The organism is Mycobacterium sp. Aquia_213 (genome assembly GCF_026625985.1).
Classification (GTDB): Bacteria; Actinomycetota; Actinomycetes; order Mycobacteriales; family Mycobacteriaceae; genus Mycobacterium.
In genome coordinates, this window is record NZ_CP113116.1 from 5,036,556 (window position 1) to 5,264,330 (window position 227,775).

Genomic DNA, 227,775 nt, shown 5'->3' on the forward strand with positions numbered 1-227,775 from the left:
CGTGTACGCCGCGGCGCGGGCCTCCTCGGTCGGCTGAACCTGGATGTTGCGGTACCGGTTGATTCCGGTACCTGCCGGGATCAGCTTTCCGATGATCACGTTCTCCTTCAGACCGTTGAGCCTGTCGCTGCGGCAGTTGATCGCCGCATCGGTCAGAACTCGCGTGGTCTCCTGGAACGACGCCGCGCTCAGCCACGAGTCGGTGGCCAGCGACGCCTTCGTGATACCCATCAGCACCGGACGACCGGCGGCGGGCTCGCCGCCCTCGGCCACCACCCGGCGGTTCTCCGACTCGAACCCGGCACGCTCGATCAGCGAACCCGGCAGGAACTCGGTCGCGCCGGAATCGATGATGGTGACGCGGCGCAGCATCTGGCGAACGATCACCTCGATGTGCTTGTCGTGGATCGACACACCCTGAGCGCGGTAGACCTCTTGGGTCTCCCGGACCAGGTGGATCTGCACCTGACGGGGACCTTGCACCCGCAGCACCTCGTGCGGGTCGGCCGAGCCTTCCATCAGCTGCTGGCCCACCTCGACGTGGTCGCCGTCGGACAGCACCTTCTCGGAACCGTCTTCGTGCTTGAACACCCGCAGCCGCTGCCGCTTGGAGAGCTTGTCGTAGACGACTTCCTCGCCACCATCGTCGGGAACGATGGTGATCTTGTAGAAGCGCTCACCGTCCTCGAGCTGAATCCGCCCGGTGACGTCGGCGATCGGCGCCTTGCCTCGCGGCACCCGGGCCTCGAACAGCTCCTGCACACGCGGCAGACCGCCGGTGATGTCCTCACCGACACCACCCTGGTGGAAGGTACGCATGGTCAGCTGTGTACCGGGCTCACCAATGGACTGCGCGGCGACGATACCGACGGCCTCGCCGATGTCGACCAGCTTGCCGGTGGCCATCGAACGCCCGTAGCAAGTCGCGCAGACGCCGGTGCCCGTGGTGCACGTCAGCACCGAACGCACCTTGATCTGCGTGATACCCGCGGCCAGCAGGGCCTCGATCGACGGGTCACCCAGGTCCTCACCACGCGCGACGACGACGTTGCCGGCCTCGTCGACCGCGTCGGCGCCCAAAGTCCGTGCGTACGCCGAGGTTTCGATGTACGGGTCGCGGATCAGGGTGCCGTCGGGCTGACGCTCGGCAAGCTCGACGGTGATGCCGCGCTCGGTCTCGCAGTCGTGCTCGCGGACGATGACGTCCTGCGACACGTCCACCAGACGACGGGTCAGGTAACCCGAGTCGGCGGTACGCAACGCGGTGTCGGCCAAGCCCTTTCGAGCGCCGTGCGTGTTGATGAAGTACTCCAGCACGGTCAGGCCCTCGCGGAACGAAGACTTGATCGGACGCGGGATGAACTCACCCTTCGGGTTGGTCACCAGGCCCTTCATGCCGGCCAGCGTCCGGGTCTGGGTGAAGTTACCCGTGGCACCGGACTCGACGATTGTGATGATCGGGTTGTCGGGCGGGTAGTGCTCCCGCAGCGCCTGACCGACCTCGTCGGTGGCTTCCTTCCAGATCTCCACCAGCGCCTCGTTGCGCTCGTCGTGGTTCAAAGCACCACGCTGGAACTGCTTTTCGACCTTCTCCGCCCGATCCTCGTAGTGGTCGAGGATCTCCTTCTTGCGCGGCGGAACCAACACGTCGGCCATCGAGACCGTGACACCGCTTCGGGTCGCCCAGTAGAAACCGGCGTCCTTGAGCTTGTCGACGGTCTGCGCGACCACGATCATCGGGTAGCGCTCGGCCAGGTCGTTGATGATCGCAGCCTGCACCTTCTTGTGCATCTGCTTATTCACGAACGCATAGCCCAGCGGCAGCAGCTCGTTGAACAGCACCCGGCCCAGGGTCGTGTCCGCTGTCCACGAATCACCGGGCCGCCAACCATTGAGGCCGAACAGCTCGGCCTCGATGTCGGCCGGCGGGCGCAGCTGGGTCAGCCGCACCTTGATCTTGGCCCGCACCGAGAGCAAACCGCGGTCGGACGCCATGATTGCCTCGGCCGGCGAGGAATACACGCCCACCTCGGGTTGATCCTTGGCGGCCGGCTGGTATTCGCCGTCGGAGCCGGGCACCTCGGTGGTGAGGTAGAACAGCCCGGTCACCATGTCGAGTCGCGGCATGGCCAACGGGCGGCCGGACGCGGGCGACAGGATGTTGTTCGACGACAGCATCAGGATGCGAGCCTCGGCCTGCGCCTCGGCACTCAGCGGCAGGTGCACCGCCATCTGGTCACCGTCGAAGTCGGCGTTGAACGCCTCACACACCAACGGGTGCAGCTGAATGGCCTTGCCCTCCACCAGCATTGGCTCGAAAGCCTGGATGCCGAGTCGGTGCAGGGTGGGTGCGCGGTTCAGCAGAACCGGGTGCTCGGCGATGACCTCTTCGAGCACGTCCCACACCTGGGGACGCTGGCGCTCGACCATGCGCTTGGCGCTCTTGATGTTCTGCGCGTGGTTGAGGTCGACCAGCCGCTTCATCACGAACGGCTTGAACAGCTCCAGCGCCATCAGCTTGGGCAGACCGCACTGGTGCAGCTTGAGCTGCGGGCCGACCACGATGACCGAACGGCCCGAGTAGTCGACACGCTTACCGAGCAGGTTCTGACGGAACCGGCCCTGCTTACCCTTGAGCAGATCCGACAGCGACTTCAGCGGACGGTTACCCGGCCCGGTGACCGGGCGGCCCCGACGGCCGTTGTCGAACAGCGCGTCGACGGACTCCTGCAGCATCCGCTTCTCGTTGTTGACGATGATCTCGGGCGCACCGAGGTCGATCAGCCTCTTGAGACGGTTGTTGCGGTTGATCACGCGGCGGTACAGGTCGTTCAGGTCGGACGTGGCGAACCGGCCACCGTCGAGCTGCACCATCGGGCGCAGCTCCGGCGGGATCACCGGCACCGCGTCGAGCACCATGCCCATCGGCGAGTTGCCCGACTGCTGGAATGCCGCGACGACCTTCAGACGCTTCAGCGCACGAAGCTTCTTCTGGCCCTTGCCGTTTCGGATGACGTCCCGCAGGATGTCGGCCTCGGCGTCGATGTCGAAGTTCTCGATCAGCTTCTGAATCGACTCCGCACCCATTGCCCCGGTGAAGTATTCGCCGTAGCGGTCGATGAGCTCGCGGTAGAGGTTCTCGTCGACGATCAGCTGCTTGGGAGCCAGCTTGGTGAACGTCGTCCAGATGTCCTCGAGCCGGTCCAGCTCACGCTGGGCCCGGTCACGGAGCTGGCGCATCTCACGCTCGCCACCATCCCGAACCTTGCGCCGCGCATCGGCTTTCGCGCCCTCGGCCTCCAGCTCGGCCAGGTCGGCCTCCAGCTTCTGCGCGCGGGCCTCCAGGTCGGCATCGCGCTGGTCCTCAACACCCTTGCGCTCCACCACCATTTCGGCCTCGAGCGTCGAGAGCTCGTTGTGCCGCATCTCGTCGTCGACCGCGGTGATCACGTAGGCGGCGAAGTAAATGATCTTCTCGAGATCCTTCGGCGCCAGGTCGAGCAGGTACCCGAGGCGCGAAGGCACGCCCTTGAAATACCAGATGTGCGTGACCGGTGCGGCCAGCTCGATGTGGCCCATCCGCTCACGACGCACCTTGGCGCGAGTTACCTCGACGCCACAGCGCTCACAGATGATGCCCTTGAAGCGCACGCGCTTGTACTTGCCGCAGTAGCACTCCCAGTCGCGAGTCGGTCCGAAGATCTTCTCGCAGAACAGGCCGTCCTTCTCGGGCTTGAGCGTGCGGTAGTTGATTGTCTCCGGCTTCTTGACCTCGCCGTAAGACCATTGCCTGATGTCTTCCGCGGTGGCCAGACCGATACGGAGTTCATCGAAGAAGTTGACGTCGAGCACGTAACTCCCTTTCCCCTTGCGGGTTTAGTAACTATTAAGCGAGATCCTCAACGGACGCAGATTCATTGCGGGACAGGTTGATTCCCAGGTTCGCAGCGGCGCGCTCCAGGTCTTCGTCCTCGCCCTCGCGCAGTTCGATCGCCGCACCATCCGACGACAAAACCTCAACGTTGAGGCACAGCGACTGCAGTTCCTTGAGCAACACCTTGAACGACTCGGGAATACCCGGCTCGGGGATGTTCTCGCCCTTGACGATCGCCTCGTACACCTTGACCCGGCCGACAGTGTCGTCGGACTTGATGGTCAACAGCTCCTGCAGCGTGTAAGCGGCACCGTAGGCCTGCATGGCCCAGCACTCCATCTCACCGAATCGCTGTCCACCGAACTGCGCCTTACCACCCAACGGCTGCTGGGTGATCATCGAGTACGGACCGGTGGAACGGGCGTGGATCTTGTCGTCCACCAGGTGGTGCAGCTTCATGATGTACATGTAGCCAACGGTCACCGGGTACGGGAACGGCTCGCCACTGCGGCCATCGAACAGCCTCGCCTTGCCGTCCGCGTTCACCATGACGTCGCCGTCGCGGTTGGGCAGCGTGCAGGACAACAGACCCTGCAGCTCCTCCTCCTTGGCACCGTCGAACACCGGAGTCGACACCGTCTGGTCCGGCGCAGCGTGCCGCAGACCCTCCGGCAGGTTCGCCGCCCACTCGGGCGCACCCTCGATGTTCCAGCCGGCCTTGGCCACCCACCCGAGGTGGGTTTCCAGGATCTGGCCGATGTTCATCCGTCGGGGCACACCGTGGGTGTTCAGGATGATGTCCACCGGGGTGCCGTCCGGCATGAACGGCATGTCTTCGACCGGCAGGATCTTGCCGATGACGCCCTTGTTGCCGTGGCGTCCGGCGAGCTTGTCACCGTCGGAGATCTTGCGCTTCTGGGCCACGTAGACGCGGACCAGCTCGTTGACACCGGCGGGCAGTTCGTCGTCGTCCTCGCGTGAGAACACCCGAATACCGATCACCTTGCCGGACTCGCCGTGCGGCACCTTCAGCGAGGTGTCGCGGACCTCACGGGCCTTCTCACCGAAGATCGCCCGCAGCAGCCGCTCTTCCGGCGTCAGCTCGGTCTCACCCTTCGGGGTGACCTTGCCGACCAGGATGTCGCCGTCACGAACCTCGGCACCGATCCGCACGATGCCGCGCTCATCCAAGTCGGCGAGCACCTCGTCGGAGACGTTCGGGATATCCCGGGTGATCTCCTCGGCGCCCAGCTTGGTGTCGCGGGCATCGATCTCGTGCTCCTCGATGTGGATCGAGGTGAGCACGTCCTCCTCAACCAGGCGGTTGGAGAGGATGATCGCGTCCTCGTAGTTGTGGCCTTCCCACGGCATGATCGCCACGAGCAGGTTCTTGCCGAGTGCCATCTCACCGTTTTCGGTGCAGGGACCGTCGGCGATCACCTGTCCGGCCTCGACCCGGTCTCCCGCGTCGACGATCGGCGACTGGTTGGCGCAGGTGCCGTGGTTCGACCGGGCGAACTTGCGCATCCGGTAGGTGTGCCGGGTGCCGTCGTCGGCCATCACGGTGATGTAGTCGGCGGACACCTCCTCGATCACGCCGGCCTTGTCGGCCACCACCACATCGCCGGCGTCGATCGCGGCGCGCAGCTCCATACCGGTACCGACCAGCGGCGCCTCGCTGCGCACCAGCGGAACCGCCTGGCGCTGCATGTTGGCACCCATCAGGGCACGGTTGGCGTCGTCGTGCTCGAGGAACGGAATCATGGCCGTGGCCACCGACACCATCTGGCGCGGCGACACGTCCATGTAGTCGACCTCGGACGACGGCACGTACTCGACCTCGCCCGCCTTCCGGCGAACCAGAACGCGCGACTCTTCGAACCGGCCGCTCTCGTCGATCGGCGAGTTGGCCTGCGCCACGACGTGGCGGTCCTCCTCGTCGGCGGTCAGGTACTGGATCTCGTCGCTGACCACACCGTCGACCACCTTGCGGTACGGCGTCTCGATGAACCCGAACGGGTTGACCCGCGCGTACACCGACAGCGAACCGATCAGACCGATGTTCGGACCCTCAGGGGTCTCGATCGGACACATCCGGCCGTAGTGCGACGGGTGCACGTCGCGGACCTCAAGGCCCGCACGCTCACGCGACAGACCGCCCGGCCCCAGCGCCGACAGGCGGCGCTTGTGGGTGAGCCCGGACAGCGGGTTGTTCTGGTCCATGAACTGCGACAGCTGGCTGGTGCCGAAGAACTCCTTGATCGCGGCAACGACCGGCCGGATGTTGATCAGGGTCTGCGGCGTGATGGCCTCGACGTCCTGCGTGGTCATCCGCTCGCGGACGACCCGCTCCATCCGGGACATGCCGACCCGGATCTGGTTCTGGATCAGCTCACCGACGGTGCGCAGACGGCGGTTGCCGAAGTGGTCGATGTCGTCGGTCTCCACCGGAACCTCGGCACCGCCGGGAACCGTCATGGTCGGCTGGCCCTCGTGCAGGCGCACCAGGTACTCGATGGTGGCGACGACGTCCTCTTCGGTCAGCGTCGACGACGTGATCGGCTTGCCGACGTTCAGCCCGAGCTTCTTGTTGACCTTGTAGCGGCCGACGCGGGCCAGGTCGTAGCGCTTCTCCTTGAAGAACAGGTTCTCCAGCAGGGTCTGCGCGGACTCCTTGGTCGGCGGCTCGCCCGGACGCAGCTTCCGGTAAATGTCCAGCAGCGCCTCGTCGGTGCCGGCGGTGTTGTCCTTCTCCAGCGTCGACATCATGATCTCGGAGAAGCCGAACCGCTCGTGAATCTGCTCGTTGGTCCAGCCCAGCGCCTTGAGCAGCACGGTGACCGGCTGACGACGCTTGCGGTCGATGCGCACACCGACGGTGTCGCGCTTGTCGACGTCGAACTCCAGCCACGCACCGCGGCTCGGAATCACCTTGACGCTGTGCAGCAGCTTCTCGGTCGACTTGTCGATCGACTCGTCGAAGTACACACCGGGCGACCGGACCAGCTGGCTGACCACGACGCGCTCGGTTCCGTTGATGATGAACGTGCCTTTTTCGGTCATCATCGGGAAGTCACCCATGAAGACCGTCTGGCTCTTGATCTCACCGGTGTTGTTGTTGATGAACTCGGCCGTGACGAACAGCGGTGCCGCGTACGTCATGTCCTTGTCTTTGCACTCGTCCACCGGCGCCTTGACTTCGTCGAAGCGGGGGTCGGAGAACGAAAGCGACATCGAGCCCGAGAAGTCCTCAATCGGCGACAACTCGTAGAGCACCTCTTCGAGGCCACCGACCGGGTTGACGTCCCCGCGACCGGAGGCAATCTCGCGCCAACGCGGCGAGCCGATCAACCACTCAAAGGAGTCGGTCTGCACGTCGAGAAGCCCCGGAACCTCGAGCGGTTCGCGAAGCTTGGCGAAAGATACTCGGTCAGGTGCTCCCGGCACGGAGTTGTTAAAGCTTGAGGAGTCCGTCTTGCTCTGGCGAGAATCTGCCAAGATGCATCCTTCCAGCACCTCGTGCGACTGACGAGTACCGGGGCCACCGGACCGTTCGCCGCGATTATTTCGGTTAAAGCCGGCGAACGAACTGCTCGAGCCTCACGCGCGCAACTAAATAGCTGAGCCGCAGAGGGGGCTCAGACTAAGACCACGGTGTCTGGTGGCGGGTGAGGTGGGCAGGAAGTAGCCAGCGCAACGTCCAACAATAGCGCAGGCGCGCGCATTCCTCAACTACCCATCCAGGGGGGTCGACGCTGGCTGGCATCTCGAATTTCCCGTGGGTACATTCTGCCCAACAGATTGACCCGTACACGCCTTTTCGTCAAGAGGAAGCCGCGGCAAGTTGTCGCCGAATTCCTCCGGGTGCAGGTTCGGGCGCGCACAACTGGACCCGAACACCACGGCACGCCGTGGCGATGGGGTCCAGGGATCAGAGATTGCGACTAGTCGCCGAACTCGTGCGCTTGGTACTTGTGCGTGCCCTCGAGGTCGTCGAGGATCGCGGTCTGCGCCTTCTTGGGCAGGGTGTGCAACATCTCGCGCACCCGGGCCTGGCGCCGGGCCACCGCTTTGCGCTCCGGCATCCCCGGTGTCGCCAAGATCTGAGGCGGCACGCCCTCGATCTCCTCGGTGCCGCCGGAGTGGTGACCGGCATCGACCATGGCTTGCTCTTCGGCCATGGTCGCCTCGTCCTTCTCCTCGGACATACCGATCGGCCCGATGCGGCGGCCGTTGAGGAACTGGCGCACCACCGGCTCATCGCTGGTCAGCAGCACCTCGCGCGGGCCGAACATGACCAGGTGTTTGCGGAACAGCATGCCGATGTTGTCCGGCACCGTGCGGGCAACGCTGATGTTGTGCGTCACGATCAGGATGGTCGCGTCGATCTGCGCGTTGATGTCCAGGATCAGCTGGCTGAGGTAGGCGGTACGGACCGGGTCCAGACCGGAGTCGGGCTCGTCGCAGAGAATGATCTGCGGGTCCAAGACCAGGGCGCGGGCCAGGCCGGCACGCTTGCGCATACCACCGGAGATCTCGCCGGGGAACTTCCTCTCGTCACCGCCGAGGCCCACCAATTCGAGCTTCTCCATGACGATGTCACGGATCTCGCCTTCCTTCTTCTTGGTGTGCTCACGCAGCGGGAAAGCGGTGTTGTCATAGAGATTCATCGAGCCGAACAGCGCGCCGTCCTGGAACAGCACCCCGAACAACGTGCGGATCTCGTACAGCTCCTTGGCCGAGCATTCGATGATGTCGGTGCCGTCGATGACAATCGAGCCACGTTCCGGACGAAGGAGGCCGATCAAGGACTTCAAGAACACGGACTTGCCGGTACCCGACGGGCCCAGCAAAACGCTGACCTCCCCAGAAGGGATATCGAGGGTCACGTCTTCCCAAATCCTCGAGGATCCGAAGGACTTGGTCAGACCGCTGACCTCAATAGCGACGCCCATAGGGAATCCTTCCGTCGACGCATGCTGCCACCTGCCCCTTTGTGTGGCATGAGTCACTGTAGCGCACGCCCGGGACCACACAGCATGGTTGCACAGCACCGCCGCGAAAAATTCGCCGACCTGAGACCCACCCCTGCAGGAAGGGTAATCGCCCTGGCAGCGGCGGTAAAGCGGTCAGACGGCCGGCGCCCAGTTACCGTGGAAGCCCATCGGTACGCGCTGCGGCAAGTGCACGGTCGCAACCGACTCGAGGGTCTGGGCGTCCAGCATCAGCAATTGCCCCTCGTCACGGCCGCGGTGATAGGCGTAGCCCATCAGGACGCCGTCGTCCTCGGCACGCTGCCCGGAGCCGTTCGTCGGGTTGGGCACAAAACACATCTCGCCGAGCAAAAGGTCGGGTTCCAGCCCCGCGACGGTGCTTGATCCCGTGGCGTAGTCGTGCTTGTACAGCGCCGAGGTCATCTCGGTTGCGCCGCCGGAGAGGTAGCCCCCGTCCATCCCGACGGCGTAGCCGAACCGGTGTCGATCGCCCAGTAGCGCCTCGTCGATCCGGGGAAACTCCTGCGGACGATCGTCGCGGCGTTCGGTGGCAACCGCACCCGTGCTCAGGTTGATCGTCCAGCGATCCAGCGTCGGCCGGCTGTCGCCGGGACCGCGCAGGTCGCGGTCGAACATCCGCGCGTAGCGCACCACGTCGAGCACCAGGACCTCGGCCCCGTCGCGCATCTCCGAGTAGGCGTTGAGCGGGTGGAAGACGTAGCAGGGCTCGATGTCGAACCAACGCACGTCAGCGTTGCCGCCTTCGCGGGGCATGACCCCGATGCGCGCCGGGTAGTTGTTCTTCCAGCTGTACGGCATCTGGTTCGAGGGCTGCCGATTACGGTTGATCGCCATCATCATCGGGCTGGGAATGCGGACCCGGCCGAGCACCGACTGCACCACCAGCCGGGCCGGCGAACTCAGCCAGCGCGGCACGTTGGCCGGCGCGACCTGCATCGGGTCGAACGTCACCGGCAGGTCGTAGATCACCACGTACTTATCGGTCAGGGAGAAGTCGTGCATCATCGGCGATCCGGTCACGTCGATGTCGACGGTGCGCCGCGCCCGCCCGGCGGTGTCGATCACCGAGTACTGCACGGAACGCCCGCGCCCGAAGCAGTAGGACACCGCGTGCAGTTCACCGGTGTGCGGATCGCGGTGCGGGTGGGCGGTGTAGCCACCGAACAGTGTCCCGTCGAAGTCACAGGGACCGACGGTGTCCAGGTCGTCGGTGAGTTCGTAGTTGGCACCACCACCCTCGACCAGCGCCAGCGTCCGCCCGGCGTGGGTCAGCACGTTGGTGTTGGGTTTGACCGACAGCATCCCGGCACGCGGATCAAGCACCGCGGGCTCGGGTTCGCCCAGTGCGGCGCAGGTCGGCGCGCTGCGGACCCAGCGGTTGCGATACCAGCTCGCCTTGCCGTCGCGCAGCGCCAGGCCATGCACCATCGCGTCGCCGGTGAACCAGTGATAGGTGGCCGCGTCGACCTCGGCGGCCGGGTTGGGCCCATTGCGCAGGTAGCGCCCGTCCAGGTGTTCGGGGATGTGGCCGGTGACGGCTAGGTCGGTCGCGGTCACTTCGGTGTGCACCGGCGCCAGGAAGCCCTCCAGGTACGGGTTTCCGATTGTGGGGGTCTGTGTGGAAGTCATGGGCTGAACTCCTATAACATCGTTATTTCAGCGTTATTGTGACGGTACGCCGGTGATGAGAAGATGGCAAGGCCTCGACGGAGATGGTTGGAGAGATGACTTCGGAAGTTCAGCGCAGTGTGCGCGAGGAAATGCTGCACGCCGCGGTCGACCTGCTTGATAGCGACGGCCCGGATGCCTTGCAGACCCGCAAAGTGGCCAGCGCCGCGGGGACCTCGACGATGTCGGTGTACACCCACTTCGGCGGGATGCAGGCGCTGATCGCCGCCGTCGCCGAGGAGGGGTTGCGACAGTTCGACGAGGCCCAAACGGTGCCGCAGACCGCCGACCCGGTCGCCGATCTGTTCGTCACCGGCGCCGCCTACCGCCGCTACGCCATCGAGCGCCCACACATGTATCGCCTGATGTTCGGCAGCACCAGTGCGCACGGCATCAACGCGCCGGCCGGCAACGTCCTGACGCTCACGGTCGCCGAGATCGAGCAGCACCACCCCAGCTTCGCGCACGTGGTGCGGGTGGTGCGCCGGTGCATGCTGGCCGGCCGGATCACCACGGGCGCCGCCGACGACGACGCGTGCGTCGTGGCCACCGCGGCCCAGTTCTGGGCGTTGATCCACGGGTTCGTGATGCTCGAGCTGGCCGGGTACTACGGGGACGACGGCTCGGCCGTCGCGCCGGTGCTCAACGCGATGACCTCGAATCTGCTTGTCGCCCTGGGAGATACAGCCGAACGGGTGGCACAGTCGGTGGGGTCGGCGTACTCCGGCTGAACACACGAAACCCCCGGGACCAGGGTCCCGGGGGTTTGCGCGAGTTGAACTACTTGACGGTGACGGTCGCGCCGGCGGCCTCGAGCTTGCCCTTGGCTTCCTCGGCGGCTTCCTTGGCGACCTTCTCCAGCAGCGGCTTGGGTGCGCCGTCGACCAAGTCCTTGGCCTCTTTCAGGCCCAGGCCGGAGACGATCTCACGGACGACCTTGATGACGCCGATCTTCTTGTCACCGGCGGCCTCGAGGATGACGTCGAACTCGGACTGCTCCTCGGCGGCCTCAGCGGGCGCACCACCGGCGGCGGCACCACCGGCAGCGGCAACGGCGACCGGGGCGGCCGCGGTGACCTCGAAGGTCTCCTCGAACTTCTTCACGAAGTCCGACAGCTCGAGCAGGGTCATTTCCTTGAAGACGTCGAGCAGGTCATCGGTAGAGATTTTTGCCATGGTGTGGGTCCTTCCTTGTTTTTGGTTTGTGGGTTATTCGGCGTCAGCCGGCGTCTCGGCGGGTGCTTCTGCCTCGGCGGGTGCCTCCGAAGCGGCTGCTTCGGGAGCGGGTTCTGCGGCCGGGGCCGCTGCGGCAGCCGGTTCGGCCGCCTTCTTCTCCTGCAGGGCGGCCGCGAGGCGGGCGAACTGCGAGACCGGCGCGTTGAACAGGCCGGCGGCCTTGGCGAGGTTGCCCTTCATGGCACCGGCCAGCTTGGCCAGCAGCACCTCGCGGGATTCCAGGTCGGCGATGCGCTCGACCTCGGCCACCGTCAACGCGTGGCCGTCCATGTAGCCACCCTTGATGACCAGCGCCTTGTTCTCCTTGGCGAAGGTCTTGATGGCCTTGGCGGCGTCGACGGGTTCGCCGCTGACGAACGCGATGGCCGTGGGGCCCGCGAACAACTCGTCGAGACCCTCGATCCCCGCTTCCGAAGCGGCGCGCTTGATCAGCGTGTTCTTGGCCACGGTGTAGGTAGCCGAACCCGCGAGCGAGCGGCGCAGCTCGGCCAGGTTGGCGACGGTCAGACCGCGGTATTCGGTGATTACGGTCGCCGTCGAGGCGCTGAACTGCTCGACAATGTCCGCAACGGCGGTGGCCTTGTCGGCTTTGGCCATGCATACCTCCTCAATGAAACTCAGTGAAAGACGTGCGTCGGTGATCACCCGAGGAACGACGAACGCCCCGGCGCAGGAAGCGGCACGGGGCGTTGGGATACACCGGCGCGAGCGCCGGCGGTAATGCCTCGTCCTCCTGCGTGGGCCGCCGGGATGTTCCCGGACCTTCGACCGATTGCTCGGTGACCGACGGTCTTCGGTGGATCGGCACCAAGGATAGCGTGATACCACGCGGTCAGCCAAAACGGCGGATCTCAGGTGACGGCCACGCTCGGCAGAGCCAAGAGCGATTGGGGCCGAAAGCATATGCAGCGCAGCGCGGTTGGCTACAATCCCGCAAGACGGGCCGCGCCGACCAGGCCGGCCTCGCCGCCCAGCTCTGCGGGCACCACACGCAGGCCAGACAGAAAATCAAGCCCGGCATAATCGGCCAGCACCGCGCGCAGCGGGTCGAAGAGCAGCCCACCGGATTTGGCGACTCCACCCCCGATGATCACCAGGTCCAGATCGCACACCGCCGCCACCGAGGCGATCATGGCCGCGAGCCCGGTGGCCCCCCGGTGGAACGCGCGCAGCGCGATCGCATCCCCGGCCGCCGCCGCGGCGGCCAGCTCCCGCGCGCCGGCACCCGGCGGTGCGGACCAGCCGTTGGCCCGCGCCCAGCGCACCAGCCACGGCCCGGCCGCAACCGTCTCGACGCAGCCGCGACCTCCACACGCACACCGCTCGCCGCCCTCTTCGACCACCACATGACCGACATGTCCGGCATTGCCACTGCGCCCGGTGTAGGGCACGCCATTGAGCACCAATCCGCCGCCCACGCCGGTGGACACCACCATGGCCAGCAGAAAGCCCGCACCCCGTCCCGCGCCGTGCCAATGCTCCCCCAGTGCCATGCATACGCCGTCGCCGCCCAGCCGCACTGGCACGCCCGGTACGGCGGCCACCACCCGATCCCGCAGCGGAAACCCTTGCCAGCCTTTGATATTGATCGGGCTGACGGTTCCGCTGAGCAGGTCGATGGGCCCGGCCGAAGCGATGCCCACCGCACGGACAGCACCGCCGGCCACGCCCAACGCTTCGGCGATCATCGCGGCGACCACGTCCCACACCTGTTCGGCCGTAGCGCCCGCCGGGGTGGGCCGGATCGCGGTGTGCACCAGCGTGCCCTCCGAATCGGCAAGGCCCGCAGCGATTTTCGTGCCACCGATGTCCAGGCAGAGGGTAAGCATGGCCGATCAGTGCCGATGGGTGTTGTCGGGTTGACGGGGGTCGCCGGGATGCTCGTAGCCCGCCGCGAGCTCGACCAATGCGGCCCGCCGAGCGTCAAGCCACAGCCGGAAGGCGCGACGTCGCGCGGCGGCGTGCAGGTGCTCGGTGACCGCGGGCCGCACCTGCGCCAGCGGCGGCCCGGCGCACGACGGCGCCCGCCAGCCGTGGCGGTCGGGGCGCAGCGGGGCGAACCGCAGCGGATTGCGGGCGTGATAATCGGCGACCTCGTGATCGCTGACCCGGACCGTCGCGGTCACGTCGACGAACAGCGCGCGCGCCCGCGGGTCCGCCAGTGCCGCCGCGGCCACGCTGCCGATCTCCAGCCGGGCCGTCACGTCGGGCAGCAGCTGCGCCTCGGTCGGGGCGTCGCGCACGGTCAATCCGCGAGCGGCCACCTCGGCGGCGACGACGCGTTCGGTCACCAGGAGTTGGGTGAGCCAGCGTCGCAGTTGGCGGCCCTCGCTGGTGCCGCGCGCAGGCAACGCGGCCGCGCGGGGGCCGCTGCGCAGTCGGGCCTCGGCGGCGTCTACCTCCTCGACCGCGACGGGTGTGCCCGCGACGCTGGCAACCGAGTGCATGCTCATGTCACGGTCACCTTCACCACCGGCGAGTAGACCAGCCGTCCCGCGCAGCCGACCCGAATCAGGGCCCACCACTGGCCGGGTTCCAGCCACGCGGGAGGGCTGACGTCGAAGCCGAGCTCGACGGTGCCGCGGGCCGGCAGCACCGCGCCGAGCGAGGCCGGCCCGATCCACTCCCAGGTGCCCCAGGGGCTGATCAGATGGGCCTCGGCCGACAGGTCCGCCGCGGCATTGCTGCCGATCGTCACGGCGACCCGGGCCGTCTCTCCGGCGCGCAGCGCGATCCCGTCGGGCCCGTCGACGAGGTAGATCAGTTCGGCATCCGGGTCCGCTCCGACGTCGACGATGCTCACGTCCTCGACCGTCTGCCGCCAGGCGGCCGGGACCTGATCGCCGGTGATGCGCAACTGCGCCCGAATCGGGTAATGGCCGGGCTCGGCATCGGCCGGGATCCCCAGCACCACGTCGGCCTCCCGGTGCTCGCCGGTGCCGAGCGTGAACGGCAGCTCGGCGGGGCTCGCCGACCAGCCGTCCGGACACGACAGCACGACGACGCCCTGCAGCTCGGCGTCGGTGCAGTCGCTGACCGCGGTGAGCCGCAGCGTCAGCTCGCCGCCCGGCTCGGTCACTCGCTGCGGGTGCAGGTGTGCGACGGCCGGCAGCCCGCCCAGTGGCGCGGGGCCGCGATTGTGCAGCCAGTACCGCGCGTACAGCGGCTGGGCGATCTCGGCTTCCGGGCCCAGCGCGGTGGGCTCGTCGAATGCCTTGGGGATCTTGAGCCGGGCCAGCACGGTAGCGATCTGGTAGCCGTGCAGCTCGATCGATCGCTTGCGCGCCTGCGGCGTTTCCAGCAGATCGGCGAGCTGCAGCGCGCCGAGCTTGCCGAGCGTCGAGCCGATCTTCACCCGAGCGCCGGCACCGGTCGATTCGACCAGCCGCAGCGCCACGGCGCCCGGGTCGACGGGCTCGGCGCGACCGGCCGCCAGCGGGTTGCCGGCCGCCTTGAACGCCCCGAGGTGCACGGTGTCGGCGGGCTCGACGTGCAGCAGCGACCCGGTGGGCGCCAGGTTGCCTCGCCGCCGATCCGGGAAGACGGCGTGCAGTGGATGGGAGAACTGCGCGCTGCGGGCCGGGATCTCGGCGTGCCGCCAGTCGCCGTCGCCGCAGGCGAGCGCGTAGTCGAAATGGTGTGTCCAGTGCTGGAGTTGGAAGTTCGAGCCGTCGGGCGCGGTGCGGCGTGGTTCGTCGATCCAGGTGCCGGACGGCCAGCCGGTGCAGGACCGCAACAGCGCGGTGTGCAGCGTGCCCTCGCTGTCGACGGCGAAGCTCGGCACGCCGCGGTTGAGCAACGCCACCGTGCGGGATTCGAAGTGTTCGGCGCCCGCCGCGGCCTGCTGGGAGACGGCGATCTCGGCATCGTCGAGATCGGCTGCCACCGAAGCGATTTCGGCGTCCAGGCGCTTCTCGTCGGTGCCGTCGATCACCAGCACGGGCAGCGCGCGCGCCGCGCGCAGGTCGGCGCCGGGCACCCAGGCCGCCGCCAACGGCGTGGCCGCGGGCACCCACACCCGGGCCCGGCCCCGCTTCGCCAGCTGGCGTTCCAGTTCTTTCGCGTACTCCGGATCGGCCTCGGCCAGCACCGCCTTGGTGAAGGCGTTGCGGTCGGGGCCGCCCAGCGCGATGCGGACATCGGGCAGGTTGGAGTCGACGTCGAGGTTGCCGTAGCGCGGTTTGTCGGCGCCGCTGCAGGTGGCCGTGACACCGGCGCGGACCAGCGCGACCATCAGTTCGCGCGCCAGCGGACCGGACAACGCTTCCGACGGCGACACCACCTCGGCCACGGTTATCGCGCGAATATCCTCGTCTCCCAATCGAATACGTGCCGCAGACGATAGTCCGAACCAGCTGTAGGCCGGGTTGTCCAGTGTCCACGGCAGGTGCTCGGTGTTCACGGAGCCGGCCCCGTCGTGCAACAACGCGAACCCGCGGCCGACGACGGCGTCGCCCACCTCGCTGACCGGCATGGCGCCCGGTACCGGACACGGCCAGCGCAGCCGCAACAGGCGGTCCTCTCCGGTGAAGTCGTCGATCGTGGTGCGGCAGTCCACCCGCCCCACGCCGTTCCACAGCGTCAGGGTCTGGGTGTAGCGCAGCAATTCGCCGATTCGCCCCTGCACGACGAGCCGCTGACCGAGCGGTCCGCGGTAGGCCCGCACCTGCGCCGCCGGCGATTCCGACGAGCCCACCACCGGTCCCTTGGGCAGCAGATGCCAAGGACCCTCCCCCTGCGTCGGGTGGGCCGGGTATTCGTCGTAGACGGCGAGCTCGTTGCCCACCCGTCCGGCCGCGATCAGCTGGCGGCCGTCATGGACCAGCGACGCCACCGCCCCGCCCCGGGCTGGGTCGACCGCCAGCCGGTAGTGCTCATTTTCGATCTCGAGTCCGGGCAGCGGGTCCCAGCCGGTCGCCTCGTCCGCGGGGACCAGCCGATAGGCCCGCCAGCCCAGCGATCCGACATCGCGGGCCAGCCAGCTGACCGAGCGCCCGTCGTGCTCGACCAGCGCGGGCAGCTCGGCACCGTCGGCATCCAGCACCCGCACCCCCGCGGGCAGCGGCGGATCGATCCGGGCCGTGACGATGTCGGTGCGCGGGTGGGTCAATGCGTTCCACACCACGACGGAGTCACCTGGGCTATCGATGGCGCCGGACAGCAGCGCCAGGGAGTTGTCGCGGGCGGCGCGACCCAGCTCCCACGCGTCACGCCAGCCGGTCAGCAGATCGAGGTAGACCTGGTCGGACTCGGAGCCGGTGATCGCGTCGTGGTGCGCGCCGTAGGCCAGCTGCACCCATGCCTTGGCCAACGCGGCGTGCGGGTAGTCGGCGCCGGTCATCAGCGCGGCGAACACCGCGTAGCGTTCGGCGTCCAGCACCGCGTTTTCGGCGGCGCGGTTGGCTTGTTTGGTGTCGATGTAGGAGACGTCCTTGCCGGTGTAGATCGGGTTCATGTCGCGCGTCTGCGGCGACGGCACCGACCCCCGCTCGTCCAGCTCGGCACGCACCGCGGCGAAGAACTCCCGCGGCAGCGCACAGACGAATCGCGGCCAGGTGTAGCGGGCGGCCCAGTCGCGGTGGATTTCGGTGACCCACTTGTTCGGCGGGGTGTAGTCGGTGCCCACCGGCAACAGCACGTTGCGAGTCAACGCGACCCGCTTGAGCTGGTCGAACACCGCATACGTGGCGTCCTGCGCCTCGCCCAGCGACGCCGACGAGTCCATCCCCCAGCCCGCCCCGTAGTGCGCCGGCATGTAGTGGGTGAGCAGGCCGCGCCCGGATGGCGAAATCCATTCGAACTCGCTGCAGAACTGCATGCCCTCGACGCCGCCGGAGTGGGTCGGCCCCCATTGGTGGTGCGGTCCGCGGGCCCACGAGCTCGACGTCAGCCCGGCATCGGCGGCCATCCCGGGAAACTGCGGGTCGTGGCCGAACACGTCGAGCTGCCATGCCGTCGCCGGATCGGCACCCAACACGTCGCGCTGAAAACCAATGCCGTGCACCAGGTTTCGGATCGTCGTCTCCGGGCTGGTGAGGTTGGTGTTGGGTTCGTTGTAGGTGCCGCCCATGATTTCGACCCGGCCGTCGGCGATGAAGCGGCGCAGGTCGGCGCGGTCCTCGGGGCGGGTGTCCCAGTACGGCTTGAGGTAATCCACCTCGGCCAGCACGAATTTGTACTCGGGCTCGCGGCGGGCCATTTCCAGATGCGCGTGCACCAATTCGAAACCGTTGGTCTGCCGGCCGCTCGACGGCGGGTCTTCGCGCCACTCGCTGGTGTAGGCGCCCTGGGTGTTCCACCACACCGGGTCGTAGTGGAAATGGCTGACCATGAACATCGTCCAGCCGGGCTCGGCCACGGTGAACTCGAACGAGGCGCTGGTGTCGCCGGCGTGTACCCGGGCGGCGCGGCGCTCACCGACGACCGGCTTGCGCACGGTCACCGGGATCTCGACGGTCTCCGCGCCGATCTCGGCGAGCGCCTCACCGCGCAGGCCGTCTCCGTCGACGCGTACCGGCGTCGGCTCGGTGACCCCGCCCACGGCGATCCGGGCCAGCTGTAGCGGCGTGTCCTGCGGCCCAACGAACAGTTCGGTCGACTGCGCCGAAATCAGCTGCATGCCCGCACCTTACGTTGCTCGACTACAGACTTGTCACCCGTTGCTGCAAAGCTGGATGGGGTGACGGACCTGACCACACAACTCGCCGAGCAGCTGGATTGGCATTGGCGCGAGCAGCTACGCCCGCCGACTACCAGAGTTGGGATTATGCGACCGACGCGGCCACCGCCCTGCGCCAACTCGACCTGACCTACAGCGGGTGGATCACCGGGGTGCGCTCGCTGTCGGCCGCCGATCTGACCCGGCGCTGCGGCCCGGCCGAGGGGCCGTACGCCGACTACCCACTCGGCGAGCTGGTCTTGCACATCAATCGCGAAGCGATCCACCATGGTGCCGAGATTGCTTGCCTCCGAGACCTTTACGCACATCGCCAATCCATCAACCAGGAGGAGTGACCATGCCAGCCCTCGCCCCGCCGGTGGCCGACGAGCGCAGCGCCCTGCGCGAGTATCTGGCCTTCCATCAGAGCGCCTACTTCGCGGTGTCCTACGGCCTCACCGATGAGCAGGCGCGGTCGTCGCCGTCGGCGAGTGCGCTGTCGGTCGGCGGGCTGGTCAAGCACGTGACACGGATGCAACGCAGCTGGATGACACGAGTCGCGGCAGCGCCGGACCCACCGGCGAAGGACGTTCGGCCGGTGGGCGAGGAATTCCAGGACCAGCACGTGATGCGGCCCGACGAGACCCTGGACGGGCTGCTTCAAGCATTCGCAGAGCAGAACACGATTTCGCTCCGGCTGGTCGAGTCCGCTGACCTCGACGCGGCGGTGCCCGTGCCGCGCGACGTTCCGTGGTTTCCCAAAGACGTGGAGGCCTGGTCGGTGCGATGGGTGATCCTGCACGTCATCAACGAGTTGGCCCGGCACGCCGGGCACGCCGACATCATCCGGGAAACCATCGACGGAGCCACGATGTACGACCTGATCGCCGGGCTGGAAGGCTGGGCGATCGAGGGCTGGGTGACACCCTGGAACACGGGGGCGGGCCGGTAAAAGGCCTGCTCATCGGAGGGTGAATTGGGCCTTGGCACCCCTGGTTTGGCAGACTGCTGAGATGAGTTCTACCAAACACCGAGACGTGGCCAAGCTTGACCGGGTGCCGTTGCCGGTCGAAGCGGCCCGGGTCGCGGTCACTGGTTGGCAGGTCACCCGCTCCGCCGCTCGCTTCGTCAGCACGCTGACGGGCAAGGGGCCATGGCAGCAGAAGGTGATCAAGCAGCTCCCCCAGACCTTCGCCGATCTGGGTCCGACGTACGTGAAGTTCGGCCAGATCATCGCGTCGAGCCCCGGCGCATTCGGCGAGTCGCTGTCCCGTGAATTCCGGGGCCTGCTCGACCGAGTGCCACCGGCCGACTCCGACGCGGTGCACAAGCTGTTCGTCGACGAACTCGGCGCCGACCCGGCCGACCTGTTCGCCAAGTGGGACGAGACGCCGTTCGCGTCGGCGTCCATCGCGCAGGTGCACTACGCCACGCTGCACAGCGGCGAGGAGGTCGTCGTCAAGATCCAGCGGCCGGGCATCCGCCGCCGGGTCGCCGCCGACCTGCAGATCCTGAAGCGCTTCGCTCAGGCCGTCGAACTGGCCAAGCTGGGCCGCCGGCTCTCGGCACAAGACGTGGTCGCCGACTTCTCCGCCAACCTGGCCGAGGAGCTGAATTTCCGCCTCGAGGCGCAATCGATGGAGGCGTGGGTCTCACACCTGCACGTGTCGCCGCTGGGCAAGAACATCCGGGTGCCGAACGTGTACTGGGACTTCACCAGCGACCGGGTGCTGACGATGGAGCGGGTGCAGGGCATCCGCATCGACGACGTCGCCGCCATCCGCAAGGCCGGGTTCGACGGCACCGAGCTGGTGAAGGCGCTGCTGTTCTCGCTTTTCGAAGGCGGGCTGCGGCACGGGCTGTTCCACGGCGACCTGCACGCGGGCAACCTGTACGTCGACGACCAGGGCCGCATCGTGTTCTTCGATTTCGGGATCATGGGCCGCATCGACCCGCGTACCCGTTGGTTGCTGCGCGAGTTGGTGTACGCGTTGCTGGTCACCAAGGATCACGCCGCGGCCGGCAAGATCGTCGTGCTGATGGGCGCCGTCGGCACGGTGAAGCCCGAAGCCGAGGCCGCCAAGGACCTGGAAAAATTCGCCACCCCACTGACCATGTCCACGCTGGGCGACATGTCCTACGCCGACATCGGCAAGCAGCTGTCGACGCTGGCCGACGCCTACGACGTCAAGCTGCCGCGCGAGTTGGTGTTGATCGGAAAGCAGTTCCTCTACGTCGAGCGGTACATGAAGCTGCTCGCGCCGAAGTGGCAGATGATGTCCGATCCGCAGCTGACGGGATACTTCGCCAACTTCATGGTCGAGGTCAGCCGCGAGCATCAGTCCGACGTCGAGGTCTAGGAGGCGTTCCAGTGGAGGTCCGCACCGGTTATGCGAGTGCCGGTCCCGCGTCGAGCGATCTGAAGCTCTACTACGAGGACATGGGCGATATCGACGACCCGCCCGTGCTACTGATCATGGGGCTGGGCGCCCAGCTGCTGCTGTGGCGGACCGAGTTCTGCGAGCGGCTGGTCAGCCAAGGCCTGCGCGTGATCCGCTACGACAACCGGGATGTCGGCCTGTCCAGCAAGACCGAGCGGCGCAGTGCGGGCCAGCCCATGGTCACCCGATTGCTCCGCTCCTTTGCGGGTCTGGAGAGCAAGGCCGCCTACACCCTCGAGGACATGGCCGACGACGCCGCAGCCGTGCTGGACCATCTGGGCATCAAGGCGGCCCACGTCGTCGGAGCATCGATGGGCGGAATGATCGCCCAGGTCTTCGCCGCGCAATTCGCCCATCGGACAACGACTCTCGGGGTCCTCTTCTCGAGCAACAACTCGGCGTTCCTGCCACCGCCGGCTCCCCGCGCATTGCTGGCGCTCGTCAAGGGCCCGCCGCCGGACTCGCCCCGCGACGTGATCCTCGACAACGCGGTCCGGGTCAGCCGGATCATCGGCAGCCCGCGTTACCGCATTCCCGATGAGCAGGTTCGCTCCGAGGCCGCCGAGGGATACGACCGCAATTACTACCCGCAGGGCGTTGCCGGGCAGTTCAGTGCCATCCTGGGCAGCGGGAGCCTGCTGCACCACGACCGGCGGATCAAGGCGCCGACCGTTGTCATCCACGGTCGGTCCGACAAACTCATGCGGCCTTTCGGCGGACGTGCAATCGCGCGCGCAATAAGCGGTGCCCGATTGGTGTTATTCGACGGAATGGGACATGATCTGCCACAGCAGCTATGGGATCCGGTGATCGGTGTTTTGACGGGCAATTTCGCCGAGGCAAGCTGAGCCAGAGTCGAGCAGGCGGCTTAGGCGATTCAAGTTTGTCGTGACTTTCGCACGGGGTCTCACAGCGTTGTAGCGTTGACACTTGGGAGGACGTGATGGTTGCGAATATGAAGCCGTATTACGAAGAGTCGCAGGCTACTTACGACATTTCGGACGACTTCTTCGCGTTGTTCTTGGACCCCAACATGGTCTACACCTGCGCATATTTCAAGAACGACGAGATGACGCTGGAAGAGGCGCAGCTCGCCAAGCTGGATCTGGGACTCGACAAGCTCAAACTCGAGCCGGGCATGACGCTGCTCGACGTCGGCTGCGGTTGGGGCGGAGCGCTGGTTCGCGCGGTTGAGAAGTACGACGTCAACGTCATCGGCATCACGCTCAGCCGAAACCACTACGAGCGCAGCAAATCTCGGGTTGCCGCGATCCCGACAAAGCGACATGTCGAGGCCCGTCTGCAGGGCTGGGAAGAGTTCGACGAGCACGCCGACCGGATCATCAGCTTCGAGGCGTTCGACGCGTTCAAAAAAGAACGATGGCCCGCGTTCTGGGATTGGGCCTACAAGGTTCTGCCCAGTGACAGCCGGATGCTGATGCACAGCATATTCACCTATCCGCAGACACACTGGAAAGAGCACGGCATCCCGATCACGATGAATGATCTGCGGTTCCTGCACTTCCTCGGGAAGGAGATCTTCCCCGGCGGCCAAATGTGCGGCGAAGCAGACATCGTCGACCTCTCCCGCGACAGCGGATTCTCGCTCGAGGAGACCCAGTATCTGCAGCCGCATTACGCGCGGACGCTGGACACGTGGGCGGCCAATCTGGAGGCCAATCGCGAACGCGCAATCGCCATCCAGTCCGAAGAGGTCTACGACCGCTTCATGCGCTACCTCACCGGCTGCGCGGGCCTCTTCCGCAAGGGCATCTCCAACGTCGGACAGTTCACCCTCACCAAGTAGGGCGCCGCTGGGCGCGACACGCCCGACCTGACATCCGCGTTGAACTGCGAGGTTTCGCGATTCGTCAAACCGGGCAGATGCTCAGTAATAAAATTTGCCTCACTCGGGGCTCGGGGGATGTTCAGTGCGTTTCGCGGGGAGGGCGCAGCACTCATGACTCAAAAACTGGAACCACACTTCGAAGACGTGCAGGCACACTACGACCTGTCCGACGACTTCTACCGGCTGTTCCTGGATCCCAGCCAGACCTACAGCTGCGCGTACTTCGAGCGCGACGACATGACGCTGGAAGAAGCGCAGCTGGCCAAGATCGATTTATCGCTGGGCAAATTGGGTCTGCGACCCGGCATGACGCTGCTCGACGTCGGCTGCGGGTGGGGTGCCACCATGCGACGCGCGATCGAGAAGTACGACGTGAACGTGATCGGGTTGACGCTGTCCAAGAATCAGGCCGCCCACGTGCAGAAGTCGTTCGACGAGATGGACAACCCACGCAGCAAGCGCGTGCTGCTGGCCGGCTGGGAAGAGTTCGACGAGCCCGTCGACCGCATCGTGTCGGTCGGCGCATTCGAGCATTTCGGCCACGATCGCTACGCGGACTTCTTCAAAATGGCCTACCACGTGTTGCCCGGCGACGGCGTCATGCTGCTGCACACGATCACCGATTTCACGAAGCAGGAAATCATCGACCTGGGCCTGCCCATCTCCATCGACTTGCTCCGCTTCGTCATCTTCATCCAGCGGGAGATCTTCCCGGGCGGTCGGCTGCCGAAAATCCCTATGGTGGAAGAACATTCGGACCAAGCCGGTTTCACGCTGACTCGCCGCCAGTCGCTGCAGCCGCACTACGCCAAGACCCTCGACCTGTGGGCCGACGCGTTGCAGGCGCGCCGGGACGAGGCCATCGAGATCCAGTCCGAAGAGGTCTACGAGCGCTACATGAAGTACCTGACCGGCTGCGCCGACAAATTCCGGCAAGGCTACGTCGACGTCAACCAGTTCACGCTGGCGAAATAGCCCGGCAGCCTCGACCTGTGGGATCGGATAACCGGTCCATCGGCGTGCGCGGGGTATCTTTAGTGCGTTTTCGTCAGGAAGGCAAACAGTCATGGCTCGGAAACTGACACCGCACTTCGCCGACGTGCAGGCGCACTACGACCTGTCCGACGACTTCTTCCGGTTGTTCCTGGATCCCACCCAGACCTACAGCTGCGCGTACTTCGAACGCGACGACATGACGCTGGAAGAAGCGCAGCTGGCCAAGATCGATTTGGCGCTGGGCAAGCTCGGCCTGCAGCCCGGCATGACGCTGCTCGACGTCGGCTGCGGCTGGGGTGCCACCATGCGGCGCGCGGTGGAGAAGTACGACGTGAACGTCGTCGGCCTGACGCTGTCCAAGAACCAAGCCGCCCACGTGCAGGAGTCGTTCGACGAAATGGACAGCCCCCGCAGCAAGCAAGTGCTGCTGGCCGGCTGGGAGCAGTTCGACGAGCCCGTCGACCGCATCGTGTCGATCGGCGCATTCGAGCATTTCGGCCACGATCGCTACGACGACTTCTTCACGATGGCCCACAGCGTGCTGCCGGATGACGGCGTCATGCTGCTGCACACGATCACCGGCCTGAAGCCGGAGCAGTGCACCGAACGCGGCATACCGCTGACGTTCGACATGGCCCGCTTCATCAAGTTCATCGTCACCGAGATCTTCCCGGGCGGGCGGCTGCCGTCCATCGAGAAGGTGGAGGATCACTCGTCGAAGCACGGTTTCCGGTTGAGTCGCCGCCAGTCGCTGCAGCTGCACTACGCCAGGACCCTCGATCTGTGGGCAGCGGCCCTGGAAGCGCACCAGGACGAGGCCATCGAGATCCAGTCCGAAGAGGTCTACGAGCGCTACATGAAGTACCTGACCGGCTGCGCCAACGCGTTCCGGGTCGGCTATATCGACGTGAACCAGTTCACGCTGGAGAAGTAGCGATTTACGCTGGAGAAATAGCTATCCAGACCCCACACTGATCTGTAACGGGATCTGCCATTGGGAACACAGTGGCGTCACGCCTCAAATACCAGAGATGCGTCCCACGGCGTGTAGGGTCCCCGGGATATGGCCTCCCGCAGGGGCGCCTGTCCGTTCCGGGGGATGCATGCCAAATCGTTCAACTGCCGCCACGCAGACGCGGTCCAACGCCGATGATGTTCGAGCGCACTACGACCTTTCCAACGAATTCTTCGCGCTGTTCCAGGATCCGACCCGCACCTACAGCTGCGCGTACTTTCCCCGTGAGGGCATGTCGCTGCAGGAGGCGCAGGTCGCCAAGCTGGATCTGACGCTGGACAAGCTGGGGCTGGAGCCGGGGATGACCCTGCTCGACATCGGTTGCGGCTGGGGTTCGGTGATGAAGCGCGCCGTCGAGAAGTACGACGTCAACGTCGTCGGGTTGACCCTGTCCAAAAATCAGCACTCCTACTGCCAGGGGGTTCTCGACACGATCGACTCGGACCGCTCGCACCGGGCGCTCCTGAGCGACTGGGCGGAGTTCACCGAACCGGTCGACCGCATCGTCATCATCGAAGCGCTGGAGCACTTCGGCTTCGAGCGATACGACGATTTCTTCAAGTTCGCGCACCAGGTCATGCCGTCGGACGGCGTGATGCTGCTGCACGCGATCACCGCGTTGCATCCCAAGCAGATGACCGAGCGCGGCATCCCGATGACCATCGACATGGCGAAGTTCATCCGGTTCATCCTGACCGACATCTTCCCGGGTGGCCGGCTGCCGTCCATCGAAAAGGTGGAAGAGCACTGCGCGAAGGTGGGTTTCAGCGTCACTCGCCGCCAATCGTTGCAGTCCGACTTCGCGACCACCCTCGACCTGTGGGCCCAGGCTCTGGAGGACCACAAAGCTCAGGCCGTCGAGATCCAATCCGAAGAGGTCTACGAGCGGTACATCAAGTTCCTGACCGGCTGCGCCAATGCGTTCCGGAAGGGCTATATCGACTGCAACCAGTTCACACTGGAAAAGTAGAATCATGCGTCGGGCATTGGGGGGCCCGGCGCGAAGCGCCGCCGGCGGTTAAGCAACCCGATTAAGCGTGGGTATCGTTGCTGGTCAATCGTGCAACGATGGGTATTGGGTTTGAAGCAGTGAATTCAGGAGAACTTAACGACAATGGCTGAGCAACCGACTAGTGCGACGAAGATCCGAACACGTTCGGAAGACATCCAGGCGCACTACGACGTATCCGACGACTTCTTCGCCCTGTTTCAGGATCCGACCCGGACCTACAGCTGCGCGTACTTCGAGCCGCCGGAGCTCACCCTGGAAGAAGCTCAGTACGCCAAGATCGACCTCAACCTGGACAAGCTTGACCTCAAGCCCGGCATGACCCTGCTCGACATCGGCTGCGGGTGGGGCACCACCATGCGGCGCGCCGTGGAGAAGTACGACGTGAACGTGATCGGTCTGACGCTGTCGAAGAATCAGCACGCCCGCGCCGAGCAGGTGCTGGGCGCGATCGACACCGACCGGTCTCGTGAGGTGCGGCTGCAGAACTGGGAGGACTTCGCCGAGCCGGTCGACCGAATCGTGTCGATCGAAGCGTTCGAGCACTTCGGACACGAGAACTACGACGACTTCTTCAAGCGGACTTTCAACATCATGCCCGACGACGGCCGGATGACCGTGCAGAGCAGCGTCAGCTACCACCCCTACAACATGAACGCCCGCGGCAAGAAACTGACCTTCGAGACGGTGCGCTTCATCAAGTTCATCATCACCGAGATATTCCCCGGCGGCCGCCTGCCGACCACCGAGATGATGGTCGAACACGGAGAGAAGGCGGGATTTGTTGTTCCCGAACCACTTTCACTACAGCCGCACTACGTCAAGACGCTACGAATCTGGGGCGACGCGCTGGAGTCCAACAAGGACAAGGCCATCGAGATCACTTCCCAAGAGGTGTACGACCGCTACATGAAGTACCTGCGCGGTTGTGAGCACTACTTCGATTACGAGATTCTCGACTGCAGCCTGGTGACCTACCTCAAACCGGGCGCCGCGGCCTAGTCGCGCCGGATTTTCCGCGGCTGTCGGATTAGGGCTGCGTCGTTCGTCGGATAGGTAGAGAGTGGAGCACGAGGCTTCGCTCGCTATCGGAGGTGTCGAACGTGCAATATTTCGCGCTGTTGATCAGCAAAGAGCAAGACCGCCCAGCCGATGATCCGGCCGCCTCGATGGCAGCCTGGCAGAACTTCCACGCCAAAGCCGGCCCGGCGATCAAATCCGGAGACGCGCTGGCCCCGGCTGCCGCTGCGGCGGTCATCACCGGCGGCCCGGACGCGCCAATGGTCACCGACGGCCCCTTCGCCGAGTCCGCCGAGGTGGCCTGCGGCTACTACGTGTTCGAAGCGGAGAACCTGGACGAGGCGCTGGCCCTGGCGCGCGATATCCCGCTCGCCACGTATGGGGCCGTGGAGGTGTGGCCCGCAGTCCACACACTGGAGCCGTCCCGCGCGCTCACCGGCAACGACTGGCTCGCGCTGCTGCTGGAACCGGCCGCTACCGCACACACCCCGGGCACGCCGGAATGGGATGCCGTGGCGGCAAAGCACGCAGATCTCCACGCGGCCGCGGGCGATCACCTACTCGGTGGCGCCGCACTGCACGATCGGTCCACCGCGACGACGGTGCGGGTGCGCGACGGCGAGGTCCTGACCACCGACGGGCCTTATGTGGAAGGCGCCGAAATCGCCACCGGGATCTACCTGCTCGGCGCGGCGGATCGCGACGAGGCCATCAAGATCGCGTCAATGATCCCCGCTTCGACAGTGCAGCTGCGGCAACTGGCTGGAATCTCGGCACTCTAATCGCCCCGCAATGACCAACCTGGACGGCGTCTTTCGTCGGGAATGGGGTCCCGCCGTCGCCGCGCTGGCGCGATGGTCCGGCGACCTCACCGTCGCCGAGGACGCCGTCCAGGAGGCCTGCGCCGAGGCGCTACGCAGCTGGCCCCGCGACGGGGTGCCAGACAGCCCCGGCGGATGGCTGGTCACCGTTGCCCGCAACCGTGCCCGGGATCGGCTGCGCCGCGAATCCGTCCGTCCCGGAAAGGAATTGGCGGCCTTCGTGGACGACATCAGGGCACGTACCGACCACACCGACCCATATCCGGTTCGCGACGACGAGCTGCGGATGATGTTTACCTGTGCGCATCCGGCGCTGGACCGGCAGTCGCAATTGGCACTGACGCTGCGGTTGGTGTCCGGTTTGACCGTCGCCGAGATCGCGCGGGCTCTGTTGCAGACGGACACCGCAGTCGGTCAGCGAATCACGCGCGCCAAGAACAAGATTCGCCACGCCAATATCCCGCTGCGGGTGCCGCCGGCGCAGCTGCTGCCCGAGCGCACACCACACGTGCTCGGTTGCATCTACTCGGTGTTCACCGAGGGGTATTGGTCGACCGCGGGTCCGTCGGCGATTCGTGACGAACTGTGCGACGAAGGCGTTCGGCTGGCCGGCGAGCTGTGCGCGCTGATGCCGGACGAACGGGAAGCCCACGCCCTGGCCGCTCTGACTCTGCTGCACGACTCGCGGCGAGCAACGCGGATCGACGGCGCCGGGATGCTGGTGCCACTCGAAGACCAGGACCGCCGCCAGTGGGACCGCGGCCGCATCGCGCGCGGGCTGGATCGGTTACGGCTGGCCGAAGGGTCGACGGGCCCCTATCTTCCTCAGGCGGTGATCGCCGCGCTGCACGCGACGGCGCCATCGTGGGAGCAGACCGACTGGATCACCATTTGCACGGCCTATGACCGTCTCCTGGAGTTGACGGCTTCGCCGGTGGCCGGCGCCAACCGCGCGCTGGCGGTGGGCTTGCGTGACGGCCCCGACGCCGGGCTTGTCGCGCTGGACGAAGTGGCCCGCGATCCCCGGCTGACCCGGTCGAACCTGGTCGCGACGGTCAGGGCCGATCTGCTGCGGCGCGCGGGACGGCCCACCGAAGCGGTGACCTGGTATCGAACGGCGTTGGAGGCAGGCGGTTCTGAGTCGGGACGCGACTTCTTGCGGCGACGCATCGCCGAATGTGGCGGGTAGGCGAGGCGGCCGAGGTCACGTCTGACCCAGACGTCGCCGAGCGGCAGGGAAATGCATTTTGCCCGCCTCCGAGCGACAATCGTTGTCGCTGTGAGGCGGGCAAAACGTCACGTGCTTCTCGCCCCTCGCGGGGCGGGCCGCCTACGCCTCGGTGAAGTTGCGGGTGACCGCCGGGTCGACCGGAATGCCCGGGCCGGTGGTCGTCGACACCGTGATCTTCTTCAGGTAGCGCCCCTTGGACGACGACGGCTTGAGCCGCAGCACCTCGTCGATCGCGGCTCCGTAGTTCTCCGCGAGGTTCTTCTCGTCGAACGATGCCTTGCCGATCACGAAGTGCAGGTTGGCCTGCTTGTCGATGCGGAAGTTGATCTTTCCGCCCTTGATGTCGTTGACGGCCTTGGCGATGTCGGGGGTCACGGTGCCGGTCTTGGGGTTCGGCATCAGGCCACGCGGGCCGAGGATGCGCGCGATGCGGCCGACCTTGGCCATCTGGTCCGGCGTGGCGATCGCGGCGTCGAAGTCGAGGAAACCGCCCTGGATCTTCTCGATCAGGTCGTCGCTGCCCACCACGTCGGCGCCCGCGGCGGTGGCCTCTTCGGCCTTGTCACCGACGGCGAACACCGCGACCCGGGCGGTCTTACCGGTCCCGTGCGGCAGATTGACCGTGCCGCGGACCATCTGGTCCGCCTTGCGCGGGTCGACGCCGAGCCGGATCGCCACCTCAACGGTGGAGTCCTGCTTGGTCGAGGCCGTCTCCTTGGCGAGCTTGGCCGCCTCCAGCGGGGAGTACAGGTTGTCCCGGTCGATCTTCTCGGAGGCGGCGCGGTATGCCTTGCTGTTCTTGCTCATTGATCTATCCAATCTGGTGTTGGGGTCGTGGTTAATTCGGGCCGAAGCCAGCCCTCCCACGGGGTGGAGCTTGGTGCTATTCGACGGTGATCCCCATCGACCGGGCGGTACCGGCGATGATCTTGGCGGCAGCGTCGATGTCGTTGGCGTTGAGATCGGTCTTCTTGGTCTCGGCGATCTCGCGGACCTGATCCCAGGTGACCTTGGCGACCTTGGTCTTGTGCGGCTCGGCCGAGCCCTTGCCCACACCGGCGGCCTTGAGCAGCAGCTTGGCGGCGGGCGGCGTCTTGAGCGCGAACGTGAAGCTGCGGTCCTCGTAGACCGTGATCTCCACCGGGATGACATTGCCGCGCTGGCTTTCCGTCGCCGCGTTGTAAGCCTTGCAGAACTCCATGATGTTCACACCGTGCTGGCCGAGCGCGGGTCCCACCGGCGGCGCAGGGTTTGCCTGTCCCGCGGTGATCTGGAGCTTGATCAGCCCGACGACCTTCTTCTTCGGGGCCATGAGATTTGTGCGTTCCTTCCTGGTTTATGCATCCAGCCGTTCCCGCGAACGGGATGGCTGACTAGATCTTGGAGACTTGGGTAAAGGTGAGTTCCACGGGTGTTTCGCGGCCGAAGATCGACACCAACACCTTGAGCTTCTGCTGTTCGGCGTTGATCTCGTTGATCGTGGCCGGCAGCGTCGCAAACGGCCCGTCCATGACCGTCACCGATTCGCCCACCTCGTACTCGACGTCAATAACCGGACGTTCCAGCCCACCCGTCTCGGCGGCGGCAGCGGTGGCGGCGGCACCCTTCGCGGCCTTCTTCGTCGCTGCGGGCGGCAGCAGGAACTTCACCACGTCGTCGAGCTTGAGCGCCGACGGACGAGACGTCGCGCCGACGAATCCGGTCACACCGGGGGTGTTGCGCACCGCGGCCCACGAGTCGTCGGTCAAGTCCATGCGCACCAGGATGTAGCCCGGTAGGACCTTGCGATTGACCTGCTTGCGCTGGCCGTTCTTGATCTCGGTGACCTCTTCGGTGGGTACCTCCACCTGGAAGATGTAGTCGCCGACGTCCAGGTTCTGCACACGGGTTTCGAGGTTGGCTTTCACCTTGTTCTCGTATCCCGCGTAAGAGTGGATGACGTACCAGTCGCCGGGCTTGCTGCGCAGGTCCGCCTTGAGTGCGGCGGCAGGGTCGGCCTCGTCGGCCGCCTCGGCCGACTCCGCGGGTGCGGGGGCTTCCGGGGCCTCTGCGGCCTCCGTGGTCTCAGCGGCCTCGACGACCTCGTCCACGTCGACCGCCTCACCGGCGGACGTGTCACCGTCGAAGGTAGTCACGGTTTTCAGACCTCTCTATCTCTCTCGAAATCTCTCTCGAAGCTCAGCCGAACACCAGCAGCACGAGCTTGGTCAGGCCCAAATCAGTAAGGCCGACCAGCGCCACCATGAAGGCGAGGAACACCAGCACCACGGACGTGTAAGTGAGCATCTGCTTGCGGCTCGGCCAGATCACCTTCCGCATCTCTGCAACGACCTGCTTGAGGTAGTTGTAGATGAAAACGAACGGGTTGGCCGTAGGGTCTCCGGGCTTCTTCGGCTTCTTGGCCTTCTTGTCGGCTCCGGCCTTCTTGGCGGCCGGGGTCTTCTTGGACTCCTTGGAGTCCGCGACCTCGTCCGAGGACTCGACGTCGTCGTCGGCATCCGCCACCCGCTGGCGGGACCGCTTACCGGTCGGACGTTGCGGACGCGTCGCAGGCTTGGTCACCACGGCCGTCCGGCCACCGCTCGTGCTGTCGTCGGTGTCACCGCCGTCGCGTGCGGCGTCGTTGGCAGCGTCGCCTTCGTCGCTCACCGCATGCTCCTTCGTTCGCTAGCTATTCTCACGATTCGTCCCACGCGGACTGGTTAGTGTCCAGCATGGCACGTCTTCGCCTTTTGCAGGGGCGACAGGACTTGAACCTGCAACCTGCGGTTTTGGAGACCGCTGCTCTGCCAGTTGAGCTACGCCCCTTCGCGGTTGGCAGGCCAACCTGCGCTTACCTACGGGGCCTACATGACACGCGCGCTCTCCGTTCGGTGATCGCCGAACCTACGGACAGCGCGCTGTAATGGGAAAACCCCGAGGTCCGAGTGTACATCGGCACGGGAGTCAGATACTAATTACGCGGTTCTGACGACCTGCCCGGATTCGGGGTCCCATCTGAGCTGGATGCCACCGTCGTCCGACTGCTCCCGATACTGCCCCATCAACGTGGTGTGGGCCTCCATTATGACCTCACCGTTGTCGTCGGTGCAGATGTTCTTGGTGAGGACGATGTCGGCGCCGAAACGCTCGTTGACCGACACGACGTCCATCCGTCCCCACAGCTTGTCGCCCGCCAGGATGGGTCTGTTGAAGACGAACCGCTGTTCGACCTGGACGATCACCAAGTCCTCCATGCCCAGGTCGACGTGGCGGAAGAAATCCAGCTGCACGTACTTGGCGAAGATCGTGACGATGGTCAGCGGCGCGACGATTGCGTCGTAGCCGAGTTCTGCCGCCGCGGCCTCCTCGTAGTAGGCCGGGTGCTCGTTCTTGATGGACCGGGCGAACTCGCGAAGCTGCTCGCGGCCCACCACGAAGCAATCCGGATACCGCCAGACCATGCCGCGGATATCGGTTTTGAGCGCCATGGGTTACGCCAACTTGGCCGACGCGACGGCCCGTCCGAAGATCTTTTTACCGCCGGTAGTGGCGCTGATTGCGATGACCACCGACTTGCTCTCCGGATCGACCGACTTGACCCGACCGGTGAAGACCAGCTCGGCACCCTTACCGTCGTTGGGCACCGGCACCACGGCCGTGAATCGCACGTTGTACTCGGTGACCGCGCCGGGATCCCCGACCCACGCGGTGACGTAACCGCCGCCGATTCCCATGGTCAGCATGCCGTGCGCGATCGCGGTGTCCAGTCCGACGACCTTGGCGATCTCGTCGTCCCAGTGGATCGGGTTCAAGTCACCCGAAACCCCGGCATAGCTCACCAGATCCTGGCGCGTGAGCGGGTAGGTCTTCTCCGGAAGCTGGTCGCCCACCTTCACCGAACTGAACTCACGCAGTGGCATCAGTAAATCCCTCTTCTCCATCCTCGCCCGCACGGCCTGCCAGGGTCGTGTAAGTCTCCTGGATAGTCTCCCCGTCTTCATTGGTGATGATGTTCTTGGTCACGATGATCTGGGTGCCGTGCGAAATGCGCATCGAGTCGACGTACACATCACAGTAGAGCCGGTCGCCTGCCACCAGCGGCTTGAAGTACTTGAGCACCTGGTCTACCTGCACGATCTGCGCGTCGGTGACCGCGACGTTGGCATGCTTGAAGAACGCCGTCTGAGCCTGGTAGCCGAACACACAGCAAAACGTCAGCGGGGCCACTAGGCCCTTATATCCGAGCTCGGCGGCGGCGTCCTCTTCGAAGAACCACGCGTCGCCGTTCTGCACAGCCGACGCGTACTCGCGGATCTTCTCCCGCTCCACCTGGTAGTAGTCGGGATAGCGGTAATGCATCCCGACGATATTTGCGGTCAATGGCACGGCTCTAAAACCTACCTGGTCAATCTCGTTAAACGGCCAGAGACAATTAGCGCGTCTCGCGATGCGCCTGGTGCTTGCCGCAGTTCGGGCAGAACTTCTTCAGTTCCAGCCGATCCGGGTCGTTGCGGCGGTTTTTCTTGGTGATGTAGTTGCGGTGCTTGCACACCTCGCAGGCCAAAGTGATCTTCGGCCGCACATCCGTACTGGAAGCCATTTCAGTTCTCTTTCACAAATCACATTGTTGTGTTGTAGCGATGGCCGGACTCGAACCGGCGACCTAACGATTATGAGTCGTTCGCTCTAACCGACTGAGCTACACCGCCTCTGGTACCCGCCGTCCGCCTGTTCGGCGTCCGCCGAGCCCCCTAACGGAATCGAACCGTTGACCTTTTCCTTACCATGGAAACGCTCTACCGACTGAGCTAAGGGGGCCGCAAACCCGTAGCGGTCAGTCTTGCCTCGGGCCTAAAAGAGGGTACAGCGCGACGCGCGACGGCACCAAACCGCAGGCAGACGCTCAGCCCCCGTCGCGGTCACGATGTGGTTGCCACGCGCTGAGGTCGCTGAACTCGTCGTAAATGTCTTCTTGCGCGCCGTGTGCGTCTGCGTCGAGCAGCGTTCGCAGCGCGAGGTGCACGGCCTCGCGCGCGTCGGCCAGGTGATAGCGACGTATTGCCTCTTGGACCAGATCGTCGTCAACCTCGATCTCGACCTTCTTCAACATGGACCAACAATACCCATGCCACACCGAGCGAACAGTTCGGCAAAAGCGCGGTTGACGGGCCGTGATGCGCCCGAAATGCCAGGTCGGTTGGCCGGGTCATAGTCTGATGCGGTGACAGATTCGTCAGCGGACCGACTGTATTTCCGGCAACTGCTCTCCGGTCGCGATTTCGCCGCCGGCGACATGATGGCGACCCAAATGCGCAATTTCTCGTACCTGATCGGCGACCGGCAGACCGGCGACTGCGTCGTGGTCGACCCGGCGTATGCATCCGGCGAGCTGGTAGATGCGGCCGAAGCCGACGGCATGCAGCTGTCCGGGGTGCTGGTCACCCACCATCACCCGGACCATGTGGGCGGCTCGATGATGGGCTTCGAGCTCAACGGCCTCGCCGAGCTACTGGAGCGGACCAGTGTGCCGGTGCATGTGAATACCCACGAGGCGCTTTGGGTTTCGCGGGTAACCGGGATTGGCATCGACGACCTGACCGCCCACGAGCATGGCGACAAGATCAGCATCGGAGACATCGAGATCGAGCTGCTGCACACCCCTGGCCACACGCCGGGCAGCCAGTGCTTCCTGCTCGATGGTCGGCTGGTCGCCGGTGACACGCTCTTCCTGGACGGCTGCGGGCGTACCGACTTTCCCGGCGGGGACTCCGACGAGATGTACCGCAGCCTGCAGCAGCTGGCCGCGCTGCCCGGCGACCCGACCGTCTTTCCCGGGCACTGGTATTCCACCGACCCGAGCGCGTCGCTGGCCGAGGTCAAGCGTTCCAACTATGTGTATCGAGCCACCAACCTTGATCAGTGGCGAATGTTGATGGGCGGCTGATGAATTGAGGGGGGCATTCTCTCGTTCGATATTTGCGCGAACGTGAGTAATCACCCCGATCATTGCGATTCCGCGGCCGGGCCAGCAGAATTTCGGGTGCACATCGCTGTGATATAAGCGGAGGGATGGATTCAATGGGGTGGATCCAGGGCAGCTGGCACGGGGTCACCGATGTTGAGTCCAGCACCTGGTTGGCATGGGCGGCGTGGGCGGCTATTGCGCTCGGCGTGATCGCGCTGGTCTTCACCAATCACCAGATCGGCCGCAACCGCCGGGCGGCCTCCGAGCAGACGCGGCCCCATGTGGGCATGCTGATGGAACCGCATGCCGCCGACTGGCACGTGATCGAGCTGGTTGTCCGTAATTTCGGCCGGACCGCCGCCTACGACATTCGGTTTTCCTTTCCGAGTCCACCGACAGTGGCCGAATACGAAAATTCCACCGACGGCTATGCCGAGGTGGTGGAACTCAAGCTCCCCGGCGAATTGCCGGTACTCGCGCCCGGCCAGGAGTGGCGGATGGTCTGGGACTCGGCGCTCGACCGCGGCGAAATCGGCGGTGGCATCGAATCTCGGTTCACCGGGAAGGTGGTCTACTACGACCGACCCGACAAGCCGCGCGGATGGCGGTTCTGGGAACGCGAGCGCCGGCCGCTGGAGACCAACGTGGTGCTGGACTGGGATGCCCTGCCACCCGTTCAGCGCATCGAGTTGATGACGACGCACGACCTGGCCAAGCGGGAAAAGCAGAAGCTGGAACTGCTACGCGGCCTGCTGACCTACTTCCACTACGCGAGCAAGGAAACGCGTGCCGACGTGTTCCGCTCCGAGATCGAACGAATCAACAACGCGGTGGCCGAAACTCAGGACCGCTGGCGCGCCCGGCAGCTCGACGCACCCACCGACGTCGGCCTGCGCTGGGGTAACTCCCAAAATGATCTCGGTAAACACCGCGACGAGGTCGTCTGAGGAGTCGCACTATGTCCGGCCCCGCGGGGTCGCGCGACGTCGATCTGATTCAATCGATTTGCCTGCAGCGAAGGAGTTCTCATGAGCGGTCCGGTTACTTACAGCCTCAAGGACACCATCGCGGTCATCCGGATGGACGACGGCAAGGTCAACGCGTTGGGCCCGACCATGCAGGCGGCGATCAACGAGGCGATCGACCAGGCCGACAGCGACAACGTCGGCGCGCTGGTGCTCACCGGCAACGAGCGGGTTTTCAGCGGCGGATTCGACCTGAAGATCCTGACCTCCGGCGAGGCGCAACCGGCGATCGACATGCTCAGGGGCGGCTTCGAGTTGTCGTATCGGCTCTTGTCCTACCCGAAGCCGGTGGTGATCGCCTGCACGGGACACGCCATCGCGATGGGATCGTTCCTGTTGGCCTCCGGTGACCACCGGATCGCAGCGCACGCCTACAACATCCAGGCCAACGAGGTCAAGATCGGCATGACGATCCCGTATGCGGCCCTGGAGATCATGAAGCTGCGGCTGACCCGTTCGGCGTATCAGCAAGCCACCGGGCTGGCGAAGACCTTCTTCGGTGAAACCGCCCTCGCCGCAGGCTTTGTCGACGAAATAGTGTTGCCCGAGATGGTCGTCAGCCGCGCCGAGGAAGCCGCACAGGAATTCGCCGGCCTGCACCAGCACGCGCACGCCGCAACGAAATTGCGCGCCCGTGCCGACACTCTCAAGGCGCTGCGCGCCGGAATCGACGGCATAGAAGCAGAATTCGGCCTGTAAGGAGGAGGCGACGCGGTTGCCCGGGCAACCGCCTCACCCCCCGTCGCCTCCTCCACTACGGAGTCTGGCACGACGACGAGCGGCCGTCACTTCACCTTTGGACGACGGCGTCAGACGGCCCAGCGGAAGCGTTTGAGGTACGCCGCCCAGTCCCAGGTCAACAAGAACTCCTGCGCCGCCCCATAGCCCTTCTGATACAGCGCCTCAAGGCGATCCGCGGCGACATCGAAGTCGAGGACGCCCACATCGGTCGATTCGACCGCGATGGCGCGGGCCGCTACCCATGGCTGGTTGAGGTGGGTTTGGTCGTGGCCCGCCAGCATCGTGGTGAGCAGGCTTTCCAGCAACGCCGTCTGTTCGAAAAAGCGCAACGGTTTCAGCGCCGGCATCACCGCGCTGAAACCCTCGTTCAGCCTCGGTAAGACCGTGACCCCAAATGTGGGCCAGCGCGGTACTTTTCCGTCGAACCGGTCGAAGGTGTCGATCGGAAAATTCGACAGCACACCGCCATCGACGAGGGTGGACATCGCCCCGCTCAGACTGCGCAGCTTGACCGGGCGGTAAAAGAACGGGATCGCCATCGACGCCCGCACGGCGTCGGCGACCGGCTGCTCATCAGGGTCCAGTCCGTAGAGCCGCCGGTAGTCCCAGGGCAGTCTCACCAACTGTGCCGCGCTCAAGTCGGCGACGGTGACCACCAGCTTGTCGCGCCGCCCCTCGGGCAGTGCGTCCTCGTCGAGGAGCAGATCTCCGAAGTAGGTGACGCCCAGGTTCTTCAGCTCGCCGCGAATCCAATCGTGGGCGGCGTCACCCCGGAACATGCTGGTGTCGCGGACCAGTCCCCATGCGGCACCGAGAATCGGGACGGGTCCCGAGTCGCGCCATTTGCTCAGCGGCGCCGACAGCGCGAGGTCCTTGACCTCTTGGCTCGTGAGTTGATCACCCTTGGACGCGGCCGCCAAGATCGCGCCGACCACCGATCCGGCCGAGACGCCCGACACCCGCGGGAACTTATAGCCCGCATCCATCAGGGCGACGATGGCGCCCACCAGGCCGATGAACTTGACGCCCCCACCGGAGAGAACGAGGTCCGCGGATTTCAGCTGCCGGCTTGCCATCACTCGCCCTGCGCCGAAACCCAGTCGTAGGCAAGGTATTTGCCGTCGAAAGTCACGACGATGCGGTCGCCCCCGGGATGCGGCTTCTTCTGCAGATCGACGCTGAAGTTAATCGCGCTCATGATGCCGTCGCCGAACTGCTCGTGGATGACCTCCTTGATGGCGCCGCCGTACACCTGTAGCGCTTCGTAGAAGCGGTAGATGGTGGGGTCGGTCGGCACCGCCGGCAGTGCGCCACGGATCGGCGGCGCCGCCAGTACCGGCACCGCCGACTGCTCGAGACCCAGCATCTTGGCCAGTACCTTGCCCAGCTCCGGCGGAATCGGATGCTGGCCGAGCAACGCCGACGTGGTCCACAGCACCGGCCGATCGATCGCGTCGGCCAGCTCCTGCCACGTCAGCCCGCGCGTCAGACGGGCAACGACGATCTGTTCGGTGATCTCGTTTCTGTTCATGACCCCAGCATGCACTAGCAGTCCTGCCGCCACGACTGCGACGAAGACCGCATAGCGCAGCGATAAGCCGTCGGCCCTCGCGAAAGAGTTTCGCAAACACCGTGATTGGCGCGACATCGAGATGTACGCTGCCAGGCGTCGGATCTTCAGCCCCGGGGATCGAGGTCGCCGTGCGAATCGTTGTCGACCTGAACCGCTGCCTGGGATATGCACACTGCGTGCCGCTGGCGCCCGAGGTGCTCAAGCTCACCGGCGAAGAGGCCCTCAGCTACGACCCCAACCCCGATGACTCTCAGCGTCTGCGGGTGCTGCGGGCGGCGGCTGCCTGCCCAGTGCAGGCCATCATCGTCGACAAGCTCGACGGCGAGTAGCGGGCCGGGCGTGAACGGCAACGGCTTCAAAGACAAGGGGCGCATCGTCATCGTCGGCGCCTCGCTGGCCGGACTGCGGGCCGCCGAAGCGCTGCGCGAAGAGGGTTTTCGGGGCGAGCTGACCATCATCGGCGACGAGCCGGACGAGCCGTATGACCGGCCGCCGCTGTCCAAGCAGGTCCTCAAAGGCTGGGTGGCAGCCGATCACACCAAACTGCCGCGGCTGCGCGCGGTGGATGCGCAGTGGCGGCTCGGGGTTCCCGCGACCGCCCTGGACCGGGCTAACCAGGTCGTGCGCCTTGCCGACGGGAGCGAGGTGGTCGGTGACAGCCTGCTGATCGCCACGGGCGTGCGGTCGCGGCGATGGCCCAACCCGGAGGAGGCCGCGCTGCGGGGCGTGTACACGTTGCGCACCAGCGCCGACGCCGCGCAGCTGCAGGCCGCGTTGGCGGCCCGTCCGCGCCGGGTGCTGATCATCGGTTCGGGGTTCATCGGGTCGGAGGCCGCCTCGGTCTGCCGCGAACTCGGGCTCGAGGTCACGGTCACCGAGCGGGGCCCGGGCCCGCTTTCGGGCGCACTGGGCGCGGTGATCGGCGCGATCGCCGCCGACATGCAGCGCGCGGCCGGGGTGGATCTGCGGTCCGGCGTGTCGGTGCTGGCGCTCGACGGTGACGCCGACGGTCACGTGCGTCGCGCGCGGCTCTCCGATGGCAGCACCCTCGACGTGGACGTCGTGGTGACCTCGTTGGGGTCGATCCGCAACGTCGAGTGGCTCGAGGGCGCCGGGCTGGCCGCCGGGTTCTGGGGGGTGGGGTGCGACGCCGGATGCCGAGCGTTCGACATCAACGGGGTGGTCACCACCCACATTTTCGTGGCCGGCGACGTCGCCCGGTCCCCGCATGTGCTCTACGACTACGAGTTCCTGGCGATGGAACACTGGGACAACGCCGTGCTGGGTGCCCGGATCGCGGCACACAACATGGTCTGCGACGAGATCGACCGCTGGGCACATCTGTTGATCCCGCAATTCTGGTCGGCCCAGTTCGGTGTCAACATCAAATCCGTTGGCGTGCCGTCGTTTGGCGACGAGATCGTGTTCACGCAGGGATCCGTGAAGCAGCGCAGGTTCGCCGCGGCTTACGGACGCCACGGCCGCATCGTCGGTGCGGTCACCTTCAACCACGCCAAGTGGATCGACTACTACCGCGAGCAGATCGCGCGGTCCGGGCCGTTCCCGCCGCATCCGCCGGGATTCGATTTCCCGGAAAACATGCGCGTGATGCCCGCCGACTTCCCGGCGCGCGGTGTGCCCACCGAGACCCCGGATGTGGTGTTGACGGGGCACGACCCCAGCGAGTGGCACGCCGAATTCCGTCCTCGACGCCGGCAGCCCGTGACGGTGTCGCGATGACGCCCGAGGAAGCATTTGACGCCGCGATGCGGTACCAAAACCGGGCGAATCCCTATCCGTTCTTCGACGAGCTGCGCAAGACACCGGTCGCGCGAGTGTCCGACGGCATCTATGCCGTCACCGGGTACGAAGAGCTGATGGCGCTGGCCCACGACCCCAGGGTGAGTTCCGACCTGCGCAAGGGGCGTCCGACGACTACCCGCGGCCGCCGGATCGCCGACGAGTCGGTGGTCGAAATGGCGCCCGAAATCGCCGGGGGTTACGGCCAGGAGCCGAGCTTCATCGCGCAGGACCCGCCCGACCACGACCGGGCCCGCCGGCAGTGCATGCGATTTTTCGGCCCACCGGACGCGCCGGATCTGATTCCCGGCCAGGAGCCGCTGTGCCAGCAGATCGTCAACGAGTTGCTCGACAAGGCGGTGGGCAAGACTCGCATCGACGTGGTCGACGAGTTCGCCTACCCGCTGCCGGTCAACGTGATCTGCCGAATCATGGGCATACCCATCGAAGACGAACCCCAATTTCACGCGTGGATCGCGGACGTGGTCAGCGGCATCTTCGATCTCGGACCCGACATCCAGACCGAGGAGGGCCGGGCCCGTCGCGCCAAGGGCGAAGCCGCTGACGTCGAGCTCAACGAGTACATCGTCGGGCTGGTCGAGAAAGCAGCGAAATCACCTGGGCCCGGGATGATTTCGCAGTTGGTTCACGACGACGGCCCCGACGGGCGGATGTCGACGAGTGCGATCGTCAACAACACCATCCTGCTGTTCGTCGCCGGTCACGACTCGACGGTCAACCTGATCTCGCACTGCGTGCTGACCGTGCTGCGCAACCCTTGGTCGATCGAATTGCTAAGCGATAGACCGGAATTGATCCCCGGCGCGATCGAGGAAGTGCTGCGTCTGCAGTCGTCGGTGCAATTCTTCCCGACCCGATCGGCGCTGGCCGACATCGACATCGCCGGCACCACCATTCCCAGGGGCGCGCCCATCTACCTCATGTACGGTGCGGCCAACCGGGACCCGCGGCGCTTTACCGACCCGGACACGTTCGACCCCCAGCGCGCCGACAACGAGCACGTGGGCTGGGGTCGCGGCATTCACGTCTGCTTCGGCGGCCCGCTGGCCCGCTTGGAAGTCAACACCGCGTTCGAGGCGTTCCTGCGCCGGGTGAAAAACCCTCGGCTGGTTGAAGATCCACCGCCGTACCGCATCAGCCAGGTGTTCCGCGGCCCACGGCATGTGCTGGTCGACTACGACGAGATCCGGCCCTGAGCCGTTGGGAAATCAGCCCGGTTTGGTCGCGGTGACCAGACGCGTCGCGAACCAGGGACCGCCGTACCACATGCGCCAGCCGAGGTTGCGCCGCCGCACGCGCTGCCAACCCAGTTGACGCAAATAGGCGGCGTGGAGGTTCGTTTCCCGGAGGTCGGCGATCGCGAGTCGGGCACCCGGTCGCAGCACTCGAACCGCTTCGTCCAGCGCCTTTCGCCGGCCCTCGCGGGTCGGGATGTTGTGGATGGCCAAACTGCTGACGATGGCGTCCACGCTCTCGTCGGCCAACGGCAACGCGGTCATGTCGGCGGTGTGCACCTCGATGAGCTCGGAGACGCTTTCCAGGTCCGCGTTGGACAGCATTGCCTGCTGCGAATTTTCGGTCTGGTCGGCGCGCCATAGATCGACGCCTATCGCGCGGCCCCGCGGCACCCGCTTTGCCGCGGCGAGCAACACCGCGCCGCGCCCGCATCCGAGATCGAGCACGGTTTCGTCGCCGTGTAGCCCCAGCTCGTCGAGGATCCGGTCCCACACCACGAACTTGCCCCGCCGGGTCGCATAGATATAGGAGGCGGCCGTCGCGAGGACCTGAACGGCCGAGGCCGCGCCGAGCGCCGCCGCCAACCGATTACCACGGGCCAAGGCGACACCGGCGGCCGCGAACAGGACGGCAGAGACACCGGCCACGCCCGCCACCTGCGCCCCGGGCGAAACCCTGTGGAAAGAACCGTCGTATCCGTATTCGCCTTGGTGCTCGCGCGTCCGTCCCGTGTCTGTCACCGTGCCCACCTACCAGCGTCCCCGGTGGACGACTTCGTCGAACGGGCGCCGGTCCGGCTTGCGGATCGGGGTAAGCGGTCGATCGGCCGGATACCCGACACCGAGCATGAAGGCCACCAGATAGTCGTCCGGGACGCCCAGGATCTCGCGCGCCTTCTCCTGATCCCCCACCGACGAATGGCCGGTGCCGATGCCCAGGTCGGTGGCCGCGATCATCATCGCCATCGTCGCCTGGCCGACGTCGTAGTTGTCGGTCACCAGCCGGCGCTCGTCCGGCGGAACCGGTACCACCAACACGATCGCGGCCGGGGCCGAGGCGATATGACCGGCACCGCGCCAGACCGTGGACAGCTCCTGCAGCTGAGCCGGGTCGGTGACGATGACAAAGTCCCACGGCTGGCGGTTTTTCGCCGACGGTGCCCGCCAGCCGGCCTCGACGATTCGGTCCAGGTCGTCATCCGGCACCGGTTGGGGCTGGTACTGCCGAACATTGCGCCGAGCGCGGATCGCGTCCCAGGTTTCCATCTCGTTCCTCTCGTCTGCGCGCGCTCACGCCGCGAATACTGGTGTGCTCTACCCTTTCTCAGGCTAGCCACACCGGATTCGTCAAGGCGACCATCGCGCCGAGCCGGCCCCGCCGCCCGTCGCGTACCTCGAGTCGGGCAAAGCGCGCGGACGCGGCGTCGAGCTCCCATTGCAGCCTGCTCCCTGCCGAGGCTACCGGCGCGCGTCCCGCGCAGCCCGCCGCGGTGATCAGAGCGGCGGTGGTGCCGGGAGCTCCGCTGATCATCGCGGTGACCGTCACCGTGTCAGCAGGCGGCACCCGCAGCTGCTGGCCGGGCCCGGCCACGTCGCCGCCGCTCGGGCAGGACGCGGTCAGCTCACAGGCGACATCGCGTGATCCGACGATGTACGAGCGGCCGCGGCGCAGCCCGTCGACGATCGCGGGTACCGACAGCTCGGTCGCGTGCACGGCCGTCTGCGGCGCGCCGACCAGCTGACGCCTGGCGTGCGAGTCGCTGCCGCCGACCGCGACAATGCGCCGGCCCTGCCGCAACAACCGCTGCCAAATACGAAGGGAAACTTCATCATCGACGTTCCACTTGCCATTCCATACCTCGAGCGAATCCACCTCGGCGAAACCGAATTCCCACGCCGAGCCCGGCAGTGGCGCCGCCGGATGGGCAGCGACCACCAAGCCCCCGGCGTGGCGGACCTCGGCGGCGAAGCGCGGAAAGACCCTGTCGCTCGGCCCGTAGCGCCAGTCGACCCAGCCGCCCGGGGGCAACCCGACCGCGAGCCAGTGTCCATGCCGGGTGGTGACCTCCACACCGGGAATCACCAACAGCGATCCAGTGCGGCAGCTGGGCCATACCCGGTTGGCGGAGTTGGTGTTGTGCTCGGTGGAGACGATGAAGTCGAGCCCGCCGGCGTGCGCGGCTGACACCAGTTCACTGGGATCGCGCTCGCCGTCGGAGTGCTCGGTATGCAGATGCAGATCGCCGCGGTACCAGCGCGCACCACCGACCGAGGCGGGTGTGAACGCCACCGATGAGTCCTGCGTCACCGGCGACCCGGCGGGCGGCTCGTAGTCCAGCGTGACCCGCACCTGCCAGGACATCCCCCACGGGCTGAGGACCACCGGACCCAGCGCCACCGCCCATACGCCCGGCTCGATGGGGCCGGCCAGATAGCCGGGCGTGGCATCGGTGGCGGAGATCATGAAGCCGTCGCGGGCCCCGCCGGACCAGCCCCGGAATCCGGCGGCATTGCCCAAATCGTGGCCGGCCGCGCCAAACATCCCTAGATCCAACACATTTCGCGCCAGGCCGCCCATACCGGAGTCATGGGAGGTGGCCACCCGAATTTGCTGCACACCCGGCGGTACCTCGAACGGCAGGTAGGCCCACCGGTAGATACCAAAACCAAACCGTCCGGAAAACGCTATTTCGATTGCCTTGCCGTCGCGTTGCCCGGTGACGGCACCGGGCGCGACCCTGGCAATGCTCATGGCTTCTCTCCTGTCGGCGTGTTGCCACTCCGACGACGGCGTCGGATACGCCCACAGCATTCGCCATGAAGGTCTAACCAGCCGTTACATCGACACGAACACCCGCTGTAGGGCTGATGAGATCGCTACGTCAACGAATCACGTCGCCGAGCGCTGTGCGGCCACGAACAGATTGCCGGGAACGTCGTTCTCGACCTCTTTCGCGGGCCTGCGGCCATAGCCGGCCATCAGTTCCAGCGACGGCGTCACCGTCACGTCCCAGCCGTGGCGCCCGAACCAGGCGCCCACGTCTTCGCGCTCTTCGAAGTACCACAATTCGTCGGTGCTGGGGACCTCACGCTGCGGGTCGGATTTGGCGAACGCCGCGCGGACGCGATCCATCCGTGCCCGCCGCCGCGTCCGGGCCTCGGGGTCCAGGAACTGCGGCCCCAACGCCTCCACGCCGATCCGGCTGCCGGGGACTGTGAGCCCCTGCACCCGCTCGAACAGCAACTCCTGCGCCGCGGCCGGCAGATAGGGCATCAGTCCCTCGGCCGACCAGACGCTCGGTGCTGAGGCGTCAAAACCGGCCTCCCGCAACGCCGTCGGCCAATCGTGGCGCAGGTCCACCGGGACGGCGACCCGATTGCAGGCGGGTTCGGCCCCGTGTTCGGCCAGCGTCGACGCCTTGAAATCCAGCACCCTGGGCTGGTCGAGTTCGTAGACCGTGGTGCCGTCCGGCCAAGGCAACCGCCAGGACCGCGAGTCCAGCCCCGACGCCAAGATCACCGCCTGCTGAATCCCCGCCGTCGTCGCGTCGATGAAGAACGCGTCGAAAAAGGCGGTCCGGGAGGCCATGTAGCCGACCATTCCCTTCATCTGCTGCGCGAGATCGGGTTCGGATTCCAGCAGCTCGTCGGGCAGCTGTCCCGCGGAATACCAGTTCCACACTCCGTCGCCGGCCGCGTCGAGGAAAACCCGCGCGAACGGGTCGCGGATCAGTGGATTGTCACTCTCGGTCTCCGCCGCACGGGATGCCGCGACGCCCAGCGCCGTCGCCCCCACGCTCTCGGTGATCTCCCAGCTGTCGTTATCGGTTCTGGCCACGCTCACGTCCTCCCGGTTGGCACCCGCTTTGGGCGACCCTACGTGAGCAAGCTGTCCGCAGGCTGTGGCTATCTTCGGCGCCCGCTAGCGTTTACCCGCAGGTGAACAAGCTGTCCGTCAGGTTCATGCACGCTTGCCCGGAGGTATCCGGTTAAGTTGTCGGCGGGCCGCTAACAGCGCGACCCCGGTCCGAAGGATCCTGACATGCGAGTTGACGGACGCGACATCAGCGTCTCTGGCAGCTTGCTGCAACCGGTGAACCGGCGGACCAACGACATTCTGCGCCTGATCCTGGCCACCGCTTTTCTCGCATCGGTGATCACCGGGTCGCTGGTCACCCGCAGCCGCTGGATTCGGCTGGAGAAATCCGTCTCGCGGATTGTCGGGGTGTTGTCGCCCACCCAAGCCGATGTGGTTTATCTGGTGTACGGATTCGCGATTCTGGCGCTGCCGTTCATGATCCTGATCGGCCTGATCGTCGCCCGGCAATGGAAACTGTTGGGCGCCTACGCCGCCGCCGCGATTCTCGCCGCACTGCCGCTTTCGATCAGCAGCAACCGCCTCGCCGCACCGCGCTGGCATTTCGACGTCTCGGACCGGCTGAGCACGCTGCCCGCGCAGTTTCTCGACGACCCGCGCTGGATCGCGATGCTGGCCGCGGTGCTGACGGTTTCGGGACCCTGGTTACCCGCGCGCTGGCGGCGCTGGTGGTGGACACTGCTGCTCGCGTTCGTGCCGATTCACCTGGTCATCAGCGCCATCGTGCCGGCCCGCTCCTTGCTGGGGTTGGCGGTGGGATGGTTCGTCGGCGCTCTGGTGGTGCTGGCCGTCGGTACGCCCGCGCTGGAGGTGCCGCTGGCGGCGGCCGTGCGTGCGATGGCCAAGCGCGGATTCGTCGTGTCGCGGCTGATGGTGGTCCGCCCCGCCGGACCTGGTCCGCTGGTGTTGTCGACCGATTCCGGGGACCCCGATTCGACGGCAGCGATCGAGTTGTACGGTCCGCACCAACGCAGCGGTGGTGCACTGCGCGAACTATGGCGCAAGCTGCGGCTGCGCGACGCGGAGACCGCACCCTTCCAGGCCTCGATGAGCCGTGCCGTCGAGCATCGCGCGTTGATGGCCATCGCCATCGGTGAGGCGGGCGTGGCGAACACGTCGACGATCGCCTTCGCTGCGCTGGACCGGGGTTGGACGCTGTACGCGCACAGGCCCGTTCGCGGCATCGCGCTCGACGAATGCACCAAGACCACTCCGGTGGCACGGGTGTGGGAGTCGCTGCGAAAGTTGCACGACTATCAGATCTCGCACGGCGACCTGCGCTGCAACGAGATCACCGTCGACGACGGCACGGTGCTCTTCGGCGGATTCGGCAACGCCGAATACGGCGCCACCGACACCCAACTTCAGTCAGACCTGGCCCAGCTCCTGGTGACGACGACGGCGCTGTACGATGCGAAGTCGGCGGTGCGCGCGGCGATCGACACCTTCGGCAAGGACAGCATCCTGACCGCGTCCCGTCGGCTCACCAAATCCGCTGTGCCCAAACGGGTCCGCAGGTCGGTGGGCGATGCGGCCGACGTCATCTCCGCCGCCCGGGCCGAAGTCAAGTCGCAAACGGGTGCGGATCAGATCGAGAAGGAAACCATCACCCGGTTCACCCGCAGCCAGGTCGTCCAGCTGGTCCTGCTCGGCGCGCTGGTCTATGTCGCGTACCCCTTCATCAGCACCGTGCCGACGTTCTTTTCCGAACTCAGAACGGCGAACTGGTGGTGGGCGGTGCTGGGCCTGTTCATCTCGGCCTCGACGTACGTGGGCGCGGCGGCCGCGTTGTGGGCGTGCACCGACGGAACGGTGAACTTCTGGAAGCTTTCAATAGCCCAGGTAGCCAACACCTTTGCCGCGACCACCACCCCGGCCGGGGTGGGCGGCCTGGCGATGAGCACCCGGATATTGCAGAAGGGTGGTTTGTCCGTCATGCGGGCCACCGCCGCGGTGGCCTTGCAGCAATCGGTGCAGGTGATCATGCACCTGGTCTTGCTGATTTTGTTCAGCACCGTGGCGGGCGCGTCGATGGACCTTTCGCATTTCGTCCCGGATGCCACCGTGCTCTATCTGCTCGCGGGTGTGGCGCTGGGCATCATCGGCACGTTTCTGTTCGTGCCCAAGCTCCGGGGCTGGCTGGCGACGGCGGTGCGCCCGCGGATACAAGAGGTGGCCAAGGACCTCCTCGAGCTTGTCCGCGAACCAAAGCGACTCTCGCTGATCGTACTCGGTTGTGCCGGAACAACTCTCGGTGCGGCGCTGGCGCTGTGGTCCAGCGTCCAAGCCTTCGGCGGCGGCGCTACATTCGTCACCTGCACCGTCGTGACGATGGTCGGCGGCACCCTGGCTTCGGCCGCGCCGACACCTGGCGGTGTGGGTGCCGTCGAGGCGGCGTTGATCGGTGGACTGGCCGCCTTCGGTGTGCCCGCCGCCGTCGGCGTGCCGTCGGTGCTGCTGTATCGGGTGCTCACCTGCTGGCTGCCGGTGTTCATCGGCTGGCCGGTGATGCGCTGGCTCGCCGACAACGACATGGTCTAGCGAGACGCTCAGGGGTCGTCGGTCTGGGCTTGCGCGTTGACCAGTACGGTTGCCGTCCGGACACTCTCGCCGACTACGGCGGTGAGATAAACGAGGTGATAGCCCTCGGAAACCGACCGCGCCACCGTGATCGGGACCGTAACGGTGGACGACCCGTCCGAGGCGAACTGACCCGACACCGGCGCAGCCGTAATCCCAGTGTCGGGTGACACGCCAGTGAGGCTGTAGTTACCGGCACCGTCGGCCATCCGTTGAGCGTCGACTTTGACGCTGCCCGTGCTTCCGGGCGCGATCGTGACGACGGGGGTGGACACATTAAGAGTCATCGCCGCACCGCCGGCTCCAAACGACGGTGGCGCCGAGGATTTACTCGCCCCCCAGCCCCTGTCCGGGTAGGCGGCGAGCGAGAACGTGAGCTCGCCGCCGGTATGGATGATCGACTCGGGGAGAAAGACGTGGTCGGTGGGCTTGCCGTCGACGGTCAGGCCGCTGATGTACGTCAAATGGCTCGGTCCCGATGCCCCCGGCGCGGAAATCCGGATGGAATTACCTGCCGGAAGCCTGATTACGGTGCGGTCGAACAGCGGCGTGTTGAGTGTGAGGATCGGCGTACCGGGAGTGGCGGGATACAGGCCGAGCGCAGCCCAGACATACCAGCTGGAGAGCGCGCCGAGGTCGTCGTTGCCCGGCGCGCCATCCGGCGTAGGGCCGAATAGGCCGCGGACCCGGTCGACCGTGCGCTGAGTCTTCCACGGCTGGCCGATGTAGTTGTAGAGCCACGGCACCCCGAAGCCCGGCTCATTACCGGCCCAGAGGTAAGGCTCGTTGGGGCCCTCGTTTAGTTTCTCGGTGAAGCGGTCGAGTCGGCTGGCCACTGCCTGGCGACCGCCGAGCGCCGTCACCAGGCCGGCTACATTGTGCGGTACCCACCAGACGTATTGCTCCGCGTTGCCCTCGTCGTATCCGACTTGGCCGAAAGTCGAAGGGGAGTAAACGAATCCGGGGCCGGTGTGGAAGAACCCCGTCAGGCTCCGGGGCGACACGTAGCGGGTCGTCGGATTGAACAGGTTCTGCCAGTACTGCGATCGATTCTGGAATTGGGCTGCGGTCGCAGTGTCACCGAGCGAGTCGGCAAGTCGGGAGATAGCGAAGTCGTCGACCGACCATTCGAGCGTGATCGACGCGTCGGCGATCCAACCATCGGTTCCGAACTCGTACGTAAACGGCGCGTAGCCGAACTCCAAGTACGTCGCGATGCCCGGCCGCTCCACATACCCGTTCAGCCCGACCCCGCCTCTCATCGCGGCATTCACCATGTACCGCAACGCTGTTCGAACGTCGAAGTCTTTCGCTCCGTACATGTAGAGGTTGACGATGAGCGGTACTACATTGTCGCCGCTCATCTCGCCGGTTGGTGCATTCGCAAAAGACCAGCGCGGAAGTGAACCGCTTTGCTCAGCGTCGTTGACGAGCGATTGCGCCATGTCGCCGGCTTGCTTGGGAAACAGCAGTCCCTGCAGAGGCGCCAGGCTGCGATAGGTGTCCCAGTCGGAGAAGTTGGCGTACTGCGTGTGCCCCTGGGCCACCTGATGGATGACGCCATCGAATCCGATGTAGCGTCCGTCCGCATCATTGAAGGTGTTGGGGTGCAGCAGAGATCGGTAGAGGGAGGTATAAAACGTGTCGATATTGGCAGCATTCCTACCCGCTACCGCGACACATGACAAGGTCGCGTTCCACTCGGAGACTGCGGCTGCCCGCACCTCGTTGAAGCTTGCTGCGCCCTCGGCAGCCAAGTTTGCTTGCGCCCCTTCGACACCGACGTAGGAGATCGCGGTGCGGACCTCGACAGCAGCCCCGGCCGGAAACTCGAGGTAACCCCCGCCATAGGGCGCAACTGCGCTGCGGGCACCGGGGTAAACCGAATAGCCGTCCCAGGTGCCGTAAGAGGTGAACGGCTGGCTGAACTTCATGGCGAAATACACTGTGTACGTGTTGTTCTTGCCGCAGAATCCGCCGCTGGTCGCCCATCCGGTGATCGTCGCGTTGTCTTCGCCGATATGGATGGCCGTGCGCGAGTTGCCGGCCAGCGAAGCACCGGAACGTACATAGAACTGAGCGGGCCGGGCGTTGTGCGGGTAGCTGAACCGGCCGACGCCGGTGCGGGTGGTGGCGGTGAGTTCTGCGGTCACTCCGGTATCTGGGAACCGCACTGTGTAGTAGCCCGGCTCACCCTGTTCCGTGTCATCGTGGGCGATCCGTTCCCAGGCATTCCACGGTTGCGCGTCGCCCGGATCGGTAGTCGGCAACATCGAGACATCGCCGAATGCAGCGCAGCCCACCGACGCGTGCGTCATGCTGAACCCGGTCGAGCGTGAATTGTGGTGGTTATAGCCGGCGTAGTTGCCGACGGTGTCCGGTGAGTACTGCACCATGCCGAATGGCACGGAGGCGCCGGGGAAGTCGTTGATCTCGCCCACCGTCTCGCCGCCCGTGCCCGTGCCGATGAGTGTGTCGACATGCTCGACCGGATTCGCGACGAAAGCCGGTTCGCCGTCGTAGGCGATGGGCGGGGCGGCAGCCACAAACGCCATGAAGACAGCCATCACCGCAACTAGTGCGATGAGGACCCTTAGAGACTTCATGGCTTGTCTTGTCTTACTGCATAACCATGCCTTGGCGTGCGCGTTTTGCAAATGGATTTCGAGTTTCAGGCCTGGCAGGGGTTGGCACCTACCCAGACGCGCGGCGCGCGGTCAGCGAGCCTCTAAGGTGAGGCGATGCCACGTTACTGGCTCGCCATCGCGTTGGCCGCGGCCCTGATCGCGTGCGGCTGCCAGGGCCCGAACCACGGTGCGAGCAGTCCCGCTGCCAGCACGACCCCGATTCCCAACCGCCTTTGCAACGACGTGCATGGGGTGTGGGACGGGAAAATCGGACAGTGCAAGGTGAGCAGGGACGTCAACGGTGCGCACCTCGAAGTGACCGCCGCCTACCCCGTCGACCTCGTCGACAATCCGCCGGCCGGGCCGGTCCTGACGCCATTCATCCGGAAATTCTTCACCGATTACGGCGAAACGGATAGCAACGGGAACGGTAACGCCAACCTGAGCTCGCAGGTTCTCACCCACGCTGGGATCACGAAAACGGTTGTTTTCCAGTCCGATTGGTACTTCAGCAGCATGCCTCACCCCAGTGCCGCGATCACCACGTTCACCTTCGACTCGAAACGCCAACTGCAACTGGCCGATCTGCTCTGCCCCGGTGTGGACCCACTGACGGCGATCCCGCCGATCGCGCATCCCTATGTGCGGCGGGCGCTGGACGGGTCGCCATTCCAGGTTGAGCAGTTCGAACCCGACCACCCCGAGGGCACCCTGGTCGACGGCTACCAGGCCTGGTCATTGGACGGGGAGGACCTCGTCCTGTACATGCCGGCCGAGCGCGGCCCGGGCGGGATTTCGCCCGGCGCCGTCGCGCCCCACGTCCCGCTGACAAAGCTCGCACCGATCCTGCGCGGAAAAGGCTGCTCAACCTAGCGATTGGCCTTACGGTGTGTGCATGGCAGAAGAGTCGTACGCGATCGACGCCGGACACCCGCCCTCGTTCCTGCTCAAACTCGTCAACCCGATGCTGGGTTTCCTGCTGCGCACCCCGCTGGCCGGCCCGGCCCGCAAGCAGCTGATGGTGCTGAGTTTCACCGGCCGAAAGACGGGACGCCCGTTCACACTTCCGGTGAGCGCCCATGTGATTGACAACGATCTATATGCGCTGACCGGTGCTGCGTGGAAGCAGAACTTCCGCGGTGGCGCACCGGCCCAGGTCGTCTACGACGGAAAGTCGACCGCGATGAGCGGCGAGCTGATCCGGGACCGCGCGATCGTTTCCGATCTCTACAAGCGATGCGCCGACGCGTATGGCCTGCGGCGTGCGCAAACGATGATCGGGCTGAAATTCCGAGACCAGCGCATCCCCACGCTCGAGGAGTTCGGCGAGGCGGTCGACCGGATGCACCTCGGTGCAGTCAAGCTGACGCCGGTTAGCTAGCCCCCGCGCCCGCGGCCGCCCGGGTTCGAGTGATTACCGGCAGCTCGAACCCGGCGTCGGACACCGCGCGTCGCACCGCCTGGCCGACCGCGGCTGCCTGGTCGGTTGGCACCAAGGCGATCACACAACCCCCGAAGCCGCCGCCGGTCATCCGGGCGCCGAGGGCACCCGCACGTACCGCGGTGTCGGCGATCAGATCGATGTGCTCGGTGGTGATTTCGAAATCGTCGCGCATGGACGCGTGCGAGGCGGTCATGATCCGGCCCGCCGCGGTGAAGTCCGAATCACGCAGCGCGGCCACGAGATCGAGAACGCGCCGGTTCTCGGTCAGCACATGGCGGGCCCGACGGACGTCGACCGGATCGGTGACCGGTACCAAAACCGATGGCCCACGGTCTTGAACCTCACGCAGTGACGACACCGCAAGCTCGGCGGCCGCTCGCTCGCACGAAGCGCGCCGGGCCGCGTACTCGCCGCCGACGTGCCGATGCCGCGCCCGGGAGTCGACCAGCAGCAGCGTGACGCCGCGCGCGTCGGGGTCGAAGGCCACCGGCTCGACGGTGACATCGCGAAAGTCGATCAGCAACGCGGTCGACGGCTCGCCGAACAGTGCGGACAGTTGGTCAAGCAAACCCGTTGGGGCGCCGACATATTCATTCTCGGCGCGCTGGGCCAGCCGCGCTTGTTCTTTTCTGTCGATGCCGACACCGGCGACCGACGTGATCGCGCCCAGCACCGCGCATTCCAACGCCGCCGACGACGACAGGCCCGACCCCATCGCCACGTCGCTGGTGACCGACATCGCCCCACCAGGCACCGGGTGGCCGGCCTGACGCAGCGCCCACATCACCCCGGCCACGTAACTCGCCCAGCCGTCCAGGTCGCCGGGAAGGGTGCCGAGCGGAATGCGTACCGTGCCGTCCGCGCGATCGCTGTTGACGGTGATGGCATCGCCGCCGTCGGGGGTAAAGGTTACGACGGTGCGCTCTGGGAGCGCGATCGGCAGCGCGAAGCCGAGGTTGTAGTCGGTGTGCTCCCCGATCAGGTTGATCCGGCCCGGTGCCGCGTAGCGGACCGTCATGCCAGTTCACGCAATCGCTGGGCCACGTGTTCGGGCATGACGTCGCCGATGAACGCGCCCATCGCCGATTCGGAAGCCGCCAAGTACTTGAGCTTGGTGGCGCTGCGCCGGATCGACATCAATTCGACGTGGAAGTAGCCGTCGGCCTGGGCGTCGGTGTCCGCGTACTGGTGCAGCGCCGAAATATAAGGCAGCGGAGCCGAATACATCCTGTCGAACCGCCCCAGCACGTCGAGGTAGACCCGGGCGAACGCGTCGAGTTCGTCGTCGGTCAATTCGACAAGGTTGCGCACGAACCTGTTCGGGTAGATGTGCACCTCGACCGGCCAGCGCGCCGCGAACGGCACGAACGCCGTGAACAGCTCGCTGCGCGCGACGACGCGGCTGCCGTCGGCGACCTCGTGCGCCAGCAGGCTGGCAAAGAGGTTGTCGCCGTGCTGCTTTCGATGTTCGCGAGCCTGTTCCAGCATTGCGGCGGTTCGCGGCGTCAGATACGGGTAGCCGTAGATCTGACCATGCGGATGGCTCAGCGTGACGCCGATTTCCTCCCCGCGATTTTCGAAGCAGAAGACCTGCTCGACACCCGGTGCGGCCAGCAGGTCGGCGGTGCGGTGCCGCCACGCGTCGACCACCAGCCGCGCATGCGCCGGCGGCAATTCCGAGAACGAACCGGTGTGGTCGCTGGAGAAACAGATCACCTCGGTGCGGCCATGCCCCGGCGCGGAGATGAAGCCGTCGCCGGCCGGCGCCGCCATCGGCCGGCCGGTGCCGGACAGGCTCGGGAACCGGTTTTCGAATACGACGACGTCGTAGTCCGGCGCGGGCACCTCGCTGGTCAATCCGGTGGGGCCCGGACACAGCGGGCACTGGTCGGCGGGCGGCTTGTAGGTGCGGTCTTGTCGCAGCGTGGCGATGATCACCCACTGCCCGGTCGACCGGTCGTACCGCAATTGCGACGGGTCCGGGTTGCGCTCCGGCAAGGGTCTGCGATCGGCGACCGGCTCCGCAGAGTGCCCGGGCAATGCGAAGAACAACAGGTCACGGCCGTCGGCCAGTTTCGCCCGCGTCGGCGCTGTCACGAGTTCGAAGACTAGCCTGGTCGGCAGCAGTCAGGCAGTGGCGCTGCCCAAAGGGTGAGCAGACGAGAGGCGGTAACGGGGTGTCGGGTGGGCGCGAGGTGCACGAGCGCGGCCTCGGCGATACCCCGAATCTCGACGCCGCCGGCGGTCTGCGCGAATCCACGACGGTGCTCTACGAGCGGGCGCGAAATTGGTGGATCGGCTCCGATCCCGGGTTGTTGCGACTGCGGATGGCCACTCGGACGACGGCCGCGCTGGCCTGTTCGCTGGCGATGCTTTTCGTGCTGACCCGGGCAACCGGACAGCCGCTGACCGTCGCGTTGCTGGGCGTCGTGATCACGATGATCGCGGCCCGATCCGTCAACGAGCCGGACCCGCGCCAACAGCGCATCACAATGGCGCTGCTGCCCGTGCCCGCCGCGCTGTCCATCACCGCCGCCGCGCTGCTCGCACCACACCCGGTGGCCGCCGACGCCGTGTTCGTGGTGGTGGTGTTCGCCGCGGTCTACGTCCGCCGCTTCGGACCCCGGGGCAGGGCACTCGGCATGGTCGCGTTCATGGCGTATTTCTTCACTTTGTATCTGCGAGCAGCCATTTCGGAATTGCCGTGGATGATCGGCGCTGTCGTGGTGGGCACCGTGTGCACGTACGTGATGAGCAGCTACGTCATGCCCGATCGGCCAGAACGCGTGCTGCGCGCCACGATTCGTGCGCTGCGCGCCCGGATGGCCATCCTGGTCGGCACCACGACCGAGGCGGTTCGTACCGGCCGGCTCGACGAACGGCGCCGACGCCACATGCGGGCCCGCACCATTCGGCTCAACGAGACCGCCCTGATGGTGCAGAGCCAGATCGAGGACAAGGCCGACCCCGCCGTCCTGTGGCCGGGAGTGACCAGCCAGCAACTGGCTCCGTGGTTGTTCGACGCCGAACTAGCCATCGAATGGGTCGCCAACGCCGGGCGGACCGTGGCAGCACTCGTCGCGGAAGATCCCACCGCCATTGCGGTCGGCACCCGCATCGAATTGGTCGGGGCGCTCGACGAACTCGCGCGAGCGATCCGGGTTCCGGCGCCCGGCGGTCTGCAGCTGGCGGCGGATCACGCGCAGCGGGTTCTCGACCAGCAGCCCGGGCCCACCGCCCACGACGACCCCGGTCAAGCCGCGGTACGCCGCCTTGCGCTGGCAATCATCAACGCCGCCAACGCAACTGCCGAAATCCGTGCGATCGTCGAGCACGCCACCACCGGCGCGGTGGCAGGCCCCGGCGCCACCGAGCCACCCGAGCCCGCAGACGACCCACCAGACGAAGCCGCCGCTGCCGAGAAGGCCGACACCGGCCTATCGCAGACCACCCGGCAGGCCATTCAGGTGACGATCGCCGCGTCGTTGGCCATCGTCACCGGCGAGCTGGTGTCGCCGGCCCGCTGGTTCTGGGCGGTGATCGCGACGTTCGTGATCTTCGCCGGCACCAACTCCTGGGGTGAAACCCTGACCAAGGGCTGGCAGCGGCTGTTCGGCACCATCCTCGGCGTGCCCTGCGGCATCCTGGCGGCCACGTTGGTCGCCGGCGACAAGACGACCTCGCTGGTCGCGATCTTCGTCTGCCTGTTCTGCGCCTTCTATTTCATGACGGTCACCTACAGCCTGATGACGTTCTGGATCACCACCATGCTGGCGCTGCTTTACGGCCTGATGGGCGAATTCTCGTTCGGCGTATTCCTGTTGCGGATCGAAGAGACCGCGATCGGTGCTGTGATCGGTGTGACCGTGGCGATCTTGGTGTTGCCGACGAACACCAGAACCGCGATCCGCGACGACACGCACGCCTTCTTGACGGCGTTGACCGCGCTGATCGAGATCTCCACGGCCACGATGTTCGGCAGGGACGAAGCCGCCAGCCCGACCGAGCAAGCGCGTCAACTCGACCGAGACCTGCAGCAGTTCCGGATTACCGCCAAGCCGCTGCTGGCGGGAGTGGCCGGCCTTGCCGGGCGCCGCAGCATCCGGCGTGGCCTGCGCATCTTCACCGCTTGCGACCGGTACGGACGAAGCCTGGCGCGCAGCAGCGAGCGCTACCAGGACCACTTCGGATCGCCACAGCTCGCGGATGCCTTCACCGCCGCCGCCGAACAGACCCGGAACAACATCGACGCACTGGCCGCCCTCGTCGACGGGGCAACCGGGGTGTGCGTCAACTCCAACACCGATGCACTCGACGCCGCCGAGGCGCTGGCCCGCCATCACGACGGCGAGCACGGGCCGCATCCCGGCACCCGGCGATTCCTCACCGCCGTGCATGCGCTTCGCCAGATCGAACGCGCCATCATCACCGCGGCGACCAACCTCGGCGCGCACGACACCCCGAAGGTGTCCAGCTCGACAAGCTGAGCAACGGGCTGCGCAGTGCCCGCCGAATTGGCAAGCTCTAGCTACACCAGAAAGGCGGGCGCGCATGAATATCTCCGGCAACACCATCTTCATTCCGGGCTCGACCAGCGGGATCGGTTTGGCACTGGCACTACGGCTGCAGGCCAAGGGCAACACCGTCATCGTCGGAGGCCGCCGGACCGAGTTGCTCGAGCAGATCGCCGCCGAACATGCCGGTCTCGACACGGTGCAGATCGATACCGCCGACGCAGCGAGCGTGCGCGCGGCCGCCCAAGAGGTGCTGGCGCGTCATCCGACCTCAACGTCATCATCACGATGGCCGGCATCATGAAGATCGAGGATTGGCATCACCCCGACACGTTCCTCGAGACGGCCGAAGCGACGATCACCACCAACGTGCTCGGGCCCATTCGCCTCATCGCGGCGTTCGTCGAGCATCTACAAAAGCAGCCGGCAGCAACCATCATCACGGTCTCGTCGGGCTTGGCCTTCGCGCCGCTGCGGGTCACTCCCAGCTACAACGCGTCCAAGGCCGCCATTCACCTGCTCAGCGAGTCACTGCGTCTGCAACTGGCCGACTCAAGCGTCGAAGTCAAAGAACTGGTACCGCCGTCCGTGCAAACCGAACTGATGCCCGGACAAAGCAAAAACGACGCCGCGATGCCACTCGACGAATTTCTCGACGAGGTCATGCGGCTGCTGGAAAACGAACCCGACGGCAAAGAGATTCAGGTCGAGCGCGTCAAATTCCTGCGCCACGGCGAGGCCCGCGGCGACCAGGACAAGGTGATCGCGGCGCTCAATGCCAGCGACCCGCACGGCAAATAGCCGACATTTGCCCCTAATGTGTATGCCCAACCGCGGCTAAGCGCTAGCATCTCCTCACAGCCGCAATCCCCGAGGAGCACATCCATCGCTACTCCGAACCTCCCGCCGGGGTTCGACTTCACCGATCCCGACATCTACGCCCACCGGTTACCGGTGCAGGAGTTGGCGGAACTGCGCCGGGCGGCGCCGATCTGGTGGAATGAGCAGCCGCTCGATCAGGGCGGGTTCGCCGATGGCGGCTACTGGATGGTGACCAAGCACCGCGATATCCGCGAGGTGTCGCTGCGCAGCGACGTCTTCTCGTCGGCGACGAAGTCCATCGTGCCGCGCTACCGAGAAGACCAGGCGCAGGGCCAAATCGAAGCCGGCCGGGCATCGATGATCATGATGGACGACCCCGAACACAGCCGACTGCGCAAGATCGTCGCCCGCGGCTTCACCCCGCGCGCCGTCGAGCAACTGCGCGCCGACCTCAATGAGCGCGCCCGGCAGATCGCGCAACAGGCCGCGAAAGAAGGCTCGGGCGACTTCGTCCTGCAGGTGGCCTGCGAGTTGCCGCTGCAGGCCATCGCCGGCCTGCTCGGGGTGCCGGCGGAGGACCGCGGCAAGCTGTTCGACTGGTCCAACAAGATGATCGGAAGCGACGACCCGGAGTTCGCCGACTACGACGCACTCACCTCGGCGGGCGAATTAATGTGGTACGCAATGCAATTGGCGGCCCGTAAAGCCGAGGATCCGGGTGACGACATCGTCACGACGCTGGTGGCGGCCGGCGCCGACGGTGACGGGCTTTCCGAGGCGGAGTTCGGGATGTTCGTGGTCACGCTGGGGATCGCCGGCAACGAGACGACCCGCAACTCGATCACGCAGGGGATGATGGCCTTCACCGATCACCCCGACCAGTGGGAGCTGTTCAAACAGCAGCGACCCAAGACCGCGGCCGACGAGATCATCCGATGGGCCACACCGATCACGGCGTTTCAGCGCGCGGCGCTGACCGACACCGAGCTCGGCGGCGTCACGATCAAGAAGGGTCAGCGGGTGGTGATGTTCTACCGTTCCGCCAATTTCGACGAAGAGGTCTTCGAAGACCCGTACGCGTTCAACGTCTTACGCAGTCCGAACCCACACCTGGGATTCGGTGGCACCGGCGCCCACTACTGCATCGGCGCCAACCTGGCGCGCATGACGATCGACATCATGTTCAACGCGATCGCCGACTACCTGCCCGACCTGGCTTCCGCGGGAGATCCCCAACGGCTGCGGTCACCTTTCATCAACGGCATCAAACACTGGCCGGTCGACTACCAGAGTCACGCCTCTAGGGAGTAGGCCTCGATCGGCCGGTCGTATCCGCGCAGGTTCAACCGCCGCCGCGGTGACGTTCCCATCATGTCGTCGGCGACTCCGGATGCCACGAGCAATTCTCCGCCGGCGGCGTGTTGTTGCATCCGGGCGGACAGGTTGACCGGATCGCCCAGCGCGGTGAAATCGACTACCGCTGCCCCGACATTGCCGACGTAGGCGACTCCCGCGTTGACCGCCACACCCAGCGGCAGCCACGGCCGCTCGTCGCCGCCATACCCGACGGCTCGGAGCAGCTCCATCCCCGCCAGAACCGCGCGACGCCGGTAGTCCGGCCCGCTGATGCCCGGCACAAAGAACGCCATGACCTCGTCGCCGATCAGCTTGTCAATCACCGCATCATGTCGCAGCAGCGTCTGTGTCGCGGCAGCGTAGAACCGGTTGAGCAGCGCGGCGAAGTCCGCGGCGATGCCGCGCTGGCCCAGCGCCGTGGAGCCGCGGATGTCGGCGAACAGCACCGCGACATCCACCTCGGCGCCGCCCGGGGGCAGCGCGTCACAACAGCGACTGCACAGATTCGGGTTCTTTCGCGACGGGCTGAAACCGGCCGCGGCGAAAACTCGTCCGCCCGGTCCCCCGAACGGGTTGTTGCACACCTTGCAACGCGGTGCCGACGGCAGGTAGCGGAACACCCGCCGTGCCCGCACCAGCGGCGCATGACCTTCCGTTAACAGCCTGTGCCACGGCTGGTTTGGCGCGACCGCAGCGGTCCTGGGCTCGAAATTGCTGACAACCATGCCGCAATGGTCGGCCCTGCACCGCATCGGCGCATGAGGCATCCGCCCCAAAAACTCCCGATTTCGCCGCCGGATTTCGCTGCTCCGCAACGCGCCCCGTTGACACTCGGACAACATGGCCATACATTATTCGAAAGTTGTCCGCGAGCTCCGCGCCCCGGCGCATCCGCGCTAAGGAGACCGTCATGACCGTAGGCACAGCTCCCGCAAGCATTTTCGATGCCGACCTTCCCGTGCTCGCGTACGACGCCGAGGAGACACCGGCCGAGGTCTATCCCCGTCTTCGAGCCGCCCAACAGCAGGCCCCGATCGCGTTGGGACCGTATGGGCCCGAAGTCCTCTCCTACCATCTGGTCCGATCGATATTGCGGGATAGCCGGTTTCAGATTCCGCCCGGCTTGAACTTGCTTGTGCAGGGCATCACGTCGGGACCGCTGTGGGACAAGGTGGTCAACAGCCTGCTGTGCCTCGAAGGGGACCCGCATCATCGGCTGCGCAGTCTGACGTCCAAGGCCTTCACGCCGCGCGCGACCCTGCGGCTGCACGACACGATGGCCAACGTGATGAACGAGCTGGTCGACCGGGTGGCCGACGCCGGCCGGTGTGATGTCGTCTCCGACATCGCGCGCCCCTACCCCGTCCCGATCATCTGCGCGCTGCTTGGCGCTCCCCGCGAAGACTGGAAGCAATTCTCCGTGTGGGCCGACGAGGTGTTCAAAGCGTTCAGCTTCACCGTCGACGTCAGCGAAATCGAGCCGGACGTGATGCGTGCCTGGGGTGAGCTCGACGACTATGTCGACCACATGGTGGCCCGGCGCCGGCATAGCCTCACCGAGGATCTACTCTCCGACCTGATCCGCGCCGAGGACGACGGCGATCGCCTCGACGCCGCCGAGCTGCGCATGCTCGCCGGAGGCCTGCTGCTGGCGGGGACGGACACCACCCGGAACCAGGTGGCCGCCGCGGTGCAGGTGCTCTGCGAACACCCGGATCAGTGGCAGTTGCTCAGCGAGCGGCCGGAGCTGGCCATGCCCGCCGTCGAGGAGACGATGCGCCATTCGCCGATCGTGTGCGGAACTCTTCGCATGGTGACCGAAGACGCCGAAATCGATGGGTACCTCTTTCCCGCCGGCACCGCGGTTCTGATGAATACCCTTGCCGCCAACCGTGATCCATCCGTCTATGACGACCCCGACCGCGTCGACATCACCCGCGAGGGCGCGCCGGCAATCTTGACGTTCGGCGGTGGCGTCCATTACTGCCTGGGCGCCAACCTGGCCAGGCGCGAGATTGCCGAGGCACTCACCGTGCTCACCCAACGGCTGCGGAACCCGCGCACCACCGGACCGGTGCCCTGGAAGCCCATGGTGACCCTGAGCGGCCCGAAAACATTGCCCATCGAGTTCGAAGCTGCACCATAGCCCCATCCGTGTATTACCAACTGTCAGGATGGAACTCGTGTCACTGCGAGATGCCGTCCTTGGTGCGTGGGAGTTGGTGTCCTTCGTCGCCCGCGACGAGACCACCGGCGAGGACCGTCAGCCACTCGGCGCGACGCCGCGCGGTCTGATTCTCTATACCGCCGACGGTCACATGTCGGCCCAACTTGCCGAGTCTGACATGAGTGGCTACGTCGCCTACGGCGGGCGATTCTCGGTCGACGAGGAAACGTCGACGCTGCACCACGACGTCAGCGTCTCGATGATGCCGGAATTGTTGGCGCAACCACAGTTTCGGCATGCCAGCGTCGACGGCGACCGGTTAACCCTGTCGGCGACCAGAACCGACGAAGCGGGCGGGACGACGCGCAGCACATTGGTGTGGCGGCGGCCGCCGGCCGGTCAAGATGCCCAACCGGTTTCGCGCCGGCGACCACCCGCGTAGGGTCCGAACAGTGACAGACCGCAAGACATCCGACGGCGCGGTGCTGGTCTCACCGGACAACTTCGTCCGGGCCGAAACCGACCTGTATTTCGGCAACGCGGCCGCCGATGGCGGGTTCGGCAAGTTCCTCCACCTCCGCGAGTTGATGCCGCTGGACAGGCAGCTGGTGGTGCGATCAAACCGCGACACGCTGTATTCCACCGGCGTCTTCGACCTCGACGCCGGGCCGGTCACGATAGCGCTGCCCGACACCGGCGGCCGATTCATGTCGATGCAGGTGATCAGCGAGGACCACTACGTGCCGGCGGTGTTCTACGGGCAGGGCGAACACACTCTCGACCGCGACGGCATCGAGACCCGGTATGTGATGGCGGCCCTGCGCATCCTGGTCGATCCCAATGACGAGGCCGACCTCGGTGCGGTCCATGCGCTCCAAGACGCCGTGGCAGTGCATCAGACCGATGCGGGCAGCTTCGATGTCCCGAAGTGGGACCCGGTCAGCCAGAAGGCGGTCCGCGACGCGCTTGTTCAGCTGGGCGCCACAGTTCCGGACTCCAGGGCGATGTTCGGCCCGAAGGATGCCGTCGACCCGGTGCGCCACCTGATCGGCTCCGCGGTGGCATGGGGCGGCAATCCCGAAAAGGATGCCTTCTACTTCACCTTCCACACACCGGAAGATGACGGCGCCACCTACTACCAGCTCACCGTGGGCGAGGTACCGGTGGACGGGTTCTGGTCGGTCACCGTCTACAACAAAGACGGCTACTTCACCCCGAACTCGCTTCACTCCTATTCGCTGAACAACATCACCGCGCACCGCGACTCCGACGGCACAATCACCATTCAATTCGGCGGCTGCGATGCCGCGATATCGAACTGCCTGCCGATCACGCCGGGGTGGAACTATTTGGTCCGGCTCTACCGGCCGCACGAAAAGATCCTCAATGGCGAGTGGACATTCCCAGAGGCCCAACCGCTTTCGTGATTGCGCGATTGTGAGAAAGACCCCACGAGTCGCGGCCCCAGCGAGCCCGCCCTACGCTGCTTGGTTACACGAAGTTAACGGGGGTTTTCTGATGCGTGGGTTCCAGGGCCGAAGTGTGCCCAGATACCGGCTTGCCCTGCTCGGGCCGGCAATCTGTCTGGTCCTTGCCTCCTGCTCGGAGACGGCATCTCCGCCGGCGGCAGCGCCGACAACCTCGACTTCGGAGCCGACGACCACCACCAGTTCGGCTCCACCGCCGCCGCCGATAACCGGCCCACTGGAGAAAGACTGGAAAAGCTACGGCGGAACGGCTTACTTCGGTTGCCCCGAGGAATTCTCCGTCCGCAAATCCGCACTCGAAGACATTCGCCCCAAAATATTCGACACCAAAACCGGACAATATGTAGCGCCGCCCCTCCCGACGATTCCCGCCGGCGAGAACGTCACCGGAGCGATGTGCGCGCTGTCGGGCTCGGCGGACGACATGAAAGTCGTCTATGTGGTGACGACCGTCGAACCGGCGCAGGCGCCCGCACCCGAGGTCACCAAGACCACCGGCTACGCCTTCGACTTCAGGACGGGGAAGTCCGCGGCGACGAAAGAACTGCAACCACCGACTCCTGACTTGAAATTCACCGACCCGAAGCAATGGCGGCTTGGCGCAACGACTTCCGGCACCCCATGGCTCAACGCCTTCACCGACGGACATGCGACCGCGTCACCGCCACGAACCGTGATACTTTCCGGCACAGACCTGTCCATGGCGTGGAACGACCCACAACCCGGTCGAGTCTGGCCGGATGTCTTGTCGTTTCAGCGAAACACCCAACCCGGCAAGACCTCTGGCGCCGAGCTGCGCCGCCCGTCCGGTGAGGCGATCTATCAGGACAACGACGTAGTGAGCGTCGACGCCGAATTATCCGACGGGCCAGATAAATTGGTGAAGATCACCCGACGAGACTCTCCCACCGTCGTGTCGACCATGTTCCTCGACCTGAACTCCAAGGCCATCATCAAGGTCGGCGACTCCGACCGGATCTCCGGCGGCGGGCTGGCCGCCACGTTGTCGGACGGAAGCCTGTTCGTCGATGGTCGCGACTCGGCCGACTCGCAGTTCGGCTTCGGAGTGTGGAACCTGCGCACCCAGCACTGGGACCTGCTGAAGAACCGCGAAGACGCCAAGAAAATGCCGATCGCCAAAATGGCATTCTTCGGCGGCCACCTCTACATCACGAACATCGGCGGAACGTACTCGGTGCTCGCCTTGCCCGCTCCCGATCCGGTCGCAACGAACTGGGCCATCCGGCCCTTCGAGCGGATATCGGGATGGACGCTGGTCTGTCGGGGTGAGACCACCGCGGGCGGAGAGTGCAAGGAAATCGTCATGGTGCAAGACCAGGAAGGCCACTACCCCGGCCCCTGGTTCTAGCTCTGCGGCCGGGCGCCGTCGGCCTGCGTCCGATAAACGCGGTGGAAATGCCATTACCAAAAAAGTGATAGTGCTTCTCCGATCGCGAGAGTACGTTATCGATGTATGAAAACCGTGCGCAGTTTCTGCCGCATCTGCACGTCTGTGTGCGGCATTCTCGTGGACGTCGAAGGGGACGAGGTCCTCCGCGTGCGCGGCGACCAGGACCACCCGTTTTCCCACGGTTACTGCTGCCCGAAGGGCCGGGCACTGCCGCAGTTGCACCACCATCCGGACCGGCTCGAACGGCCGCGGATTCGGATCGACGGCCGGTTGCAAGACACCACCTGGGACACCTGTCTCGACGATCTGGGCACCCGGCTGAAGGACATCATCGACCGGCATGGGCCCGAATCGGTCGGCTTCTACTTCAGCACCATGGAAAGCGCCGGCTTCCGAATGGCCGAAGCCTTGCACGCCGCGATCGGCACGCCGGCGAAGTTCAGCCCGCTGACCATCGACGGCACCGCCAAGCCGCTGGTCTCCGACCTGGTCGGCGGATTCATGGGCCTGTCCGGCCGAACGGATTTGGACAGCTGCGATTTTCTGTTGCTCGTCGGCGTCAACCCGGTGGTCTCACATGGCCACGCCATCTCGATGCCCAACCCGACCGGCACGGTGCGCGACATCGCCAAGCGCGGGCAGGTGTGGGTGATCGACCCGCGACGCACCGAGACCGCGCGACTGGCCTCCGGCCACCTGGCCGCGCGCCCGAGTACCGACCACGCGGTGCTCGCCTACTTGGTGCGCGAAATTCTGCGCGACGGCATGAAAACCGATGTGCCGGTTCAAGGTATCGACGAGCTGACTGCCGCGGTTGAGCCGTTCACCCTCGAACACGCCGCGACGCTCGCCGACGTCCCGGCGACGGAGCTGACGCGGCTTTGCGCGGCGGTGCGCGCCGCCAAGTGCGTCGCGGTCGAAACCGGCACCGGGGTCACGATGACCGCCGAGCGCGCCAATGTCACCCAGTGGCTGGCCTGGGTGCTGATGATTCTCACCGGCGCGATGAACCGGCCGGGCGGTACCTGGTTCCATCCCGGATTCGCTTACCAGCTCGAAACTTTCGGTGATCTCCTGCCGATCACTCCGATCGAGGGATCCTTCGGTCCCGGCCCCCGCAGCCGGCCGGAGGCGCAGGCGTTCATCAACGAATGGCCGTGCGCGGTGCTGCCCGACGAAATCGCGGCGGGACACATCCGGGCCCTGATCAACGTCGGCGGCAGCCTGGTCACCTCGTTTCCCGAAACCGGCAAGCTGATCCCCGCGCTGCAAAACCTCGAGGTCTTCGCCACCACCGAGATCATCAACAACGAGACCACCGAGTTGGCCACCCACGTGCTGCCGACCAAGGATCCCCTGGAACGCCCCGACATCACCATTCACGACATCCTGAGCTCGCAAGTCTCCGTGCAATACAGTTCCGCGGTCGTCGAGCCGGTCGGTGAGCGGCGATCGATGTGGTGGGTGTTCGCCGAAATCGGCAAGCGGCTCGGCCACGACCTCAGCAGTCTCGGAGACCCGGACAGCAGCACCGACGACGACGTGATCTCCGTGCTGCTGGCCGGCGCCCGCGCCAAATACGACGAAGTGGCCGCAACGGGTTGGGCGGAGGTGCCCCGCGAGCTGCCGGCGGCGTGGGTCGAGGACCACATCGGGCGCATGGGCGGCTGGCGGCTGGCCCCGCCGCTGCTCGTCGATCAACTCGCCGCTCTCGAGCCACCCCCGCCGTTGGTGATGGTGCCGCGCCGTCAGCGCCGAAAGCTGAACGGGCAGCTCGACTTTCTCGGCGAGGGGCCGGAGATCCTGATCAACCCCGAGGACGGCGCCGCCGCGGGCGTCGTCAGCGGCGGGCGTGTGACGGTACGCAGCGCCAGCGGAGAGCTGACCGGCATCGCGAAGGTCGACGACGCGATGCGGCGCGGGGCGGTGTCGATTCCGCATGGCCACCACGAGGCCAACGTCAATCGCCTGACCAACAAGGACGACATCGACGTGGTGACCGGCATGGTCCGCTACTCCGGCATCGCCGTCAGCCTGCATCCGGCCTGACCGCAATCAGCCGGCCGCCAAAATGTCCAGATAGCGTTGCTGGATCCCTGGCTCGACCGCTAGCCGGTATTCCAGCAGCAGCGCGCAGCGCAATGCCAGGTCGAACGATCGATAGCAGTAGTGCGCGATCAGGGCCAGCTGCTTGAGTTGCTCGGTGCTCATCGAGTCCGGGTGGGTGAAGTCGCGCACATAGACAAGGTCGGCCTCCAGAACCTGGTTGGTGGGCTGGCGCGGATCCACGAACGGCGAAATCGGCCAGAGCTTGACCTCGGGGAAGCAGTGCGGAAGGAATCCCTGGCTGCGCAGCTCAGAGTCGATGTCGCCCAGCGTCGGCTGATCCTTGTACAGCGTCACGAACGAAACCTCGGTCTGAATTGCGGCCGCTTTGGCGAGTCTGGCTGTGCCGCCTTGAAATACCGCGAGTTCGCCTCCTTGAACGTCGATCTTCAGTAAGTCGACGTGTTCAATCTCGGCGATGTCATCGAGCCTGCGGGATTGCACGGGTATGCGTTCGACCACTTCCCCGGGCAGCTTGATGTATTCGAAAACATCCAGCGCCGCCGGGTCCAGTTCGAACAGGCTGGTGAACCCGGATCCGCGACACACGTTGAGCGTGTGCGCACCGCCATCGCCCACCACATACGGCAGATAGCGCTCGTGTAGGCCTTGGTTTTGTTGCAGCGTCTGCAGCGCCTCGAGCTGAGGCTCGAACCCCGTCACACGACATAGCCCCGCGGCAAGCATGGACGTGTAAGGCGGCTCGGTATCGATCGGATTGGCACCGACGTCAACAACCTCGGTGAGTCGTTGCGGGGCGATAAGGTTCCAGAACGCCGCGATCTTGCTCGTGCCATCGGGAAGGTCCGCCGCAACCACAGGGTCAAAGTATCAGCCTTCGGCGTTATTCCGTCTCGACGAAACAGCACTCAGTGCTCCACAACAGCCAATACCACTGGGCCACAATATGATTAAGCCGCCATGACGTTGTGGAGGCCGCAATGCGGGCGGAGGACGCGGCCCCCCGGCAATCGACGGAGCTTGACTGTGCGCAACGCATTTCGACGAGTTATGTATCAATTATGTTGCAGCTGAGCTGCAACGATGTCGCCTAGCGTTTACAGTTGAAAAACTCTCGGCGCGGGAAAGCGACACAGCAATAACGCTGATGTAATTTAAATTCAAGTCGCCCAGCGTTGAACGATTCCCCTCGCTCCTCAAGATGGAGGACGCCAATGTACAAACGTGAAACCGACAAATGCCGTAAATGCCAGGGCCTGGCGGACGCCCTGGTCTGGTACCAGTACTCCTCTCGGGGAGACACGGTCGGACGGATCATCCATCGAATCCGGTGCCGCAGCGGCTGCTCGGGTTTGGTGGTGGACGGCCCCGGCGCACGCTGCTAAGCCCCTAACCGTCCGTGAATAGGTGACCGGTCGGCTAATATCGATAGCATGCCACGGCCGCCGAACCCCGACGTGCGCCGGCGCCTGCTCGCGGCGGGACTCGAACTCATACATGCGCGCGGCTTCGCCGCCAGTGGCGTCAAAGACATCACCGACGCAGCCGGTGTGCCGAAAGGTTCGTTCTACGCCTACTTTTCGAGCAAAGAGGCATTCGCCGCGGCGATCCTCGGCCACTACTGGTCCGACATCGAAGCACGGCTGCTGCCCATCCTTGACGCGGACGAACTGGCACAGCGGCGAATCACACGCTTCTTCCATGCGCTCGCCGACGAACACGAGTCGGGCGAGTTTCTGCTCGGCTGCCTGGTCGGCAACCTGTCGCTCGAGCTGGCCGGTTCCAGCGAACCGGTACGCGCCGAGCTTGCCCGCATTCTTCAGCGCTGGGACACGGCCTTGACGGCGTGCGTGCGTTCCGGCCAGGACGGCTCCGGCGACATCCGAAAGGACGTCGATGCCGCCGAACTCGCGTCCCTGCTGATCGAATCGTGGGAGGGCGCGGCCCTGCGCGGGAAGGTGACCCGCAGCCGTGACCCGTATGAACGGTTCGAAACGATCACCGTGCCGGCACTTCTGGGGTGATTTTGTGACGATCAGAACACCCGCGCCGATACCTCTTGATTTATAGACGACTGGTCATCTATTGTGGTGTTACTACGAGCGTAAGGGATGACCGCGATGACCGATCTGTCCAGGTATGCCGAACCGCAAAACCCCGGGCTGCCGAGCTCCACCTTCGAGCTCGATCATCAGCACGCCGCGCTCGTCGTCACCGATCCACAGATCGATTTCCTTAGCCCCGAAGGGGTTTCGTGGTCGGTGTTCGGTGACAGTGTCCGCGACAACAACACCGTCGCGCACATCGGGGAACTGTTCGACGCCGCGAAGCGCGCGGGCATCACCGTCGCGATATCACCGCACCACTTCTATCCGACCGACAGCCAGTGGCACTTCAGTGATCCGCTCGAACAGTTCATGAGTACCGTCGGCATGTTTGACCGCCGGGGCCCCTACACGACGGACGGATTCGCCGGCTCCGGTGCCGATTTCCTGCCGGAATACCAGCACCACATCCACGACGGACGAACCGTGATCGCCTCTCCGCACAAAATCGTCGGCCCGGAGTCGAACGACCTCGTGCTCCAGTTGCGCAAGCGCGGCATCAACCAGGTGGTCCTGGCGGGAATGGCCGCCAACCTCTGCGTCGAAGGCCACCTGCGCGAACTCATCGAGCAGGGCTTCGAGGTCGCCGTCGTCAAAGATGCCACCGCCGGCCCACGCTTACCCGAAGGCGACGGCTATCTGGCCGCGCTGGTGAACTTCCGATTCCTCGCCAGCGCCGTCTGGACCACGGCCGAGGCAGTCGATCAGCTCAAGAAAGCCATTGGCGCCGAACAACTTTCGCGTCAACTCTAAAGGAGGCCGAACAACATGGAAACAATCGAGAAGCTGTATCAGCACAAATTCGCGTTGAACAATGGTCGCGAGATCCCTGCACTCGGGTTTGGGACGTCGCTTTCCGATAACCGCAAGACGCGCGAGGCCGTCAAAGCCGCGGTCGAGGTGGGTTTCCGTCACCTCGATGCCGCCGAACGGTATCGCAACGAAGCCGAAGTCGGCGCCGCGCTCAAGGAGTTGTTCGCCGCCGGCACGGTCCGCCGTGAGGACCTGTTTGTCACGACCAAGCTATGGAACAACAACCACCGACCCGAACGGGTCCGGCCCGCGCTGCAGGCCGGCCTGCACAGATTGGGACTCGACGCCGTCGATCTCTATCTGGTGCACACACCGTTCGCCTTCGCGCCCGGCGAGGACCAAGACCCCCGCGACGCGCACGGAGCCGTCATCTACGACGACGGCGTCACGCTAGCGCAGACTTGGGCCGCGATGGAGGCGCTTGTCGACGAGGGACTTACCCGCGCGATCGGCCTGTCCGACATCGACGTAGACGGCACCCGACAGATCCTCGACGCCGCCCGAATCAAGCCGGCCGTCGTCGAAGTGGAGTCGCATCCGTATCACCCGCAATGGGAATTGCGTGAGCTGTGCAAGACCGACGGCATCATCCTGTTGGCCTTCGCGTCGCTGGGGCATGCGCTGGAGCCGCGACTGCTCGACGATCCGCTGATCGTCGATATCGCTCGGCGTTACGGCAAGACTCCCGCGCAAGTGTTGCTGGCCTGGGGGATTCAGCGCGGCAGCGCGGTGCTGACGGGATCTGTTACCCCGTCACGCATACGCGAGAACTTCGATGTCACCGCGCTACCCCAGAGCGCGATCGACGAGATCAACGAGCGGCTCGACACTCGCATTCGATTCAATTCCGTTGCGGACGCCGGCGTGCCGGGTTTTGCGGAGGTGCCAACGGGACGTTGAGCGGCCGCACTCGCGATGCCCGGACGGCGCTCGAGGCCCTCTCAGGGCAGCCCGGAGACAGTCGATACTGAGCGACATGGGCGGTCACGGCCGACCCTTCCCAGCCGCGAAATTACGGTGTGATCATTATGTGATTTACAAGCGCCGGCGGTCTGCGGCTAAGGAGAGAACGTGAAAGCTTGGCAGGTCCACGGAAGCGGTGAGCCGACCGATGTCTTACGCCAAGTAGACCGGGAGGTACCGGTCCCGGGCCCCGAGCAAGTAAGAATCCACGTCGCGGCGGCCGGCCTCGGACTACCCGACGTACTGATGTGTCGTGGCACCTACCCACTGACACCCCCGTTGCCCTTTACCCCCGGGCAGGAGTTGGTCGGCATCGTTACCGCGGTAGGGGCGGGCGTCGATATCGCACTCGGCACCCGTGTGCTGGGTGTCAGTGACTTCGTCAGCGGCAACGGATCCTTCGCCGCCGAGGCTCTTGCACACGCGAGCAACGTTTTCCGGGTTCCCGCGGGCATGGACGACACCGTCGCGGCGGGATTCTGGATCCCCAACATGACGGCATGGATCGGCCTGGTCGATCGCGGCGGACTCAAGGCGGGACAACGCCTGGCCGTGCTCGGCGCCGCGGGCGGCAGCGGAATCGCGGCGGTCCAACTGGGCAAGGCCCGGGGCGCGGAGGTGCTTGCCGTCGTCAGCGACGAGAAGAGGGCCGAATTCTGCCGGTCGCTGGGCGCGGACCGCGTCGTCGTTGCCGACGGCGAAACCACCTCTGACGGAACAGCACTCGCGCATGCGCTGCGCGAAGCGACCGACTGGGCCGGTCTCGACGTGATCTTCGATCCGGTCGGCGGTGCGCAGGGCACCGCAGCCATGGGCGCCCTGGCTCGCGACGGCCGGCATCTGGCGGTCGGTTTCGCCAGTGGTGCGTGGCCGACCCCCGACGTCCCCATGATGGTCATGACCAATACGACGCTGGTCGGTGTGCTTGCGGCGGGCTACAGCCGTGCGCATCTAGAAGGGATCCTGCACGGCCTCGGCGAATTGATCGACGCCGGCGCCATCGCGCACACGGTCGGTGAAACGGTGTCGTTCAACGACATCCCCGAAGCGCTGACGCGACTGGGCGGACGAAAAGTCCTGGGCAAGATCATCGCCGAAATCGACTGAGCCGGCTAGGCCAGGACGACGTCAAGGCGCACTGGGTTGCTCAAGGTGTGGCCCACTGGCGAGCTGGCCACCACTCTGGTGTGCAAATCTTCGAGCTGTTCGGGGGAGCCGTCGGTGTCGATTCGGACAGTGGCGGTTATCGACTCGAATCCTGCGTGGCCTTCCTTGACGCCCAGAAACACGGACAGATCGATGTCACCCCTCACGTCGATCTGCAAGTTCTTGATCTGGATACCAGCGACCGTGGCGTTCGCCGCATAGCCGACCGCCAGGCAGTTGCCCAACGCGGCGAGGAGCTGCTCGACCGGATTTGGGGCGCTGTCGCCTCCGCCCAGCACAGCGGGTTCATCCGAGGGCACGGCAGCGAATTGGCGCACGCGCGACGACGACGTAAACCCACCGTTCCACGTCACGTGCGCTGCCCAGGTCGTGCGTGCCTTGCCCGGGTCGGCTCGGACGCCCTCGACCAGATCGCCGACGGCTCTGATGTCGACCGCGTTGAGCGGCAAGTCTGTGTCGGCAGTCATGAGTTCTCCATTTCTCCGCACGACCACGGAGTGGGCCAATCGCTAAATATCCCCGGCCCGCCGCTGAGGGCCAACAGTATTGAGCGCAGTGATTTGTGAACTCGACAGAACCGGCGGATCTCAAACCCCTTGCCAGCGACCAAAAATAGCCTCTGACCTGTGGTGGCAGGTACTGGATTCGAACCAGTGTAGGCGTTAGCCGACGGATTTACAGTCCGCTCCCATTGGCCGCTCGGGCAACCTGCCGCCTAGCAGGGTACAACGAGCGGGTAGACAATTCACAAACGGCTAGGAGCAACGAGGAAGGGCGTTCGCATGGCGGACTCATCGTTCGACATCGTCAGCAAGTTCGATCGGCAAGAGGTCGACAACGCGCTTAACCAGGCCGCCAAGGAGTTGGCCACCCGCTTCGACTTCCGCGGCACCGACACCACGATCGCGTGGAAGGGCGACGAGGGCGTCGAGCTGACGTCCTCCACCGAGGAGCGCATCAAGGCCGCCGTCGACGTGTTCAAGGAGAAGCTGATCCGGCGCGACATCTCAATGAAGGCCTTCGACGCCGGCGAGCCGCAGGCCTCCGGCAAGACCTTCAAAGTCAACGGCACCCTCAAGCAGGGCATCGACAGCGAGAACGCGAAGAAGATCACCAAGCTCATCCGCGACGAGGGACCCAAGGGCGTGAAGTCCCAGATCCAGGGCGACGAAATTCGGGTCAGTAGCAAAAAGCGCGACGACCTGCAGGCCGTCCAGGCGCTGCTGCGCGGCGCCGACCTGGATGTGGCAGTGCAGTTCGTCAACTACCGCTAGCTCGCGCCTCCCGGCACACCGCGATGACGGATGAGTGTGCGCAGTGCGGTTTCGTCTACGACCTCGGCCAGGCTCCGACCGCGGGCATGGCCATCAACGAGCGGGTCGGTGCGGCTGCGCGCATCTTGGGTAGCCGTGACGCGGATCTGCGATCCAGGCGCCAACCGACGGTGTGGTCTCCGCTGGAGTACCGCTGCCATCTGCGCGACATGCTGCTTGTCCAGCGTGAGCGCGTGCTCGCGGCGCTTCGCGTGGATCGGCCCGACTGCACGGCGATGGGACGCGACGAGCGGGTCGTCCACGACGGTTATGCCGATCAGGAGCCTGCCGACGTGGCCCGCCAACTCGCCGATGCCGCAATGATGTTCGGCAACGTCCTGAGCCGCTTGTCCGCCGACGACTGGAACCGCACCGTCGTCTACCACTTCCCGGAAACCACCGAGAGGTCGTTGCGGTGGTTAGCGGTGCATACCCTGCACGAGGCGCAGCATCACCTGGGCGACATCACGCGCCAGGTGCAGTAGGCGGATTTGTCCGACCTGCTAGCCCCACCAACCGGTCGGTGCCTAATGTAGTGACGAGTCCCACACCGCAAGCGAGGTTCACGATGACCGTGACTCCCCAGGAAGCCACTGGCCAGCCACCGGCCAAGGCCGGCTACTTCGACGTCGTCATCGTCGGTGCCGGGATCTCCGGCATCGGCGCGGCCTATCGGATCGCCGAACGCAATCCCCATCTGACGTACGCAGTCCTGGAGCGGCGCGAGCAGATTGGCGGCACCTGGGACCTGTTCCGCTATCCCGGCGTGCGCTCGGACAGCAGCATCTTCACGCTGTCCTTTCCCTTCGAGCCCTGGACCCGCAAGGAAGGCGTCGCCGACGGCGAGCACATCCGCGAGTACCTGGCGGCCACCGCGCACAAGTACGGCATCGATCGCCACATCCAGTTCAACAGCTATGTCCGTTCCGCGGACTGGGATTCGTCCACCGATACCTGGACGATCACCGTCGATCAAGGCGGCTCCAGCACGGTTTACCGCAGCCGGTTCGTGTTTTTCGCCTCCGGCTACTACAACTACGACGAGGGCTACACCCCGGAGTTTCCCGGCATCGAAGGGTTCGGCGGCACCGTCGTGCATCCCCAGCACTGGCCCGAAGACCTCGACTACACCGGCAAGAAGATCGTGGTGATCGGCAGTGGTGCCACCGCGGTCACCCTGCTCCCGTCGCTGTCGGACCAGGCCGCGAAAGTGACGATGCTGCAGCGCTCGCCGACCTATCTGGTCTCGGCGTCGAAGTACCGAAAGCTCGACGATGCCATTCGTGCCCTGTTGCCCCGCAAGGCTTCTCATTTGGCCATCCGGGCGTACACCGCCTTGACCGAGGCCGTGTTCTTCTTCTTGTCCCGCAAGTTGCCCGGCTTGATCAAGTCGCTGCTGCGGCGCAAGGCGATCGACAGCCTGCCCGACGGGTACGAGGTCGACGTCCACTTCAAACCGCGATACAACCCGTGGGACCAGCGGATGTGCATGATCCCCGACGCTGACCTATACAACTCGATCACCGCGGGCCGCGCCGACGTCGTCACCGATCAGATCGACCATTTCGACGCCACCGGTATCGCGCTGAAGTCCGGCGCGCACCTCGACGCCGACATCATCGTCACTGCCACCGGCCTGCAGCTGCAGGCACTGGGCGGGGCCTCGATCAGCCTGGACGGCGAAAAGGTCGATCACCGTGAGCGTTTCGTCTACAAGGCGCACATGCTCGAAGACGTGCCGAACCTGTTCTGGTGCGTGGGCTACACCAACGCGTCATGGACACTGCGGGCAGACATCACGGCACGCGCCACCGCAAAACTCATGGCGCACATGGCTTCTCACGGCTATACCCACGCCTACCCGCACCTGGGCGACGAGCCGATGGCCGAGAAGCCGTCCTGGGACATCAACGCCGGATACGTGAAGCGCTCGGCGCACCAACTGCCCAAGTCGGGCACCAAGCGGCCGTGGAACGTGCGACAGAACTACCTCGCCGACGCCCTCGATTACCGATTCGACCGCATCGAGGAGGCAATGGAGTTCGGCCGGGTTGCCGACCGGGCCCCGGTGGCGGGCTAGGCCGAATCCTCGTTCAAGGGTTTGAGCGTCACGATATTTTGACCCGATTCCCGCGCAGGTTCTCGAAGAGCAATGTGCTTGCCACAGTTGGGACAGAACTTTTCCGCGGGGTGGTGTTCCGCTCCGCAACTGGCACAATAATGAGGCTCGATCGCCGGGAAAGCACGCTCGCCGGCAAAGCCGCTGACGGGTTCCGGCCCGCCGGAAACCTCCGGCAAACCGGCGGTTTCGGCTTCGCCGAGACGCTGCCGACGACTCTTGAGCACCATGAACGCCACCCAGCCGCCGATGATGATAAGCACCATTAGGCTCCCGCTTACGATGTACCACAACAGGTTTGAGTCATGGAACACCGAGACATCACCGTACCGCTGCCGCAGATTGGCGGCACTCGTCTTCAACTCGGCTAGTCCGGGATAGTCCGGCGACAGCGCCGCGGCCTGGTCGAAGTTCTTGATCGCATCGCTGTAGTGGCCGGAGTAGTAGCTACTGAGGCCCTTGCGGTAGTACAAGTCGGCGGGACCGAGCATCGGCTTCACGGCCTTGCCGGCCAGTATCACCGCGAGACGATCCGCCGGTGTGATGAAGTTGAACGGTTGCGGTTCGCCGACGGGGCCGAAGCTGTTAACGCCGATCACATTGCCGTCCAAAGCAATCGTCGGGCCCCCGCTCATGCCTTCCGAGACCGCGGCGTCGATTTCATACTCCGGCATGGTCCGGATGGTCGACTTCTTGTTCACCTTGCCGCTCTTATTCGTTGGATCCAACGACGGACCGGTAACCCGCTGGGTGGTTTCCGGGAAACCCACCGCGAGAACCGGCGTGCCGATGCTGACATCACCGTCGCCAGCCAGCACGGATGACGGCATGTTGTGCTGTTCCACCTTCAGCAGCGCGACGTCCCCCTTGCTGAGGGGCCGGAAATCCACCACATTGGCAGGCAGCTTGCCGGCGAGCTTTGTACCCGTGCCGTAGAACAGCGTGACGCCGACCTCGGGACCCCGGTCGGGGCTGTTGCCCTCGAACCGTGCGTTCTTCCGAAGATAATCTGCCGTCGCGACGGGGTCCTGGCCGGTGGACGCTTCCGGAAACTGATCGATATAGGCGCTCGCGGCGCTCTTGGCGATGGCATCTTTCGCGGTCTCCGGATCAACACAGTGCCCCGCGGTCGCCACCCAACCGTCGGGGTTGACCACGAAACCGGTGCACGACCAGGTGGCCTCGAAGGGAAGATCCAAGCCCGGTCCAAATTCAGACAGCAGCTGCCCGTCGGGCAGCCGCACGCGACCTGAAGTTTGGGCGGCCAGATAGACCACGGCGGGCCGTATCAGGGCTGCCGCCCTTTCCTCCGGGTTGGCTTGGGGCCGGCCGCCATCGGCGACCGCGGCGCCCGGCGCGCCAACCAACACCGCCACACCGGCCGTCAACACCAACGCGAACGCTCGGCCGCTGCGAGGGACTGACCGATTTCTCGCCCGGCTCGCTCGTCGGGACATGATTCCTCCTCGATGAAGCGCTGACCTTGACGATCCGGCGCCAAGGGTGCGATCGGGTAGGGGCCGAAGTCCCATCCTCGGAGGTCGTTGGTTTGGACTTCATCCGGCGGCGGCCAGGCCCACTCCGAGTGAACTGCTACTAAATGTGAGGTTTCGGCAATACGCTGAGCTTCATGGCAGGCGAGAAGCGCGAACCCAAAGTCGTTGTCCTTGGCGGTGGTTCCTGGGGAACCACGGTGGCCTCCATCTGCGCACGCCGAGGACCGACGCTGCAGTGGGTGCGCTCCGAAGAGACCGCAAAGGACATCAACGAGAATCACCGCAACTCGCGCTACCTGGGCGATGACGTCGAACTGAGCGACACGCTGCGCGCCACCAATGATTTCGCGGAGGCCGCCAACTGCGCCGACGTCGTCATCATGGGTGTGCCCTCGCACGGTTTCCGCGGTGTGCTCACCGAACTCGGTAAGGAATTGCGACCCTGGGTGCCGGTGGTGTCGCTGGTCAAGGGGCTCGAGCAGGGCACCAATATGCGGATGTCGCAGATCATCGAGGAGGTACTGCCCGGTCATCCGGCGGGCATCCTGGCGGGACCGAACATTGCCCGCGAGGTGGGCGAGGGCTATGCCGCCGCGGCCGTGCTGGCGATGCCCGACCAGCATCTGGCCACCCGGCTGGCGGCGTTGTTCCGCACCCGGCGCTTCCGGGTGTACACCAGCGACGACGTCGTCGGTGTCGAGATGGCGGGCGCGCTCAAGAACGTCTACGCGATTGCCGTCGGGATGGGTTACTCGCTGGGCATCGGCGAGAACACCCGTGCGCTGGTCATCGCCCGGGCGCTACGCGAGATGACGAAGCTGGGCGTGGCGCTGGGCGGAGACCCGGAAACCTTTCCCGGACTGGCCGGCCTGGGCGACCTGATCGTCACGTGTACCAGCCAGCGCAGCCGCAACCGCCACGTTGGTGAACAACTCGGCTCGGGCAAGTCGATCGACGAGATCATCGCGTCGATGAATCAGGTGGCCGAGGGCGTGAAGGCCGCCAGCGTGATCATGGAGTTCGCCAACGAATGCGGGCTGAGCATGCCGATCGCGCGCGAAGTCGACGGCGTGATCAACCACGGCTCGTCGGTCGAGCAGGCTTACAGCGGCCTGATCGCCGAGGTCCCCGGACACGAGGTACACGGTTCCGGCTTCTAGCCGAGCCCGAATAGCCCTAAGCCGCTGCGCAATTCGCGGCCGCTGAGCTAGGTAGGTCGGAAGCGCAGCGCCACGCCGTTCATGCAGTAGCGCAGTCCGGTCGGTTGGGGGCCATCGTCGAAGACGTGGCCGAGGTGCCCGCCGCAACGGCTGCAGAGCACCTCGGTGCGTGTCATGCCCCCGGCGCTGTCCCGCCGCTCGATTACGGCGTTGCTCAGGGCTTTCCAAAAACTCGGCCAGCCCGTGCCGCTGTCGAACTTGGTGGAAGACGAGAACAAGTCCTGTCCACAGCCCGCACATCCGAAAATCCCGGTGCGATGTTCATCGTTGAGCGGGCTGCTGTAGGGCATCTCGGTGGACGCCGTACGAAGCACCGCGTACTGCTGTGGGGTCAGAAGTTGGCGCCACTCCGCGTCGGTATGGGTGACCTCGAATGCATCGGTCGGAGGGCTCGGCGCACCGGCCGCCAGCGCGGCACCCAGTGAACTACACCCGGCGAGCACGCCGAAAACCGCGGTGCCAAGCAGCATGCGGCGGCGGCCCAGAGCCGACCGCGGTGGTGTCGGGGCGGTCATCTTGCAAGCATAGGCCGATTACGCGGCAGGTCGATCGGCCCTGATCGCGGCTGCGTCAGCCGCGTGCCATCGCTTCCAGCCGGCGGATGCGGTCCTCGATCGGCGGGTGCGTCGAGAACATCGAGCCGATCCGCTCACCGGCGCGGAACGGGTTGGCGATCATCAGGTGCGCCTGGCTGGCCAGCTGCGGCTCGGGCGGCAGCGGGGCCGCCTGCACACCGCCGGAAATCTTGCGCAGGGCCGACGCCAACGCCAGCGGGTCGCCGGTCAACACCGCGCCCGACTCATCGGCCTGATACTCCCGCGATCGTGACACCGCCAGCTTGACCACCGTGGCCGCGATCGGGCCCAGCAGCGAAACCAGCAGCAGCGCAAAGGGATTCTCGCCATCGCGGTTGCCGCCGAACATGCCGGCCCACAGCGCCATGTTGGCCAGGGCGGTGATCACGCCCGCGAGCGCGCCGGCCACACAGGAGATCAGGATGTCGCGGTTGTAGACGTGTGAGAGCTCGTGGCCCAGCACGGCGCGCAGCTCGCGCTCGTTGAGGAGGTCCACGATGCCGGTGGTGCAACAGACCGCGGCGTTGCGCGGGTTACGCCCGGTGGCGAACGCATTGGGAGCGTTGGTGTCGCTGATGTACAGCCGGGGCATCGGCTGGTGCGCGGCGGTGGCCAGCTCGCGCACGATCTGATAGATCACCGGCGCCTGGAGTTCGGAAACCGGCTGGGCGTGCATCGCGCGCAAAGCCAGCTTGTCGCTGTTGTAGTACGTGTAGACGTTCATGCCGATGGCGAACATCAACGCCAGGAACATCGCCGTCCTGCCGAACAGCGAGCCCACGAACACGATCATCGCGGACATACCGGCCAACAGCAGGAAGGTCTTCAGCCTGTTGGCGTGCGGATGCCAGGTCATCGGTGTCCTCCTTTGAGAAGACGTGGGAGAACTCGTTCATTGCTTGACTGCTGTGTCAATTGAACGCCCCGGATGACCTTCCGGGTTCCATGACTCGCTAGCCGTGCCTGCTGATCGTGTAGTCGACCAACGTCTGCAACGCGCGACGGCCGGCAACGTCCGGCAAAAGCCCCAGCTCATGGTGGGCTTTGGCGGCGTACTGCGCCAGAAATTCCTTGGCCTGGGCCATGCCCGCCGACGCCCGCAACAGCCTCAGCGCCTCGGCCACCGCGTCGTCGTCTTCGACCGGACCGGCCAGCAGCTCGCGCAGGCGATCGCCGTCGGGCCCGGGTTGTTGCAGCGCGAAGACCATCGGCAGGGTGCGCACGCCTTCGCGGATGTCGGTTCCGGGCAGCTTGCCCGACTCGTGCGAGTCGCTGTCGATGTCGATGATGTCGTCCGAGATCTGAAACGCGGTGCCGACGATGCCGCCGAGCCGAGTCAGTCGTGCGACCTGATCGTCGTCGGCCCCGGAGAACATCGCGCCGAACTGGCCGGCCGCCGCGATCAGGCAGGCCGTCTTCTCGTACACCACCTTCAGGTAGTGCTCGATCGAATCCGCCCCATCGGCAACCCCGCGGGTTTCGCGCATCTGCCCGGTCACCAGCTGAGCGAACGTTTCGGCGATCAGCCGCACCGCCTCCGGCCCGAGCCGCGACACCAGCCGCGACGCCGTCGCAAAGAGGTAGTCGCCGGCCAGGATCGCGACGCTGTTGCTCCAGCGCACATTGGCGGTCTGCGCGCCGCGGCGGACCTCGGCCTCGTCCATCACGTCGTCGTGGTACAGCGTGGCCAGGTGGACCAGCTCGATGACCGCGCCGGCAATCGTCACCTCAGGCGCATCCGGGCTCGGCCCGACCTGCGCCGACAGCACGGTGAACAACGGCCGGAACCGCTTGCCGCCGGCCTTGAATAGATGTGTCAACGAATCGGTCATGATCTCGTCGGCGCTGCGCAACTCGACGTCCATGAGCTGCTCGATCTTTGCGACGCCGTCGCGCACCGTCGTGGCGAACGCGGCGTCGCCAAAGTCAATGCCCGCTACCACCGTCGCCGGAGTACTCACGCGACCAACATACTGGTGGGCGTGGACGCGAAGGCCTCCGGAGCCGAAGTGGTGGTCGTGGGTGCCGGACCTGCCGGTTCGGCGGCCGCCGCGTGGGCCGCACGCGCGGGCCGCGACGTGCTCGTCGTCGACTCCGCCGCCTTCCCCCGCGACAAGCCGTGCGGCGACGGGCTGACTCCGCGCGCGGTCGCCGAGTGCGAGCGGCTGGGGCTGGGCGACTGGCTGGATACCCGCATCCGGCATCGGGGTTTACGCATGAGCGGGTTCGGCGGCGAGGTCGAAGTGGATTGGCCCGGCCCGTCGTTCCCGTCGACGGGCAGCGCGGTGGCCCGCCTCGAGCTGGACGACCGGATCCGCAAAGTCGCCGAGGAGTCCGGGGCGCGCATGCTGCTCGGCACTAAAGCCGTTGGTGTGCACCATGACTCGTCACGAAGAGTGACTTCGCTGCTATTGGCCGACGGCACCGAGGTGCGCTGCGGCCAGCTGATCGTCGCCGACGGCGCCCGCTCCCCGCTGGGCCGCAAGCTCGGCCGGCGCTGGCATCAAGAGACGGTGTACGGCGTCGCGGCGCGCGGGTATCTGACCACCCCGCGCAGCGAGGACCCCTGGCTGACATCGCATCTCGAGCTCCGCTCCCCCGACGGCGCCGTGCTGCCGGGGTATGGCTGGATCTTCCCGTTGGGCAACGGCGAGGTGAACATCGGCGTCGGAGCGCTGTCGACATCGAAGCGGCCGGCCGACTTGTCGCTGCGACCGCTGATCTCCTACTACACCGACCTGCGCCGCGACGAGTGGGGCTTTACCGGTGAGCCGCGGGCCATCTCGTCGGCACTGCTGCCGATGGGCGGCGCGGTCTCCGGGGTGGCGGGGCCGAACTGGATGCTGATCGGCGACGCCGCGGCCTGCGTGAACCCGCTGAACGGCGAAGGCATCGACTACGGACTGGAGACCGGGCGGCTGGCCGCCGAGCTGCTGGACTCGGGCGACTTGTCGAAAGTGTGGCCGTCGCTGTTGTCCGATCACTACGGCCGCGGATTCTCCGTCGCGCGCCGGCTGGCGCTGCTGCTGACCTTCCAGCGGTTCCTGCCTGCGACGGGCCCCATGGCGATGCGCTCGACCACGCTGATGACCATCGCCGTGCGGGTGATGGCCAACCTGGTCACCGACGACGACGCCGACTGGGTGGCCCGGGCGTGGCGCGGCGGTGGCCGGTTTTCGCGGCTCCTCGATCGTCGAACGCCGTTCAGCTGAACCAACTTTTCGCACCCGGCGATCCAACACGTGCACAATATCAACTTCGTTGACATGTATCAGTGTGCTTGATATATCTGGAGGCATGACTCAACCAACTGATTTCGAGTTCGAATCGGCCTATCGCGGTGAATCCAGCCTTGGCGAGGGCGTGCGCCCACCTTGGAGCATCGGTACCCCGCAACCGGAGCTGTCCGCGCTGATCGACCAGGGCAAGTTCCACGGCGACGTGCTCGACGTGGGCTGCGGCGAAGCAGCCATCTCGATGACGCTGGCCGAACTCGGCCACAACACCCTGGGGCTTGATCTCTCGCCCACCGCGATCGAGCTCGCCCGCCGCGAGGCCGAGAAGTGGGGCCTGAACAGGGCCACCTTCGAGGTCGCCGATATCAGCTCGTTCACCGGGCATGACGGCCGGTTCGGCACCATCGTCGACAGCACCCTGTTCCACTCCATTCCGGTCGAGCTGCGCGAGGGCTACCAGCAGTCGATCAGCCGCGCCGCCGCTCCTGGCGCCTCCTACTTCGCCCTGGTTTTCGACAAGGCGGGCGCACCGGGTGGGCCGATCAACGCGGTGACCGCCGACGAGCTGCGCGACGCCGTGTCGAAGTACTGGGTCGTCGACGAGATCCGGCCGGCCCGCATCTACGCCAACCTGCCGGACGAGTCTCCCGAGATGCCGTTCGTCGACGTCCGCACCGAATCCAACGGCCTGAAGTCGGTCAGCGCCTGGCTGCTGATCGCCCATCGGGACTGATCATCGTTGAGACCGAGTCGTTATCCCGGTGTATAGTCCGGCTAATGAGGGGTACCAAGCTGCTTGCAGGCGTCGCCGTGGCGGCCGCCGCCACCATCACGCTGGGCGCGCCGGCACTCGCCGACCCGACGACGCCGCCGCTGCCGCCACCGGCGCCGACACCGCTGAGGACTCCGTCGCCGCCCAGCGACTACGACGCCCCGTTCAAGCAAACCGTGAACGGCTTCGGCATCTACCAGCCGCAGGACCAGCTCGCGTGGCTGGGCAAGATCACCTGCGACCGGCTGGGCCGGGGCGTGGACCACGACGCGTACCAGTCGGCGAACTTCATCCAGCACAACCTGCCGCGGGGCACCAGTCAGGGACAGGCGTTCCAGTTCCTCGGTGCGGCCGTCGATCACTACTGCCCGGACCAGGTGGGCGTGGTGCAGGCAGCCGGGAATCACCCGAACTAATCAGCGCAGGGGCTTATGCCCCGCGTGTAGCGCCACGATTCCGCCGGTCAGGTTGCGCCAGCGCACGCCCGACCATCCCGCTTGCGTCATCTGCTCTGCCAGTGCGGCCTGATCGGGCCACGCCCTGATCGACTCCGCGAGATACACGTACGCATCGGGGTTGCTCGACACCGTCTGCGCCACCCTCGGCAGCGTCCGCATCAGATACTCCTTGTAGACGGTGGCGAACAGCGCGTTGGTGGGCGTGGAGAATTCGCACACCACCAGGCGTCCGCCGGGCCGGGTGACCCGGGCCATCTCGCGCAGCCCCGCCCGCGGGTCGGCGACGTTGCGCAACCCGAAACTGATTGTGACGGCATCGAATACGCCGTCGGCGAACGGCAGTTTGGTGGCATCGCCGGCGACCTTCGGCACCTTGCGCTCTGCGCCGGCCGCGAGCATCCCAACCGAGAAATCGGCCGCCACACACCAGGCGCCGGATTTCTCCAACTCCACCGTGGACACCGCGGTACCCGCGGCCAGGTCGAGCACCTTGTGGCCGGGTCCGATCCGCAGTGCCGAACGGGTGGCCCGTCGCCAATACCGGTCCTGCCCCAGCGACAGCACGGTGTTGGTCAGGTCATAACGACGGGCGACGCCGTCGAACATCGACGCGACCTCCCGGGGATCCTTGTCCAAGGCCGCACGACTCACGACGAAGACGCTACCCCGCCCAATCCGGCCGCTCGGGAATGGTGCGCCGGCGAACGCGTTACACAACGGCGTGGGCGAAAAAGTTTGGTTTATCACCGGTACATCACGTGGATTCGGGCGCGAGTGGGCGATCGCCGCGCTGGAGCGGGGCGACGAGGTCGCCGCCACCGCACGCAACACCGCATCGCTGGACGACTTGGTCGCCAAATATGGCGACGCGCTGTTGCCCATCAGGCTCGACGTCACCGATCGCGACGCCGATTTCGCCGCGGTCAAGCAGGCGCACGACCACTTCGGACGACTGGACATCGTGGTGAACAACGCCGGCTACGGCCAGTTCGGGTTCGTCGAGGAACTGTCCGAGCGGGAGGCACGCGATCAGATCGAGACCAATGTGTTTGGCGCCCTGTGGGTCACCCAGGCCGCGTTGCCGTACCTACGCGAGCAGCGCGGCGGCCACATCATCCAGGTGTCGTCGATCGGTGGCATCACCGCATTCCCCCTCGTCGGCATGTACCACGCGTCCAAGTGGGCGCTGGAGGGCTTCTCCCAGGCCCTGGCACAGGAGGTCGCGCCCTTCGGCGTGCACGTCACGCTGATCGAACCGGCCAGCTTCGCCACCGACTGGTCCGGCCCGTCGGCGAAGACCGCCGAGCCGCTGCCGGCCTACGACGAGTTGCGTGCCGCCGTTCAGGCCGAACGCACCCGTCGTTGGGCTGCTGCCGGCAATCCGGAGGCATCGGCGGCGGCGCTGCTGAAAGTGGTGGACGCCGAGCAACCGCCGCTGCGAGTGTTCTTCGGGGCTTCGCCGCTGCAGACCGCAAAGGCCGACTACGAAAACCGGTTACGTACCTGGGAGCAGTGGCAGCCGGTGGCCGAGCTGGCGCAGGGCTAGCGGCGAAAGGTCACTCGCCTTGCGCGAGTTTGCGTTGCGAGATGCGGGCCCGGGCTTTGGCGATCGGGGATTGCACGGCCGCGTAGTGGCCGAGCAGCTCCTCGCAAATGGCGGGCCAGGTGCGGGCGAGCACGCTCTTGCGCGCGGCTTGCGAATAGCGCGGCCGCTCTTGCAGCAGATGCCCCACCGCCTCGGGTAGCCGCTGCTCGAATTCGTTTACCCCCAGCAGCAATCCGGTGCGCCACGGGGTGACGAGGTCACGCGGTCCGCCGGCGTCGGGCGCGATCACCGGCAAGCCCGATGCCAGCGCCTCCTGCACGACCTGGCAGAACGTCTCGTGTTCGCCGGTGTGGACGAAGACATCCATGCTGGCGTACGCCGCGGCGAGCTCCGACCCGTACATGGCACCGGTGAAAAGTGCTGTGGGCATTGCCGATTGGAGTTTTTGTTGGTCGACGCCGTCTCCGACGATGACGACCTGCACGTCACCGGCCGCCGCGAGTCCGGCGAGGCGTTCCACATGCTTCTCCGGCGCGAGCCGGCCCACGAAGCCGACGATCGGTTTACCTTCGGGCGACCAGTGCCGCCGCAGCGCCTCGTCGCGCGCCGACGGCGCGTAGCCCATGATGTCGACCCCGCGCGCCCAGTGATGGACCCGCGGAATTCGATGGGCGACAAGCGATTCCATCGTCGCCGTGGAAGGCGCCAGGGTACGGTCGGCGAGGCGGTGCAGATGGCGGAACCACGCCCACGCCGCCCGCGTCGTGATCCCGATGCCGTAGCTCTCCGCGAACCCCGGTACGTCGGTTTGGTAGACGGCGACCGTCGGCACCCCGAGGTGGCGCGCGGCCAGCACCCCGCCGTAGCCCAGCAGCGCGGGCGATGCGAGATGCATAACATCGGGCTGGAATCCGCGCAGCACCTTGAGCAGTCGCGGCCTGGGCACCCCGAGTGGCAACGTGGTGACCTTCGGGAACATGCGCGACGGCACCCGGTGCACCCGGATGCCGTCGTGAATACGTTCGGCGGGAGGTTCACCGGGCGGGGTATCGGGGGCGATGACCAAAGCCTCATGGCCGGTTCGACGCAGGTGCTCCAGCACTCGAATTACTGAATTACTGACACCGTTGACATGTGGCAGAAAAGATTCTGCGACGATCGCAACGCGCACAAGGCCATAGTGTCAGCACTGCCTGTCGCTAAGGTTGCCGACGGGCATACGGGGCGCGAAATCTGCTGTTAAACGCGCTATATGTCTTTGCTACTCACGCTTTTGGCCGTGTCGTGACGATCCAGTCGCTTGTCTATCAGCGCCAGGCCTACCAGCACAACCAGTGCGACGAGCCAACTGACGACCGCGATGGACCCCGCCGGGATTATCGCCAGCCCGGCGTTGCGGTGCTGCACCCGCACCAGGTTCGGGTCATTTTTGTTGTATTCGACGTATATCCGCATACCCGTGGCCAATTCGGACGGATATAGCACGCCGAGCTCGGGCCGGTAGGTGACTCGCTCGGGTGTGACGAATTCGATCGTGGACCGGCGCGGCCCGGCGCTGAGCACCTCGGCCTGCGCCACCCCCATGTTGTGTCCAATCGCGAGGTCGTCGCGCCAAGCGCCGGCCACCAGCAACACCGACTGCAGCGTGACCAGACCGGCGACGATCAGCACCGCGATCCGCATCAGCCGCAACGCAATACGCGCCGGCGTGGTCGGCGGCTCATCGCTGCGGCCGTGGATCAAAATGCGCAGCAATGTTTTTGGCGACTTCACAAGGCGGCCTTGATGGCGGCATGGAGTCCTCGCAGCGAGGACCGGTCCGCCTTGACCTCCAGCACCCGCATGCCTGCGCCGGCTTCGTTGAGCGCCGCGCCCAGTTCGTCGACCTCGATCTGGCGGCTGTCGACGTGGTAGGCGCGGCACAGCGCACCGACGTCCACATCGTGTGGGGTGCCGAAGATCCGCGAGGACACGTCGGAGAACCTCGGGTCGCCTTGCTCCAGCAATTCGAAGATGCCGCCGCCGTTGTCGTTGGACACCACGATGGTCAGATGCCGCGGCGTCGGTTCGGTCGGACCGATCAGCAGCCCGGAGCTGTCGTGGACGAAGGTCAGGTCGCCGATCAGGGCGACGGTGCGGGCCGGGTCGTCGGGCGTTCCGCTGCGTTCGTGAGCCAGTGCCGCACCGATCGCGGTCGACACCGTGCCGTCGATGCCGGCGACCCCGCGATTGGACCGGACCCGGATCCCGGTGGTGTTGAGCCCCACCAGCGCGGCGTCGCGGACCGGGTTGGACGCCCCGAGTACGAGCTGATCGCCCGGCCGCAAGGCATCCGCCACGGCCGCGGCGACATGCAGGCCGGTGGTCAACGGGTGCGCCGCGAGCTGGCCGCGGACCGCCGCGACCGCGTGCCGGTTCATCTCCGCGCAGCGGTCCAGCCAGGCCGGGTTGGGCGTCCCGGTGGCGACCGCCCGGGTTCCGGTGGCCTGCGAGTTTCCCGAGACGTCCGGCCAGCGCGGCCCGGTGGTCAGCGCATACACCGGCACCAGAGGGTCGGCGAGCAGCGCCGAGACCGGGCGATGCAGGGTCGGGCGGCCGAGCATGATCACCTGCTTCGGGCGCAGCAGCGACAGGGCCAGCGGGTGCAGCGGGTTGGCCGCCGGCGGCGCGGTCGGTTCGGCCACCGTCGGCAGCCGCGCGAGGGTGGGCTGCGCGCCCGCGCCGTGCCCGGCGATGACGACGGTGTCGGGCGACAGGTCGATTTCCAGCGGCTGGTCGAAACTGACCGGCGGCGTGTAGGTCCACGGCTTACCGTCGGGCCGGCCCGGCGGCGTCACGGCGCCATGCGGTTCCGGATCCGGCACCAGGGGCTCGCGCAGCGGGATGTCGAACTGCACGGGACCGGCGTTGGCGGTGCGAGAACCCGTGGCAGCCGCCAATACCCGGCAGGTAACCGATCGCCAGGTCGCGTTGAGCGAAGCCAGCCGCTCCGGCGCGTCCTCGGCCAGACCGAGGCTGATCGTGGCGCGAGCCTGGGTACCGAAGTAGCCCAGCTGCTCCATGGTCTGGTTGGCCCCGGTGCCCAGCAATTCGTAGGGCCGATTGGCCGACAACACGATCAGCGGCACCCGCGCGTAGTTCGCCTCGACGACCGCCGGGCCGAGGTTGGCGACGGCGGTGCCCGAGGTCATCGCGATGCACACCGGCGCGCCGGCCGCGATCGCCAGGCCGATGGCCAGATAGCCGGCGGTGCGCTCGTCGATGCGCACGTGCAACCGGATCCGGCCGGAGCGATCGGCGTCCTGCAACGCGAACGCCAGCGGGGCGTTGCGCGAGCCGGGGCATAACACCACGTCGCGGACGCCCCCGCGGATCAGCTCGTCAACGACGACGCGTGCCTGTGTCGTCGAGGGGTTCACTCTTACAGGGTGTCACAGGGCCGCTGCGGCGGCCTCAAGCCTTGACGTCGGCGAAGAACTTCAGCGCCACGCTGTTGACCGCCTCGGGCCGCTCCAGGAACCCGAGGTGACCCGCGTCGGGAATCTGGACATAGCGACCGTTGGGCAAGGCGTCGGCGACCTCGCGCCCCAGGTGCGGTGGCGTGATCACGTCGTCGGCGAACCCCATCACCAGCACCGGGGTGTTGATCGCGCGGTACGCCGCGAGCCGGTTGGTCTGCGGGGACACGCTCAGCTGAGTGCGCAGCCCGGGGGTGCGCTTGACCGGCCAGGCGCGAAACATGGTGATCCAGTCGGCGACGAGCACGTCGTCGTTGATCGTATTTCGCGAAAAGTTTTCCAGCACACGGACTTTCGCTTCATAAGCGGGCGGCAGTTCGGTGCTCGACGCGTACAGCTCTTGCTCGCCCTCGTGAAAGCTCTGACGGGCGCGGTCCAGGCGGCCGCGGGTGGCCATCAGCACCGCGGCGCGCACCAGGTCGGGACGGGCCACCATCAGCTCTTGGGCAATAAAGGCGCCCATCGAGACCCCGACGATGCGCGCCGGGGCGGCGTCGAGGGATTCGATCAGGGCCGCGGTGTCGGCGACCATGGTTTGCGTCGTGAAACCCTCGGCGTTTTCGGTGGCGCCGATCCCCCGATTGTCGAAGGTGATCACGCGATAGCCGGCCGACTGAAACGCCGGGACCTGATGCGGTAACCAGGTGCGCCCGGGGCCGCCGCTGCCGGCGATGAAGACCACGGGCTCACCGCTGCCGCGGTCGTCATAAGCCAGGTTGATCACTCGGACGACGGTACAAGGAGTGGATAGCAGGCCTTGACCCGGTCGATCCACCACTGCCGCCGCTCGGGCGATGCCGCCAGCGCGAGCAGTCGCTGCGGGTCGGGCGTGACCGGACCGACGGTCAGGTAGCCATCGACGGCTGCCGCGGGCGTCGCGACGTCGTCTAGGAACAGGCTGCCGGTGCCCAGGCCGCAGGCGTGCCGCAGGCGCGGTAATGCCGCCGCGGCGGTCAGCCCGGCGGCGATGCCCACCGCCGAGTCGAGCGCGCTGGAGACCACCACCGGGATGTCGATCTGCGCGGCGATGTCCAGCAGCGCCGAAACCCCGCCCAGCGGAGCGACTTTGAGCACCGCGATGTCGGCGGCGCCGGCGCGGACCACGGCCAACGGGTCGTCGGCCTTGCGGATGCTTTCGTCGGCGGCGATCGGCACGTCCGGCATGTCGGGGTGCCGCCGCAGCTCGGCCAGCTCGTCGACGGTGGCGCAGGGCTGCTCGAGGTATTCCAGCGGGCCGTCGGCGGTCAGGGCCGCCGCGGCCCGCACTGCCTGCTCGACCGTCCAGCCGCCATTGGCATCCACCCGCACCGTCGAGACCAGTTCGCGCACCGCGTTGACCCGGGCGACGTCGTCGGCCAGCGTCTGCCCGGGCTCGGCGACCTTGACCTTGGCGGTCCCCGCGCCCGGAAAGCGCGCCAACACCTCGCTGACCTGCGCGGCGGGCACGGCCGGCACGGTCGCGTTGATCGGGATGCGCTCGCGGTGCACCGGCACCGCCGGCCGGTAGGCGCCTTCGATGCCCGACGCCAGCCACGCCGAGGCCTCCGCTGGCCCGTATTCCACGAAAGCCCCGAATTCGCCCCACCCGACCGGGCCCTCGATCAGCGCGACCTCGCGGGTGGTGATGCCGCGAAACCGCACCCGCATCGGCAGCGCCACCACGTGCAGGTGCTCCAACAGATCGCTTAAGGCGGGCCTCACTGGCCGTAGACCTGGCGGCCCGCCAGATACGTCGCGCGCACGTCGAGGTCGGCGATCTGCTCGGGCGGGACCGTGCGGGGATCGGCCGACAGCACCACCAGGTCCGCGTACTTGCCGACCTCGAGCGAGCCGACGACGTCGTCGGCGAACAGCTGCCAGGCCGCGTCGATGGTCTGGGCGCGGATCGCCTGTTCGACCGTCAGGCGCTCTTCGGGTGCCAGCACCCGGCCGCTCGGCGCCATCCGGGTCACGGCCACGCTGATGTTGCGCAGCGGCTCCTCCGGAGTGACCGGCGGGTCATTGTGCAACGAGATGCGCATCCCGGTGGCCACCGCGGATCCTGCCGGCATCCAACGGGATCCGCGCTCCTCGCCGAACAGCCCGTCGACGATGACGTCACCCCAGTAGTGGATCTGGTCGACGAAGATACTGCAGGTCACGCCGAGGTCGGCGGCTCGCTGCAGCTGCTCGGGCCGGATGGCGCCGACGTGCTCGAGCCGCAGCCGATGGTCGTCGCGCGGATTGTTGCGCAACGCCTCTTCGTAGACGTCGAGGATGGTGTCGACGCCGGCGTCGCCCTGCACATGGCAGGCCATCTGCCAGCCCAGCGGGAAGTACGCGCCGACGATCTCGCGCAACTGTTCGGCGGTGTAGTTGGCGCACCCGCACGAACCGGGTGGGATGCCGATCGAGCGGGTGGCCTCGGTGTCCAGGTAGGGAAAGGACAGGGCGATGTTGCCGATCCACGGCGAACCGTCCACCCAGATCTTGATGCCGACCTGACGCATGATGTCGTCGCCCTGGCCGGGCGTGGCGGCGGTGGACATCTGCGGGTTGGAGACCTCGTAGGTGCGCAGCCGGACCGTCAGCTGGTTGTGCAGCTGGGAGACCAGCGGCCCGAAGTTCGGGTCGAACGCCATCTCCGAACAGGTGGTCAGCCCGGCCCGGTTGAGCCGGGCACACTCGGCGAGCAGCATCCCCGGGTAGCTGTCGGCCGAGATCGCGCCACCGAGCAGCGGGAACACCGCGGCGATCTCCTCGGCGGTGCCGTCGAGGTCGCCGTTGGCGTCGCGGCCGTACTTGGCGCCCTTGGGGTCCGGGGTGTCGCGGGTCAGTCCGTTGAGCTGCGCGGCGTGCGAGTTGAAGTAGGCCTTGTGCCCCGAGTTGTGGATGATCACCAGCGGACCGTCCGGGGCGATGTCGTCGAGCCAGGCCAGCGTCGGGTCGGGCAGGCCCGACTGCAGCAGCGCGTCCCAGCCGTTCAGGTAGGCGCCGGTCGATCCCCGCCGCGCGACCTCTGTGCGGATCGCGGCGACGACGTCGTCGGGGCCGGAGATGGTGACCGGGCGGATGTCGATGATGCGGTCCGACAGCGCGACGGCCTCCATCAACGGATGACCGTGTGCCTCGATGAATCCCGGCATCACGCAACCGTCGCCGACGTCGACGGTTTGGGTGTCGGCGCCGATGAATTCGGCGACCTCCGAGCGACTGCCGACGGCGATGATGCGGCCATCGGCAATGGCGAGCGCCTCGGCCGTGGGCCGTGCGTCGTCGACGGTCAGGATGGTTCCGGTAACGACGAGATCTGCCTGCGCCATGAGCCCAGAGCCTAGTGATGGTTGCGGTGTGTCAGGGTCTTGCTGACCCGAATTGCAACACGTTCTAGTCTGACGCTATGAGTGACGATCTGTTGCGCCATCCGACCCATAACGGCCATCTGCTGGTGGGCGCGCTCAAGCGCCACAAGAACCGCCCGGTGCTGTTCCTCGGCGACACCACGCTGACCGGAGGACAACTGGCCGAGCGGATCAGCCAGTACACCCAGGCGTTCGAGGCGCTCGGCGCCGGCACCGGTGTCACGGTGGGGCTGCTGGCGCTGAATCGTCCCGAGGTGCTGATGATCCTCGGCGCCAGTCAGACCCAGGGCTACCGGCGCACCGCGCTGCATCCGCTCGGCTCGCTGGATGACCACGCCTACGTGTTGTCCGACTGCGGTGCCAGCGCGCTGATCGTCGACCCCAACCCGGCGTTCGTCGAGCGGGCGTTGGGGCTGCTGGAAAAGGTCGACTCGCTCAAGCAGATCCTGACGATCGGCCCGGTTCCCGAGGCCCTCAGGGGGGTGGCCGTTGACCTCTCGGCGGAGGCAGCCAAGTACGAGCCCAAGCCGCTGGTGGTTGCCGAACTGCCGCCGGACCACATCGGCGGTATGGCCTATACCGGCGGCACCACCGGCAAGCCCAAGGGCGTGCTGGGGACCACCGGGAACATCGCCGCCATGACCCAGATTCAGCTGGCCGAATGGGAGTGGCCGGAGACCCCCCGGTTCCTGATGTGCACGCCGCTGTCGCACGCCGGCGCGGCCTTTTTCACGCCGACGGTGGTCAAGGGCGGCGAGATGGTCGTGCTGAGCAAGTTCGACCCGGCCGAGGTGCTGAAAACGATTGAAGAGCAGAAGATTACGGCCACCATGCTGGTGCCGTCGATGCTCTATGCGCTGATGGATCATCCGGATTCGCAGACCCGCGATCTGTCCTCGCTGGAGACCGTCTACTACGGCGCCTCGGCGATGAACCCGGTGCGGTTGGCCGAGGCGATCCGGCGGTTCGGCCCGATCTTCGCCCAGTATTACGGCCAGTCCGAGGCGCCGATGGCGATCACCTACCTGCCCAAGGCCGATCACGACGAGAAGCGGCTGACGTCATGCGGCCGCCCGACGCTGTTCGCCCGGGTAGCGCTGCTGGGTGAGGACGGCCAGCCGGTACCGCAGGGCGAGCCGGGCGAGATCTGTGTCAGCGGACCGCTGCTGGCGGGTGGCTACTGGAACCTGCCGGAGGCGACGGCCGAGACGTTCAAGGACGGCTGGCTGCACACCGGCGATATGGCGCGCGAGGACGAGGACGGCTTCTACTTCATCGTCGACCGGGTCAAGGACATGATCGTCACCGGCGGCTTCAACGTCTTCCCCCGCGAGGTCGAGGACGTCATCGCCGAGCACGCGGCCGTCGCGCAGGTGTGCGTCGTCGGGACCCCGGACGACAAGTGGGGCGAGGCCGTCACCGCGGTGGTGGTGCTGCGCGCCGACGCTGCGACCGACGACGCCGCGATCGAGGCGATGACCGCCGAGATCCAGGCCGCGGTCAAGGAGCGCAAGGGTTCGGTGCAGGCGCCCAAGCGGGTGGAGATTGTCGACGCGCTGCCGCTGACCGGGCTGGGCAAGCCGGACAAGAAGGCCGTGCGGGCGCGATTCTGGGAAGGCGCCGGCCGCGCCGTCGGCTAGTGATTCTCCTCGAGTGCGCGGCTGGCCGCACACTCGGCGCGCACGAGGCGGCGATCCCCGCGACCTGCTAGCCGAGCAGGGCGAACCGGAGGCTGGCGCCGTCAAACGTTCCCATGCTGACTCCATCGGGCGATTACCTCGCCGGCGAAGTCAAGCAACTCGTCAAGGCTGGGGAACATTGCGAAGGCATCCACGATCGCCTCATCAGCACCGGACCCGGCGAGGCGCTCGAGCCTGCCGGCAACCGAGTCAACGGACGTGCCCGGTTCGAGGTTGATCCGCATAGCTGTCTTCAGCCCGTCGGGATCGCGGCCGGCGTCCTGTGCCGCACGACGCGCGATCGACCACAAGTGGTCGAAAGAGTCCTGCGGCACTTCGACCCCGAGCCAGCCAGTGCCGCTGCGACCGACCCGGCGCATCGCGGCCTCGCTGGCACCGCCGATCCAGATGGGCGGACCGCCCGCCTGGACCGGGCGCAGGTCAGCATGGACCGGCGGCAGCGAGAAGAATTCGCTGTCCCAGGACACCGGGGTGGTTGTCCACCACTCGTGCAGGAACGCGAGCAGGTCATCGAGCATCTGCCCACGCCGGCGCCAGTCCGCGCCGCGGGCGATGTCGAGTTCGTCCTTCATCCACCCGACTCCCACGCCGACGTCGAGGCGACCGTCGCTGAGCACGTCAAGTGTGGTCAGCTGCCGGGCCAGGTGCGTTGGCTCGTAGTAGAACGTGTTGAGCGTGCTGGCGTTCAGCCGAACCCGGCTGGTCGCCGTCGCGGCGACGGTCCACAGCAGCACCGGATCGAGGTTACGGGTCATCTGCGGCGGGTAGGGCTTCTCGCCGGGATAGGTGCCTTGCATGTTGACCGGGGTGACGAACCGATCCCCGACCCACAACGAGTCGTAGCCCAGGTCCTCCAGTCCGCGGCAGAACGCGTTCAGACCAGCGGCGCTGCTGACCGCAGGTCCGACGAAGGGAATGACGAAACCAAGCTTCATCGCGAGAATCCTCTCCTAGCAGACGCATCGTCTGCTCACGTCGATATCGGTTCGGTGACCATCCACCACGGTGTGGGCGCGCGGCACCTTTGCTGCTTCACTGCTTGGGTCGGCGGCAGTGCAGTTCAGCCCGAGGCGGTGACAGCCAGGGCGAAATCGAGGTTGCCCACCCCGTGCTTGGCGAGACCCACCGCGACCAGCCCCATTCCCTCCAGCCAATGCGCCATCGTCAAGCCGCCGACGTCCAGCGGGCGCAGGCCGAGGGTCTTGATGAACTCCGCCACGTGTGCCTTGGCGTGTGCGTCGTCGCCGGCGAAGAAGACGTCGAGCGGCCGGCCTTTGGCCAGGACAACTTGGAAGATGGTGTTGAATGCCTTCACCACGCTGGCGCTGGCCGGGGCGGCCTCGGCGACTTCCTGCGCGATCGAGGTGTCATCGGGGATGGCGAGCCCGTCGGCCGCGGAATTGAAGGGGTTGCTGATGTCGACGATCACCTTGCCTGCCAGGGCGTCTCCATACTGTGTGACAACCGGCACGACAGTGGCGTACAACAGGGCCACGACGACGATGTCGCCGGCTGGGACGGCGCCGAACTCTCCCGTCGTGGCCTTGCCGCCGAGAGCCTTGGCCAGGTCGGCGGCCTTGGACTGATCGCGGCCGATGACCTCGACGGTGTTGCCGCCCGCGACCGCCAGCGCGCCGATGGCGCGGGCCATGTTCCCGGTGCCGATGATGCTGATGCTGCTCATGAGATGTCCTATCTTCTTGGCTTTCGATTGGAAAAAGGCTGACTCCTCCACCAATCTCGATTTATTGATGACTCAATCGATCGAGGAAGCGTGGCGGCGGACGGAACCGAACTGGCTGAGCCCTCGTGCCGCGCCGGGCTGGCGGGGCGGCGTTCGTCGCTACTCCCCGTTCGTACGAAGTTCCCAGGGCTGCATTCCGAGGAGACCAGCGAGGTGCCTCTGCATCTGTACGGCGGACGGCAGCGGGCGCCACCAGATGGTCACCTCGGCGATCTTGCCGTCCGCATCGAGCAGGAATCTGTCCATCCCGTTGACCACGGTGTCTTCGATCTGCAGCCGGAAGTACGCGGCGTGGTGCGTCTCGCCGGTGAGGACTTCCTTGTACTTGAGGTCGGCCGCCCCGCCGATCCCTCGCATGGCTTCCAGGACTGCCTCGCGGCCGACGACTGGCTCATCACCGAGCGGGCTGTTCAGCACTACGTCCTCGGCCAGGATGCCGAAAAGAGCGTCTTTGTCTGCACCGCTGTGCATGCAGTCGACGAAGGATTCCACGGTGTCGCGGTGCGGGGCGAAGGTGGTCATGGTTACTCCTTATGTCCGTTGTCGATCACTCAGATCACTGTGGTGCCGCCGTCGACCACCAGCTCCATGCCATTGACGTAGCTCGAGTCGTCGGAGGCGAGGAATAACGCGGCCGACGCGATCTCCTCAGGGCGGCCCATCTCTCGCCGCGGGATCACGGACTCGAACTGCGCCTTCGCCTCCTCGTCCATCACCTTCTCCAACATCGGCGAGGCGACCTGGCCAGGGGTCAGCACGTTCACCCGGATCTTCCTGTCCCTCAACTCGGACACCCACACCCGTGCGTAGGCGGGCAGCACGGCCTTGCTTCCGGCGTACACACTCCAATCGGGATAGCCCCGAAGCGATGCGTTTGACCCGGTCATGAAGATCGAGCCGCCATCGTTGAACAGCGGCAGCGCCTTTTGGACCGTGAACAACGTGCCGCGCGCGTTCAACCCGAAGGCGGCATCGAAGTCCTCCTCGGTGATCTCGCCGAGCTTGGCCTGCTTGCCCACCCCGGCGCTCGCCCACAACACGTCGATCGCGCCCTTTTCCTGCTTGACCGTGTCGAACAACCGGTCCAGATCGGCGAGGTCGGCCGAATCACCCTGCACGCCGGTCACATTCCGCCCGATCAGTTCGACGGCCTGGTCCAGCTCGTCCTTCCGCCGGCCCGTGATGAAGACGTGAGCCCCTTCCTCAACGAACAACTTGGCACCGGCCAGCGCCATACCACTTGTCGCGCCCGTGATCACCGCGACCTTGCCATCGAGTTTTCCCACGATTACTCCATTCATTGGATAGTCCTGATGTTATGTACACCGCTCTGAGTACTTAACGTACGCGACAGCGATATGGGATGCAAGCTATGCACACCGATCCGTACCCAACTGGGCTACGCTGGGCGTATGGCGGAGTTAGAGAAGGGGCCGCGAGGCTTGCGCCGCGGCAGGGGCGCACGAGAGCGCATCCTCAGCGCTTCACGACAACTGTTCCGCGATCAAGGCATCAACGGCACCGGCCTGGACCAGCTCTGCGCGGTGGCCCAGGTATCCAAGCGCACGTTTTACCAGCACTTCACCGGCAAGGACGAGCTGATCGCCGAACACCTACGCCGATTCGACCCCGACGTCCTGCCCGAGGTGTTCGACCGCACCGACCTCACACCGCGCGACCGGCTCCTCGCCGCCTTCGACATCCACGCGCCGCTGTGCCCGTTCATCGCGGCGGCCGTCGAAATCCACGACCCGGGCCACCCCGCACGCATTCGTGCCCGCGACTACAAGAAGGCCTTTGCCGCGCGGCTCACCGACACGGCGCGCGAAGCCGGCGCCACCAACCCCGAACAGCTCGGCGAACAACTGGCGTTGCTCCTGGATGGCGCCTCGGCCCGCAACCGAGTCCTCAACACCGAAACCTTCGCCACCGCCGCCGCCATCGCAGCCGTCCTCATCGACAACGCCATCCCCCCGCCAGCGGCACCGCCCGACGCAGGCCGGAACCTGTCAACCGGGACGGTTCCGCGTGCCGGATGCGGCGGCGAGCTCAGCCGAAGTTGACGATCGCCAACTGGAACGCAAGCTACAGATGAATCCGTCTCCTCGTCTCCGGTTCCGCAGCTTGGCGGAGCACTCCGTGTGCGGTGGCCTCGCCACCTCATCCCGTCGGCGCCGAGGGTTCCTTGACCGCCTCTACGGAAACGGTGATCTCGACCGTGTCCCCGACCAGCGGGCCGCCTCCGGATAGCACGGGGGTGTCCATCAGGACGCCGAAATCACTACGCTTCAGCTTGATCACACCTTCGAACCCGGCCACCTCACCGCGACCCATGCCCGGGCTCACGCCGAGAAACGAGAACGCCAGTGGTATGCGTTTGGTGGTTCCGCGCAGGGTGAAATCAGCCACAAGCACCCAGTCGTCCTTCCCGGTGCCCTGCATGTCGACCGAGACGAGGGTGGCGGTGGGGAACTCGTCGGCCCCGAAGATGTCGGGTGCCCGTAGGTGCTGGTCGCGGTCCGGGTTGCCGGTATTCACCGACCCGACCGCTACCGTGACCGCAACGCTCGGAGTTCCGTTCTCGGGCACCGTGATCGCACCGGAGAAGTCCTCGAATCGCCCACGTACCCTACCGACCACCAGGTGGCGGACCGAGAACGTGATGGAAGAGTGGACGGGGTCGATCGTCCACGTGCCGGGGGTGAGATCCCGCCCAGCAGTCGAGTCCACCTGGATGCTCTTTTCGAGCTCCGAAGGTAGTTCGTAGAGATTGCGCAAGACCAGAGCGTTGCGGGCTTGGATGAGTACACCGCCCTCGTCGATACGTCCGAGTTCGATCGGGGCGAAGCCGAGATCGGTGCACAGCCCGGCTACCAGCGCGCTCGCCGCGGAGTCGTTGCTGGACACGAAGACTACGCGTCTGCCGAACTCGGACGAGCGCTTCTCGGCGAGCTGCGTGGCGGCGGTTTGGTTGAACGACTTGACCACCGCGGCGCCGGGGAAGGCCTCGGCATTGAAATCAGTCGACAGGCGGCCGCCGAGGATTTTCTCGGAGTTGGGCACCAGAAACGCGTTCGCCGCGTCGACGACGATCTTGCCGGACCAGTCTGCGCGGCGCCGACCCAATTCGCGGACCTGCAAGAACGGTATGGCCAGGATGATCACGTCCGCATCCAGGGCTGTGTCGAGGGTGACCGGCGTGATCGAGGCGGACAGTTCGGTGACGTCGATCGTCTCCGGACCTCGCGTGTTGGCGAAGAGTGCCGGGACGTGGTGGTCGGAGAACCGTTGCGCCAGAACCGTTCCGATGCTGCCGGTGCCCACGATGGCGTACTGCACAGCGCTGGTCATCGCACGACCTCCGAAGTCCGAGCGGCTGCGATAAAGACCGCCAGTGCCAGGAACACGGCGTTCACGGGCCACTGCTTGTACTCCGCACGTCGACCGTGGAATACCGCCGCGCCCACCTGCAGCAGCGCGAGGCCCACAGCTGCGGCCGGCGTCAGGATGGACGCGATTCCGGTGAGCCAGGGGAGGATAAGACCGAGAGCGCCGGCCACCTCGACGCCGCCGATGAGTTTGAGCGACGTCGCGGACAACGCCTCAGCGGCAGCAGCCATGGCGGGGTTCTTCGCCAGGCGCTCCTTCGGCGTCAACAGCTTGGTGCCACCGGCGAAAAGATATGCGGCGGCGAGTAATCCGGACGCGACCCATACCGCGATGTTCACGTGTGCTCCTCGAAAACGTATGTGTGCGAACAGGGGCGACGGCCCGACCGGTCACACCTGCGAATCTCGCAGTATTAGTTGACGCATCAATTACCCTAACTGGTGGTTACGTGATGCGTCAACAAAATGTCTCCATCGGACTCGTTCCGCGGTGATGCAGATCGTGACGCCTCGACAACGACCGGACGCCGTCGCAGATGCCGCGCGGTTGCCAACACGGAGCCGTCGCCCGTCGGCGGCTGACGTTTAACGGTTGACGGTTGAACTATCCTTCAGACGCAGGAGGTCCGGATGGCAGCTGGGCGATCGGAAACCATCGGGTCGTGGCGGTGACGCGGCGCGAGCGTGAGCATCGTCAACCCGAATCGGTGTGGCTCGACGACGATCAGCAGCGTGCGTGGCGTCAGCTCCTTTCGATGATTATGGAGCTTCCGGCGGCCCTGGAAAGCGATCTGCAGCGCACCACGGGACTGACGACGTTCGAGTACCTCGTGCTGGCGAATCTCTCGGAAGCCGACGAGAGGACGCTGCGGATGTCGGAGCTCGCCTCCAGTGCCAACTCCTCGTTGTCGCGGTTGTCGCACGTGGTCCGCCGCCTCGCAGAAAACCGGCTGGTGGTGAAGCGCGTCTGTGCCGAGGACGGCAGGGTGAGCGTGGTCGAGCTCACGAAGGCGGGGTTGAGGCGGGTCGCCGCCGCGGCCCCCTTGCACGTCGCGAAGGTGCGCGAACTGGTGGTGGACCCGTTGACGAAGGCCGACCTGATCAGGCTCGGCAAAGCGGCCCAGGCCATCACCGACCGGATCGCCGAGTCGGGTTAGCCCACCGGCTCCGCCCGTCGACGCGGTGTGCAACTCGCACAACGTGGCGAGGTACGCCGCGAGCTCCGCTGCATCGTGGGCGGGGCTACTCAAATCGAGAAGAAGCCGCTTAGCGCTCGAGGCAGAAGAAACTGTAAAGCGCTAGAGAAGTCAAGTGAGCACACACTGCCGGAACGCTGACCTATCAACAGCGGTACGGCCGTGTTCGGAAAGCTGTTGCGCCCTCACGTGTTTAACAACCACCGCCAGCACCTACTGGATCGGTTCTGCCCTCTGCTCAACCGTGGTGCGTAGTCAGACTGCCGTGGTGCCGCCGTCGACAACCAACTCCATACCATTGACAAAGCTTGAATCGCTCGAGGCGAGGAACAGCGCGACCGTCGCAATCTCCTGAGGGCTGCCGTTCTCTCCCCGTGGGATCAACGCCTCCCGCGCGTCCATCGCGGCCTTCGTCTCGTCGTCGAACAGCTGCTCCTGTCCTGGCGCGACTACCTGGCCCGGGGTCAGCACGTTGACCCGGATCCGCCTGTCCTTCAACTCGGCCAACCACACGCGGGCATACGCATGCAGCGCAGCCTTGCTCGCGGCGTAGACGCTCCAGGCCGGATAGCCCCTAACCGAAGCGATCGACCCGGTCATAAAGATCGAGCCTCCGTCGTTGAACAGTGGCAACGCCTTTTGCACCGTGAACAGCGTGCCGCGCGCGTTCAGCCCGAATGTCGCATCGAAGTTCTCCTCGGTGATCTCGCCGAGCTTGCCTTCCTCGGCCGTCCCGGCATTTGCCCACAACACGTCGATGGCGCCCTTTTCCTGCTTGACCGCGTCGAACAAACGGTCCAGATCGTCCAGGTTGGCCGAATCAGCTTGCACTGCAGTCACGTTCCGGCCGATCAGCTCAACGGCTTCGTCCAGAGCTTCCTGCCGCCGACCCGAGATGACAACGTGAGCTCCTTCGTCGACGAACAACTTGGCACCGGCCAGTGCCATACCATTTGATCCGCCCGTGATCACGGCTACCTTGCCGTCAAGCTTTCCCATGACTGCTCCTTCGGGCGACTACCTGGATGGCTGAATCAAGCATCTGGTCAAGGGTGGGGAGCATTGCGAAGGCATCCGTGTTCGCCTCATCAATGCCGCACCTGGCGAAGCGCCCAAGTCCGCGGTAGAGCGCACTCAGACCAGCGGCACTGCCGACGACGGACCCGAGTACGGGCATGGCCAAATTGAGCTTCACCGCGAGAGTCCTCCAAGCAGGCCAGTGTCGGCCGACACGGCCATCTGGCATGAGCGAATGTCTTTCGGTAATCCATTAACACGATTTTGTGGGAACGCCGCCTGTTCGTGCATGGCTTGGCCCGGCGGCGGTGGCGGCTCAGCCGGGAACGGTGACACCGAGGGCGAAGTCGAAGTTCCCCACCCCGTGTTGGGCGAGACCGATCATGACCAGGCCGGTTCCTTCCAGGTAGTGCGCCATGGTCAAGCCGCCGACGTCTAGCGGGCGCAGCTTGAGGCTGTCGATGAACTCCGCAACGGCCGCCTTGGCGCGCTCGTCGTCGCCGGCGATGAAGACGTCGAGCGGCTGGCCCTTGGCCAGGACAGCACCGAAGGTGGTGTTGAAGGCCTTCACCACGCTGGCGGTGGCCGGGGCCGCATTGGCGACTTCCTGTGCGCTCGAGGTGCCGTCGGGGGTGGCGAGCCCGTCGGCCGCGGAATTGACCGGGTTGCAGATATCGACGATGACCTTGCCCGCCAGCGCGTTTCCGTACTGGGCGACGACCGGAACGACATTGGCGTACCCGAGGGCCACGATAACGATGTCCCCGGCCGGAACCGCGCCGAACTCCCCCGTCGTGGTACTACCGCCGAGAGCGTTGGCCAGCCCAGCGGCCTTGGACTGATCGCGGCCGACGACCTCGACGGTGTTGCCACCTGCTACTGCCAGCGTGCCGATGGTGCTGGCCATGTTCCCGGTGCCGATGATGCTGATGTTGCTCATGAGATGTCCTGTCTTGATTGATGATTGAAGATGCTGACTCCTGCACCCGAAGCCCGAGTGGGGACGTATTAACAAAGCGGGAGGTGTCGAGGTTGGTGTAACACCGCCGAGCTGGCTGAGCCGCCGTGACGGAGGGCACGGCCTGGGTCGTCACTCCCCGTTGGTGCGCAGTTCCCAGCGCGGCATGTCGATGACATCCGCGAGGTTGCGCTGCAGTGCGACGCCGGCGGGCAGGGTGCGGTAGAAGATGCTTACCTCGGCGATCGCCCCGTCCGCGTCGAGCAGGACGAAGAAGATTCCGTTGACTGCGGCGTCTCCGACTTGCAGCCGGAAGTGTGCCGCGTGGTGGGTCTCGCCGCTGAGGACCTCCAGGTAGGTGTCGTCGGACGACAGTCCGTTGACGGTCTTTATGGTGTCCACGGCGGTCTCGCGGCCGACGATCGGCTCATCACTGAACGGGCCGTACAGAACCACGTCCTCGGCGAGCAAACCGGTGAGGGCGTCTCTGTCTGCACCGCCGTTGATGCAGTCAACGAAGGACTCCAAGGTGTCGCGGTGCGGGGCGAATGTGGTCATGGTTACTCCTCATACGGGGCGAGATTGTGGTTCGTGCGCCTGGGCCGTCAGCCGGCCGGGAAGTAGTGGCCGTTGTCCAGATCGGCGAACAGACCGGGCTCAGTGGGTTCCCAGCCGAGGGTCTGGCGGGTGATGAGGCTGGTCGCCGGGAAGGATCCGGTGGCCAGATTCGTGAATTGCCCGAAGTATCCCGGCAGCATCAGGACGTCGATGGGAACGCTCACGACGGGCAGATACAGACGGCCGCCGATGGCCTCGGCGATGTCGCGGAACGGGATGCCCTCATCCTGAACCGCGTGCCAATACCTGCCGGCCGGACCCTTCTCCAGCGCCAGGCGGAACAGGGACGCGACATCGCGAATGTGGACGGCGCACCAAAAATTCGTGCCGTCTCCGGGGTAGCCGGCGGCGCCCTTCTCCTGCGCGAGCGCGATGAGCCCGGGCAGGAAGCCAGCGTTATCGGTCGTATCGTGCGCGATGAGCGGGAGCCGCACGATCGAAGACCGCACTCCCCGATCGGCGAGGCCAATTACGGCCCGTTCCACGACGTTACGAACACGCAGCGTGCCCTTGAACTCCTCCCCGCTGGGAAGGGCCGGGTCTTCCTCGGTGGCCGGCCGACCCAGATTCCCAGGCGAGCCGATACTGCCCGCTGCGACCAGCGGCTTTCCGGTCCCTTCCAGTGCCTCGCCGTAGGCAAGCATGATCGGCAGTTCCGCGGCGGCTACGGCGTCCATCCCACCGGAGGGAAGCAGGTCTTGCCTGTGGGCGACGTGGATGACGCCGTCGGCGTTCGCAGCCGCCTCCTTGAGCCCGTCGAGATCTTCGAGGTCGCCGCGACGCACCATCGCGCCAAGCCCGGACAGGGCCACCGCGGCAGTGTCCGACCGGGCCAGGCCGGTGACCTCGTGCCCGGCGGCGATGAGTTCGGGGATGATGTGCGAGCCGGCGTGACCGGTTCCGCCCGTGACGAAAACACGCATGTGACTTTCCTTCTGAGATAGGTGGAGTGGGTGTTCTTCTTGTGCCGCTTGTTGTCCGACGTGATAAGGCGCGAAAAGTGTTGGTGCCGTTGCGCTCAGCTGCGAATGCTGACACCGAGGAAGAGGTTGGTGTTCTTGACGGAGTGCGTGATGAGCCCCAGCTGCAGCAGGCTGGCGTTCTCCAGCGCCCGTGCCATGGGCAGCGGCCCGGCATCCATCGGGTGCATTCCCAGGCTTTCGATGAACACCGACACACGCGCCTTTGCCTGCGCGTCGTCGCCGGCGACGAACACGTCCACTGGGCGGCCCTCGACTGAGCCGGTCGCCAGCACGTCGCAGGGCAGGGTGTTGAACGCCTTGACGACGTGCGCGCCGGCGGGGACGGCCTTGGCGATCTCCTGCGCGCCGGAACTGCCGTCGGGGGTGAGGAAGCCGGTGAAATCCGGGGTGATGGGGTTGGTGATGTCGACGATGACCTTGCCGTGCAGGGCGTCCCCGTACTCGCGGACCACCGCCACCGCGCTGGTGTAGGGCACAGCGACGATCACGATGTCCCCGCCCGGGGCCGAACCGACCGTCCCGACAGTTGCGGAGCCGAGCGCGGCGGCCAATGCTCTGGCTTTGACCGGGTCGCGGCCGATGATCTCGACTGTGTTGCCGCCGGCGAGCGCACGGCCGGCCAAGGCGCTGGCCATGCTCCCCACGCCGATGATGCTGATGCCGCTCATGACATGTCCCGTCTTCACGTACGATCGAAAAGGTTGACTCGTCCACCATAAGACCGTTTGGATGATGAGTCAACCAAATGAGAGAAAGCATGGAACCAGATGGAACCGGACTGGCTGAACCCTCGTGAACACCGCGCCTGGCGGGCCTTCGTAGACGCGCGTCATCAGGTCGGCGTGCACCTGGACCGGGGCCTGCAGGGATCGGGCCTGTCCGGGGCCGACTACGAGGTCCTGGCGCTGTTAACGGATCACGACGGGGACCGAATGCCTTCCCATGAGCTGCGCAACGCACTGGGCTGGGAGAAGAGCCGTCTCTCCCACCAATTGCGGCGCATGCAGAAGGACGGGCTGATCAGCCGCGAGCCCAACCCCGCCGACGCCCGCAGCACCCTGGTCTGCCTGCTCCCGGCTGGCCGCGCGGCCATCGAGAAGGCGGCGCCCGGGCACGTGGCCGACGTCCGCCGGAACTTCATCGACCTGCTCACCCCGGCTGAGCTCGACATGCTCGCCGCCCTCAACGAACGAATCCTGCGCCACCTGGCCAAAGACGACGACTCCTCCGCCGAAGACGAGCCCTCATAGTCTTCATCGGCCGTGACGTGTTGACCTTCATGCTGGCGCGGAAGCTGGCTTCACACGCGGCGGGCTAGCGGGCGATGCCTGCCAACAGCAGGTCGAGCATCCGGCCGGTTTGTTCGGGCGAGCCGCTGACGAGAAAGATTCCGATCAGGCTGGACACCACGTCCTCGGCCGACACATCGGAGCGGAGGCTGCCGTCGTCGGCGCCGGCTCGCAACAGCGTGTCGGTCGCGGAGACGATGCTCGCGTGCATCTGATTGATTTCTACGGCCCCAGACTCGACCATCGCGCGCAATGAGTCGGCCATTCCCTTCTTGGCGTCGACGAAGCTCGCGTAGCGGTCCATCCAGCGCCGCAGCGCCGCCTTGGGCGGATGTTCTGCCAGCAGCCGATCCGCCGCCGCGACCACCTCGGCCAGCTCGGCCCGGTAGACGGCCTCGATGAGCACCTCCCGACTCGGGAAATGCCGATACAGCGTCCCGATCCCGACGCCGGCCTCGCGGGCGATCGACTCCAGTGAGACGGGTCGGCCCTCGGCGTTGGCGAACGCCGACGTCGCCACCGCGAGGAGCTTGTCGCGATTGCGGCGCGCGTCGGATCGAGTTGGCTCGACCAAATCGGAGGCTCCTCCGTTTCTGCTACGCTGACACAAGCGGAGGATCCTCCGCATTTCTTCAAGTGTCTCACGTGAGGAGCACCATGACGGACCTAACCGGCACCGGCACGATCGGAACCCACGCGGTCGCCCGCGTCGGCTACGGCGCCATGCAGCTGATGGAATCCTCGCCGGAGGACGCGGCCGCGGTGCTGCGTCGAGCGATCGAACTCGGCGTCAACCACATCGACACCGCGTCGTTCTACGGACCCGGCGAGGTCAACCGCCGCGTCCGCGCGGCGCTGGCCCCCTACCCGGACGACCTCGTCATCGTCAGCAAGGTCGGCGCGCGCTGGACCGGCGAGGACCCGATACCGCTGGCCGGGGCGCAAAAGCCCGCCGAACTGCGCACGGCCGTCGAAGACGATCTCAGTCAGCTCGGCCTGGACCGCATCGCGGTGGTCAATTTGCGGCGGATGGATCTCGGCCCGGGCGTGGGCGCAGAGGGCGACCAGATCGTCGACCTCGACGATCAGCTGGCCGAGATGATCGCGCTGCGCGACGAGGGCAAGATCGGCGCGATCGGCGTCAGCAGTGTGCCGCTCGACGTGCTGCGCCGCGCGCTGCCCGCGGGCATCGTCTGCGTGCAGAACGCGTACAGCCTGCTCGATCGCTCCCAGGAGGAGATGATCGAGGTCTGCGAGGCCGAGGGCATCGCGTGGGTACCGTACTTCCCGCTCGGGTCGTCGTTCCCCGGCTTTCCGAAGGTCGCCGACAATCCCGTCGTGGTCGACATCGCGGGCGAAATCGGCGCGACGCCATCCCAGGTCGGCTTGGCCTGGCTGTTGGCCCATTCCCCGAACACGTTGCTGATTCCCGGCACCCGGTCGATCGCTCACCTTGAGGAGAACCTCGGTGCGGGAGGCGTCACGCTGGGGGCCGACGCGCTGGCCCGGCTGGACGCCGTCACCACACCGGGGATCGACCCGTGGGCGCACGGCGTCGAACCCTTCCTGGAGGCGCCGCAAGGCTGACTACTGTTGCGGGCATGGCGCGTGCCGACGACCCCAAGCCGCCCTGGTGGCTGAAACCGGCGAACAAGGTCTTCATCCAGATGTCGCGGCTCGGGCTGAGCTTCGGCGGTGAGAGTCCCGTAGTGCTGACCGTGCCGGGCCGCAAGTCGGGCACACCGCGTTCGACGCCGGTGACGCCGATGACCGTCGACGGCAAGCGCTACGTCGTCGCCGGCTTTCCCGGCGCGGACTGGGTGCGCAACGCCAGGGCGGCCGGGCAAGCCACGATCCGCCGTGGCCGCACCGAGGAACGGGTGCGGACGGTGGAGTTGTCCGCGGCGGACGCGCGCCCGATTCTGCGGGTGTTCCCCACCGAAGTGCCAACGGGTGTGGGATTCATGAAGCGGGCCGGACTCGTCACCGAGGGCAGTCCCGACGAGTTCGAGCGTCTGGCAGGCCGCTGCGCGGTATTCCGCCTGGACCCGTTTAGGAGTTGAATAGCCTTGAGTGACAACCCATTTGATGCGCAAGCCTGGCGGCCGGTCGACGGCTTCGGCGATCTGACGGACATCACGTATCACCGCCACGTCGACGACGCGACGGTCCGGGTGGCGTTCGACCGCCCCGAGGTGCGCAACGCGTTTCGGCCCCACTCCGTCGACGAGCTGTACCGGGTGCTCGACCACGCCCGGATGTCCCCCGATGTGGGCGTGGTGCTGTTGACCGGCAACGGCCCGTCGCCCAAGGACGGCGGCTGGGCGTTTTGCTCCGGCGGCGATCAGCGGATCCGCGGGCGTTCGGGTTATCAATACGCATCCGGCGAAACCGCCGACACCGTCGATGCGGCCCGAGCCGGCCGGCTGCACATCCTCGAGGTGCAGCGGCTGATCCGCTTTATGCCCAAGGTGGTCATCTGTCTGGTCAACGGCTGGGCCGCCGGCGGCGGGCACAGTCTGCACGTGGTCTGCGACCTCACCCTGGCCAGTCGCGAGCATGCCCGCTTCAAGCAGACCGACGCCGACGTCGGCAGCTTCGACGGCGGCTACGGCAGCGCGTATCTGGCCCGTCAGGTCGGCCAGAAGTTTGCCCGGGAGGTCTTCTTCCTGGGCCGCCCCTACACCGCCGAGCAGATGCACCACATGGGCGCGGTCAACGAGGTCGTCGACCATGTCGACCTCGAACGCACCGGCATCCAGTGGGCAGCCGAGATCAATGCCAAATCCCCGCAGGCACAACGGATGCTCAAGTTCGCGTTCAACCTGCTCGACGACGGCCTGGTGGGCCAGCAGCTGTTCGCCGGTGAGGCCACCCGACTGGCCTACATGACCGACGAGGCGGTCGAGGGCCGCGATGCGTTCCTGGAGAAGCGCGACCCGGACTGGAGCCCTTTCCCGCGCTATTTCTGAGCGGCCCGAGGCGCCGCCTAGACTTCCGGCCTGTGAGCAAGAGCCCGATTCGCCGGTTCGCCGACCAGATTGTGCTGGCCAGCATGCGGCCGCCGATTTCACCGCAAGTGCTGGTCAACCGGCCCGCGATCAAGCCGATCGACCTGGAGGGCAAGCGGATCCTGCTGACCGGGGCGTCGTCGGGCATCGGCGAAGCCGGCGCCGAGCGGTTGGCCCAGCACGGCGCCACCGTGGTGGTCGTCGCCCGCCGTCAGGACCGCCTCGACGCGCTGGCGCACCGGATCAATTCCGCGGGCGGCACGGCACTCTCGATCGCGTGCGACGTCTCGGACATGGACGCGGTGGACGCACTGGTGGCCGACGTGGAAAACCGTCTCGGCGGCGTCGACATCTTGATCAACAACGCCGGCCGGTCCATCCGCCGGCCACTGGGCGAGTCGCTGGAGCGCTGGCACGACGTCGAGCGGACCATCGTGCTCAACTACTACGCGCCGCTGCGGCTGATGCGCGGGCTCGCGCCGGGGATGCTGGATCGCGGCGACGGCCACATCATCAACGTCTCGACCTGGGGGGTGCTGTCGGAGGCGTCGCCGCTATTCGCGCCCTACAACGCATCCAAGGCGGCACTGTCCGCGGTGAGCCGCGTCGCCGAAACGGAATGGGGCCGACGGGGTGTGCACTCGACGACGCTGTACTACCCGCTGGTGGCCACTCCGATGATCGCTCCGACGAAGGCCTATGACGGGTTGCCGGCTCTGACATCAGAAGAAGCCGCCGAATGGATGGTCACCGCCGCCCGCACCCGGCCGGTAAGAATCGCCCCGCGGATGGCGATCGCGGCCCGGGCACTCGACACCATTGGGCCGCGCTGGGTGAACACGATCATGCAACGCCAAAACCTACAGCCCAACCGCGAAAACGGAAGCTGATACACCCGGCTTCGGAGTGTTAGCGTTGCGTTCTCAGGGCCATGTCGGATATCTGGAACACCATCGCTGACGAGCGCGGTGCGCTCGCGACCGACCTCGCCGACCTCACGCCGGCGCAATGGGATGCGCCGTCACTGTGCCCGGGTTGGACGGTCCGCGACTTGGTCGCCCACCTGTCGGCGACGGCCTCGCTGAATCCGGCCACGTTCTTTGCCGCGATGGCGAAGGCGCGGTTCAACTTCGACCGGTTCGCCAATGGCCAGATCGCCAAGCATCTCGGGCCCGATCCGGTCGCCACGCTGACCGGATTTCGCCGCTTGCAGCACTCCACCTCCGCCCCGCCGGGGCCGACCGCATCGTGGCTCGGTGAGGTGGTGATCCACGGCGCCGACATCCGCCGTCCGCTGGGCATCCCGCATGCCTACGACTTGGACACCGTGCGTCAGGTGATCGACTTCTACAAGGGCTCCAACATGCTGATCGGCGCCAAGAAGCGCATCGCCGGGCTGAGTTTGTCTGCCACCGACGACGATTGGCGACACGGTGAAGGCGACACCGTTGAGGGGCCGCTGCTGTCGCTGCTGCTCGCCATGACCGGGCGGCGCAGTGCGTGTGACGACCTGAGCGGGCCGGGCGCGGCCGCGCTGCAAAGCCGCTGCGGGTCGGCCCGATAGATACGTGATAGACACGACGCTATGGAGATCCTGTTCAGCCGGATGCTGCTTCGGCCGGCTGACTATCAGCGGTCGTTGACGTTCTACCGCGACGAAATCGGCCTGGCCATCTACCGCGACTATGGCGCGGGCACAGTGTTTTTCGCGGGTCAGTCTTTGCTGGAGCTGACCGGCTGGAGCGACTCCGACCGTTCGCCGGGGCCCTTCCCGGGCGCGCTGTGGCTGCAAGTCCGCAACATCGAAGCGACCCAGGCCGAACTGGCCGGCCGCGGAGTGCCGATCGCCCGCGAAGCACGTCGCGAACCATGGGGCTTAAAAGAGATGCACGTGACCGATCCGGACGGCATTACTCTGATCTTCGTCGAGGTCCCTGGAGACCATCCATTACGCCGCGACACCCGAGGTGAACAACAGGGAACGGCTGGTTAACTGACAGGTAACATCTGGCGACGAGTCGAGATATACCTGCGATTACGTTCCGTGAGCATTCGACAATTTAATTCCCCAACCACCAGAATCAGGCGCTGTGGACATACAACTGTTCCTCTTGATCATTGTCGTAGTTACGGCATTGGCTTTCGATTTCACCAACGGCTTCCATGACACCGCGAACGCGATGGCGACCTCCATTGCCAGTGGCGCGCTGAAGCCCAAAACAGCGGTAGCCCTCTCCGCGGTGCTCAACCTGGTGGGTGCGTTTCTGTCCACCACCGTCGCCGCCACGATCGCCAAGGGCCTGATCGATTCCAGCATCGTGTCGCTGGAACTGGTGTTCGCCGGGTTGGTCGGCGGCGTCGTCTGGAACCTGCTCACGTGGCTGCTCGGTATCCCCTCGAGCTCGTCACACGCGCTGATCGGCGGCATCGTCGGTGCCACGATCGCGGCCGTGGGCGCGCACGGGGTGATCTGGTCGGGCGTGATGTCCAAGGCGATCATCCCGGCCGTCGTGTCGGTGTTCGTGGCCCTGTTCGTCGGCGGGTGCGCAACCTGGGCGGTCTTCCGGATCACCCGCGGCCTGCAGAAGGAGCGCACCGAAGCCGGGTTCCGGCGCGGCCAGATCGGGTCGGCGTCACTGGTCTCGCTGGCGCACGGCACCAACGATGCCCAGAAGACGATGGGCATCATCTTCCTGGCCCTGATGTCCTACGGCTCGGTCAGCAAGAGCGCCGCGGTCCCACCGATGTGGGTCATCGTCTGCTGCGCCATAGCGATGGCCACGGGTACCTACCTGGGCGGCTGGCGGATCATCCGCACCCTGGGCAAGGGACTCGTCGAGATCACGTCGCCGCAGGGCATGGCCGCCGAATCATCCTCTGCTGCGGTCATTCTGCTGTCCGCCCACTTCGGGTACGCGCTGTCCACCACCCAGGTCTGCACCGGCTCGGTGATGGGCAGCGGGCTGGGCAAGCCCGGCGGTGAGGTCCGCTGGGGCGTGGCCGGGCGCATGGCCGTCGCATGGCTGGTGACGCTTCCGCTGGCCGGCCTGGTCGGCGCGGTGACCTACTGGATCGTCCACTACATCGGCGGATACCCCGGCGCCGTCGTCGGCTTCGGGCTACTGGTCGCGGTCTCGGCCGCCATCTACATCCGGTCTCGCAAGAACAAGGTCGACCAGAACAACGTCAACGACGAATGGAAAGGCGACCTGACGTCCGGCCTTGACGACGCCAACAAACCCGGCGGGGGCGCCAAGGTAGGCGCCGCTTCCGGTTCCGACGACGTGAGTGTGGGGTAACGTCCGATGACTCAACTGAGCGAGTGGTTCAACTACGAGGCCACCCTGAAGATTTTGCTCTTCAGCATGCTGGCCGGCGCCTTCCTGCCCGGGCTGTTCGCCGTCGGGATCCGGCTGCAGGCTCTCGGCTCCGGAAACGTTGGGGCTGACGGCTCCACGTCGCAGCCGAACCCGGTGTTGTCCGGCCTGGCCTGGGTGATCTACGGGCTGGTTATCGCCGTGATCGTTATTGGTGTGTTGTTCATCGCCCGCGATTTCATCGCGCACCACACTGGGTATCCCTTCCTGGGGGCCAAACTTAAGTAGCATCGAATCGTCGTCCACCGAATACCGAGCCCCAGGGGCGGAGTGAGCAAGTGAACCGATTCCTTACCTCGGTCGTTTCGTGGTTGCGCGCGGGCTATCCGGACGGCATCCCGCCGACGGATACCTTCGCCCTGCTGGCACTGCTGGCCAACCGATTGACCAACGACGAGGTCAAGCTCGTGGCCAATGCGCTGATGGAACGTGGCGACTTCGACAGCATCGACATTGGTGTGATGATCAGCAAGCTCACCGACGAGCTGCCGTCCGATACTGACGTTGAGCGAGTGCGAGCCCGGCTGGCAGCTCAGGGCTGGCCGCTGGATGACCCACACGACGATGAGCGTGACGAGCTCGATGGTGGAGCGCACGCATAGCTGTTCTGCGTGCGCTCAGCGTCTCGCCCGGCTCCGCTGCCGCAGTGCTGTTACCCGCGTTGGAGCGGGTGCTGGCTGGCCGTGATGCGGCTTTCGTTGCGACACCACCGGATTGGGATGCCGAGCTCGACGCCTTGCGGGTAGGCGAAGCGATCGACGACGACGTGGCGTTGGTTGCGACGACGTCGGGAACCACCGGTAAGCCCAAGGGCGCCTTGCTCACTGCCGCGGCCCTGGCCGCCAGCGCGGCCGCCACGCACGACCGCCTCGGCGGACCGGGCAGCTGGCTGCTGGCGCTGGCGCCGTATCACATCGCCGGAATCCAGGTGCTGGTGCGCAGCGCCCTCGCTGGCTCGGTGCCCGTCGAGCTGGACGTGTCGGCCGGGTTCGATATCGCCGAATTGCCTTCTGCCGTAGCTAGATTGGAGCCCGGTCGGCGATACACCTCGCTGGTCGCCGCCCAACTGGCCAAGGCACTCACCGATCCGGCGGCGGCGGCCGCGCTTGCCGAGCTGGACGCCGTACTGCTCGGCGGTGGGCCGGCTCCACGACCGGTGCTCGATGCCGCGGCGGCCGCGGGGATTGCGGTGGTCCGCACCTACGGCATGAGCGAGACCGCGGGGGGTTGCGTCTACGACGGTGTCGCGCTGGACGGTGTGCGGCTGCGGGTGGACGACGGCCGCGTCGTAATCGGCGGCGCGACACTGGCTAACGGCTATCGCAACCCTGTTGATCCCGACCCGTTCGCCGAGGCGGGCTGGTTCCGCACCGACGATATCGGCTCGATCGACGAGTCCGGCGCGCTGAGCGTGCTGGGCCGCGCCGACGATGCGATCAGTACCGGCGGACTGACGGTGCTGCCGCAGCCGGTCGAGGCCGCGCTGTGCACCCACCCCGCCGTCGGCGACTGCGCGGTGTTCGGCCTGGCCGACGACCGGTTGGGGCAGCGGGTCGTCGCGGCGATCGTGGTGCGTGCCGGCTTCGACCCGCCGACGCTGGACGCGCTGCGCGCACATGTGGCCCACACCCTGGACGGCACCGCGGCGCCCCGCGAGCTACACATCGTCGACGCGCTGCCGCGCCGCGGCATCGGCAAGGTGGACCGGGCGGCGCTGGTACGCCGGTTCGGCGCCGGTCAATAGGCTGGTCGACCGTGAGGATTGCCCGCCGGGAGATGTCAGCCGTCGCGGCCGGTGCCGGCCTGGTCGCGGCCGCGATCGTGCTGCCGTCGCTGAACTGGGGCGTCAGAGGGCGCCTCGACCGCGGCCCGGAGCGCTTCGACACACACGCCGAGTCGGCTCCGTTGTTCGGCGCCTGGGAGATCCACGCCAGCTGGGGAACCGGGCCGGCGATTCTGCTCGCCATTGCCGCCGTGGTGTGGGGACCGGTCGTAGCACAACGTCTTTCGTGGCGTGCCCTGACGCTGGGCAGCTGGGCGGTGGCCTGCGGGTGGGCGTTCTCCCTGGCGATGATCGACGGCTGGCAGCGCGGCTTCGCGGGCCGGTTGACCACCCGGGACGAATACGTGACCCAGGTGCCCAGCATCACCGACATCTCGGCGGCGGTGCGCACGTTCTCCAGCCGGATTCTCGACTACCAGCCCAACTCCTGGATCACCCATGTTTCCGGGCATCCGCCGGGCGCGCTGTTGACGTTCGTCTGGCTGGACCGGCTCGGCCTGCACGGCGGAGCGTGGGCCGGCCTGCTGTGTCTGCTGGTCGGCTCCAGCGCGGCGGCGGCCGTCGTGATCGCCATCCGCGCGTTGGCCGACGAGCAGACCGCGCGACGGGCAGCCCCGTTCGTCGCAATCGCACCGACGGCGATCTGGGTGGCGGTCTCGGCCGACGGCTACTTCGCCGGCGTCACGGCGTGGGGCATCGCGCTGTTGGCCGTGGCCGTGCACCGACGGGTAGGGTTCCCCGCGCTGATCGCGGCCGTCGCCGGGCTGCTGCTCGGCTGGGGCGTCTTCCTCAGTTACGGCCTGGCGTTGATGGGCCTTCCCGCAGCGGCAGTGCTGATTTCGGCCACCGACTTCCGGGCGGCCCTGCGGGCACTGGGCCCCGCCACGTTGACCGCGTTGGCGGTGGCGGTAACCTTCGCTGTTGGAGGGTTCTACTGGTTCGACGGCTATACGCTTGTGCAGCAGCGCTATTGGCAGGTGAACGCGATCGCTAACTACCGGCCATTTCAGTATTGGTGGTGGGCAAATCTGGCATGCGTGGTGTGTGCGATCGGTCTGGGCGGCGTCGCGGGCATCACCCGGGTGTTCGACGTTGCCGCCATCCGCCGTCGCTGCGGCTTTCACTTGGTGTTACTGGCCATGCTGGCCGCGATCGTCTGCGCCGATCTGAGCATGCTGAGTAAGGCCGAGGTGGAACGGATCTGGCTGCCGTTCACGATCTGGCTCACCGCCGCACCCGCGCTGCTGCCAGTGCGGTCGCATCGGGCGTGGCTGGCCGTCAACGCCGCCGGGGCGCTGCTGGTGAACACCGTCATGGTCACCCACTGGTAGGCGGTCATGACAGATCAGCCCGGACTGGCGCGTCGGCTCAATACGACCGACGCGGTCGTCATCGGGCTGGGTTCGATGATCGGCGCCGGGGTGTTCGCCGCGTTCGGCCCGGCCGCGCGGGCGGCCGGCGCGGGCCTGCTGATCGGGCTGGCGCTGGCCGCGATCATCGCCTACTGCAATGCCACCTCGTCCGCGCAACTGGCCGCGATGTATCCGACGTCGGGCGGGACATACATCTACGGGAGGGAACGTCTCGGCCCGTGGTGGGGCTTCGTCGCCGGATGGGGATTCGTGATCGGCAAGACGGCGTCGTGCGCGGCAATGGCGCTCACCGTCGCCGCGTACGCGGTTCCCGGTGCGGGTGTGTGGGTGCAGCGAATCGTCGGGATCGCAGCGGTGATCCTGCTGACCGCCCTGAACTACCGCGGCGTCACCAAGACCGCGATGCTGGCCCGAATTCTGTTGACGTGCACCCTGATTGCGCTCGCCGCCGTGGTCATCTCCATCGCGGTGAGCAAGCCGGACCCGTCGCACCTGAGCGGGGCCTGGTTCACGGGCTCGATCTACGGGGTGTTGCAGTCGGCGGGTCTGCTCTTTTTCGCGTTCGCCGGATACGCACGGATCGCGACGATGGGTGAGGAGGTCCGCGACCCGGCCCGCACCATCCCCCGGGCGATAACCATTGCCCTGTCGATCGCGGTGGTGATCTATTTGGTTGTCGGGGTGGCCGCGCTGCTGGCCGCGGGACCCGAACGACTCGCGAATGCCGTTGCGCCACTGGCCGAGGCCGTCCGGGCCGCCGGCGCCCCGGCGCTGGTGCCGGTGATCTCGGCCGGAGCGGCGTTGGCCAGCCTTGGCGCACTGCTGGCGCTGATCGCCGGGCTCGGGCGCACCACGCTGGCGATGGCGCGACACCGGGATCTGCCGGGCTGGCTGGCGGCTGTGCACCCGGACCACCGGGTACCGCACCATGCCGAGATAGCGATCGGAGTGGTGGTCTGCATCCTGGTGAGCGTTGTCGATCTGCGTGGGGTGATCGGCTTTTCGTCGTTCGGCGTGCTGATCTACTACGCGATCGCCAACGCCGCCGCGTATACGTTGCGCCGCCGCCGCGCTGTGAACGCCTGCGGGCTGGCCGGGTGCCTGCTACTGGTCGCCACCTTGCCGTGGGAATCGGCGGTCGCGGGGTTAGCGATATTTGCCATCGGGATCGCCGGGCGCGCTGCGGTGTTGCGCCGAGGAGTCTGAGAGCCCGCTTTCGGCGGCCTCGAATCGTTCGGCTGTCGTTTGCCCGTCCGGGTTCCCGTGTTCGCTCGTCGCATCTGCTGCCAAGGCGGCGACGTCATGGGGCGGGTGCCCAGACAGGTCGGCGCCTTTGCTGGTGAGGATCCGAATTATTGGTCGGGAGATTTAAATTAGGGGCATCGTCGCCCGGTATACGTCGCCTGTGTGTTTTATATGTGTTCACTCTGTCGAGCTTCGACGTTAACGCGAGGTAGACCGGGTCAGCGGCGCCTTGCTTGGCGGACCACTGAATCACAACGCGTATACGGGCAACGTGGTGACGGCTCGGGATCCGCCGATGTTGACAACCCCTTTGTCCGGCAGGGCTGGCTAGCGTACTGGCCACGAGAGCATCTCTACGACTGACAGTCAACCGCAATCATCGACGTGCGGTGCTGGAAGTCGCTCAATGTTGTTGACGTTCAACGATGTCGGCGAAGACAGGCGCGGAACGGTCGCGGTCGGACAGCCGGCGGAGGGAAGGCAATGGATTTCGGAGCATTACCTCCGGAGGTCAACTCCGGCAGAATCTACTCTGGGCCGGGGTCTGCGCCGCTATTGGCAGCTGGGACTGCCTGGGATGGGTTGGCCAGCGAATTACGTTCAACGGCAGCGGCTTACGCGTCGATAATCGCAGAGCTGCTAAGCGGTTGGTTTGGGCCCTCGTCGACGTCGATGTTGGCCGCGGCAGCGCCCTACATTGCGTGGCTGGAAAGCACTGCCGCGCAAGCCGAGCAGACGGCATTGCAAGCCAAGGCGGCGGCCGGCGCCTTCGAGGCCGTCTTCGCGGCGACCGTCCCCCCTCCAGTGGTCGAGGCCAACCGGGTGCTGTTGGAGTGGCTGGTTGCGACGAACGTCTTGGGTCAGAACACCCCGGCGATCGCGACCACGGAGGCGCAGTACGCCGAGATGTGGGCCCAAGACGCCGGCGCGATGTACGGCTACGCCGGCGCCTCGGAAGTTGCGACTCGGCTGGCTCCGTTCACCGCACCCCCGACGACCACGAACGACGCCGCGACGGCCGACCAGTCCGCCGCGGTCGCTGCCGCGGCCGAGTCCGTGGCGGCTTCCAATGTGGAATCGAATGTGCAAGCGGCGCTGTCACAGTCGCTCGCTCAGGCTCCGGCCGCGGTGCAAAGCCTCGCCGCGAACGCGGCCGCGGTTGAGGTCCCCTTGGGCGTCAAGGACATCACCGGGATTCTGAAGACCTTCAACGGCTTCATGACCAACTTCGTGGCCGGGCCATACAACCCGCTCGGCATCGCGGGCCTGTTCAGGAACTGGTACCAGGTCGCGATCAGCATCCCGGCCGTGGGCACCGGTATCCAAGGCATTGGCCCGCTGCTGCACCCCAAGGCCCTCTCTGGGGTGTTGGCGCCGTTGCTGCACAGCGATCTGCTGACCGGTGCCGGCGCACTACACCCAGCAGGGGCGGTTGCGGCCGCGGCGGGTCGGGCCGGCACGGTTGGCGCATTGTCGGTGCCGTCGAGTTGGGCTTCGGCCGTTCCGGCGATCAGAACGGTTGCCGCGGAGCTGCCAGAGACCATGCTCGAGGCGGCCCCCGCGATCGCCGCCAACGACGGCATGTTCGCCCCCACGGCCCTGTCAAGCCTGGCCGGACGCGCTGTCGGCGGCACTGCCACCCGCGCCGTTGCGCCCGCCGTCCGTGTTCCCGGTGCTGTGGCACTCGACGACATCGCCACGACCTCCACGGTCATCGTGATACCGCCGAACGCGAAATAAGGAGAGACACGGCAATGGTTTTCGCGGATTTCGCAGTGCAGCCACCGGAGCTGATCTCCGGTCTGCTTTATTCGGGCCCCGGTGCGGGGTCATTTTTGGCCGCCGCCGCGGCTTGGGAGGCGCTGGCTGCCGAGTTGCATTCCACCGCGGCCTCCTACGGAACGGTGATCTCGGAGCTGGTCGGCGACTCGTGGGCGGGCCCGTCATCGGAGGCCATGGCGGCGGCAGCGGCACCGTACGTGGAGTGGATGTCGACCACGGCCGCACAGGCCGAGGAGTCCGCCGCCCAGGCCCTGGCCGCGGCCGGCGCCTACGAGGCGGCGTTGACGGCGGCCGTGCCCCCGCCGCTCATCGCCGAGAATCGCGCCGAGCTGGAAGCACTGTTGGCGACCAACATCTTCGGCCAGAACGGCGGCGAGATTGCGGCCAACGAAGCCGAATACGGCCAGATGTGGTCTCAGGACGTCGAGGTGATGTTCAGTTACGCCAGCTCCTCGGAAGCCGCGGGTGAGCTGACGGCGTTCACCGACGCGCCGCAAACCAGCAATGCGACCGCACAGGTGAGTCAAGCAGCCGCGGCGGCCGCGGCACAGCCTCAATCTCTGTCGTCGTGGCTGACCGAGCTGGAGAACTACATCAACTCGCTCACCGGCCAATACGCGACATTTTGGCAGCAATTGATCGGAGGGGTGACGGGGAGCCCGGACGTCGCACCGCTGTGGGAGGCGCTCTACTCCGCCATTTCGTCAATCGGCAGTCAGGGCACCTGGACCAACGTCGTCAATGCCACTGTCGGCCTGGGTGTTTCGCAGTGGAAGAACTTCTTCATCTACGCACCGTGGAGTGCCGCGATGGCCAAGTCGTCACTGGGCGCCGGTCTGGTGTCGCCAGGACATCTCGCGGCCGTCGGCTCGGTGCGGCCCGTGTCGGCGGTTCTGGGCAACGCGCCGACGGTGGGATCAATGTCGGTACCGCCAAGCTGGGCAACCGCCACCCCGGCGATCAGGCTGGCCTCCACCGCGCTGCCGGCCAGCGTGGCAGCGGCTCCCGCGGCAGAGTTCGCCGGCCTGGTCAACGAGGCGACCCTGGGCAGTTTGGCGGGCGGCGCGCTGGGCAGCCCGATCTCCCGCGTCGTCAGCTCAACCGGCATCCAGGCCCGCGCGATCACCGGCGAGCGCCGGGTGGGGCCGGTCAAACTCGACCGCATCATCGCGCAACTACAGGAACAGCCCGACCAGGTGCAGCACTGGAATGTCGATGAGGCCGGGCTCGACGATTTGGTTGCCAAACTGACTACCACACCCGGCGTCCACGCCGTGCACGTCACGGACGACCTGCAGACCCCGGCCATTCCGACTGGATCCCAGCTGGGATAGCGCGGGTTCCCTTGCGTAACAACAGAAGGCGGGTAGCACCCGCGCAGCGGAAGAACACCAGATGGAGGAATCATGAAACTGCTGCTAACCGTTCTCGGCATCTCAATGGGATTCGTCATCGCGGTGCCCGCGCATGCCGAAACCGGCGTCGATGAGCAGGCCGTCGACGACAATAACGAAGTCTTCCTGGCGGACCTGTCCAAGGTGGGGATCGGCTTCCAGGACCCGGGCCAAGCGGTAAACGCCGGCAAATCGGTGTGCGGGTTGATCTCTCGCGGCGTGTCCGGCCTGCAACTCATCAACGACCTCAAGAGCAATAATCCTGGCCTGACCACCAGCGGCGCCGCCCAGTTCGCGACGATTTCCGCGAAGTCGTACTGCCCGAAACAACTCGAGGAAGTACCCAGCGGGAAGGGCTGAGTCGTCAAACACCCCATGCTAGAACAAGACCCACGCTGGGTGGGGCGAAGGCGCTGGGCCGCGTTGCAGGCCGATCAGTTCTCGTCGGAGACCAGCAGCACGCCGGCGTCAAACGAGCCGGAATCGCAGGCGGATCCGGGCGACGCCGCACCCGTGACAGCAATGGATTTCGGGACACTACCCCCTGAGATCAGCTCCGGCCGAATGCATTCGGGCCCCGGCGCCGAATCAATGATAGGCGCCGCCACGGCCTGGCATGAAGTTGCCGACCAACTCGACAACGTGGCGGCCGGGTACGAAGCGGTGACGACACAGACTTTCGAGCCCTACGTGGCATGGCTGAAAGCCACTGCCGCGCAGGCCCGGCAGGCCGCCCGTCAAGCCAACGCGGCCACGGGCGCTTATGGTTTGGCGCGTGCGGCGGTGGCGTCTCCTGAGGCGATAGAGTTCAATCGGCAGCAGCGGACGTCGTTCGCCGCAATGAATCACCTAGGCCAAACTAGTGCGACAATCGCGGGTTTCGAGGCTGACTACGAACAAATGTGGGCCCAAAGCGCCGACGCCATGTTTGCCTACGCCCGCTCCTCGGCCGGTGTCTCGACGCTGACACCGTTCAGCTCGCCACCGCCCGTGACTGATTCGATCGGGCCGGCCCACACCGAATCGTCCGTGACCTGGCGACAGGCGGCGACTGCGGAGGTCATATCAACTGGGCGCCAAGTAATGTCAGCCATTCCCGAAGCGCTTCGTGCTCTCTTTCTGTCGCCGCTGACAACCTGCGACGTATCCCTGGCGCCGGTGACGGGTCCCCTGTCCAAACTGAGTTCACTGTCGGCACCGAGGGACTTCGCGCTCAATTACCTGAATTACCTGAACAAGACGGCCGCGGTTAACAACGCGGCGGCCATCTGGTCGCTACGACCCGACGTGGGCCACCCGGCTCCTAGGACGGGCTTCGGTCACGCTGTGTCAGTCGGACGGTTGTCGGTACCTCCGGGATGGGTGCGACAGGAACCAACGTGGCTGGACCCGCAAGCGGGCCCGCTTGACCAACTCCAATAATCCTTATGTTCAACGGCTTTCGCGCTGAGTGCACGACGGCGGCGTGACGGTGGCCGCTAGAGTCCCGCTGCGCGGGTGACTCGGGCAAAGCGACTGGACGGCCCGCAGGCCTCTCGCACCGCGGCGACGTCGTCGACGACATCGAAGTCGCTCAGTTGCTGCACCGATATGACATCAATACCGTTGTCGTGCAAAGCCTTCCGCGTGAGCTCGCCGGTATCGGGTAGAGACATCGGCACGGTCCGCAGACATTCGGCCATCGCCGGGCGCTGCACCCCGAGCACCCACCAACCGCCGTCGTCGGCCGGCCCGAGCACGGCCGGTGACTGCAGCAGCCGGCGCGCGCAGTCCGTCAAGAGTTCGGCGTTCACCTGCGGGGTATCCATGCCGATTTGCAACACCGGAAAGCCATCGGCCGCGTCGGCGTGGGCATTGGCAAGCCGGTCGGCGAAGTCGACACCGCGTTGCTCGATCACCGTGAACGACTCGAGCCGTTGCCGGATCTGCGTCGCACCGGCGGCCGCATCCAGGTCGCCGGTGAGCGCGACGACCCGTGCGCTCACCGCGGCAGCGGCCACCGCGTCGAGCGTGTCCAGCAAGGCCGCGGCGGCGATCTCGGCCGCAACGCGGTCGCCAACCGTCGCCGCGAGCCGCGTCTTGGCCCGGCCCGGCTCCGGCGCCTTGGCGACCACGAGCAGCGTCACCGGCAGGTCCGTCATGAAATCACTTTCCAGAAGTCCAGGATCGCGGTGATGCTGCCTCGCAGCGATCCGCTGACTTTCGACTTGCCGCCGGTGCGCGGGCCGTAGCTGACGTCGAGCTCGACCACGCGCCAGCCCGCCGCCGCGGCGCGCACCAGCAGCTCCAGCGGGTACCCCGACCGACGATCGACGATCCCCAGGCCCAGCAGCGCCTCCCGTCGCGCGACCCGCATCGGCGCGATGTCGTGGACCGGCAAGCCGTGCCGGGTGCGCAGCCGCCAGCTCATCACCACGGTGCCCACCCGCGCGACCCACGGCCAGTGCAGCCCGGCCACCGGCCGGCGGCGCCCGATTGCCATGTCCGCGCCCTGCTGCAGCGCGGCGACCAGCCGAGGTAAGTCACCGGCATGCATCGAGCCGTCGGCGTCGATGACCGCCACGATCGGAGTCGTCGCGGCGACCACGCCGGCGTGCACCGCGGACCCGTATCCGGGCCGCGGTTCCGCGACCACCTGAGCGCCGTGCCGGGCGGCGACGCCCGCGGTGTCATCGGTGCTGTTGTTGTCCACCACCAGCGCTCGATAGCCGGCTGGAATGGCCGCCAACACCGCCGGCAGCGACTCCTCCTCGTTCAGACACGGCAGCACCACCGTGACCAGATCGCCGGCCGCCATTGGGGAATCGCGATCAGAACCCGGAAGACGAGTGACCGCCCCCGCCGCTTGACGGTGGCTTCGGGGCCACGGTCTGTGGCGGCGGCTTCGGTGCCGGCGCGACGGTCTGCTGCTGGGTGGGCGGCTTCGGCGCCACCGTCTGCTGCTGGGTCGGCTGCTGGGCGGGTTGCTGCGTGGGCTGTTGCGTCGGCTGTTGGGTGGGTTGCTGCGTCGGCTGCTGCGTCGGCTGCTGGGTGGGTTGCTGCGTCGGCTGCTGCGTCTGGGTCTGCTGGGTCTGGGTCTGCTGGGTCTGCGTCGGCTCGGTTGGCGCGACGGTCGTCGTCGGCGCGACCGTGGTGGGCGCGACGGTGGTCGTCGGCGTGATCGGCGTGTACGGCGTCGTCGTCGGGGGCACCGTCGTCGTCGGCGTACTCGGCGTGGTCGTCGGCGTCGTCGGCGGCGTGTACGGCGTCGTCGTCGGAGTCGTCGGAGTCGTCGGCGGCGTGGTCGGGGTGGTCGGCGGACTCGTGGTCGGCGTCGTCGGCGTCGTGTACGTCGGCGGTGTGTACGGCGGATACGGCGGATACCAAGGCTGTGGGCGCCAGCCCGGGTACGGGATGATGATCGGCACCGGAATCGGGATCGGCCCATTGGGATTGGGCACCAGACCGGGAAGAACCGGCGCGACCGGCACGCCCGGCGCGGGGGCGGCCGGGGCCGGGCCCACGGGCGCCTGCGGCACGGCCGGAATGATGCCGCCCTGGTAGCCCGCGTTGGGCGCTTCGGGCGGCGGCGGGGGTACCGGCGCCTGCTGCTGGGTCGGCAACAGCGGCATGAACTTGCCCGGGGCCGCGTTCTGGTGTCCCACCACCGGCTCCTGGGCCGCGGTCGGCCGGACGGCGACCACCACCGCGACGGCCAGCGAGGCCACTCCGATGACCGCGAACGCGATCACGGCATTGCCGACCAGCAACGACTGTCGACTCAGTTTCAGCGGGCCGGTCTCGGCGTCGGGATCGTCGTCGTAGAACTCGTCGAAGTCATCGAACTCGTCGAACTCACCCGGAAGAAGGTCGGCGTCGTCGTCGGCCATCGAGTACGCCAGCTGCTGGTCGGCCTCAGCGGGATCGCCGAACTCGGCCGGGGCCATCGCGGTCTCGTCACCGGTGAGCCCGGCCACCGGCGCCATCGCGGTCGCATCGCCGGCCAGCCCGACCACCGGGGCCATCGCGGTGGAGTCCCCGGTCGGCGGTGCGGCCGCGATCGCGGCGCCGCGGGCCAGCGCGAAGGTGGGGTCTTCGGGAATCTGCACCCGCATCGTCGCGTCGCGAAGCTGGTCGGCGACCCCGGTGAGGTCGGACGAATCGCCCACCAGAAACACGTCGTTGTGCGCGTCGGGGTGCTCACCGAGCCGGGCCATCATCGTGTCCAACGTGCCGGTGGCGTCGCCGCCCAGCAGCTCGCTGGCCAACATGGTGGGCGGCGCGTCGGGGTCTTCGTCGGCCGAGCCCACCACCGACAGCGTCGCCGTGTTTTCGTCCACCACCAGAGCCCCGCCGGACCGGCCCGCCGCGCGCATCAGGGCGGTCACCGCCTGCGACTGTGACAGCACCGCGACGTTGTGGACGCCGGAATCCTCCAGGGCCTGTCGCAGCTGGTCGGCGCCGGAATGGTCGGTCCAGCACAACCGGGTCCCGACCAGCCGGTGGTTCTCGTTCGCCAGCAGCCGATTCGTGCCGACCACGGTTTCGGTGAGTTGTTCGATCGGGTTGTTAGCCAGGTCGACGACGGATTGGTCGATCACGTCACTACCGCCCGCACCCGCCCCGACAAGCGCCAAGCGGGCGACGGGGCCGGTGACAGCGACCCCCAAAACGACGTCCATACCTGCTCTCCTTCGGCTGGCCACCCCAGAACCAGCATGTCCCGGCATCATTACACTTCGGTACCGTCAGCAGTAGCAATCATTCGGGCGACCCCGATCGCCTACAGGCGCAGCGTAACCGCGTTCCCAGACCCGGGGAGTCACTCCCGCGTCGTCCGAACGGAGATTATGTTTCCAAGTAGGCAACGAAGTCGCCTCGGCAGGGGGTTCCCCGGCCGCCTAAGCGAATTTGCGCCGTCAGTAACCGTCCTCGATACCCGGGGGGAACCGTGAGTCAGAGCAGCGACGAGCCGCCTACCGGCCCCATCAGGGGTGTGCCGGCGCCGCAGACCGCTCCGGGCCCGCCGGGCGCCGGGGAGTCGACCGGGCGGCGCAACGTCGTGGCCGACCTGACCGCCGCCGTGTTGCTCCTCGTCGCGCCACTGCTGCCGTGGAATCTCTACTTCGGCATCGCGATCCCCGATAGCAACACCACCGTGTTCGCGGTGCTGATCGGGGTGACGCTGCTTTCGTTGATCGCCATTGCTTTGCCCGGTTCCGGACGGACGGTCAGCGGGATTCGGCTGGCGCTGAACATCCCCTATTTGCTGCTGGTGCTCGCCTTCGTCGGGTTCGACGCGTTCGAATCCGTCCGCTTCGGCGGGACTGTGACCGTGCCCGGCGGTGTCGGACCGGGAGCCTGGCTGGGTGTCGCCGGTGCGCTGCTGAGCGCGCAGTCGGCCGGCCGCGCCACCACGGCGGACGACGACACCTCCGATGGGCGGCGGCGGTCCGCCCAGATCATCGGCTACGTCGCGATGGTGGCCGCCGCACTGAGCTTCGGCTTCACCCTGTACTGGCGGGTCAAGTACGCGCTCGGCGACTCGGGCGACTTCGGCAAGCAGAACATCGCGGTGATCGTGACGGCGACGGTGTACGGCCTGGTCGCGTTGGTCGCCGTGCTCGTCGCCTCGAGATGGCTGCTCAGCGGCACCAGGGCAGCGCGGCTGGCGACGATCGCGTTGGGCGCCTCGACACTGGTCGCCGGGGTCATCGTCTGGTTGCTCCCGGTCGGGCGTGACATCGACGCGTTCCACGGCATCGCGCAGAACACGTCGACGGCCGGCGTGGGGTTCGAGGGCTATCTGGCGTGGGTGGCGGCCGCGGCGATCTTCACGCCGCGAACACTGTTCGGCCGGGCGCGCACCGTGTCGTCCGAGGAGAGTGCCTGGCGCGCCGCGGCTCGAACCGGCTTGCTGCTGATCATCGTGTGGTGCCTGGGATCGGTGGCGATGCGGATCACCGACATGGCCGTCGCGGTCAGCCTGAACTACCCGTACTCGCGCTACGACAGCGTGGTGCTGGCCGCGTTCGATGTGGCCACCGCGGCGTTGGCGATCTGGCTGCGGATCAGCCTCGGCAACGCGTCCGCCTCCGCCCGGCTGATCACCTCGCTGTGCGGACTTGTTGCCACGCTGAGCATCTCGCGCGTCATCGTCGGCGTCGTGCTGGCGCCGCGGTTCCAGGAAGCACCCAACGCGGCCGCGCAAAATCCGGTCTACGGAAACGATCTCGCCCAGCAGATCACCAGCACCTTCGACGTGGCGCTGTCCGCGCTGGCGGTGTGCATCCTGGTGGCGGCGATCATCACCGGACACTTCACCCGTCGGCGGCTGCGGCGCCGCGCCGCCCGCAAGCGTGTCGTCGCGCAGAACGCTGCGGCACCGACGACGCGCATCCCGACCGGCGCTCCCCCACCCTCGGCCGCGGCGACCACTGCGATCCACGTCGGTGAATCACCCACCACGGCAATACCGCAACTGGCCGGCGCGCCTCGGATCTTTCGCGGCGACGACTCGGCCACCAGTCATATACCGATCTCTAAGCCCCAGATATACCGGCCTCCGCAATACCCGTCGTAGCGCGGGTTATCGCAGCGGCGCGAACGCGAACTCGCGCAGGCCCTCGCGCGGATCGATTGCCGCGCGGAAATCCAAAACCTCGGCGGCACGGGCGGGGTCCGCGACGATGTGGCGCACGTCGCCGCTGCGGTACTGCCCGGTGATCACCGGGGACACCGCCTCATCGCGCGCAGCGCAGATCGCGGTGGCGACGTCGAGGATCGAGATCGGCCGACCCGAGCAGACGTTGACCGCGGTGAAGCCAGTGCCGTCCGTTGCTGAACGGTGCGCCGCGGCCGCGAGGTTGGCCGCGGCCGCGAGGTTGGCCGCCGCCACGTCGTCGACGTGGACGAAGTCACGCATCTGGCCGCCGTCTTCGAAAACCCTTGGCGGCTGGCCTTTTTCCAGTGCGGAGCGGAAGATCGCGGCCACTCCGGAGTACGGGGTGTCGCGCGGCATGCCGGGGCCGTAGACGTTGTGGTAGCGCAATGCCACCACCGTGCCGCCCGTCGACTCCGACCACGCCAGCGCGTAGTGCTCCTGGGCTGTCTTGCTGGCGGCGTACAGGCTGCGCGGCCGCAGGGCGGCATCCTCGCCGACCAGCCGCCAGGCCAGCTCCTCGCCGCCGAGCGGGCAGCGGTGCTCGAAGGTCCCGGCGTCGAGGTCGGCGCGCCGTCGCGGCAGCGGGTCGACGGCCCCGTGTTCCGGGCAGTGGTAGCGGCCCTGTCCGTACACCACCATCGACGACGCCAGCACCAGGCGGCGCACCCCGGCGGCGAACATCTGGGCCAGCAGCACGGTGGTGCCGTAGTCATTGTGGCCGCCGTAGGCGGGCGCGTCGGCCGCGTCGACGCCGGCCCCCACCATCGCGGCTTGGTGGCACACCAGATCCACCCCATCCAACAGCGGGGCCAGTGCCGTGGCATCCCGGACATCGACCCGGTGACATCCGTTCGGTAACAACGAGTTTGGGCCGTGCGCGGCGGGCAACAGCATGTCGACGCCGATCACCTCGTGGCCCGCCGCGCGCAGCGCCGCGTCCACCCGCGACCCGATGAAACCGGCGGCGCCGGTCAGCAACACCCTCACGGCAGCTCGAACGGCAGGGTGACGCCGGTGTGCGACAGGCAGTGCGTGCAGCCGCGCTCGACGGCCACCCGGCCGATGGCGTCGCGCACCAGCGTCTTGAACGGCTCGATGTTCTTTTCGAATTCCACCATGACGTCCACCGTCTTCACGCCCTCGCCATGGCTGACACCCGCGTCCAGGTCAGTCACCAAAGCGATTGCTGCATAACATATTTCGAGTTCGCGAGCGAGGACGGCCTCCGGGTATCCGGTCATGTTGACCAGCGTGAAACCCGCCGAGGCGAACCATTGGCTTTCGGCGCGGGTGGAGAACCGCGGCCCCTGGATCACCACCATCGTGCCGCCGTCGACCACGTCGGGCAGGCCGGTGGCCGCCTCCCGCAAGGCCGGGCAATACGGGTCGGCGAAGTCGACGTGAATAGCCCCGGAGTCGAAGTAGGTGTCGGCGCGGCTGTTGGTGCGATCCACCAGCTGGTCGGGCACCACGACGGCGCCCGGCCCGTAGGCGGGGTTCAGGCTGCCCACCGCGCACGGCGCGAGCACCCGTCGCACACCGAGCGCGCGCAGGGCCCACATGTTGGCGCGGTACGGCACCGTATGCGCCGAATACTCGTGCTTGGCGCCGTGCCGGGGCAGGAAGGCGACTTCGTGCTCCCCGACGGTGCCCACTGTCAGCGGCGCGCTGGGCTTGCCGTACGGGGTGTCCGGGTTGACGTGGTGAACATCGGAGCCGAAGAACGTATAGAAGCCGCTGCCGCCGATCACTCCGAGCATCTGCGCCGCTCCTCTTCGTCGCTCCGCTCTGCATCGTCACCGGCGGGCATTCGCCCATTGTGGTGCATAGGGCAGGATGCCCTGGTGGCCAGTTTTGCGCAGTGGATCTCCGGCGCCCGGCCGCGGACGCTGCCCAACGCAATCGCGCCCGTCATCGCGGGCACCGGCGCCGCGGCATGGCTGCACTCCGCCGTGTGGTGGAAAGCGCTGCTGGCGCTGGCCGTCGCGGTCGCGCTGACCGTCGGCGTCAACTACGCCAACGACTACTCCGACGGCATCCGGGGCACCGACGACGTCCGAACCGGCCCGGCGCGGCTGGTGGGCTCGCGACTGGCGACGCCGCGCGCGGTGCTGACCGCCGCGGTGGCGTCGCTTGCGGTTGGCGCGGCGGCCGGTCTGGCGCTGGCACTGACGAGCGCGCCATGGCTGATCGCGGTCGGCGTCGTCTGCATCGCCGGGGCCTGGCTGTACACCGGCGGCTCGAGGCCTTACGGGTACGCGGGTTTCGGCGAGGTCGCAGTGTTCGTGTTCTTCGGCCTGGTCGCGGTGCTGGGCACGCAGTACACCCAGTCGCTAAGGGTGGACTGGGTGGGACTGGTGCTCGCCGTGGCGACGGGCGCGCTGTCGTCGTCGGTGCTGGTGGCCAACAACCTGCGGGATATCCCGACCGACGCGCAGGCGGACAAGATCACCCTGGCGGTGCGCCTCGGCGATGCCCGCACCCGGGTGTTCTACCAGGGGCTGCTGGCGACGGCCGGGTTGCTGACCCTGGTGCTGATGCTGGCGACGCCGTGGTGTGCGGCGGGGTTGGTTGCCACCCCGTTGGCGCTGCGCGCCGCCGGGCCGGTGCGGTCCGGGCGCGGCGGGCCGGAGCTGATTCCGGTGCTGCGCGACACCGGGCTGACGATGCTGGTGTGGGCGGTCGCGGTGGCCGCGGCGCTGGCGCTGGCCCACTGACGCACCCGGGGCGCCGGGATTCCTTTCCGAAGACTTCTTCGGATTCGGTTAACACGGGTTAGCGTCAATGTGACAGCCCTTACACCGATAGCCCTACGACACCGAGCGAGGAGCGCAATGCAGCAGATCGCCGCGACCAATGGGCCCAGAAATATCGGACTGCTCAGCGTCGGGGCATACCGCCCCGAACGCGTCGTCACGAACGACGAGCTGTGCCAGAACATCGACTCGACCGATGAGTGGATTTACTCCCGCACCGGAATCAAGACGCGCCGATTCGCCGCCCCCGACGAATCCGTCGCGTCCATGTCGATCGAGGCCAGCCGAGAAGCAATCGCCAAAGCCGGGCTGGAAGCGTCCGACATCGACGGCGTCATCGTCGCCACCAGCACCCAGTTTCTGCAGACCCCGGCCAGCGCCCCGGCCGTCGCTTCGGGGTTGGGCGCAACCGGGGTGCCCGCATTCGACATCTCGGCCGGGTGCGCCGGCTTCGGCTACGCGGTCGGCGTCGCGGCCGACATGATCCGCGGCGGCAGCGTCGCCAAGATGCTCGTCATCGGTTCGGAGAAACTGTCCCCCACCGTGGACATGCTCGACCGCAGCAACTGCTTCATCTTCGCCGACGGCGCCGCGGCCGTCGTGGTGGGCGAGACGCCGGATCAGGGCATCGGTCCGACCGTCTGGGGCAGCGACGGCGAGCAGGCCATGGCCATCCGCCAGGACATCGACTGGATCACCTATACCGAGAACCCGACCGGCCCGCGCCCGTTTCTTCGCCTCGAAGGCAGCGCCGTCTTCCGTTGGGCCGCATTCGAAATGGGCAAAGTCGGGCGCCAGGCGATGGACGCCGCGGGGGTGCGATCAGATCAGATCGACGTGTTCATACCGCATCAGGCCAACGCCCGGATCAACGAAGTACTGGCCAAGAATCTGGACCTGCGGCCGGACGCGATCGTCGCCAATGACATTGAGCACACCGGAAACACGTCTGCGGCGTCCATTCCGCTGGCGATGGCCGAACTGCTCGGCACCGGGGCGTCCAAGCCCGGCGATCTGGCCCTGCTGATCGGATACGGCGCGGGCCTGAGCTACGCCGCACAAGTCGTGCGGATGCCCAACTTCTGAGCTCAGCTCTCGTCGGGTTTGTCGTCTGTCACCTCACCGCGCAGCCGGGCCTGCAGGTGTTCGCGTTCGGCACGACGGCGTTCGCCGGACACCGCGAGCGCGGCCGTGGCGCGCCGTCGCAGCGGACCGAACAGCAGGATGCCCAGCGGCATCGCGATGATCAACGCGAACAATGCCGCGACCACGACCGGGATTTGGGGGCCCCCCACCAACCGCGCCGACACGTAGATCACGCCGGTGAGCGCGACGGCCAGCAGCAGTCGCGCCACGGCGTAGAGCAAAACGTCGACATTCCCGCGATCTCGAACACGCTGCTGCGCGCCGTCCGCCGGATCGTCCCCAGTGCTGTTGTCGCTCGGCCCTTCTGACACAGGTCGAGCCTACGGCGCGAGTATATTCGCTCACAGGAGGTGTGGAGTGCTCTACCTGATGGTCGTCCTGGTGCTGGGGACGCTGATCTACATTGGCTGGCGCGCGGCGCGATCGCAGGCGCACCGGCAGAAGACGCGCGTCATCGGACCGGACGACGATCCAGACTTCATGCGGCGGTTGGGAAGCGGGGACGACGGCCCCCGCTGACCCTCCGTCAGGCCCGACTAACCCAGGCCCAGGTTGAGCTGGTCTCCCGGAAACCCTTCGGCGACAACGGCAGCCAAGCCCGTGAGCGCTTCGCGTGTCTCCCGCCGCATCTGATCCAGATGGATCTCGGCGCCCTCGTCGAGATGAGCGTCGTAGGGCACCAACCGCACCGCGCGGCAGCGCCGCGAGAAGTGCTCGACCACCTTGTTCATGTCGACCTTGCCGGTCCGTGGGCGCACCGCGTTGATCACCGCGATCGAATTGCGAACCAGAGCCTCGTGCCCGTGCGCGTCCAGCCAGTCCAGCGTCGCCGAGGCGCTGCGCGCACCGTCGATGGAACCAGAACTCACCACGATCAGAACGTTGGCGTTCTCCAGCACCGACGTCATCGCCGAGTGCAGCAGGCCGGGCCCGCAGTCGGTGACCACCAGGCCGTAGTACCGCTCCAGGATCCCCAGGGTGCGGGTGTAGTCGTCGGCGTTGAATGCCTCCGATGCCGCCGGATCACTTTCCGACGCCAGCACCTCCAGCCCGCTCGGGCCCCTCGAGGTGTAGCGACGGACGTCGCTGTAACGCTCGACGGTTCCGGCGTCCTGCAGCAATTGGCGCACCGTGCCCGCCGTCTCCAGCGGGACCTTTTGGCTGAGGGTGCCGCGGTCGGGGTTGGCGTCGACGGCCACCACCCGGTCGCCGCGGATCGCGGCGAAGGTGGCACCCAGCGTGGCCGCGATCGTGGTCTTGCCGACGCCGCCCTTCAGGGAGATCACCGCGACCCGGTAGGAGCCGCGTAACGGCCGGTTGACCTGCGCCACCAAGTTGTTCTGCCGGGCGGCCCGCGGGCTCTCGCCCAGGTTGATCATCCGGCCGGACAGCACATAGACCAACCGGCGCCAGCCCTCCGAGGGCGGCGGTTTGATCGGGCGCAGCAGCATGCCGGTGGACAGCTCCGGATACGGCGTGTGCGGCACGTGCTCGGGACGGTACGGGGCCGGGGCTTCCGCGGGTGCCTCAGCCTGGCCGTTGTAGTAGGCGCCGTACGCGGTCGGGTCGACCCGCGGGATCCCGGTCACCGGTGTGGAATCCCAGGGCGGCATCCCGGCCGGTGGCGGCGCCGGAGCCGGCGGTGCTTCCCGCCGCTCGGCCGTCGGGGCCCGACGCTCGCGGAAGCCGGCGAAGGCCCGAGTCGGTGCCTCGGCGTTGGCCTCCGCGGGCGCCTCGACGGCGGACTGCTGCTCCTGCGGAGACAGATCAGCCGTCGGATGTTCGGGCGCCCCCACGCCGCTTGTTGACTGCTCAGTCACGTGCATTCCCCCTTGCTGCGGTGTCGCTTCCTAACTGTCAGCCCACGCCGGCATACGAATGCAGGCCTACTGTCACCAGGTTAACGAAGAACAAATTGAAGACCATGGCCACGAACCCGGCGACGTTGACCCACGCCGCCTTCCGGTCCCGCCATCCGGCGGTTGACCTGGCATGCAGGTACGCCGCGTAGATCACCCACGCGACGAACGACACCGTCTCCTTGGGATCCCAGCCCCAATACCGGCCCCAGGCTTCCTCGGCCCAGATGGCTCCGAAGATGACTCCGAAACCGAAGACCGGGAACGCGAAGATCGTGGTTCGGTAGGCGATGCGGTCCAGGGTCTGCGCGTCGGGCAGCCGATGCACGATTCGTTGCAGCGCGCCCCCACCGCGCTGTTCGGCGGCCGGGTCGCCCAGCCGCGAGGTGCGCAGCAAGAACAGGATGCTGGCAATGCCGGCGACCAGGAACACCCCGGATCCCAGGCTGACCACCGACACGTGGATGGGCAGCCAGTAGGACTGCAGCGCCGGCATCACGGGGGCGGCATTGGTGTAGAGCCAGCGGCCGGACACCGTGAGCAGGATCAGCACCGGGAGCAGCAGGAAAACCCAGAGCGGGCGGAATTGCGGGCGGCGCAGCACGATCGCGCCGGCGACCAACCCGCACAAGCAGGTGAGGTTGATGAACTCGTACATGTTGCCCCACGGCACCCGCATGGTGGCCAGGCCGCGCAGCACCAGGCAGGCCAGCAGCAGGCCGATGCCGAGGTAGACCACCGCGAGGCCGGCCCGCCCGGCGCGTTCGTCGAACGGCCGCCGCTCGACCTCGTCGACGATGCCGGGGGTGGCGCTGTCGACCGCAACCCCGCCGACCTGGGGGTACCTCCCGCTTGCGGGGGACACCCGCTCGCGGTTGTCGGCTCGCCGGCTGCCGACGTAAGCGAGCTCGAAGGCCAGCAGCAGCAGCGCGACGACCAGCGCGACGACCGCCGAGGTGAACGCCCAGTCGGAGTAGCGCGCAAGAGCGATATTGACGTGCAGGGTGTTCATGTGACGTCCACCTGAGTACTCCTTCTGGACGCTGGGTCGGCGGCCCCGGATTCGTCGAGCCCGGTCAGCACACGCTCGGTGAGCCCTTCGAACTCGTCGCCCCAACCGGAGTTGTCGGTGCGGGCCAGGCCGCCCAGCTCGACGTTCACCGTACCGGGGGCCGATTCGACCGGCATCAGACGAACCCAGACCCGGCGCCGTCGCACCAGCAACGACACCAGCAGCCCGCCCATCATCGTGATCGCGAAGAACAGCACCCAGGTTTGACCGGGGTCATGGGAGACCTGCAGGTTGACGAACGGCACGGCACCGTCGAAGCGAATCGTGGTGCCCGCCGCCGGGCCCTGGTCGATTCGTACCTCTTGGCCGGCGCGCAGGTTGACGCGCTTCTCCTTGGTCAGCCGGCCCTGCTCGATCAGCCGGGGATCCAGGGTGAACAGCGACTGCGGGCGCCCGGTGTCCAGGCCGGTGTCGCCGCGGTAGATGTCGACGGCCACCGCGGGGGCGTTCAGCGCCGGGAACCGCGACGACAACAGGGCGCCGTCGAGTTGCTCGGTGGGAGCCAGCAGGCCCTGGATCGCGATCTGGTGCTTGCGGCGCTCGGCGGCGTTGGGATAGCTGCCGGCCGGCGGGTCGATGCGCACCACCCCCGATGAGAGCAGGGTCTGCGGGTTGTCGGGCCGCCATTGCACGCTGGACGTCCGCGTCTGCCCGTCCGGGAAGGTCACCGTGAAGCTGGGCGCGTAGCCGTGGCCCTGCAGGTACACCCGGTCGCCGCCGACCCGCAGCGGATGGTTGACCTCCAACCGGTAGGGCCGCCAGCTGTTGGCCGCCAGGTCGCGGCCGTCCTGGTAGTCGATATCGGCGGCGAACGACGTGGCCTGCCCGGACGGCAGGTAATGGGCCTGAAAGTCGTTGACCCGCATGCAGATTGGGTGCAGCGACGTGCCGTCGACGGTGTTGCCGGCCCGGAACGAGTCGAACGCGGCCGGTGAGGCCGAGCAGAAGCCGGGGCCGCCGTCGGCGATCACGATGACGTTGCCCTCGTAGCCGAACAGCTTGCCGACGGCCACCGCGACTAGCAGGCCCAGCAGCGAGAAGTGGAAGACGATGTTGCCGAATTCGCGCAGGTAGCCCTTTTCGGCCGAGATCTCGACGGCGTCGTCGTCGTGGCGGATCGCGGTGCGCCAGCCGTGCAGCCGTCCGGCAATCTTGTTCGCCGCGGCATTCAGATCGGCCTCGTCGGCCAGCCTGAGCTGCGAACTGGCGTGCTTGGGCAGCCGGGCCAGGTTGCGGGGTGCGGCGACGGGCGTGGCGCGCAGGCTGCGGGCGTGCTCGATCATCCGCGGAGTCAGGCAGCCGACGAGGGAGACGAACAGCAGCACGTAGATGGCGGTGAACCAGAAGCTGGAGAACACGTCGAAGGCCTGCAGCCGGTTCAGCCACGGGCCGATCGTCGGGTGCGCGGCCAGGTACTCGTCGACCTTGCCCGCGTTCAGGCTGCGCTGCGGCAGCAGGGCTCCGGGTATCGCGCCGAGTGCGAGCAGACACAACAGCACCAGCGCGGTACCCATCGAGGTCAGCGCGCGCCAGGTGTTGCGCACATACGCGACTATCAGCGGGATCAAATCGGCAACCTCACGTCGCTGACGAAGGCGTCGCGCAGCCAGGAGATGAAGTCGTTCCACACGCCGGTGACCAGCAGCGCCCCGACCGCGATCAGCAGCGCGCCGCCGAAGACCTGGATGGCCCGGCTGTGCCGTCGCAGCCAGCCCAGGCCGGCGACCGCGCGCGCCGAGCCAAAAGCCAAGAGCACGAACGGGATCCCCAGACCGAGGCAGTAGGCGATCACCAGCAGGATTCCGCGGGCGACGTTCGCGCCTTCGGTTGCCGAGGCGACGGTGATCACGCCGGTCAGGGTGGGGCCCAGGCACGGCGTCCAGCCGAGCGCGAACACCGCGCCCAGCACCGGCGCCCCGGCGACCGTCGTCAGCTGTTGCGGACTGAACCGGACCTGGCGCTGCAGGGCGGGAACGAGGCCGACGAACACCAGCCCCATCACGATGGTCAGCACGCCGCCGACGCGCTGCAGCACCAGCTGGTTGGTGATCAGCGTCGTCGTCATCCCGAGCACGGCGACGGTGCCCAGGACGAACACCGTGGTGAACCCGGCGACGAACAGCGCCGCCGACCCGGCGACTCGCCACCGGGCCGCGGGCGGGGCTTTGAGCACGCCCGACTCCCCCTGCTCGTCCACGCCGACCACCGCGGCCAGATACGAGAGGTAGCCGGGCACCAGCGGCACCACGCAGGGCGAGGCGAACGACACCAGCCCGGCGAGTACGCAGGCCCCCAGCGCCACCAGTAAGGGTCCGGCGGCGGCGGTCTGTGCGAAACCGGTCATTGCTTTCCCGGTGTCTTCAGCCCCGGCGGCGCTTCCTGGGTCAGCTTCTGCACCACCGGCTGCAGGTCGGACGCCAGCAATTCCCGCAGAAACACCGCCGCGACCCGGTGCTGGCGATCCAGCACCAGCGTGGACGGGATGACGGTGGTCGGGTATTTGCCGCCGAAGGCGATCAGGGTGCGCATCGCCGGGTCGTAGATCGACGGGAAAGTGACGCCGCGATCGTTGACGAAGTCCAGCGCCGCCTGGCGGTTGTTGTCGCGCACATCGATGCCGAGGAAGGACGCCCCGGACTCGCGGGTGGCGTCATACACCTGCTGCAGCTGGGTGACTTCGGCCCGGCACGGCCCACACCACTGGCCCCAGATGTTGATGACGACGACGTTGCCGGAGAAGATCGGGTCGTCCACCGACAGCGTGTGCACGGGGTCGGCCAGGTCCGGGCCGGACAGCGGGCCGGGGCGGCTACGACTCGACGGCGGGTCGTAGAAGATGTCGGTTTTGCCTCCGGGAGAGACGAATTCGAAGGTGCCGCCCTGCGCGACGGCGTCGCGGCCGGCGGAGCAGCCGGTGAGCAACCCGGAGATTGCCACCAGCGCCCCGGCGATCACCAGCCGCCGCATGCTCAAGCGCCAGCCGGTTGGGAGTACTCGACGTCGACCAGCCGGTCGCCGTCGTAGACCAGGGTGGTCAGCGAGGCGAGGTCGCACTCGCGCCTCCGCGGGTCGTGCCAGAGGCGGTTGCCGGTCAGGTGCAGCCGCAGCGTCCACACCGGCAGCTGGTGGCTGACGCACACCACCTCGTGGCCGGCACCGCGAACCCGCGCCTTCTCCGCCGCGGTGGACATCCGGGCCGCGATCTCGTGGTAGGGCTCACCCCACGACGGTGTGAACGGGTTGCGCAGCTGCCACCAGAACCGCGGGTTGCGCCAGGCGCCGTCGCCCGGACTCATGTTTTTGCCCTCGAAGAAGTTGGCCGACTCGATCAGATCGGGGTCGGTGTCGATGGTCAGGTCGTGCTTGGCAGCGATGGGGGCGGCGGTCTCCTGGGCCCGCTGCAGCGGCGAGGCGATGACCGCGACGATGTCGCGGCCGGCCAGCGCGTCGGCGACCGCCGCCGCTTGGGCTTTCCCCTTGTCGGACAGGTGAAATCCGGGCAGCCGCCCGTACAGGATGGCGTCGGGGTTGTAGACCTCGCCGTGCCGCATCACATGCACCCGGGTTTGCTCGGCCATCAGGACTTCCCCTCCTGGGTCGCGCTCGCGGCCGCCCGCGCCGCGGCGGGCAGCGCCTCCGCGATTCGCGCGAACGCGGTGTCGTCGAGTGCCGCCGAGACGAACCACGCCTCGAAGGCGCTGCACGGCGGGTATACGCCCGCGTCCAGCAGGGCGTGAAAGAACGGCGGATAACGCCAGGTCTGGCTGTTGCGGGCGGACGCGAAGTCGGTGATCGGCGTGTCCGCGAAGAACACGCTGAGCATATTCCCGGCTCGCGGAATCTGGTGTGGCACACCAGTATTGGTGAGTGACTCGGCGAACAGCCCGGCCAGGCGGTCGGCGTTGGCGTCCAGTGCGGCGTAGACGGCGTCGTCCGCGGTGCGCAGGGTGGCCAGCCCGGCGGCCATCGCCACCGGGTTACCCGACAAGGTGCCCGCTTGGTACACCGGCCCCAGCGGCGCGAGGCGCTCCATCACCTCGGCCCGCCCGCCGAACGCGGCGGCCGGCAGCCCGCCGCTCATCACCTTTCCGAAGGTGAACAGGTCGGCGGCGACGGGATCGATTCCGTACCAACCGCTTCGGCTGACCCGGAAGCCGGTCATCACCTCGTCGACGATCAGCAGCGCGCCGTGCTCGGCGGTGATCGCGCGCAGCGCCGCGTTGTAGCCGGCCCCCGGCGGCACGACGCCCATGTTGCCGGGGCTGGCCTCGGTGATCACCGCGGCGATCTGGTCGCCGAACTCCGCGAAGGTCGCGCGTACCGCATCAATATCGTTGTACGGCAACACAATTGTGTCGGCCGCGGCGGCGCCGGTGACTCCGGGCGAGGACGGCAGACCCAGCGTCGCCACCCCGGAACCCGCGTCGGCGAGCAACGCGTCCACGTGGCCGTGATAGCAACCGGAGAACTTGATGATCTTGGCCCGGCCGGTGAAGCCGCGGGCCAGCCGTACCGCGCTCATGGTGGCCTCGGTGCCGGAGTTCACCAGCCGGAGTCGCTCGACCGGCGCGACCCGGCCGACGATCTCGGTGGCCAGCTCGGTCTCGGCCGGGGTGGGCGCGCCGAACGAAAGCCCGGACGCCGCGGCCTTGGCGACCGCGTCGACCACGGCGGGGTGCGCGTGGCCCAGAATCATCGGGCCCCACGAGCAGACCAGGTCGACGTAACGGTTGCCGTCGGCGTCGGTGAGCCAGCAGCCGTGCGCCTCGGTGATGAAGCGCGGCGTGCCGCCCACCGCGGTGAACGCGCGCACCGGCGAGTTCACCCCGCCGGGGATGACCGCGCAGGCAGCGTCGAACAGGGCCGCCGAGGTGGTCACGGCCCCGGCCGCCTGGTCAGTGCTGCTCATGACACCTAGTGTTCCAGCCTCGGCACCCTGATCAACTACAGGGTGTAAGAGAGTGCGGGTTGAGCAGGCCGGACCCGGCGAGTTGGATAAAGGGCATGGAATTTCCACAAGGAGTGGCCCGGTTCAACCGCTACGTCACGAACCCGATTCAGCGCAGGTGGGCCGGCTGGCTGCCACCGTTCGCGATCATCGAGCACGTCGGGCGCAAGTCGGGCAAGGCCTACCGCACACCGGTCAATGCGTTCTACACCACGGTCGAGGGCACGCCCGGCGTGGCGATCGTGCTGACCTACGGCCCCGACCGCGACTGGCTGAAGAACCTGGACGCGGCCGGCGGCGGGAAGCTGCGCCGCAACGCCAGGACGTTCGCGATCACCAACCCGCGGGTGGTCAGCCGGGACGAGGCCGTGCAGTACGTCGATGGCGCCTGGCAGCGGGTTTTCGGGCGGCTGCCCTTCGAGCAGGTGGTATTGCTGGACCGGACCGACTGAACCCGGTTCAGCCGCTGCGGGCGGGTCCGACGCGGCCCCGGGCGCGCGTGACGGCGTAGATCGCCAGCACCACCGCCCACGACAACAGGGACAGCCACAGCTGGCTGCGCGCCGATCGGTCGAACGCCATCTGCACCAGCACGGCGGTGATTCCGGCCAGCGTGAGGATCGACAGCACCGGGAAAAACCACATCTTCACCCGGAGCTGCTCGGCGGGAGTGCGCCGGCGCAGGATGATCTGCGACAGGGCGATCAGCCAGTAGACGAACAGGATGATCGCGCCCGAGGAGTTGAGCAGGAAAAGAAATACCGTGTTCGGCGCGAGCCAGGACATGAGCACGCACAGGAACCCGATCGCCGACGAGAACAAGATGGCGATGTGCGGGACCCCGCGCCCGCTGAGTTTGACCAGCCGCATCGGCGCCTCGTTGCGCGCGGCGAGTACGAACAGCATGCGCGACGCCGTATACAGGCCGGAGTTCAGACAGGACAGCACCGCGGTGAGCACCACCGCGTTCATCACCTGATCCGCACCGGCCAGGCCCATCTGCTTGAACGCCGCGACATACGGCGACGCACCGAGCTCGATCGAATTCCACGGCAGGATGACGACGAGCAAGAAGACGGAGCCGACGAAGAAGATTGCGATGCGCGCGACCACCGATCGCGTGGCCCGCTGGACCGCGAGGGCCGGGTCGCGACTTTCGGCCGCGGCGATCGTGACGATCTCGGCGCCCACCATCGAGAAGATCACCACCACGATCGCGGCGAAGACCGCGCTCACGCCTTGCGGGAAGAAACCGCCATGCGAGGTGAGGTTGGCGAACCCGCCGTGGTGACCCGGCCACAGGCCGAACACGAATGCCGCCCCGATGCCCAGGAAGACGATGATGGTCGCGACTTTGATTCCGGCGAACCAGAATTCGAACTCGCCGAACGATGTCACCGAGAACAAGTTCGTCGCGGTCATCAGCACCATCAGGCACAGCGACAGCAGCCACAGCGGGGCGTGGAACCAGTAGTTCAGGACCTTGCCACCGGCGACCGCCTCGAACCCGACGACGATCACCCAGAAGTACCAATACAGCCAGCCCACCGAAAACCCGGCCCAGCCGCCCAGCGCCTTGCCCGCGTAATCGGAGAACGACCCGGTCGACGGGTTGGCGGCGGCCATCTCGCCCAGCATCCGCATCACCAGGACGATCAGCACGCCGCAAAGCGCATAGGTCAGGAATGCGGCGGGCCCGGTGTTACGGATCACCACGCCGGACCCGACGAACAACCCGGCGCCGATCACCCCGCCGAGCGCGATCATGCTCAGCTGGCGCTGCGAAAGCCCTTGGCGCAGTTGTGGATTGACATCCTGTTCGGGCCCATTGACCCCGTCACCCGCAGAGCCGGAGCCGTCCTGGCGTTGCGTGCGCCGCATGCCCGGACGCTAGCGGGCTTCGGGGTCCGCAGCAACCGCGAGCACTCTGGCGCAGCCCCTGTCGAGCGTGAAGTTAGTTTCACGCTCGCGACCGACTGTGAAACTAACTTCACGCTCGATGAGTTCACGCTCCCATCACCGGCGAGGCAACCGCGGCTTACAGGTACAAGTCGCGCTCGCGGATCAGCGCCGTGGCGATCACGCTAATCACCGCCGTCGCAACGAGATACGCACACCCCAGCCACGGCGTGCCCCCGGCCGCGGCGATCAGCGCGGTCAGGATCATCGGGGTCACCCCCGAGGCGTAGATACCGGAGAACTGGTAGACGAACGACAATCCCGTGTAGCGGGTCTCGGTCGGATACAGCGACGAGAAAAGCGTGCCCTGCGCGCCGTAGAACAGCGCGTGCACGACGCCGAACACGATGACCATCGCCAGCCCGAACAACACCAGGTTCTTGGTGCCGAACAGGGCGAAGACCGGGAACGTCGCGAGGCCGTAGCAGATCACGCCCACCAAATACACGCGTCGGGCCCCGTACCGGTCCGTCAGAATTCCCGAGACCGGCAGCAGCACCGCCATCACCAGCCCGGCGATGGTCACCACGATCAGCACCGGCACCTTGTGGAAGCCCAACGCCCCGGTCGCGTAGCTGATCGCGAACACGCCCCAGGTGTTGAAGGCCGAACCCTCGGCCCAGCGCGCGAGCAGACCGAGGAACGTGTTGCGCCGGGCCCGAGGCCCCCGGAAGATGTCGCGGACCGGCACGGTGGATGCCGTCTCGAGGTCGCGCAATTCCTGGAACGCCGGCGTCTCGTCAACCCGCAACCGCACCAGGATGCCGACCGCGACCAGCACCAGGCTCAGCAGGAAGGCGATGCGCCAGCCGTAGGACAAAAATTGTGCCGACCCCAAAGCGACCTGCAGATAGGCGAATATCCCGGTGCCGAGCGCCAGGCCGAGCGCCAGGCCGATCTGCGGGATCGCCCCGTACCGGCCGCGCCGGTCGCCGGGGCTGTGCTCGACGGCCAGCAGCACCGCGCCGCCCCACTCGCCGCCGAGGGCAAAGCCCTGCAGCACCCGCAGCACCAACAGCAGGATCGGCGCCCATACCCCGATCTCGGCGGCGCCCGGCAACACCCCGATCAGCGCCGTCGCGAAGCCCATGATCAGCATCGTCAGCGCCAGGCTGCGTTTGCGGCCGATCCGGTCCCCGATATGGCCGAACACCAGGCCGCCGATCGGACGCATGACGAACCCCACGGCGAACGTCGCGAACGCCAGCAGCGTGCCCACCAGCGAGCTGGCGTTGGGAAAGAACAGCTTGTTGAACACCAGCCCCGCGGCGGTGGCGTAGAGGAAGAAGTCGTACCACTCCACCGTCGTGCCGAGCAGGCTGGCAGCGACGACCGTGCGCAGCCGCCGGCGCCGATCCGCGTCCGATTCGTCCAGGGCGTCGGCCGCCGAAATGGCTCCCCGGACGGGCAAGGTCGTCGCCACGGCTACTGCGCCGAGGCGGCCGCGAACGGCGTCGACGAGCGCGGCTGCGCCTTGCGGTTGGGATGTTTCCACACGCCGCGGCGCTCCAGCAGCGGCAGCACGCCCTCGCCGAACCAGTACGCCTCTTCCAGGTGCGGGTAGCCCGACAGGATGAAGTGGTCGATGCCGAGGTTCGCGTACTCGGTCAGCCGTTCGGCGACCTCTTCGTGCGACCCCACCAGCGCGGTGCCCGCACCGCCACGCACCAGGCCGACGCCGGCCCACAGGTTGGGCGCGATCAGCAGCTCACCGCTCTTGCCGCCGTGCAACTTCAGCATCCGGCGCTGCCCCTCGGACTCGCTGCGCGCCAGGCTGGCCTGTACCCGCTCGACGTCGGCCGGGTCGATCGCCTCCAGCAACCGGTCGGCTTCGGCCCAGGCTTCCTCGGCGGTAGGGCGGCTGATCACGTGGATCCGCAGGCCGAATTGCAAGGTCCGACCGGCCTCGGCGGCCAGCCCGCGAATCCAGTCCAATTTCTCGCCGACGGCGGCCAACGGTTCGCCCCAGGTGAGGTAGACGTCGGAGTATTTGGCGGCGACCGGCCCGGCCGATCCCGACGAGCCACCGAAGAACACCGCGGGAATCGGGTCGGGCGGGTTGTTGAGCTGTGCGCCCTCGATCTGGATGTGCTCTCCGGAGAACGTCACCGGCTCTTTCGAGGTCCACAGTTGGCGCACCACGTCGAGGAATTCGGCGGTACGCGCGTAGCGCGCTTGCTTGTCCAGGTAATCGCCGTAGGCCTGCTGTTCGTGCGGTTCCCCGCCGGTGACGACGTTGAGCAGCAGCCGTCCATCGGAGTGCCGCTGAAAGGTGCCGGCCATTTGCGCGGCGAGGGTGGGGCTGAGCAGGCCCGGGCGGAATGCGACCAGGAATTTCAGCGTCTCGGTGCGCTCGATCAACATCGCCGTCGTCAACCAGGCGTCCTCACACCACAATCCGGTCGGTGTGAGCACCGCCTCAAAACCGTTGTCTTCGGCCGCGGCGCAGATCTGGTGCAGATAGCGCAAAGTCGCGGGACGGTCGCCGTGCATCGACGTGCCGTGCCCACCGGCGACGAGATTGCGCGAATCCCCGTATGTCGGCAAGAACCAGTGAAATGCCAGACTCATCCAATCCTCTTCCGTTCTTGATCAGCATTCGGTCGACTTTGAAAAACCATGCACGAAAGCTCCAGCGTCGCGAAGCACGTCGCCGCGCACGAGGGTTGAAACCTGCCAGATTCAATCCACCGAACTTGGATGCGTCGCACGTCACCAGTCGATAAATGCCGCATCACAATGCCCTTGCAAACGCCGCGACGGGGTCGGAATAACGCTGTGCGCGCGGCATTATGACGCTCGTGCCTGAACTGAACCGCCGCGCGGTGCTGCGGATGGGCGCCAGTGCCACCGCTGCGGCCGCAGGCGCGTGGGCGTTGAGCGCCTGGCTGGATCCGCTCGAACCACAAGCGTTATCACAGCCGCTGGCGCCCTCGCCATTTGAGCCGTCGTCGGCGAGTAGCACCCTGCCGAACCGACTCACCGGCTCCTTCATCTCGAAGGCGCGCGGCGGCGTAAAGACCAACTGGGTGATCGCGCTGCCGCCCGCGCAGACCTCGCAGAGCGGGCCACTGCGCCCGGTCATCGCGTTGCACGGCAAGGACGGCGACGCGAACATGATGCTCGACTGTGGGGTCGAGGACGGACTTGCCCGGCTGGTCAAGGAGGGCAAGCCGCCGTTCGCCGTGGTCGGCGTCGACGGCGGCAGCGACTCCTACTGGCACAAGCGGGCCGACGGCACCGACTCCGGTGCGATGGTCCTCGACGAGCTGTTGCCGATGCTGGGCTCGATGGGGCTGGATACGTCCCGGGTGGGCTTCATGGGCTGGTCGATGGGTGGCTACGGGGCGCTGCGCCTGGGCGCGATGCTGGGGCCGTCGCGGACCGCGGGGATCTGCGCAGTCAGCCCGGCGCTGTACGCGTCCTACGCCGACTGCGCACCCAAAGCGTTTGACAGCGAAGAGGACTGGATGGCCAACAGCGTGATGGGCCTGCCGGCGTTGTCGCAGATTCCGCTGCGGGTGGACTGCGGGACATTCGACCGTTTCTATCCTGCGACACGCCAATTCGTGAGCCAACTCAAGACGCCACCGGCAGTAAGCTTCACGGTCGGTGGCCACGACGTGACGTGGTGGCGTTTGCAATTACCCGGCGAGCTTTCCTGGCTGGCGACCTAGCGAGGCATCCCAACAAAGGTATGGCAGTCCGGCAGGAAACCACCGCCAGCCCGCCACCCACAGCGGGCGATAGTCCCACCCAACAAATCCAGCGACGCGGATTCCGCCCGGACATCGAAGGCCTGCGGGCCGTAGCGGTGGTGGCTGTCGTGCTCTACCACGCGGGCATCCCCGGCACCGCCGGCGGATTCATCGGCGTCGACGTCTTCTTCGTCATCTCCGGCTTCCTGATTACCGGCCTGCTCTGGCGCGAGGTCAGCACCACGAAAACCGTTGCACTGGGCCACTTCTACGGAGCTCGGGCCCGCCGCCTGTTGCCGGCCGCGGCCACCGTCGCCGTCGTCACCGCGATCGCGGCGGCCGCCGTGCTGCCGCCGTTGCAGGCCCGCAGCGTGTTTCTCGACGGCATCGCCAGCGCGCTGTACGTCGGCAACTACCGGTTCGCCCAGCAGGGCACCGACTACCTGAACGCCGAAGCACCCTCGCCGTTCCAGCACTACTGGTCGTTAGGCGTCGAGGAGCAGTTCTATCTGGTGTGGCCGGTGTTGATCATCGGTACCGCCTGGTTGGTCGGACGCCTGCGGCGCGACGCCGTGGCCAAGGCAGCGCCGTACGCGCTGGTGCTGACATTGGTCGCCGCGGCCTCGTTGGCGGCCGCCGTGCTGTGGACCCGCAGCTCGCCGCCGTGGGCGTTCTTCTCGCTGCCCACCCGTGCCTGGGAGCTGGCCGTCGGCGGGCTGGTCGCGCTGTCGATCGAGCAGTGGCGCCGGCTGCCGCTGCTGCCCGCGGCGATCGCCGGGTGGGGCGGCCTGGCGCTGATAATGCTGACCTGCACACAGCTGGGCCCCGCCACGCCCTACCCCGGCACCGCGGCACTGCTGCCCGTGCTGGGCACCGCGCTGGTGATCGGCGGTGGCTGCGTCACCCGCAGCCTGGGGGTCGGCCGTCTGCTGTGCCGGCCGGCGATGCGCGCGATCGGGCGGGTGTCGTACTCCTGGTACCTCTGGCACTGGCCGGTGTTGCTGTTGCTGCCCCGGCTACTGGGTGACCCCGCCGGCCTGGCGGCTCGACTGGCCGCGACCGCCGTCTCCGCGGGGCTTGCGGTGATCACCTTCCATCTGGTGGAGAACCCCGGCCGGTTCGCCGCCGCCCTGCGCCGGTCGGCCAAGGCCAGCCTGGCGGTGGCCGGGATCGCCAGTGCTGCCACCGCATCGGCATGCGTGCTGTTGCTGACGGTGATACCGGTTCCGGTCGGTCACGGCCCGGCCGCGGCGAAGGCCAACATCATGGCGCTGCCCGCCGCCGCCCCCAGCGCGGGTCCGCGGGAGGCGGCCGTCCAGCAGGCGCTGGCGCAGGTGCGCGACGCGATCGCGACGGCCGCGGGCCTGCGGGCCGTCCCGTCGAATCTGGATCCGTCGCTTGCCCAGGCACCCGCCGACAAGGCCGCGGTCTTCGTCAACGGCTGCGTGCGATCCTGGCGCGACGTCGGTCAAAGCGACTGTGCCGCAGGCGACATCGGCTCGCCGACGACGGTCGCGCTGATCGGCGACTCGCATGCGGCGATGTGGAACCCGGCCTTCCAGCAGGTCGCCGAGCAGCGGCATTGGCGGCTGGAGACGATGGCCAAGGTGACCTGCCCGATCCAAGACCTGCCGATCGACAGCCCGTATCTGGGCCGCGAGTACACCGAATGCGAACAATGGCGCACCCAGGTGATGGCCCGGGTGGCGGCCGAGCATCCGCGTCTGGTCGTGCTGGACATGAGCCGGCGCTACGGCGGCGACTTCGGCTTTGTGTCCTACGACCCGGCGTGGATCGACACCCTGGGTCGCACCGTCGCAGCGCTGCGGCGCACCGGTGCGACCGTCCTGGTCCTCGGCCCCGCCCCGGATCCGCAATCCCCGGTGCCCACCTGCCTGTCCGGACACCTCGACGACGCCACCGCCTGCGCGCCAAGCCGTTCGGTCGCGGTCAATGACGGCGGTATCTCCGCGGAGCGGGCCGCGGCCACCGGCAACGGCGGCCACTACGCCGATCTCACCGACCTGTTCTGCACATCCGAGCGTTGCCCGATGATCGTCGGTAACACCTTGGTGTTCCGCGACGACAACCACGTCACAACCGAATATGCGCAGTTGTTGGCGCCGGTGCTGGGCGCGCTCGCAGACAGCGCCATAACGGACGGGTGACGTTGCGATGACTTTCTTTGCGAATGAACCCCGCCACCAATCTGAACGTGTTACGAATGTAAGGGTTTTGGAGGTTTGAAATGTCCCCGCTGTTGTTGGTTTGCATCGCGGCTGCTACGCCAGTCGTCGGAGTTGGCTTGATGCAACTCCAAGCACGCCTGGAGCAGTGGGACTACGAGCGGCACGCAGAGGACTGAACGCCGATTGGCGTCGTAAAGCCTTGCGCGGCTGGCACTTTGACACGGAGCCAGCCCGCCAAGAGTCTGAGTGCTTCGCTACCTGAATAGTTGCGTGCGAATCAGCGGTGCAATCTTGTCCGCCATGTACCGGTGCCCGGCGTCGTTGGGGTGCACGCCATCTGGGCCAATCAGGTCCGGCCTGTCGACGAACCAGTGAGCGCCGATCGGGTCGACGAACGCCGCGCCCGCGGCCCGCGCCTCGGAGTTGAGCACGTCGCGAATCTGCAGGATGTCCGCCGGCACATCCGCGGTCGGCCACGGCGGCCCGATCACCAGGAATCTCGCCGTGGGCGCCAGGATGCGCGCGACCTGGAAGGTGTCGCGAGCCCGGCCGGCCAGCAGGCCTGGGTCGGAGCCCTGGTCGTTGCGGGAGCCGAAGAACACCACCAGCACGTCGTCGGCCTTGACGGACCTGACGGTCAGATCCTCGAAGATGCTGCCGTGATCGCCGGGCACGACATAACCGGCTCTGCCCTCGGCAGCCACGTCGGCGTCGATCTGCAGCCCACGCTTGGTCAGGGTCTGCCAGGTCAGGGCGGTCCACGCTTTGGGGCCCAGGCCGCCCTCGTCGGTGCCGGTCGTATACGAGTCGCCGACCACCGCGATGTGGGTCAGCCGGCCATCCAGCGTCAATGCCTGATACGGCCGCACCTGTGCCGGGTGCGCCACGACTTCACCCAGCAAGCCGCCCAGCAGCGCGAAGTTGACGACGAACACGGCCAGACGACTCACGCCTACCTCCCCCCTGTGCACGGCATGGCCTTGTAGTGCACGCCAACCAACGGAATTTTACGAATAATCGACGCGCGCCCGCCGTCAACGCGCTGTTGCGCCGTGTGATCTGGGAGCGAGTCGATCAGCATGCCCCAAACTACCAGTGCGGTGCGGCTACCAGCGCCGAATCCAGGTCCGAGAGATTATGGGGCACAGTATGATTCGCGGCTACTCAGGAAGCTGTCCGCTCGGTGATCGGTTCGAGTCCGCCGTCGATCTGGCGAACCTTGGCCGGGGCCGGCTCGTTGGGCTCGGTTCGCTGGGCCGCGGGACGGACGTCGACCATCCTGCGCATCCAGCGGCGCGCGGGCTCCTCCACGACGTGATACAGCAGGCTCGAAACCGCCAGGGCGATCGCGAACAGGCCCAGCACATTCCATTTCCAGGGGGAATCGGACTCCCACGGCGTGAGCTTGAAATTTTCGACCGCCCATCCCCAGGACGTGTGCACCAGCTCATGCACCATGTACAGGCAGAACGAGATCTGCCCGCCGTAGACCATCACCCGGGTGGACAGCAGCCTGGGCAGGCTGCCCAGGCCGACCGCGAGCGTGATGACCAGGGGAACGAACAGCGCGTCGACTACGCCGCCGCTGTCGTTTTCCACGACTCCGCCGATCGGATGGGCGTTAAACCAGTACAGGACGCCCACCACGGCGGCCAGCAGCAGCAGCGAGAGGTATCCGGCGATGTGGCGACCGCGATCGGTCAGCCGCAATCGGCGCACGGCGGCGCAGGCCAGCGCCCCCGCGGTGAACTGCGTCACGATCCGCGGCAGCCAGCTCCACGGCGTGTAGAAGTGACCGCTGGCCAACAACATCACCACCGGCGGGAGTGAGGCCACCACAGCCAGCCACATCAGGGCGCGGGCGCGGGTGGCCAGCTTCATCCGGAAAACGACCAGGGCGAGCACGCCGAACAGCAGGTAAGCGAGCCATTCCGCGCTGATCGACCAGGCCGGCCCATCCCAGCTGGTCCCGTCGAAGAACGGCTCGAACCACAACTGCACGAGCAAGACCTGGCGGATGTAGCTGACCGCGGTGAGGTCGCTCGCCTCGGGCAGCGGCGTATGGCCGACGTGCAGCGACAGGATCACCAGCAGCGCGGCCAGGTGCATGGTGACCAGATAAACCGGCCACACCCGGGCCAGCCGCAGCCACAGGAAGTGCAGGGTCTCGCGCGTCGACCAGGAACGGCCCATGCGGTCGAGGTAGTTCCAGGTCAGCACGAACCCGCTGAGGATGAAGAACAGATCGACGCCTTGGGCGCCGCAGTTGAGCACCGGGGCCAGGTTCTCGCGGAAATCGGGCGAGATATCGCTCAGCATCGGCCGGAAGTGGAACAGCACCACCCACACGGCGGCGACGATGCGGAGTCCCGTCAGGGCTTTGATCTCACCCTTGATCTCTGCGCTGCGCACGACGCTCTTTCAGTCTGGACTCGAGTAGTTGCGTTCGCCTTCTCGCCCGGCTGACCGGGCGTTTAGCCCTATCACAAGCCCCCCGACTCGCAACCGGTAGCCAGAGCAGCCTAACAGCGCGGCAGCCCGGATTGCGTGACGGCGGCGGTGTGCCCGCCCGTATACCTCCGCACGCCCGGTTTAGGTCAGCTTTTTAGCAAACAGTTAGACGTAACTGTCGGTCTCCTTAACTTTGGCGGGCAACGTTGTAGCTAGCTTCGGTCGGCGTTGTGTCGGCCTTCGCATCACCACGGGGATTGAGGCGTTCATGACGATCGCGATAACTACTCGACAGGGCACCGTCGACTGCGGCGGAGCCGAGGTTCGGGCACACTGCCGCCACCTCGCCACGGTGGTGACGATCCGGGGAGAGATCGATGCCGTCAATGTCGACCGGGTCGGCGACTGCATTCGCCGCTTCATGCTCGGTGACAATCCCTTGGTGCTCGACATCAGCGATGTCAGCCACTTCGCCGGTGCCGGCTTCGCGCTGCTGTACACATTCGACGAAGACTGCCGCCGGGCCGGGGTCCAGTGGACGCTGGTCGCCAGCGCCGACGTGATCGAGCAGCTGGTCGCCGGTGACGGTGATTCCGTGTTCCCGGTCGCCGGCTCGGTACCCGAGGCGTTCGGTGATTTGGCCGACGCGGTCGTCTACCGCCGCCGGCTGGCGCTGCCGCTGATCAAGAAGACGGCGTAACGCCGCGGCGGGTGCGCCACAGCCTGGCGATCCCGACGACTGCCAGCACTCCGGCGATCGTCGCCAGCAGCATGGCCAGCAGCAGCAGCTGAGGGTTGTAGACCAGTGACGTGGTCGACGGCTGGCCGTCCGTGATCGGCGCAACGGCCACGATGTGACGAGCGTGCAACCAGCTCAGCCCGACGCCCACCAGTGCCGCGCAAGCCAGCACGAGTTCGACCAGGGCGCGATAGCGGGCGATCACAGCTCGGATTCGCTGTCGTCGTTGTAGTCGAGGTCGGCGGCGTCTGATCGGGCCGGCTCCACCCGCTCCTGCACCAGCGGGGTCAGCACTTCCCGAAGACGACGATGCCGCTTCGCCCAGGCCTGTGCGGTACGGCCCCCGGTGAGTTTCAAACCGATCGCCGTTCGGCCACGCGGCACCCCGAACAGTTCACCGAGCGCCCGCGCCTCCTGCCACTTCGCCAGTGCCCGACCGGAATTCACCGCGTGCTCGGGCTCGGGGAAAACCTTGATGATTTCGCGCACCAGGATGGTCTCGGTGCCCTGCCGCAACGCGTCAGCGGTCAGTTCGACGGACACATGGATCCGCGCTGCCTTCACCTGCAAGGAGATGAACGCCGACACCATCACCAGAAAGATCGCCGGAACCCAGAGCGATATCGCTGCGCCACTCCACATTTCGATCAGGATCATCGACCCTGCCGCGGCCGGGCCGCTCAGCACCCATATCCAGCTGGCACCGGGTTCGTAGAACAACGGCTTGGGGTCGCCATTTCCCGCTGTGGTCATTGGAGCCTCATCCCCTGATTGTCTACCGCCGAGGTGGCCGCTAGGAAAGCCAACCCGCCGCCTCCGCGGCCCAATAGGTCAGCACGATATCGGCACCGGCGCGGCGAATGCTGACCAGCGATTCCAGCGCCGCGGCGCGGCCGTCGATCCAATTATTCGCTGCCGCAGCGCAAATCATCGCGTACTCCCCCGACACCTGATAGGCGGCCACCGGCACCGGCGAGACCTCTGCCGCGGCGGCCAACACGTCGAGGTAACCCATCGCGGGCTTGACCATGATGATGTCGGCGCCCTCGTCGATGTCCAATTCGATCTCGCGCACCGCTTCTCGGACGTTGCCGGGCTCCTGCTGGTAGGTGCGACGGTCGCCGGAGAGGCTGGAGCTCACCGCTTCGCGGAACGGGCCGTAGAACGCCGATGCGAACTTCGCGGCGTAGGCCAGGATCACCACGTCGGTGTAGCCCGCGGCGTCCAGGCCGTCGCGGATCGCGCCGACCTGCCCGTCCATCATCCCGCTCGGACCCACCACGTGAGCACCTGACTCTGCCTGTGCCACAGCCAATTTCACGTACCGGCCAAGAGTTGCGTCGTTGTCGACCCGGCCCCGGGCGTCGAGAACCCCGCAGTGACCGTGATCGGTGAACTCGTCGAGACAGGTGTCGGCCATCAATACCGTGGCTTCACCAAGATCCTTGGCCAGGTCGCGAAGCGCAACGTTGAGAATGCCGTCGGGGTCGGTACCGGCCGAGCCGGTCGAGTCCTTGTCCTCGTCGCGCGGGACACCGAACAGCATCAGCCCGCCCACTCCGGCCGCCACCGCATCGGCGGCCGCGCGGCGCAGCGAATCGCGGGTGTGCTGCACGACGTCGGGCATGGACGGGATCGGCCGCGGTTCGTCGATCCCGTCGGCGACGAACATCGGCAGCACCAAATGCCTTGGCTCCAAAGATGTTTGCGCCACCAAGCGACGCAACGCGGGGGTGGAACGGAGCCGACGCGGGCGCTGCCGCGGGTAGGCCATCTAGCGCCTGCGGCTCTTCTTGCGCGGTGGTGGCAGCGCGCCCTCGGCGCGCAACCGCGCGGCGTGCTCGGCCAGCGCGTCGACCAGTGGGCCGATGGCAGCGGTATCGGGCTGCACGTCCACCCGCAGGCCGAACTCGGCAGCGGTCTCGGCCGTCTTGGGGCCGATGCAGGCAATGATGGTGCGCGCGTGGGGTTTTCCGGCGATGCCGACCAGGTTGCGCACCGTCGAGCTGGAGGTGAAACACACCGCGTCGAAGCCGCCCGTCTTGATCATTTCGCGGGTGGCCGCCGGTGGAGGTGCGGCACGCACCGTCCGGTACGCGGTGACATCCTCGATCTCCCAACCACGTTCACGCAGCCCTTCGGCGAGCGTCTCGGTGGCGATGTCGGCACGCGGCAGCAAGACCCGGTTCACCGGATCGAAAATGCTGTCGTAGGGCGGAAAGTCGTCCAGCAGGCCCAGCGAGGACTGTTCCCCGGCCGGCACCAGCTCGGGGCTGATCCCGAAGGCCCGAACGCGGTCGGCCGTCGATTCGCCGACGCAGGCGATCTTTACGCCGGAGAATGCGCGAGCGTCCAGCCCGAACTCGCCGAACTTCTCCCACACCGCGCGTACCGCGTTGGTGGAGGTGAACACGACCCACTGAAATCGGCCGTCGACCAATCCCTTGACGGCCCGCTCCATCTGGGCGGGGCTGCGCGGCGGCTCGACCGCGATGGTCGGTACCTCGACCGGCAGCGCGCCGTACGACGTCAGCCGCTCGCTCATCTCGCCGGCCTGGTCCTTGGTGCGCGGCACCAAGACGGTCCAGCCGTACAGAGCGCGGCTCTCCCACCAGTTCAGCTTCGACCGGCTGTTCACGGTCTTGCCGATGGTCACCACCAGCGGTCCGGTCAGCGGGCCCGCGGGGTCGCCGGCGCCGGCCACGACGGCCGCATCGGTCAACCCGTGCAGCGTGGTTTCCACCGAACGCTGCTGACACGTGGTGCCCTGTGCGGTCACCACGCACGGAGTGTTCTCGGCCAGCTCGTGATCGATCAGGGTGCGGGCCGCCTCGGCCAGGTGCTGCGGGGTGGCCTGCAGGATCAGCGGTCCGGGAGCCGCCGCCAGCGCCTCCCAGTCCACGTCGCCGCGCACGTCGGCCACCGTGTGCGAGGAGCCCAGCGGCAGACCCGCATACGTCGGCACCGCGCTGGTCGCGGACAGGCCCGGCACGATCTCGACATGCAGGTGAGTGCGCGCGACTGCGTTCACCTCGCTGATCACCGAATCGAGCGTCAGCGGGTCACCGGCCACCAGCCGCACCACGTCGACACCCGTGCGGGCCTCGGCGGTCAGCGTCTTGGCGACCTCGGCGGGCTCACCCAGCGCCGGGCGGATGTCGGCGCCACCGGACAGCACCGTGGGCGCAGCCGGGGGTGGATCCGCGTCGGGTGACCCATCGATCGTCGCGGGCGGTGGTTCGGCAGGCGCCGGGCCCGAAACGGGCGGCAGGTCCTTGCCGATCAGCGCCAGCACCGGTTCGGGTACGTCCGGATCGGTGAACACCAGGGCCGCATTGGCCAGTACGGTGGCCGCCCGCGTGGTCAACAATCCCGGATCACCCGGGCCGGAACCCACGAACGTGATGCGGCCCGGTCTCGGCTTGCGCCCTCGCGTCGTCATTGTCGCTCCCAAGTCACTCTCATTCAGTTACCTTCTTGCGCGGTGTTTTGCCGCGCTCCCCCGATTAGCTCTCCCGCGCCCAACTCCAACAGCTCCGTGGCCACCGAGAGCCCTAGCTCTCGGGCCCGATCGGGAGCGCCGATGCCGGACGCGCGGATCACGTCGGACCCGTCAACCGCCGCCACGCAACCGCGCAGCGACAGCTCGTCGAAGATCCGGCCGTCCTCATCGATGGACTCGACCACCTCAGCGATCGCTCCCACCGGTGCGGAGCAACCCGCCTCCAGTTCGGCCAACAGGGTTCGCTCAGCGGTGACCGCCGCGCGCGTGTCGGAGTCGTCCAACTCCGCCAGCACCGCCGCCAGCCGGCTGTCGTCGGCGCGGCATTCGACAGCGAGCGCGCCCTGAGCCGGTGCTGGCAACATTTGCACCGGCTCTAGCGTCTCGGTGACATCAGCGAGCCGGCCCAGGCGAGCCAGTCCGGCCCGGGCCACCACGATGGCGTCTAGATCACCACTACTTACCCTGTTCAACCTGGTATCTAGGTTGCCTCGTAGGGGGCGGATTTCCAAACCGAGACCCAATGCCCTAAGCTGTGCGGCCCGTCGCGGGGACGACGTGCCGACCAGCGAACCTGCTGGCAACTCCCCAAGTACCAGCCCATCGCGCGCAACCAGCGCGTCGCGCGGGTCATTGCGTGCCGGTATGGCCGCAATCGTGAACCTCGGGTCGTCCGCGGTTGGCAAATCCTTGTGCGAGTGCACGGCAGCGTCGACCCGGCCGTCCACGATGGCCTCGCGCAACGCGGTAGTGAACACGCCCACACCCAGACTTTCGATGGGCGCTGACGACTGGTCACCTGCCGTGCTGATGATCACCAACTCGGCGGGGTGGCCGTTGGCGATGAGAGCGTCTCTAATGACGGCGGCCTGGGTGGTGGCCAGCAAACTGCCCCGCGTGCCTAACCGGATCACGTGCGCCAATCGGTTACTCGGCGGATGGGATTGGGCCGCCGGGCGCGGGGTGGGTGTGCGAACCGGCATCGAATCCCGTTGACACTACTGGTAATTCGCCCGCGGTGGCGACGGCGTCGACGGCTGTCTGGTCGAGTTCGAAAAGCTCGCGCAGGGCTTCGGCGTAGCTGTCGCCGCCGGGGGCGCTGGCGAGTTGTTTGATGCGCACCGTGGGCGCGTGCAGCAGCTTGTCCACCACCCGCCGGACCGTGCGCGCAACCTCCTCGCGCTGGGCGCTCTCGAGTCCCGGGAGCCGGTTCTCCAGCCGTAGCAGCTCCGCTTCGACGACGTCGGCCGCGCGCTGGCGCAACGCGGTCACGGTCGGGGTCACCTCGGCCATCCGCTGTCCCGCCAGGTACGCGGCGACCTCGGCGGCCACGATGTGGCGCGCGGCATCGACGTCGCCCGCGGCGGCGTGCGCCGAGGGTTCGTGTTGGATGCGGTCCACGTCGACGACCCAGACGCCGGGAAGTCCGGCCACCGCGGGATCGACGTCGCGCGGCATGCCCAGGTCGCAGATCAGCAGCGGGTGGCCCGCGTCGTCGCGCTGCGCGGCGGCCAGCGCGTTGTGGACGTCGGCCAGCGACACCACCGGACTCACCGCGCCCGTACAGCTGACCACCACGTCGGCACCGGCCAGCGCCTCCGCGAGCCGGTCGAGCGTCAGTGCCTGGGCGCGCACGCCCGATTCGCGGATCTTGCGGACCAGGCGTTGTCCCCGGGACAGCGAGCGGTTGAGGACCAGGATGTGGTCGATGCCCGCCCGGATCAGGTGGGCCGCCGACAGCGCGCCCATCGCACCGGCGCCGACGACGACCGCGGTCTTGCCCGCCAGCCCGTCCACCTTGCGTTCGGCCATGCCCAGCGCGACCGACACCACCGAGGCACCGGCGGCGTCGATGGCCGTTTCGGAATGCACGCGCTTGCCGACCGACAGCGCGCGTTGGGCCAGCTCGTGCAACACCCGCCCGACCGTGCGGTTCGACTCGGCGGCGGTATAGGCCCGGCGCACCTGGCCGAGTACCTGCTGTTCGCCGATGACCGCGGAGTCCAGACCGCTGGCGACGGCGAACAGGTGCTCGACGGCGGCCTCGCTATAGCGCACGTAGGCGTATTTGGTGAGGTCGCCCATCGTCATTCCGGAGTATTCCGACAGCACCTGCCCGATTACGGCCAACCCGCCGTGGAACGCGTCAACCACCGCGTAGACCTCGACCCGGTTGCATGTCGACAACACCATGGCCTCGGTGACCAGCGGCGACTGCAAAACCCGGTCGACGATCTTGTTGCGATCCGATTCGTCGATGCTGAGTTGTTCCAGAACGGAGACCGGCGCACTACGGTGCGAAACCCCGAAGAGCAAGATGCTCACGGCAGCATCACCTGGCCAGCTCCCTCGCTACTCCAGTAACTGAACTGGTGTCTACGGTAAACGTTTATTCGGTGGGCTACCAAATAATGAGTCCGCTCCCACCAAGCTCCCAGCCCGCAGCGTTATCGCGTGAGGTCGGCGCGCAGCCGCGGTTCGTCGATTTCCCAGTAACTGTGCTCGCGGCCATCCAGCAAAATCACGGGCAGCCGGTCACCGAACTCGGCGCGCAACCCGGGGTCGCCGGCGGCCGCGGCGGCGTCGACGTCGGTGGTGGCGAGGTCGAAATCCAGCTCCCCGGCGAGTTCCGCCAGCCGCGTGTAGGCCCGCGCGCAAACCGTGCATCCGTCGCGGGTGAGCAGCTCCACCTTCGGGCGGTCAGTCATGGCACCAGTGTGGCATCGGCGCCTCGGTGGCCGGCCGGCCTCGCACCGCCTCAGGGTGAATTGTGGGCGGGCCCGGCGATTATTAAGTTGCGGCTATGGCTGCCGACAACGAGCTGCGCGTCGATCCGCAGCTGATGGACGGATTCGCCGAGGCGCTGCTGGGCGGCGCCGAGAATCTGCGACAGCAGCTGGCCGAGCTGGACGGTCAGGTCGGCGAGATGCTGGGCGGCTGGCAGGGCGGATCGGGAAGCGCCTACTCCGCCGCGTGGGAGCTGTGGCAGCGCGGGGCTCGCGAGGTCGAGTCCGGATTGTCGGTCCTGGCCAGGGCGGTAGCCCACGCCGGTAAGGGTTTTCAGCACAACGAGGCCGTCTCCACCCAAGCGATTCGGCGGGTGCACGATGGCTGAGGCGTTTCGGGTGGATCCTCAGGCGCTGGCGGATTCCGTGCAGCGGATGGCCGAATTTCAGCGCTATGCCGAGAGCATGCTCACCGAAATCGACTCTCTGGTAAGCAATCTGCACACGACATGGTCGGGTGAGGCGGCGGCAGCCCATGCCGAAGCCCATCAGCACTGGGCGCGCGGCGAGGCGATGATGCGCGAGGCGTTGGCCCGGTTGCGGTCGGCCGGCGCGACGGCGCACGGCAACTACACCGGCGCCATGTCAACGAATTTGGCGATGTGGTCGTGAGCTAATGGCCCCGCTGGGAGTCGATCCGGTGGCTCTCGACGGAGCAGGCGCCGAGGTGGTCACCGCCGCCGAGGGGTTGGCATCGGTGATCTCGACGTTGATGGCGGCACTGTCTGGTTGTGCCGGTATGGCCGGCGACGATCCCGCCGGCGCGGCGCTTGGCCACAGCTACGACAGTTCGGCAGCCAGGCTCGTCGAGGCGATGGTGACGACACGAAATGGGTTGTGCGGACTCGGTATTGGTGTTCGGATGTCGGCACACAACTATTCGCTGGCCGAGGCGATGTCCAACATCGGTGGTAACGGCGGCGCGCTCCCGCCGCCACCGTTGCCAGGACCGATCTCGGCGGGCTCGGCACCTTCAGCGGTCGGGAGCAGCGACATCGCGCCACCCGGCTGGGGTTGGGTTGCTCCGTATCTCGGAATGATCTGGCCCAGTGGCGATTCGGCGAAGTTGCGCGCCGCGGCCACCGCGTGGACTGCGGCGGGCACCCAGTTCGCGCTCGCTGAAATCCTCGGGACCGGCGCTCCGATGGGAGCTATTCGTGCCCAACACATTCCGGAGGGCCCGGCCATCGATGGAGCCTTCACCGCTGCCTACCGCGGCACCACCAGCCTCGTCCAGCAGTGCCAGCAGATCGCGAGCCAGCTCAACGGCTATGCGACCAAGGTCGACAAGGTACACGCCGCGATCCTGGATTTGCTGTCGCGCATCTGCGATCCGCTGACCGGGTTCAAAGAGGTCTGGGACATCCTGACCGACGAGGACGAAGACGAGATCAAGAAGATCGCCGACGACATTCGCACGGTGATCGACAACTTCAAGTCCGAGGTCAAGGCGCTGGAAGCCGAGATCGCTGCCACCCTCGCCGAAGCGGAAACCATCCTCACCACGATGGGGGACTACGCCACCCGGCAGTGGGATCACTTCCTGCATGCCACCTATGCGGGGCGAGTTATCGACAACGTCGGCCATTACGCCAAGAACGTGTATGCCGAGGCCGGCGAAGCCGTCGTGGGGCTCTACAACGTCAGTCAGGTGCGCCTGGTGCTCGACCCGGTGGGCTACTTCCACGATCTGAACGGCACGATCCTGGGCGCTCTGCCGCTCGTCGCCCTAGGCCCGGACGGTTCTCCGTCGGTCCTCGATTCGTGGAAAGCACTCGGCAAGGACGTCTCGCACTGGGAGCAGTGGAAAACCGATCCGGTCGGGGCCGCCGGCCGCAGCGTGTTCGATGCCGTCACATTGGCCCTGCCGGGAGGGCCGCTCTCGAAGTTGGGTACGAGGGGCCGCGCCGCACTCGATGCCATCAAGGGCCTGAAGAAGCCGCCGCTGCCCAAGCTTCCTGATCCGCCGGCCATCAAGCCGCCTGAGACGCCCAAGCCGCCAGCAGAAGGCCCCAAAGCGCCAGAATCGGGTACTCCTGCGCCACCTAAGCCCGCCCCGACCGGAACCCCGCCACCGCACAGCCCCACCGAGCCCAAGCCGCCGATCGGCGAGGCGCCCAAACCGACTGCGGCGCCGCCTGGTTCCGGCGGAAAGCCAACGGTTCCCGCAGAAGTGCCCCATCCGCATGAACGCATCCCCGCCCACGTACCGGCCTCACCCGGTGGAATTCCCGGCGAACCCGTGCCCAGCGCGGCAGCCCCGGCGGCATCCGCGCCCGGGGATGCGTCACTCCCGCACGGCGGGACGCCCCACGGCGGCGAGCCGGGCGTGCACCAACCGCACCAACCCCATGACGGGCCGCCACATTCGCCTGGGGATGGTCAGCCGCCGCACGGACCGGGCGATGGCACGCCACATCAGCCCCACGATGGGCCACCCGGCGATCTGGCGGACAACCCGCCGCCAATCGACGCCCAACCAGGCCGGCCTGAGTTCACGTTGGACAACCCGCTCGACCACATGAGCCAGCAGCTCCTGGTGCTGTCCGAACAACACCTGACTGGAAGCGGCGAAACCGTGCTTGGGCCATTTAAGCCCGTCGGCGGCGGCCTGTCATACATCGATTTCGCAGAGCTACGCGGAGCCAGCTACTTCGATATCGGCGACGCCTGGAATGCTGCCACTCCCATCGAAAGACTTGCCGCGAATCAGCATGTGCTCGACATAGCCATCGCGCGCGGCGATACTGTCACTCTGTCGGTACCATTTGGCAAGATCGATCCAAATTCATTCACAGGCGCAGAAATTAGATATCTCGAATCCCACGGTTACCATCGAGCGGGTGACAACAAGTTGATTCCGTCAGGAAAGGGGGGCTGACCGGTGACTACATTACTGGAATTTTTCTTAAAATACCTCGATTTCTTATACCTGGATCCGCGTTTTCGCATAACCGATTCCAGCACTTCAGGCGTCGCAACAAACAACGCATCGCTGACACTGACCAGTCCGGTGACGACGTGGCAAATCTCTAACGATCGAGGGCAGATCCATTTTGATGTTGCCCCTACCAAGTTGGCTGACCAGCCCCGAAACTGGTACCGATTATCAATAATTCGACAATATCTCGATGACTACGACGAGACCCACGCGGTACCGCCGACAGAAGCAGTATCCTGGGTTCGGGATAACCGTGGTCGTATTGACGAATTATTTTCCGATACGTCGGTCGCCAAGTCGTCCGAGGCTCTGGCTGCGCTAGAAAACGCGAATGCAGTCAAGTATTGGGGACCGCCAAAGCCATAGCGATTTATGCGCTTTTATCCCAACCTTCTTGGCGGTAGCTCAAGGGAACGTCAGGCAATCCGGCATTAAGCACACAGAGCGCCGATGGCTGGCGTACGAAACGTAAAGTCGCAGCTCCGTTCGTAAAGGTCTGCGTCGTAGGCAAAGATAGCTCTCGGACGATGCGGACCAAAAACTAAGTCCGCGAGCCTATTTCGGATGTCGCGCCGACCAACGTCGTGCCACCAGCCCTCCTGACATCAGCCCATGCCAGAGGCGTAAACCTGCCCACGACATCTGCCGGATAGGGTTAATAGTGGCCGCAGCACCGGCCACCAGGCGGCCCGGCGATCCAGGAGGTGTGGCGATGACTTCCTCGGAGTCGGATGAGTCGGATGACACTGACCCCGCCGTTCGAGTTGACCTGGAATCCGTGGCCGCCAACGCCAGCGCGGCCCGCGCGCTGGAGGACTTGCAGGAGGCGACCGCCGCGGGCGTTGGCCCGCAACCGCCGATCGACCTGACCGCCGCCGCGTTCTTCGACGTGGACAACACGCTGGTGCAAGGCTCCTCCGCGGTGCATTTCGGGCGCGGACTGGCCGCACGCAACTACTTCACCTATCGCGACGTGGTCGGATTCATCTACGCGCAGGCCAAGTTTCAGCTGCTCGGCAAGGAGAACAGCGACGACGTCGCCGCCGGTCGGCGCAAAGCGCTGACCTTCATCGAGGGCCGCTCGGTCGAGGAGCTGGTCGCTCTCGGCGAGGACGTCTTCGACGAGATCATCGCCGACAAGATCTGGACCGGCACCCGCGAGCTCACCCAGATGCACCTGGACGCCGGCCAGCAAGTCTGGCTGATCACGGCGACGCCGTACGAGCTTGCCGCGACCATCGCGCGTCGGCTCGGCCTGACCGGCGCGCTCGGCACCGTCGCGGAGTCGGTCGACGGCGTCTTCACCGGTCGGCTCGTCGGCGACATCCTGCACGGCCCGGGTAAGGCGCACGCCGTGCGGTCCCTGGCGATCCGCGAAGGCCTCAACCTGAAACGGTGCACGGCCTATTCCGACAGTTACAACGACGTACCGATGCTGTCGCTGGTGGGCACGGCGGTCGCGATCAATCCCGACGCGCGCCTGCGCAGCCTGGCCCGCGAGCGGGGATGGGAAATTCGCGATTTCCGGACCGCGCGCAAGGCGGCCCGGATCGGGGTGCCGTCGGCACTCGCGCTCGGCGCGGCGGGCGGTGCGCTGGCGGCGTTGGCGTCCAGGCGGCAATCCCGCTGATAGGCTGCGCCGCTGACAGCGATTCGAGTGGGGAGCGGTAATCCATGACAACTCCAGAAGGCGCCGAGGGAGTCATTCCAGCGGGGACCCAGGGCATCATCGGTAGCCACTACCGGGCTCCGGACTACTTCGAGGTCGGACGCGAGAAGATCCGCGAGTTCGCGGCCTCGGTGCAAGACGACCACCCGACGCACTTCAGCGAGGTTGATGCCGCCGAGGCCGGGTACCCGGGCGTGGTGGCCCCGCTGACCTTCCTCGCGATCGCGGGACGGCGCGTCCAGCTGGACATATTCACGAAGTTCAGCATTCCGATCAATATCGCCAGGGTTCTGCACCGCGACCAAAAGTTCTTGTTCCACCGCCCGATCCTGGACCACGATAGGTTGTACTTCGACACCTATCTAGACTCGGTGATCGAGTCCCACGGCACGGTCATTGCGGAGATCCGCAGCGAAGTGACAGACGCCGAGGGGAAGCCGCTCGTCACCAGCGTCGTCACGATGCTGGGCGAGGCGGCCGGTCAAGAAGCGGCCGCCGAAGAAACCGTCGCCGCGATTGCATCAATATCTGCACGAAAGTAGGGTCGATTTAATGACGTCCCAGGGGGAAACGGGTGGCGCCCAGCAGCTAAAGCCACCGGTCGAAGCAGTCCGATCCCACTACGACAAGTCGAACGAGTTCTTCAAGCTCTGGCTTGACCCGTCGATGACGTACAGCTGCGGTTATTTCGACGAGAATCCGGACCCGCAGCATCTGACCAAGACGCTCGAAGAGGCGCAATACGCGAAGCGCAAGCTCGCCCTGGACAAGCTGGGCCTCAAGCCCGGCATGAAGCTGCTCGACATCGGCTCGGGCTGGGGCTCGACGATGCGGCACGCGGTGGCCGAGTACGACGTCGACGTGATCGGCCTGACGCTCAGCGAAAACCAGTACGCCCATTGTGTGGCCGAGTTCGACAAGATGGACAGCCCCCGCCGCAAAGAGGTGCGTATCCAGGGCTGGGAAGAATTCGACGAGCCGATCGACCGGATCGTGTCGCTGGGTGCGTTCGAGCACTTTGCCGACGGCGCAGGGGACGCCGGGTACGAGCGCTACGCCACCTTCTTCAAGAAGTACTACGACTTGCTGCCCGACGACGGCCGCATGCTGCTGCACTCGATCGTGGTGCCCAGCCGCGAAGAGGGCAACGCGATGGGTCTGAAGGTGAACATGACCCTGCTGCGGTTCATCAGCTTCATCTTGAAGGAGATCTACCCGGGCGGAAAGTTGCCCCAGGTCGATCTGGTCGACAAATACTCGACTGGTGCTGGTTTCAAGATCGAGCGACACCACTTCATCGGCAAGAACTACGTCCCGACGCTGACCGCCTGGGGCGATGCCCTCGAGGCACACAAGGATGAGGCGATCGCCCTGAAGGGGCAGGAGACCTACGACATCTACCTGAAGTACTTGCGCGGCTGCTCGGACCTGTTCCGCGACGGCTACACGAACGTCTGCCAGTTCACGATGGTCAAGTAACCACTTGCATCTCTAGCGGCGCGAAAGTCGGGTTGTCGGACCGGAATACGGCGAAATCGCCCACCAACTCGACGTTGGGCGCTAGCCCAAGCTGCTAACCCAAGAAGACGTTGCGACGCCCGGCCAACAGCCGGTACAGCGTCTGTTGGATCGTCTCGCGCACCTGATCGGTCAACTCGAAGGTGACCATCGGGTCCTCGGCGTCGGCGGCGCTGTAGTCGTTGGTGTAGATCGGTTCACCGAACGCGATCCGCCACTTCGACGGCAGCGGCACCAGGCCGGCCGGCCCGGCCAACGGGAACAGCGGGGTGACCGGGAAGTAGGGCAGGCCGAACAGCCGCGCCAACAGCTTCACATCGGTGAGCATCGGGTAGATCTCTTCGGACCCGATGATCGAGCACGGGATGATCGGCGCTTTGGTACGCAGCGCCGCCGTCACGAAGCCTCCGCGCCCGAACCGCTGCAGTCGATAGCGGTCCTCGAAGCGCTTGCCCAGACCCTTGTAGCCCTCCGGGAACACCGCGGTGAGCTCGCCCGCGGCCAGCAGCCGGTGTGCGTCCGTCGTACAGGCCATGGTGTGCCCCGCCTTGCGGGCGGCTTCGCCGACAAGCGGTAGGTCGAACACCATGTCGGCGGCCAGCAGCCGCATGTCGCGCTGCGCGGGATGCTCGTCGTGCACCGCCACCGACAACATCAGTCCGTCGAACGGCAACACCCCGGCGTGATTGGCCACCAACAGCGCGGCGCCTTCGGTCGGCAGGTTCTCGATTCCGCTGACCTCGACCCGGAACCAGGACTTGAAAAAGAACCGCAGCAAAGGCCGAACGATCGCGTTGTTGAAGTGCGGATCGAACCCGAATTCGTCGACGGTGTAGTCGCCCGTCAGCCGCTGCCGGAAAAATCCGGCAACCGACGCGACCTGTTGAGCAAACTCGTTGAGCGGAGCGTCAGTTGACGACGTGCCACCCGCGACACGACGGTGCTCGTCGATCTCGCGCACCACCGCGGCCATCTGGTCGGCCGATGCGTTGCCGTGCGGATCGGATAGCAAGGAGGGATGCTGACGAGAGGCTTCGGCTCTGCGGCGGGCTGCGACGCGACCCCGATTACTGTGCAGGGGAATGACATTCGCTCTGGTTTCACCCACCACGATATCTACCTGACCCCACCCCATGGAATTGGATTACGGCTTCCCCAGCGCTGCGCTAAGGCTATGGCGCGACCCTCCAAGGAGCGTACCCGATGCGGGTCGATTATGGGAGTCAGGCCGCGACCACGAACGTAGTCATCAAAAGCCTCCGCCGTCGACCATTTCGGCTGGTAGCCGAGCTCGGAGCGCATCCGCGCGGTGTCCATAACTCGGCCATAACTTAAGTAATTGAATTGTTCACGATTTATCTCGTTATAGCGATTAGCTCGTCTCAGTGAATCGAGCGCCCACACGCCGAATCCGGGTACCGGCAACGGAATCCGGCCCGCACGCCGGATCGCCTGCGACAGCATGATGATCCCTTCGGCGCCGACGTTGAAGGTGCCGGCCTTGCCGGCCATCGCCGCTCGCTCCAGCGCTCCCAACGCGTCTTGCTCGTGCAGCAACTGCAATCGCGCGTCACGACCGAACATCGTCGGGACCACCGGGCCCGCCAGATACCGCGACAGCGTGGTGTCCATCGCGGGGCCAATCATGTTGGCCAGCCGCAGAATCGTGACCGCGATGTCGGGCCGGCGCCGGCCCAATCCGCGCACATATCCCTCGATATCGAGGGAGTCCTTGGCGAAACCACCGCGCAGCGGACGACGGCTGCTGCTGTCCTCGGTGAACATCACCGGGTCGTGCGGACTCGACCCGTACACCTCGGAGGTCGACTTCAGCACGACGCGTCGGACCGACGGCGCTTTCTGGCAGGCCGCGAAAAGTTGCATCGCGCCCATCACGTTCAGTTCCTTCAGCGCCGCCGTGCCGCCGGAGCGCGGGGCGTACGACGCCGCGGCGGCGTGCACCACCGTGTCGACGTCGCCATTGCGAATCACCTTGGCTATGAAGGGATTACGAATGTCGGCGCGGACGAACTCGGCCCGTCCCATCCGGCGCAGCATGTCTTTGCTGGGGGCGATCGCGTCCACCGCGATGACGCCTTGAATCAGCGGGTTCTGCGCCAGCCGGGCAATCAGGTAGCCGCCTAGAAACCGGCACGCACCAGTCACCAGCACCACTTTCGGGTAGTGCATCGTGTTATCCGCGTTGTCGCCGGTTCCGGCGCCGCCCCCGCTCGACGAATCCACCCGAACAGCCTAACGGCCCAGACCGGTCGCGGCGCCATGGCCGCGCGACGGTCGGCGAGTTCGGTAATGCGGCGAGGCGGGGCTTACTTGCCGAGTTTTCTGCGCTGCACCCGCGTGCGGCGCAACAGCTTGCGGTGCTTTTTCTTCGACATACGCTTGCGCCGCTTCTTGATTACTGAACCCATGAACTCCGCTATCTGACCTGTGACCGCTTCTTAAGGACTGCTAAGAACTTGAAACCCTTTGGTCACTTTACCCGGCGGGCAGCACCGAACACCAAACCGCCAGTCGCGCGACCGCTTGAATGGCCACGTCCCACGCGTCGGTCCCGGTTCGTCCGCCGTCGTCTGGCGGCGGGCGTCGGCTCAGCCGGCGTCGAAGTAGGACGTCTCCAACATGTCGTGCACGGCCTTGGCATGCACGCGGAAGGACCGGCCAACCCGTACCGCCGGCAGCTCTCCGTTGTGCACCAAGCGGTAAACCGTCATCTTGGACACCCGCATCAGGGCCGCCACCTCGGCGACGGTGAGAAATTGTGTCCTTGCCTGGCTATCGGCCGAAGCTGTGTCCCGCGGCTTACCTGCGGAATCTCGCGCCGATGGCCCGTTCGTAGACGTCATCGCAACCCAATCGTGTCAGGCTCGCGCAATGCCAGCGGCTTCCCCTCCGCCGGCACCCACACGGGCATACACAAAGGAGAATAGCGGGACTAGTGGGGTTACTGGTACTGGTGGGGGATAATCATTTTGAAATCTTTAAATTATTCCGATGTAATTCTTAGCTGCTCAGAGCGCTTTTTGGCAGCCTGAACGGCCGCGTCGACGGCTGTCCGCAAGCCTCCTCGTTCGAGTTCGCGCAGCGCAGCGGCGGTTGTACCACCAGGCGAGGTCACCATGGCCCGCAGCTGCGCCGCGGTGGCGTCCGCCTGCTTTCCCAGCGCCTCACTGTCGGCCGGTCCCTGCTCTTTATCCAGCCGTTCCAGCAGCAGCGCCGCCGATCCGGCCATCGTCTGGGCCGTCAGGTCCGTCGCCACGCCCCGGCTCAGACCCGCCGCGACGCCGGCGTCCACCAGTGCCTCGACCATCAGAAAGAAATAGGCGGGCCCCGAGCCCGACAGCGCGGTCACCGCGTCCATCTGGGACTCGGGCACGGTCAGCACGCCGCCGACGGCGTCGAACAGCGCCGTCACCTCCTGGAGCTGCGGCGCGGTGACGAAACGGCCCTTGGCCAGCGCGGTCACTCCCGCGCCCACCACTGCCGCCGCGTTCGGCATCGCCCGGACCACCGGTGTCCCGGCCGGCAGCTTGGATTCGAAGAAGGCGAGCGTGATCCCAGCCGCGACGGTGACGAAAACCTGCTCGGCGCTGTCCCCCGCGGCCGCGGAAGCGGCCTTGGTCAACTCCCCCATCACCGACTCGACGTCGGCGGGCTTCACCGCGACGACGATAAACGTCGCGTTATCCACGGCATCGGCCAGCGACGACGTCACCTGCACCGAGTAGGTGTCGGCCAGGTACTTGGCGCGTTCGGGCACCCGTTCGGCCACCACCAGGTCCTTGACCTTGCGCCCCGCCCGAAGCAGACCCGACAGCAAGGCCTCGCCGATGCTGCCGCCGCCGATGATCGCGATTCTCGCCACGGGAGAAAGCATCGCAGACGGCTCGGCTCCTCGCGGTTACCGGGGCGCGGGCACCAGCGCCAACTGGCGTGACTGGACGACCAGCCGGCCCAGGCTGTCGACGACGATGTGGTCCTCGTCGAACCAGTCATGCCCGATCTCCAAGCAGGTGCAGATCACGCGCAGCCAGCCGTCGGCGGGCAGCGCCCGCAGGAAGGCGGTCAGCTGAATCGTCGGCGCCCAGCCGGTGCGCTCCACGGCGAACGTCACCGGCGCCGACAGATCCCCGCACATCAGCGCGAAGAGGGCGTCAGGAGCGACGTCGCGCGGCCGGGCCCACATCTGCAGCATCGGGGGCCGGCCGTCGGTGCTGGGCCTCATCGTGGACAGCAGGGGCCGCACATCGCAGCCCTCGCCCAGGTGCACCAGGCCGGCCAGCCGGTGGCCGGGCCCGATCGGTTCGATGTCGTCGGGCGGTTCGGGCGCCATCAGGTCCAGGACGGGGTTCGCCGACAACAGCGGCGCCGTGTCGCCGCCGGGCGGAAAGTGCTCCGGCTCGCCGAGGTTGACCACCGCGTGGACGGCGGTGCGATCGCCCTGGACGAGTTCGACGTCGACGACGCTGATCCGACGGCCGCGCTTGCGGATCGAGGTCACCAGCCGCATCGGCCCCGGGTCGGGTGCCCACAGGAAACTCGCCGACACGGCCACCGGCTCGTGCCCGTCCTCCGCGCAGGCGTGACGCGCGGCGTTGGCGCACAACGCCAGCATCGCGCCGCCGTGCACCTTGGGCCCGATGGTCCAGTGCTTGTTGAGCTCTCCCTCGAATACACCCGGATCGACCTCCCGCAGGGTCATTGCGGTGGTGAATAGCGCAGTCATGGTCTCCTGAGGGGTCTTGGGAGGCTCACCGCATCAGGTGCGTGCGGGCGAATTGCAGCGATTCGGCGAGCATGGCTTCGCGCTCGCTGGCCGAGCGCGCGCTGGAGGTGGACACCTCGAGGATGGCGTGGCCGGCGAAATGGCCGGCGGCCAGCATCTGGCACACCTCGGCGGTCGGTTGCGTGCCGCGCCCGGGCACCAGGTGCTCGTCGGCGGGCAGGCCGCTGCCGTCGCACAGGTGCAGATGCACCAGCCCCGCGCCCATCCGCTCGGTCATCTCCAGGGCGTCGGTGCCTGCTGTCGAGGTGTGCGACAGGTCCAGCGTGTAATGCGCGTGGTTGCCGTCCAGCGGGTCGTAGGACGGCGCGAACGCCGAAATCGCCGGCCCCGGGCCGCCGCCGCGCCTGCGCATCCGTTCCCGCGACTGGTCGGACCCGAAGAATCGGTCCGCCCGGAACGGGAACATGTTCTCCACCGCGACCATCACGTCGCTCGACGCTTCGAGGGCGATCACCTGCTCGGCGAATCCCTCGGCGTAGCGCCGCTGCCAGCGGAACGGCGGGTGCACGACGACGGTCTGCGCGCCGAGTTCCTCGGCGGCCCGCACGCTGCGTTCCAGCTTGGGAATCGGGTTGGACCCCCACACCCGCTGCGAGATCAGCAGGCAGGGAGCGTGTACCGACAGCACCGGCACCTGATAGCGCCGCGACAGCTTCTTGACGGCGGCGATGTCCTGGCTGACCGACTCGCTCCACACCATCAGCTCGACCCCGTCGTAGCCGAGCCGGGCCGCGTACTCGAACGCGGCCTCGGCCCTCAACGGATAGACCGAGGCCGTGGACAGGCCGACCTTGATTGCGGGGCGCACTGTTGCGGGTGACGCCTAGCCGGACTGCATGGATAGCGCCAGCGGTCCCAAGGTGATCAGCGCCCCGACTGCCACCGCGATCAGCGTGCTCGCGATGTCCTCGGTTTTGCGCACCACCCGCACCCCGGCCACCAGGCCGAGGATGACCAGCACCGACAACACCAGCGCCACCAGGCTGTTCCATCGCCACAGTTGGTCGAACGCGATGAACAGCCCGGCGCCGAATGCGACAGCCAGAATCGACTGAAACACGATCAAGGTGCCGCGCCAGAGCGCCTCGAGTTTGCCGGGCGCCCGGTGGGCGTCCTTGGGCTGCTCGGTGTGCGGCGCTTCGACAGCGACGTGGTCCTCGGCGGGCGCCGTTGCGGCGGTCAGCGAGCCCGCGTCGGCGTTCCCTCGCTCGTCGCTGCGCCGTCGAGCCACCTCGTCGGCCAGGGTCTGGCCGCCGAACAGGGTGGAATCCGATGCCTGCAGGTAGGAGCGTACGTAGGCGGAATCCTCGGTCGCGGGTTCGGCTTCGCGCACGTCGGAGTCCATGACGTCGACCGGGATGTCGGCGTATTGCTCCACCGGATCCGGGCTCATGTCCTCCGCGCCGGACGGGGCCGCGGGCTTGCCGGCTTGCGCCGCCGGCTGCTCGGTTTCTGGTGCATCGGGGCGACGCGTGGGCCGCGGGTAGGCGCTGCGCTCAGGCCCTACCCGGGGCGGCTGCGGCGGCGATTTGGGCCACCGCGGCTCGGGTCGGGCGGCGGGCTGGGGCCGGTCCTCGGTGACTGGTTCGGCGACGACGTGTTCCGCGACGGGTTCGGGCGCCGCTTCGACCTCGGGTTCGGCGACTTCGACCGCCCCGTTGGCCTCGTGTTTCGACTCGTCGTGTTCGTGGTGCTCGTCGTCGCGAATGACGGGAATCTCGCCGGTCAGCTCGGCGACGGTGACCGTGTCGCTATCGCCGCGGCGGCGGCGCCGCCGTCGGGTGCCCACCGGGGCGCCGATGGTTCCATTCCTGGCCAGCAGTTCGGCTACCGAGATCGGCCGAGTGCCAGGGCTCTCGGTCTCGGAGTGTGGTCCGGTCATGGTTTGTCGCCTCTCGATCGGTGGGCGTTCCGATCTGCTCCCTGAACTCCAGCATTGCGCACCGGAGTCTCGACGAGGGCGGTTCCGTCGGCTTCGCTGTCGAGCTTGCGCAAGATGAGACCTTCCCGTAACGCCCACGGGCAGATATCCACTGTTTCTATCGACAGCGCTCGCATACTCGCCTCCGCCACCAGAGCGCCCGCCACGATCTGCGGCGCCCGCTCGGCGCTGACTCCTTCCAATTCCGCCCTGTCAGCGGTGGTCATCCTAGAGATGAAAGATATGAGTTGCCTGAGGCCGTTGGCCGTCAGAGTTCGCTTCACCCGTGGTCCGGCGGCCGACGGCGCCGCGCCGGTCAGCCGGGCCAGCGACCGGAACGTCTTCGACGTTGCCACCGCGAGATCCGGGTCGCCGGCTTCCAGGACGGCCTCGGCCGAGTCGGCCAGCTCGGCGTCGAGCCAATCGCGCAGCATCCCGACCCGGCGCCGGCCGGGCGGATCGTCGGGCAGCCACTCGCGGGTCAACCGCCCGGCACCCAGCGGCATCGACAACGCGACCTCGGGTTCCTCGTCGACGCCGCTGGACAGCTCCAGCGAGCCGCCGCCGATGTCGAGGTTGATGATTCGCCCGGCGCTCCACCCGTACCAGCGGCGCACCGCCAGGAAGGTCAGCCGCGACTCGTCCACCCCGGTCAGCACTTGCAGCTCGACGCCGGTCTCTTTGCGCACCCGGCTCAGCACGTCGTCGGAATTCTCGGCGTCGCGGACCGCGGAGGTGGCAAAGGCCATCAGCTCCGCACAGCCGGAGCTGACGGCGATCTTGGCGAACTCGTCGATCGTGGAGATGAGCTTTTCGGCACCGCGCTTGGTGATCTTGCCCGAGCTGTCGGTGGCCTCGGCCAAGCGCAAGGTGGCCTTCGTCGAACTCATCGGGGTGGGGTGCCCGCCGCGATGGGCATCGACCACCAGCAGATGGACCGTATTGCTACCCACGTCGAGCACGCCTAATCGCACGAAAACAAACTAGCGGGACGACGATGCGGTGTGGGTCGCGCCCCGCTGAGGAGGGTGGCAATTCACAATGCCGCGGGCTCGGGTGTCAGCGCAGCGAACAGCGGGAATTTTGGTCTAACGTTGCATCCGTGGAGAATTCGCACCCCGAGCCTGGGCAAGAAGTTGAATTGGATTTTGCCCGTGAATGGGTGGAGTTCTTCGATCCGGACAATCCGGAGCACCTGATCGCGGCCGACCTCACCTGGCTGCTGTCACGCTGGACGTGTGTATTCGGCACACCGGCCTGCCGCGGCACGGTCGAGGGCCGACCGGATGACGGGTGTTGCTCGCACGGCGCATTCCTGTCCGACGACGACGACCGTGCCAGCTTGGACGACGCGGTCAAACAACTCACCGAAGCCGACTGGCAATTCCGCGAAAAGGGTTTGGGCCGAAAGGGTTATCTCGAACTCGACGAGCACGAAGGCCAACCCCAGCACCGCACCCGCAAGTACAAGGGCGCGTGCATTTTCTTGAACCGCCCCGGCTTTCCCGGCGGGATTGGCTGCGCGCTGCACAGCAAAGCGCTCAAGCTGGGCGTGCCACCGCTGACCATGAAGCCCGAGGTCTGTTGGCAGTTGCCGATCCGGCGCAGCCAGGAGTGGGTGACCCGGCCCGACGGCACCGAAATCCTGAAGACCTGGATCACCGAATACGATCGCCGCGGCTGGGGTTCCGGTGGCGCCGACTTGCACTGGTACTGCACCGGCGATCCGGCCGCACATGTCGGCGCCAAGCCGGTGTGGGAGAGTCTGGCCGACGAACTCGCCGAACTACTCGGCTCGAAGGCCTACGCCGAATTGGCGGCAATGTGTAAGCGCCGCAGCCAATTAGGGCTCATCGCCGTACACCCGGCGACTCGGATCGCGGAGTAGCCGCACGCGCCACCCGGCCGGAGGTAGGCCAATGAACGAAGAAACGCGCTTGGCGGCGGCCCCACGCTGGAAGGGTGCGGCCGGGCGACTGGAAGTCTGGTACGCCACCCTGTCGGATCCGGTGACGCGAGCCGGGCTGTGGATTCACGGCGAGACGGTCGCCCCGACTCAAGGCGGCGGCCCTTATGCGCATGGATGGGTGACCTGGTTTCCACCCGATGGCCCGCCGCACACCGAACGGTTCGGCCCCGAGGCGGCTCAACCCGCGACCGGTGCGGCCTGGTTCGACGCCGGGGGGATGCGACTGGGACCCGAGGAGCTGACCGGACGGGCCGGATCGCTCGGATGGGAACTGTCCTGGACGGACACCAGTAGGCCGCTGTGGACGTTTCCCCGCGTGGCCTGGGAGCGCGAGCTGCTGCCCGGCGCCCAAGTGGTGCTCGCACCCGCCGCCGACTTCGCTGGAACGCTGACCATCGGCGACACCACCACGCGCGTCGACGGCTGGCGCGGCGCCGTGGCCCACATCTACGGGCACGGCAACGCCAAGCGCTGGGGGTGGATCCACGCCGACCTCGGCGACGGCGATGTCCTGGAGGCCGTCACCGCCGTCTCACACAAGCCCGGGCTGCGCCGGCTTGCGCCGATGGCCTTCATTCGCTTCCGCATCGGCGGAAAGGATTGGCCCGCAAGCCCTTTGCCCTCGCTTCGGATGCGGACCACACTCGGCCTGGAGCACTGGCAACTGAAAGGGCGCATCGGTAACCGCGACGTGTCCGTCCGGGTCGACCAGCCGGAGGAAAGGTGTGTGAGTCTGCGATACACCGATCCCGACGGGGCCACCGCGGTGTGCACCAACACCGAGCAGGCCGACATTCACATCGAGATCAGTCACCGCGAGGGCCGCACCCGGGTCGTCGACCACAGCTGGTCGGTGCTGGGGCATGCTGAGGTCGGCTTGCGCTGAACGCGTGTGCGCCCCGCGCGTCGAGTGTGCATCCTGGGCGCAATAACGCCGAAATCCTCGCCCTGAGAGCACAATTGGCGCCGCGGAAGCACACCTCGCTCAATACACCACGACTTCGACGGTGGACAACGGCGCAAGACCACTACCGGTGATATTCATTGGCTCGCCGATGGGCACTTGGGGCGCCACGACACCTTCCACCCCCGATGTTCCGAGGGTTCCTATCGTTCCCGTTGATGACACCGAAGACGCGGACGCCGCCGATGATGCCGAGGACGCCGAGCTGGTACTCGCGGCAGCCGACGCGGACGTCACCGCGGTAGGCGCGGCGGCGGGGCTGACAGCGGCAGGGGCGACGACGGGCGGAGTGACCGGGACGATGGGGGAGGTGATGGTGACCAGCCCCGCGGTCGTTCCCGGCGCCTGTGCGATGAGCTGGCCGGTGAAGTTGCTGATGTTGGCCTCTGTGGAACCGACCATGGCGGTGACGGTCGTCTGTTGCGTGAGGCTTCCGACGACAGAGAAACCGTTGGTCGTGACTGAGCCGCTGACAACTTGCACCGTGAGCCCAGTCTCGCCCGCGGCAGGAGTGAGGGTGATCGGACCGGTAGCCGCGGTAGCACTGAGTGTGGTTGGGAGGCCCGTCACCTGGTTCAGAACCGCAACCGTACTGCCGACATTGACGGTGAGCGAGCCCGGAGTCCCGACGACCGCGTCGCCGGTGACGGTGACCGAGCCGCTGTTGACGACAATCCCAGAGGTAGGGGTGAGGGTGATGGTGCTGCCGGGCGCAACGTTGACGGTTCCTCCGTCCGGGAGGACGGTGGCAGCCTGCGCCGAGCCGTTGCTCGAAGCCAACTGGATCACCGATTGCGTGCGGGCACTCATCGTGTCGGCCGTGGACTGAGCCACCGCGCGGGCCTGGTCGGCCTGACCCACCGGGTTTGTCGTCGGCGACGGCTCGTCAAACGAGCTGAAGGTGCTCGCGACCTCCGAGTCGGCCGCGTAGCCATACATCGCGGTGGCGTCTTGCACCCACATCTCCACGTACTGGGCTTCGCAGGCCGCGATTGCCGGAGTGTTCTGCCCGAGAAAGTTCGTCGCAACCAAGACCATCAGCTGCGCCCGGTTGGCGGCGATCACCGGCGGAGGCACGGTCATCCCGTACGCCGCCTCGTACGCGGCCGCCGCCGCATACGCCTGGGCGGCAGCTTTCCCTGCCCCCACGGCGCTCGCCTGCAGCCACGACACATGTCGGGTGGCCGCAGCTGCCATCCGCATCGACGACGGGCCGAACCACGTCAGGCCGCTTAGCTCCGAGACTTCCGATGAATAGCCCGCGGCGGCCAACTCCAGCTCGGCGGCCACGGCATCCCAGCCCGCTGCGGCCGACAGCAGCGGCCCCGACCCCGGCCCGGTGTACATCAACCCCGAGTTGACTTCCGGCGGTAGCAACGCAAAATCCATGACTTGCCCCTTTGCTTTCAGCTAGTCAAGCGGGCGATATCGCCGGAGGGACACACACTAACGCGTGTTGAATAGGGTTTTCGTAAACACCTAATGACGCCCTGCTTAACCTCCACCTAAAAGCGTGGTGGCGCGAAAGTTTCACTAATGTCCGATTTTTCGCGATTGGGTTCCATTCTTTCTCGAGCGAGTTCGCGCCCGCGATGCGCGCAAAGATTCGACCGCGGCGGTGCCGGCGGTACCAAGAATCATCATGTCGAGGTATTGCTGGACCGATAGCTCAGCTAATGGATCTTGCCTCCGGGGTGGCCATCGGCCGGCGCGGCGGCGCCGACAACGAACCGTCACGCCAAGAGAGTTAGTGGCATATGAACTTTCGAACAAGGCCACAGTCGGATAGTTTTGTGCGCCAGCGGTTTCCATACTTCGGCTATGGGCCGCGTCGCCGTCAAGGCGCACTCGTGTTAGGAACGGTAGGTGCCGATCCCTGACTTCATCGTCGAACTACGTCGCTCGATTGGTCACGCGCCGTTGTGGTTGCCGGGCGTTACCGCCGTCACGATTCACGACAACAAGGTTCTGTTGGTCAAACGGTCGGACAACGGTGCTTGGACGGCAGTGACGGGAATTGTTGAACCGGGCGAGAATCCGGCGGACTGCGCTGTTCGTGAAGTGCTGGAAGAAGCCGGGGTTCATGTGCAAGCCGTCAGACTCGCATGGGTCCACGTAGGCCAGCCGATCGTGCACACCAACGGCGATCACGCGCAGTATCTGGATCACGTCTTCCGGATGAAGTGGCTGTCCGGGGAGCCTTATGCGGCCGACGACGAGTGCACCGAGGCGAGGTGGTTCGACCTAGATCAGCTGCCGCCGATGACCGACAACATGCGTCGGCGCATCACGTTGAGCGCAGCAGACGAGGACCGAACCGTCTTCGATACCGACCACCCACCGCCGACGGGTGTGCAACCCGGGCATTGAGTGTGCGCGCAGGACCGAATAACGCCGGAATTTCCGACGTCAGTTCACACTCGACCCTCAACGCACAGTCAACGAAAGAGACTGAGCGAGAAGGAAAGCGGGCTCAGCGCAAGTAGAGCGGGCTAGCCTTCGAGCTTGTAGCCCAATCCCCGAACCGTCACCAGGTGCACCGGGTTGGCCGGGTCGGCTTCGATCTTGGACCGCAGCCGCTTGACGTGGACATCGAGCGTCTTGGTGTCGCCGACGTAGTCCGCGCCCCAGACTCGATCGATCAGCTGTCCGCGGGTGAGCACCCGTCCGCTGTTGCGCATCAGATATTCGAGCAAGTCAAATTCCTTGAGCGGCAACGTAATTGTGTCACCGTTGACCGACACGACGTGCCGCTCGACGTCCATCCGTACCGGACCGGACTCCAGCACACCGTCGCTGATCTCGGAGTCGTCGTCGCCGCCCCGGCGAAGCACCGCCCGGATCCGCGCGATCAACTCACGCGCCGAATAGGGCTTGGTGACATAGTCATCGGCGCCGAGCTCCAGGCCGACCACCTTGTCGATCTCGCTGTCCCGGGCCGTCACCATGATCACCGGCACGCTGGAGCGAGCGCGCAGCTGCTTGCACACGTCGGTGCCCGACATGCCTGGCAGCATCAGATCAAGCAGCACGATGTCCGCGCCGGCACGGTCGAACTCGGCCAGCGCCGCTGACCCATCGGTCACCACGGTGGCTTCGAAGCCTTCCTTGCGAAGCAGGAAGGCCAGTGGATCGGCAAGCGACTCCTCGTCCTCCACGATCAGCACACTGGTCATCGACTTAGTTCTTCCTCTCGTTGGGATCTGTTGGGTCGCACATCGCGAGCCCGGGGTGGCTCGGTTTCTTCGTCGCCATCAGTGTCCTGATAGGCCGGGATGGACAACGTAAACGTCGAACCGGTTCCCGGCTTGCTCCATACACCGATGCTGCCGTCGTGATTGGCCGCAACGTGTTTGACGATCGCCAGCCCCAGCCCACTGCCGCCGGTAGCTCGCGAACGCGCCTTGTCCCCCCGGAAAAACCGCTCAAAGACCCGCTCCTGGTCTTCCAGCGCAATCCCGATCCCGCGGTCGGTCACCGCGATCTCGATGTTGTCGCCACGACGGCGACGGCTGATCGACACCGGTGAACCCGGTGGCGAATAGGCGATCGCATTGGAAACCAGATTGGCCAACGCGGTCACCAGCAGTGTTTGATCCCCCAGCACTCGCAAACCGGTGGGCGAGTCGGTGCGAACCTCGATCTTGGCGTTGTCAGCTGCCACCTTGTGACGCGAAATCGCTTCGGCCACAACGGTATCGACCTCGACTGCAATGACGTTCGGCAACCGCTCGGCGCCCTGCAGCCGGGACAGCTCGATGAGCTCGGCGACCATGTCGCCCAACCGGTTGGCCTCGATCAGGACCTTTTCGGCGAACCGGCGCACGGTTTCGGAGTCGTCCGCCGACGCCAGCAGTGCCTCGGCGAGCAGCGCCATGGCACCGACCGGGGTCTTGAGCTCGTGGCTGACGTTGGCCACGAAGTCGCGGCGGGTGGCCTCCATGCGCGCATGGTCGGACTGGTCGTGAACGAAGACCACGGCGAACCGGCGGTCTTCCTCACTCAGCAGCGTCGCCTGCCCGTGCACCGATATCCCGGACCGCCCGGCGGCACCGCGCTTGCCGGGCTGTAGGTCGAATTCGACGTCGTCGCCGCCCAGCGCCTGCTGCGCCGCCTGCCAGGCTTGGTCGTCGAGCTGCCGATCGCGCACCAGGCCCAATTCCTTGGCTCGCTCGTTGAGGTACACGACGTCGCGGTGTGAATCCACCACGGCCGCGCCCAGCGGCATCAGGGTGACGATTTGTTGCAGCATCTGCGCGACGGTGATTCCGGTCGATTCGGTGGCCACTCGCTGACGGCGTCGGACCACACGTGCGGACAACCGAGTGCCGGCCGCCACTCCGACGGCCAGCGCCAGCAAGGACAAGACCCCGGCCAGCAACAGCGCCGAGAACACAGTCACGAACAAAATCCTACAAATCTGGTGAACGCAGCCCTAGCGGAACGAGGCCAAAATCGGACAAGTCACAACTTCCGCTACAGGTGTTCGGCCGTCGTTCATGCGAAATTTGGCTAACGGGCTTTTGGCGCTCAAAAGCGGCGAAAATTGGGCTACGCCACAATCCTACCGGGCACCCTGGCTGGCTACCGCCGCGGCGCCGGCGGCCGCCGCCTCCGGGTCGAGGTAGGTACCGCCGGGCACCGCCGGACGCAAATCGGCGTCCAGGTCGTAACGCAACGGAATGCCGGTCGGAATGTTCAGCTCGGAGATCTCGTCGTCGGATACTTGGTCGAGGTGCTTGACCAGGGCGCGCAGCGAGTTGCCGTGGGCGACGATCAGCACCGTCTTGCCGAAGCGCAAATCCGGGACGATCACGTCGGTGAAGTACGGCAGAAAACGCACCACCACGTCGGCCAGGCATTCGGTGAGCGGGCCGCCACCGATGTCGGCGTAGCGCGGGTCGGCGTCCTGGCTGAATTCGCTGCCCTTCTCGATCGGCGGCGGCGGGGTGTCGTAGCTGCGCCGCCAGGCCATGAACTGCTCGTCGCCGTAGCGGGCCTTGGTTTCGGCCTTGTCCAGGCCCTGCAGCGCCCCATAGTGGCGCTCGTTGAGCCGCCAGCTGCGCCGCACCGGGATCCACAGCCGGTCGGCGGCGTCCAGCGCCAGGTGCGCCGTGGTGATCGCGCGTCGCAGCAGCGAGGTGTAGAGCACGTCGGGCAACAAGTTGTGCTCGGTCAGCAGTTCGCCGCTGCGAACCGCTTCGGTCCGGCCCTTTTCGGTCAGGCCGACGTCGACCCAGCCCGTGAACAGGTTCAGCGAGTTCCATTCGCTTTCGCCGTGGCGAAGCAGTATCAGCGTCGCGGTGTCTCCCATTGGCCTAGCATTTCACGGCCGGGCGCCGCCTTCATCGTGAGAGTCGTCATCGTCGTCGTGCCCCGATTCTCGACTCTCCCCCGCAAGCGGGAGGTGCCCCCACCTCATCGCGCTTCGCGCTCTGTGTCGTCGTCTTCGTCGATCAGGTGGGCGAAGGCCTCCAGGTTCTTCAACGATTCGCCGCGCGAAACCCGCCAATCCCATTCCTTCTGGATCGACGAGCGAAAACCCAACTCCAGCAACGTATTAAAGTCCGAATCCACCGCTTCGAGCACCTGCCCCAGCACCCGGTCGATTTCGTCGGCATCGACCGAAGCCAGCGACATCCGGCCGACCAGATAAATGTCGCCGACGTTGTCCAGCGTGTAGGACACCCCGTAGAGGCGGCGGTTGCGCTTGAGCAGGAACCGGTAGACGCCCTCGTGGTTCTCGTCGGGCTTGCGGCACACGAACGCCTCGACGCGTACCGAGTGCTCACCGATGGTCAGGATGGTGTTGGTCTTGAGCTTGCGCTCGCCGGGCAACTCGACCACCAGACCCGGCAATCCACCATGTGCGCCTTCATGTTTCGAGTAAGTCAGCTCGCTGGCATCCAGGGCGTGCTCGATCAGCTGCTGCACGGGCGAACTCACGCGCCCACCCCGCGGCGCGGTGTCCAGCGGCGCGGTTTGCGCGCCGCGACCCGGTCGCGAACCCGGCGCTGCCGCGCGGCAGTGAAGTCGCCGATGGCGCGCCGGTAACTGGCCAGCAGCGCGTCGGTGGTGTTCTCCCAGGAGAACGTCGCCGCATGCGCGGCGGCGGCCCGGCCCATCGCCGTGCCCTGCGGTGTGCCGTCCAGGCGCAGCAGCTCGTCGAGCGCGTGGGCCCAGTCGTCGACGTCGTGCCCGGACACCAACGAGCCGGTGACACCGTCGCGCACCGCCACCGGCAGCCCGCCGACCGCGGCCGCCACCACCGGCGTGCCGCACGCCTGTGCCTCGACGGCGACCAAGCCGAACGATTCCGAATAGCTGGGCACTGCAACAAGATTCGCGGCCTGGAACAGCGTGGCCAGATTCTCCCGCGACTGCGGCGGCAGGAACGTCACCCGCTCGGTGATCCCGAGTTCGTCGGCCAGGCGAACCAGTCCGTCCGGGGTCGCCAGGCCGCTGCCCGACGGCCCGCCGGCCACCACGATGCGCACGCCCGGCAGTTTGGCCGCCGCCCGCAGCACGATGTCGGGTGCCTTCAGCGGCTGGATGCGTCCGACGAACGCCACGATCTGCTCGTCGAGACCGAGCCCCAGCGCGGCCCGGGACGCCCGGCGATCACCCGGATGGAACACGTCGAGGTCGACACCGGGATGGACCACGTCGATTCGCCCCGCATCGGCATGGTGGATCGAAATCAGCTGCCTTGCTTCGTCATCGGTGTTGACGATCAGCCGATCCGCCTCGTCGACGACCTGCTGCTCCCCCACCGTGCGCAGCGGCGGCTCGGGCGCGTCGCCCGCGGCCAGCGCCGCATTCTTGACCGCGGCAAGCGTGTGCGCGGTGTGCACCAGCGGCACCGCCCAACGGTCGCGGGCCAGCCAGCCGACCTGTCCGGACAGCCAGTAGTGCGAGTGCACGATGTCGTAGTAGCCGGGTTCATGCGACGCCTCGGCGCGCAGCACCCCGGCCGCGAACGCGCACAGCTGGGTGGGCAGGTCGTATTTGTCCAGGCCCTCGAACGGCCCCGCCACCACGTTGCGCACCAGCACTCCGGGCTCGACCTCGACGACCGGCGGATCGGCCGACGCGGTGGCCCGGGTGAAGATCTCCACCTCGATGCCCCGCCGTGCCAGGTGCAACGCACTTTGCAGCACGTACACGTTCATCCCGCCGGCGTCGCCGGTACCCGGTTGAGCCAGGGGTGAGGTGTGCACTGCCAATAGCGCGACCCGGCGCGGATCGTTCAGCAGGAGGACGTCGTCGTGCCGCACCACTTCATCTTTACAGCACGCCCCGGCAGCCACCCCAGGCCGTTCGCGTCAAGCAGAAGACTCCGGGAGGATTTCCGGGATCCGGGAGCCGATCACCCCGGCGCGGCGCATCGCACCCAGCGGGTCGGCGTACAGCCCGCCCAGCGACACAATGCCCGCTCCGGCCTCCTGCACCCGGTTGCCAAAAGCGGTGACGCGGATGTCGCGTGGTGCCAGCACCGAGCGCTCGGCGAACGCCGCCTCCACCTGCTCCATCGCCTCCGGATACTCGGTAAAGGCCTGGCCACCGACCACCAGCTCGTCGGGATTGAGCAGGTCACGCAGCAGCGCGACCGCTTCACCAAGCATCCGGGCCCGCTCCGAGAGCAGATCCTTGGCCTGCTGGTTTCCGGCCCGGGCCACCCGCAGCAGATCGGTGATGCCCGTGGCGGAACCGTTGGTCCGGCCCGCGGGCGCCGCCGGCAGGATCCGCAGCCGGCGCGCCGCGGCCAGCACGGCCTCGTCGCTGACCGTGGACTCCAGTTGTCCGGTGCCGCCGAGCAGTTCGGAATAGGCGGGCAGGCCCGCGATGGTGCCGGGACCGCTGGACGGGCAGTGCACCCGTCCGCCGATCACCAGCGCGTAGCCCACGGTTTCGCGGGCGTAGACATACAGGCTGGTCGGCGAGCTCGGCGCGAACCGCCGCATGCCCAGCAGCAGCTCGGCGCCGGCCATCGCGTCGACGTGCGAAGCCACCGACACCGGCAGGCTCAAGGCGTCGGCCAGCACCGGTCCGACCGGCGCTTGCCGCCAGCCCAACCGCGGGTGGTCGACGTGGCCGGTGGCGCCGTCGACGGTGCCACCAATGGCCACCCCGACCCAGAGCGGCCGCCGGCGATGCCAGCGCCGCAGGTAGCGGGTGGCGCTTTCGGCCAGTGACGTCAGCGCGGCCGCCGGGGGGCTCAGCGGCGTCGGGGTCTCCACCGTGTCCAGCGTGCGGCCGAACAGGTCGGTCGCCACGATGCTGGTGGTTCGCGCGCCGATGTGGATACCCAGCGTCACGAACGGTTCGTGGTTGATCTCCACCGGAACGCGAGGGCGTCCGATGGCTCCGGAGACGGCCAGGTCGGCGCGTTCCCGCAGCAGTCCCGCGTCAAGCAGCGCGATGACCTGCCGGTTCACCGTCGCGATGCTCAGCGAGGTGACCCCGGCGATGACGTCGCGGCCGACCGGGCCGCGCAGTCGGACCGCCCGGAATACCGAGGCCGCGGCGGAGTCGGAGATGTGCAGCGACGGCGGCAGGATCTGGCGGTGCAGCCGCAGGTGGCCCTTGCGGCTGGGCGAATGAAGGGTGTGAGTGAGAGAAGTAGAGCGCACGAGCGTCCTTTGTCCGAGTTCCAATGGCCGGTCTTGGCCACAACCTGTTTTGGGTTCAGGCGCGGCAAAGTGCGCGGCAACAACACGCACATGCCGCGCAAAGACACGCGGCAGTGTTGTTGAACAGGGCGCTGTGGTGCACCTCAGGAATTTAGCACGTTTATTAGAGTTGGCTCAGTGAGTTCAAATAACGCGCATCAACGGGTTGCGGTGGTTACCGGTGCCAGCTCCGGGATCGGCGAAGCAACTGCCAAAAACCTTGCCGCCCTTGGGTTTCACGTCGTCGCAGTGGCGCGACGCGCGGACCGGATAAACGCCCTCGCGAAAGAGATAGATGGAACGGCAATTGTGGCTGACGTCACAGACGACGCGGCTGTCGCCGCCCTCGCCGGCAAATTGAGCCGGGTCGATGTGCTGGTCAATAACGCCGGAGGCGCTCGCGGATTGGCGCCCGTCGCCGACACCGACCTCGAACACTGGCGATGGATGTGGGAGACCAACGTGCTTGGCACGCTGCGGGTCACCCGCGCGCTGCTGCCCAAGCTGATCGACTCCGGCGACGGCCTGATCATCACCGTCACGTCGGTGGCCGCGCTCGAGGTTTACGACGGCGGCGCCGGCTACACCGCGGCCAAGCACGCCCAGGGCGCACTGCACCGCACGCTGCGCGGGGAACTACTGGGCAAGCCGGTGCGGCTCACCGAAATCGCCCCGGGCGCAGTCGAAACCGAGTTCTCGCTGGTGCGTTTCGACGGCGATCAGCAGCGCGCGGATTCGGTCTATACCGGTATCACGCCGCTGACGGCGGCCGACGTGGCCGAGGTGATCGGGTTCGTGGCGTCGCGGCCTTCCCACGTGGACTTGGACCTGATCGTCCTCAAGCCGCGGGATCAGGCCAACACGATGCGGTTTAACCGCCGGGGCTAGGCGACGCCGACGTCGTGGTGGTCGTCGTGGTCGGTGTCCCCGACAAACTCGGCGCGGTCGACGGTGTGACCGGCGCGGTGACGGGGATCTGACTGGCCGGCGGGTGGGCGTTGGGTGGCGGCAGTGCCGACATGGCCACCCAGGTGTCCCAATCGACGGCCCAGTCCCAGATGTCGCCGTCGGAGTAGGACAGCTGGATCGAGCTTCCCGTCACCTCGACCGGGTCGCCGTAGATCGCTGTGGGGTAGTACTCCGCGGCATCTTCGTTCGACAGGTTGATGCACCCGTTGGTGACGTTGGTGTTGCCCTGCGCGCCGGCGCTCATCGGGTTGGCGTGGATGAACTCGCCGTTGTTGGAGATCCGCACCGCCCAGCGTTCGTGCACGTGGCTGTAGCCGGCCGCGGGGTTGGACATGTAGAAGTCCGCGTATTTCTCGGTCACCACGTGGACGCCGTTGCGGGTCACGTTGCGGGCCTTGTCGGCCTCGCCGTAGCTGCACGGGAAGTCCATGATCACGCCGGCGTCGGTGACGACCTGGATGCGGTGCGACGTCACCTCGGCCTTGACGACCTGCTTGCGGCCGATCTGGATCTTCAACGACATGTCCTGCAGGCCGTAGGCCCCGTCGCCGAACGGCAGCCCGTAGAGCTTGGCGTCGACGCTGACGGTGGTACCGGCCGGGTAGTACTCGCGCGTCCGGTAGTGGATGCGGGCGCCCTGCTGCTCGTCGGGCAGCCAGGCCCAACTGCCCTCGACGGGCGGGTTGGTCGTGACGGTCAGCGCCTTCTCGACGGCGGCCTTGTCGCTGATCGGCGCGTCGAACTGGATGATGATCGGCGCGGCGACGCCGACGGTCTGGCCGTCGGCCAACTGGAAGCCGCCGTCGATCTTCTTGCTGGGCGCGACGGTGGTGAATTTGCCCGTCACCGGCACGGTCTTACCGTCGTGGCCCACGACCGACCCGCTCCAGCTATAGCTCAAGTCGTAGCCCAACGGCTCGGTCGTCGTGTAGACGGTGCGGTCGGAGTTGAACGCTCCGGCGACGGCCTTGCCGGACGAATTCGTCAACGCCACCTTCTGGAACCAGCCGTCGCTGACCGAGACGCTGACCGGCGCGATGGGAACCACATCGGCCGCGGCGTCGGCGGGCTGGTATTTCAGATTGGGCGCCGACTGCTCTTTGTTTTTCTGCGCTTGCTTGGCCGTAGTGCCGCTGCAGGCGGCCAGCACGCTCGGCGCGAACACCCCCAGCCCGAGAGCTGCCAAAGCCAATCGCCGATTAATCGGCGGCCGGTCGGGGGATGTGCTCACGCCTTTAAAAGATACCGGCAGTACCGACACGCATTCCGCCACGACAAGTCGCGAAAGCCTACCGTGACCCCATATCGACAGCTAGAGCGCGCACCCGAGCAGCACGGGCTCGGGTTCCAGTGTGATGCCAAACACGTCGCGCACCGCGTCGCGGACGGTGCGCGCCAGGGCCAGCACGTCGGCGGTGGACGCATTGCCGCGGTTGGTCAGAGCAAGCGCGTGCTTGGTGGACAACCGGCACGGCGCGGCCGGGTCGTCCGGATAGCCCTTACCGAAGCCCGCGTGCTCCACCAGCCAACCGGCGGCCAGCTTCACGCCGTCCGGTGCCGGGTAGTTCGGCACCGGGCCGTCGGTGCGGCCGGCCAGCGACTCGTAGACCTCCGGCGCGACAACCGGGTTGGTGAAGAACGAACCCACGCTCCAGGTGTCGTGGTCGGCGACGTCGAGCACCATGCCCTTACGGGCCCGCAGGGCCAGCACCGCCTGCCGAACCGCGCGCGGGTCGGCACGCTCACCGCTGGCCACATTCAGTGCCGCAGTGAGCTCGCCATAGCGCAGCGGTGCGCTGTGGCCCGAGTCATCCAGCGCGAACTCGACTTCCAGCACGACGTCGGAAACCTGCCGGCCGCGCTTGAACATGCTGGTGCGATAGCCGAAGCCCAGCTCGCCGCCGGGTAGCCAGCGCACCGCGCCGCTGCCGCGATCCAGCACCCGCACCCGGGTAATGGTGTCGGACACCTCCGCGCCGTACGCGCCGACGTTCTGCACCGGGGTGGCCCCGGCCGATCCCGGGATGCCGGAGAGGCACTCCAGCCCGCCCAGCCCGTGCTCGATGGCGGCGACCACGACGTCGTCCCAGACCGCGCCCGCCTCGGCGCGCACCAGGTTGCCGTCGACGGTGATCCCGCGCGTGGCCAACTGCACCGCGGTCAGGTCGGTCAGGTCGTCGGCGATCACCAGGTTGGACCCGCCGGCAAACACCAGCACCGGGCCGCGGTCACCGCCGCGGGTCACCGTGCCCAGCTCCGCCAGCACCGCGACAATCTGTTCGCTGCTCGTGCAGGTAATCAGGCGTCGCGCGATCGGTCCGACCCGCAAAGTGGTCAACGGCGCCAACGGCACCGCCTCGGCGACGCGCGCACCAGCCAAGACCGATCCGGCGTCGCTGGCTTTCATGGCCCGTAACGGTAGCCTGACCTGCTATGCCCCGCTCATTCGACTTGTCCGCAGACTATGAGGGCAGCGTCGAAGAACTTCATCGGGCGTTCGCCGAGGCCGACTACTGGCGGGCCCGGCTGGCCGACATTCCGGTCGACGAGGCAAGGCTGGAATCGATCCGCGTCGGTGGCCAACCCGGAGCCGACGGCACCATCGAAGTGGTGACACTGCAGGAAGTGCACAGCCACAACCTGCCCGCGATGGTCACCCAGCTGCACCGGGGCGATCTCTACTTCAGACGCGAGGAGACGTGGGGGCCGGTCACCGACGGCATCGCCACGGCATCCATCAAGGGCTCGATCGTGGACACCCCGGTCAACGTCTCCGGCACCGCCGAGCTGACGCCCATGGGCCGCGGCGGCGCCCGCCTGACGTTCCGGGTCAGCATCCACGTACGCATTCCCTTGATCGGCGGCAAGGTGGAGAACATCATCGGCACCCATCTGGCCGATCTGGTGAGCAGGGAACAACGCTTCACCACCGAGTGGATCACCAACAACGCCTGATCGCTCCTAAGCTGGCAGCCATGCGAATCGCGTTGGCGCAAATGCTCAGCGGCAGCGATCCGGCGGCGAATCTGCAGCAGGTGCGCGAATACACCGCCCGGGCCGCGGACGCCGGCGCGACGCTCGTGGTGTTTCCCGAGGCGACCATGTGCCGGTTCGGCGTCCCGCTGGCCCCGATCGCCGAGCCGGTCGACGGACCGTGGGCGGACGGCGTCCGGCAGATCGCGGCCGACTCCGGCGTCACGGTGATCGCCGGCATGTTCACCCCGGCCGGCGACGGGCGCGTGACGAACACGCTGATCGCGGCAGGGCGGGGCACGGACGCCCACTACGACAAGATCCATCTCTACGACGCGTTCGGCTTTACCGAGTCGCGCACCGTCGCGCCCGGCCACGAACCGGTGGTGATCACCGTCGACGGGATCGGGGTGGGGCTGACCGTTTGCTATGACATCCGCTTTCCGGAGCTCTATACCGAGCTGGCCCGGCGTGGCGCCCAGCTGATCGCCGTCTGCGCGTCCTGGGGTTCGGGTCCCGGAAAACTCGAGCAATGGACGCTCCTGGCTCGCGCCCGCGCGCTGGACTCGATGAGCTACGTCGCCGCGGCCGGCCAGGCCGATCCCCGTGACACACTGGCCGGCTCGGGGTCGTCCTCGGGCGCGCCGACCGGGGTGGGCGGCAGCCTGGTGGCCTCGCCGCTGGGCGAGGTGGTCGCCTCGGCCGGTGCCGACCCGCAATTGGTGATCGCCGACATCGACCTCGACAAGGTCGCGAAGGCCCGGGACAGCATCGCGGTGCTCCGCAACCAGTCAGACTTTGCTCGTAGCGATAGGGCAGAATCGGTTGGGTGACGAACCCACCAGGACCACCGAACGAGGGCCCGTCATCGTGGGCTCGTGGCGGGGATCAAGGCCCGTTCGGCCCACCCCCCACTGAGCGCCCAACCGAGCGGCTGCGCCCCGCCGACGCGGGTCTGCCCCCGAACGCCGCGCCTGCGCCGGAATACCCGGCCGGCGCGGACACGCAGCAGGCCGGCTACGCACCGCCGCCCACTCCGCCGACACCTCCCACTCCGCCGACGCCTCCCACCGAGCGGATCGCCACCCCCAGCCAAGAGCCGGAACCCGCGAGGAAGAAAAGATTTCGCGACCCGCTGTCCATCGTTCTGATCTGCGTCATCGTGGTTTCGCTGCTCATCGCGGGGCTGATCGGCGGCGAGTTGTACGCCCGCCACGTCGCCGACACCAAGGTCGCCGAGGCGGTGGCATGCGAGGTCCAGGATCAGGCCACGGCGTCGTTCGGGGTCGCGCCGCTGCTGCTATGGCAGCTCGCGACGCAGCATTTCACCAACATCTCGGTATCGACGGCGGGTAACCAGATCCGCGATGCCAAGGGCATGAAGATCGACATCAGCATCAAGGACGTGAAGCTGGACAAGACCTCCTCGTCCAAGGGCACCATCGGATCGCTCGACGCGACCATCACCTGGACGAGTGAAGGCATCAAGGACTCGGTGCAGAACGCGATACCGGTGCTGGGCCCGTTCGTCACCAACAGCGTGACCACCCATCCTGCCGACGGCACCATCGAGCTCAAGGGAATGCTGGACAACATCACGACCAAGCCCGTCGTGTCCGGCAAGGGACTTCAGCTCCAGATCCAGAGCTTCAATGCGCTGGGCTTCACCATGCCGCGCGAAAGCGTCCAGTCGACGCTGGATGCGTACACCGCGAAACTGACCGCCGACTACCCGCTCGGAATTCACGCGGACAGCGTGCAGGTGACGTCGACCGGCGTGACGAGCCACTTCTCGACCCAGAACGCCACGATCCCGACCGGCGAAAACAACGACACCTGCTTCGCCAACCTGTAGGCGCCGGGTTTCAGCCGAGTTCGTCGAGTACCGCCCGGGTGCCGGATAGGCCGAGCCTGGTCGCCCCGGCGTTCACCATCGCGATCGCGTCGGCGGCGGTGCGGATCCCGCCGCTGGCCTTGACCCCGAGGCGACCGCCGACGGTGTCGGCCATCAGTGCGACGGCCCGTACCGAGGCTCCGCCCGCGGGGTGAAACCCGGTCGAGGTCTTGACGAAGTCCGCGCCGGCATCCTCGGCGGCCCGGCACACGTCCGTCAGCGTTCGTCCGTCCGAATCACCCAGCAGCACAGCCGATTCCACGATCACCTTGAGCACGACGCCGGGTACCGCGGCGCGCACCGCCGCGATGTCGGAGCGCACCGCGTCGAGCTCACCGGCCAGCGCTGCACCGACGTCGATGACCATGTCGACTTCGCTGGCACCGGATGCCACCGCTTGGGCGGCCTCTTGGGCCTTGATCGCGGACACGTGCTTGCCGGACGGAAACCCGGCCACCGTCGCGACCCGCACCCCACCGGTGGCCGCGGCGACCGGAACCATCGACGGGGATACGCACACCGCATAGACGCACAGGTCCGCGGCTTCCCCCAGCAGCGCGGCCACGTCGGCGCCGGTGGCCTCGGGTTTGAGCAAGGTGTGGTCGACGAGCGCCGCCAGTTGTCCTCGACTAAGTGTCACGAGAACGATTCTTCCGGGCCGCCGGGATTGCAACCGGAGGCGACCATCTCGGTGTCGTCGACGACGGGCCGCCACGGCTCGAGGTTCCAGCTGGTCTTGCCGGGTTGCGCCAGTTCGGCGAATTGCCAATGGCAGACGAATTGCGCACGCATGCCGGGAGTGTCGGCGTTCGGTGCCATTGCCAGCACCTCGGCCCAGGCCTCGTCGGCCGCGCCCGCGGTGTCGGGTTGCCTGGAGGCCAGCCGCCCCGATGGCGTCGGAAAAACGCGCAGGCTGGTCAGCCGTCCCCATTGCACCCACGCGGTGTGATCGACGAACGGCGGGGAGTACGAGGGGCCGGCGGGGTTGGCCGCGCCGGTGCCGGGTTCGGCCAACGCGGTGCCGGTGACAGACACCGTGCCCAGCAGCACGACAACCGCGGCCGCGGGCACGGCCAGCAGAGCCTTCATCGCGTCAGCGCGACTTGCCCTGAATTTCCAGGAGTTTCGGCCGCACGTCGACCAGATACACGCCGGCCGCGCAGGCGGCAGCAGCCATGCCGAGAACGCCGAGCCACCAGCCCAGCACGGCGGCCAGGCCCAAGATCACCAGCCAGACCGGCTTGGTCAGTTTGTCCGCGGCCGTGTAGGCGTCGGACCGCTGCATCGCCGCATGTATGAACGCGTACACCGCCATCACCAGGACGGCGATCTGCAAGACCAACATGACGGTACCCACGGCTTGACTCACGCCTTAAGGGTATGTGGGCGCCGTCGTAAACGTCGAATCCGAGTTGCCCCGAAGGGCAACCCGGAATCCGAACTACTTCTGGGTGACCTTCTTGGCCGCCGACTTCTTGGCCGGAGCCTTCTTGGCCGGGGCCTTCTTGGCGGGAGCCTTCTTGGCCGGAGCCTTCTTGGCCACTGCCTTGCCGGCCGACTCGGCCTTCTTCGGCAGCTCGATGCCGACCAGCTTGGCCGCACGCTCGCCGACGGCGCGGGTCTGCGTCGCGACGGTGCCCAGCGCCTCCTGGGTCAGCTCGACGGCCTGGTCGACGTAGCCCTCGGCACGCGCCGTGGTCTCTTCGAACGGACGCTGGCTGCGCAGCCGCTGCAGCGCGGCCTCGCCCCGCTCGACCAGCTCGTTGTAGCGGTTGGTCGCGGCGTCCAGGTAGCCCTCGGCAGCCTTACGCAGTTCCTCGGGGGTGAAGCGCTCGCGCAGCTCGGTGAACTGCTCGGGCAGGTCCTCCTGCAGCTTGGCGATGCGAGCACGGCTCTCCTCGACCCGGCTGCGGGTGTCGGTGCGGGTGTCCTCGGCCCGGTCACGCAGGCCGGCGATGAGCTCGTTCACGGTGGCCAGGGCCAGGTCCGCTGCACCCAGGGCCGCCAGCAACGGCGCCCGCAGTTCTTCGATATTCGTGTTTTCAGCCATGGTGTTTCCTTTCATGGTTGGTTGTCGTTCTCAGGTTTGTGGAATGTCTGGTTTGGAAGTCGAGGCAAGCGTCGGCTCCTCGTGCGAGGAGTAGTCAAGACCCGCGGATTGACATGGCACGCGGCTTGCCGGGAAACCTCCTGGTTGGTCGGGTCGGGTTGACGATCGAGTGGATGTCGGCGCAACGCCGCGCCTGGGGATCAGTGGGAATCGGTGCATCCTTCCCTTCTGGGTAACCCAGCGGCCGTCGGGATATACGTCACCAACGTGAGCTCAGGCGTTTTCGCAGCTGAGCCGCCCAGCCGGGCTATCTCACTCGTGGTTATCGGATTCGGGCGAACACTCCTCATGGATCGATTCGTTTTGCTGGGCAAACGAGGCGTAGATGTCGAGCAGAATCTGCTTCTGACGCTCGGTGATCGCCGTGTCGGTGATGACCGCGTCACGCACTTGACTCTTATCGCTCGGCTCGAGAATCCCGGCCCGCACATAAAGGACCTCGGCGGAAACCCGCAGCGCTTTCGCGATCTGACTGAGTACGTCGGCAGAAGGTTTGCGCAGTCCGCGCTCAACCTGGCTCAGATAGGGATTACTGACTCCGGCCAGCTCGGCAAGTTGTCGCACCGAAACCTGCGCGAGTTCACGCTGGCTTCTGATGAAGCTGCCGATGTCGGAAGCCGCAGTCGACACCTTGGCGGAGAGCGTCTCCTCCGGTGGCATTGCGTGCTCCTTGGGTCCGATGGCCGACCTTGACAGGACCGAGCGTACGGACATGTGCTTGCATTTGCAAGCAGTAGTTAGCACCCCTAGAAAAACAGCTGCGCGACCGTGTAGATGACCAGCCCCGCCAGCGACCCGACCACGGTGCCGTTGATCCGAATGAATTGCAGGTCGCGGCCCACGTGCAGTTCGATCCGCCGACTCGCCTCATCGGCATCCCAGCGCTCGATCGTGTCGGTGATGATCGCGGTGATCTCAACCCCGTACTGCGACACCAGATGCTGGGCGGCCCGCACGATCCAGCTGTCGACCTTGTCGCGCAGCTCGGCATCGTCGCGCAAGGATTCCCCGATCCGGATGACGGCCTCCGCGATGCGGGTGCGCAGCGTGCTGGAGGGATCGTCGACGCCCTCGAGCACCAACCGCTTCAGCGTCTTCCACGCCGTCGCGGCCGCATTGGCGATTTCGTCACGCGCCATCAGCTGCTCTTTGATCGCGTCGGCGCGCGCGATGGTGTCCGGGTCGTGTTGTAGATCGTCGGCGAATTCGAACAGGAAACGGGTCGCCGAACGCCGCAACTCGTGGTCCGGGTTGCGGCGGACCTTGTCGGTGAAATCCATCAGCTCGCGGTGGATGCGGTCGCCGACGAGATGGTCGATGAACCGCGGCGACCAGGTCGGCGAGTCGCGCTCGACCACTCGCTGGATGATCTCGCCCGCATTCAGCGACCACTGAAAGGCCCGGTCGGCGAGCAGCTGAATCAGGGCTTCCTGCCGGTTTTCGGCGAGCAGCGTCGCCAGTACCCGGCCCACCGGCGGCCCCCACTGCGGTTCCGCGATACGCCGCACGATCATCCGGTCGATCACCTGCTGGACGTCCTCGTCGCGCAGCAGCTCGACGAGCACCCGCAGCACCGTCGCGGCCTCGCTGGCCACCCGTGCGGCATGCGCTCTGTCCGAGAGCCACTTGCCGAGCCGGCCCGGCACCTGGGCGTCGCGCAGTTTGGTCTCCACCACTTCCGCCGACAGGAAGTTCTCCCGGACGAAGGTGCCCAGGCCCTCGCCGAGCTGGTCCTTCTTCCGCTTGATGATCGCGGTGTGCGGGATCGGTATGCCCAGCGGGTGCTTGAACAGCGCGGTCACCGCGAACCAGTCCGCGAGGGCGCCCACCATGCCGGCCTCGGCGGCCGCGCCGACGTAGCCGACCCACGCGCCCACGCTGCCGTGCGCCTGCGCCCATCGGCACGCCAGGAACACCACGGTGGCACCGACCAAAAAGCTCAGTGCCACCAGTTTCATCCGGCGCAGCCCTGTCCGCCGCTGCGCGTCCGCCTCTGGATCGGCTCCAGCGAACGACTCCGCAAACGACGTTCGAGCCCGGTCCGGCGTGGCCGGCGGCACGGTCGGCTCCGGCTGCGGGGCGGCCGAACCCGGTGCCTCGGCGCTTGGTGAGACTCTGTGTACCACCACACCATCATGTATCGCGCGGGCCAGTTAGTGTTACTACGCGGTTGACCGAACCCCGCCCCGATGCGCCTCATCCGCCAATACGACTCCCCCACGCCGTACTATCGGGGACGTCTAGGGAATGGGAATCGTCGACAGTGACAGAGCAAATCCCGGCAGTGATCGTCAAAACGGACGGTCGTAAACGGCGCTGGCATCAGCACAAGGTGGAGCGCCGCAACGAGCTGGTTGACGGCACGATCGACGCGATTCGCCGACTCGGCCGCTACCTCAGCATGGACGAAATCGCCGCGGAGATCGGGGTTTCCAAGACCGTTCTCTACCGCTATTTCGTCGACAAGAACGACCTGACGACCGCCGTGATGCGCCGGATCGCGCAGACCACGCTGATTCCGAATATGGCCGCGGCGCTGTCCTCAAATCTCGATGGCATCGACCTGACCCGCGCCGTCATCAGCGTCTACGTCGACACCGTCGCGAACGAGCCGGAGCCGTACCGGTTCGTGATGGCCAACAGCTCGGCCAGCAAAAGCAAGGTGATCGCCGACTCCGAGCGAATCATCGCCCGCATGATCGCGGTGATGCTGCGCCGCCGTATGGAGCAGGCCGGGATGGACACCGGCGGCGCGGAACCGTGGTCCTACTTGATCGTCGGCGGTGTGCAATTGGCCACGCACTCCTGGATGTCGAATCCGCGGATGAGCAGAGACGAACTGATCGACTACTTGACGATGCTCAGCTGGAATGCGCTGTGCGGAATCGTCGAAGTGGGCGGATCCCTGGAGAAGTTCCGCGCGGAGCCGCATCCTTCGCCGATCGTGCCGCCTCGAGAGGCTTAAACTACCCCTGGCGTGCAGCTCGTTTTGTGCATTGCGCCCGTTCCGTGTGACGCTATGACCCGGCCGCGCGCACAAGCTACGCCGGTCGAACCCGAAAGCATGCAAAAGGCATGCACCGAAGGCCGATGGACATCCCTCAGGATTCGTCCCCGCCTCCGGGACACAGAAAGGCTTCTTCGTATGGCCGTGCAGCTCACGCCGCATTTCGGCAACGTGCAGGCGCATTACGACCTGTCTGACGACTTCTTCCGGCTCTTTCTGGACCCCACCCAGACCTACAGCTGCGCGTTCTTCGAGCGCGACGACCTGACCCTGGAAGAGGCACAGCTCGCCAAAATCGATCTATCGCTGTCCAAGTTGGGCCTCGAGCCCGGGATGACGCTGCTGGATATCGGCTGCGGCTGGGGCGCCACGCTGCGGCGGGCCATCGAGAAATACGACGTCAACGCCGTGGGCCTGACGCTGTCGGAAAACCAGGCCGAACACGTTCAGAAGTCGTTCGACCAGCTGGACACCAAGCGCACCCGGCGCGTGCTGCTGGAGGGCTGGGAGAAGTTCGACGAGCCGGTCGACCGGATCGTTTCGATCGGCGCATTCGAGCACTTCGGCCGCGCGCGCTGGGCCCGCTTTTTCGAGATGGCTTACTCGGTGCTGCCGGCCGACGGCGTGATGATGCTGCACACCATCGTGCGCCCCGCGTTCAAGGAAGCCAGGGCCAAGGGCCTGCCGCTGACCCACGAAGTTGTCCACTTCACGCAGTTCATCCTGGCCGAGATCTTCCCCGGCGGCTGGCTGCCCACCCCCCAGCTGGTGGAAGAGCACTCTGCCGACGCCGGCTTCAAGCTCACCCGGACCCAGTCCTTGCAGCTGCACTACGCGCGCACCCTCGACATGTGGGCCGCCGCGCTGGAGGCCAACAAGGACAAGGCGATCGAGATCCAGTCGCAGAAGGTCTACGACCGCTACATGAAGTACCTCACCGGCTGCGCAGACCTGTTCCGTCAGGGCTACACCGACGTCGACCAGTTCACGCTGGAGAAGTAAACGAAAAGCGGGCCGGACTTGTGTCCGGCCCGCTGCTTCTGCTGGGGACTACTTGACGCAGGTGAATTGCCCCACGTCGGTAATGCCCTTGCGGAAGAAGTCCTCGCACCCCGTCAAGTAGTGCATGTAGCGGTCGTAGATTTCTTCCGACTGGATCTCGATCGCCTTGTCCTTGTTGGCCTCGAGGTTGGCGGCCCACATGTTCAGCGTCCGCGCGTAATGCGGCTGCAGCAATTGCACCTTTTCCACCGAGAATCCGGCCTCCGGCGCGAGCTTCAGCAGGTCCTCCACCGAGGGCAACTGTCCGCCCGGGAAAATCACGTCGCCGATGAACTTCGCGAAACGAATGTCTTTCATCGTCAATTTGATGCCCTTTTCGTGCATCGACTTCTGGGTCTGCGCCAGAATTGTGTGCAGCAACATCCGGCCGTCGTCGGGAAGAATGTTGTAGGCACGGTCGAAGAACGCGGGGTAACGCTCCGCCTTGAAGGCTTCGAAGGCGCCGATGGTGACGATCCGGTCGACCCGGTCCTCGAATTCTTCCCAGCCCTGCAGCCGTATCTCGACGGTGCGGTCGGTGGGAACCTTGGCCAGCCGGGCCTTGCTGTACTCGAACTGGTTGCGGCTGAGCGTGATTCCGATGACGTTGACGTCGAACTTCTCGACCGCGCGTTGCAGCGCTCCGCCCCAGCCGCAGCCGACGTCGAGCACCGTCATGCCGGGCTCGAGGTTCAGCTTGCCCAGTGCCAGGTCGAACTTCGCGTTCTGCGCTTCCTCCAGCGTCATGTCGTCACGCTCGAAGTATGCGCACGTGTAGCCCATCGTCGGGTCCAGGAACAATGCGAAAAACTCATCCGAGACGTCGTAGATGGACTGCGACTCTTCGTAATACGGCCTGAGCTGCGTCATGCTAAATGGATACCTCTCGCTTTTGGTGATCGCGGAAATAATACCCGACGCGAGCACACGACTCTCACTACGTCAATGCCCGGGCCCGGCGGAAATTTGCGATCCGGTTCAGTACGTGTAGAACCCCTGACCCGATTTCTTGCCCAACTGACCCGCCTCCACCATCCGCAGCAGCAGCGGCGGCGGGCCGTAGTGCGGCTCCTTGAATTCCTCGAACATCTTGTCCGCGATCAGTTTGAGTGTGTCCAATCCAACAAGATCCGACAACCGCAACGGGCCCATCGGGTGCGACAGGCCGGCAACAACCGCCTTGTCGACATCCTCGACGGTGGCGAATCCCGCCTCCACCATGCGGACGGCCGACAACAGATAGGGCACCAACAGGGCGTTCACCACGAATCCGGACCGGTCCGAACACCGCACCACCTGCTTGCCCAGCACCGCGCCGGCGAACTCTTCGGTGCGCGCGGCGGCGGCTTCGTCGGTGACCAGCGTGCTGACCAATTCGACCAGCGGCAACACCGGCACCGGGTTGAAGAAGTGCAAGCCCAGCACCCGCTGGGGGTTCTTGGTCGCCGCCGCGATCTTCATGATCGGAATGCTCGACGTGTTCGACGCCAGCACCGCGTCGGGATCGGTGATCACCTCGTCGAGCTTCGCGAAGACCTCCGCCTTGACGGCCTCGTCCTCGACAATCGCCTCGATCACCAGTTGGCGGTCGGCGAGGTCCTTCAGGTCGGTGGTGAAGGTGAGCTGGCTCAGGGCACGGTCACGCTCACGCTCGGTCACCTTGCCCGCGCTGACGCCCCGCTCCAGCGATTTCACGATGCGGTTTCGGCCCGCCGTGATCAGCGCCTCGGTGGTCTCGTACACCGTGACGGCGACGCCGGCGCGGACCGAGACTTCGGCGATCCCGGACCCCATCTGGCCGGCCCCGACAACCCCTACCCGCTGAATCCCTTTGTCGCTCACTGCGTTTCTCCAGTCGTATTGTCTTGCACCGCAATAGGCCCCGCCCAGGATCGCCGGGCGGGGCCTATGCTACTTCAGCCGCGAGTTACGCAGCTGGGCTCAGTGACTTGAGCCGTCGGTTTCACTTCCACTTCGCGGGCTGCGCCCGCTCATCGTCAGTGAAACTGCCCCTCTTCGGTGGAGCCGTTCAGCGCGGTGGTCGACGACGTCGGGTCCACCGTGGTGGCGATGCGGTCGAAGTAACCGGCACCGACCTCGCGCTGGTGCTTGGTCGCGGTGTAGCCGCGCTCCTCGGCCGCCAACTCGCGCTCCTGCAGCTCGACGTAGGCGCTCATCTGGTTGCGGGCGTAGCCGTAGGCCAGATCGAACATCGAGTAGTTCAGCGCGTGGAAGCCGGCCAGCGTGATGAACTGGAACTTGAATCCCATTGCACCAAGCTCTTTTTGGAACTTCGCGATGGTGGAGTCGTCCAGGTGCTTCTTCCAGTTGAAGGAAGGCGAGCAGTTGTAGGCCAGCATCTGGTCGGGGAACTCGGACTTGACGCCCTCGGCGAACTTGGCCGCGAGCTCGAGGTCCGGGGTCCCGGTCTCCATCCAGATCAGGTCGGAGTACGGCGCGTAGGCCTTGGCCCGCGCGATGCACGGCTCGAGGCCGTTGCGGACGCGGTAGAAGCCTTCCTTGGTCCGGTCACCGGTGATGAACGGCTGGTCGCGCTCGTCGACGTCCGAGGTGATCAAGGTGGCCGCCTCGGCGTCGGTACGGGCGATCACGACGGTCGGCACACCGGCGACGTCGGCGGCCAAACGCGCCGAGGTCAGGGTGCGGATGTGCTGCTGAGTCGGGATCAGCACCTTGCCACCGAGGTGGCCGCACTTCTTCTCCGAAGCCAGCTGATCTTCCCAGTGCGACCCCGCGACGCCTGCGGCGATCATCGCCTTCTGAAGTTCGTACACGTTGAGCGCGCCACCGAAGCCGGCCTCGCCATCGGCGACGATCGGCGCCAGCCAGTTCTCCACCGAGCGGTCACCCTCGACCTTGGCGATCTCGTCGGCGCGCAACAGCGCGTTGTTGATGCGACGGATGACCTGCGGCACCGAGTTGGCCGGGTACAGGCTCTGGTCGGGGTAGGTGTGGCCGGACAGGTTGGCGTCACCGGCGACCTGCCAACCGGAGAGGTAGATGGCCTTCAGGCCGGCGCGCACCTGTTGCACGGCCATGTTGCCGGTCAGGGCACCCAGGGCGTTGATGTACTCCAGGTCGTGCAGCTGCTCCCACAGCACCTCGGCGCCGCGGCGGGCCAGGGTGTGCTCCTCGACGACGCTGCCCTGCAGGGCGACGACATCCTGGGCGGTGTAGGTGCGGCTGGTGTCCTTCCAACGCGGGTTGGTGTCCCAGTCGTGCTGGATCTGCTCGGCGCTCTTCGGGGTGCCAACGACAGACATTGGGCTTACTCCTTTGGGGTCAAAATCTGTTAAGCCGTACCGCTGTCCGGTATCAGCTTCACTCCTGTGCTAACACGACGATGACACAGCCTGTTGATGCAGGTCCACCCATTTTGATTGCAAATTTGGGCCACGACTTCGCGGCAGTTTTGCTAAGTTTGCAAAGGTGTACAGAATCTGAACCGGTTCAGAAGCTACCGACCAGTAACCAAAATCCGAGGTCAGCCAGCAATTTACCGGGACGCTTGTCCGGTTAGAGATTGAAGAGCGAAGCGACCGCTTTCGTCTCGTCGCCGACCGCATATGTGAGCGTTGTAACAGGGCGATCGGTCAGCCCGGGGCCGAATTTGTCGGTCGATCCGGCCGGATGGACGTGCGAGATGATCTCGAGCTTGTCGCCGAGCGCCACCGGCGCCTCGTGCTCGATGGTGATGCGCAGCGGGCCCTGCATCAGTTCCAGGTGCGACGCCAGGTAATCCTCGATGACGCTCCAGTACACCGAGTTGTTCATGTGGTCGAACAGGTCGATATCGGTGACCCGGACCGGAAACTCGTGAATCTCGGTCGCGTCGTCGCGGCTGCCCGCCTTCAAGTAGCCCTTCCAGCGCAGCCGATCAACGGACGTGGTCTTGTGCAGTCCTTCGAGGAAGTCATCGGAGATGCGCGACGGCATCTGGGTTTCCCGGTTGATGTTGATCCAGAAGGCCTCGGATTCGATCAGGCCGCCCTTGCGTCCGTCGACGCGGACCCGCATCTCACACCACCGGTTCGAGGTGCCCGAACACCAGCGCCGACAGCGCAGCATGTCCTGGAACTCGATGGGCCGCAGCATGTCGAGCATCGTGCGCCGGACGATCCACAGCGGATGGGTCTCCTCAAAGCCCATCTCGCGCAGCTGGTCTTGGCCGACGTCCTGGATGTGGCGGCACGCGGCGTCCAACCGCAACCGTCCGGTGCGGTCGATGTCGCCGACCCGCAGCGGCCATTCGCGGTCGAATACGTCGGGGTGACCGTCGGGCACCGGCATCATTGATTTGTCCAGGCTCACGACTTCGCTCCCCAATTGCCTTACCTGCGTTATCCCGGGGTTCACCCGGGACCCCGATGCGAATCATGCCAATGACCGCGGACAAACGCCAAACCTGACGACGTCGCTCATTGGCTGCCAAGTCTGCAAACCCTTCCTTTGCAATGCAGGTAAACTGCCATAAATGTCGAAAACGTTCGTCGGCTCACGCGTTCGCCAGTTGCGTAACGAGCGTGGGTTTTCGCAAGCCGCGCTGGCCCAGCTGCTCGAGATCTCGCCGAGCTACCTCAACCAGATCGAGCACGACGTCCGCCCCCTGACGGTGGCCGTGCTGTTGCGCATCACCGAAGTGTTCGGAGTGGACGCGACCTTCTTCGCCCCCCAGGACGACACCCGCCTGGTCGCCGAACTGCGCGAAGTGACCATGGATCGCGATCTGGACATCAACGTCGATCCACCCGAGGTCGCCGAGCTGGTCAACGCCCATCCCGCCCTGGCCCGCGCGGTGGTCAACCTGCACCGGCGCTACCGGCTCACCACCGCGCAGCTGGCCGCCGCCACCGAGGAGCGCTACTCCGACGGCAGCGGCAGCGGATCGATCACGATGCCGCACGAAGAGGTGCGCGACTACTTCTACCAGCGGCAGAACTATCTGCACGAGCTGGACACCGCCGCCGAAGATCTCACGATCCACACCCGGCTGCACCACGGCGACCTGGCCCGCGAATTGACGCGGCGGCTCACCGAGGTGCACGGCGTCCACATCAACAGGCGCATCGACCTCGGCGACACGGTGCTGCACCGCTACGAGCCCGAGACCAAGACGCTGGAGATCAGCAATCACCTCTCGCTGGGCCAGCAGGTCTTCAAGATGGCCGCCGAGTTGGCCTACCTCGAGTTCGGCGACCTGATCGACAGCATGGTCGCCGACGGCAAATTCACCAGCGACGAGTCCCACACGCTGGCCCGGCTCGGTCTGGCGAACTACTTCGCCGCCGCCGCGGTGCTGCCCTACCGCCAATTCCACGATGTCACCGAGAATTTCCGCTACGACGTCGAGCGGCTGTCGGCGTTCTACTCGGTGAGCTACGAGACCATCGCCCACCGGCTCTCGACGATGCAACGGCCGTCGATGCGGGGGGTGCCGTTCTCGTTCGTCCGGGTGGATCGCGCCGGCAACATGTCAAAACGCCAGTCCGCCACCGGTTTTCATTTCTCCTCCAGCGGCGGCACCTGCCCGCTGTGGAATGTCTACGAGACGTTTGCCAACCCGGGCAAGATCCTGGTGCAGATCGCTCAGATGCCCGACGGCCGCAACTACATGTGGGTGGCCCGCACCGTGGAGCGCCGTGCTGCCCGGTATGGTCAGCCGGGTAAAACCTTCGCGATCGGGCTGGGCTGCGAGCTGCGGCACGCGCACCGGCTCGTCTACTCGGAAGGACTGGACTTGTCGGGAGATGTCGCCACACCCATCGGCGCGGGTTGCCGTGTCTGCGAACGCGATAACTGTCCACAACGGGCCTTCCCGGCGTTGGGCCGTGCACTCGATCTCGACGAGCACCGCAGCACGGTGTCCCCGTACTTGGTGAAGCAGCCATGAGCGACGCGCAGGCCGGCCACGTCGCCCGCATCCCGTCGTCCACCAAATTTCGCCGGCTGGGCCCGATCAACTGGATCCTGGCCAAAGGCGCCGCCCGCAAACTGCGGGCGTCCGAGATGCATCTGTTCACCACGCTCGGTCAGCGCCAAGGGCTGTTTTGGGCGTGGTCGCTGTACGGCGGCCGGCTGCTGCGCGGCCGGCTGCCCCGGGTGGACACCGAATTGGTGATCCTGCGTGTCGCACATCTGCGGTCGAGCGAATACGAGTTGCAGCACCACCGGAAGATGGGACGTCAATTCGGTCTGGACGCTCACGTGCAGGCGACGATATTCGCGTGGCCCGACGTTCCGGACGGCGACGGACCCCGGGTGATACTGAGCGCCCGGCAACAGGCACTGCTGAACGCGACGGACGAGCTGATCAAGAACCGGACGATCAGTGAGGACACCTGGCGGCAACTCGCGATGCATCTCGACCGGCACCGGCTCATCGAATTCTGCTTGCTTGCAACGCAATACGATGGACTGGCCGCGACGATATCCGCACTCAACATCGAGTTGGACAACCCGAGATAGCGCCTCAGGCGTAGACGTCGGCCAGCACGGCCAGCGTCAAAACCACCGGCAGTATTGGCAAGTCGAACGCAAACGCCGCCCACAGATACTTGCGGCGCCGGCGTAGCACGAAACCCCAGATTGCGGCGAAGGCGCCCAGCAGCACCGATCCCAGTAACACCAGCGGGCCCCAATGGCCCGCCGTCGCGTTGTCGCCGGCGAGCGAAATGGCAACTAGCCACAGCACATAACCGGTAGCCGCACCGCCAAGGGCACCCAGAATGGTCTCGCCGCGAATCATCGGTTCAGAAGTTGATCATGTGGCCGGTCAGGCCGTGGAAGCACTCCTGCAGCGCCTCGGACATGGTCGGGTGGGTGTGCACATTGCGGGCCAGCTCGGTGGCGGTCAGATCCCATTTCTGCGCCAGGGTGAGCTCGGGCAGCAGCTCGGACACGTCGTGGCCGACCAGGTGCCCGCCCAGCAGTTCGCCGTACTTGGCGTCGGCGATCAGCTTGACGAAACCGCTGGGGTCGCCCACGCCGTGCGCTTTGGCGTTGGCGGTGAACGGGAATTTGGCCACCACCACGTCGTAGCCCTCCTCGCGGGCTTGCTCCTCGGTCAGCCCGAAGCTGGCGACGTTGGGCTGGCAGAATGTCGCGCGCGGCAGCATCCGGTAGTCGCCGAGCGCCAAAGTCTCTGCGCCGGCAATGGTTTCGGCCGCGACCACGCCTTGCGCCTCGGCGACGTGGGCCAGCTGCAGCTTGCCGGTGACGTCGCCGATCGCGTAGATGTGATCGACGTTGGTGCGCATGTAGTCGGTGATCCCGATCGCCTTGCGATCGGTCAGTGCGACGCCGGCCTTGTCCAATCCGTAGCCCTCGATGTTGGGCGCAAAACCGATGGCCTGCAACACCTTATCGGCCTTTAGCTCCTCCGACTTACCGTCCTTGCTGACCGCCACCCGGACCACGGAGCCGTCATCGGTGATGGACTCGACCTTGGTTCCGAGCAGGATCTTGACGCCCAGTTTCTTGAACTGCTTCTCGATCTCTTTGGAGACTTCGGCGTCCTCGTTGGGCAGCGCGCGCGCCAAGAACTCGACGACGGTCACGTCGACGCCGTAGTTCTTCAGCACATAGCCGAACTCCATGCCGATGGCCCCGCAACCGGCGATGATGATCGACTCCGGCAGCTCGCGGGACAGGATCAGTTCCTCGTAGGTGACCACGTTCTCCGACAGAGACGTGCCGGGAACCAGGCGCGTGCTGCTGCCGGTGGCGATGATGACGTTGTCGAACGTGACCGTCTCGGTGCCACCGTCATTGAGATCTACCGAGAGCGTGCGCGGGTCGGTGAACCGGCCGTAGCCGTGGATCTCGGTGATCTTGTTCTTCTTCATCAGGAAGTGCACGCCGGCGACGCGGCCCTCGGCCACTTTGCGGCTGCGATCGAAGGCGACCCCGTAGTCGAATGACGCCTCGCCGCTGATGCCAAAGGTCTTGGCCTCTTTGGTGAAGATGTGCACGAGTTCGGCGTTGCGCAGCAGCGCCTTGGACGGGATGCAGCCGACGTTGAGGCAGACTCCGCCCCAGTACTTAGGTTCGACGACTGCGGTGCTCAGGCCGAGCTGCGCGGCGCGAATCGCTGCGACATATCCGCCGGGACCAGCTCCAAGGACAACGACGTCATAGTGAGAAGTCACGAGCCCACCCTAATGGGTCAATACGGGATGACGCCGAGCAGACAATGACCCGTGCGCGCGCAGTAGTAATAGCCGTACAGGGGTGCCGCGGCGACGACCGAGCCGAACGGTCCCGCCATCACCGCGATGGACAGCGCCGCGATCAGCGGCCGGCCCTGCACCATCGCCAGCATCACGCCACCGACGGTGCATGCCACGACGTAAACCAGCGCCATGAACACGGCCGGGGTCTTGTCGATCGTGTGGTACCACCAATAGAAGAGACTCAGCCCGACCTCGGCCGTCGCGGCCCACACGCCGAACATCACCAGAAGCAATTTCCACCACTTCACGTACTGGTAACGGCCGGGCACGGTGACCGACTGCACCGCCTGACCGGCCGGCTCGGCGTCCGGATCCGCTTCGGAAACCTCGGCGGCGGCGGGCGTCCGGACGGCGTCCTTGTCTGCTTTGGCTTCGGATTTGCCCGGCTGCGCGGCGAAGGAGATGGGCTGCGAGCCGGTGTCGTCGAAGTTCGGCACGAACGGCACCGAGTGCGCACCGGTGTCGTCGTCGAAGTCTGGGACGAACCCCTTCGTGCCGGTGTCCTCGAACTCCGGCACGAACGGCTCGGTCCCCGGGTTCGACGCGCGATCGTCCTTAGCCACGAGATGTCACCTCGAGGACGACGAGCACCCCGAACCAGCCCGGCGCCATCGCCAGCAGGAACGCGCCCAGCATCGTGACCCAACGACGCCCGGAGAACAGGATCGTCAACAGCCCGATCACGCTGGGCAACCCCACCACCAGCGCGATGACGACGTCGGGGCGGACCGGGGTATGAACCAGCACCGTCAACGCAACCCCCGCCAGCAACCCGACCGCGGTGCCGACCAGCATCGCGCTGGCCAGCAGCCAGGGCCGGGGTAACGGGATCACCTCATTGAGCGTACTGAGTTACGGACTACGAGACGGGCACGTTTCCGGCACGGCTTTGTCAATCACCGGGCCCCGAATCGATGGCCGCTCGCCCCCCTCGTACCCGGCCCCGGTGATCACCGGCACGGCTTCTAGCTGGGCTTTCTCCTCGTCGGTATAGACGCGGCCGCGACTGAGAAACCGCATGCCCTCGGGTGCTTCCAGGCTGAATCCGCCGCCGCGGCCGGGCACCACGTCGATGACCAACTGGGTGTGCTTCCAGGCCTGGTACTGCGGACCCGAGATCCACACCGCGACGCCCTCGGCTCCCACGTCCAGGACGCCGAGCAGGACGTCGCGGTCACCGACCAGAAAGTCGCCGCACGGGTAGCACATCGGCGACGACCCGTCGCAGCAGCCGCCGGACTGGTGGAACATCACCGGGCCGTGCCGGTCCTGCAGCCGCCCCAGCAACTCGGCGGCCGCGGCAGTGATCACCGCGCCGCCCGGAGCACTCATCAGAAGAAGCCCTGCGCCTTATCGGCGTAGGACACCAGCAGGTTCTTGGTCTGCTGATAGTGATCGAGCGCCATCTGGTGCGTCTCGCGGCCGAACCCGGATTGCTTGTAGCCACCGAACGCCGCGTGCGGCGGATACACGTGGTAGCAGTTCACCCAGACCCGGCCGGCCTTGATCTCGCGCCCGGCCCGGTAGGCCGTGTTGCCGTCGCGGCTCCACACCCCGGCACCCAGGCCGTACAGGGTGTCGTTGGCGATGCTCATCGCGTCGTTGAAATCGGTGAACGACGTCACGGTCACCACCGGCCCGAAGATCTCCTCCTGGAAGACGCGCATCTTGTTGTTGCCGGCAAAGATCGTCGGCTGCATGTAGTAACCGCCGGACAGGTCACCACCGAGCTCGGCACGCTCACCGCCGGTGATGACCTTGGCACCCTCCGCCTTCCCAATCTCGACGTAGGACAGGATCTTTTCCAGCTGGTCGTTGGAGGCCTGCGAACCGATCATGGTCTCGCTGTCCAGCGGGTCGCCCTGCCGGACGGCCTTGGTCCGGATTGCGGCCAGCTCCAGGAACTCGTCGTGAATGTCGGACTGGATCAGGCTGCGCGACGGACAGGTGCACACCTCGCCCTGGTTGAGGGCGAACATCGTGAAGCCCTCGAGGGCCTTGTCCTGGAAGTTGTCGTTGGCGGCCATTACATCGGAGAAGAAGATGTTGGGGCTCTTGCCGCCGAGCTCCAGCGTGACCGGGATCAGGTTCTGCGACGCGTACTGCATGATCAGCCGGCCGGTCGTGGTCTCCCCGGTGAACGAAACCTTGGCGATCCGGTCGCTGGACGCGAGCGGTTTGCCGGCCTCGACGCCGAAGCCGCTGACGATGTTGACCACACCCGGCGGGATCACGTCGCCGATCAACGACATCAGGTAGAGGATCGACGCCGGCGTCTGCTCGGCGGGCTTGAGCACCACTGTGTTGCCGGCAGCCAGCGCCGGCGCGAGCTTCCACGCGCCCATCAGGATCGGGAAGTTCCACGGAATGATCTGCCCGACGACGCCGAGCGGCTCGTGGAAGTGGTAGGCGACGGTGTCCTCGTCGATCTGCGACAGCGAGCCCTCCTGGGCGCGGATCGCCGCGGCGAAATACCGGAAATGATCGGCGGCCAGCGGGATGTCGGCCGCCAGCGTCTCGCGGATCGGCTTGCCGTTGTCCCAGACCTCGGCCAGGGCCAACGAATCCCGGTTCGCCTCAATGCGATCGGCGATCTTGTTCAGCACCGCGGCCCGCTCGGCCGGCGAGGTCTTGCCCCACGCCGGGGCGGCCGCGTGCGCGGCGTCGAGCGCCTTGTCGACGTCGGCCTCGTCGGACCGCGCCACTTCGCAAAATGTTTGGCCGGTCACCGGCGTCGGGTTCTCGAAGTAGAGACCCTTGGCGGGTGCGACCCACTCACCCCCGATGAAGTTGTCGTACCGCGATTCGTAGGACATCAGGGCCCCGCTGGAACCCGGGCGTGCGAAGACAGTCATTTACTCGACTCCCGTTCTGCTTCACCTGTAATACACCTCACACTACCGCTCGGGCCACAATGGCTTGCATGACTGCGCAGCCCGCCGAGGACAACGACGACCCGTACCTGTGGCTCGAGGACGTCACCGCCGAGACCGCGCTGGATTGGGTGCGCGCGCGCAACGAACCGACGATCGAGCGGTTCTGCGACGCGGACTTCGAGCGGATGCGCGCCGATGCGCTGGAGGTCCTCGACACCGACGCCCGCATCCCCTACGTGCGTCGCCGCGGCGAGTACCTGTACAACTTCTGGCGCGACGCCGCCAACCCGCGCGGGCTCTGGCGGCGCACCACGCTGGACAGCTACCGCAGCGACTCCCCCGAGTGGGACGTGCTGATCGACGTCGACCAGCTGGGGCGCGCCGACGACGAGAAGTGGGTGTGGGCCGGCGCCACGGTCATCGAACCGGAGTTCACCCGCGCGCTGGTCAATCTCTCCCGCGGCGGCTCGGACGCGGTGATCGTGCGCGAATTCGACATGCTCACACGCGAATTCATCCCCGACGGGTTCGCACTCCCGGAAGCCAAGTCGCAGATCGGCTGGGCCGATCCGGACACGGTGCTGGTGGGCACGGACTTCGGCGCCGGCTCGCTGACCGAATCCGGATATCCGCGGATCGTCAAGCGCTGGCGTCGCGGCACACCACTGAGCGATGCCGAGACGGTCTTCGAGGGAACGCGCGCGGACGTCAGCGTAGGGGCCAACGCCGATCGGACGCCGGGTTTTGAGCGCAGCTTCGCGGGCCGTTCGATCGACTTCTGGAATTCGGAGACCTACGAAGTGCGCGGGTCGGAACTGATCCGCATCGACGTGCCCACCGACGCGAGCGTGTCGGTTCACCGTGAATGGCTGCTGATCGAGCTGCGCACCGATTGGACCGTCGGCGCCGCAGGCTACCGCGCCGGCTCGCTGCTGGCGGCGGACTACGACGAATTCCTTTCCGGAACAGTAGATTTGCGAGTGGTCTTCGAACCCGACGAGCACACCTGCCTGCATCAGAGCGCGTGGACGCGGGACCGGCTGTTGCTCGTGACTTTGGCCGACGTCGCCAGCCGGGTCGAAATCGTCACGCCCGGCAGCTGCCAGCGCGACGAAATCGCCGGCATCCCGCCGGCGACCAACACGGTGATCGCGGCCGCCGACGATACCGGCGATGAATTCTTCTTGGATTCAAGCGGATTCGACATGCCCTCGCGACTGCTGCGTGGCACCGGCCCCGGGAGCCTGGAGGAGATCAAATCCGCGCCGGCGTTCTTCGACGCCGAAAACCTGGATGTGAAGCAGTATTTCGTGCCGTCGAAGGACGCCACCTTGATCCCGTACTTCGTCGTGCGGTCACGAGACGTCGAAGGGCCCGGCCCCACCCTGCTGGGCGGTTACGGCGGATTCGAGTCGTCCAAGACGCCCGGGTACAGCGGGGTGTTGGGCCGGCTGTGGCTGGCCCGCGGCGGCACCTACGTGATGGCCAACATTCGCGGCGGCGGCGAGTACGGGCCGGGCTGGCATACCCAGGCGATTCGCGAGGGCCGACACAAGGTCGACGAGGATTTCGCCGCGGTGGCAGACGATTTGGTGAACCGGGGCATCACGACCGTCGCGCAGCTGGGTGCGCAAGGCGGCAGTAACGGCGGCTTGCTGATGGGCATCATGCTGACCAAGTACCCGGAGAAATTCGGCGCGCTGGTCTGCGACGTGCCGCTGCTGGACATGAGGCGCTACCACCTGTTGCTGGCCGGCGCGTCATGGGTCGCCGAGTACGGCGACCCCGACAACCCGGACGATTGGGAGTTCATCTCCAAATACTCGCCGTACCAAAATATTTCGGCGACGCGCCACTATCCGCAGGTGCTGTTCACCACGTCGACCCGCGACGACCGGGTGCACCCCGGCCACGCCCGCAAGATGGTGGCGGCGCTGCAGGCCGCGGGCCATCAGGTCTGGTTGTACGAGAACATCGAGGGTGGGCACGCCGGCGCGGCGGACAATGAGCAGGCCGCGTTCAAGTCGGCCCTAAGCTATTCGTTCCTGTGGCGGACGCTGGGAGGCCAATCGTGAAGATTCTCGACATCATCGAATTCGGCATGGTCATTGCCGGGCTGGTGCTGATCATTGCGGGCTGGGCGCAGGCACGTTTTCGCTTCATCTCCGAGCGCCGCAAGGCCCGGTACTTCTACTGGGGAACCTCGGCTCTCGGCATCGTCCTTTTCGGCTTCGGGACCGGGCAGCTCTGGCCGAACGCCGTCATCACGACGTTGATCTTCACCACCATCGTCTTGTCCACGGCCTATTTCACGACGCCGTATCTGAAGATCGGCGACCAGATCTACGCCTCGACCCCGGAAAACCGCGAGCCCGACCCGCCCGTCGAGTAGCGCACACTGACGCTATGACCGACTTCGAGACTCTGCTGTACAAGGCCGCCGGCCCAGTCGCCACCATCACGCTGAACCGCCCCGAGCACCTCAATACGATCGTGCCGCCGATGCCCGACGAGATCGAGGCGGCCATCGGCCGGGCCGAGCGGGATCCGGGGATCAAGGTCATCGTGCTGCGCGGCGCCGGGCGCGCGTTCTCGGGCGGTTACGACTTCGGCGGCGGCTTCCAGCACTGGGGCGAGGCCATGATGACCGACGGCAAGTGGGATCCGGGCAAGGACTTCGCGATGGTCAGCGCCCGCGAGACCGGGCCGACGCAGAAGTTCATGGCCATCTGGCGGGCATCCAAGCCGGTGATCGCACAGGTACACGGCTGGTGCGTCGGCGGGGCCAGCGACTACGCGCTGTGCGCCGACATCGTGATCGCCAGCGAAGACGCGGTGATCGGCACTCCGTACAGCCGGATGTGGGGGGCCTATCTGACCGGCATGTGGCTGTACCGGCTGAGCCTGGCCAAGGCCAAGTGGCACTCGCTGACCGGCCGGCCGCTGTCCGGTGTGCAGGCCGCCGAGATCGAGCTGATCAACGAGGCGGTGCCGTTCGAGCGGCTCGAGGCGCGGGTTGCCGAGATCGCCGCCGAGCTGACGCAGATCCCGCTGTCGCAGCTGCGGGCCCAGAAGCTGATCGTCAACCAGGCTTACGAGAACATGGGCCTGGCCTCCACCCAGACGCTGGGCGGCATCCTGGACGGCCTGATGCGCAATACTCCCGACGCACTCGACTTCATCAACACCGCCGAAACCCGGGGGGTGCGGGCGGCAGTAGAACGGCGCGATGGCCCGTTCGGCGACTACAGCCAGGCCCCAGCTGACCTGCGACCCGACCCCTCGCACGTCATCGTCCCTGATAGCGATGGCTAGTAAGACGGGCTAGAAGATGACCAAGACTCGCCCACGGCCCGTCCGAAGTGCTACCGTAACAACTATGTCTCGGCTGACTTCTTGCCTGCGTGCAGGCGCCGCCTTTCTTGCCCTGGGTATGGCCGCTGTGACCTTCCCGACGACCGCGGTAGCAGACTCCACGGAGGACTTCCCGATCCCCCGCCGGATGATCAACACCACCTGCGATGCCGAGCAGATACTCGCGGCCACCCGGGACACCAGCCCGGTGTACTACCAGCGGTACATGATCGACTTCAACAACCACCCGAACGTCTCGCAGGCGGCGATCGACAAGGCGCACTGGTTCTACTCCTTGGCGCCGCAGGATCGCCGGGCATACTCCGAGAACTTTTATGCCCCGGTCTCCGACCCGCTGTGGGTGGCGTGGCCCAACCACATGAAGATCTTCTTCAACAACAAGGGTGTCGTCGCCAAGTCGACCGACGTCTGCAACACGTACCCGCCCGGCGACATGTCGGTCTGGAACTGGGGCTAACTAGCCCCCTGACTCACGCCAATTGACCCCGGGCCCGGCCCGGGGTCAATTGCTTTTTGTCCCCCGATCGGGGGACAGACGAATCATCCGTTGTCAGGCCGTTCGGTGGATGTTTGGTGACCGGCCGACGGGGAATAGTTGTGGCCATGCGCACCACGACCCCCGCCATCAATGCACCCGCGGCCCTCGACTGGCGTGACCTCGTCGGCGACTCCGACGCCCCGACGACCCGCATCGTGCACGTGCACGGCCGCGAGGACGGGCTGATAGTCGACATGCTGTGTGTGGTTCGTGGACAGCACATCGAGCCCGAGGCGCGGGTGAGGGTCGGACGGCTTCGCCGTTACCCGAGCACGCACTGCCGCACCTGCGGCGAGTCGGTGTACGAGGCGAACGACGTCCTGCCCGAAGTGGTGGCGCTATAACGCATCAGTAGTGCGGTGAGCCCACCCGGAACCGATCGGTGCTCTCCGCGTCGGGCGAGTCACCATTGCTGCCCCGGGTTTGCGGATGGACCTGCGGCAGCATGTGGGCACGAACCGCCGAACGTGGTCCGTAGGGCCGAAGCATCTGACTGGCGGGGCGCGTGCGCACCTGGGTCGGCCACCAGAACCAGCGGCCCATCAAGGCGGCTACCGACGGCATCATGAACGAACGCACGATCAGGGTGTCGAACAACAGACCCAGCGCAATCGTGGTTCCCACCTGTCCCATGACCCGCAGCGGGCTGATCGCGAACGTCGCCATGGTGGCGGCGAACACCAAACCGGCAGACGTCACCACCGCGCCGGTGCCGGCCATCGACCGGATGATCCCGGTCTTGATTCCGGATTGGATCTCCTCTTTGAATCGGGAAACCAGCAGCAGGTTGTAGTCGGATCCCACCGCCAACAGCAGGATGACCGACATCGCCAGCACCATCCAGTGCAGTTCGATGCCCAGGATGTCCTGCCAGACCAGCACCGAGAGACCGAATGAGGCCCCCAACGAAATCAGCACCGTCCCCACGATGGTGATCGCGGCGACCAGGCTGCGGGTGATGATCAACATGATGATCAGGATCAGGCTGGCCGCCGATATCCCGGCGATCATCAGGTCGTACTTGGACCCGTCCCGCATGTCCTTGTAGACCGCGGCCGTGCCGCCCAGCCAGATCTTGGAACCCTCCAATGGCGTTCCCTTGATGGCTTCCTTCGCCGCCGACTTGATCGGGTCGACGTGCGAAATGCCTTCGGGCGTCGCCGGTGGGACGTCGTGGGAGATGATGAACCGGGCGGCATGGCCGTCGGGTGACAGGAACATCTTCAAGCCGCGCTTGAAATCGGGGTTGTCGAAGACCTCCGGTGGAATGTAGAACGAGTCGTCGTTCTTGGCCGCGTCATAGGCCTGACCCATGGCGGTCGAGTTCTGGCTCATCACGTCCATCTGGTCATACATCGAGTTCATCGAGCTGTGCATGGTCAGCATCATTTGCTTCATCGTCGACATGGTCGCGATCATCGGCGGCATCTGCGCCAGCATCTGCGGCAACAGGGCGTCCATCTGGGCCAGATCGTCGGAAAGATACTTGAACTTTTCGACGATCTGGTCCAAGCCGTCAAGCGCGTCCAGGATAGATCGCAGCGACCAGCAGACCGGGATGTCGAAACAGTGCTTCTCCCAATAGAAGTAGCTGCGGATCGGCCGGAAGAAGTCGTCGAAGTTGGCGATCTCGTCACGCATATTGCTTGTGACGTCCAGCATTTCATGCGTCAGGCCGTCCATGTGGTGCGTCACGGCGGCCATCTTGGACGTGATCTCGTACATGCGCTGCATCGTGTCGATGGACATCTGCATCGCGTCGGCCTGCTTCAGCATGTCGGCCATACGCTTCTTCATGTACTCCTGGTTTTCGACCTGCGTCGTGTTTTGCATGCTGATCTGGAACGGGATCGACGTGTGCTCGATCGGCGCGCCCAGCGGCCTGGTAATCGTCTGGACCCGGGCGACGCCGGGGATGTGGAACACAAAGCGGGCAATCCTGTCCAGCACCAACATGTTTGCCGGATTGCGCATGTCGTGGTCGGTCTCGATCAAGAGCAATTCCGGATTCATCCGGGCGTTGGAGAAATGCCGCTCCGCGGCCTCATATCCGACGACCGCCTTCGTGCTCTCGGGCAGGTACTGGCGGTTGTCATAGTTGGTCTTGTAGCCGGGCAGCGCGAGCAGGCCGATCAGCGCGATGCCGATCGACACGGCCAGGATCGGCCCGGGCCACCGGACGATGGCAGTGCCGACGCGCCGCCAGCCCCGGGTCCGCATCTGCCGCTTGGGGTCGAACAGGCCGAACCGGCTTCCCACCGTCAGCACGGCCGGGCCCAGCGTGAGCGCCGCAAGAACGGCGACCAGCGTCCCCACCGCGCACGGGACGCCCAGGCTCTGGAAGTACGGAAGCCGGGTGAAGCTGAGGCAATACATCGCACCGGCGATGGTCAGGCCGGAGCCCAGCACCACGTGCGCGGTGCCGTGAAACATGGTGTAGAACGCCTGTTCTCGGTCCTCGCCGAGGGAGCGCGCCTCCTGATATCGGCCGAGAACGAAGATCGCATAGTCCGTGCTTGCCGCGATCACCATCAGCACCAGCAGGTTCACCGCGAAGGTCGACAAGCCGATGATGTCGTTATCCGCCAGAAACGCGACAACCTGGCGCGCCGCGAACAGCTCGAGCACCACCATCAGCAGGGTGATGAACATGGTGACGAACGATCGGTAGACCCACAGCAGCATCACGATGATCACCACGAACGTGAGCAGGGTGACCAGGATGACGCCCTTGTCGCCGGCCGCCGACTGATCGGCGGTCAGGGCCGCCGCGCCGGTGACGTAGGCCTTGACCCCGGGTGGCGCGGGCGTGTCGTCCACCAGCTTGCGGACCGCCCGGACCGACTCGTTGGCCTTGGTCTCGCCCTGGTTACCCCGGAGATACACCTGCACGTAGGCGGCCTTACCGTCCGAACTCTGCGAGCCGGCCGCCGTCAGCGGATCGCCCCAGAAGTCCTGCACGTGCTCGACGTGCGTGGTGTCGGCCTCGAGCTTCTTGATCAGCTGGTCATAAAAGTGGTGGGCGTCGTCGCCAAGCGGTTGTTGCCCCTCCAGGAGGATCATGATCGCGCTGTCGCTGCTGAATTCGTTGAACACCTTGCCGACGCGCTGCGTCGCCTGCATCGACGCCGCCTCTTTCGGGCTCATCGGCACCGTGTGCTGCTTGCCGACCGTTTCCAGGTCGGGGACGAACATGGACAGGCATACCACCAGCCCGACCCAGCCCAGCACGATCAGCAGCGCGAACTTGTGTACCGTCCGCGCAAAAAACGGCATGTGCGGCAGCCCGACCGCCGCGTTATTGGTGCTCATGCGGACTTCACAATGCAAAAGGTTTCCGCGTTCACGCCGGTGATCGACCTTTCGTCTTTGACTACGTCGTTCACGATGATCTGGCAGCCGATCTGGTCTCCGTCGGTCTGGGCGACCACGTTCACGCTCACCGACGGGAGCGTCGTGGTGACCGAGAGAGTCCAGGGCAGCGGCACGTTGTCGATCCGCCGCGGCTGCGCATTGATGTCCAGGTAGTTGATATTCGCGGTGGACCCGGATCCGTAGACCTTGTAGACCACGTGCTTCGGGTTGAACGGCTTGATGTCATCCAGGCTGCTGTTGCCGATCCCCGAGGTGTCGTGATTGCCGAAAAAGGAGCGGAGGCGAAGGACGCAGAATCCCGCCACAGCGATGACCACAGCGATGACCAACACGATCCACAGTCGTTTCGCCGCGTTGGCAACGGGCGCTTTCACCACGCGATCACCTCCCGCCAACCGAGCGGCCGACCGCCCGTCCAATGGCGCACCCATTGCTTTGGTGCGCTAAGTAGCGCAAATACGCCTGGGCGCGAGCGCGCGCCGCCTTCAGATCCAGGTTCGGCCTCGACTCGACCGCTCCCAGCCCACACATCCCAATCTGCTTTCTGTTCATGACGATTCGGCGAGCAGGCCGGTACAGGTGGCGGTCAGCACCCGGGTGAGGGCGGGGCCGAATTCGATGTTCCATTCCTCGGGCGGTCCGGCCTCGGGCTCGTCGGCGTAGGCATCGGTGAGCCGCTCCGGCGGGTTGGCGATCTGCCAGAAGGCGGCGGCCAACGAGTAGGCGGCGATCATGGTGTCGAACGCGCCGGAGCGGCCGAGCTTGGGTAGCGCGCCTTCGATGCTGTCGGCGAGAGCGACCGCGGCGGCGGAGATCGTTCGCCGGATGTCGACGACCCGCTCGACCTCCACCTCGTGCTCGAGGTGCAAGTGAAGGTTGGCGAGCAGATCGCAAAACAGCGGATCGTCGGCCAGCCCGTTCGCCAACGTTTCGGCCACCCGCGCCGACGACATCGGACCCGGCTCGGCCAGCTTCTCGCACACGGTGCCCGACCATCGGACCCACCCCTCGGCGGCCAGATGCAGCAGAACTTCCTTGTGCGAAGTGAAGTAACGGCGCACCGCCGAGTAGTGAATCCCGGCGCGACTGGCGACGGCGGTCAACGTCACGGATGCGACGCCGGCCTCGCAGGCCAGGGAGCGCGCGGCTTCGACGAGTGCGGCCGCACGTCGGCGCTTGTTCTCTTCCGTGCGGGCGCGCTGAAACGTGAGTTGCGCCACTGGCCGAGCGTAACGCACGTCATGTGATTTGTATAACGCACATAACGTGACTTCGCGGTGCGATTACGGTGAGAGTCGTGAGCGTCTTTTATCCCGTCCGTAACCGCCGCCGTATCGAATAGCACCTGTGCACACAATCGCGCTCATCGGCTTGCTCGGTGGCCTGATCACCGGCATTTCGCCATGCATCCTGCCCGTGCTTCCGGTGATTTTTCTGTCCGGCATGGACGGCGGCGGCAAAGCCAGAAGTCGCGGTTTGAGTTCGGCGATGCGTCCCTACTTGGTGATCGCGGGTTTGGTGTGCAGCTTCAGCCTGGCCACCCTGATCGGGTCCGCGCTGCTGTCGGCACTGCATCTGCCGCAGGACGCCATCCGGTGGACCGCGCTGGTGGTGCTGACCCTGATCGGCCTGGGATTGATCTTCCCGCCGCTGCAACACCTGATCGAGCGGCCATTTGCCCGCCTGCCGCAACGCCAAACCGGTGCCGGCACAGACGGTTTCGGCCTGGGACTGGCGTTGGGTGCGTTGTATGTGCCGTGCGCGGGACCGGTGCTGGCCGCGATCGTGGTGGCCGGCGGCACGACGTCGCTTGGGCCCGCCACGTTCGTGTTGACCGCGACGTTCGCGCTCGGCAACGCGATACCCCTGTTGGCTTTCGCGCTGGCCGGGCGTCAGGTCTCGCAACGCGTAACGGCTTTCCGTCGTCGGCAGCGCCTCATTCAGGTCGTCGGCGGGGTCATGATGATCGTGCTCGCGGTGGCGCTGGTGTTCAACCTGCCCGCGATGTTGCAGCGCGCCGTGCCCGACTACACGACGGCGATGCAGAATCGCCTCGGCGCCAACGACATCCAGCGCTCGCTGGTCCCGAGTCGCCCACCGGGGCCGACTACGGGTAGCGTGCTGCCGCTGAATCAGGGCAACACGAGCAACGGTCTGCCGACCAACTGCACCGACGGTGCTACCGAGCTGCAACAGTGCGGGCCGGCACCCGCGATCACCGGCATCACCGAATGGCTCAACACCCCGGACGGCAAGCCGCTGGACCCCGCCGCGGTGCGGGGCAAGGTGGTGCTGATCGACTTCTGGGCCTACTCCTGCATCAACTGCCAACGCGCCATCCCGCACGTCGTCGATTGGTACAACCGGTATCGCGACAGCGGATTGGTGGTCATCGGGGTGCACACGCCCGAATACGCCTTCGAGCGGGTAGCCGGCAACGTGGCCAGCGGTGCCGCCGGGTTGCACATCGACTACCCCATCGCGCTGGACAACGACTACGCCACCTGGAACGCGTTCAACAACATGTACTGGCCGGCCGAATACCTGATCGACGGGAACGGAACGCTGCGGCACACCAAGTTCGGCGAGGGCGACTACGACGGCACCGAGAAACTGATCCGCCAACTGCTGGTCGACGCCAATCCGAACGTCGCGCTGCCCGCGCCGGTGGACGGGGCCGACACCACCCCGAAGACCAACCTCACCTCCGAGACCTACCTGGCGCCCGACAAGGCCACCAACTACGGCGGCGACGGCAGCTACCAGCCGGGCACCGCCGGGTTCAACTTCCCGGCGCAGGTGGCAGGAGACAAATTCGCCCTGCGCGGCCGGTGGACCCTGGACGACCAGGGCATCACCGCCGACAGCGATGATGCCGCGATCCGGCTGAACTACACGGCCAAGAGCGTCTTCGTCGTCGTCGGCGGCACCGGAACGATCACCGTGACCCGCGATGGGAAGACCACCACCACCCCGATCGGCGGCGTTCCCACGCTGCACGAGATCGTGTCCGACGGCGGCGCGCACCGCGATCAGCTCGACCTGCAAGTGAGCAAGGGCCTGCAGGTGTTTTCGTTCACTTTCGGCTAGACATCGGTAAGCGCACAGCAGCCCATCCGCCAGCTCATTGGCTCCGAATAGGAGACGTGGACTCGTCACACGCGCGGTCGGTTGCCGTCATTGGCAGCGGCGTGGCCGGCCTCACCGCCGCCTACGTCCTGTCCGGCCATGACCACGTCACCCTGTACGAAGCCGACGTGCGGCTCGGCGGCCACGCGCACACCCATTTCGTGGCCGACGGCGGCCGGGTCATCGGCGTCGACTCGGCGTTCCTGGTGCACAACGACCGGACCTATCCGACGCTCTGCCGGTTGTTCAGCGAACTCGGGGTGGCCACCCAGGAGTCGGAGATGTCGATGTCGGTGCGCGCCGACGAGATCGGGCTCGAATACGCCGGCGCGTTGGGCTGGCGCGGGTTGTTCGCCTCCAGGCAGTCGCTGCGGCCCCGCTACCTGCTGATGCTCGGTGAGATCGTCCGCTTCCACCGCGCCGCCTCGCGGCTGCTGCGCGAGGACGCCGGGCACGACGACCTGGAGACGCTGGAAGCCTTCCTGAACCGGCACCGCTTCTCGTCGTATTTCATCGACTTTTTCATCACCCCGCTGGTGGCGGCGGTGTGGTCGTGCGCCAGCAACGACGCCCTGCGCTACCCGGCCCGGTATCTGTTCGTCTTCCTCGACCACCACGGCATGCTGTCGGTTTTCGGGTCACCGACCTGGCGCACCGTGACCGGGGGCTCTGCGCACTACGTCCAGGCCGTGGCCGCTCGGCTCGCCGAAGTGTCGACCGGGACGCCGGTGAACTCGCTGCGCCGGGTACCCGACGGCGTGTGGGTGCAGGCCGGCAACAACGCGCCGCGGCTTTTCGACGCGGCGGTCGTCGCCGTGCATCCCGACCAGGCGCTGCTGCTGCTCGACGATCCGAACCCGTGGGAGCGCGCGGTGCTGGGCGCGATTCCGTATTCCACCAACCAGGCGCAACTGCACACCGACGAATCGGTGCTCCCCCGGCATCGCCGGGCCCGCGCATCATGGAATTACCTGGTTACCCCGGGGAAGGAACACGTCGTGGTCAGCTATGACGTCAGCAGACTCATGCGGCTGGATGGCAACCGCCGGTACCTGGTGACCCTGGGTGGCCACGACCGCGTCGATCCGGCATCGGTGATCGCCGAAATGACCTACAGCCATCCCCTGTATACGCCGGAATCCGTTGCAGCACAGGCGTTATTGCCGACGCTGGACAACGATCGGGTGGCCTTCGCGGGCGCCTACCACGGCTGGGGTTTCCACGAGGACGGCGCCGCCTCGGGCCTGGCCGCGGCGCGGCGCCTGGGTGCCGACTGGCCGACGGCGACCCGGCGAGCGGCGGTGGCGCGATGCTGACGCCCGCGATCTACCGCACCACGATCAGCCATTCACGGCAGGCCCCGGTGCGTCACTCGTTCGAATACCGAAGCTACAGCTGGTATGTCGACGTCGACGAGCTGCCGCGGCTGCCCTGGTGGCTGCGGCCGTTCGCCCGGTTCCGCGCCTCGGATCACTTCGCCGGTCCGCGGCAGGGGTCGTTGCGCGACGGGCTCGGTGCCTTCTTCGCCGACCGCGGCCTGGCCGCCCCCGAGGGCCGCATCACCGCACTGCTGCAAGCGCGCGTGTTCGGCTATGTCTTCAACCCGCTGAGCGTTTTTTGGTGCCACGACCGCGACGGCCGGCTGCGACATGTGATCGCCGAGGTACACAACACCTACGGCGAGCGACACGCCTACCTGTTGCCCCCGGCCGACCTGCCGGTGGTCACCGAGAAGAAGCTCTACGTCTCGCCGTTCAATGCGGTCGACGGCTACTACCTGGTACGAGCACCACGGCCCGACAGTGAAGTCGACATCACCGTGGAGCTGCGCCGCGACCATCAGCCCGCGTTCGTGGCCAGCATGCGCGGACAACGCCGACCGGCGACCGCTCGGCAGGTCGCGATCATGCAAATCGTCTCGCCGCTGGCACCGCTGGTGGTGGCCGCACGTATTCGAATTCAGGGGATCAAACTGTGGTTACGTCGAGTTCCGTTGGTACCGCGATGACCGTACAGACCATCCGAAAGCCTTCGGCAGCAATCGATTCCAGTCGCTGGCCGGCGATTGCGAGGGTGCCGTCCGGGCCCGTGAGTGCGGCATCGGCCGCCGTCGCCGACCGGCTGCTGCGACGTGCAGCGGCTCGCCTCCCGCTGCGGGTGGCCTACCCCGACGGCGCGGTGGTCGGTGCGGCCGACCCGACGGCGCCGACCTTGGTTGTCCACCAACCGGAAGCGATGGCACGCCGGATCGGGCGCTACGGCCTGATCGGCTTCGGCGAGTCCTACATGGCCGGTGAGTGGTCGTCGGATGACCTCAGCGGGGTGTTGACGGTATTCGCCACCTCGGTGGGCGATCTGGTGCCCAGGCCGTTGCAATGGCTGCGCCCGATCGCGCCGGCCTTCCGGCCGCGGTTGTGGAGTGCCGGCCGAGATCGCGCGCGGCGCAACATCGCCGAGCACTACGACCTGTCCAACGACCTGTTCGCCGAGTTCCTCGACGAGACCATGACGTACTCTTGTGCGCTGTTTGACCGGCTACCCGCGACGGCATCGGATTTGGCCGCCGCACAGCAGCGCAAGATCGATCGGCTGCTCGACATCGCCGGGGTCCACCAGGGCAGCCGCGTGCTCGAAATCGGCACCGGGTGGGGAGAGCTGTGCATCCGCGCGGCCTCCCGCGGGGCGGAGGTCCGCTCGGTCACCCTGTCGGTCGAGCAACAGCAGCTGGCGCGGCTTCGGGTTGTCGCGGCAGGGCTGTCCGACAAGGTGACGATCGACCTCTGCGACTACCGCGACGTCGACGGCTGTTACGACGCGGTGGTGTCCGTCGAAATGATCGAGGCGGTGGGATTCCACGCGTGGCAACGGTATTTCACCACGCTCGAACGGCTGGTGCGACCGGGCGGCCGGGTCGCGATCCAGGCGATCACGATGCCGCACACCCGGATGATGGCCAGCCGCAACACGCACACCTGGATCCAGAAGTACATCTTCCCCGGCGGACTGCTGCCGTCCACCCAGGCCATCTCCGCAATCACCGAGTGCCGCACCGGTTTACGCACCGTGGACATGGCGTCGTTGCGGCCGCATTACGCCGAGACGCTGCGGCTCTGGCGGGAACGTTTCCTGCAGCGACGAGACCAGTTGGCGCGCTTGGACTTCGATGACGTGTTCCAGCGGATGTGGGAACTGTATCTGGCGTATTCGGAGGCGGGCTTCAGATCGGGATACTTGAACGTCTACCAGTGGACCTTCGCACGCGAGGACTATCGATGAGCAACCTGAACTTTGCCCAGAACCTGACCCTGGTGTCCGGCGCCTCGGTTTTGGTTCTCGCCGTGGTGCATTCGGTCACGTTCACCATCGGCAGGCGCATCGGCCGCTACAACGTCGTCGACGTGGCGTGGGGTATCGGCTTCGTCGCGATCGCCGCCGTCGCCGCGACGCTCGGCCACGGCGACCCGATCCGGCGCTGGCTGCTGCTCGCGCTGGTGACGATCTGGGGCTTACGGCTGAGCTGGCACATCCACCGCAAGACCGCCGGCAAGGGAGAGGATCCTCGCTATGCCGCGATGCTGCGCAATGCCACGCCCGGGCAAGTGCTGCGCAAAGTCTTCGTACTGCAGGCGTTGATCACCTGGTTCGTCTCCTTCCCGCTGCAGCTGTCGGCGGTGACCGGGCCCACGTCGAAGCCGCTGACCGCGGTCCTGGTGCTCGGAGTGGTGGTGTGGCTGGTGGGTGTCACCTTCGAAGCGGTGGGCGACCGGCAGCTGCGGGTGTTCAAATCCGACCCGGCCAATCGCGGTGTGCTGATGGACCGTGGCCTATGGGCGTGGACGCGTCACCCCAACTACTTCGGCGACGCCACCGTGTGGTGGGGGTTGTGGCTGATCACCATCACCGGATGGTGGTCGCTGGCCACGGTCGGCTCTCCGCTGCTGATGACGTACTTCCTGGTCTATGTGACCGGCGCCCGGCTCACCGAGAAATTGATGGCCGGCCGGCCGGGCTTCGCGGAATATCAGCAAAGGACCGCGTGTTTTTTCCCACGACCACCGCGACGGGCGGCCCGATAGCTGCCGCCGAAGCGACCAGGGCGGGGAGCGATAGGCTAACTGACGATGACCGGACTGCCGCAGCTGAGCAGCGACCTGGATGAGTTGCTGCGTCAAGTCGCGCGCGGAGACACCGAGGCTTTCGCCGCCGTCTACGACCTCACCAAGAGCCGAGTGTTCGGGCTGGTGATCCGGGTGCTGCGCGATGCCGGCTACAGCGAGGAAACCACCCAGGAGATCTATCTCGAGGTGTGGCGGTCGGCGTCGGACTATGACCCGGCGCGCGGCTCGGCGCTATCCTGGCTGCTGACCATCGCGCACCGACGGGCCATCGACCGGGTGCGCTCCGAGCAGGCCGGCAGCCGCCGGGAATCGCGCTACGGCGCGGCAAATGTCGACACCGACCATGACGTGGTCGCCGACTCCGCGATCGCCGGTGACGAGCAGCGCCGGGTGGCCGACTGCCTGGGCTCGCTGACCGACGCGCAGCGGCAGTGCATCGAGCTGGCCTACTACGGCGGGCTGACCTATGCCGAGGTGTCACAGCGGCTGGCCGCAAATCTGTCGACGATCAAATCGCGCATCCGCGACGCGCTGCGCGGGCTGCGTAACTGCTTGGACGTGCCGTGACCGAACCCAGCGACTTCGAGCTGCTCGAACTGGCCACGCCGTATGCCCTGCACGCGGTGTCCGACGCAGAGCGCGCCGACATCGACCGCCAGATCGCGACCGCGCCGGCGTCGATCGCGTCGGCCTTCGCCGAGGAAGTCCGCGCCGTGCGCGAAACGATGGCCGTCGTCTCGGCCTCCACCATCGTCGAGCCACCGGCGCAGCTGCGGGCCGCCGTGCTGGCCGTAGCCGCATCCAGCCATCAGAAACGCCAAAACCGTTGGCGTACAACTGCATTGATATCGGTCGCGGCGGCGATCGTGGCGGGCCTGACGGCATTCGGCGTGCAGACCCTGTTGCGCCCGGCGCCGACGCAGTCGGTGGCCGCACAGATCATGGCCGCCCCGGACGTGCGGACGGTATCGCGTCCGCTGGCCAACGGGACGGCCACGGTGGTGTTCTCTCGCGATCGCGGCGCCGGAGTGCTGGTGATGAACAACGTGCCGCCGCCGACCCCGGGCACCGTCTATCAGATGTGGTTGATCGATGCCAACGGCCCGACCTCGGCCGGCACGATGAACACCGCGGCCGTCTCGCCCTCGACGACGGCAACGCTGCCCAACCTCGGAAAGTCGACGGCCCTGGCCTTCACCGTCGAACCCGGCGCGGGCTCACCGCAGCCGACCACCCCGATCTTGGCGACGCTGCCGCTGAGCTAAGCCTTCTTCTTGAACAGGCTGCCCAGCACCGCGACGATCACTCCGAAAACGACCAGCCCCGCGCCGGCGGCAAGAGTCAGGTTCAGCCAGTCCCGGATCCCGCCCTCGGCGCTGTGCACCATCACGTCGGCGATCTGGCGGACGTCACCGGTGGTCCGATTGAGCACCTCGTTGATGAAGCGGGTACCGACCTCGATGCCGACCCACCCGGTCGCACCGACCAGCAGCGCCGAGACGCCGAGGCCGGTCAGCGCCTTGCCGCGGCCCCGGGCGACGAGCAACGTGAGCAGTGCGCACACACCGCAGAGCGCTACCGCACCCAAACTCGCCCACTTGCCCCAGGCGGCGACCCGGCTGAGCTCCCCCGGCCGCAGCGAGTGCGGCACCGACGCCGTCAGCGGCACGCTCAGCGTGGCGGGCACCGTCACGTTGTGCTCGCTCAAGATCTGCTGAAACGCACTGTCGTTGAGCATCGGAGCCACGTCGACCGCCCAGGATTCTCCGGATCCCGCATCGGCGAACAGCCAGCGGTGCGCCGCCCGGTTCGCCGTCGCGAACATCGGCGGGAACGACGGGCCGGCCGTGAATTCGGCGGCGGCGTCGTGCACTTGCGCGCTGTCGACCGGATAGCGTCCGCCGCCCTGCTCGGCGATCAGCGCCATCGTCCGGGTGGTGAGTTCACCGGCCATCGCGGACTGCAGGGCCGGGTCGGCCGCCGCCTTCTGCGCCAACGCGGCGTAGCCGTTCTCGTCGACGATATTGAGCTGCACCCATGCCGCGGGGACCGCAACCGCGAGCGCAACCGTGGTGAACAGCCACAGCATCAGCGTCGCGAGGAATCGCACGTGCCCAATCTACGGGCCAAGCTATGGCGCGATGCCCCGCACGTAGGCGGCCTGCCCGAGGTGCTGGGCGCAATCGTCGATGATGCTCACCAACCGGGCGCTGGCCGTCACCGGCGGATCCCAGTTGGTGTCGACGACGCGGGCCAACTCGTCGGCGGTGACGCCGGCGACGTACTCGAGACTGAGTTGGTGCACCGCGTGGTAGTAGCCGGACAGCAGCTCCGCGGGGGCGTGCACCTTCGCCACGTCCGCGGGGCCGTGGCCGTAGCCGGTGTCACGGCGCGGCAGGTCCAGCGCGAAGCGGTCCACCCAGCCGTCTTTGGTCCAGACCTCCTCGACCCCGGCCACGTCGGCCAGCTGGACGTCCTGCACCCGGGCGCTGTGCCAGAGCAGCCAGGCGATCGTGTTGGCGTCCGGGGCCGGCCGATAGTTGGACAGCTCGTCGGTCAGTCCATCGGTGAGCTCGTCGACGTGCTCGATCAACCGGGTGAACGCGTCGCGGAGCAGCTCGCGGGCGGCGGCATCGGTATCTGACATACCCACGACACTACGAGCCCGCAGCGTGGCGATCGCGAGCGCGGCGAAGCCGGGGGAAGCGGGTCGCCACCATCAGGCCTGTGCCCCGTGATAGACCGCTTCGACGTTGTTGCCGTCCGGATCACGCACGAATGCACCGAAGTAACCGGGGTGATATTCCGGCCACAACCTGGGCTCATGCAGGGATTCGGCGCCCAGTCCCAGCGCCGCCTCGTGGAACGCCCGCACGGCGTTTTCGTCGGCCGCCACGAACGCGATGTGGTTCTCCCGATTGGACCCCATCCCGGCGCCCTCGGCGATCCAAAATGTCGGCTTGCCGTCGCGGCCGTACCCGATGGCCGCACCGAAATCCAGCTGCCGCGAAAATCCCAGCACCGCCAGGACGGTGTCATAAAACGCCTGGGATTTCGGGTAGTCAGCGCAGTTAATACCGATGTGGTCGATCACGAATTGATCGTGGCACGACTTCGGACACGGTCGTAGATTGATTAGGTGATCTACGACCTCCTCATTCGCAATGGCACCATCGTCGACGGGCTGGGGGGTGAGCCGTACGTCGGCGACGTCGGGGTAGTCGGCGGCGTCATCACCGCCGTCGGGTCCGTCAACGGCGACAGCGCCGAGCGCGAGATCGACGCGTCCGGCCTGCTGGTCACGCCGGGTTTCGTCGACCTGCACACGCACTACGACGGCCAGTCCATCTGGTCGGAGCGCCTCACCCCGTCCTCGGCCCACGGGGTGACCACCGTGGTGATGGGCAACTGCGGCGTCGGGTTCGCGCCGTGCCGTCAGGAAGACCACGACGTGCTCGTCGATGTGATGGCCGGGGTGGAAGACATCCCGGGCGTCGTGATGACCGATGGCCTGCCGTGGAGCTGGGAAACCTTCCCCGAGTACCTCAATGCGCTGGACGCCGGCCGGCGTGACATCGACGTGGCCGCCTACCTTCCGCATTCGCCGCTGCGGGTCTACGTGATGGGCCAGCGCGGCGCCGACCGCGAAGCGGCCACCGCCGACGACCTGGCGAAGATGCGGGCGCTGGCCAAGGAGGCCATGGAGGTCGGGGCGCTGGGCTTCGCGTCGTCGCGGTTGACCATCCACAAGACCGAAAGTGGTTCGCCCATACCGAGTTACGACGCCGCCCGCGAGGAGATCGAGGAGATCGCCAAGGGCGTCGTCGACGGCGGCGGCGGGCTGCTGCAATTCGTGCCCGACATTCCGGCCGGTGGCTACCAGCCGGTGCTGCAGACGGTGTTCGACGTCGCCGAGGAGGTCGGGCTGCCGGTCACCTTCACGCTCGTCGTCGCCAACGCCGGCGACCCGACGTGGCCCGACGCGATCAATATGATCGAGAAGGCCAATGCCGCCGGCGGCGATGTCACCGCGCAGCTGCTGCCCCGCCCGATCGGGCTGATCATCGGGCTGCAACTCACCGCCAACCCGTTCGTGCTCTATCCCAGCTATCAGGAGATCGCGCACCTGCCGCTGGCCGAGCGGGTCGCCGAGATGCGCAAGCCCGAGGTCCGCGCCCGCATCCTGGCCGACAAGCCGGGCCACGGCCACCCGATCCTGTACGTCGCGCAGATGTGGGACTGGATCTTCCCGCTCGGCGAGCACCCCAACTACGAGCCGGACCCGGCGGACAGCATCGGGGCCCGGGCCAGGGCCCGCGGGGTGAACCCGATGGAGGAGGCCTACGACCGGTTGCTCGACGACGACGGCCGCGCCATGCTCCTGGTCGCGACCAGCAACATGGAACGCAACTCGCTGAACACCGTCGGCGAGCTGCTGCACCGCGACGACGTGGTGCTCGGCCTCGGCGACGGCGGCGCCCACTACGGGATGATCTGCGACGCCAGCTATTCGACGTTCTTCCTGGCGCACTGGGCCCGAGACCGGGCGTCTGGAAAGTTCTCTGTGTCCGAAGCCGTGCGCGAGCTGACCTCGGTTCCGGCCCGGGTCGCCGGGCTGGCCGATCGGGGCCGGATCGCGGTCGGTTACAAGGCCGACCTCAACGTGATCGACCACGCCGGACTGCGCCTGCACAAGCCGGTGATCACTTACGACCTGCCCGCCGGCGGGCGTCGCCTGGACCAGACCGCGGAGGGATATGTGGCCACGATCGTGTCCGGTGAAGTGATCGCCGAAAACGGCAAACCCACCGACGCGCGTCCCGGCAAGCTGGTCCGCGGACGCCAGATCGCCCCCGCACCCACGCCATAACGCCACGAACAAGGGCCTGTCCCAGTTAAGTTATTGCAGTGACGAGCCCGCATTTTGCGTGGTTGCCGCCAGAGATCAATTCGGCCCTCCTCTACGCCGGTCCTGGATCGGCGCCGCTGCATGCTGCCGCTGAAGCCTGGGATGGGCTTGCGGAGAACCTGACCTCGTCCGCATCTTCGTTCTTCTCGGTGGCCTCGGATCTGGCCAACGGTTCGTGGCAGGGCCCCTCGGCAACGGCGATGCTGGCCGTCGCGACCCAATACGTGAGCTGGCTCAAGGCGGCAGCGGCCCAGGCCGAGGCGACCTCCAGCCAGGCCGCGGCCATCGCGGGCGCCTTCGAGACGGCGCTTTCGGCCACCGTGCAGCCGGCGGTGGTCAACGCCAATCGCGCCCTGGTGCGGGCGTTGGCGTCGCAGAACCATCTAGGGCAGAACGCCCCGACGATCATGGACATCGAGTCGGCCTACGAGCAGATGTGGGCCACCGACGTGGCGGCGATGTCCGGGTATCACGCCGACGCGTCCGCGGCCGCCGAGCAGCTCGCGCCGTGGCAGAACGTCATGCAAAACCTCGGTGTGCAATTCAACAACGGCGACCTGATTTTCGGGCCCCACACGGGCACTGGGAGCTTGGCGCATCACATCAACGCGCTGGCCAGCCTCGATCACACCGGTGGTCATGTCGGGTCCTGGCTGACCGACACCCCCGGCACCGGGTTCGCACATGGCGCCACCAGCAGTGCGGTCTCGGCGGACCTCAGCGCGAGCCTGCTCAACTCACCGACCGCCGGCACGGGCTTCAACCCGGGAACCGCAAACCTGAGCCTGCTCAACAACCTCGGCTCGGGTGCCATACCGACGGGTTTGACGGCGGACTGACGCCACACCCGCGACGCCTATCCTCGACATCATGCGCACGAAGAAGAGGGTGGACCTGGACAGGCTGGCCGCCGCGCTGCCCGACTACCCGTTCGCGTACCTGATCACCGTCGACGACGGATACCGCGTGCACACCGTGACGGTCGAACCGCAGCTACGCGATGGGGCGGTGCTCGACATCGGTCTCATCGGGGGACGTACTCGCGAAAACCTCACCCAGCGCGGCGATGTCACACTGCTGTGGCCGCCGCGCGAGCCGGGCGGCTATTCGCTGATCGTCGACGGCAGCGCCGAAGTCACCGAGTCCGACTCCGAGACAGCCCGGTGCAGTGTCGTGCCGACCCGCGCCCTGCTGCACCGCGACGCCGACTCCGCCACCGCGGCCAAGGGCGAGCTGCACGACTGCGTGGTGTTCTCTCGGCCCGTCTGACGACGCGGAAAAGCCGCCGCCGTAAAGTCATTCGCATGAGCCGCGTCGCGCCGCTAGCCCCGCCGTGGAGCGAGGAAGACGAAAACAGCATCAACAGCTGGGGTCACCCGGACCGCGCCTATGAGCCGCTGCTTCTGGTGCGCTGCCTGCAGCGCCATCCGGCGCTGGCCGGCCGGCTGCGCAAGCTCGGTGAATCCCTTTACATCGCAGCGCTTTTGCCGCCGCGGACCCGGACGATCGCAATCCTGCGCAGCTGCGCATTGGTGGGCTGCGAGTACGAGTGGGGCGGGCAGGCCGCGTTCTGGGGCCCGATCGCGGGCGTCAGCGACGACGAGTGCGACGCGCTGGTGACCGGCGGCCCGGACGACCCGCGGTGGGGCCCGGCCGAGCGCGCGCTGATCGAGGCGGTCGACGAGCTGGAACGCACCGGCTCGTGGTCGGAGGCGACGTGGACGGCGCTGGGCCGCGACCTCGACGACGAGCAGCGCATCGAATTGCTCACGGCCGTCGGCTGGTATCGCACGATCTGCACGCTGTGCAACGCGCTCGCGCTTCCGACGGAGGGCTGGATGCGGCGCTGGCCCGGGTCAGCTCGCTGAGCGGTCTTTTTGCAGGCCCGGATGCTGCTTTTTCAGTAGCGGCAGCAGCAGGCGTCGCGGCATGAACTGAAACAGCCGGGCGCCGAGTTGGCTTGGCAGCCCGGGGATCACGGTTCCGCGATCGTCGTCGAGCGCGTCGATGCCGGTACGCGCCACGTCGCTCGCGGGCAGCCACATGAACTTCGGGAACGCGTCGGCGAATTTCCGCTCGTCCATGCCGGCGGTCTTCAGGAACTCGGTGCGCACCGGCCCGGGGTTCAGCAACGCGACGGTGACACCCGTGCCGGCGAGTTCGCCGCGCAGTCCTTCGGTGTAGATGATCACGAACGCCTTGGTGGCGGCGTAGCCGACCTGGCCCGGGAAGGGGTGGTAGCCCGCGGTGGATCCGACGTTGAGGATCGCGCCGCGACCGCGCGGCACCATCTGCTGCACCGCGCGCGTGCACAGGTCGATGACGGCCTCGACGTTGACCCGCACCTGGGCGATCTCGTCGTCGACCGACACGTCCGTCACCGGCCCGATGGTGCCGATGCCGGCGTTGTTGACCAGAATTTCGGCCGTTAGCCCGCGACGGCCGACCTCGTCGAAAAGGCCGGCGCGAGCGGCGGAATCCGCGACGTCGCAGCCGATCACCTCGACCCGGACCCGGCCCGCGAGTTCGTCGGCCAGCTCGCGCAGCTTGTCCTCACGGCGCGCGACGAGGGTGACGCCGTGGCCGCGATCGGCAAGCTCGCGGGCGATGGCGGCGCCGATGCCCGACGATGCGCCGGTGACGACGGCGGTGCTGGTGGGTGAGGGAGTCGGAAGAGCCACGCATCGAACCTACAAGCCGCCGATGCAGTCGCATCAGCCACACCGGTCACTGGCCACGGTGGGCGCCGAATTGCCCGCCTCACAGCGACAATTCGAGTTGTCGCTCGAAGGTGGGCAAAACATCGCGGGTCCCCTGGAGACCCAGCCGCGGCCGTATCCTCGCGTCATGAGCGTGAAAGTGGATCTCGATCAACTGGCCGGCGCGCTGGCCGACTTCACGTTCGCCTACCTGATCACCTTCGGCGACGGCCGTCACGCGCACGCCGTAGCGGTGGACCCGATGCTCGTCGACGGCGTGTTCGAGGTGGGCTCCATCGGGAACAGCACGCGCACCAACATCGCGCGGCATGACGGGGTCACGCTGCTCTGGCCGCCGCGCGAACCGGGCGGTTACTCGCTGATCGTCGACGGCACGGGCCACGCCGGCGATGACGCGCTGCAGGTGGTGCCGAGTCGCGCGGTGCTACACCGCAAGGCGGGTCCCGGGACCGTCACCAAACCCGGCTGCAAGGACGACTGCATGCGCCTCGAGCAGTCCTGACACACGAAAAAGCCCGGCCCACTCGGGTTTTCGAGGGAGCCGGGCTTTTCTCGTAGCTGTTGGACTTAGAAGTCCATACCGCCCATGCCACCGGTCGGGTCGCCCGCCGGAGCGGACGCCTTCTCCGGCTTGTCGGCAACGACGGCCTCGGTGGTCAGGAACAGCGCCGCGATGGACGCCGCGTTCTGCAGCGCCGAACGGGTCACCTTGACCGGGTCGGCAACGCCGGCCTTGAGCAGGTCCTCGTACTCACCGGTGGCGGCGTTCAGGCCGACGCCGGGCTTCGAGTTGCGAACCTTCTCGGCCACCACGCCGGGCTCGAGCCCACCGTTGAAAGCGATCTGCTTCAGCGGAGCCTCGAGCGCTACGCGGACGATGTTGACGCCGGTGGCCTCGTCGCCCTTGAGCTTCAGCTCGTCCAGCGCCGGGGCCGCCTGCAGCAGGGCCACGCCACCACCGGCGACGATGCCCTCCTCGACGGCGGCCTTGGCGTTGCGCACCGCGTCCTCGATGCGGTGCTTGCGCTCCTTGAGCTCCACCTCGGTGGCAGCTCCGGCCTTGATCACCGCAACACCGCCGGCCAGCTTGGCCAGGCGCTCCTGCAGCTTCTCGCGGTCGTAGTCGGAGTCGCTGTTCTCGATCTCGGCACGGATCTGGGCCACCCGGCCGGCGATGGCGTCGGTGTCACCGGCGCCCTCGACGATGGTGGTCTCGTCCTTGGTGATCACGACCTTGCGGGCCTTACCGAGCAGCGAGACGTCGGCGGTCTCCAGGGAGAGGCCGACCTCTTCGCTGACGACCTGACCACCGGTGAGGATGGCCATGTCCTGCAGCATCGCCTTGCGACGGTCGCCGAAGCCGGGGGCCTTGACCGCCACCGACTTGAAGGTGCCGCGGATCTTGTTGACGACCAGGGTGGACAGCGCCTCGCCCTCGACGTCCTCGGCGATGATCAGCAGCGGCTTGCCGCCCTGAATGACCTTCTCCAGCAGCGGGAGCAGGTCCTTGACGGTCGACACCTTGGAGCTGACCAGCAGGATGTAGGGGTCCTCCAGGACCGCTTCCTGACGCTCGGCGTCGGTGACGAAGTAACCCGAGATGTAGCCCTTGTCGAACCGCATGCCCTCGGTGAGCTCGAGCTGCAGGCCGAAGGTGTTGGACTCCTCGACGGTGATGACGCCCTCGTTGCCGACCTTGTCCATCGCCTCGGCGATCAGGTCGCCGATCGACTGGTCGCCCGCCGAGATGCCCGCGGTCGCAGCGATCTGCTCCTTGGTCTCGACGTCCTTGGCCGACTTCAGCAGGGTCTCGGTGATCTTCTCGACGGCCTTCTCGATGCCGCGCTTGAGGCCCAGCGGGTTGGCGCCGGCCGCAACGTTGCGCAGGCCCTCTTTGACGAGCGCCTGAGCCAGCACCGTGGCCGTCGTCGTGCCGTCACCGGCAACGTCGTCGGTCTTCTTGGCAACTTCCTTGACCAGCTCGGCGCCGATCTTCTCGTACGGGTCCTCCAGCTCGATCTCCTTGGCGATGGACACGCCATCGTTGGTGATCGTGGGGGCACCCCACTTCTTCTCCAGGACGACGTTGCGACCCTTGGGGCCCAGCGTCACCTTTACCGCGTCGGCGAGGGCGTTGAGGCCCCGCTCGAGGCCGCGACGGGCCTCTTCGTCATACGCAATTGTCTTGGCCATTGCGAAGTGATTCCTCCGGATTGGGGATGACACGTTCTGGCCGGGCGCAGTGCCCGCGACGGACGACCGCAGCTGTCTAAGGGCTTGGTCTCACCGTCCCGACCTAGCACTCACTGGTCGCGAGTGCCAATGACATTCTTAGCACTCGCCCATGTCGAGTGCAAGAACGGGGCAGTCGCTATCGCCCAGCGCGTAAACCGTCGACGACGACGTCGGTAACCCGTTCGGCCAGCTCCGCGTTGTAGGCCTCCATGGCCTGGCAGCCGACCAAGATCGTCTTCAGTTCGCGCACGCCGATGTCGACCCGTGCGGTGCCCGCCCGCTGCGCGGCACCCAGCAGCTCGTCGAGCATCGCCAGGAAGGCGTCCTCGGCATCCGGCGCGGCAGTGGCGACGTCGATGCCGAATCCGGCCAGGGCGTCGACCAGGCCGCGGTCGGCCGCCCCCCACTGCAGCACGAGAGAGCGCAGGTAGACGAAGAGCGCCTCGCCGGGGCCGGCGGATTCCAGCAGGGCGCGCCCGTCGTCGACGAGGTGCTGCATGCGGTCCTCGATGACCGCCTGGAACAGCGCCTCCTTGGTCGGGAAGTGCCGGTAGACGGTGCCGGCCCCGACGCCGGCGCGGCGGGCGATCTCGTCGATCGGCACCGATAGGCCTTCGGCCGCGAAGGTGTCATAGGCGACTTCCAGCACCCGCGCCCGGTTGCGCGCCGCGTCGGCGCGCAACCGACGTTCAGGCTGTGCCACCTATTCACCACCCATCGGTTGACAAAACGGGGCGTGCGTTCCGTATAGTACGAATCAACCGGAGCGATCGCCCCGTTTAGTTTACAAGCTTAGGAGCTTTCCATGGCCAAATGGACCAGCGCGGACATTCCCGACCAGAAGGGCCGTGTCGCCGTCATCACCGGAGCCAACACCGGCCTGGGCTACGAAACCGCGGCCGCGCTTGCCGAGCACGGCGCGCACGTGGTGCTGGCGGTGCGCAATCTCGACAAGGGCAAGGACGCCGTCGCGCGTATCACGGCCAAGAGCTCGCAGGCCGACGTCGCGCTGCAGGAGCTGGACCTGACGTCGCTGGAGGCCATCCGCGGCGCCGCGGAGCAGCTGCGATCCGATTACGACCGCATCGACCTGCTGATCAACAACGCCGGGGTGATGTGGACGCCGAAGTCGACCACCAAGGACGGCTTCGAGCTGCAATTCGGCACCAACCACCTCGGCCACTTCGCCTTCACCGGCCTGCTACTGGATCGGCTGCTGCCGGTTCCCGGTTCCCGGATCGTGACGGTCAGCAGCATCGGCCACCGCATCCGCGCCGACATTCACTTCGACGACCTGCAGTGGGAACACAGCTACAACCGGGTCGGAGCTTACGGCCAGTCCAAACTGGCCAACCTGCTGTTCACCTACGAGCTGCAGCGACGGCTGGCCCCGCGGGGGACGACGATCGCCGCGGCCGCCCACCCCGGCGGCTCGCGCACGGAGCTGACTCGCAACCTGCCGCCCCTGCTCACCCGCCTCACCCCGCTGATCGAACCGCTCTTCCAGGGCGCGGACATGGGCGCGCTGCCGACCCTGCGGGCCGCGACCGACCCCGGCGTGCTGGGCGGGCAGTACTACGGCCCCGACGGTTTCGGCGAGCAACGCGGCTACCCCAAGCTCGTCTCGTCCAGCGACAAGTCACACGACCTCGGCGTGCAGCGCCGGTTGTGGACGGTCTCCGAGGAGCTCACCGGGGTGGTTTACCCCGTCGACTAGAGCAGATCGAGCAGCTGCTCGTAGAACCCGCCAAAACCGCGCGGGCGGTCGACCAGATGGATCTCCAGGATCCAGTGGCACGGCCGCCCGCCGCCGTCTTCGCGTCGCATGGGCCGGTCCGAGCCGGGCGTGATGTACCACTGGACGCCGTCGCCAGAGACCTTCTTGTGCGGGAACTCGCCCACCAGATGGCCGGCGATCGGGCTGCCCCACTCGAAACCCTCGGCGCGCGCGGCGCCGACGACGTAGTCGAACAACTCGGCGCCGGTGACGGACGGATGCTGGTCGAAATAGTTTCGTCCGGCCTGCCACACCCGCGGAAGTGCTTCGCGCACAGCCTTTTTAGCCGGGTCGTCGCCCAGCACGAACGTGCGCCCGAAGTCGGCCTCCCACTCCTCGAAGATCGGCCCCAGATCCAGGAACGCGATGTCGTCGTCGGCGATCACCCGGTCCGGCGGGTGCTCCTTGAAGGGCAGCAGGGTGTTCTCGCCGGCCCGCACGATCCGCCGGTGCCAGTGCCGGGTCACGCCGAACATCTCCGCGGCCAGGTCGCGGATTTCGTCGGACAACGCCTTTTCGCCCACGCCGGGGCGGATCATCGCGCGTCGTTCGATCTCGTCGAACAGTTGTGCCGCCTTCGCTTGGGCGTCGAGGAGCCGTTCGGTGCGCACCTCTTCCGGGGCCTCCACCCTCGCGATGCTAACTGGCAGGCTGGGAACCATGTCCTTGGTTGTGCCGCCGTACCCGCCGCCGCGCTACACCGCCGAGCAGCCGGAGGTCAGCGCCTGGCTCAGGCGGGCCGACACGGCGCCCGACTACGAGACCGCCGGCGTCAAATACCACTACCTCGCCAACCAGCAGGCCACCGACGGCGACTACGGCCTGTACCGGGTCGATATCGCCCCGGCCGGCGGCGGGCCCCCGGCCCATTTTCACCGCGCCATGTCCGAGGCCTTCTTCGTGCTGTCCGGGACGATCAAGCTCTACGACGGCACCGAGTGGGCCGACGGGCAGCAGGGCGACTTCCTCTACGTGCCGCCGGGCGGGGTCCACGGCTTCCGCAACGAGGCCGACGAACCCGCATCGATCCTGATGCTGTTCGCGCCCGGCGCGCCGCGCGAGGCCTACTTCGAAGGCTTTGCCGCGCTGGCCGATATGACCGACGACGAACGCAGCGAGTGGTTCGTCCGGCACGACAACTACTGGGTCTGACGCGTCGGGTTGCCCGGAGTTAGCGCCTTATTCAACCTGAGTTTCATCAGGGCGTGAGATTTCGCTTGCGTTGAGACTTTTTTCAACGTAG

The 227,775-nt window shown here is 66.5% G+C and carries 225 protein-coding genes, 4 tRNA genes and 4 pseudogenes (1 of these 233 cut by a window edge); 106 read left to right on the top strand and 127 right to left on the bottom strand.

Annotated elements, in window-relative coordinates:
* The 4 genes from LMQ14_RS23415 to LMQ14_RS23430 form a co-directional block, all read right to left on the bottom strand.
* Positions 1-3,852 carry the 5' portion of a DNA-directed RNA polymerase subunit beta' gene (locus LMQ14_RS23415; protein ID WP_267732017.1) on the bottom strand. Its footprint begins 99 nt before the window's first position, so 3,852 of the gene's 3,951 nt are visible here — the first part of the coding sequence; it begins with the start codon at positions 3,850-3,852; its stop codon lies beyond the left edge, outside the window.
* A gap of 34 nt (positions 3,853-3,886) precedes the next feature.
* The gene (locus LMQ14_RS23420; RefSeq protein WP_420714560.1) at positions 3,887-7,372 is read right to left on the bottom strand and encodes a DNA-directed RNA polymerase subunit beta; all 3,486 of its coding nucleotides are present in this window, start codon (positions 7,370-7,372) and stop codon (positions 3,887-3,889) included.
* A gap of 446 nt (positions 7,373-7,818) precedes the next feature.
* A complete protein-coding gene (locus LMQ14_RS23425) occupies positions 7,819-8,829 on the bottom strand; it encodes an ABC transporter ATP-binding protein (protein ID WP_267732019.1) in 1,011 nt (336 codons plus the stop codon).
* 174 nt (positions 8,830-9,003) lie between these two features.
* Entirely contained in the window at positions 9,004-10,518 is a 1,515-nt protein-coding gene (locus LMQ14_RS23430) for a carotenoid oxygenase family protein (protein WP_267732020.1), read from the bottom strand.
* A gap of 95 nt (positions 10,519-10,613) precedes the next feature.
* Here LMQ14_RS23430 and LMQ14_RS23435 point away from each other — a divergent pair, with 95 nt between their 5' ends.
* On the top strand, positions 10,614-11,288 hold the full coding sequence (locus tag LMQ14_RS23435; protein WP_267732021.1) for a TetR/AcrR family transcriptional regulator: 675 nt from the start codon (positions 10,614-10,616) through the stop codon (positions 11,286-11,288).
* A 49-nt stretch (positions 11,289-11,337) separates the two neighbouring features.
* Here the strand turns inward: LMQ14_RS23435 and rplL are convergent, their stop codons facing one another.
* From rplL to LMQ14_RS23460, 5 genes are all read right to left on the bottom strand, one after another.
* Positions 11,338-11,733 carry a 50S ribosomal protein L7/L12 gene (rplL, locus tag LMQ14_RS23440; protein WP_085222909.1) on the bottom strand — a complete coding sequence of 132 codons (396 nt, stop codon included), beginning with the start codon at positions 11,731-11,733 and terminating at the stop codon, positions 11,338-11,340.
* 33 nt (positions 11,734-11,766) lie between these two features.
* Positions 11,767-12,390, bottom strand: coding sequence for a 50S ribosomal protein L10 (rplJ, locus tag LMQ14_RS23445; protein ID WP_267732022.1), 624 nt, complete (start codon positions 12,388-12,390; stop codon positions 11,767-11,769).
* A gap of 326 nt (positions 12,391-12,716) precedes the next feature.
* Entirely contained in the window at positions 12,717-13,622 is a 906-nt protein-coding gene (locus LMQ14_RS23450; protein ID WP_267732023.1) for an ROK family protein, read from the bottom strand.
* Between the two features lie 6 nt (positions 13,623-13,628).
* The gene (locus LMQ14_RS23455; RefSeq protein ID WP_267732024.1) at positions 13,629-14,246 is read right to left on the bottom strand and encodes a DUF7158 domain-containing protein; all 618 of its coding nucleotides are present in this window, start codon (positions 14,244-14,246) and stop codon (positions 13,629-13,631) included.
* The gene (locus LMQ14_RS23460) at positions 14,243-18,412 is read right to left on the bottom strand and encodes an NEW3 domain-containing protein (protein WP_267732025.1); all 4,170 of its coding nucleotides are present in this window, start codon (positions 18,410-18,412) and stop codon (positions 14,243-14,245) included. The genes LMQ14_RS23455 and LMQ14_RS23460 overlap by 4 nt, the downstream gene beginning before the upstream one ends.
* 122 nt (positions 18,413-18,534) lie before the next feature.
* Here LMQ14_RS23460 and LMQ14_RS23465 point away from each other — a divergent pair.
* From LMQ14_RS23465 to LMQ14_RS23515, 11 genes and pseudogenes are all read left to right on the top strand, one after another.
* Positions 18,535-18,807, top strand: a pseudogene (locus LMQ14_RS23465) (DinB family protein); the annotation flags it as partial.
* Positions 18,808-18,830: 23 nt separating this feature from the next.
* Positions 18,831-19,403, top strand: a complete 573-nt coding sequence (locus LMQ14_RS23470) for a DinB family protein (protein ID WP_267735649.1) — start codon at positions 18,831-18,833, stop codon at positions 19,401-19,403.
* Between the two features lie 61 nt (positions 19,404-19,464).
* Positions 19,465-20,811 carry an ABC1 kinase family protein gene (locus tag LMQ14_RS23475; protein WP_267732026.1) on the top strand — a complete coding sequence of 449 codons (1,347 nt, stop codon included), beginning with the start codon at positions 19,465-19,467 and terminating at the stop codon, positions 20,809-20,811.
* 80 nt (positions 20,812-20,891) lie between these two features.
* Positions 20,892-21,740 (top strand): alpha/beta fold hydrolase, encoded by an 849-nt coding sequence (locus tag LMQ14_RS23480; RefSeq protein ID WP_420714713.1) that lies wholly within the window; start codon positions 20,892-20,894, stop codon positions 21,738-21,740.
* A gap of 95 nt (positions 21,741-21,835) precedes the next feature.
* Complete coding sequence (locus LMQ14_RS23485; protein ID WP_267732028.1) at positions 21,836-22,699, top strand: cyclopropane mycolic acid synthase family methyltransferase; 864 nt, start codon at positions 21,836-21,838, stop codon at positions 22,697-22,699.
* Between the two features lie 153 nt (positions 22,700-22,852).
* Positions 22,853-23,716, top strand: coding sequence for a cyclopropane mycolic acid synthase family methyltransferase (locus tag LMQ14_RS23490; protein ID WP_267732029.1), 864 nt, complete (start codon positions 22,853-22,855; stop codon positions 23,714-23,716).
* Between the two features lie 91 nt (positions 23,717-23,807).
* Positions 23,808-24,671, top strand: coding sequence for a cyclopropane mycolic acid synthase family methyltransferase (locus LMQ14_RS23495; protein ID WP_267732030.1), 864 nt, complete (start codon positions 23,808-23,810; stop codon positions 24,669-24,671).
* Positions 24,672-24,840: 169 nt separating this feature from the next.
* Positions 24,841-25,722, top strand: coding sequence for a cyclopropane mycolic acid synthase family methyltransferase (locus LMQ14_RS23500; protein WP_267732031.1), 882 nt, complete (start codon positions 24,841-24,843; stop codon positions 25,720-25,722).
* A gap of 144 nt (positions 25,723-25,866) precedes the next feature.
* Positions 25,867-26,763 (top strand): hydroxymycolate synthase MmaA4, encoded by an 897-nt coding sequence (mmaA4, locus tag LMQ14_RS23505; RefSeq protein ID WP_267732032.1) that lies wholly within the window; start codon positions 25,867-25,869, stop codon positions 26,761-26,763.
* 101 nt (positions 26,764-26,864) lie between these two features.
* Entirely contained in the window at positions 26,865-27,563 is a 699-nt protein-coding gene (locus LMQ14_RS23510) for a YciI family protein (protein WP_267732033.1), read from the top strand.
* A gap of 10 nt (positions 27,564-27,573) precedes the next feature.
* A complete protein-coding gene (locus LMQ14_RS23515; protein ID WP_267732034.1) occupies positions 27,574-28,791 on the top strand; it encodes an RNA polymerase sigma factor in 1,218 nt (405 codons plus the stop codon).
* Between the two features lie 141 nt (positions 28,792-28,932).
* Here the strand turns inward: LMQ14_RS23515 and rplA are convergent, their stop codons facing one another.
* The 12 genes from rplA to LMQ14_RS23575 all read right to left on the bottom strand — a co-directional run bounded on the left by rplA (position 28,933) and on the right by LMQ14_RS23575 (position 33,925).
* Positions 28,933-29,640: a 50S ribosomal protein L1 gene (gene rplA, locus LMQ14_RS23520; RefSeq protein WP_267732035.1), complete on the bottom strand. Its 708-nt coding sequence runs from the start codon at positions 29,638-29,640 to the stop codon at positions 28,933-28,935.
* Positions 29,641-29,716: 76 nt separating this feature from the next.
* A complete protein-coding gene (gene rplK, locus LMQ14_RS23525; RefSeq protein WP_267732036.1) occupies positions 29,717-30,145 on the bottom strand; it encodes a 50S ribosomal protein L11 in 429 nt (142 codons plus the stop codon).
* Between the two features lie 61 nt (positions 30,146-30,206).
* A complete protein-coding gene (gene nusG / locus LMQ14_RS23530) occupies positions 30,207-30,968 on the bottom strand; it encodes a transcription termination/antitermination protein NusG (RefSeq protein ID WP_267732037.1) in 762 nt (253 codons plus the stop codon).
* A 43-nt stretch (positions 30,969-31,011) separates the two neighbouring features.
* Positions 31,012-31,482 carry a preprotein translocase subunit SecE gene (gene secE, locus LMQ14_RS23535; protein WP_267732038.1) on the bottom strand — a complete coding sequence of 157 codons (471 nt, stop codon included), beginning with the start codon at positions 31,480-31,482 and terminating at the stop codon, positions 31,012-31,014.
* Positions 31,483-31,568: 86 nt separating this feature from the next.
* Positions 31,569-31,641: transfer RNA gene (locus LMQ14_RS23540), tRNA-Trp, on the bottom strand.
* A 149-nt stretch (positions 31,642-31,790) separates the two neighbouring features.
* Positions 31,791-32,303 (bottom strand): (3R)-hydroxyacyl-ACP dehydratase subunit HadC, encoded by a 513-nt coding sequence (gene hadC, locus LMQ14_RS23545; protein WP_267732039.1) that lies wholly within the window; start codon positions 32,301-32,303, stop codon positions 31,791-31,793.
* 3 nt (positions 32,304-32,306) lie between these two features.
* Positions 32,307-32,735, bottom strand: coding sequence for a (3R)-hydroxyacyl-ACP dehydratase subunit HadB (hadB, locus tag LMQ14_RS23550; RefSeq protein ID WP_267732040.1), 429 nt, complete (start codon positions 32,733-32,735; stop codon positions 32,307-32,309).
* Positions 32,722-33,201, bottom strand: a complete 480-nt coding sequence (hadA, locus tag LMQ14_RS23555) for a (3R)-hydroxyacyl-ACP dehydratase subunit HadA (protein WP_267732041.1) — start codon at positions 33,199-33,201, stop codon at positions 32,722-32,724. Before hadA ends, hadB begins: the two co-directional genes overlap by 14 nt.
* Before the next feature lie 46 nt (positions 33,202-33,247).
* The gene (gene rpmG / locus LMQ14_RS23560; RefSeq protein WP_003898538.1) at positions 33,248-33,415 is read right to left on the bottom strand and encodes a 50S ribosomal protein L33; all 168 of its coding nucleotides are present in this window, start codon (positions 33,413-33,415) and stop codon (positions 33,248-33,250) included.
* A gap of 35 nt (positions 33,416-33,450) precedes the next feature.
* Positions 33,451-33,524, bottom strand: a tRNA-Met gene (locus LMQ14_RS23565).
* 36 nt (positions 33,525-33,560) lie between these two features.
* Positions 33,561-33,633: transfer RNA gene (locus tag LMQ14_RS23570), tRNA-Thr, on the bottom strand.
* An 85-nt stretch (positions 33,634-33,718) separates the two neighbouring features.
* Positions 33,719-33,925, bottom strand: coding sequence for a type II toxin-antitoxin system VapB family antitoxin (locus LMQ14_RS23575; RefSeq protein ID WP_267732043.1), 207 nt, complete (start codon positions 33,923-33,925; stop codon positions 33,719-33,721).
* Positions 33,926-34,036: 111 nt separating this feature from the next.
* On the opposite strand from LMQ14_RS23575, the gene LMQ14_RS23580 reads away from it, so the two are divergent.
* The 3 genes from LMQ14_RS23580 (at position 34,037) to LMQ14_RS23590 (ending at position 36,504) form a co-directional block, all read left to right on the top strand.
* Positions 34,037-34,759, top strand: a complete 723-nt coding sequence (locus LMQ14_RS23580; protein WP_267732044.1) for an MBL fold metallo-hydrolase — start codon at positions 34,037-34,039, stop codon at positions 34,757-34,759.
* 125 nt (positions 34,760-34,884) lie between these two features.
* Entirely contained in the window at positions 34,885-35,727 is an 843-nt protein-coding gene (locus LMQ14_RS23585) for a hypothetical protein (protein ID WP_267732045.1), read from the top strand.
* 81 nt (positions 35,728-35,808) lie between these two features.
* A complete protein-coding gene (locus tag LMQ14_RS23590) occupies positions 35,809-36,504 on the top strand; it encodes a crotonase/enoyl-CoA hydratase family protein (RefSeq protein WP_267732046.1) in 696 nt (231 codons plus the stop codon).
* A gap of 110 nt (positions 36,505-36,614) precedes the next feature.
* On the opposite strand, the gene LMQ14_RS23595 is transcribed toward LMQ14_RS23590, so the two are convergent.
* Together LMQ14_RS23595 and cynS are read right to left on the bottom strand one after the other, a co-directional pair.
* The gene (locus LMQ14_RS23595; protein ID WP_267732047.1) at positions 36,615-37,622 is read right to left on the bottom strand and encodes a patatin-like phospholipase family protein; all 1,008 of its coding nucleotides are present in this window, start codon (positions 37,620-37,622) and stop codon (positions 36,615-36,617) included.
* A complete protein-coding gene (gene cynS / locus LMQ14_RS23600) occupies positions 37,622-38,077 on the bottom strand; it encodes a cyanase (RefSeq protein WP_267732048.1) in 456 nt (151 codons plus the stop codon). Before cynS ends, LMQ14_RS23595 begins: the two co-directional genes overlap by 1 nt.
* A 170-nt stretch (positions 38,078-38,247) precedes the next feature.
* Here cynS and LMQ14_RS23605 point away from each other — a divergent pair, with 170 nt between their 5' ends.
* The 3 genes from LMQ14_RS23605 to LMQ14_RS23615 are packed head-to-tail and all read left to right on the top strand — an operon-like array spanning position 38,248 to position 41,136.
* The gene (locus LMQ14_RS23605) at positions 38,248-38,448 is read left to right on the top strand and encodes a ferredoxin (protein ID WP_267732049.1); all 201 of its coding nucleotides are present in this window, start codon (positions 38,248-38,250) and stop codon (positions 38,446-38,448) included.
* 10 nt (positions 38,449-38,458) lie between these two features.
* Entirely contained in the window at positions 38,459-39,859 is a 1,401-nt protein-coding gene (locus LMQ14_RS23610) for an NAD(P)/FAD-dependent oxidoreductase (RefSeq protein ID WP_267732050.1), read from the top strand.
* Positions 39,856-41,136 carry a cytochrome P450 gene (locus LMQ14_RS23615; RefSeq protein ID WP_267732051.1) on the top strand — a complete coding sequence of 427 codons (1,281 nt, stop codon included), beginning with the start codon at positions 39,856-39,858 and terminating at the stop codon, positions 41,134-41,136. Before LMQ14_RS23610 ends, LMQ14_RS23615 begins: the two co-directional genes overlap by 4 nt.
* Before the next feature lie 12 nt (positions 41,137-41,148).
* Here the strand turns inward: LMQ14_RS23615 and LMQ14_RS23620 are convergent, their stop codons facing one another.
* The 4 genes from LMQ14_RS23620 to LMQ14_RS23635 all read right to left on the bottom strand — a co-directional run bounded on the left by LMQ14_RS23620 (position 41,149) and on the right by LMQ14_RS23635 (position 45,013).
* Complete coding sequence (locus LMQ14_RS23620; protein ID WP_267732052.1) at positions 41,149-41,916, bottom strand: class I SAM-dependent methyltransferase; 768 nt, start codon at positions 41,914-41,916, stop codon at positions 41,149-41,151.
* 9 nt (positions 41,917-41,925) lie between these two features.
* Positions 41,926-42,441, bottom strand: a complete 516-nt coding sequence (locus LMQ14_RS23625; protein ID WP_267732053.1) for a nitroreductase family protein — start codon at positions 42,439-42,441, stop codon at positions 41,926-41,928.
* A 58-nt stretch (positions 42,442-42,499) separates the two neighbouring features.
* Positions 42,500-43,927 (bottom strand): CehA/McbA family metallohydrolase, encoded by a 1,428-nt coding sequence (locus tag LMQ14_RS23630; protein ID WP_267732054.1) that lies wholly within the window; start codon positions 43,925-43,927, stop codon positions 42,500-42,502.
* Positions 43,928-44,065: 138 nt separating this feature from the next.
* The gene (locus tag LMQ14_RS23635; RefSeq protein ID WP_267732055.1) at positions 44,066-45,013 is read right to left on the bottom strand and encodes a class I SAM-dependent methyltransferase; all 948 of its coding nucleotides are present in this window, start codon (positions 45,011-45,013) and stop codon (positions 44,066-44,068) included.
* A gap of 204 nt (positions 45,014-45,217) precedes the next feature.
* Here LMQ14_RS23635 and LMQ14_RS23640 point away from each other — a divergent pair, with 204 nt between their 5' ends.
* Positions 45,218-47,593, top strand: a complete 2,376-nt coding sequence (locus LMQ14_RS23640; protein ID WP_267732056.1) for a lysylphosphatidylglycerol synthetase family protein — start codon at positions 45,218-45,220, stop codon at positions 47,591-47,593.
* 8 nt (positions 47,594-47,601) lie between these two features.
* Here LMQ14_RS23640 and LMQ14_RS23645 read toward each other — a convergent pair whose 3' ends face one another.
* Positions 47,602-50,238, bottom strand: a complete 2,637-nt coding sequence (locus LMQ14_RS23645) for a GH92 family glycosyl hydrolase (protein ID WP_267732057.1) — start codon at positions 50,236-50,238, stop codon at positions 47,602-47,604.
* A 135-nt stretch (positions 50,239-50,373) separates the two neighbouring features.
* Here LMQ14_RS23645 and LMQ14_RS23650 point away from each other — a divergent pair, with 135 nt between their 5' ends.
* Together LMQ14_RS23650 and LMQ14_RS23655 are read left to right on the top strand one after the other, a co-directional pair.
* Positions 50,374-51,132 (top strand): hypothetical protein, encoded by a 759-nt coding sequence (locus LMQ14_RS23650; protein WP_267732058.1) that lies wholly within the window; start codon positions 50,374-50,376, stop codon positions 51,130-51,132.
* 22 nt (positions 51,133-51,154) lie between these two features.
* Entirely contained in the window at positions 51,155-51,640 is a 486-nt protein-coding gene (locus LMQ14_RS23655) for a hypothetical protein (protein WP_267732059.1), read from the top strand.
* Here LMQ14_RS23655 and LMQ14_RS23660 read toward each other — a convergent pair.
* Positions 51,633-52,721: a galactokinase gene (locus LMQ14_RS23660; RefSeq protein WP_267732060.1), complete on the bottom strand. Its 1,089-nt coding sequence runs from the start codon at positions 52,719-52,721 to the stop codon at positions 51,633-51,635. The two genes, LMQ14_RS23655 and LMQ14_RS23660, sit on opposite strands and share 8 nt — an antisense overlap.
* Positions 52,718-53,800 (bottom strand): galactose-1-phosphate uridylyltransferase, encoded by a 1,083-nt coding sequence (galT, locus tag LMQ14_RS23665; RefSeq protein WP_420714561.1) that lies wholly within the window; start codon positions 53,798-53,800, stop codon positions 52,718-52,720. Before galT ends, LMQ14_RS23660 begins: the two co-directional genes overlap by 4 nt.
* A 230-nt stretch (positions 53,801-54,030) precedes the next feature.
* Between galT and LMQ14_RS23670 the strand changes: the two genes are divergently transcribed.
* The 3 genes and pseudogenes from LMQ14_RS23670 to LMQ14_RS23680 all read left to right on the top strand — a co-directional run bounded on the left by LMQ14_RS23670 (position 54,031) and on the right by LMQ14_RS23680 (position 58,350).
* On the top strand, positions 54,031-56,190 hold the full coding sequence (locus LMQ14_RS23670; protein WP_267735651.1) for an FUSC family protein: 2,160 nt from the start codon (positions 54,031-54,033) through the stop codon (positions 56,188-56,190).
* 64 nt (positions 56,191-56,254) lie between these two features.
* A pseudogene (locus LMQ14_RS23675) lies at positions 56,255-57,018 on the top strand (SDR family oxidoreductase).
* A gap of 84 nt (positions 57,019-57,102) precedes the next feature.
* On the top strand, positions 57,103-58,350 hold the full coding sequence (locus tag LMQ14_RS23680; protein WP_267735652.1) for a cytochrome P450: 1,248 nt from the start codon (positions 57,103-57,105) through the stop codon (positions 58,348-58,350).
* Here the strand turns inward: LMQ14_RS23680 and LMQ14_RS23685 are convergent.
* A complete protein-coding gene (locus LMQ14_RS23685) occupies positions 58,332-59,120 on the bottom strand; it encodes an adenylate/guanylate cyclase domain-containing protein (protein ID WP_267732061.1) in 789 nt (262 codons plus the stop codon). The genes LMQ14_RS23680 and LMQ14_RS23685 overlap by 19 nt on opposite strands.
* Positions 59,121-59,305: 185 nt before the next feature.
* Here LMQ14_RS23685 and LMQ14_RS23690 point away from each other — a divergent pair, with 185 nt between their 5' ends.
* From LMQ14_RS23690 to LMQ14_RS23710, 5 genes are all read left to right on the top strand, one after another.
* Positions 59,306-60,541: a cytochrome P450 gene (locus tag LMQ14_RS23690; protein ID WP_267732062.1), complete on the top strand. Its 1,236-nt coding sequence runs from the start codon at positions 59,306-59,308 to the stop codon at positions 60,539-60,541.
* 37 nt (positions 60,542-60,578) lie between these two features.
* The gene (locus LMQ14_RS23695) at positions 60,579-61,004 is read left to right on the top strand and encodes a lipocalin-like domain-containing protein (RefSeq protein ID WP_420714562.1); all 426 of its coding nucleotides are present in this window, start codon (positions 60,579-60,581) and stop codon (positions 61,002-61,004) included.
* A gap of 10 nt (positions 61,005-61,014) precedes the next feature.
* Entirely contained in the window at positions 61,015-61,989 is a 975-nt protein-coding gene (locus tag LMQ14_RS23700; RefSeq protein ID WP_267732064.1) for a DUF1254 domain-containing protein, read from the top strand.
* A gap of 91 nt (positions 61,990-62,080) precedes the next feature.
* Complete coding sequence (locus LMQ14_RS23705; protein WP_267732065.1) at positions 62,081-63,418, top strand: hypothetical protein; 1,338 nt, start codon at positions 62,081-62,083, stop codon at positions 63,416-63,418.
* 105 nt (positions 63,419-63,523) lie between these two features.
* Positions 63,524-65,509 carry a molybdopterin-containing oxidoreductase family protein gene (locus LMQ14_RS23710; RefSeq protein WP_267732066.1) on the top strand — a complete coding sequence of 662 codons (1,986 nt, stop codon included), beginning with the start codon at positions 63,524-63,526 and terminating at the stop codon, positions 65,507-65,509.
* Positions 65,510-65,515: 6 nt separating this feature from the next.
* Here LMQ14_RS23710 and LMQ14_RS23715 read toward each other — a convergent pair whose 3' ends face one another.
* A complete protein-coding gene (locus tag LMQ14_RS23715; RefSeq protein ID WP_267732067.1) occupies positions 65,516-66,385 on the bottom strand; it encodes an FkbM family methyltransferase in 870 nt (289 codons plus the stop codon).
* Between the two features lie 575 nt (positions 66,386-66,960).
* Between LMQ14_RS23715 and LMQ14_RS23720 the strand changes: the two genes are divergently transcribed.
* The 4 genes from LMQ14_RS23720 (at position 66,961) to LMQ14_RS23735 (ending at position 70,515) form a co-directional block, all read left to right on the top strand.
* Positions 66,961-67,551 carry a TetR/AcrR family transcriptional regulator gene (locus LMQ14_RS23720; RefSeq protein WP_267732068.1) on the top strand — a complete coding sequence of 197 codons (591 nt, stop codon included), beginning with the start codon at positions 66,961-66,963 and terminating at the stop codon, positions 67,549-67,551.
* 96 nt (positions 67,552-67,647) lie between these two features.
* Positions 67,648-68,385, top strand: a complete 738-nt coding sequence (locus LMQ14_RS23725; protein WP_267732069.1) for a cysteine hydrolase — start codon at positions 67,648-67,650, stop codon at positions 68,383-68,385.
* Positions 68,386-68,400: 15 nt separating this feature from the next.
* Entirely contained in the window at positions 68,401-69,345 is a 945-nt protein-coding gene (locus tag LMQ14_RS23730) for an aldo/keto reductase (protein WP_267732070.1), read from the top strand.
* Between the two features lie 171 nt (positions 69,346-69,516).
* Positions 69,517-70,515 (top strand): zinc-binding dehydrogenase, encoded by a 999-nt coding sequence (locus LMQ14_RS23735; RefSeq protein WP_267732071.1) that lies wholly within the window; start codon positions 69,517-69,519, stop codon positions 70,513-70,515.
* A 5-nt stretch (positions 70,516-70,520) separates the two neighbouring features.
* Here LMQ14_RS23735 and LMQ14_RS23740 read toward each other — a convergent pair whose 3' ends face one another.
* Both LMQ14_RS23740 and LMQ14_RS23745 read right to left on the bottom strand, forming a co-directional pair.
* Entirely contained in the window at positions 70,521-71,042 is a 522-nt protein-coding gene (locus LMQ14_RS23740) for an OsmC family protein (RefSeq protein WP_267732072.1), read from the bottom strand.
* Between the two features lie 160 nt (positions 71,043-71,202).
* Positions 71,203-71,288 (bottom strand) — tRNA-Tyr (locus LMQ14_RS23745).
* 69 nt (positions 71,289-71,357) lie between these two features.
* Between LMQ14_RS23745 and LMQ14_RS23750 the strand changes: the two genes are divergently transcribed.
* The 3 genes from LMQ14_RS23750 (at position 71,358) to LMQ14_RS23760 (ending at position 73,968) form a co-directional block, all read left to right on the top strand.
* The gene (locus tag LMQ14_RS23750; RefSeq protein ID WP_267732073.1) at positions 71,358-71,849 is read left to right on the top strand and encodes a YajQ family cyclic di-GMP-binding protein; all 492 of its coding nucleotides are present in this window, start codon (positions 71,358-71,360) and stop codon (positions 71,847-71,849) included.
* A gap of 23 nt (positions 71,850-71,872) precedes the next feature.
* The gene (locus LMQ14_RS23755; protein ID WP_267732074.1) at positions 71,873-72,373 is read left to right on the top strand and encodes a DinB family protein; all 501 of its coding nucleotides are present in this window, start codon (positions 71,873-71,875) and stop codon (positions 72,371-72,373) included.
* Positions 72,374-72,456: 83 nt separating this feature from the next.
* On the top strand, positions 72,457-73,968 hold the full coding sequence (locus tag LMQ14_RS23760; RefSeq protein ID WP_267732075.1) for a flavin-containing monooxygenase: 1,512 nt from the start codon (positions 72,457-72,459) through the stop codon (positions 73,966-73,968).
* Here the strand turns inward: LMQ14_RS23760 and LMQ14_RS23765 are convergent.
* Complete coding sequence (locus tag LMQ14_RS23765) at positions 73,965-75,398, bottom strand: trypsin-like peptidase domain-containing protein (RefSeq protein ID WP_267732076.1); 1,434 nt, start codon at positions 75,396-75,398, stop codon at positions 73,965-73,967. The two genes, LMQ14_RS23760 and LMQ14_RS23765, sit on opposite strands and share 4 nt — an antisense overlap.
* A 239-nt stretch (positions 75,399-75,637) precedes the next feature.
* Between LMQ14_RS23765 and LMQ14_RS23770 the strand changes: the two genes are divergently transcribed.
* The gene (locus tag LMQ14_RS23770) at positions 75,638-76,663 is read left to right on the top strand and encodes an NAD(P)H-dependent glycerol-3-phosphate dehydrogenase (protein WP_267732077.1); all 1,026 of its coding nucleotides are present in this window, start codon (positions 75,638-75,640) and stop codon (positions 76,661-76,663) included.
* 47 nt (positions 76,664-76,710) lie between these two features.
* Here LMQ14_RS23770 and msrB read toward each other — a convergent pair whose 3' ends face one another.
* The 3 genes from msrB to grcC1 all read right to left on the bottom strand — a co-directional run bounded on the left by msrB (position 76,711) and on the right by grcC1 (position 79,259).
* A complete protein-coding gene (msrB, locus tag LMQ14_RS23775) occupies positions 76,711-77,238 on the bottom strand; it encodes a peptide-methionine (R)-S-oxide reductase MsrB (RefSeq protein ID WP_267732078.1) in 528 nt (175 codons plus the stop codon).
* A gap of 55 nt (positions 77,239-77,293) precedes the next feature.
* Positions 77,294-78,154 (bottom strand): zinc metalloprotease HtpX, encoded by an 861-nt coding sequence (gene htpX, locus LMQ14_RS23780; RefSeq protein WP_267732079.1) that lies wholly within the window; start codon positions 78,152-78,154, stop codon positions 77,294-77,296.
* A gap of 97 nt (positions 78,155-78,251) precedes the next feature.
* On the bottom strand, positions 78,252-79,259 hold the full coding sequence (gene grcC1, locus LMQ14_RS23785) for a nonaprenyl/(2E,6E)-farnesyl/geranylgeranyl diphosphat synthase (protein ID WP_267732080.1): 1,008 nt from the start codon (positions 79,257-79,259) through the stop codon (positions 78,252-78,254).
* 21 nt (positions 79,260-79,280) lie between these two features.
* Between grcC1 and menJ the strand changes: the two genes are divergently transcribed.
* From menJ to LMQ14_RS23800, 3 genes are all read left to right on the top strand, one after another.
* Complete coding sequence (gene menJ, locus LMQ14_RS23790; protein WP_267732081.1) at positions 79,281-80,510, top strand: menaquinone reductase; 1,230 nt, start codon at positions 79,281-79,283, stop codon at positions 80,508-80,510.
* Positions 80,511-80,595: 85 nt separating this feature from the next.
* A complete protein-coding gene (locus tag LMQ14_RS23795) occupies positions 80,596-81,267 on the top strand; it encodes a class I SAM-dependent methyltransferase (protein WP_267732082.1) in 672 nt (223 codons plus the stop codon).
* A 44-nt stretch (positions 81,268-81,311) separates the two neighbouring features.
* Complete coding sequence (locus LMQ14_RS23800) at positions 81,312-81,722, top strand: DUF732 domain-containing protein (protein ID WP_267732083.1); 411 nt, start codon at positions 81,312-81,314, stop codon at positions 81,720-81,722.
* Here LMQ14_RS23800 and LMQ14_RS23805 read toward each other — a convergent pair whose 3' ends face one another.
* A complete protein-coding gene (locus LMQ14_RS23805) occupies positions 81,723-82,415 on the bottom strand; it encodes a demethylmenaquinone methyltransferase (RefSeq protein ID WP_267732084.1) in 693 nt (230 codons plus the stop codon).
* Between the two features lie 70 nt (positions 82,416-82,485).
* Here LMQ14_RS23805 and LMQ14_RS23810 point away from each other — a divergent pair, with 70 nt between their 5' ends.
* On the top strand, positions 82,486-83,310 hold the full coding sequence (locus LMQ14_RS23810) for an SDR family oxidoreductase (protein ID WP_267732085.1): 825 nt from the start codon (positions 82,486-82,488) through the stop codon (positions 83,308-83,310).
* A gap of 10 nt (positions 83,311-83,320) precedes the next feature.
* On the opposite strand, the gene LMQ14_RS23815 is transcribed toward LMQ14_RS23810, so the two are convergent.
* The 6 genes from LMQ14_RS23815 to LMQ14_RS23840 all read right to left on the bottom strand — a co-directional run bounded on the left by LMQ14_RS23815 (position 83,321) and on the right by LMQ14_RS23840 (position 90,130).
* Positions 83,321-84,481: a glycosyltransferase family 4 protein gene (locus tag LMQ14_RS23815; RefSeq protein ID WP_267732086.1), complete on the bottom strand. Its 1,161-nt coding sequence runs from the start codon at positions 84,479-84,481 to the stop codon at positions 83,321-83,323.
* Between the two features lie 77 nt (positions 84,482-84,558).
* Positions 84,559-85,083 carry a DUF3592 domain-containing protein gene (locus LMQ14_RS23820; protein ID WP_267732087.1) on the bottom strand — a complete coding sequence of 175 codons (525 nt, stop codon included), beginning with the start codon at positions 85,081-85,083 and terminating at the stop codon, positions 84,559-84,561.
* Positions 85,080-86,729: a 2-succinyl-5-enolpyruvyl-6-hydroxy-3-cyclohexene-1-carboxylic-acid synthase gene (gene menD / locus LMQ14_RS23825; RefSeq protein WP_267732088.1), complete on the bottom strand. Its 1,650-nt coding sequence runs from the start codon at positions 86,727-86,729 to the stop codon at positions 85,080-85,082. Before menD ends, LMQ14_RS23820 begins: the two co-directional genes overlap by 4 nt.
* A gap of 34 nt (positions 86,730-86,763) precedes the next feature.
* Positions 86,764-87,552 carry an alpha/beta fold hydrolase gene (locus LMQ14_RS23830; protein WP_267732089.1) on the bottom strand — a complete coding sequence of 263 codons (789 nt, stop codon included), beginning with the start codon at positions 87,550-87,552 and terminating at the stop codon, positions 86,764-86,766.
* Positions 87,549-88,475: an o-succinylbenzoate synthase gene (locus tag LMQ14_RS23835; protein WP_420714714.1), complete on the bottom strand. Its 927-nt coding sequence runs from the start codon at positions 88,473-88,475 to the stop codon at positions 87,549-87,551. Before LMQ14_RS23835 ends, LMQ14_RS23830 begins: the two co-directional genes overlap by 4 nt.
* Positions 88,476-88,525: 50 nt before the next feature.
* Complete coding sequence (locus LMQ14_RS23840; protein ID WP_267732091.1) at positions 88,526-90,130, bottom strand: amidohydrolase; 1,605 nt, start codon at positions 90,128-90,130, stop codon at positions 88,526-88,528.
* Positions 90,131-90,207: 77 nt separating this feature from the next.
* Here LMQ14_RS23840 and fadD8 point away from each other — a divergent pair, with 77 nt between their 5' ends.
* Complete coding sequence (gene fadD8, locus LMQ14_RS23845) at positions 90,208-91,809, top strand: fatty-acid--CoA ligase FadD8 (RefSeq protein ID WP_267732092.1); 1,602 nt, start codon at positions 90,208-90,210, stop codon at positions 91,807-91,809.
* Positions 91,810-91,910: 101 nt separating this feature from the next.
* Here fadD8 and LMQ14_RS23850 read toward each other — a convergent pair whose 3' ends face one another.
* The 4 genes from LMQ14_RS23850 to LMQ14_RS23865 form a co-directional block, all read right to left on the bottom strand.
* A complete protein-coding gene (locus LMQ14_RS23850) occupies positions 91,911-92,804 on the bottom strand; it encodes a TIGR03619 family F420-dependent LLM class oxidoreductase (protein WP_267732093.1) in 894 nt (297 codons plus the stop codon).
* Between the two features lie 125 nt (positions 92,805-92,929).
* The gene (locus tag LMQ14_RS23855; RefSeq protein WP_267732094.1) at positions 92,930-93,553 is read right to left on the bottom strand and encodes an NADPH-dependent F420 reductase; all 624 of its coding nucleotides are present in this window, start codon (positions 93,551-93,553) and stop codon (positions 92,930-92,932) included.
* A 159-nt stretch (positions 93,554-93,712) separates the two neighbouring features.
* Positions 93,713-94,135: a nuclear transport factor 2 family protein gene (locus LMQ14_RS23860; protein ID WP_267732095.1), complete on the bottom strand. Its 423-nt coding sequence runs from the start codon at positions 94,133-94,135 to the stop codon at positions 93,713-93,715.
* 29 nt (positions 94,136-94,164) lie between these two features.
* The gene (locus LMQ14_RS23865; RefSeq protein ID WP_267732096.1) at positions 94,165-94,899 is read right to left on the bottom strand and encodes an SDR family NAD(P)-dependent oxidoreductase; all 735 of its coding nucleotides are present in this window, start codon (positions 94,897-94,899) and stop codon (positions 94,165-94,167) included.
* Between the two features lie 126 nt (positions 94,900-95,025).
* On the opposite strand from LMQ14_RS23865, the gene LMQ14_RS23870 reads away from it, so the two are divergent.
* A complete protein-coding gene (locus LMQ14_RS23870; RefSeq protein ID WP_267732097.1) occupies positions 95,026-95,676 on the top strand; it encodes a TetR/AcrR family transcriptional regulator in 651 nt (216 codons plus the stop codon).
* Positions 95,677-95,773: 97 nt separating this feature from the next.
* On the opposite strand, the gene LMQ14_RS28195 is transcribed toward LMQ14_RS23870, so the two are convergent.
* On the bottom strand, positions 95,774-96,964 hold the full coding sequence (locus tag LMQ14_RS28195; protein ID WP_324291079.1) for a YceI family protein: 1,191 nt from the start codon (positions 96,962-96,964) through the stop codon (positions 95,774-95,776).
* A complete protein-coding gene (locus tag LMQ14_RS23885) occupies positions 96,961-97,341 on the bottom strand; it encodes a DoxX family protein (protein ID WP_267732098.1) in 381 nt (126 codons plus the stop codon). Before LMQ14_RS23885 ends, LMQ14_RS28195 begins: the two co-directional genes overlap by 4 nt.
* 323 nt (positions 97,342-97,664) lie before the next feature.
* On the opposite strand from LMQ14_RS23885, the gene LMQ14_RS23890 reads away from it, so the two are divergent.
* Positions 97,665-98,159: a MarR family winged helix-turn-helix transcriptional regulator gene (locus tag LMQ14_RS23890; RefSeq protein WP_267732099.1), complete on the top strand. Its 495-nt coding sequence runs from the start codon at positions 97,665-97,667 to the stop codon at positions 98,157-98,159.
* Between the two features lie 294 nt (positions 98,160-98,453).
* Here the strand turns inward: LMQ14_RS23890 and LMQ14_RS23895 are convergent, their stop codons facing one another.
* From LMQ14_RS23895 to LMQ14_RS23915, 5 genes are all read right to left on the bottom strand, one after another.
* Positions 98,454-99,197 carry an SDR family NAD(P)-dependent oxidoreductase gene (locus tag LMQ14_RS23895; RefSeq protein WP_267732100.1) on the bottom strand — a complete coding sequence of 248 codons (744 nt, stop codon included), beginning with the start codon at positions 99,195-99,197 and terminating at the stop codon, positions 98,454-98,456.
* Between the two features lie 334 nt (positions 99,198-99,531).
* Positions 99,532-100,155, bottom strand: coding sequence for an NADPH-dependent F420 reductase (locus tag LMQ14_RS23900; protein WP_267732101.1), 624 nt, complete (start codon positions 100,153-100,155; stop codon positions 99,532-99,534).
* A 150-nt stretch (positions 100,156-100,305) separates the two neighbouring features.
* Positions 100,306-100,731 carry a hypothetical protein gene (locus LMQ14_RS23905; RefSeq protein ID WP_267732102.1) on the bottom strand — a complete coding sequence of 142 codons (426 nt, stop codon included), beginning with the start codon at positions 100,729-100,731 and terminating at the stop codon, positions 100,306-100,308.
* Positions 100,732-100,778: 47 nt separating this feature from the next.
* A complete protein-coding gene (locus LMQ14_RS23910; protein ID WP_267732103.1) occupies positions 100,779-101,714 on the bottom strand; it encodes an SDR family oxidoreductase in 936 nt (311 codons plus the stop codon).
* A gap of 95 nt (positions 101,715-101,809) precedes the next feature.
* Positions 101,810-102,442 (bottom strand): NADPH-dependent F420 reductase, encoded by a 633-nt coding sequence (locus tag LMQ14_RS23915; RefSeq protein ID WP_267732104.1) that lies wholly within the window; start codon positions 102,440-102,442, stop codon positions 101,810-101,812.
* A 99-nt stretch (positions 102,443-102,541) separates the two neighbouring features.
* Here LMQ14_RS23915 and LMQ14_RS23920 point away from each other — a divergent pair, with 99 nt between their 5' ends.
* Positions 102,542-103,024: a MarR family winged helix-turn-helix transcriptional regulator gene (locus LMQ14_RS23920; RefSeq protein ID WP_267732105.1), complete on the top strand. Its 483-nt coding sequence runs from the start codon at positions 102,542-102,544 to the stop codon at positions 103,022-103,024.
* A gap of 64 nt (positions 103,025-103,088) precedes the next feature.
* Here LMQ14_RS23920 and LMQ14_RS23925 read toward each other — a convergent pair whose 3' ends face one another.
* The gene (locus LMQ14_RS23925; RefSeq protein WP_267732106.1) at positions 103,089-103,637 is read right to left on the bottom strand and encodes a TetR/AcrR family transcriptional regulator; all 549 of its coding nucleotides are present in this window, start codon (positions 103,635-103,637) and stop codon (positions 103,089-103,091) included.
* Positions 103,638-103,720: 83 nt separating this feature from the next.
* On the opposite strand from LMQ14_RS23925, the gene LMQ14_RS23930 reads away from it, so the two are divergent.
* The 16 genes and pseudogenes from LMQ14_RS23930 to LMQ14_RS24005 all read left to right on the top strand — a co-directional run.
* Positions 103,721-104,650 (top strand): aldo/keto reductase, encoded by a 930-nt coding sequence (locus LMQ14_RS23930; RefSeq protein ID WP_267732107.1) that lies wholly within the window; start codon positions 103,721-103,723, stop codon positions 104,648-104,650.
* A gap of 14 nt (positions 104,651-104,664) precedes the next feature.
* Positions 104,665-105,126 carry a nitroreductase family deazaflavin-dependent oxidoreductase gene (locus LMQ14_RS23935; protein WP_267732108.1) on the top strand — a complete coding sequence of 154 codons (462 nt, stop codon included), beginning with the start codon at positions 104,665-104,667 and terminating at the stop codon, positions 105,124-105,126.
* 6 nt (positions 105,127-105,132) lie between these two features.
* Complete coding sequence (locus tag LMQ14_RS23940; RefSeq protein ID WP_267732109.1) at positions 105,133-106,035, top strand: 1,4-dihydroxy-2-naphthoyl-CoA synthase; 903 nt, start codon at positions 105,133-105,135, stop codon at positions 106,033-106,035.
* 32 nt (positions 106,036-106,067) lie between these two features.
* A complete protein-coding gene (locus tag LMQ14_RS23945; protein ID WP_267732110.1) occupies positions 106,068-106,964 on the top strand; it encodes an SDR family oxidoreductase in 897 nt (298 codons plus the stop codon).
* Positions 106,965-107,005: 41 nt separating this feature from the next.
* Positions 107,006-107,638: a maleylpyruvate isomerase family mycothiol-dependent enzyme gene (locus tag LMQ14_RS23950; protein ID WP_267732111.1), complete on the top strand. Its 633-nt coding sequence runs from the start codon at positions 107,006-107,008 to the stop codon at positions 107,636-107,638.
* 21 nt (positions 107,639-107,659) lie between these two features.
* Positions 107,660-108,067, top strand: a complete 408-nt coding sequence (locus LMQ14_RS23955) for a VOC family protein (RefSeq protein ID WP_267732112.1) — start codon at positions 107,660-107,662, stop codon at positions 108,065-108,067.
* 97 nt (positions 108,068-108,164) lie between these two features.
* Positions 108,165-109,373, top strand: coding sequence for an inorganic phosphate transporter (locus LMQ14_RS23960; RefSeq protein ID WP_420714563.1), 1,209 nt, complete (start codon positions 108,165-108,167; stop codon positions 109,371-109,373).
* Between the two features lie 6 nt (positions 109,374-109,379).
* Entirely contained in the window at positions 109,380-109,679 is a 300-nt protein-coding gene (locus LMQ14_RS23965) for a hypothetical protein (RefSeq protein ID WP_267732113.1), read from the top strand.
* A 50-nt stretch (positions 109,680-109,729) separates the two neighbouring features.
* Positions 109,730-110,053, top strand: a complete 324-nt coding sequence (locus tag LMQ14_RS23970; RefSeq protein ID WP_267732114.1) for a DUF3349 domain-containing protein — start codon at positions 109,730-109,732, stop codon at positions 110,051-110,053.
* A 68-nt stretch (positions 110,054-110,121) separates the two neighbouring features.
* Positions 110,122-111,195, top strand: coding sequence for an o-succinylbenzoate--CoA ligase (menE, locus tag LMQ14_RS23975; RefSeq protein WP_267735654.1), 1,074 nt, complete (start codon positions 110,122-110,124; stop codon positions 111,193-111,195).
* Positions 111,196-111,206: 11 nt separating this feature from the next.
* Complete coding sequence (locus LMQ14_RS23980; protein WP_267732115.1) at positions 111,207-112,565, top strand: hypothetical protein; 1,359 nt, start codon at positions 111,207-111,209, stop codon at positions 112,563-112,565.
* 6 nt (positions 112,566-112,571) lie between these two features.
* Positions 112,572-113,813 carry an APC family permease gene (locus LMQ14_RS23985; RefSeq protein ID WP_267732116.1) on the top strand — a complete coding sequence of 414 codons (1,242 nt, stop codon included), beginning with the start codon at positions 112,572-112,574 and terminating at the stop codon, positions 113,811-113,813.
* Positions 113,814-114,335: 522 nt separating this feature from the next.
* Positions 114,336-115,592 (top strand): PPE family protein, encoded by a 1,257-nt coding sequence (locus tag LMQ14_RS23990; protein WP_267732117.1) that lies wholly within the window; start codon positions 114,336-114,338, stop codon positions 115,590-115,592.
* 14 nt (positions 115,593-115,606) lie between these two features.
* Complete coding sequence (locus tag LMQ14_RS23995; RefSeq protein WP_267732118.1) at positions 115,607-116,968, top strand: PPE family protein; 1,362 nt, start codon at positions 115,607-115,609, stop codon at positions 116,966-116,968.
* A 72-nt stretch (positions 116,969-117,040) separates the two neighbouring features.
* The gene (locus LMQ14_RS24000) at positions 117,041-117,388 is read left to right on the top strand and encodes a DUF732 domain-containing protein (protein ID WP_267732119.1); all 348 of its coding nucleotides are present in this window, start codon (positions 117,041-117,043) and stop codon (positions 117,386-117,388) included.
* Between the two features lie 204 nt (positions 117,389-117,592).
* Positions 117,593-117,937: pseudogene (locus LMQ14_RS24005) on the top strand (PPE domain-containing protein); the annotation flags it as partial.
* 23 nt (positions 117,938-117,960) lie between these two features.
* On the opposite strand, the gene LMQ14_RS24010 reads toward LMQ14_RS24005, so the two are convergent.
* The 4 genes from LMQ14_RS24010 to LMQ14_RS24025 all read right to left on the bottom strand — a co-directional run bounded on the left by LMQ14_RS24010 (position 117,961) and on the right by LMQ14_RS24025 (position 121,689).
* The gene (locus tag LMQ14_RS24010) at positions 117,961-118,092 is read right to left on the bottom strand and encodes a hypothetical protein (protein ID WP_267735738.1); all 132 of its coding nucleotides are present in this window, start codon (positions 118,090-118,092) and stop codon (positions 117,961-117,963) included.
* A 414-nt stretch (positions 118,093-118,506) separates the two neighbouring features.
* Positions 118,507-119,169: a TIGR04282 family arsenosugar biosynthesis glycosyltransferase gene (locus LMQ14_RS24015; protein WP_267732120.1), complete on the bottom strand. Its 663-nt coding sequence runs from the start codon at positions 119,167-119,169 to the stop codon at positions 118,507-118,509.
* Positions 119,166-119,825: a glycosyltransferase family 2 protein gene (locus LMQ14_RS24020; RefSeq protein WP_267732121.1), complete on the bottom strand. Its 660-nt coding sequence runs from the start codon at positions 119,823-119,825 to the stop codon at positions 119,166-119,168. Before LMQ14_RS24020 ends, LMQ14_RS24015 begins: the two co-directional genes overlap by 4 nt.
* 13 nt (positions 119,826-119,838) lie before the next feature.
* Positions 119,839-121,689 (bottom strand): hypothetical protein, encoded by a 1,851-nt coding sequence (locus LMQ14_RS24025; protein WP_267732122.1) that lies wholly within the window; start codon positions 121,687-121,689, stop codon positions 119,839-119,841.
* A 314-nt stretch (positions 121,690-122,003) separates the two neighbouring features.
* On the opposite strand from LMQ14_RS24025, the gene LMQ14_RS24030 reads away from it, so the two are divergent.
* Complete coding sequence (locus LMQ14_RS24030; protein WP_267735655.1) at positions 122,004-123,590, top strand: hypothetical protein; 1,587 nt, start codon at positions 122,004-122,006, stop codon at positions 123,588-123,590.
* Positions 123,591-123,596: 6 nt separating this feature from the next.
* On the opposite strand, the gene LMQ14_RS24035 is transcribed toward LMQ14_RS24030, so the two are convergent.
* Entirely contained in the window at positions 123,597-124,658 is a 1,062-nt protein-coding gene (locus LMQ14_RS24035) for an NAD-dependent epimerase/dehydratase family protein (protein WP_267732123.1), read from the bottom strand.
* Positions 124,655-125,431, bottom strand: a complete 777-nt coding sequence (locus LMQ14_RS24040; protein WP_267732124.1) for an S-methyl-5'-thioadenosine phosphorylase — start codon at positions 125,429-125,431, stop codon at positions 124,655-124,657. Before LMQ14_RS24040 ends, LMQ14_RS24035 begins: the two co-directional genes overlap by 4 nt.
* Positions 125,432-125,515: 84 nt before the next feature.
* Between LMQ14_RS24040 and LMQ14_RS24045 the strand changes: the two genes are divergently transcribed.
* On the top strand, positions 125,516-126,388 hold the full coding sequence (locus LMQ14_RS24045) for a 1,4-dihydroxy-2-naphthoate polyprenyltransferase (RefSeq protein ID WP_267732125.1): 873 nt from the start codon (positions 125,516-125,518) through the stop codon (positions 126,386-126,388).
* 117 nt (positions 126,389-126,505) lie between these two features.
* On the top strand, positions 126,506-127,513 hold the full coding sequence (locus LMQ14_RS24050) for a beta-ketoacyl-ACP synthase III (protein ID WP_267732126.1): 1,008 nt from the start codon (positions 126,506-126,508) through the stop codon (positions 127,511-127,513).
* Between the two features lie 2 nt (positions 127,514-127,515).
* On the opposite strand, the gene LMQ14_RS24055 is transcribed toward LMQ14_RS24050, so the two are convergent.
* A complete protein-coding gene (locus LMQ14_RS24055) occupies positions 127,516-127,884 on the bottom strand; it encodes a DUF4229 domain-containing protein (RefSeq protein WP_420714564.1) in 369 nt (122 codons plus the stop codon).
* A 46-nt stretch (positions 127,885-127,930) separates the two neighbouring features.
* Here LMQ14_RS24055 and LMQ14_RS24060 point away from each other — a divergent pair, with 46 nt between their 5' ends.
* Complete coding sequence (locus LMQ14_RS24060) at positions 127,931-128,092, top strand: hypothetical protein (RefSeq protein ID WP_267732127.1); 162 nt, start codon at positions 127,931-127,933, stop codon at positions 128,090-128,092.
* Between the two features lie 17 nt (positions 128,093-128,109).
* Here the strand turns inward: LMQ14_RS24060 and LMQ14_RS24065 are convergent, their stop codons facing one another.
* The 7 genes from LMQ14_RS24065 to hemL are packed head-to-tail and all read right to left on the bottom strand — an operon-like array spanning position 128,110 to position 135,413.
* Positions 128,110-129,399 (bottom strand): MinD/ParA family ATP-binding protein, encoded by a 1,290-nt coding sequence (locus tag LMQ14_RS24065; RefSeq protein WP_267732128.1) that lies wholly within the window; start codon positions 129,397-129,399, stop codon positions 128,110-128,112.
* A 31-nt stretch (positions 129,400-129,430) separates the two neighbouring features.
* Positions 129,431-130,444: a c-type cytochrome biogenesis protein CcsB gene (gene ccsB, locus LMQ14_RS24070; protein ID WP_267732129.1), complete on the bottom strand. Its 1,014-nt coding sequence runs from the start codon at positions 130,442-130,444 to the stop codon at positions 129,431-129,433.
* Positions 130,441-132,018, bottom strand: coding sequence for a cytochrome c biogenesis protein ResB (locus LMQ14_RS24075; RefSeq protein ID WP_267735657.1), 1,578 nt, complete (start codon positions 132,016-132,018; stop codon positions 130,441-130,443). Before LMQ14_RS24075 ends, ccsB begins: the two co-directional genes overlap by 4 nt.
* 50 nt (positions 132,019-132,068) lie before the next feature.
* Positions 132,069-132,848, bottom strand: coding sequence for a cytochrome c biogenesis CcdA family protein (locus LMQ14_RS24080; protein ID WP_267732130.1), 780 nt, complete (start codon positions 132,846-132,848; stop codon positions 132,069-132,071).
* Positions 132,845-133,471 carry a TlpA disulfide reductase family protein gene (locus LMQ14_RS24085; RefSeq protein WP_267732131.1) on the bottom strand — a complete coding sequence of 209 codons (627 nt, stop codon included), beginning with the start codon at positions 133,469-133,471 and terminating at the stop codon, positions 132,845-132,847. Before LMQ14_RS24085 ends, LMQ14_RS24080 begins: the two co-directional genes overlap by 4 nt.
* A 2-nt stretch (positions 133,472-133,473) precedes the next feature.
* Positions 133,474-134,082 (bottom strand): histidine phosphatase family protein, encoded by a 609-nt coding sequence (locus LMQ14_RS24090; RefSeq protein WP_267732132.1) that lies wholly within the window; start codon positions 134,080-134,082, stop codon positions 133,474-133,476.
* Positions 134,082-135,413, bottom strand: a complete 1,332-nt coding sequence (gene hemL, locus LMQ14_RS24095) for a glutamate-1-semialdehyde 2,1-aminomutase (protein ID WP_267732133.1) — start codon at positions 135,411-135,413, stop codon at positions 134,082-134,084. The genes LMQ14_RS24090 and hemL overlap by 1 nt, the downstream gene beginning before the upstream one ends.
* Before the next feature lie 95 nt (positions 135,414-135,508).
* Here hemL and LMQ14_RS24100 point away from each other — a divergent pair, with 95 nt between their 5' ends.
* Positions 135,509-135,904: a nitroreductase family deazaflavin-dependent oxidoreductase gene (locus LMQ14_RS24100; RefSeq protein WP_267732134.1), complete on the top strand. Its 396-nt coding sequence runs from the start codon at positions 135,509-135,511 to the stop codon at positions 135,902-135,904.
* A 7-nt stretch (positions 135,905-135,911) separates the two neighbouring features.
* Here the strand turns inward: LMQ14_RS24100 and LMQ14_RS24105 are convergent, their stop codons facing one another.
* The 3 genes from LMQ14_RS24105 to LMQ14_RS24115 all read right to left on the bottom strand — a co-directional run bounded on the left by LMQ14_RS24105 (position 135,912) and on the right by LMQ14_RS24115 (position 139,982).
* A complete protein-coding gene (locus tag LMQ14_RS24105) occupies positions 135,912-137,219 on the bottom strand; it encodes an amino acid permease (protein ID WP_420714715.1) in 1,308 nt (435 codons plus the stop codon).
* 271 nt (positions 137,220-137,490) lie between these two features.
* Positions 137,491-138,834, bottom strand: a complete 1,344-nt coding sequence (locus LMQ14_RS24110) for an MFS transporter (RefSeq protein ID WP_420714565.1) — start codon at positions 138,832-138,834, stop codon at positions 137,491-137,493.
* 2 nt (positions 138,835-138,836) lie between these two features.
* The gene (locus LMQ14_RS24115; RefSeq protein ID WP_267732136.1) at positions 138,837-139,982 is read right to left on the bottom strand and encodes an LLM class flavin-dependent oxidoreductase; all 1,146 of its coding nucleotides are present in this window, start codon (positions 139,980-139,982) and stop codon (positions 138,837-138,839) included.
* Positions 139,983-140,203: 221 nt separating this feature from the next.
* Between LMQ14_RS24115 and LMQ14_RS24120 the strand changes: the two genes are divergently transcribed.
* Positions 140,204-141,088, top strand: a complete 885-nt coding sequence (locus tag LMQ14_RS24120) for an alpha/beta hydrolase (RefSeq protein ID WP_324291080.1) — start codon at positions 140,204-140,206, stop codon at positions 141,086-141,088.
* 20 nt (positions 141,089-141,108) lie between these two features.
* Positions 141,109-143,277: an SGNH hydrolase domain-containing protein gene (locus LMQ14_RS24125; protein WP_267732137.1), complete on the top strand. Its 2,169-nt coding sequence runs from the start codon at positions 141,109-141,111 to the stop codon at positions 143,275-143,277.
* A gap of 275 nt (positions 143,278-143,552) precedes the next feature.
* Here LMQ14_RS24125 and LMQ14_RS24130 read toward each other — a convergent pair whose 3' ends face one another.
* Positions 143,553-144,248: an Rv0518 family GDSL lipase gene (locus LMQ14_RS24130; protein WP_267732138.1), complete on the bottom strand. Its 696-nt coding sequence runs from the start codon at positions 144,246-144,248 to the stop codon at positions 143,553-143,555.
* 214 nt (positions 144,249-144,462) lie between these two features.
* Positions 144,463-145,710 carry an acyltransferase family protein gene (locus LMQ14_RS24135; protein ID WP_267732139.1) on the bottom strand — a complete coding sequence of 416 codons (1,248 nt, stop codon included), beginning with the start codon at positions 145,708-145,710 and terminating at the stop codon, positions 144,463-144,465.
* Between the two features lie 307 nt (positions 145,711-146,017).
* On the opposite strand from LMQ14_RS24135, the gene LMQ14_RS24140 reads away from it, so the two are divergent.
* Positions 146,018-146,449 (top strand): STAS domain-containing protein, encoded by a 432-nt coding sequence (locus tag LMQ14_RS24140; protein WP_267732140.1) that lies wholly within the window; start codon positions 146,018-146,020, stop codon positions 146,447-146,449.
* Here the strand turns inward: LMQ14_RS24140 and LMQ14_RS24145 are convergent.
* The 7 genes from LMQ14_RS24145 to LMQ14_RS24175 form a co-directional block, all read right to left on the bottom strand.
* The gene (locus LMQ14_RS24145) at positions 146,433-146,693 is read right to left on the bottom strand and encodes a hypothetical protein (RefSeq protein WP_267732141.1); all 261 of its coding nucleotides are present in this window, start codon (positions 146,691-146,693) and stop codon (positions 146,433-146,435) included. The two genes, LMQ14_RS24140 and LMQ14_RS24145, sit on opposite strands and share 17 nt — an antisense overlap.
* Positions 146,690-147,241: a DUF3093 domain-containing protein gene (locus LMQ14_RS24150; protein WP_267732142.1), complete on the bottom strand. Its 552-nt coding sequence runs from the start codon at positions 147,239-147,241 to the stop codon at positions 146,690-146,692. Before LMQ14_RS24150 ends, LMQ14_RS24145 begins: the two co-directional genes overlap by 4 nt.
* Before the next feature lie 40 nt (positions 147,242-147,281).
* A complete protein-coding gene (gene hemB, locus LMQ14_RS24155) occupies positions 147,282-148,262 on the bottom strand; it encodes a porphobilinogen synthase (protein ID WP_267732143.1) in 981 nt (326 codons plus the stop codon).
* Positions 148,263-149,930: a uroporphyrinogen-III synthase gene (locus LMQ14_RS24160; RefSeq protein WP_267732144.1), complete on the bottom strand. Its 1,668-nt coding sequence runs from the start codon at positions 149,928-149,930 to the stop codon at positions 148,263-148,265.
* A 23-nt stretch (positions 149,931-149,953) separates the two neighbouring features.
* Positions 149,954-150,904, bottom strand: coding sequence for a hydroxymethylbilane synthase (gene hemC, locus LMQ14_RS24165; RefSeq protein WP_267732145.1), 951 nt, complete (start codon positions 150,902-150,904; stop codon positions 149,954-149,956).
* Between the two features lie 13 nt (positions 150,905-150,917).
* Positions 150,918-152,315, bottom strand: coding sequence for a glutamyl-tRNA reductase (locus LMQ14_RS24170; RefSeq protein ID WP_267732146.1), 1,398 nt, complete (start codon positions 152,313-152,315; stop codon positions 150,918-150,920).
* A gap of 122 nt (positions 152,316-152,437) precedes the next feature.
* A complete protein-coding gene (locus LMQ14_RS24175; RefSeq protein ID WP_267732147.1) occupies positions 152,438-152,698 on the bottom strand; it encodes a glutaredoxin family protein in 261 nt (86 codons plus the stop codon).
* 95 nt (positions 152,699-152,793) lie between these two features.
* Here LMQ14_RS24175 and LMQ14_RS24180 point away from each other — a divergent pair, with 95 nt between their 5' ends.
* From LMQ14_RS24180 to LMQ14_RS24210, 7 genes are all read left to right on the top strand, one after another.
* Entirely contained in the window at positions 152,794-153,105 is a 312-nt protein-coding gene (locus LMQ14_RS24180; RefSeq protein ID WP_267732148.1) for a WXG100 family type VII secretion target, read from the top strand.
* Positions 153,098-153,388: a WXG100 family type VII secretion target gene (locus LMQ14_RS24185; protein ID WP_267732149.1), complete on the top strand. Its 291-nt coding sequence runs from the start codon at positions 153,098-153,100 to the stop codon at positions 153,386-153,388. Before LMQ14_RS24180 ends, LMQ14_RS24185 begins: the two co-directional genes overlap by 8 nt.
* Before the next feature lie 4 nt (positions 153,389-153,392).
* A complete protein-coding gene (locus LMQ14_RS24190) occupies positions 153,393-155,657 on the top strand; it encodes an NAD(+)--arginine ADP-ribosyltransferase Mav (protein WP_267732150.1) in 2,265 nt (754 codons plus the stop codon).
* Positions 155,658-155,660: 3 nt separating this feature from the next.
* Positions 155,661-156,083: a hypothetical protein gene (locus tag LMQ14_RS24195; protein WP_267732151.1), complete on the top strand. Its 423-nt coding sequence runs from the start codon at positions 155,661-155,663 to the stop codon at positions 156,081-156,083.
* A 346-nt stretch (positions 156,084-156,429) separates the two neighbouring features.
* Complete coding sequence (locus LMQ14_RS24200) at positions 156,430-157,347, top strand: HAD family hydrolase (protein ID WP_267732152.1); 918 nt, start codon at positions 156,430-156,432, stop codon at positions 157,345-157,347.
* Positions 157,348-157,391: 44 nt separating this feature from the next.
* Positions 157,392-157,928, top strand: a complete 537-nt coding sequence (locus LMQ14_RS24205; protein WP_267732153.1) for an FAS1-like dehydratase domain-containing protein — start codon at positions 157,392-157,394, stop codon at positions 157,926-157,928.
* A 10-nt stretch (positions 157,929-157,938) separates the two neighbouring features.
* On the top strand, positions 157,939-158,865 hold the full coding sequence (locus tag LMQ14_RS24210; RefSeq protein ID WP_267732154.1) for a cyclopropane mycolic acid synthase family methyltransferase: 927 nt from the start codon (positions 157,939-157,941) through the stop codon (positions 158,863-158,865).
* 94 nt (positions 158,866-158,959) lie between these two features.
* Here the strand turns inward: LMQ14_RS24210 and LMQ14_RS24215 are convergent, their stop codons facing one another.
* From LMQ14_RS24215 to LMQ14_RS24255, 9 genes are all read right to left on the bottom strand, one after another.
* Entirely contained in the window at positions 158,960-160,039 is a 1,080-nt protein-coding gene (locus tag LMQ14_RS24215) for a lysophospholipid acyltransferase family protein (protein WP_267732155.1), read from the bottom strand.
* Entirely contained in the window at positions 160,021-161,148 is a 1,128-nt protein-coding gene (locus tag LMQ14_RS24220) for an SDR family oxidoreductase (RefSeq protein ID WP_420714566.1), read from the bottom strand. Before LMQ14_RS24220 ends, LMQ14_RS24215 begins: the two co-directional genes overlap by 19 nt.
* Before the next feature lie 83 nt (positions 161,149-161,231).
* Positions 161,232-161,333: a 30S ribosomal protein bS22 gene (locus LMQ14_RS24225; RefSeq protein WP_003402602.1), complete on the bottom strand. Its 102-nt coding sequence runs from the start codon at positions 161,331-161,333 to the stop codon at positions 161,232-161,234.
* 180 nt (positions 161,334-161,513) lie between these two features.
* Positions 161,514-161,768 (bottom strand): cell division/environmental response transcriptional regulator, encoded by a 255-nt coding sequence (locus tag LMQ14_RS24230; RefSeq protein ID WP_036466538.1) that lies wholly within the window; start codon positions 161,766-161,768, stop codon positions 161,514-161,516.
* Between the two features lie 140 nt (positions 161,769-161,908).
* Positions 161,909-162,787 carry a pyrroline-5-carboxylate reductase gene (gene proC, locus LMQ14_RS24235; RefSeq protein ID WP_267732156.1) on the bottom strand — a complete coding sequence of 293 codons (879 nt, stop codon included), beginning with the start codon at positions 162,785-162,787 and terminating at the stop codon, positions 161,909-161,911.
* 36 nt (positions 162,788-162,823) lie between these two features.
* On the bottom strand, positions 162,824-163,648 hold the full coding sequence (locus tag LMQ14_RS24240; RefSeq protein WP_267732157.1) for a thioesterase family protein: 825 nt from the start codon (positions 163,646-163,648) through the stop codon (positions 162,824-162,826).
* Positions 163,649-163,673: 25 nt separating this feature from the next.
* On the bottom strand, positions 163,674-164,516 hold the full coding sequence (locus LMQ14_RS24245; protein ID WP_267732158.1) for a sugar phosphate isomerase/epimerase family protein: 843 nt from the start codon (positions 164,514-164,516) through the stop codon (positions 163,674-163,676).
* Positions 164,517-164,531: 15 nt separating this feature from the next.
* A complete protein-coding gene (locus LMQ14_RS24250; RefSeq protein ID WP_267732159.1) occupies positions 164,532-165,590 on the bottom strand; it encodes a hypothetical protein in 1,059 nt (352 codons plus the stop codon).
* On the bottom strand, positions 165,587-166,603 hold the full coding sequence (locus LMQ14_RS24255; RefSeq protein WP_267732160.1) for a Ppx/GppA phosphatase family protein: 1,017 nt from the start codon (positions 166,601-166,603) through the stop codon (positions 165,587-165,589). The genes LMQ14_RS24250 and LMQ14_RS24255 overlap by 4 nt, the downstream gene beginning before the upstream one ends.
* Before the next feature lie 128 nt (positions 166,604-166,731).
* On the opposite strand from LMQ14_RS24255, the gene LMQ14_RS24260 reads away from it, so the two are divergent.
* Together LMQ14_RS24260 and LMQ14_RS24265 are read left to right on the top strand one after the other, a co-directional pair.
* Positions 166,732-167,517, top strand: a complete 786-nt coding sequence (locus tag LMQ14_RS24260) for a hypothetical protein (RefSeq protein WP_267732161.1) — start codon at positions 166,732-166,734, stop codon at positions 167,515-167,517.
* Between the two features lie 31 nt (positions 167,518-167,548).
* Positions 167,549-168,484: a hypothetical protein gene (locus LMQ14_RS24265; RefSeq protein WP_267732162.1), complete on the top strand. Its 936-nt coding sequence runs from the start codon at positions 167,549-167,551 to the stop codon at positions 168,482-168,484.
* 99 nt (positions 168,485-168,583) lie between these two features.
* Here the strand turns inward: LMQ14_RS24265 and LMQ14_RS28200 are convergent, their stop codons facing one another.
* Entirely contained in the window at positions 168,584-169,951 is a 1,368-nt protein-coding gene (locus LMQ14_RS28200) for a PPE family protein (protein ID WP_324291081.1), read from the bottom strand.
* Positions 169,952-170,428: 477 nt separating this feature from the next.
* Here LMQ14_RS28200 and LMQ14_RS24275 point away from each other — a divergent pair, with 477 nt between their 5' ends.
* On the top strand, positions 170,429-170,932 hold the full coding sequence (locus LMQ14_RS24275; RefSeq protein ID WP_267732163.1) for an NUDIX hydrolase: 504 nt from the start codon (positions 170,429-170,431) through the stop codon (positions 170,930-170,932).
* Positions 170,933-171,054: 122 nt separating this feature from the next.
* On the opposite strand, the gene regX is transcribed toward LMQ14_RS24275, so the two are convergent.
* The 6 genes and pseudogenes from regX to LMQ14_RS24305 all read right to left on the bottom strand — a co-directional run bounded on the left by regX (position 171,055) and on the right by LMQ14_RS24305 (position 177,195).
* Positions 171,055-171,738 carry a two-component sensory transduction protein RegX gene (gene regX, locus LMQ14_RS24280; RefSeq protein ID WP_003873718.1) on the bottom strand — a complete coding sequence of 228 codons (684 nt, stop codon included), beginning with the start codon at positions 171,736-171,738 and terminating at the stop codon, positions 171,055-171,057.
* Positions 171,735-172,964 (bottom strand): sensor histidine kinase, encoded by a 1,230-nt coding sequence (locus tag LMQ14_RS24285; protein WP_267732164.1) that lies wholly within the window; start codon positions 172,962-172,964, stop codon positions 171,735-171,737. Before LMQ14_RS24285 ends, regX begins: the two co-directional genes overlap by 4 nt.
* Positions 172,965-173,126: 162 nt before the next feature.
* Entirely contained in the window at positions 173,127-173,876 is a 750-nt protein-coding gene (locus LMQ14_RS24290) for a phosphoglyceromutase (RefSeq protein ID WP_267732165.1), read from the bottom strand.
* Positions 173,877-173,922: 46 nt separating this feature from the next.
* Positions 173,923-174,508, bottom strand: a pseudogene (locus tag LMQ14_RS24295) (YbjN domain-containing protein).
* Positions 174,505-175,839, bottom strand: coding sequence for a D-inositol-3-phosphate glycosyltransferase (mshA, locus tag LMQ14_RS24300; RefSeq protein ID WP_420714567.1), 1,335 nt, complete (start codon positions 175,837-175,839; stop codon positions 174,505-174,507). Before mshA ends, LMQ14_RS24295 begins: the two are co-directional and overlap by 4 nt.
* A 48-nt stretch (positions 175,840-175,887) precedes the next feature.
* A complete protein-coding gene (locus LMQ14_RS24305; RefSeq protein WP_267732167.1) occupies positions 175,888-177,195 on the bottom strand; it encodes an ROK family transcriptional regulator in 1,308 nt (435 codons plus the stop codon).
* A gap of 177 nt (positions 177,196-177,372) precedes the next feature.
* Here LMQ14_RS24305 and LMQ14_RS24310 point away from each other — a divergent pair, with 177 nt between their 5' ends.
* Entirely contained in the window at positions 177,373-178,122 is a 750-nt protein-coding gene (locus LMQ14_RS24310; RefSeq protein ID WP_267732168.1) for an SDR family oxidoreductase, read from the top strand.
* Here LMQ14_RS24310 and LMQ14_RS24315 read toward each other — a convergent pair.
* Positions 178,106-179,464 carry a L,D-transpeptidase gene (locus LMQ14_RS24315; RefSeq protein WP_267732169.1) on the bottom strand — a complete coding sequence of 453 codons (1,359 nt, stop codon included), beginning with the start codon at positions 179,462-179,464 and terminating at the stop codon, positions 178,106-178,108. The genes LMQ14_RS24310 and LMQ14_RS24315 overlap by 17 nt on opposite strands.
* A 51-nt stretch (positions 179,465-179,515) precedes the next feature.
* Positions 179,516-180,610 carry a UDP-N-acetylmuramate dehydrogenase gene (locus LMQ14_RS24320; RefSeq protein ID WP_267732170.1) on the bottom strand — a complete coding sequence of 365 codons (1,095 nt, stop codon included), beginning with the start codon at positions 180,608-180,610 and terminating at the stop codon, positions 179,516-179,518.
* 26 nt (positions 180,611-180,636) lie between these two features.
* Between LMQ14_RS24320 and LMQ14_RS24325 the strand changes: the two genes are divergently transcribed.
* The 3 genes from LMQ14_RS24325 to LMQ14_RS24335 are packed head-to-tail and all read left to right on the top strand — an operon-like array spanning position 180,637 to position 183,031.
* Positions 180,637-181,158 carry a DUF2505 domain-containing protein gene (locus tag LMQ14_RS24325; RefSeq protein ID WP_267732171.1) on the top strand — a complete coding sequence of 174 codons (522 nt, stop codon included), beginning with the start codon at positions 180,637-180,639 and terminating at the stop codon, positions 181,156-181,158.
* Positions 181,159-181,178: 20 nt separating this feature from the next.
* Positions 181,179-182,009, top strand: coding sequence for a carbon-nitrogen hydrolase family protein (locus LMQ14_RS24330; protein ID WP_267732172.1), 831 nt, complete (start codon positions 181,179-181,181; stop codon positions 182,007-182,009).
* Positions 182,006-183,031 carry a DUF2993 domain-containing protein gene (locus LMQ14_RS24335; protein WP_267732173.1) on the top strand — a complete coding sequence of 342 codons (1,026 nt, stop codon included), beginning with the start codon at positions 182,006-182,008 and terminating at the stop codon, positions 183,029-183,031. The genes LMQ14_RS24330 and LMQ14_RS24335 overlap by 4 nt, the downstream gene beginning before the upstream one ends.
* 10 nt (positions 183,032-183,041) lie before the next feature.
* Here the strand turns inward: LMQ14_RS24335 and deoC are convergent, their stop codons facing one another.
* The 6 genes from deoC to LMQ14_RS24365 all read right to left on the bottom strand — a co-directional run bounded on the left by deoC (position 183,042) and on the right by LMQ14_RS24365 (position 187,309).
* On the bottom strand, positions 183,042-183,710 hold the full coding sequence (gene deoC / locus LMQ14_RS24340) for a deoxyribose-phosphate aldolase (RefSeq protein WP_420714568.1): 669 nt from the start codon (positions 183,708-183,710) through the stop codon (positions 183,042-183,044).
* Positions 183,707-184,159 (bottom strand): DUF2599 domain-containing protein, encoded by a 453-nt coding sequence (locus tag LMQ14_RS24345; protein ID WP_267732174.1) that lies wholly within the window; start codon positions 184,157-184,159, stop codon positions 183,707-183,709. Before LMQ14_RS24345 ends, deoC begins: the two co-directional genes overlap by 4 nt.
* 4 nt (positions 184,160-184,163) lie before the next feature.
* The gene (locus LMQ14_RS24350; protein ID WP_267732175.1) at positions 184,164-184,439 is read right to left on the bottom strand and encodes a DUF2516 family protein; all 276 of its coding nucleotides are present in this window, start codon (positions 184,437-184,439) and stop codon (positions 184,164-184,166) included.
* A 72-nt stretch (positions 184,440-184,511) separates the two neighbouring features.
* A complete protein-coding gene (locus tag LMQ14_RS24355; RefSeq protein ID WP_267732176.1) occupies positions 184,512-185,120 on the bottom strand; it encodes a heparin-binding hemagglutinin in 609 nt (202 codons plus the stop codon).
* A gap of 312 nt (positions 185,121-185,432) precedes the next feature.
* Positions 185,433-185,840, bottom strand: a complete 408-nt coding sequence (locus LMQ14_RS24360; RefSeq protein ID WP_267732177.1) for a helix-turn-helix domain-containing protein — start codon at positions 185,838-185,840, stop codon at positions 185,433-185,435.
* Between the two features lie 86 nt (positions 185,841-185,926).
* Entirely contained in the window at positions 185,927-187,309 is a 1,383-nt protein-coding gene (locus LMQ14_RS24365; RefSeq protein ID WP_420714569.1) for a DUF445 domain-containing protein, read from the bottom strand.
* A gap of 134 nt (positions 187,310-187,443) precedes the next feature.
* Between LMQ14_RS24365 and LMQ14_RS24370 the strand changes: the two genes are divergently transcribed.
* Together LMQ14_RS24370 and pcaA are read left to right on the top strand one after the other, a co-directional pair.
* On the top strand, positions 187,444-188,145 hold the full coding sequence (locus tag LMQ14_RS24370; protein WP_267732178.1) for a TetR/AcrR family transcriptional regulator: 702 nt from the start codon (positions 187,444-187,446) through the stop codon (positions 188,143-188,145).
* A 180-nt stretch (positions 188,146-188,325) separates the two neighbouring features.
* Entirely contained in the window at positions 188,326-189,189 is an 864-nt protein-coding gene (pcaA, locus tag LMQ14_RS24375) for a cyclopropane mycolic acid synthase PcaA (RefSeq protein ID WP_267732179.1), read from the top strand.
* Positions 189,190-189,237: 48 nt separating this feature from the next.
* Here the strand turns inward: pcaA and LMQ14_RS24380 are convergent, their stop codons facing one another.
* The 4 genes from LMQ14_RS24380 to LMQ14_RS24395 all read right to left on the bottom strand — a co-directional run bounded on the left by LMQ14_RS24380 (position 189,238) and on the right by LMQ14_RS24395 (position 193,560).
* Positions 189,238-190,098 (bottom strand): cyclopropane mycolic acid synthase family methyltransferase, encoded by an 861-nt coding sequence (locus LMQ14_RS24380; RefSeq protein WP_267732180.1) that lies wholly within the window; start codon positions 190,096-190,098, stop codon positions 189,238-189,240.
* A 108-nt stretch (positions 190,099-190,206) separates the two neighbouring features.
* Positions 190,207-191,022: a 3-hydroxybutyryl-CoA dehydrogenase gene (locus tag LMQ14_RS24385; RefSeq protein ID WP_420714716.1), complete on the bottom strand. Its 816-nt coding sequence runs from the start codon at positions 191,020-191,022 to the stop codon at positions 190,207-190,209.
* Between the two features lie 203 nt (positions 191,023-191,225).
* A complete protein-coding gene (gene aceA / locus LMQ14_RS24390) occupies positions 191,226-192,512 on the bottom strand; it encodes an isocitrate lyase (protein WP_267732182.1) in 1,287 nt (428 codons plus the stop codon).
* 253 nt (positions 192,513-192,765) lie between these two features.
* On the bottom strand, positions 192,766-193,560 hold the full coding sequence (locus LMQ14_RS24395) for an acyl-[acyl-carrier-protein] thioesterase (protein WP_267732183.1): 795 nt from the start codon (positions 193,558-193,560) through the stop codon (positions 192,766-192,768).
* 163 nt (positions 193,561-193,723) lie between these two features.
* Between LMQ14_RS24395 and ramB the strand changes: the two genes are divergently transcribed.
* Together ramB and LMQ14_RS24405 are read left to right on the top strand one after the other, a co-directional pair.
* Positions 193,724-195,139: an acetate metabolism transcriptional regulator RamB gene (ramB, locus tag LMQ14_RS24400; RefSeq protein ID WP_267732184.1), complete on the top strand. Its 1,416-nt coding sequence runs from the start codon at positions 193,724-193,726 to the stop codon at positions 195,137-195,139.
* Complete coding sequence (locus LMQ14_RS24405; RefSeq protein ID WP_267732185.1) at positions 195,136-195,714, top strand: carboxymuconolactone decarboxylase family protein; 579 nt, start codon at positions 195,136-195,138, stop codon at positions 195,712-195,714. The genes ramB and LMQ14_RS24405 overlap by 4 nt, the downstream gene beginning before the upstream one ends.
* A 4-nt stretch (positions 195,715-195,718) precedes the next feature.
* Here the strand turns inward: LMQ14_RS24405 and LMQ14_RS24410 are convergent, their stop codons facing one another.
* Genes LMQ14_RS24410 through LMQ14_RS24435 form a run of 6 tightly spaced genes read right to left on the bottom strand, consistent with a single transcriptional unit; the run spans position 195,719 to position 200,335 of the window.
* Positions 195,719-195,994 (bottom strand): hypothetical protein, encoded by a 276-nt coding sequence (locus LMQ14_RS24410; RefSeq protein WP_267732186.1) that lies wholly within the window; start codon positions 195,992-195,994, stop codon positions 195,719-195,721.
* A gap of 4 nt (positions 195,995-195,998) precedes the next feature.
* Positions 195,999-197,396, bottom strand: a complete 1,398-nt coding sequence (lpdA, locus tag LMQ14_RS24415; RefSeq protein ID WP_267732187.1) for a dihydrolipoyl dehydrogenase — start codon at positions 197,394-197,396, stop codon at positions 195,999-196,001.
* A 17-nt stretch (positions 197,397-197,413) separates the two neighbouring features.
* On the bottom strand, positions 197,414-198,043 hold the full coding sequence (locus LMQ14_RS24420) for a hypothetical protein (protein ID WP_267732188.1): 630 nt from the start codon (positions 198,041-198,043) through the stop codon (positions 197,414-197,416).
* The gene (locus LMQ14_RS24425) at positions 198,036-198,314 is read right to left on the bottom strand and encodes a putative holin (protein ID WP_267732189.1); all 279 of its coding nucleotides are present in this window, start codon (positions 198,312-198,314) and stop codon (positions 198,036-198,038) included. Before LMQ14_RS24425 ends, LMQ14_RS24420 begins: the two co-directional genes overlap by 8 nt.
* 18 nt (positions 198,315-198,332) lie before the next feature.
* The gene (locus tag LMQ14_RS24430; RefSeq protein ID WP_267732190.1) at positions 198,333-198,812 is read right to left on the bottom strand and encodes a DUF779 domain-containing protein; all 480 of its coding nucleotides are present in this window, start codon (positions 198,810-198,812) and stop codon (positions 198,333-198,335) included.
* Complete coding sequence (locus LMQ14_RS24435) at positions 198,812-200,335, bottom strand: aldehyde dehydrogenase family protein (protein WP_267732191.1); 1,524 nt, start codon at positions 200,333-200,335, stop codon at positions 198,812-198,814. The genes LMQ14_RS24430 and LMQ14_RS24435 overlap by 1 nt, the downstream gene beginning before the upstream one ends.
* A 68-nt stretch (positions 200,336-200,403) precedes the next feature.
* On the opposite strand from LMQ14_RS24435, the gene LMQ14_RS24440 reads away from it, so the two are divergent.
* The 5 genes from LMQ14_RS24440 to LMQ14_RS24460 all read left to right on the top strand — a co-directional run bounded on the left by LMQ14_RS24440 (position 200,404) and on the right by LMQ14_RS24460 (position 204,613).
* Positions 200,404-202,431, top strand: a complete 2,028-nt coding sequence (locus LMQ14_RS24440; RefSeq protein WP_267732192.1) for a prolyl oligopeptidase family serine peptidase — start codon at positions 200,404-200,406, stop codon at positions 202,429-202,431.
* The gene (locus LMQ14_RS24445) at positions 202,428-202,748 is read left to right on the top strand and encodes a hypothetical protein (RefSeq protein ID WP_267732193.1); all 321 of its coding nucleotides are present in this window, start codon (positions 202,428-202,430) and stop codon (positions 202,746-202,748) included. Before LMQ14_RS24440 ends, LMQ14_RS24445 begins: the two co-directional genes overlap by 4 nt.
* A 14-nt stretch (positions 202,749-202,762) precedes the next feature.
* Entirely contained in the window at positions 202,763-203,671 is a 909-nt protein-coding gene (locus LMQ14_RS24450; protein ID WP_267732194.1) for a crotonase/enoyl-CoA hydratase family protein, read from the top strand.
* A 64-nt stretch (positions 203,672-203,735) separates the two neighbouring features.
* On the top strand, positions 203,736-204,188 hold the full coding sequence (locus tag LMQ14_RS24455) for a DUF5078 domain-containing protein (protein ID WP_267732195.1): 453 nt from the start codon (positions 203,736-203,738) through the stop codon (positions 204,186-204,188).
* 146 nt (positions 204,189-204,334) lie between these two features.
* Complete coding sequence (locus LMQ14_RS24460) at positions 204,335-204,613, top strand: hypothetical protein (protein WP_267732196.1); 279 nt, start codon at positions 204,335-204,337, stop codon at positions 204,611-204,613.
* 4 nt (positions 204,614-204,617) lie between these two features.
* Here LMQ14_RS24460 and LMQ14_RS24465 read toward each other — a convergent pair whose 3' ends face one another.
* From LMQ14_RS24465 to LMQ14_RS24475, 3 genes are all read right to left on the bottom strand, one after another.
* The gene (locus LMQ14_RS24465; RefSeq protein ID WP_267732197.1) at positions 204,618-207,581 is read right to left on the bottom strand and encodes an RND family transporter; all 2,964 of its coding nucleotides are present in this window, start codon (positions 207,579-207,581) and stop codon (positions 204,618-204,620) included.
* Positions 207,578-208,021 (bottom strand): MmpS family transport accessory protein, encoded by a 444-nt coding sequence (locus tag LMQ14_RS24470; RefSeq protein WP_324291082.1) that lies wholly within the window; start codon positions 208,019-208,021, stop codon positions 207,578-207,580. The genes LMQ14_RS24465 and LMQ14_RS24470 overlap by 4 nt, the downstream gene beginning before the upstream one ends.
* 171 nt (positions 208,022-208,192) lie before the next feature.
* Positions 208,193-208,882, bottom strand: a complete 690-nt coding sequence (locus LMQ14_RS24475; RefSeq protein WP_267732198.1) for a TetR family transcriptional regulator — start codon at positions 208,880-208,882, stop codon at positions 208,193-208,195.
* A 109-nt stretch (positions 208,883-208,991) separates the two neighbouring features.
* Between LMQ14_RS24475 and LMQ14_RS24480 the strand changes: the two genes are divergently transcribed.
* Genes LMQ14_RS24480 through LMQ14_RS24510 form a run of 7 tightly spaced genes read left to right on the top strand, consistent with a single transcriptional unit; the run spans position 208,992 to position 216,156 of the window.
* Positions 208,992-210,734 carry a cytochrome c biogenesis protein DipZ gene (locus LMQ14_RS24480; RefSeq protein WP_267732199.1) on the top strand — a complete coding sequence of 581 codons (1,743 nt, stop codon included), beginning with the start codon at positions 208,992-208,994 and terminating at the stop codon, positions 210,732-210,734.
* A 56-nt stretch (positions 210,735-210,790) separates the two neighbouring features.
* Positions 210,791-212,089, top strand: coding sequence for an NAD(P)/FAD-dependent oxidoreductase (locus LMQ14_RS24485; RefSeq protein ID WP_267732200.1), 1,299 nt, complete (start codon positions 210,791-210,793; stop codon positions 212,087-212,089).
* Entirely contained in the window at positions 212,083-212,781 is a 699-nt protein-coding gene (locus LMQ14_RS24490) for a DUF1365 domain-containing protein (protein ID WP_267732201.1), read from the top strand. The genes LMQ14_RS24485 and LMQ14_RS24490 overlap by 7 nt, the downstream gene beginning before the upstream one ends.
* The gene (locus LMQ14_RS24495) at positions 212,778-214,049 is read left to right on the top strand and encodes a class I SAM-dependent methyltransferase (protein WP_267732202.1); all 1,272 of its coding nucleotides are present in this window, start codon (positions 212,778-212,780) and stop codon (positions 214,047-214,049) included. The genes LMQ14_RS24490 and LMQ14_RS24495 overlap by 4 nt, the downstream gene beginning before the upstream one ends.
* Positions 214,046-214,849 carry a DUF1295 domain-containing protein gene (locus tag LMQ14_RS24500; protein ID WP_420714570.1) on the top strand — a complete coding sequence of 268 codons (804 nt, stop codon included), beginning with the start codon at positions 214,046-214,048 and terminating at the stop codon, positions 214,847-214,849. Before LMQ14_RS24495 ends, LMQ14_RS24500 begins: the two co-directional genes overlap by 4 nt.
* Before the next feature lie 45 nt (positions 214,850-214,894).
* Positions 214,895-215,458: a sigma-70 family RNA polymerase sigma factor gene (locus tag LMQ14_RS24505; protein ID WP_267732203.1), complete on the top strand. Its 564-nt coding sequence runs from the start codon at positions 214,895-214,897 to the stop codon at positions 215,456-215,458.
* Positions 215,455-216,156: an anti-sigma factor gene (locus LMQ14_RS24510; RefSeq protein ID WP_267732204.1), complete on the top strand. Its 702-nt coding sequence runs from the start codon at positions 215,455-215,457 to the stop codon at positions 216,154-216,156. Before LMQ14_RS24505 ends, LMQ14_RS24510 begins: the two co-directional genes overlap by 4 nt.
* Here the strand turns inward: LMQ14_RS24510 and LMQ14_RS24515 are convergent.
* From LMQ14_RS24515 to LMQ14_RS24525, 3 genes are all read right to left on the bottom strand, one after another.
* The gene (locus tag LMQ14_RS24515; RefSeq protein ID WP_267732205.1) at positions 216,153-217,001 is read right to left on the bottom strand and encodes a hypothetical protein; all 849 of its coding nucleotides are present in this window, start codon (positions 216,999-217,001) and stop codon (positions 216,153-216,155) included. The two genes, LMQ14_RS24510 and LMQ14_RS24515, sit on opposite strands and share 4 nt — an antisense overlap.
* A gap of 21 nt (positions 217,002-217,022) precedes the next feature.
* A complete protein-coding gene (locus LMQ14_RS24520; RefSeq protein ID WP_267732206.1) occupies positions 217,023-217,538 on the bottom strand; it encodes a mycothiol transferase in 516 nt (171 codons plus the stop codon).
* A gap of 72 nt (positions 217,539-217,610) precedes the next feature.
* Positions 217,611-217,985 (bottom strand): VOC family protein, encoded by a 375-nt coding sequence (locus LMQ14_RS24525; RefSeq protein WP_267732207.1) that lies wholly within the window; start codon positions 217,983-217,985, stop codon positions 217,611-217,613.
* A gap of 45 nt (positions 217,986-218,030) precedes the next feature.
* Here LMQ14_RS24525 and LMQ14_RS24530 point away from each other — a divergent pair, with 45 nt between their 5' ends.
* The 4 genes from LMQ14_RS24530 to LMQ14_RS24545 are packed head-to-tail and all read left to right on the top strand — an operon-like array spanning position 218,031 to position 221,668.
* Positions 218,031-219,761 (top strand): N-acyl-D-amino-acid deacylase family protein, encoded by a 1,731-nt coding sequence (locus tag LMQ14_RS24530; RefSeq protein ID WP_267732208.1) that lies wholly within the window; start codon positions 218,031-218,033, stop codon positions 219,759-219,761.
* A 38-nt stretch (positions 219,762-219,799) separates the two neighbouring features.
* Positions 219,800-220,639 carry a PPE family protein gene (locus tag LMQ14_RS24535; protein ID WP_267732209.1) on the top strand — a complete coding sequence of 280 codons (840 nt, stop codon included), beginning with the start codon at positions 219,800-219,802 and terminating at the stop codon, positions 220,637-220,639.
* Between the two features lie 31 nt (positions 220,640-220,670).
* The gene (locus LMQ14_RS24540) at positions 220,671-221,069 is read left to right on the top strand and encodes a pyridoxamine 5'-phosphate oxidase family protein (RefSeq protein WP_267732210.1); all 399 of its coding nucleotides are present in this window, start codon (positions 220,671-220,673) and stop codon (positions 221,067-221,069) included.
* A gap of 35 nt (positions 221,070-221,104) precedes the next feature.
* Positions 221,105-221,668, top strand: a complete 564-nt coding sequence (locus tag LMQ14_RS24545; RefSeq protein ID WP_267732211.1) for a carboxymuconolactone decarboxylase family protein — start codon at positions 221,105-221,107, stop codon at positions 221,666-221,668.
* On the opposite strand, the gene LMQ14_RS24550 is transcribed toward LMQ14_RS24545, so the two are convergent.
* Positions 221,657-222,481 (bottom strand): SDR family NAD(P)-dependent oxidoreductase, encoded by an 825-nt coding sequence (locus tag LMQ14_RS24550; RefSeq protein WP_267732212.1) that lies wholly within the window; start codon positions 222,479-222,481, stop codon positions 221,657-221,659. The two genes, LMQ14_RS24545 and LMQ14_RS24550, sit on opposite strands and share 12 nt — an antisense overlap.
* Positions 222,482-222,647: 166 nt before the next feature.
* Here LMQ14_RS24550 and LMQ14_RS24555 point away from each other — a divergent pair, with 166 nt between their 5' ends.
* Positions 222,648-223,022 (top strand): pyridoxamine 5'-phosphate oxidase family protein, encoded by a 375-nt coding sequence (locus LMQ14_RS24555; RefSeq protein WP_267732213.1) that lies wholly within the window; start codon positions 222,648-222,650, stop codon positions 223,020-223,022.
* Positions 223,023-223,087: 65 nt separating this feature from the next.
* On the opposite strand, the gene groL is transcribed toward LMQ14_RS24555, so the two are convergent.
* Both groL and LMQ14_RS24565 read right to left on the bottom strand, forming a co-directional pair.
* Positions 223,088-224,713 carry a chaperonin GroEL gene (gene groL / locus LMQ14_RS24560; protein WP_267732214.1) on the bottom strand — a complete coding sequence of 542 codons (1,626 nt, stop codon included), beginning with the start codon at positions 224,711-224,713 and terminating at the stop codon, positions 223,088-223,090.
* Between the two features lie 178 nt (positions 224,714-224,891).
* Positions 224,892-225,458: a TetR/AcrR family transcriptional regulator gene (locus tag LMQ14_RS24565; RefSeq protein WP_267732215.1), complete on the bottom strand. Its 567-nt coding sequence runs from the start codon at positions 225,456-225,458 to the stop codon at positions 224,892-224,894.
* Between the two features lie 102 nt (positions 225,459-225,560).
* Here LMQ14_RS24565 and LMQ14_RS24570 point away from each other — a divergent pair, with 102 nt between their 5' ends.
* Positions 225,561-226,472 (top strand): SDR family NAD(P)-dependent oxidoreductase, encoded by a 912-nt coding sequence (locus tag LMQ14_RS24570; protein WP_267732216.1) that lies wholly within the window; start codon positions 225,561-225,563, stop codon positions 226,470-226,472.
* Here LMQ14_RS24570 and LMQ14_RS24575 read toward each other — a convergent pair.
* Positions 226,469-227,161, bottom strand: a complete 693-nt coding sequence (locus tag LMQ14_RS24575) for a M24 family metallopeptidase (RefSeq protein ID WP_267732217.1) — start codon at positions 227,159-227,161, stop codon at positions 226,469-226,471. The genes LMQ14_RS24570 and LMQ14_RS24575 overlap by 4 nt on opposite strands.
* Positions 227,162-227,192: 31 nt before the next feature.
* Between LMQ14_RS24575 and LMQ14_RS24580 the strand changes: the two genes are divergently transcribed.
* Complete coding sequence (locus LMQ14_RS24580; RefSeq protein ID WP_267732218.1) at positions 227,193-227,684, top strand: cupin domain-containing protein; 492 nt, start codon at positions 227,193-227,195, stop codon at positions 227,682-227,684.
* Positions 227,685-227,775: the final 91 nt, after the last annotated feature.

Coding starts and splice junctions, on each gene's coding strand:
- LMQ14_RS23425 (WP_267732019.1), bottom strand. CDS start 8,829: ATGGGCGTCGCTATTGAGGTCAGCGGTCTGACCAAGTCCTTCGGATCC.
- LMQ14_RS23430 (WP_267732020.1), bottom strand. CDS start 10,518: ATGACTTCCACACAGACCCCCACAATCGGAAACCCGTACCTGGAGGGC.
- LMQ14_RS23435 (WP_267732021.1), top strand. CDS start 10,614: ATGACTTCGGAAGTTCAGCGCAGTGTGCGCGAGGAAATGCTGCACGCC.
- rplL (WP_085222909.1), bottom strand. CDS start 11,733: ATGGCAAAAATCTCTACCGATGACCTGCTCGACGTCTTCAAGGAAATG.
- rplJ (WP_267732022.1), bottom strand. CDS start 12,390: ATGGCCAAAGCCGACAAGGCCACCGCCGTTGCGGACATTGTCGAGCAG.
- LMQ14_RS23450 (WP_267732023.1), bottom strand. CDS start 13,622: ATGCTTACCCTCTGCCTGGACATCGGTGGCACGAAAATCGCTGCGGGC.
- LMQ14_RS23455 (WP_267732024.1), bottom strand. CDS start 14,246: ATGAGCATGCACTCGGTTGCCAGCGTCGCGGGCACACCCGTCGCGGTC.
- LMQ14_RS23460 (WP_267732025.1), bottom strand. CDS start 18,412: ATGCAGCTGATTTCGGCGCAGTCGACCGAACTGTTCGTTGGGCCGCAG.
- LMQ14_RS23475 (WP_267732026.1), top strand. CDS start 19,465: ATGAGTTCTACCAAACACCGAGACGTGGCCAAGCTTGACCGGGTGCCG.
- LMQ14_RS23480 (WP_420714713.1), top strand. CDS start 20,892: ATGGGCGATATCGACGACCCGCCCGTGCTACTGATCATGGGGCTGGGC.
- LMQ14_RS23485 (WP_267732028.1), top strand. CDS start 21,836: ATGGTTGCGAATATGAAGCCGTATTACGAAGAGTCGCAGGCTACTTAC.
- LMQ14_RS23490 (WP_267732029.1), top strand. CDS start 22,853: ATGACTCAAAAACTGGAACCACACTTCGAAGACGTGCAGGCACACTAC.
- LMQ14_RS23495 (WP_267732030.1), top strand. CDS start 23,808: ATGGCTCGGAAACTGACACCGCACTTCGCCGACGTGCAGGCGCACTAC.
- LMQ14_RS23500 (WP_267732031.1), top strand. CDS start 24,841: ATGCCAAATCGTTCAACTGCCGCCACGCAGACGCGGTCCAACGCCGAT.
- mmaA4 (WP_267732032.1), top strand. CDS start 25,867: ATGGCTGAGCAACCGACTAGTGCGACGAAGATCCGAACACGTTCGGAA.
- LMQ14_RS23515 (WP_267732034.1), top strand. CDS start 27,574: ATGACCAACCTGGACGGCGTCTTTCGTCGGGAATGGGGTCCCGCCGTC.
- rplA (WP_267732035.1), bottom strand. CDS start 29,640: ATGAGCAAGAACAGCAAGGCATACCGCGCCGCCTCCGAGAAGATCGAC.
- rplK (WP_267732036.1), bottom strand. CDS start 30,145: ATGGCCCCGAAGAAGAAGGTCGTCGGGCTGATCAAGCTCCAGATCACC.
- hadC (WP_267732039.1), bottom strand. CDS start 32,303: ATGGCGCTCAAAACCGATATCCGCGGCATGGTCTGGCGGTATCCGGAT.
- hadB (WP_267732040.1), bottom strand. CDS start 32,735: ATGCCACTGCGTGAGTTCAGTTCGGTGAAGGTGGGCGACCAGCTTCCG.
- rpmG (WP_003898538.1), bottom strand. CDS start 33,415: ATGGCTTCCAGTACGGATGTGCGGCCGAAGATCACTTTGGCCTGCGAG.
- LMQ14_RS23575 (WP_267732043.1), bottom strand. CDS start 33,925: ATGTTGAAGAAGGTCGAGATCGAGGTTGACGACGATCTGGTCCAAGAG.
- LMQ14_RS23585 (WP_267732045.1), top strand. CDS start 34,885: ATGGATTCAATGGGGTGGATCCAGGGCAGCTGGCACGGGGTCACCGAT.
- LMQ14_RS23590 (WP_267732046.1), top strand. CDS start 35,809: ATGAGCGGTCCGGTTACTTACAGCCTCAAGGACACCATCGCGGTCATC.
- LMQ14_RS23595 (WP_267732047.1), bottom strand. CDS start 37,622: ATGGCAAGCCGGCAGCTGAAATCCGCGGACCTCGTTCTCTCCGGTGGG.
- cynS (WP_267732048.1), bottom strand. CDS start 38,077: ATGAACAGAAACGAGATCACCGAACAGATCGTCGTTGCCCGTCTGACG.
- LMQ14_RS23615 (WP_267732051.1), top strand. CDS start 39,856: ATGACGCCCGAGGAAGCATTTGACGCCGCGATGCGGTACCAAAACCGG.
- LMQ14_RS23625 (WP_267732053.1), bottom strand. CDS start 42,441: ATGGAAACCTGGGACGCGATCCGCGCTCGGCGCAATGTTCGGCAGTAC.
- LMQ14_RS23630 (WP_267732054.1), bottom strand. CDS start 43,927: ATGAGCATTGCCAGGGTCGCGCCCGGTGCCGTCACCGGGCAACGCGAC.
- LMQ14_RS23640 (WP_267732056.1), top strand. CDS start 45,218: ATGCGAGTTGACGGACGCGACATCAGCGTCTCTGGCAGCTTGCTGCAA.
- LMQ14_RS23645 (WP_267732057.1), bottom strand. CDS start 50,238: ATGAAGTCTCTAAGGGTCCTCATCGCACTAGTTGCGGTGATGGCTGTC.
- LMQ14_RS23650 (WP_267732058.1), top strand. CDS start 50,374: ATGCCACGTTACTGGCTCGCCATCGCGTTGGCCGCGGCCCTGATCGCG.
- LMQ14_RS23655 (WP_267732059.1), top strand. CDS start 51,155: ATGGCAGAAGAGTCGTACGCGATCGACGCCGGACACCCGCCCTCGTTC.
- LMQ14_RS23660 (WP_267732060.1), bottom strand. CDS start 52,721: ATGACGGTCCGCTACGCGGCACCGGGCCGGATCAACCTGATCGGGGAG.
- LMQ14_RS23670 (WP_267735651.1), top strand. CDS start 54,031: ATGGCCACTCGGACGACGGCCGCGCTGGCCTGTTCGCTGGCGATGCTT.
- LMQ14_RS23685 (WP_267732061.1), bottom strand. CDS start 59,120: ATGGTTGTCAGCAATTTCGAGCCCAGGACCGCTGCGGTCGCGCCAAAC.
- LMQ14_RS23690 (WP_267732062.1), top strand. CDS start 59,306: ATGACCGTAGGCACAGCTCCCGCAAGCATTTTCGATGCCGACCTTCCC.
- LMQ14_RS23705 (WP_267732065.1), top strand. CDS start 62,081: ATGCGTGGGTTCCAGGGCCGAAGTGTGCCCAGATACCGGCTTGCCCTG.
- LMQ14_RS23710 (WP_267732066.1), top strand. CDS start 63,524: ATGAAAACCGTGCGCAGTTTCTGCCGCATCTGCACGTCTGTGTGCGGC.
- LMQ14_RS23720 (WP_267732068.1), top strand. CDS start 66,961: ATGCCACGGCCGCCGAACCCCGACGTGCGCCGGCGCCTGCTCGCGGCG.
- LMQ14_RS23725 (WP_267732069.1), top strand. CDS start 67,648: ATGACCGATCTGTCCAGGTATGCCGAACCGCAAAACCCCGGGCTGCCG.
- LMQ14_RS23730 (WP_267732070.1), top strand. CDS start 68,401: ATGGAAACAATCGAGAAGCTGTATCAGCACAAATTCGCGTTGAACAAT.
- LMQ14_RS23740 (WP_267732072.1), bottom strand. CDS start 71,042: ATGACTGCCGACACAGACTTGCCGCTCAACGCGGTCGACATCAGAGCC.
- LMQ14_RS23750 (WP_267732073.1), top strand. CDS start 71,358: ATGGCGGACTCATCGTTCGACATCGTCAGCAAGTTCGATCGGCAAGAG.
- LMQ14_RS23755 (WP_267732074.1), top strand. CDS start 71,873: ATGACGGATGAGTGTGCGCAGTGCGGTTTCGTCTACGACCTCGGCCAG.
- LMQ14_RS23760 (WP_267732075.1), top strand. CDS start 72,457: ATGACCGTGACTCCCCAGGAAGCCACTGGCCAGCCACCGGCCAAGGCC.
- LMQ14_RS23770 (WP_267732077.1), top strand. CDS start 75,638: ATGGCAGGCGAGAAGCGCGAACCCAAAGTCGTTGTCCTTGGCGGTGGT.
- msrB (WP_267732078.1), bottom strand. CDS start 77,238: ATGACCGCCCCGACACCACCGCGGTCGGCTCTGGGCCGCCGCCGCATG.
- htpX (WP_267732079.1), bottom strand. CDS start 78,154: ATGACCTGGCATCCGCACGCCAACAGGCTGAAGACCTTCCTGCTGTTG.
- LMQ14_RS23795 (WP_267732082.1), top strand. CDS start 80,596: ATGACTCAACCAACTGATTTCGAGTTCGAATCGGCCTATCGCGGTGAA.
- LMQ14_RS23800 (WP_267732083.1), top strand. CDS start 81,312: ATGAGGGGTACCAAGCTGCTTGCAGGCGTCGCCGTGGCGGCCGCCGCC.
- LMQ14_RS23835 (WP_420714714.1), bottom strand. CDS start 88,475: ATGCGGGTGCGGTTTCGCGGCATCACCACCCGCGAGGTCGCGCTGATC.
- LMQ14_RS23840 (WP_267732091.1), bottom strand. CDS start 90,130: ATGGCGCAGGCAGATCTCGTCGTTACCGGAACCATCCTGACCGTCGAC.
- fadD8 (WP_267732092.1), top strand. CDS start 90,208: ATGAGTGACGATCTGTTGCGCCATCCGACCCATAACGGCCATCTGCTG.
- LMQ14_RS23850 (WP_267732093.1), bottom strand. CDS start 92,804: ATGAAGCTTGGTTTCGTCATTCCCTTCGTCGGACCTGCGGTCAGCAGC.
- LMQ14_RS23855 (WP_267732094.1), bottom strand. CDS start 93,553: ATGAGCAGCATCAGCATCATCGGCACCGGGAACATGGCCCGCGCCATC.
- LMQ14_RS23860 (WP_267732095.1), bottom strand. CDS start 94,135: ATGACCACCTTCGCCCCGCACCGCGACACCGTGGAATCCTTCGTCGAC.
- LMQ14_RS23870 (WP_267732097.1), top strand. CDS start 95,026: ATGGCGGAGTTAGAGAAGGGGCCGCGAGGCTTGCGCCGCGGCAGGGGC.
- LMQ14_RS28195 (WP_324291079.1), bottom strand. CDS start 96,964: ATGACCAGCGCTGTGCAGTACGCCATCGTGGGCACCGGCAGCATCGGA.
- LMQ14_RS23895 (WP_267732100.1), bottom strand. CDS start 99,197: ATGGGAAAGCTTGACGGCAAGGTAGCCGTGATCACGGGCGGATCAAAT.
- LMQ14_RS23900 (WP_267732101.1), bottom strand. CDS start 100,155: ATGAGCAACATCAGCATCATCGGCACCGGGAACATGGCCAGCACCATC.
- LMQ14_RS23905 (WP_267732102.1), bottom strand. CDS start 100,731: ATGACCACATTCGCCCCGCACCGCGACACCTTGGAGTCCTTCGTTGAC.
- LMQ14_RS23910 (WP_267732103.1), bottom strand. CDS start 101,714: ATGCGTGTTTTCGTCACGGGCGGAACCGGTCACGCCGGCTCGCACATC.
- LMQ14_RS23915 (WP_267732104.1), bottom strand. CDS start 102,442: ATGAGCGGCATCAGCATCATCGGCGTGGGGAGCATGGCCAGCGCCTTG.
- LMQ14_RS23920 (WP_267732105.1), top strand. CDS start 102,542: ATGGAACCGGACTGGCTGAACCCTCGTGAACACCGCGCCTGGCGGGCC.
- LMQ14_RS23930 (WP_267732107.1), top strand. CDS start 103,721: ATGACGGACCTAACCGGCACCGGCACGATCGGAACCCACGCGGTCGCC.
- LMQ14_RS23935 (WP_267732108.1), top strand. CDS start 104,665: ATGGCGCGTGCCGACGACCCCAAGCCGCCCTGGTGGCTGAAACCGGCG.
- LMQ14_RS23950 (WP_267732111.1), top strand. CDS start 107,006: ATGTCGGATATCTGGAACACCATCGCTGACGAGCGCGGTGCGCTCGCG.
- LMQ14_RS23955 (WP_267732112.1), top strand. CDS start 107,660: ATGGAGATCCTGTTCAGCCGGATGCTGCTTCGGCCGGCTGACTATCAG.
- LMQ14_RS23965 (WP_267732113.1), top strand. CDS start 109,380: ATGACTCAACTGAGCGAGTGGTTCAACTACGAGGCCACCCTGAAGATT.
- LMQ14_RS23985 (WP_267732116.1), top strand. CDS start 112,572: ATGACAGATCAGCCCGGACTGGCGCGTCGGCTCAATACGACCGACGCG.
- LMQ14_RS23990 (WP_267732117.1), top strand. CDS start 114,336: ATGGATTTCGGAGCATTACCTCCGGAGGTCAACTCCGGCAGAATCTAC.
- LMQ14_RS23995 (WP_267732118.1), top strand. CDS start 115,607: ATGGTTTTCGCGGATTTCGCAGTGCAGCCACCGGAGCTGATCTCCGGT.
- LMQ14_RS24000 (WP_267732119.1), top strand. CDS start 117,041: ATGAAACTGCTGCTAACCGTTCTCGGCATCTCAATGGGATTCGTCATC.
- LMQ14_RS24010 (WP_267735738.1), bottom strand. CDS start 118,092: ATGACCTCCGCAGTCGCCGCCTGTCGCCAGGTCACGGACGATTCGGTG.
- LMQ14_RS24015 (WP_267732120.1), bottom strand. CDS start 119,169: ATGACGGACCTGCCGGTGACGCTGCTCGTGGTCGCCAAGGCGCCGGAG.
- LMQ14_RS24020 (WP_267732121.1), bottom strand. CDS start 119,825: ATGGCGGCCGGCGATCTGGTCACGGTGGTGCTGCCGTGTCTGAACGAG.
- LMQ14_RS24025 (WP_267732122.1), bottom strand. CDS start 121,689: ATGGACGTCGTTTTGGGGGTCGCTGTCACCGGCCCCGTCGCCCGCTTG.
- LMQ14_RS24040 (WP_267732124.1), bottom strand. CDS start 125,431: ATGCTCGGAGTGATCGGCGGCAGCGGCTTCTATACGTTCTTCGGCTCC.
- LMQ14_RS24050 (WP_267732126.1), top strand. CDS start 126,506: ATGCAGCAGATCGCCGCGACCAATGGGCCCAGAAATATCGGACTGCTC.
- LMQ14_RS24065 (WP_267732128.1), bottom strand. CDS start 129,399: ATGCACGTGACTGAGCAGTCAACAAGCGGCGTGGGGGCGCCCGAACAT.
- ccsB (WP_267732129.1), bottom strand. CDS start 130,444: ATGAACACCCTGCACGTCAATATCGCTCTTGCGCGCTACTCCGACTGG.
- LMQ14_RS24075 (WP_267735657.1), bottom strand. CDS start 132,018: ATGGGTACCGCGCTGGTGCTGTTGTGTCTGCTCGCACTCGGCGCGATA.
- LMQ14_RS24080 (WP_267732130.1), bottom strand. CDS start 132,848: ATGACCGGTTTCGCACAGACCGCCGCCGCCGGACCCTTACTGGTGGCG.
- LMQ14_RS24085 (WP_267732131.1), bottom strand. CDS start 133,471: ATGCGGCGGCTGGTGATCGCCGGGGCGCTGGTGGCAATCTCCGGGTTG.
- LMQ14_RS24090 (WP_267732132.1), bottom strand. CDS start 134,082: ATGGCCGAGCAAACCCGGGTGCATGTGATGCGGCACGGCGAGGTCTAC.
- hemL (WP_267732133.1), bottom strand. CDS start 135,413: ATGAGCAGCACTGACCAGGCGGCCGGGGCCGTGACCACCTCGGCGGCC.
- LMQ14_RS24100 (WP_267732134.1), top strand. CDS start 135,509: ATGGAATTTCCACAAGGAGTGGCCCGGTTCAACCGCTACGTCACGAAC.
- LMQ14_RS24105 (WP_420714715.1), bottom strand. CDS start 137,219: ATGATCGCGCTCGGCGGGGTGATCGGCGCCGGGTTGTTCGTCGGGTCC.
- LMQ14_RS24115 (WP_267732136.1), bottom strand. CDS start 139,982: ATGAGTCTGGCATTTCACTGGTTCTTGCCGACATACGGGGATTCGCGC.
- LMQ14_RS24120 (WP_324291080.1), top strand. CDS start 140,204: ATGACGCTCGTGCCTGAACTGAACCGCCGCGCGGTGCTGCGGATGGGC.
- LMQ14_RS24125 (WP_267732137.1), top strand. CDS start 141,109: ATGGCAGTCCGGCAGGAAACCACCGCCAGCCCGCCACCCACAGCGGGC.
- LMQ14_RS24140 (WP_267732140.1), top strand. CDS start 146,018: ATGACGATCGCGATAACTACTCGACAGGGCACCGTCGACTGCGGCGGA.
- LMQ14_RS24150 (WP_267732142.1), bottom strand. CDS start 147,241: ATGACCACAGCGGGAAATGGCGACCCCAAGCCGTTGTTCTACGAACCC.
- hemB (WP_267732143.1), bottom strand. CDS start 148,262: ATGGCCTACCCGCGGCAGCGCCCGCGTCGGCTCCGTTCCACCCCCGCG.
- LMQ14_RS24160 (WP_267732144.1), bottom strand. CDS start 149,930: ATGACGACGCGAGGGCGCAAGCCGAGACCGGGCCGCATCACGTTCGTG.
- LMQ14_RS24175 (WP_267732147.1), bottom strand. CDS start 152,698: ATGACTGACCGCCCGAAGGTGGAGCTGCTCACCCGCGACGGATGCACG.
- LMQ14_RS24180 (WP_267732148.1), top strand. CDS start 152,794: ATGGCTGCCGACAACGAGCTGCGCGTCGATCCGCAGCTGATGGACGGA.
- LMQ14_RS24185 (WP_267732149.1), top strand. CDS start 153,098: ATGGCTGAGGCGTTTCGGGTGGATCCTCAGGCGCTGGCGGATTCCGTG.
- LMQ14_RS24190 (WP_267732150.1), top strand. CDS start 153,393: ATGGCCCCGCTGGGAGTCGATCCGGTGGCTCTCGACGGAGCAGGCGCC.
- LMQ14_RS24200 (WP_267732152.1), top strand. CDS start 156,430: ATGACTTCCTCGGAGTCGGATGAGTCGGATGACACTGACCCCGCCGTT.
- LMQ14_RS24205 (WP_267732153.1), top strand. CDS start 157,392: ATGACAACTCCAGAAGGCGCCGAGGGAGTCATTCCAGCGGGGACCCAG.
- LMQ14_RS24210 (WP_267732154.1), top strand. CDS start 157,939: ATGACGTCCCAGGGGGAAACGGGTGGCGCCCAGCAGCTAAAGCCACCG.
- LMQ14_RS24215 (WP_267732155.1), bottom strand. CDS start 160,039: ATGGGGTGGGGTCAGGTAGATATCGTGGTGGGTGAAACCAGAGCGAAT.
- LMQ14_RS24225 (WP_003402602.1), bottom strand. CDS start 161,333: ATGGGTTCAGTAATCAAGAAGCGGCGCAAGCGTATGTCGAAGAAAAAG.
- LMQ14_RS24230 (WP_036466538.1), bottom strand. CDS start 161,768: ATGACGTCTACGAACGGGCCATCGGCGCGAGATTCCGCAGGTAAGCCG.
- LMQ14_RS24240 (WP_267732157.1), bottom strand. CDS start 163,648: ATGACTGCGCTATTCACCACCGCAATGACCCTGCGGGAGGTCGATCCG.
- LMQ14_RS24250 (WP_267732159.1), bottom strand. CDS start 165,590: ATGACCGGACCACACTCCGAGACCGAGAGCCCTGGCACTCGGCCGATC.
- LMQ14_RS24265 (WP_267732162.1), top strand. CDS start 167,549: ATGAACGAAGAAACGCGCTTGGCGGCGGCCCCACGCTGGAAGGGTGCG.
- LMQ14_RS28200 (WP_324291081.1), bottom strand. CDS start 169,951: ATGGATTTTGCGTTGCTACCGCCGGAAGTCAACTCGGGGTTGATGTAC.
- regX (WP_003873718.1), bottom strand. CDS start 171,738: ATGACCAGTGTGCTGATCGTGGAGGACGAGGAGTCGCTTGCCGATCCA.
- LMQ14_RS24290 (WP_267732165.1), bottom strand. CDS start 173,876: ATGGGAGACACCGCGACGCTGATACTGCTTCGCCACGGCGAAAGCGAA.
- LMQ14_RS24320 (WP_267732170.1), bottom strand. CDS start 180,610: ATGAAAGCCAGCGACGCCGGATCGGTCTTGGCTGGTGCGCGCGTCGCC.
- LMQ14_RS24325 (WP_267732171.1), top strand. CDS start 180,637: ATGCCCCGCTCATTCGACTTGTCCGCAGACTATGAGGGCAGCGTCGAA.
- LMQ14_RS24330 (WP_267732172.1), top strand. CDS start 181,179: ATGCGAATCGCGTTGGCGCAAATGCTCAGCGGCAGCGATCCGGCGGCG.
- LMQ14_RS24345 (WP_267732174.1), bottom strand. CDS start 184,159: ATGAAGGCTCTGCTGGCCGTGCCCGCGGCCGCGGTTGTCGTGCTGCTG.
- LMQ14_RS24355 (WP_267732176.1), bottom strand. CDS start 185,120: ATGGCTGAAAACACGAATATCGAAGAACTGCGGGCGCCGTTGCTGGCG.
- LMQ14_RS24360 (WP_267732177.1), bottom strand. CDS start 185,840: ATGCCACCGGAGGAGACGCTCTCCGCCAAGGTGTCGACTGCGGCTTCC.
- pcaA (WP_267732179.1), top strand. CDS start 188,326: ATGGCCGTGCAGCTCACGCCGCATTTCGGCAACGTGCAGGCGCATTAC.
- LMQ14_RS24380 (WP_267732180.1), bottom strand. CDS start 190,098: ATGACGCAGCTCAGGCCGTATTACGAAGAGTCGCAGTCCATCTACGAC.
- LMQ14_RS24385 (WP_420714716.1), bottom strand. CDS start 191,022: ATGGGGTCCGGGATCGCCGAAGTCTCGGTCCGCGCCGGCGTCGCCGTC.
- aceA (WP_267732182.1), bottom strand. CDS start 192,512: ATGTCTGTCGTTGGCACCCCGAAGAGCGCCGAGCAGATCCAGCACGAC.
- ramB (WP_267732184.1), top strand. CDS start 193,724: ATGTCGAAAACGTTCGTCGGCTCACGCGTTCGCCAGTTGCGTAACGAG.
- LMQ14_RS24405 (WP_267732185.1), top strand. CDS start 195,136: ATGAGCGACGCGCAGGCCGGCCACGTCGCCCGCATCCCGTCGTCCACC.
- LMQ14_RS24410 (WP_267732186.1), bottom strand. CDS start 195,994: ATGATTCGCGGCGAGACCATTCTGGGTGCCCTTGGCGGTGCGGCTACC.
- LMQ14_RS24430 (WP_267732190.1), bottom strand. CDS start 198,812: ATGAGTGCTCCGGGCGGCGCGGTGATCACTGCCGCGGCCGCCGAGTTG.
- LMQ14_RS24435 (WP_267732191.1), bottom strand. CDS start 200,335: ATGACTGTCTTCGCACGCCCGGGTTCCAGCGGGGCCCTGATGTCCTAC.
- LMQ14_RS24440 (WP_267732192.1), top strand. CDS start 200,404: ATGACTGCGCAGCCCGCCGAGGACAACGACGACCCGTACCTGTGGCTC.
- LMQ14_RS24450 (WP_267732194.1), top strand. CDS start 202,763: ATGACCGACTTCGAGACTCTGCTGTACAAGGCCGCCGGCCCAGTCGCC.
- LMQ14_RS24455 (WP_267732195.1), top strand. CDS start 203,736: ATGTCTCGGCTGACTTCTTGCCTGCGTGCAGGCGCCGCCTTTCTTGCC.
- LMQ14_RS24460 (WP_267732196.1), top strand. CDS start 204,335: ATGCGCACCACGACCCCCGCCATCAATGCACCCGCGGCCCTCGACTGG.
- LMQ14_RS24465 (WP_267732197.1), bottom strand. CDS start 207,581: ATGAGCACCAATAACGCGGCGGTCGGGCTGCCGCACATGCCGTTTTTT.
- LMQ14_RS24490 (WP_267732201.1), top strand. CDS start 212,083: ATGCTGACGCCCGCGATCTACCGCACCACGATCAGCCATTCACGGCAG.
- LMQ14_RS24495 (WP_267732202.1), top strand. CDS start 212,778: ATGACCGTACAGACCATCCGAAAGCCTTCGGCAGCAATCGATTCCAGT.
- LMQ14_RS24500 (WP_420714570.1), top strand. CDS start 214,046: ATGAGCAACCTGAACTTTGCCCAGAACCTGACCCTGGTGTCCGGCGCC.
- LMQ14_RS24505 (WP_267732203.1), top strand. CDS start 214,895: ATGACCGGACTGCCGCAGCTGAGCAGCGACCTGGATGAGTTGCTGCGT.
- LMQ14_RS24520 (WP_267732206.1), bottom strand. CDS start 217,538: ATGTCAGATACCGATGCCGCCGCCCGCGAGCTGCTCCGCGACGCGTTC.
- LMQ14_RS24540 (WP_267732210.1), top strand. CDS start 220,671: ATGCGCACGAAGAAGAGGGTGGACCTGGACAGGCTGGCCGCCGCGCTG.
- LMQ14_RS24545 (WP_267732211.1), top strand. CDS start 221,105: ATGAGCCGCGTCGCGCCGCTAGCCCCGCCGTGGAGCGAGGAAGACGAA.
- LMQ14_RS24555 (WP_267732213.1), top strand. CDS start 222,648: ATGAGCGTGAAAGTGGATCTCGATCAACTGGCCGGCGCGCTGGCCGAC.
- groL (WP_267732214.1), bottom strand. CDS start 224,713: ATGGCCAAGACAATTGCGTATGACGAAGAGGCCCGTCGCGGCCTCGAG.
- LMQ14_RS24570 (WP_267732216.1), top strand. CDS start 225,561: ATGGCCAAATGGACCAGCGCGGACATTCCCGACCAGAAGGGCCGTGTC.
- LMQ14_RS24580 (WP_267732218.1), top strand. CDS start 227,193: ATGTCCTTGGTTGTGCCGCCGTACCCGCCGCCGCGCTACACCGCCGAG.